Here is a 230,686-nt window from a genome sequence, read left to right as displayed (position 1 = left end):
ACATGACGGGCGGTACTGTGGTTGTCCTGGGCGAAGTGGGCCGCAACTTTGCAGCCGGCATGTCTGGTGGCGTGGCCTATGTGTGGGACCCACAACGTCGCCTGCAACTGCGCTGCAACCCTGGCATGGTGGATCTGGAACCTGTGCTGAGCAAGGCCGAGCAAGAGATGAACAGCAGCATGGCGCAATGGCACAGCCGTACTGCCGGAGGCGAACGCCAGACCGACGAAGCCATCTTGCACACCCTGGTTCAGGAGCACTTCAAGGCCACGGGCAGCTTCCAGGCCCGCGAGCTACTGAAAGACTGGGACAGCGCCCGGGCGCAATTCGTCAAAGTCATTCCACGCGAGTACCGCCGTGCACTGAGCGAGCTGTGGCAAGGCCCGCAAGCGAGCAAAGCCGCGCCCAAAAGCAGTAAAACCCGCCGTTCGGCTTCGGCCTGAACCCTTCCCATCACCATCAGGAAACGACACATCATGGGAAAGACGACTGGATTTCTTGAGTTTCAACGTCTGCAGGAAGCCGTAGAAGCTCCTTTAAAGCGGGTCAAGCACTGGAAAGAGTTTGTCCAGGTATTAAATGACGAGCAGGCCGGCCAACAGGCCGCCCGCTGCATGGACTGCGGCATCCCTTTCTGCCACAACGGTTGCCCGGTCAACAACATCATCCCCGACTGGAATGATCTGGTTTACCGCCAACAGTGGAAAGAAGCCCTGGACGTGCTGCACTCCACCAACAACTTTCCGGAAATTACCGGTCGCATCTGCCCCGCACCTTGCGAGGCAGCCTGTACCTTGAATATCGACCGTGCGCCCGTAGGCATCAAATCCATCGAGCACGCCATCATCGACAAAGGCTGGGCAGAAGGCTGGGTTGTACCACAAGTGCCTACCCACAAAACGGGCAAACGCGTAGCTGTTATCGGCTCCGGGCCTGCCGGATTGGCTTGTGCCCAGCAATTGGCGCGCGTTGGACACGACGTTACCGTATACGAGAAAAGCGACCGTATTGGTGGCCTGATGCGCTACGGCATCCCCGACTTCAAGCTGGAAAAGCATCTGTTGGATCGCCGTATCGCACAAATGCAGGCCGAGGGCGTGCAGTTTTGCCCCTCTACCTATATTGGCCAGGCGCAGGACCAAGCCGCTCAGGAGCCGGGACTAACCCTGTTATCGCCTGACGAACTGGAACTACAGTTCGACGCCATTATCCTGGCTGGCGGCTCCGAAACCCCTCGCCTGCTGGACGCCCCCGGTAGCCAACTGCAAGGCGTATATCCCGCCATGGACTTCCTGCGCATCCAGAACCAGCAAGTGGCCGGTTCACGTGGCACCCCCGCCATCAGCGCCCAAGGCAAGCATGTCGTAGTGATTGGCGGCGGTGACACCGGCTCGGACTGCGTGGGCACCAGCACACGCCAAGGCGCCAAATCAGTCACGCAATTTGAACTGATGCCCCGCCCGCCCGAGCAGGAAAACACGGAGCTGACCTGGCCCTACTGGCCCATGAAACTGCGCACCTCGTCCTCGCACGAAGAAGGCTGCGAGCGCGACTGGGCGATCAACACCGTAGAGTTGGAAGGCAAGAACGGACAAGTCAAAGAACTGCGCGCCGTGCGCGTGGAATGGAAAACCGATCCTGCGACAGGCCGCATGAGCATGACGCCCATCGCCGGCTCCGAAATGACCTTCCCTGCCGACCTGGTGCTGCTGGCCATGGGCTTTACAGCCCCCGTTCGCCAAGTTCTGGACGCCTTTGCCGTAGACGCCGACCAGCGCGGCAACGTCGCGGCCAACACGGATGACTACCAGACCAGCCGAGCCAAAGTCTTCGCCGCCGGAGACATGCGACGCGGCCAGTCCCTGATCGTCTGGGCCATCCGCGAAGGCCGTCAGTGCGCCCGTTCCGTAGACGAGTTCCTGATGGGGAGTTCGACGCTTCCCCGCTAAGTCCTCTTGGCCGTACCAATAGACAAACAGCCAGCCGCGATAAACGGCTGGCTGTTTGTCTTTGAGGGAACACTGCCCCTTCCGGGCCTCTGATACTTTTTTAAGCCCTTATTCGCTATTTATTGCCTGCTGTCTGCTGTCTGCTGTCTGCTGTCTGCTGTCTGCTGTCTGCTGTCTGCTGTCTGCTGTCTGCTGTCTGCTGTCTGCAACTAGCCTACGGGCGGTCCCTCCACAAGCACCAGCCTTTTTTCCAATACTGAGACACAGCCAGCAAACAACCAGACCGATTGACTACTAGCTACCACCATTCTGAAGCCCTTGCTGGCAGGGGAGGGGTTGGAGCATTCAGGGAGCTTGCCGCCGTCTGGGGCGGTCGTAGGGATGCAAGCACCTTGCTGTTTGAGTTCGGCGCTTGTGGGTTGTCCAGGGGACAAACCACCGAACGAGTTCAAGGTGCGCCCTACGACAGGTTCAGACAAGGGTACCGGTGCGCAGCACCGGCAAGCTTCCGCTCCGGCCCCGCCCCCGCCAGCAAAGGCTGTTGCAAGAAAGCCAAACCAGCCCAAACCAGCCCAAACCAAGCCATCCTAACTCTCTGATTCCAAAAACATTCCCCATATCTCTAGGGTTTTCCCTTAAAAGCGACACCCCACCCCAATTACTAGGGTTTACCCTTGATTTTCGACTAGGGAAAACCCTATAATGAGGATTCGTAACTTAGACCTTCACCTTAAAGGGAAAGCAAATGTCTACCATGACCACTTACTCGCACTACATCCACTGGAGTGATGCTGTTGAGCGTGGGGTAATGCAGCATGCCCTGGAAAATGGTGAATCCGTGTCTTTAACTGCACTGACCAAAGCAGCGGCCAAACAAGTTTCAAAAGCCGCAAACGTGGTGTTCAAGTACATGGTCACACTGACCCAGGCTCTGAACGAAGCCCGCATCCGCGATTCGCGCATGTCGGCCAGCTACTGGTAAGCCACGCATCACCGTCGTAACGCTCAAGCAAAACACCGCTTGATGTTGAAAAGCCTGCTGATTTAGCAGGCTTTTGTTTTTTCTGCGTTTACCAATACAAAATGTCGATGCTGCACCTTGATGCGTAAATAGCGTCCTTGGCGAAGCAAGCATCAGCATCCACCGCTCCCCTACTGCAAGCTCAAGACCGTCTTGGCAACAGATTCTTTGTGCCGCCCATGCAGACAGAGAAAAGGTCAGCACAAACTAGCCTGCAGACCTGCGCAGCTTAAGAACATAGGTAGAGCCCCCGCAATCACCTACGGGCAATGAAAACCGCTCAAGACTTATTCAACAAGTTCTTCAGCATATCCAGCCGCTGCTTGGGACTTAAGGCCGCCTGCGTCGGATCCTCCTGAGCACCAGGGTCTTCAATCTTCATCTCATCAATAAAGCGCGACCGCTCCCGTACCAGGTTTTCGCGTGCGCGCCGGCGCTTCTTGCACCAGCTCAAGCGCAAGCTGCGTTGAGCACGGGTAATACCCACATACATCAGACGCCGCTCTTCCTGAATGCGCTGGGCCAGAATATCGGCCTCTTTATCTGGATCAATATCTTCGTCATCGCGCCCGATGTGAGGCAGCAGCCCCTCTTCCACCCCGACCAAAAACACATGCGGATACTCCAAACCTTTGGAGGCATGTAGCGTGGATAGCTTGACCGCATCTGGGTCTTCATCTTCACCACGCTCCAGCATGGTGATGAGGGCGACTCGCTGCACCAGATCGTTCAAGCTCAAGCCATCATCTGCTGCTTTGGATTTCAGCCAGGTAATCAACTCCAACACGTTTTCCCAACGGGTCTGCGCGGGGCGTTCATCGAACATATCGTAGAGATAGTGTTCGTAATCAATTGCCCGCAGCAGCTCATCCAGCAATTCGCTGACAGCCGTTTCATGCCCTTCCTGATCGCTTTCTACCCGGTCCGCCCGTTCCTGGATGCGCCCTATAAACTGCGCAAAAACACGTAAAGGCTCCAACTGACGCTCGGGCAGGCGATCCGTCAGTGCAATCTGGGACACAGCAGAGAACAGGGACAGCTTATGTTCTGCTGCGAACTGCCCGAGCACCTGCAAGGTAGCCTGCCCAATACCACGCCTTGGCGTGGTGGCAGCACGAATAAATGCCGGATCATCATCATCGTTCGCAACGACACGCAAGTAAGACAGGATGTCACGAATCTCGGCCTTGTCAAAAAAACTCTGCCCACCCGAGATGGTGTAGGGAATGCGAAGATTACGCAGCGCCTGCTCAAAAATACGGGCCTGATGATTGCCCCGGTACAAGACAGCAAAGTCACGCCACTCGGCCTGACGCTCAAAGCGTTCTGCCGATATGCGCATGGCAACCGAGTCTGCCTCATTTTGCTCATCGTCCGTCACATGAACCTGGATGGGCTCACCAAAGCCCAGGTCAGACCAGAGCTTTTTACCGAACACGACCGGATTATTGCCAATGACATTATTGGCAGCCTGCAAGATGCGCTGCACCGAGCGATAGTTCTGCTCCAGCTTGACAACTTTCAGGTCGGGATAATCTTTAGGTAACTGCGCCAGATTCTCCACGGTGGCACCCCGCCAGGCATAGATCGCCTGATCATCGTCCCCCACCACCGTGAACATATTGCGCTGGCCGGTCAGAGAGCGCACCAACTGATACTGACAAAGATTGGTGTCCTGATACTCGTCCACCAACAGATACTGCACCCGACGCTGCCAACGCTCACGCACTTCCTGATTGTCCTGCATCAACTGTGCAGGTAGACGAATCAGATCATCAAAATCGACCGACTGATAGGCAATCAAGGTTGCCGCATAATCACGGTAAATACGGGCGGCTTCAATCTGACTGGGCGAGTTCGCAGCGCGCTCAGCCTCATCCGGCCCCATCAGGGCGTTTTTCCACAAGGAGATTTCCTGCTGGACGGACTTCAGACGGCCTTTATCTGTCGTGGCCAGCAGCTCCTGAATAATGGCCAGCGCATCATTGGAATCCAGAATGGAAAAGCGCGGCTTCAAGCCCACGTGCTGCGCCTCTTCACGCAACATGCGCAGCCCCAGAGAGTGGAAGGTACTGACGGTCAGCCCTCGCAGCAGTTTGGGATCTACCAGGGCGCGAATCCGCTCGTTCATTTCACGGGCGGCCTTATTGGTAAAGGTAAGCGCCACCACTTGCCGCCCCGTGTACCCACATTCGCGCAGCAAATAAGCGATTTTCTGCGTGATCACCCGTGTCTTGCCACTGCCCGCCCCAGCCAGCACCAGACAAGGTCCGTCCATATACAACACGGCCTGACGCTGCATGGCGTTCAGGTCGGTGGGGACGGTATGGCCGGGGGTAGTAACGAAGGTGGACATGGTGAAATCAGTGAATACCAGGCAAGAAAACGAGGTTCAAAGCCAAACAACAAGCGGAGCTAAACGTGACATCCCGGCCAAGCCGAGTAAGGTTTGATGCAAAACGATAGGCTGGCTCAGAAAGACAGCGGCAGGGCAACAACATCGCGCCACAGCCTTATCACTTCCTGCCTCTTGGCTCATAGCTGCATAGCGCACAAGGATACACCCTGCTGTACCCGGGACGCCGCTACTGTCTCTGTACGCACATGAAGCTGTGGAATCTTAAATCTCGAGGGGGTCGACCTCGATCGTAATGCGCACTTTATGCTGCTTGGCCAATTGTGCAACCTGTGGTCCCCAATAGCGCACAAAGGCTTGCAAGGCCGGACGATGGGCGCTTTCCAGCAACAGTTGAGCACGCTCGATTTTGGCGACGCGCAAAACACGTAAAGGCACCGGATCGTACAGGAAAACCTGATCCACGCCCGGAAATTCATTCGGATATTCCTCAGGCAAACGACGTGCCTGGGTTAACAAGCGAATGGCATCGGCCAATTGTGGCGCTTCGGCAGACAGGAGCACCTGATAGGCAAAAGGGGGTAAACCTACCGACTCGCGCTCGTTCAAGGCGCTTTGGGCAAAGCCTATGTAATCGTGCTTGATCAGGCTTTGGTAAACGGCCTGCTCCGGGTAGCCCGTCTGGATAATGACATCCGCCCCTTCGGTATGGCGACCGGCCCGACCAGCCACCTGCATCAACTGAGCAAACAGGCGCTCAGGCGCCCGGAAGTCATGGGCAAACAAGGTGGCATCGGCATTGAGCACCCCCACGACGCTCAGGCGTATGAAGTCGTGGCCTTTGGCCACCATCTGGGTGCCCACCATGATGTCCACTTCGCCCGCATGCACCTGCTCGAACAATTGCTGCGCACTGCCCTTCAAGCGGGTGCTGTCCGCGTCGATACGCACCAGACGGGCATTGGGAAAACGCTCACTCAGAAACTCTTCAATACGCTGAGTACCCCGGCCCATGGGCTGCAAGTCCTGATCGCCACAATCCGGGCATGCACGCGGCACGGGGGCCTGATAGCCGCAGTGGTGACACTGCAAATTGTGCTTGAAGCCATTTTGCCGGTGCAGCACGGTGTAAACCGTACAGCGCGGACATTGGGACAACCAGCCACAAGAGGCACAGTGCAACACAGGCGCGTAGCCACGCCGGTTGATGAAAACCAGCGACTGTTCGCCACGGTCCAGGCATGCTTCCAGCGCATCCAGCAATTGAGGAGAAAAGCCCGACTCCAGGCGCAAATGACGGGTATCGACCAGACGCACTCGCGGCAAGGAAACCTCTCGCGCCCGCTTGGGCAGGCTCAACAGGCTATAGCGCCCTTGCCGAGCATGATTCCAGCTTTCCAGCGACGGGGTGGCTGAACCCAGCACCACCGGCACTTTCAGATCGTAGCCACGCCACACCGCCAAGTCCCTAGCGGAGTAGCGCAAACCATCCTGTTGCTTGTAAGAAGCGTCGTGCTCCTCGTCCACAATAATCAGGCCCAGCTCGGGCATGGGGGTAAAAATGGACAGCCGTGTTCCCAGCAAAATGCGGGCCTGACCACTGTTGACGCGCAACCAGGAGCGCAGCCGCTCACCTTCGGACAGGCCGCTATGCAGGACGGCCAGCACATCGCCCGGCAGGACGCGCGCCAAGCGGGCGCGCAGGACCTGCTCGAACTGAGGGGTCAGATTGATTTCGGGGACCATGAACAGAACCTGCCGACCAGCGGCTAGCACTTGCTCCAGAACCCGCATATAGACTTCGGTTTTCCCGCTACCCGTTACGCCATGCAGCAATAGGCAGCTACCGGGTTTGGCCGCCATAACGCCACCTACCGCAGCCTGCTGTTCGGCATTGAGCACGGGCAGGACATCGCTGTCCACCGGCTCCACCTTCTTTTCCTTGCGCTTGGCCATGCGCAGTACCGGACCACCTGCGGAACGCTTGCCCAAATAGGCAGAGGGTTTACGCAAGGGCCCCGGCAGGGATGGCATCATGACCTCGCCCAGCGGGCGGTGGTAATAGGTAGACGCAAAGCGCGCCATCCGCAACCAGTCTTCCGGAAAAGGAGGCAAGTCATCCAGCAACTGATCAATTGGCTTGACCTGCTCGGGCGGGTAGGAAGGTTGTTCCGGCAAGGCCACCACCACCCCTATCATCTGCCGCCGCCCAAAATGCACAATGACACGCTGCCCGACCAGAACAGGTTCGTGGTGCTGATAATCAAACACCCCATCCAGGGGGACGTCCAAAGCCACATGCAACCAAAAAGGTCCGGTGCTTGCCGATGCAGAAAGAGCGTCAGGGGTGGCAGTCATGGGTGGTGGTTCAATAAAGGGCTGGCCTGGCTGAAAGCCTGATAAGTCAAGAGCTTAGCAGCCTGTGGATAACTTTGGGGAAAATGGCATGAACAAAAAATACAAAGAAGCAAGCACGGATACAATTTAATTTTCAATATCTCTGGAATGAGAATAAAGTTCAGAGAAATCAAATAATTAAAACTGGGTATTGAAATTAAACCTTAAATATAAAGACCTCAAACCCAGCCCTATCAGTGTGCATAACTTTGCGCACAAGCTGCGACAGCCCATGCGCAAAGGCTATCAAACGCTGTGGTGACGACGGCTGTAGGAATGCACTTCATCGACCAGAATGCCCACGGCTTCCGGATCGGTGAAACGCGAAATACCGTGACCAAAGTTGAACACGTGGCCCCCCTGACCCACGGGGCCGAAGTCGTCAATAACACGACGGGCTTCACGGCGGATGGCTTCTTCGCCACCGAACATGGTCATGGGGTCCAGATTGCCTTGCAGAGCCAGCTTGTCTCCGATACGAGCGCGCGCACGAGACAGGTTTACGGTCCAGTCCACACCCATGGCATCGGCGCCACAACCCGCAATATCTTCCAGCCACATGCCGCCGCCTTTGGTAAAGACAATGACAGGGACGCGCTTGCCGTCATGTTCGCGGATCAATCCGTCGACCACTTTACGGGTGTAAGCCAGGGAGAACTCCTGGAACAGGGAGTCGGACAGAACGCCGCCCCAACTGTCGAACAGCATCACAGCCTGTGCACCGGCACGGATTTGATTGTTCAGGTAGTCGCAAGTGGTTTGGGCGTTGATTTCCAGCATGCGGTGCATCAGATCCGGACGCTGATACATCATGCTTTTCACCAGACGGTAGTCGTCCGAGCCCTGACCTTCCACCATGTAGCAGGCGATGGTCCAGGGGCTGCCGGCAAAGCCGATCAGCGGTACTTTGCCGTCCAGCTCCTTGCGGATCAGCGAGACAGCGTCGAACACGTATTGCAGCTTGGACATGTCCGGCGCTTCCAGCGCCATGACATCGGCTTCGTTACGTACAGGACGGGCAAAACGCGGGCCTTCACCAGCGACGAAATCCAGACCCAGGCCCATGGCATGGGGCACGGTCAGGATGTCCGAGAACAGAATGGCCGCATCCAGATCGAAACGACGCAGGGGTTGCAGGGTTACTTCGCAGGCAAACTCGGGATTCTGGGCCAGTTGCATGAAAGAGCCAGCCTGGGCACGGGTGGCATTGTACTCAGGCAAATAACGCCCGGCCTGACGCATCAGCCAGATGGGGGTGTAAGGCACAGGTTCGCGCAACAGCGAGCGCAGGAAGACATCGTTTTTTAATTGAGGTAAAGACACGGCAATCCCTATTGAAAAATGCCTGTTAATTTTAACCATCGTGTTCGTCGTCTGGGCTTGACGCGGATCGAAAGCGCGCTGCATCGATATGGTGTTTGCGCATCAGTGCCCAGAAAGCACGCCGGTGCTTTTGCGCGGAGCGGGCCGCCATGGCGATATTGCCGCTATGGCGATCAAGGGCGGCATGGATATAAGCCTGCTCGAAGCGGGCCACTATCCGTCCCTTGGCTACTTTGAAAGACTCCTGGCTGCTGGCATAGCGTGAGGCTACCGCAGCGGCATAGGCTTCCAGCGTTGTCCCCTCCTGTTGCAAGATCGTTTGCGACAGGCGCTGCTCCGTTGGGCCGGGGTACAGGACCAGATCCTGGTTTTCCTGCGCCCTATAGTGTATCCGACCCGACAGCCCCGGTTCATTCAAAGCGTGGGAAGACGTCTGCAAACGCTGACGATTAATGCGGGCACGCAAATCGTCCAGGCATAAAGGCTCGCGTACGTAGTCTGCCAGGCCCAGCTCCAGAAGGTCTGTCAGGGCAGCGGCCTTGATGGCACCCCGCAGCAAACCAAAGACCGGCACCGGCAAATGACCCTGAGCCGCCGACAAGGCCCGACGCACCTGGATCAGGGTGGTGGCTTCAACAGGAATCAGACAGGCGTCAAAGCGCAGTAACAACGCAGCCGAACGGCGCAAAAACAAATATTCCTGATCAGGATGGGCTGGCGGCGGAGCCTGCAAAGTTTGCAGTTGCAAACGCTCGCACGGTGGGATGATAGCCAGCAAGTTCTGAGCCCATTGAGGCTGGGTATGCAACAAAGCACAATCGAGGTGTAGGCGCATAAGACTGTCCTTGAGAAGCCGGGCTGGCCGCGTCGGCCACCCAAAAAACCATGAGCTTCTAGGATAGAAATCAGACCCGTTTGCGATAAGTCGGAATTGCGTCTACGTAGCTGTACTTAATCACTGCCAATGCGGCTGCGACGCCATTCGCTGGGCGACACGCCATAGCGTCGCCGGAAGGCGTGGCTGAACACGGCCGCGTCAGAAAAACCCATTTGCCAGGCCAGTTCACTGATCTGCCGACCGGGTCTGCCATCCACTAATAATTGACAGGCGCGCTCCAGGCGGGCGGCCATAATATAGTCGGCCGGCGCTTGCCCGCACAGCTCGAACAACTTGTAGAGGTAACGGCGTGAAATGCGAAATTGCAGCGCCAGGGACTGGGCATTCAGACCCGCATCGCCCAGATGATCCTGCACATATTGCTGAATTTGCAGCAGTTGTCCACGCCGCACTTCGTCCAGAGCGGACTCGGTCGTCGCCGGACGTCCATCGGCCAGGCTCAGGGCCATCATGCGAATGACGGTTTGGGACAGTTCACTCAAGGCCGAGGGCGACAAGTGCCCGCGTTCCTGCAAGCCCAGACGCAGCATGTCCATAGCGATACGGGCCGGACCTGTCGTGGCCGAGAACGAGCGGGCCACCGCATCGCTTAACCAGGGCAGCCAAGGTAGCAAACGCTCTTCCTCGAACTGCAAGACCAGAAAATGGGATTGATCCTGCACAGCCACTTCATAAGGGCGGGTCGTGTCATAAATGCCCCACTGCCCGGCATGCAAGATCCCGCTGCGATTATCCTGCTGAATCTGACTGCTGCCACTGATCTGCAAGGTGACCTTGTACAGCGCCTGTTCGGAACGGCTGGCTAAAGCCTGAGTACGCCGCACGCGCTGCGCACTGGTACACAGCTCCATGACATCGACCGAACCCATGCGATCCGTTGCCGCCCAGTTGGAGAAACCACGGCGCGAGTCTGGCTGAACCTCCAAGGGCACGAAGTACGCGCACACCACTTCCTGCCAAGCAGCCAGGCTCTTGAAAGAAGCAGAGGGAGTGCGCAATAACATAGACATTGCCTGAGGGCCCTTGCGGCCAACGCTATTGATCGGGATGGGAGGCATCACATACCTCCCTTTTCTTATAGCCCTAAAAGATTCAAGCGTCTACGGTCGTTAACCCGCTGTATCAGCGTTCCATAGAGCCATACAGGTAAGGAGCAGGTTCCAGACCCATGCTGTTCATCTTGGCGGTTAACGCCGTACGCGCCTTGAGCACATCATCAAAACGGTGACGACGTGCCGCCCCTACCTCGGCCGAGGTAAAGGGTCGGTAATCGGGTGTCATTTCTTCTGGGCTGAACTTGGCCACAATCCAGTTCAGCACACGGGCCAGATCCGCATTGTCCAGCTGCGACTGCGCAGCACCAGGCACCCGAATCATGTAGTCCCGTCCCGCCGGCAAACGGGTAAACAAGCCGATGGACTGGTTGAAATCGGGGATACCACGGTGTGTCAGGCCCTGGCCATCGTAGCGATGGCAGCCAGCACATTGCAGCATATAGTCTTTAAAAGCCTGGGAGCTTTGCAGGTAATCGCCCGTTCCGGCCATCTCTTCCTGGGCATGGGCCCAGGGCGTAAACGCCAGGAGTACGGCGCCCAAACAGGCCAGGCGCAACGATGTCCACACAGTGTTTCCTCCTTGAGTGACCGAACGCCATCCTGGCCGCCCGGCACCTTGTTCAAACCCTGGGGGCTGCCTATGCAGGAGAGAACTGGCGTCCCAAGGACCGTTCTTCCCGCGTGCATGCCTGACAGCCCGGCGGGCCTTTTTTAGTTTTTAGCCAAGCCAACCAGTACCGATGTCGTGCAATGGAAGGTGCTGTTCTCGTTCGCCATGCACCAGTTCACGTCATTGTGCAGGAAGAACTCGTAACCAGGACGCTCACGGGTCTGCGTGTTGCACTGGCAGCGGCCACACGCGGTCTTGCCGCAGCAGTCGTGGTAGCTGATCAGGTAGTCCTTGCCATCATGCGGGTTATGGCAGGTACCAATCCACGAGATGGGCGAGGGCGTCGAGCCCGGCGGGCAGGTGGTGGTTGTGCCGCCGCAGCAAGAGCACAGGAACCCGTCCACCGCACAATGACGCCAGTAGTCGCAGGAGTTCACTTCGTCTTCATTCGCCAGATCGGGATTCAGACTGATGTGATCGGCACCACTGCTGCTGCCACCACCACCGGCGGCGCGAGCCACCGGCAATACGGGCAACACAAAGGCCGAACCGACCATTAATTTGCCCACCGAGCGCAGCACGCTGCGACGCGAAGTCTTGTGGGCCACCGAACGGGAGAGGCTCTCCCCAAATTTATCCAGCCAACGCATTGACGTTCTCCTTTCGTGATACCTGCACTTGCTTCATGCCCGAGTCACCGGCCAAGTATTCTTGCGCCGAGGCCACGCCCAGGTCTTTGGCGGTAAACAGGCTTTCCAACTGTTCACGCGAATTGACCAGACCCTTGCCGCGCACCACACCGTTCTCGTCGATCAGGACGGCGTAAGGCAGTTTGCTGATCTGAAAGCCCATGCCCAACTGCGTGGACAAAACGTAGGGAAAGGCGTCCAGTTGTGCTTTCTGGTAGAAGGCCAGGTGCTCGGGCATCTCGCCATCACTGGCCAGCACAATATCAACCCACTGACCTTCCGAGCCCTGGATGGACTTCAGAATCGGCAAGAGCTTCTTGCACACCGGGCAGGTGGGCGACATGAAGAAAATCAACTGGCTGCGCGGGCCAGCCACGCCCACGGTAAGGGCACGACCGCGCAGGTCCTGCAATTCCATGACGGGAGCGGCATCACCCACTTGCGGACCTTTATCCATAGTCAAAGCGCCCATGGGGGCAACCCGTTCGTACAACACGCCTATTTGGCGTGAGAGGGCCAGTACCAGCACCACCAGGGCCAGTACGATTACCCATAAAATCACGTTGGAAATCAGTAAAGCAGTCATTGAGGTCTCCTAGGAATTCTGCATTTTCTGGAATTTCAGATGGGCTTCGATCAGTTGGTTGGCCGCGTAGTACAGACCCAGCAAGGCCAAGGTGGCACCGAAGAAGGTCAAACCATCCACCCAGACCAGTTCACGGGCACGGCTGATGGCCCAGTCACCGCTGGCCACAGCCAACGTAGCCAGCAAGGCATTGCGAGCCACCAGCCACCAGGACAGACCACCGGAAGACTCCCCCAGCCCCGAGCAGCCGCAATCCACATCGCGGCGGCCACGCAACAGGTTCATCACGATGCCACTGGTGGCGACCAACAGGACGCACAAGGCCAGAACCGCCCCCAACGAACGACTGGCTGGCCACAGCAGCAAAGGCGCACTCAAGGCCTCGGCGGCGACAAACAGCACGCTGAACGGTCGCAACAATACCTCTGGCAACAATCGATAGCCGCCAACGGCTGCCTCGAACAGGCTGAAGTGACGCAGCTTGTCCAGCGCCCCCAGTCCCATCAGCACGGCCAAGCAGGCCACGCTGGCATAGGTCAGGATCGGGTCCATTTCAGACACCCCCAACTGGATGGAACTGAACCTGCAGAGAGGCTTCTGCCGCGCCTTCGATCGTGCGCAACAACTTGGGTTCAGGCTGGCTGATGTCGTAGACATTCACATTGCCACCGTCCAGTGTCAGCAACAGATTGCGTTGCTGATCAATGGTCATGGACAAGGCATCACGTCCGGGGATACGGGCTAGGCGTTTTTGGGTCTTGGTATCCATGACCCAGATCTCGGCAGCAGGGAACTTGTGAGTGCCTTCCTTGCCATCGGGATGCATGAACACGTACATGCGACCGCTGGCGCGATGCAGACCCACCAGGTTGTAGCCACCGGGCACCCAGTTCTTGGCCTTGTCCTCGTCGTTCAGCAGGGACCAGGGGCCGTCGACCTTGACCTCATCACCGCTGAAATCCGCACTGTAGACATTGCCGTAGTAGGACACGAAGTGAGCCTTGTCCTTGTCCAGGGCGGGAGCGATAAAGATCGGATCGTCCTTCACGGAGAACATCTGCTTGCTGCGCGACTGGCTGGCCACCTTGCCGTCTTCACCCAGATTGATAGTCAACAAACCACCATCACCACAAATGGTCATGAAGCTGCGTGGGCGATTGGGCTGGGGAATCACGCTCCAGCAACCGGCTGCAGCCGTGACATCTTCCACATAGTCGCCCTTGGCCACGTCCACAATCCCGATGGAGGTCGCTGGCGAGGCGTTTTGCAGCACGATGAACTTGCCGTCCGTGGTCTGACGGAACAGACCGTCATAGTTCAGACCTTGCACGCGCTTGGGTGGCAGGGAAATTTCTTGTTCAAAGGTCAGCTTGTCGGCATCCCACACTTCCACCACATCCGAACGCTTACCCCGGGTAATACGCTCGTGGTAGGTTGTCATGGTGTAGATTTTCTTGCCGTCGTTGGACAACTGCACGTGGCCGTTGAAGGCCGTGGGCACCATGCCCAGGAATTTGCCGTTGGTGTAGTCGTACACATGCACGCGGCTTTCGGTCAGGTGGTTGAATACCGAGTCCATGACATAGATACGGTTTTCCTGGGGGGCCGACACACTGTGTCCGCCTGTCAGGACTTCACGCGGTTTATCCTGGGCTTGCGCTCCACCGGCCAGCACCATCAAGCCCAGCAATGCGGCGGTGGTCGATACTTTAAATTTAGACTTCATTGGATGTCTCTCCTCATAGGCGTCCACGCTGTCAGAACGCATAGGCATAACGGAATTGCAGGCCGCGCATGCGCGGGCCATTCTCGACTTTCAAATCATGGATGTACTGCAATTGCACCTGGTGGGCATCGGTCAGCTGATGGGTAATTTCGGCAGCCAGTTGATGGTTACGCGCCCGCGTCACCGTGGTTTCGCCATTGACCTTTTCGCGACCGCCGGTTTCATAGCGATAGCGCATGCCTACATACGTCTTTTCAGTCAGGTTGGTGGACACCAGAGCCATCAGGCGGATTGCCGTGTCTTTTTTCAGGGTCTGGCCGTAGTAGTTCTTGTTATTGCCAAAGAACTCGAACTCCGCCACGCCCTCCACAAAGGATGATTCGCCAAAGCCTTTCACAATCGCAAAGTCCTGAATGGTGCTCCAACGATTCTTGCCGGAGGACACGTCCGCGTGTGAGCCGTGATAGCGACCAGTCGGTGCAGTAATGAAAGGCTCCCAGGCAAACCAGAAACGGTTTTCCGGATCGTTATGCAGCCACACGGCAGCACCAGCGGTCACATCGCCAATCCCGGTCATGCGATCACGGTCTTGCCCTGGAATATCCAGCTTGTTGCGAAAACCGGGCACGATCAGCTCGTACTGCACTGTCTTTCCGGCCAGCTCACGAAAGTGCATCTGGCGGTAAATCATGCCTTGCACATTCAGCTTGGGGCTGTCGCCAATGCGTGAACCCTGATCATAAAAACCATGCGACTTCAGGCCCATCATGTAGACCGCCACGACATTGGTGCCCACCGGCGCGGGTATCCAGTCCCGAGCACTGGGGTCGCCCGCATGGGCAAGTCCGGCACTGACGCCGCTCAAGGCCAAGGCCAGCGCGGTTCGCTGCAAAATTGCATACATTATTGTTGTCTCCTCGAAGAAGGCGCGAACGATATCGTTATTGTGTTCGCGCCCGTATACCGAACCGGCTCAAGACCTTTTCATGCTTGCCTCAAGGTCTTGCCCCGGTTCTTGTTAGGCTGCCGGGTAGGCCATGCAGACCGATTTGGTCTCCAGATAAGCCTCTACCGCCGCACGCCCATGTTCCCGACCCAGGCCGGACTGCTTGTAGCCACCAAAAGGCATGCTGGGGTCCAGCATGTTGTGGGTGTTGACCCACACGGTTCCGGCCTTGATGCCAGCGGTCAAGCGCTGTACGCGTGCCAGGTCCTGACTCCAGACGCTGGCGCCCAGGCCAAAGTCTGTATCGTTGGCCAAGACCAATGCCTGCGCCTCGGTGTCAAACGGCGTCGCCACCACCACGGGGCCAAAAATTTCTTCACGCATGATGCGCGCATCCGGTGCCACGTCGGCAAACACGGTGGGGCGTACAAAGTAGCCTTGCTCGGGGCATGCGCCCTCGCCTGCCAACATGCGACCGCCTTGCTGGCGACCCACATCAATGTAGTTCTGCACGCGCTGCTGATGGCGTGCCGAGATCAGCGGAGCAATCTGGGTAGATTGTTCAAAGCCCGAGCCCAGTGTCATGGAGGAAGCCAAATCAGCCACGCCCTGCACCACGCGCTCGTAAATGCCTTTTTGGACAAACAGACGCGAACCAGCGGTACACACTTGCCCCTGGTTAAAGAAGATGGCGTTGGCCGCACCTTGAATGGCCATGTCCACATCGCAATCATCCATGATGACCACAGGGGACTTGCCGCCCAGCTCCAGGGACATGCGCTTCATGTCGTTGATGGCTTGATGACCAATCAACTTGCCCACTTCCGTAGAGCCGGTAAAGGAAATCTTGTTCACGCCAGGGTGAGCCGTCAAAGCCGCACCCGTGCTTTCGCCACGACCCGTGATCACGTTGATCACACCGACGGGGAAACCGGCTTCCAGAGCCAGCTCGGCCAGACGAATGGCGGTCAGCGGGGTCTCTTCAGCAGGCTTCAGAACCACGGTACAACCGGCAGCCATGGCAGGCGCAATCTTCCACACCGCCATCAGCAACGGGAAGTTCCAGGGCACGATCGCACCCACAACACCAACCGGTTCCTGGCGGGTGTAAGCGTGGTATTTCACGCCGGGAGGAAAGCCGATGGAAGGCGAGAGCAATTCGCCATTCATCTTGGTGGCCCAGCCAGCCATGTAGCGCAGCCATTGTGCGCTGGCAGCCACTTCCAGGCCGTAGGAGAAGAACAGCAGCTTGCCGTTGTTCAGGGTTTCCAGACGAGCCAGCTCGTCCGCGTGGGATTCAATCAAATCGGCCAAACGCAACAAGAGGCGCTCGCGCTGAGCGGGCAACATCTGAGCCCATTCGCCCTGCTCCAGAGCCTGGCGCGCAGCACGCACAGCCAGATCCACGCCTTGAGCACCGGCCTCGGGCTGATGCGCAATCACTTGCCCCGTTGCGGGATCGTAAACGGGAATCATGGGTCCTTGAGATTCAGTGACGGGTTTGCCGTCAATAATCATGTGTTCGCGAATCGCCTTGCGCTCGGCTTGTACGTCCTGCCCCATAGTCTGTCTCCACACGGAATAGTTGATTCTTAAGGAATTCAGTATAGGGACGAGGACAAGCCCGGACTTGTGATTCTGTGCACGGGGGCTTGTTGATTTGGGTACGGAGTGAGCCCTGTCCTGCGTTAGAACAAATCGAGCTGGGCGGGCATGCTGAGTTGAAAGTCACCCTCACCGGTCAAATACACGCGGCGCTCAAAGTCCAGCAAGCTGGCTTTACGGTGCAGGCCGGAGCTAAAGCCAGTCAACATGCCATTGGCACCCTGCACACGATGGCAAGGCACGATGATACTGATGGGATTTAAGCCGCAGGCCTGACCAACGGCGCGCACCGCTTTGGGTCGGCCCAGATGTTCGGCCATCTGGCCATAGGTCCAGGTCTGACCATAAGGAATGGTCATCAAAGCCTGCCAGACCTGCTGCTGAAACTCGGTCCCTTGCAGGCTGAAAGGCAGGTCAAACTGCTGCAGCTTGCCAGCAAAATACGCGTCCAGTTGAGTCTGCACAGGCTCGGCCAAAGCCGGTTCGGAGATCAGACCGGCCAATTGCTCCGGTGTCAGGCCATGTACGGTCTCTTCCTCGAAGTCCAGACGCAGCAAAGCTCCTTGAGCGTCCACCAACAGACGCATCGCCCCTAAAGGCGTATCAAAGCAGGCAGTACGCAGCCCGACATAGGCAAACATGGCAATCCCGATCCAAGGGCAGAATGTCTGATCATACTGCGCGACTCTAGCCACTTCAAAAACTCTGGCAACACCCAGGCAGGCTAGAGGCCAGCTCCTGGTCACAGGCTTTTCAGCCCAAAGCCGCCTGGCCGCAGCGCCTCTCGTCCTTGTACCAACTCCTTATGCGCCTATAAAAGCGCCTGAGTGAGCAAGAAAACCTAAAAGAACAAGAGACTGAGACAACAACAATCACCGTGACAAGCGCATTGGCTTTGGCGTCAAAGACGCACGACAAGCTCCCGATTACGCACAACATTTTGTTGAGCGGGATATCCTGAGCAAGGTTCATGCTCCCATGAAGTGCCTGGCACTCAATAGTTAGTGCTTGGCTCCTATTTTTGCGCCCCCCACACCCACCGCTAACTCTTGAGAGCCACGATCCACACGCAAACCTCGCCCCCCTCAAGTCCCTCACACCGCGACAGCAGCCCGAAGAGCCACATACCGCCAGGCTCCAAAAGGAGGAAGGGCTCATATTGATAGTCATTGTGAGCCGGTCTGGGCCGGGGGGCCGTCCTCTGGGCGATTCAGGCTTCTTGCCGCAGGCGGGCTTGCTATTCGGGGTACAAGCACCCTGCTGTTTGAGCGAAATGCTTGTGCCTTGTCCTGTGGACAAGGCACTTTCGCGAGTTCAGGGCGCGCCCGAATAGCAAGCCTGACCGGGTACCGGTGCGCAGCACCGACAAGGAGCCAAGCCCGGAGAACGGCCCCCCGGCCCAGACAGGCGTTTCCACGAAACACTATCTAAACATGCAGGCTCTCTGCGCTCCTTGTCCCACAAATCTCCTGCTCTGCACACAAGCAGCGCCACTCTCCAACTCTCAGGAAACTGAAGAAGAAGAAGAAGAAGAAGAAGAAGAAGAAGAAGAAGAAGAAGAAGAAGAAGAAGCGCAAGCAAAAAAACCGGGTAAATAACGCCGGGGCCCCCCAGACGTTATTTACCCGGCAAATCCAACAAATGCAGCAGTTACTCGAGAACAGCAAAGTTTAAACGGTCTGTACACCCTTGGCGGACAAATCCAGACCCACTCGGCGCACCACAGCCTCAAACTCATCCCGGCTGATATGGTCCAGCGCCGTGGCCGGATCGCGCGTCGCATCGCAGGCGATGATGCCACGGCGCATATAGGAATACTTGCGCAGCGCCAAGGCTACCAGCGGCTGAAACTCGTAACGGATCAAGGAGCAGTAACGGTCAAACACGCGGGCGGCTTCTTCCTGCTCGCCCTGACGATGCAAGGCATAGACCTTGAGCAAAATTTCCGGGAAGGAGAAGCCCGTGACCACACCATCCGCCCCCCGTTGCAGCTCTTCCAGAAAGTGCATGCCACCCAAGCCACTCAAGATCGGCAAGGCATCACCCGACAAACCCCGCACGGCGGTAATTTTTTGACCAACCGGCGGATCCTCGGAGTTCAAAATGGACACGCCTGCTTCACCCTTCAGGCGCACGGCCAAGGCGGGGCTGATACGGGCAGCAAACAGTTCCGGGAAGTCATGAATCACTACCGGGATACGGACCACCTGCACGATCTGACGGTAGTAGGACACCTGCATCTCGTCGTCTGCCCCGGCCAAGGGGGCGACAAAAATCGCATCCGCGCCCAAGTCCTCGGCACTACGAGCCTGCTCCACTGCGGCTGCCGTACCCAAGGCGCGCACACCCACCCACACCGGCACCGCGCCGCGCACCGCGGCCACCACCGTTTCAATGACACGCCGACGCTCAAAGGTACTGAGCTTGTGCAGCTCCCCCATCACCCCCAAAATCGCCAGCCCGTGAATACCGGCTTCCAGCTGGAAGTTCACCAGACTGACCAGGCTTTGCAAATCCAGCTCACCACCCGGTTTGAAGGGGGTGGGGCAAATGGAAAAGACACCTTTATTTTTCATAGTTACGCTTAGGCTCAACGTGGAACAACAAACGGCTTTTGCATACGCGAAATCATGCGTACCAAGGGCCACAGAAGAATGAAGTAAATCAGTGCAGCGGCCACCAACGGTGTCTGGCTATAGGTCTCGCCCTGCATGATCTGGGCCGAACGCAGCAGCTCGGGCAAGGCCACAGCCGAGGCAATCGAGGTCTGCTTGATGGCTTCCAAGGTGTTGCTTGCCAGATCCGGAATCACATTGCGCACCCCCTGAGGCACGACCACATAAGCCATGGCCTGACGGGCGTTCAAGCCGGTCGAGCGCGCCGCCTCGTTCTGACCAGGGGACACCGACTCCAGCCCGGCGCGGAAAATCTCCGCGAAGTAGCCACTGCTGTTCAGAACCAGCGCCAGCACCGTGGCTGAAAACTCATTCAGGGGCAGGCCCAGGAACGGCAGGCCGTAGTAAATGAAGATCAGCAGCACCAAAGGCGGGAAAGCCCGGAAGAAATCCACATACAGCAGGATCAGCCGGTTCAGCCAGCGATGCTGCTGGTAATGCAGGCAGGCAATGATCAGGCCCAGCAGGGCTGCCAGCGGCACAATGATGAGGGCGAGCTTGACCGTCAGCCACAGGCCCTGCATCAGCAGCGGCCAACTGGCGGCAATAATCTTCGGGTTCAGAAACGTATCGATCAATTCCATAGCGCGTCCCTCCTACGACTTGATCGCATAGCGCCGTTCCAGCACCCTCGTCAGATGAACGAAGGGAAAGAAAATCAGGCAGAACAAAATGGCCCCGGCTGTAAAGGCAGTGGGGTTGGCAATGTTGGACTGGATATTGCTGGACACGTTAAGCAACTCGGGCACGGCAATGACTGAGCCCAGCGTGGTGCCTTTGGTAATCCCGATGGCGCGATTGGTCAGCGGTGGAATCGCCAGGCGCACGGCTTGCGGCAGGATGATGGCAAACAGCGTCTGGCTGAAACCCATGCCGGTGGAGCGACCCGCTTCCCATTGCCCTGTCGGCACCGCCGCAATGCCGGACCAGAAGATTTCTTCGGCAAAAGCAGACAGCACCAAGCTCAAGGCCAAGACAGTCGCCGGTATCGGATCAATCACAATACCCAACGAAGGCAAGGCAAAAAAGACCAGCACAATAATGACCAACTGCGGAATCGCACGGAATATGTCCACATACAGCGTCATCAGAATATTGACGGGACGCCATCCATAGCAGCGCAGCACAGCCAAGCCCAGACCCAGGACGGTGCCCAGAATCACGGTCATCACAGCCATTTGCAGCGTGACCCAAAAGCCCTGCATGATCTCGGGCAGATGGGGGCTGATCAGCGTCCAGTTAAAGAAGTAATAAACAATCTGATCCATGGCCGACCTCAGTTCATGCGGCTCAGAAAATCCTGAATCCGCTTGTGACGCGGCTTACACAGAATTTCATCGGGGCTGCCCTGGTCCAGAATCACGCCCTGGTCCATGAACACAATACGATCCCCCACTTCACGGGCAAACTGCATTTCGTGCGTGACAATCACCATGGTCATACCCGCATCACGGGTACGTTTCATGACGTTCAACACTTCACCAACCAGCTCGGGATCCAGGCCCGAGGTCGGTTCATCAAACAGCATGACTTTGGGCTCCAGCGCCAGGGCACGGGCAATGCCCACACGCTGCTGCTGGCCACCGGACAACTGACTGGGATAGTGTTCGATACGCTCGGCCAGACCCACTTGTTCCAGGTGATGGCGAGCCTGCTCTTCGGCCTGCACCTTGGGCACTTTTTTCACCTTGCGCAGCGCCAGCATCACATTGCCCAGCGCCGTCATATGGGGGTACAGGTGTATGCCCTGAAACACCATGCCTATGTTCTGGCGCACCTGGTTCAAATCAGTGCGCGGGCAGGTCACATCGCTGTCTGCCACCACAATCGTGCCGCTGGTAGGGGTTTCCAAACGGTTGATGCAGCGCAGACAGGTACTTTTGCCCGAGCCCGAGCCGCCAATCATCACGACGACTTCGCCGGTGTTGACGCTCAGGTCTATGCCTTTAAGAATCTCGGCCTGCCCAAACGATTTGCGCAAGCCCTGGATGCGGACAATTTCACTCATGGTCGCTCCTTGACCGCCTGCCCGTCGGGCAGGCACAGACCAGCCCCTGCGGGGCCGTATAGCTAGAGAAACAGCGCGAAGACGCTATTAAGGACGGGAGCAGTCGGGGGTGTGCTCAGTGGGCTCGTAACCAGGGTAGTCGGGTGCACCATAACCGGGAAAAACAACCGTCATGGCGGTACCCGCAGTGGGTTCCGTCCCAAACCATTTCATATGCAGCCTGGACAGGGAGCCATCCTGCTTCATGCACTCCAGCACTTCATCCACGCGATTGCGCAAGGTCGTGTCGTCCTTGCGAAATGCAAAAGCATAATTGGCCTCGGTGGTCATGTCGTAGACCGGAGCCAATGCAGGGGTTTTTGTGGCGATGTAGCGGGCCAACGGGGTTTCGGACATATTGGCAAAGGCACGACCAATAGCCACGGCCTGCACCGCATCCGTGTTCTTGTTGAAACGCTGGATCTTGTAGCCGTACTTTTCCTGGTTGTCCTGCAACCAGCGGTCCGAGAAACTGCCATTATTGACGGCAATGGTCTTGCCCTTCAAATCTTCCAGCGCATTGACGGTAGCGCCTTTCTTAGCCAGAAAGCTCAGGCCACCCGCCATGTACGGCTCGGCAAACAGCATTTGCTCGGCACGTTCCCGCGTGGTGTTGGTGGGGGCGGCCACCATGTCGTAGCGACTAGAAAACAAGCCTGCAAAAATAGCGGAAAACGGGGTGTCAATGACCTCGGCACCGTCATACCCCATGCGCTGGGCCACTTCCTGAGTCAGGTCGTTGGAAAAGCCATCCATCTTGCCATCAGTGCCGCGCATGAAAAACGGCACCAGACCCACATCCGCGGCCACTTTGAACATCTTGCCCTGATTGGGGTTGTCCGCATGAGCGGGCAGGCTCAAGGCCAATCCAGCAGCCAGGGTTGCCAGCATCAAACCTGCTTTGCTGCCAACGCGTCCCAAGCGGGACAGGGTGTTTTTGCGAGAAACAGCCGCAGCCAACGCGGCGATAGTGTTTACGCCTTGCATAAGGTCTCCTTGCCATCATTTTCTGTTTGTAGTGCTTTCATTCTAGGGGTGGCAAAACCTTGATGTCATATGCTTTTTTATTAACTCTTCATAACACAGCGTTAAGCTAATTGCCGTGCCCCCTGTACACGGCGGACTCCACGAACACCGCTTGTTTTCCCGCCGACCCGCCCTAAGGGTAAGTCCCCCCTTTGAAGAGGCAGTCAAGCGAAGGCGCAGCGCGGGGGGTATTGGTGAGTCAATCAGGCCCAGCCTGCCCGCATGCCTCGGGAGGCCGTGGAAATCACCACTTCCATGAAGTCGTGTGCCAACTGCGATACTGGCACCACATTGGAGTGCAGCATGTGCAAGGGCATGGTGGTGCGGGGATTAATGGGACGTACCACTACATCCGGCCAGACCCGGCCTGCCACGGCCAGTTCGTCCACAACCGCAATCCCGGCACCGGCCTGCACCATGGCACAGGCAATGTGCGTCAGACGCACTTCTACAGACAGTTGCGGCACCCCCGGACGGTTACCAAATAACTGCTGCACCATCTGCCCATAAGGGGTGTCATTGCCATAACCAATCAAATCCAGTCCTTCCAGATCGCTGGCATCCAGCTCCTGCTTGTCGGCCAGAGGATGACTGGCTGGCAGGACCGCCACCAGATGGTTCTCGTAAATGGACTGGGCATGCAGGCTGGGATGCGTCAGCGGCACAATCGCGACGCCCACCTCGGCCTGTTGCGTGACCAAAGCCTGCACCAGATCACTGGAGATCAGCGTGCGCACATACACCTTCACATCCGGGAAGGCCTGGCGAAAACGCGTCACCGCCATGGGAATCAAGGTCTGTCCCAAACTGGGGCTGACAGCAATGTGCAAGCTGCCGTGGCGCTTTTCGATCAAGTCGGTCGCCACCTCGTTAACCCGCTGCACACTGTTATGGACTTGCTCCACTTCCTGATAGAGCCGACGCGCCTCCGGCGTGGGGTACAGACGCCCCTTGATGCGCTCGAACAGCACCAGACCAATGCGCGATTCCGTGTAGGAAAGCAGGCGGCTGATGGCCGGTTGCGACACGTTCAGCAACTGCGCCGCCTTGCTGATGGAGCCGGTCAGCATGATGGCGCGAAAGACCTCGATTTGACGAAGATTGAGCAGCATCCCTTAACGTAGCCTTATGTTTCGAGCACAAATAAGCATAAGACATTTTGATTTCCCTATGTTTCAATTTTTTCAAGCTGCCATCCCGGCGCGCCTTGAGCGCAACGGGCCTAAAGAGCGGCTTCATAACTACGACACGGAGACAAAATCATGCAAACCCTGCTTGCTCGCACCCTTGCGGTGCTGGGCCTGGGACTGGCCGCTGCTGCGCCCACCGCCCACGCCGCTGACAACATTCACCTGATGCTGGACTTCATTCCCACCGGCGACTATGCCCCCTATTATTCGGGTATTGCCAACGGGATTTACGAGAAACACGGCATAGACCTGAAGATCACCCGAGGCACCGGTTCGGGCGACACCGTTCTGAAAGTAGCCGGTGGCGCCGCTGACATTGGCCTGGCCGATATTTCTGCCATTCTGACCTCGCGCCAGAACAGCCAGACTCCCGTCAAGGCCATTGCGTCCACCTTCTCGCACTCGGCCCATTCCCTGTTTGTGCTCAAGGACTCGGGTATCACCAACTTCTCCGGCCTGGAGGGCAAGAAAATTGCCGTCTCACCCGGCAACAGCCACAAGCTCTACTTCCCCATGGTGGCACGCAAAGCCAATACCGATCCCGACAAGATTCAGTGGGTGACCGTAGATGGTTCCTCCATGGCCCCCTTACTGATCAATGGCAAAGTGGACGCCGCTCCTTTCCTGGCTACCAACTACTACTACCAGAACAAGCAGGCCCAGCGTTTTGGCAAGGAAATCGTGGTGCTGCCCTTTAGCGATCAGGGTTTCAACATCTACGCCCTGTCCGTTTTCACCACGGACAAGACGCTGGCCGAACGCCCACAGATGGTGCAGAACTTTCTGAACGCCACCATCGAAGCCTGGGACGCCGCCCGCAAGGACCCGGACACGGCTTGCCAGGCCCACGTCAAGGCCAATCCGGAAATTGATCTGGATGACTGCATGGGCAATCTGAACGCGGTGCTGGGCTATATCTACACCGATTTCAGTGCCGAGCACGGAGTGGGCAGCCTGGATGCAGACCGCATGAAAACCACCTACGAGGCGGTTGCAGAAGCGCAGAGCCTGGACCCGGCCTGGGACTATCACCAAGCCTACGACCCGCAGTTCATCGTCAAGGCCAACGGCACAGCCAAACCCTGAGCTGATTTTCGCGCGCGCACTGGCTTGCCCCAGGCGGGCCGGCGCGCGCCTAGGAGCGCATTGTGATACGCATTGAAGACGTGAATCTGATCTACGGTCGTCATACCGAGCGCGAGACTCAGGCACTGAAACAAATCAATCTGGACATCCAGGACAACGAAATCATCGCCATCGTCGGCGCGTCGGGCTGCGGGAAATCCACCCTGCTGCGTCTGATCGCGGGCTTATTGATGCCTACAAGCGGTACTGTCCGTATTGATGATGACGTGGTCGCCCACCCTCGCCAGGACACCGGCATTGTGTTTCAGGCCCCCACCCTGGTGCCTTGGGCCAATATTCTGGACAACACCCTCTTGCCGTCCAGCATCATGGGCCGCCTGGACGATCAGGCCCGCAGCCGCGCCACGCGCCTGCTGAGCACCGCCGGTCTGGGCAATTTTCTGCATCATCACCCCAAGCAATTGTCCGGTGGCATGCAGCAACGCGTGGCCATTTGCCGCGCACTGGTTCACAACCCCAAAGTGGTGCTGATGGATGAGCCTTTCGGTGCTCTGGACGCGCTGACCCGCGAAACCATGACGCTGGAACTGCTGCGCCTTTGGTACGAAGACCCCAAAACCATTGTGTTTGTGACGCACTCGATTTCCGAAGCCGTCATGCTGGGTCACCGCATTGTGGTGATGTCGCCGCGCCCCGGCCAGATTAGCGAAATTCTGGATGTAAACCTGCCCCGCGAACGCGACTTTTCCCTGGTGGGTACGCCGGAATTTACGCACTGTGCCGCCGCCGTGCGTGAACTTATTTTCCAACACGAGGTGGCTTGATGAGCGAGCAAACTCAAACCCTGGCCGCCGCGCCCGTGCGTAAGCGCCGACTGCGTCTGCGCGACTTCAATGAAATTACCATCCCGGCCCTCACCCTGATTGCCGTGGTCATTCTATGGGAGCTGGCCAGCCGCCTGTTTGATATTCCTGAATACCTGGTGCCCGCCCCCTCACGCATCTGGGCCGATTCCATGCAAATGAAAGAGGCCATGCTGATGCACACGCTGGTGTCCACGCGCACCATCATGCTGGGCTTTTTGCTGTCCATTGTGGTGAGTTTCCCGCTGGCCGTGCTGATTACCTACTCGCGCTTTTTCGAACAGGCCATCTACCCCTTGCTGATTCTGACTCAATCCATTCCCAAGGTGGCCCTGGCCCCGATTCTTGTCATTATCTTTGGTCCTACTGAGCTACCACGCGTGGTAGTGACCTTTCTGGTCGCGTTTTTCCCGCTGGTGATCTCCATGACCGCTGGCCTGCTGGCCGCCCCGCCCGAGCTGATCGAGCTGGTCCGTGCCTGCCGCGCCACCCGCATGCAAGAATTCTTCCGTATCCGCCTGCCCTTTGCCGTGCCCTTTATTTTCTCGGGCCTGAAGGTCGCCATCACCTTGTCCGTGGTCGGCGCGGTGGTCGGTGAGTTTGTGGCGGCCGACCAGGGTCTGGGCTACTTGATCACCACTTCTACCGCCTTCTTCAAGACGCCGGTGGCCTTTGGCGCCATGGCCATCTTGTCGGTACTGGGCATTGTGTTCTTCCAGGTAATCTCTGCCGCCGAACGCATCCTGTTCCCTTGGGCGATCAAGGACAATCGGAGCTGATCATGACATCACCTTATACCGTCATCCGTGGGGGCCTGGTGCTGGCCCACGCCCAGGCCAAGGCCGAGCCTGTAGACATTCTGATCAAGACTGGCGAGATCGAAACCATGGGCCCGCCCGGCCTGCCCGCACCTGCTGATGCCACAGTAGTGCAAGCGGATGACCAACTGCTGCATCCCGGCCTGATCAATGCGCATACCCACGGCCACGGCACCTACGCCAAGGCCATGGGGGATCGCTGGTCACTGGAACTGTTGTTGACAGCAGGCCCCTGGATCAATGGCGACCGTCATCTGGAAGACAAGTACCTGAGTACTCAGCTCAATGCCGCAGAAATGCTGCTGAAAGGCTGTACCGCCAGCTACGACCTGTACTCCGAAGTTCCCGTCCCCACAGCGGAAGGCATGAATGCCGTCGCCCAGGCCTATGTGGATGCGGGTATGCGGGCCACGGTCGCCCCCATGATGGCGGACCTGTCCTTTTACCAATCCGTGCCCGGCCTGATCGACGCCCTGCCAGAAGAGCTACAAAAATTTGTGGCCCAACTGGCACCGCAATCGTTCCGGGCCACGCTATCTGGCCTGACGGACTTTCTGGACCAGCAGCGCAACCCCGAGCGCATTCGTGTGGCCCTGGCCCCGACCATTCCCATGCTGTGCTCGGACGAGTTCCTGCAAACCTGCGGTGAAATCAGTGCGGAGCGCAATATCGGCCTGCACAGCCATGTCGGTGAATCCTATGTGCAAGCCCTGACCGGCATGAAGCGTTATGGCACCACCATTGTTCAGCATTTGGACAAGCTGGGCCTGATCTCGCCCCGTTTCACCCTGGCGCACGCCATCTGGCTGGACGAGCGCGATCTGGACATTCTGGCGGTGCGCGGTGCCATGGTGGCCCACAACCCCGGCAGCAATATGCGTTTAGGTAACGGGATTGCCGATGTGAACGCCATGCTGGAGCGCGGCATTACCGTGGGTCTGGGCACGGACGGCTCGAACAGCGGCGATAACCAGAACATGTACGAAGCCATGCGCCTGGCCTCCTTCTCGTCCAAGGTGCGCGGCCCGGATACGGAACGCTGGGTCACCACCGAACAAGCACTCTACGCCGCTACTGAGGGCAGCGCCCGCTGTCTGGGCATGGGCGAGCAGTTAGGGCGTCTGGAGCCGGGTCGCAAGGCCGACATCGTGTTCCTGGATCTGGCCCATATCAACTGGATTCCGCATAACAACACGGTCAATCAGCTAGTGCATCTGGAAGACGGTCTGGCGCTGCGCCACGTGATGGTCGACGGCCAGTTTGCCGTGCGCGACCGACAGTTAACCCAAGTGAATATGCCGCGCCTGCGCCAGCAAGTGGAGCAGGCCCAGGAACGCATCACACGCCATACCTACGACAAGCGCCATATCACGGAAAAACTGGCCAAGGCCGTGGGTTCTTTCTGCCTGTGCCTGGGCCATGACCGCTATCACGTGCAACGCTGGGCGCACTCCAGGCAAGACTTAACATGACGTTATGTTTTACCGATAAATAGGCATACGACATTCATGATTGGATTTGCTTCAATCATGGAAACGAACACGATTACGGACACGCAACATGCGCGGGTCCGAGCCATCCAAGGAGGAAGAGAATGAGCGACTTCGATCTGGTAGTACGAGGAAATATTGTTGAGCGCGACCGCATCATCACTGATGGCTGGGTTGCTGTCCGCGAGGGCCGCGTAGCCGCACGCGGTGTGGGCGCGGCCCCTTCAGCCCATGAGCATGTGGATGCGCGTGGCATGTGGGTCATGCCTGGCGTACTGGACGGCCAGGTGCACTCCGGCAGCCAGGCCAATCAGGAGGGGCTGGGCTGGGCCTCGCGTGCGGCTGCCGCCGGTGGCGTGACCACCATGGTGGAAATGCCTTACGACGATCCCGAACCCGTTGCCTCCCGCCCACAACTGGACGACAAGATTGCCCGCATTGAAAGCGATTGCCACGTGGACGTGGCCTGCTACGGCACATTGAACGACCAGCACGGTCTGGAAGCGGCAGCGGGCCTGATTGAAGGCGGTGTGTGCGGTTTCAAATTCTCTACCTTTGAAGCCAGTCCCAACCGTTTCCCGCGCGTGGAAGAAGACATCCTGATGGAAGCCTTCCGCCTGATCGCCCCCTCCGGTCTGGCTTGCGGTGTCCACAACCAGGACCAGGAGCTGACCCGCAAGAACATCAAGCGCATGGTCGAGGCCGGTGATACAGGCTGGGACGCATTCTTGCGCGCCCACACGCCTTTGATCGAAAACCTGGCCACCAGCGCCATTTACGAAATCGGTGCCCAGACCTGTGCCCGTGCGCACGCCGTACACGTGTCCCTGTCGCGCGGTTTTGAAATCTGCAATATGTACCGTCAAGCAGGGCACAAGGCGTCGATTGAAACCTGCGTGCAGTACCTGATGCTGAACCACGAAGAGCACACCCGCCGTTTCGGTGCCAAGACCAAGCACTACCCACCCATTCGCCCCAAGGCGGAAATGGATCTGCTCTGGACTCACATCGCCAACGACGAATGTACCTTCGTCTCCTCCGACCACGTGAGCTGGGGCCTGGAGCGCAAGCAGTTTGACAATGTGTTCCAGAACTCCTCCGGGGGGCCTGGTCTGGAAACCCTGCTGCCTGCCTTCTGGACCGGCTGCGCCGAGCACGGCATTTCCCCCACCATGGTCGTCAAGCAACTGTGCTGGGGTCCTGCCCAACACTTCCTGCTGGAACACCGCAAGGGCTCGCTGAATGTAGGAGCAGACGCCGACATCGTGATCGTCAAACCCGAAACCTACCGCTTTGACCCGTCCACCAGCCTGTCCGCCGTCACCTGGAGCTCTTTCGAGGACCGCGAGTTCCACGTGCGGGTGGAAGCCACCTATGTGCGCGGCCAACTGGCCTGGGACGGCAAAATCGTGCGTAACGCGGCGGGCGACGGCCAGTTCATCCGCCCGCACAAAGCAGGCGAACTGTCATGAGTCTAGCCATGCCCTTGTTGAACCAGGAGCGTCTGTGGCGCAGCACCCAGGAGCTGGCCGCGTTCACGCTGCCCGACCAACCCTGGACACGCCGCGCCTTCTCCGATCTGTTTCTGCAGTCGCGTCAGTGGTTGCAGCAGCAGTTCGAGGAAGCGGGCCTGACCGTACGCCTGGATGCAGCAGGCAATCTGATTGGTCGCCGCGAAGGGCGCAAGCCCGGTCTGGCCCCGATTACCACTGGCTCGCACTGCGACACCGTGATGTATGGCGGACGCTACGACGGCATTATCGGCGTACTGGCCGGGCTGGAAGTGGCCCGTTGCCTGAACGAGCAGAACATCCCGCTGGATCATCCTTTTGAAGTGGTGGATTTTCTGTCCGAAGAACCGAGCGACTATGGCGTGTCCTGCGTAGGCAGCCGCGCCATGGGCGGGGTCTTGTCCGAGGCCATGCTGGCCGAACGCAATCCACAGGGCGAAACACTGGCGCAAGGCATTGCCCGCATCGGTGGCCGCCCCCAGGAACTGGCCCAGGCCCGTCGTGCCCCTGGCGATACTGCCGCTTTTATCGAGTTGCATATCGAACAAGGGCCAGTACTGGAATCACGCAATCTGCCTATCGGCGTGGTCAGCAATATTGTGGGCATTTGCCGCCACCGCATCATCATCACGGGTCGTCCGGACCATGCTGGCACCACACCCATGGACATACGCCGTGATGCCCTGGTCGGTGCCAGCCTGATCATCAGTGCAGTGGACCGCAAGGCCCGCCGTGCGCTGGGCGGGCCAGACTATCTGGTCGCCACCATTGGCAACCTGAACCTGACGCCCAACGCCTCCAATGCCGTTCCCGGACGCGTGGAAATGATGGTGGAAGTACGCAGCGACCGCCAGGAGCTGATGCAGAACTTTACCGAGGAATTGCTGGCCCAATTGCGCCCGGAGATCGAGGCCATGGGCCTGGGACTGGACGCGGCGCAAGTCAGTCTGGCCAAGCCCACGGACTGCACGCCCGATGTGATGAACATTATCGAGCAGGCCGCCAGTGCGTTGGGATACCCGAGTATGGTCATGCCTAGCGGAGCCGGTCACGATGCGGTTTACATGGCACCCAGCGGCCCCATGGGCATGATCTTCATTCCCTGCCTGAATGGTCGCAGCCATTGCCCCGAAGAATCCATTACGTCCGAGCAACTTTTGGACGGTACGCGGGTTCTGTATCAGACCGTTGTCATGTTGGACCAGAGGCACTGACATGGACTGGTCCTGTGATCAGCTTGGCGAACGCGAACGCTACCGCTTGTTGGTCAACACCGTGTTGCCGCGCCCCATTGCCCTGGTCACGACTTGTGACCAGCAGGGGCGCGTGAACACGGCCCCGTTCAGTTTCTTCAATGTGATGGGTTCAGAGCCTGCCGTACTGGCACTGGGCCTGGAAAACGATGCGCACTCTGCCGATGGTCTGAAAGACACCACCCGCAACATTCTGAGCGCAGGCCAGTTTGTGGTGAACCTGATCAGCGCCAAGATGGCACGCGCCATGAATATCTGCGGCATTGCTTACCCGACCGGGCAGGCCGAGCACCTGCAAGCGGGCCTGGATCTGGCCCCCAGCGTGCAAGTGCAGCCGCCCCGTATTGCCCAATGCCCGGTGCAGTTTGAGTGTCGCTTGCACACCGTGCTCGACCTGGGCCCGCTACGTCATATCGTCATTGGCGAAATTCTGCATGTGCATTGTGACGACACCATTCTGACACCTGAAGGGCGCATTGATATCGACGCTTACGACCCGATAGGGCGCCTGCATGGTTCGGACTGGTATGTCGGCCTGCAAGGTCGCTTTCAGTCAGAAAAGCTAAGCCACCCAAACGGGCTACCGCCCACCCCAACATAAAAACATCATGAACCGTCGCCCTCATATCTACGTTCTGAACCCCAATTCCAGCCAGATCGTAACGGATGGCCTGGACCGTGCTGTCCAGCCCTTGCGTCTGGCCGATGGCCCAGCTATTTCCTGCCTGCGCCTGCCTCAAGGCCCGGCGGGTGTACAAAGCCAAACCGATATTGACACCCTGATTCCCCACCTGCGCGCCCAGGCCCTGAGCGTCAAAGAAGACGCCGCTGCTTATGTAGTGGCCTGCTTCAGCGACCCCGGCCTGTACACCTTGCGCGAAGCGGTGGATGTGCCCGTATTGGGTATTGCCGAAACCGGCGTGCTGACCGCCTTGTCGTTGGGTCAACGCTTTGGCGTACTGTCCATTTTGCAGGCTTCCATTCCGCGTCACCTGCGCTACTTTGGCGCAATGGGTGTGACGGATCGTCTAGCAGCCGATCTGGCCATCAATATGGGCGTGTCGGAACTGGCTGACGAGAAAAAAGCCCTGCAACGCCTGACAGAAGTTGGCCAGCGTTTGCGTGATGAGCACGGTGCCGATGTTGTAGTGCTGGGTTGTGCTGGTATGGCCAATCAGCGCGAGGCGCTGGAACAGGCCTTGGGCATTGCTGTCGTGGAGCCCACGCAGGCGACCGTTGCGGTTGCCTTGGGCCGTTGCTTGTTAGGCTGGTAAGCCTTGATGAACGCCCCTCTGCAATCCGGCTGCCTGGCAACCGCACAGCGGCTGCTTCAGGCTCGCCAAGAGAACCGCCCCATCGAGGACTGGCCCGAGGCGCTACGCCCTGTGTCTTTTGATCAGGCCTATCGCGTCCAGGCTGCGCAAATGGAAACCTTGGGCCCCCTAGGCGGCTGGAAAGTCGGCGCGGCCAATAGCGTGGCTCCGCCGACCTGCGCCCCCCTGCCCCAGCGTTTTCGTTACGCCAGCCCGGATATTCCCGCCGGTAAAGACCTGTCCTTGCGCGGTATAGAAGTGGAAATCGGCCTGATTCTGGGTCAGGACTTGCCACCCGGTAAGGCCCCCTATTCCATGCAGCAAATCTGGCAGGCGATCAGCCAGGTTTGTGTGGCGGTAGAGATTGTTGAATCGCGTTTTGCGCAACGTGACACCGTAGGTCGTCTATCCACCTTGGCTGATCTGGCTAGCCACGGTGCGCTGGTCTACCAGGCGCAAGGTATTGCCGCGCAGAACATGGCACTACTGCAACCTGAATGGGCGCGCCTGCAAGTGGGCCAACAGCCCCTGCTGCAAGGCCCGAACCAGAACCCCGCAGGCGAACTGACACGACTGCTGATCTGGCTGGCTAATCACGGCAGTCACCACCTTGGTGGGCTACAAAAAGGGCAGGTCATCATTACGGGTTCCTGCCTGCCCATGCTGTATGCCGCTCCCGGCAACCGTGTTCAAGCCGCCATTCAAGGGATCGGCGAGCTGGACTTTATCTGCGCCTAAGCGGTTTGCTCACACCGGGAAGAACGTTGCTACGATCAGCAGTCGCCAAGCCGTTATGCCCACTCCCGCCCCCCCTTTTTTTCCCCAACACCAATGGCAAAGAGGACAGGCCAACGGATCAAGACGGGTCAGGTCGGGTTTCCAGAAAAAACAGACGTCGCAAATGCTGCTCGGCCTGCACCGAGCTCAGCTCAGTGGATTCTGTCAGCAACATATTGGCCAAGCCATCATACAAAGCGGACAGCCGCAACGCGGTGCCTTCCGGATCAGGCGCGTGCCACAACCCTTGCTCGGCCCCTGATCGCAAGTAAGAGGCCAGTTGCCCCAACATCCGGCCTTGTACCCGCGTCATCACTGCCGCCAACGCCGCATCGGTTTTGGCCAGGTCGGCAGCATCAAGCCACAAGAACCAATACATGCGATTGTTCTGTTCAAAGGCACTGTTCAGGTAGCTTTCCATCAAGACTTGCGGATCGTGCGAGCCTTGTGCTTCCTGATCCAGCAAATAGTCAAAGATTTCACCCCAGGCATCGGCCCGTAACTCGGACCAACGAAAGTAGTGGTTTAACAGCCCACGGCCCACACCCGCACGCTCAGTCACCCTGCGTGTGGTGGCAGCCCGCACCCCCACCTCCAGCAAAACCTCAACAGCCGCCTGCCGAATGCGTGAAGCACTGTCTTCTTTTTCACTCATCGCTTTCCTTTCTTGTTGACAGATTGAGCAAACGCTCAATATTATGGCATTGAACAAGTGCTCAATCAATAAACATCTATGTCTTCGGCCTCTCGCAACTCCTCCATCGACTTGGTTCGTACCGCGGCACTGATCGGTATTTGTGTCGTGAACCTGCCCTATCTGGCACTGAGCGAAAGTGACCTGATCACCCCGTCCACCACTTACGACCATACAGCTGCTTTCGTGGTCGAATTTCTGTTTCAGGGCAAATTCTTCCTGTTGTTCTCGCTGATTTTTGGCTGGGGCATCGAAGTCCAGGCACGGTCTGCCGAACGTGCTGGCATCCCCCTGAGCCGCCGCTATTTCCGTCGGATGCTCGGGCTGGCCGTGCTGGGTTGCTTGCACGCAACCCTGGTATTTACAGGCGACATCCTGCTGCTCTACTCGGTGCTGGGTGTACTGATCTGGCCGCTGCGCAAGCTCTCTGCGTGTGCTCTGGTCAAGGTCGCCTTGTTGATGGTACTGGTAGAAACTCTGAGTATTGGGCTGATCGTTTACCTGCTCTCCAGTACAGAGGACATGGCCCCGGTTTACTCCCTGGGTGGGGCCTTCTCCGAAGCGACGTTGGCGCGCCTGGAAGAATGGCCAAATGCCTTCGCTTTCATGTTCCTGTATCAAGGCCCTTTGGCGTTCGGTGCCATGCTGATGGGACTGGCTGCAGCCAAAAGCAATTTCTTTGCGTACAACAGCCCTGGGCAACAAAGGCTGGAACACGCTTTACCCTGGCTGTTCCCATTGGCCCTGATTATCAACGGTTTCAGCGCCCTGGTGGCCTACGAGACCGACCTGCCAGGACTGATTGGCCTGCTCCTCTTTGCGATAGGTGCGCCCATGCTGTCCGCCGTATATCTGTATATGCTGCTACGCTGCGGGCAATGGATCAAACTACCCAATGTACTCATTGAAGCAGGCCGCAACTCGCTGAGCGCCTATGTCGGCCAAGGCATTTTGGCTGGCCTGATCTTCAGCAGCTATGGCCTGGATCTGTTTGATGTCTTTGGCAACGCAACCCTATTCGCCATTGCCATCGTACTGGCCTTGCTGTCCATGAGCCTGACAGGTCTGATCGCCCAACGTTGGAGGCGCGGCCCACTGGAAGCCGTGCTACGACGCATCACCTACGGTGTCCAAAAAAACAGATAGCACGCGGCCCCCACCCCAAATCGTTTTTTGCTCTCTATTATGTGTACTGGAAATACGAGGACGGCAAAAATGAATTGCCACTACACCACAATAAAATCAGGAGAGAAGTCCCATGAGTAACAATGAAATCACCTGGTCCAATGGTCAATGGAGCGACACCAGCACGCCCTTGATTGGCGCCACAGACCACGCTTTCTGGATGGCCACGACCGTGTTTGACGGTGCTCGCTCCATTCAGGGCCATACGCCGGACCTGGACCTGCACTGTGAGCGCCTGAACCGTTCGGCCATCACGCTAGGCATGGAACCAGTGATGTCGCCCCAGCAAACCGTGGACCTGGTGCACGAGGGTCTGAAAAAACTGTCTCAAACGACGGATTACTACATCAAGCTGCTGTATTTCGCGCCCGGCGGTTTCATCCAGCCCGATCCAGCCACCAGCCAACTGGCCATTCATATTTTTGAATCTCCCATGCCGGAGGACAGCGGCTTTAGCGCCACGTTCAGTGAGTTCCTGCGCCCAGACCCCTCCATGGCTCCCACCGATGCCAAGGCCTCCTGCCTGTACCCCAATACCCAACGTATCTTGCGCGATGCCAGCGCACGCGGTTTTGACAACGCCATCGTACTGGACTCCAAAGGCAAGGTAGCCGAGTTTGCCGTCGCCAATTTGTGGATTGTGCGTGACGGCGTCGTGCTGACGCCCGAGCTGAACGGCACCTTCCTGAACGGCATTACCCGCCGACGCGTCATGCAACTGCTGCGAGACGATGGCATGGAAGTACGTGAAGTCAGCCTGACGCCACAAGACATCCTGGATGCGGACGAAGTATTCAGCACCGGCAATTACGGCAAGGTCCTGTACTGCAATCGTATTGACGATCGCCATTACGCGCGCGGCCCGATTGAAACCCGTGCCCACGAGCTGTACATGGCCTACACCCAGCGCAACTAAGGGGCGGACGGGCTATCGCCCTGCCCCAAATCCGGCGCTTGCCCGCTATCCTGCTGCGCTTGCGCCTGTTTCATCTGATTGAGCAGGCTATGCAGCATCTCTGTCGACAGACCATGCAGCACCAAGCGATAACCTGCTCGCAAGGTCGACATGGGCACCAGAGGGTGGCCATTGTTGAGCAGAATCAGGTGCTCGGGCGCCTGCAAAATCTTGGCAGCATAAATCCCGATCGTCTCGTCCAGTTGCAAGGAATTGGCCGCCCGCCAAAAGTCGTTATCGGTCAGCAGCAACTGGTACAAGGGCGTGAACAGCTCAATGGCACTTTGCAGGTCTATCTTGTTCAGCGGGCCTTGCGGCATATCGTCCAACGCCAGGGGTACGGGCTGAATCATGGAAAAATCCACCCGCTCTGGCGGGCCGATTTCCTGATTATGGTCCCGCAAGGTCTGATTGAGCCGGATCACGAAATTGAACAGATTCAAATCGTGCTTCACAAAAGTGTGATCACGCAATTCGTCGATGTTCATGGGCGTGAGCGGCGAAGTAGGCACCTTGGTGGGCGAGTTGGCGGCAATAAAAGCCAGCACCTGCGAACCCAGATGGAAGTGGCGCAGAATCAACCAGTTGGCCTGTGGCGAGACAAAACGCTTCAGACCCCACACCAGAATGCGGTGCAGCAGGCCCGAATGCGACCACTTACGCGGCAAAAAGGTTTTAACGACTTGAATCAGCACAATCATCAAACGTGCCAGTGGCCGTAAGAACGGCAACAAATACTGGCGTGACGAAGAACTGGAATCGGTCAACCAAGCCTGCTTGACCTCGTCAGGCAAGGGCGTGCTGCGATCCAGATACAGGGCCCGCCAGGGATTGGGGTCCTGCGGGTCATGCGGCTTGCTTAAAAAATCCGGGATTTGATCCATGACTTAACACTCTTTCGCGTATTGAAACTGCATCAGGTACAGGGCGGCGGTACGACGTGCGGTTTCAATAATAATCTGCTCGGCGCGGCCTGTTTCATCGCAATCCAGAGCCAGCTCCACCGCTACCAGCCAACGGGCCAGGTGATGCTCGTCGTTCATGCCGTGATAATGCAGGAAGCGATACATATTCGGCTCCAACGACAGCGAGGATTTCAGCAGGGGCAGCAAGGCGGGCACAATGCGTTGGCCGGTACCTTCAATAATGTAAATCGCCCCCAGCAAGCCGATCGGGTCTTGGCTGGCCGCCAGGGCATGCAGGTAAGAATTCAGAGCCTGACCACCGGGATTACGAGTCAGTTGCTCGATCTCGGTCGCGGTGCCGCCAGCATGTTGATAATCCTCGAACAGGATCTTGAAGTCGTCCTGCTCTTCTCCCGCGTGCAGACGAATCAGCTCGGCCAGCGGTGCGTAGGCGGGCGACAGGGAGTCGCAGGCTTCGCGCATCCACTTGGCCCCTTCGCGCACTTGGGGAATCCAGTCTGCCATCCACTTTTGATAGTCCTGCAGGCGAATCGAGCCATCATGCAGGCTGCGCAGCAAAGGCGTACGCCACACTTGCGAACGATAGTCATGCCAGATGGGAGCCAATTGCGTCAGCAGATCGCGCAAGCCTTGCGGGGCCGTGGCCGGATCGTGCGGGGGAGCAATATCTACCTGATCGAAGGAAGCAGCGACCGATTGCTTGGCAGACGGGTAGGACACGGCCGGGGCCGGTGCATCGCAGGCTTCTACTTCCAGCAGCATGTAAGCCGTCATGAAGCGGCCTGACTCGGGCACGTAACACAAGATTTGCTCGCCGGGCGTCAAGGTACGGTCACGCATGAACTCGGCCAGCATGATCAGAATGGATGCGGCACCCGTATTGCCGCGCCAGCGCAGATTGCTATACCAACGTTCGGCCGGGATACCCAGGCCAGCCTGTTCCAGCAAATCGGCCACTACAGGCATGAATTTTTCGGAGGAGTAATGGCACAGGAAGTGGCTAATGCGCTCGGGGTCCACCCTGCCATCGCGCACCAGTTTCACGTACTCGTGAATGCCAATATCAAACAAGTGCGGCAGCAGGCGAATGTCCTGACGCAAGGACAAGGCACCGGCCTGCTCGGCCTCAGCCCAGGAGTCATAATCCAGGTGACTGCGCGTGGAGTCACGTGCGGCACCTAACTGCATGCAAACGGGGTAGTCACCAGAGAAGGACTTTTGATGAATCCAGCGCAGGCGCAAACGCACTCCGGGCTGAGTGGTAGGCAGCACCTGATCCTGATGGCTAAGCAAAGCCGCACCCGCACCATCGGACAGCATCCAGCGCAGAAAGTGCGCGTCGAAGTCCGCCTGATAGTCCTGCGAGGCAAAGCGCGAGCGGCGGAACAGGCGCGACGGCATTTCGCTGGCCACCGCCATACCATGACGATGCGCCCCCAGCTCGATGCCTTGGGCCACCGTTTGCAAAGCCGTCACACCTGCGGCGCAAATCCCGTGTACGGAGTGCACTTCCAGCGGGGGGGCCGCCAGTTCACCCTGAATCGCGTTGGCAAAACCGGGCATCAGCAAATCACCACCTGATGAGCCACTGGCCAGCAGGCCAATGTCGCTCATCTCCAACCCCGCCTGCTCCAGGCAACTGCGGATGGCATTGGCGGCCATCGCTGCATTGCTCCAGCGCGTGTTGCCGTCTTCACCAATGGCGTAGTAGCGCTGCTGAATGCCGTTCTCGGCCAGAATGCGCTGCTTGATACGCCCCGAAATACGATTCAAAGGGGCAATAAAGTTATCCATAGCAGTGTTATCGACCGGCTCGCCGGGCATAAACCACTGGGCCTGATGGATAACAACGTGCTCAAAGGCCACGGGCATAAAAATACTCCTGATTACACGCAATCACGCCGACGCTCCGTCTGGCCCACGGCGTTCAAAGATAGGCTGCGATAGCGGGGCACAAACAGTCCCAGCACAAAAACACGCAACATATAAGGCACCAGCCCCCCTTCGTTCAAGGCGTTCGGGGTGCGGGCTCGGTATTCGCTGTCGTGCAGCCCGGTCAACTCGGACCAGTGCGCACGCGGATGTTCATGGTGGGCCACATGCAGGCCGATATTAAAGAGCAAAGGGTTGACCAGCCCCTCGAAATTACGGGCATAGGCCAGTTGCTGCCCATGCCGGCCCTGGGGGCTGCCATCGGCATGGGCATGTTGTAGATAATTCGTGGTCAGCAGCCAGTGCAAACCGTGTAGCTGCGGCAGGATAACGTACAAAAAGCCTTTCACCGGGTCCAGCGCCAAGGCCAGCGTCCAGCTCGCCAGCCACATACCGTACTGCGCCATGCAATAGGCCCAGACACCCGGCCAGTGGCGACGCAGGCTACCCAACCAGCTAAAAATCGTGGGGTACAGGGCAGGTACGGCCTCAAAAGGGTGCATCAACCAGCCCAGCGTGTCGTTGGTATCCCCCCGCCAGAAACGATAGGTGCGAGCCACATCGTTTTCACCATGCTTGTAGCGGTGGTGATTGCGCCCATGCGCAGGCCAGAACACGCAAGCCGGGTGACCTTGGAGCACAGTCAAATAAAAATCCATCAAGCGATTGGGGCTGCGGCCCCGCCACAGGCGTAGATGATGATGGTTGTGGTTGATGACGCCCACGCCCAGCGTCAAGAACAGCAGCAAGCCGTACAGAATCCAGGAGAAACCGCCCCGCCACAGCGTAATCACCAGAACAGGGTAGGCAATCAGGTACAGCAGGCTTTGCCAATCACGCGGGTTACGCAAACGCCACGCAACACTCATCCGCGCTCCCCCTGGGGGCGATCGGGCAAGCGCGTGCCAAACAAGCGGTCCATAAAGCTGAACTGAAAGCCGTAATTACCGTTGTACTGCGCGTGATGGCGCTGGTGACGACGGCTGGCTGCCAGCCAGTTGCGGCTGGAAACAGCGGGGAAAAAGTCGTAATTGGAGTGACCAATGCTATTAAAGAACAGGCTGAACAAAGGCACAGACAAAAGCGACCAAAAGCTGAAGTCATGCACAACCATGGGCAACAAGATCACATTGCCCAGCATGAGCGACTCCAGCGGGTGAAAGCTATACGTGGAGAACGGCGTCACCACGACGGAAGAATGGTGCGGGCCATGATAACGGCGCAACCAACGGGTATGCAGGAGACGGTGATTGACCCAGAAGTGCACATCGTTCCAGATCACCAGAGCCAGAATTTCCAGGGCAATGCGGGTCGCACTGGCATCGGGCGTCAAATGCGCCCAGCCCAACTGCAAGAAGCCCCAGGGAAAAATCATCCCTGTGCCAAAAATCAGAATGGCGGTGCCCGATTGCTTCAGTTCCCGGCGCAGTTGACCAGGGCGCAAAGGGCGCGTGTCCAAGGGACGCCCCCAACCCAAGGCAGGGCAAAGCCAACGCGTCAGCGCCAAGGTGCCCAGTGCGAACAGCAGATAAATGCCGCCGAAAAACAATAAGCCCACGCCCATTACCTGCCAGACGTTCAAGGCCTGAAAAGCCTGCCCCATTCCACTCTCTACGTAACAAAGTGCGCCCATGCTAGCGCGCTCAGAACGATTACGTTTGTTAATTTGGTTACGAATTGCTCACATCCGGCCAGCTCACCCTGGTGGTATCGCGCTGCACCGGCCCGGGCTAATCATAACGGGATTTCTCCAGAGCCTGATAGACTGAACGCGCCCTTCAGGAACACAGAACTTGATCTGGCACTTGTCTTGAACGTGCCCGCATACGATATACTGACTCGTCACCGACTTCCTTTAGACACTATGAGACGCTGGTTCGTCGTCGTCTTGCTTCTTATCCTTCCCTTGCAGGCTTACAGCTCCCACTACCACGCAACCGTGCAAGGTGGTCAATCGGCCGTATTCGTTCATCACGAATCCCATGTGGCCGAACCTGTGGAGCATCGTGTCGAAGTCAAGCATCATCCTTTGCAGCAGCTCAGCGCCATCCTGGCGCACACGCCCATGCAACAGTATGCTGATCACGCAGACACGCCTTTGCCTTGCCCGGTTCAGTCTTTCTGGCTGCATGCCTGGCCAACGGCTTGCCCGGCTTATTCCCTACCCGTTATTTGCTGCGAATTCGCCCCCGAGCATCGCCCCCCACGCGCCTGATCCCTCACGCGCCACCGCGCTTTGCCCTTTTGCTTATTTGCACTTATTTATCTGTCTAACAGGACAACATCATGGAATGGCTACTCGATCCCAGTATCTGGGTCGGCTTATTAACTCTGGTGGTGCTGGAGATTGTTCTCGGCATCGACAACCTGATCTTTATCGCAATTCTGGCCGATAAGCTCCCACCGCATCAGCGCGATCGAGCACGGCAGATCGGCCTTGCACTCGCGCTGATCATGCGCCTGGGCTTACTGACCATTGTCTCCTGGCTGGTCACCCTGACCACGCCGCTGTTTTCCATCGGACCGCTCAGTTTCTCCGGACGCGACCTGATCCTGCTGCTGGGCGGGCTGTTCCTGCTCTTTAAAGCAACCAGCGAACTGCATGAACGCCTGGAAGGCGGCAGTCACCACACCAGCACCAATAAGGTTTACGCCAGCTTTGGTGTCGTCGTGGCGCAAATTGTGGTGCTGGACGCCGTGTTCTCGCTGGATGCGGTTATTACCGCCGTGGGCATGGTGGACCAACTGCCCGTCATGATGGCGGCTGTGATCATCTCCATCGGTTTGATGATCTGGGCCTCCAAGCCACTGACCACCTTTGTGAACAATCACCCCACGGTGGTGGTGTTGTGCCTGAGCTTCTTGCTGATGATTGGTTTGACGCTGACCGCTGAAGGCCTGGGCTTCAAGATCCCCAAGGGCTACCTGTACGCGGCCATTGGTTTTTCTATTCTGATCGAGTTCTTCAACCAGATTGCCCGCCGCAGCCTGTTGCGCTCGCAATCGCGCCGACCTTTGCGTGACCGCACGGCTGAAGCTGTGCTGCGCATGCTCAGCAACCGCAAAAATGAGGACAAGGACGATAACAGCAGCGATGGCCAGCTAGAGCTGGACGAGCAGGCTTTCCGTACCGAAGAACGTAATATGGTCAGCGGTGTGCTCAGCCTGGCAGAACGCCCCATCCGCTCCTTGATGACTCCTCGCCAGGAAATTACCTGGCTCAATAGCGAGGATTCCACCGACACCTTGCGCCAGCAGCTGCGCGCTACTCCGCACAGCTTCTTGCCTGTGTGTCAGGGCGATCTGGACCAGGTGGTGGGGGTGGCCCGCGCCAAGGACTTGCTGGCGGATCTGGACAACTATCCCGAGGTCAACGTGTGGCCAGACCTGCGTGAGCCCATCATCGTGCACGAGCATACGGATGTGCTCAACGCAATTGCCATGCTCAAGCAGTCCAATGGCCAGTTTGTGCTGGTCACTGACGAGTACGGCGCGATTGAAGGCCTGCTGACCCCGATCGACATTCTTGAAGCCATTGCCGGTGAGTTCCCCGACGAGGACGAGCACCCTGCCATCCAGCAAATTGGCCCCAATTTGTGGCAGGTAGACGGCAGCACCGATTTGCTCTTGCTGGCTCAGGCGGTAGAGGCCGATGATCTGTTGTTGAAAGACAGCAACTTCAACTCTGTGGCCGGTTTCTTGCTGGAGCGCCTGGATTCCCTGCCCACGGTAGGAACCGTTGTTGAAGCAGAAGGCTTGCGCTTTGAGATTACCGAAGTCAGCCAGCGCCGTATTGCAACGGTACACGTCAGTCGTTTGCAAGCACCCGCGCAGACACAAGAGTAAAGAAATGGCCCGCTGTGAAGCGGGCCATTTTCAATCAGGCACGGCTCAAAAGAGCAATTCCACCCGGCAAACGCATCACCTGCACGCCATATACCTGCTGCAAAATATCCAGTGCCTCGGACAAATTGTCCAGACTGACCGCAAAGCTGACCAAGACGGAACCCAGCGTGGCGTCTCGCAGCATCACATGCCCTGCCCAATAGCGGTTCAGCTCGGCCAGCACCTGTGACAAGGGCTGCTCATGAAAAGCCAAACGGCCCTGCCGCCAGGACGGCAAATCCTCTGCTGCGACCGTCTGCACCGAACTGATGGCATGGCGTCCATACACCAACTGCTCCCCGGCCCCTAAACGATAACCTTGCCCACCAAAGTCCACCTGGGCGCTGCCGGACAAACAGGTCACCTGGGTTTGGCCGTTCAGGTAGCGAATATTGGTACGACCATTAAACGTCTGAATGGAACCAGCACCAGCGAACACCGTACACACCAAGGCCGACCGCTCGGACTGACGCACCTCCACTTCTCCGTCCAGCAGGGCCACAACCCGGCCCAAGTGCGGATCATCACTGACATTCAAGCGGCTGCGGGTATTCATATCCAGCCAAACATGGTCCATCAATTGCACCCGCCGCTGTTCGCCCGCGCCCGTGCGATAGTCAGCACGCAAATCGGCCAAGGAAGGCCACAATTGCAGGGGAGGTCTGGCGACCAGGTACAAACCGCCACCCACCAGCAAACCGCCCAGCAAGGCACGACGCAAAGGCTGGTGACCGCGTTTTTTCATCAACTTGGCTTCGCGCAGCCATTGTTCACGGTCTTGGGGCATGGCATCCCACATTTCACGCGCGTGTGCAAAAGCGGCTGCATGAGACGGGCTGCGCCCACACCAACGGCGCAGCTCACGAGACTGACGGGAGGTCAGCGAGGACGTTTTCAGGCGGCTGACCCAAGCTCGTGCCTCCTTGTGCAAGGTGTCCTCATCCACATTCACGGCATTAGCAGGGTTCATCAACAATCAGTTCAAAAAGTACGACACAAGGACTGGCACTCCACAACATGTTTCCTATCCGTTTAAACGGATAAAAACTGAATTGCAAAGGCAATCATAAATTGTCGGAAACTGCAGGCCCTACCGTCAAGCCATCGCCCGTCAGGAAGCGTAAAGATGGGCTTAGGCGGAGGCGTCGGTAGACCTGGAACGGAACTGGCTGCACCACCAGAACCCGGCCGACAGGGCGGCCGCACACAACATGCCCAAGGCCAGCAACAAGCCGCTGTCGAACAGCAGCGGGGCCACCACCCCGGACACGGTGGCAAACAAAAGCATTTGCCAAGCACTTTGTACCGAGGAGGCCAGACCGCGCATGGTGGGGAAGGTGCCCAAAGTCACCACCGTCATGCCCGGCAGAGCCATGGACATGCCAAAGGCATACACAAAAATGGGCATCACAGCCCAAGGCACTTCAGCCTGGAACAGCAGGTTGTACACCGTGTTGAAGGTTGCACCAGCCAGCATGATGGACAGGCCCAGACGAATCATGCGGGCCGGGGCCAGCTTTTCGGCAAAACGGGCATTCAGAATGGAGCCGCCCAGCATGCCGCCAATAAAGGGCAGAAACAGCCAGGCAAAGGCGGTTTCTGTCAGGCCCAGCACACCAATCACAAAACTGGCCGCCGACGAAATGTACAAGGCAAAGCCGCCAAAAGCGAACGCAATGGCCGAGATGGCCAGAACGAAGCGGCCATTGCTCAAGGCGCGGGCATAATTAGCCAGAATCACCCACAGTTTCAAGGGCTGGCGCGATGCCACAGGCAAGGTTTCAGGCAGTTGTCGCCAACACAGCGCAATCAGGCCGATGCTTAGCACCGTCAGCATCCAGAACACGGAACGCCAGCCCGAATAGCTGCTTAAATACCCGCCCACCACCGGCGCAATCGCTGGGGCCAGGCTAAACACCATGGTGATATGGGCAAACAGGCGCTGGGCCGTCACACCCTGTACACAGTCACGCGCCAAGGCCTGACCGACCACCCGCCCGGCACCTGCCGAACAGCCTTGAACCATGCGGAAAAACAAAAGCCAGGAAAAACTGGGGGCCAGCGCCGAACCAATCGAGCCGATCAGAAACAGGATCAGCGAAGCCAGGATCACGGGACGCCGCCCGAAACTGTCGGACAACATGCCCCAGAACAGGCTCATGAAGGCAAAACCAAACAGGTACAGACTCAGGGTCTGCTGAACCATTGACTGGTCAACGGAAAATTCGACACCGATACGGTGAAAGGACGGCAGATAGGCATCGGTAGCAAAAGGCCCCAGCATCGCCAACGCCGCCAACACCAAGGTCAGCTTGCGGTAATTCATAGATAGCTTTGGAAAACAGGAGGGCGCCAGAACTGGCGCAGGGATAGGGGCATGGTACCCCTTAACCGGACCGTACGGACACGTCCGCACAAGGCATAGTGTATCAAACGATATAAACCGAATTGAGCCTACCGGCTTTTGCTCCCGTTTCTTTGGTCATTACTCGATTCAAACGACTTAACGTCTACCCGGCGACGGAGTCCCGAATGCCTCGCGGCTGGTCTGCCCAAAACCACTCTGATGCAGCAGGCTGCGTTCAATAAAGCGGCTGACCTGGGAGCGCACTTCCGGCAACCAGGGACCTTGGTCAAACACGTGCGGGAACTTCATGCTGAACCAGGCATAGAGGCTGATCTGCTTGCTCAGCAATTCGGCATCTTCCAGACGAGAGGGACTGGCGGATTTCAACCAGGACGGCGCCGGTGGCAAGGCCATGGGGCGTTGCGCCACATAGGCTGACAGGCAACGCTTGAAGTAATCCAGCTCCGTATCCTTGTCCACAGACACCGGCGCACAGGCAAAGGTGAACTTCTCACGCAACTCCAGCTTGGGGGCCAGACGGTCTACACAAAAGCCCAGCTCGATAGCGTCTTTCAAACCCGCTGTCTGGAACAAGGGGCTATCGGAAGCCACTTTCTGCGCAAAGTACTGGAGCACCGCGCCGATATTGTGGTTATCCAGTAAAGAGGCCAGCGCCTGCACATGCTCGGGGCTGGGTGCAATGGGCAAGCGCAAATCCACACTGGGGGCGTCGCTTTGCAACTGGGTGCGAATATGGTTCAAGTCCTGCTTGTCCATCGCCCCCACATAGCCTTTGGGGTACAGGCCATAACGCCCTGCCCGTCCGGCAATCTGGCGCACTTCGGTGGCGTTCAGGGCACGCATGGAGCGGCCATCGAACTTATGCACCGTCGAGAACAACACTCGGCGAATCGGCAGGTTCAAGCCCATGCCAATGGCATCGGTGGCCACCAGCACATCGGCCTCGCCTTGGGAGAATCGTTCGGACTCGGTGCGGCGCACTTCCGGTGCCAGCGCGCCGTAAATGGTGGCGACTTTCCAGCCTTGAGCACGGTAACGAGCACTGAGCGTCAGTACGTCCTTACGGGTAAAGGCCACCACCGCATCGCCCTTGGACACGCCCTGAGCCTCGCGTTGACGGTCTTTACGACCACGCCACGGCGCTTCCTGACGCCCTTGTTTGCCTGTGGCTCGTGGCGGCTCCACTGGATAAGGCATGACCTCCAGGGGAGTTTTGCGTTCGGTAAATTCCAGCTCCATGGTCTCTTCCATGGCGCGCACCAGACGCTCGCACGGACGCAAGACCGAGGCATCCCCACAGACAAACAGAGTACGAGCCGGAACCCCCACCAAGGCGGCCGTCCAGGCCCAGCCACGCTGCTCGTCTTGCAACATTTGAATCTCGTCCAGGACGGCCACACGCACTTCCATCGTAGGGTCCATCATCTCGACTGTGCAGGCGGTGTGCTGGGCACCGGGCACCATCACGCGTTCTTCGCCCGTCACCAGATTGCAGGGAATACCGGCACTCATCAGACGATCACGCACTTCCATGGCCAGCAATCGCAGCGGTGCCAAGTACACACCGGATCGCGCTTCCATCAGGGCTTCCAGAGCTTCGTGCGTCTTGCCCGAGTTGGTTGGCCCCAAACGGAACACCAGATGGCGGCGGATGCCTCGGGCCAGGCTGAACATTTCCGGGAAATCGCCCAGGCGCATCAGATCTTGAGCGCGCTGCTGCTCCACACTTTCCAGAATGCGGCGCACCGGGCCATTGAGCAGGCGCTTTTCAAAATCCCCGGCCTCGATTTCCTGTTGCTCGATCCCCTCTTCCAAGGCCATACGCAAGGCTTTGGCCAGCTCCAGAAAGGACGAGCCATCAATCAAGGGGCGCTGGGTTTGCAAAAACGCATCCAGCGAATCTTCCAGACGCTGGGACAGACGGTTTTGAGCTGCCGTATTGAACAAAACCGTGACGCGGGCGGGCAATCGGTCCAGCTCCGAGCCGGTACGTGGCAATGGCACGGCGGCCTGCATACGCACATTGGCGCGCCAGTGCTGACGCTCGCCCGCTACAGGAACATTCACGGCCAGCCACAAATCCTTGTGCCACCACAGGCGCAAGGGATCTTCCGGATCAATGTCGTAATCGCACGCCTCTTGCGTCTTTATCTGGTTCAGCACTTGTTGCTGACGCCATTGCGTGCGGGCGCGGTCAGCGGCTCGTTGATACTGCGCCCGTTCACGATTGCTCAAGGTGCCGGCATATTGCTCGCGCCATTGCTCAATCTGGCTTTGATCGATCGCCGCCAACAAATCTGGATGATGGGCAATACGATCACGCCCGCCAGCGGCTCCGCCACGCACTTCCAGCTTGGTGCTGGGCAAACGGCGATCGGCCAGCCACCGCTCATATTCCTGACGGGTAATACCCAACAAGGCCATGGTTTCTTCCGAACCGATACACTCCTGCTCCCAGGCCCAACGCTGCTGGCGTTGCTCACGCTGACGCTCCTGACGTTGTGCCTGGGCCTGCAACAGCAACGCCTGCTGCTCGGCATCCAACTTGAATTCCTGGGTCAAGACAGCGGCACTGGCATTGCGGCCATACACCGTCATGAACCAATGGGCAGGCTCACCCGCCTGCAGACCCTCAAAAGCCGCCAGGGTAATGCGCTGCGGCTCACAACCCTGCTCTTTCAACCAGGCTGCCAAGCGTTCCTGGGCTTGCGCGAGCTTACGCTGCTTGTCGTTTTGTTCTTTTTGGCGCGCTTGTTCACGTTCTTTCTGAGCCTGTTCCCAACGCTGACTGCGTTGCTCGCGGTCGCGCTGCTCGGCCTGCAACTGCCACAAATAGGTTTGGGCCAGGGGCCAGGACTGCCAGGCCTGCAACAAAGCCAGCAAGCGTGGACCACGTTCAGCGTCGGGCCAGTTCTCGCTTAAGGGCAAAGACTGGGAAGCAATGGCACCCGCCAATTGGCCACGCTGTTCAAGCAGTTGCTCGCGCAGGGCGTCATAAACATCCGCCTCCAGCTTGTCTGCACTCATTTGATAGAGCAGGCGCAGGGTACGAATCACAACCTGAGGCACTCCTTGGGACTCCAGGCGCTGGTCCGCATCCTGCAAGCCCAGCTCAGCAGCGATGATCTGATTGAAAAAAGCGGCATCCTGCGGCAAGCGCCAGGCTTTCAGCCATACACGTCGTATGCCTGCCCGGTCCTGAAAACGCGCTTTCTTGGCAACCTGACGAGCCACACCTTCCAGACGCGGATAATCCAGCCATTGGGGATGGAGCAGCAAACCCGCTTGAGTAGAGACGGGAGAATCGGAAACAGACGAAGCGCGACGCGCAGCCATAGGGCGGGGACCTGAAAATACGGGAAGAAGAGAACGAGAAGGGCAGAAAAGCCGGTTCAAGCCAGCATGAGCAGCATTATACGGGTCTGCTCCGGTACGTTCAGAGGATACATGCCATCACCGTGCTGCACGTATTGGTGGGCAAGAAGACACAGGACTACTCAACTAACCATTCCAGACAGCCTTGCGGCAAGGCAACCAAACCGGACTGACTGTGATTGCAGCCCGGCACGATGCGAAAACGCGGTTCACCACCTTGTTGTTGCGCCAAAGCCTGCGCCAGTTCGCGGGTGCCATCCACCATGCGGCGCTCTTGCAAACGCAAGCGACGCAGTTCGCGCTTGTCCTCGGGCATGGCCTCTTCTGCCGGTCCCAGGCTTTGCTCGTACTCACCAACGGAGAACTGTACAGGCATCGTCAAGGCTGCCTTGGGCAAGGGTTGGGCCAGCAGTCGAGCCAGATAGCCATCCCCCCACCAGACCGACGGGCTGGAGACCACCAGCGCATCAAACAATTCTGGCTGTTGATACAGCAGTTGCAAGGCAAACAGGCCACCCAGGGAATGACCACCGAGCAAACGCCGTTGCACATTCAACGGTGCTTGTGCGTAGGCCCAAGGCAAGAACACGTCTTGCATCATGGCCAGAAAATCCGGCGCGTGGCCCGCTTCCCCATTGAGCGCGGGCGTGAAGTCCTGGTCGCGCCAGACCTGCCCGCCATAACCGATCCCCAGCACCGCACAGGCTTGTGGAGTCTGCTCTTCACAGGCCGCCAGCACCGCGTCAAATTGCGGTAGATCAAGCACACACAGCAATGGCCAGCCATCCGCAGGCGTTGGCGTGTCCGGCCAGGCCAAAGTCAGACGATACTGTCGGCCCAATGGGGAAAGAAAATCCAGATGTTCAAGCTGCATAAATAAATCGCGGTCAGCGCGCTCACGGTATCGGTCTACCAGCGCGAATAGCCTAGCCTCAGTGGGCTGCTTTTAGTGTTAACAGACCCTAGCCAATGAACTATACTTTCTTTCTATGTAAACGGTTATCATTCAGCCACTTAATGTCCACATCCGCTGTTCCGGCCCCTGCCCTGGCCGACTATCAACATATCCTCAGACGTCGCTGGCTCCTGGTAGGTGCGCTGGTCCTTGTGATTTTGGCCTCGATTGTGGCCGACTTCATGTTGGGGCCGTCGGGCCTTAGCTTGGGTGAGCTTAGCCACGCTCTGTTCTACCCGGAACAGTCCGACCCGACCACCCGCGTCATCGTTTGGGAAATCCGCCTGCCTTATGCCCTGATGGCCATGGCCATTGGTCTGGCGCTGGGCCTGTCCGGCGCGGAAATGCAGACCATCCTGAATAACCCGCTGGCCAGCCCTTTTACCTTGGGGATTTCCTCGGCAGCGGCCTTTGGCGCATCCCTGGCCATTGTGCTGGACCTCTCGATTCCCGGTATTCCGCAAGCCTGGACCATTGCCGCCAACGCCTTTATCTTTGCCTTGCTTTCCGCCTTTTTGCTCGATGCCGTGGCCCGCTGGGGTGCCATGAGCACCGCCAACCTGGTGCTGTTTGGCATTGCGCTGGTGTTCTCCTTCAACGCACTCGTCTCGCTGGTGCAGTTTGTAGCCAGCGCCGAAGCCCTGCAGGGGCTGGTGTTCTGGACTATGGGCAGCCTGTCGCGCTCCTCTTGGGGCAAGGTTGGCATCATGCTGGCCGTCTTTGTGCTGATCCTGCCGCTGTCGCTGCGTGATACCTGGAAGCTGACTGCCCTGCGTCTGGGCGAAGACCGCGCGGCCAGCTTTGGTATCAACGTCTCGCGGCTGCGTCTGGTATCCCTGCTGCGTATCAGTTTGCTGGCCGCGCTGGCCGTCTCTTTTGTCGGCACCATCGGCTTTGTGGGCCTGATTGCACCGCATATTGCCCGCCGCCTGTTTGGTGAAGACCACCGTTTTTACTTGCCCGGCAGTGCGCTGGTGGGCGGGGTGATTCTGTCGCTGGCCTCGATTGCCTCGAAAAATATTGTGCCGGGCATCATCATCCCAGTTGGCATTGTCACCTCGCTGGTGGGGGTGCCCTTCTTCCTGGGCGTTGTGCTGCGCCGCCAAATAAAGTGAACCATGCTTGAAGTCCACGATCTGAGCCTGTCCTACGGCAAACGCGAAATCCTGTCCCAACTGACCATCGAGCCCTTGCAACCCGGTCAGTTGGTCGCTTTGCTGGGCCCCAATGGCAGCGGTAAATCTACCCTGCTCAAGTCCCTGGCAGGACTGCTCAAACCCACCACTGGCGAGATCTTGCTGGACGGCCAGGAGCTGAGCGGTGTCAGCTTCGAGCAGCGCGCCCAAAAAGTGGTGTACCTGCCCCAGTCCTTACCGGCCTCGGTCCACCTGCGTGTATTTGAATCCGTGCTGGTAGCGGCCAATGCCTCGGCACCCGGCGGCCACGCCCGCGATGTGGACCACGAACACATCATGCACATCCTGCAACGCCTGGGCATTGCACACCTGTCCATGCACTATCTGGACCAGCTCTCGGGTGGCCAGAAACAGTTGGTGGGTCTGGCACAAGCCTTGATCCGCAAGCCGACTTTGCTGCTGCTCGATGAACCCTTGTCCGCCCTGGACCTGAACTATCAATTCCACGTAATGGATTTGCTGGCCCAGGAAACCCACGACAACAAACTGATCACCCTGATCGTGCTGCATGACCTGAACGTGGCCCTGCGCCATAGCGACTATGCACTGATGATTGAAGGTGGCGGCCTGCTGGCGCAAGGGGAACCGTCCAAAGTCATTACCCCCAATTCACTGGCCCAGGCTTACGGGGTGCGCGCCCGCGTGGAAAGCTGCTCGCAAGGCACCTTGCAAATCATTATCGACGGGCTGCAAGAGCCTGTGCTGTGACCTTCGGAGAACCCATGAACATCCTGCGCCACCTGCTGTTGTCGCTGACCTTGCTCTTGCCTTTCGGTGTGCAAGCCCAGCCCATCGAAGTTACTGATGCCATGGGTCGTACCGTTACCCTGCCCGGCCCGGCCAAACGCATTGTACTGACCCAGGCACGCCACTTTCCCGTGCTGGCTTTGGTCCACCCCGAACCGGCCACGCTGATTGCTGGCTGGTCAGACGAGTTCAAAACCTCCTTTTCCAACGAGTACGAAACCTATCTGAAACGCTACCCGCAACTGGCCAAGATCCCCGTTGTGGGACGCCATACGGCCGATACCTTCTCGGTAGAACAAGCCTTGGCCCTGCGTCCTGACCTGGTGGTGCTGACCGCCGCCTTTGCCGGCCTGACACCCGGCCAGGATACGCGCGACTCGGCCCTGATCCAGCGCCTAACCGCCGCCAAGGTGCCCGTCATCGTCATCGACTTCTTTGTCAATCCACTGGAAAACACCGTACCCAGCCTGCGTGCATTGGGCTACGCCGTGGGTGAAAAAGAACGCACCGACGAGTTCATCCAGTTTTACGAAGAGCACATGCAGGGCGTCGCCCAGCGACTGGCCGATCTCCCCAAAGCAGATCATCCGCCCGTTTTTGTCCATGCCCATGCAGGCAGCACAGACTGCTGCAACTCGCCCGGTGCAGGCACCTTCAACGACATGATCACCTATGCTGGCGGCCACAATATTGGCGCCGATGTCCTGAAAAGCGCCACCGGCAAACTTAACTTTGAATACATCCATTCCCGCGCCCCTGTCGTCTATGTGGCCACCGGCACAGGCGCAGGCAAGCGCACCACCTCCGGCGGCTTGACGATTGGCACAGGCGTCAGCGAAGAACAGGCACGCAAAAGTTTGCAAGCCATTATTGACGGCAACCGTCTGCAGGCCTTGCCCGCCGTGCGCAGCGGTAATAGCCACGGTATCTGGCACGCCTTTAACGATTCGCCTTTGCACATGATCTTTATCGAGGCACTGGCAAGCTGGATTCACCCGGAGCGTTTTGAAGGTGTCTCGGCCCTGAAAACACTGGAAGAAGTGAATCAACGCTTCCTGACCGTGCCGATGGAAGGCACCTATATGATTGATCTGAAGCCCGCCTCCTAAGCCTTCATGTCCCGCCTGATTGCACTGGAACTGCCGCCTGCGGGCGGCCATCCGCATCACGTCTTGCTGCGCCTGCCGGAGGGCAAGCCTGAACAGGGTGCCCTGCCTTTGCTGTGCCTGCTCGATGGCCAGTGGACCTTGCCACTGCTGGAAGAAAGCGGCCACCCCGCCTTGCAGCACTGCGCGATTCTGTCATTGGGTTATCAGGGCGAACGCGATCAGATCACGCGTTATCGCGCCCTGGATTACACCCCGCCCGGCCCGGACGGCGGCTTATGGCAAGACCCGCGCGTCCCCCAATGGCAGGCGGGTGGCGCGCCCGCCATGATCGAACAAATACGCATGGCGCTAGCCTTGGCCCAAAACGTGGAGCCTGCGCTGACCCGTTCACGCATCAGCCTGTACGGCCACTCCTACGCCGGTCTGTTCGTGCTGTATGCCCTTAGCCAGCGCAGTCTGCCCATCCATCATTACCTGTGCGCCAGCCCTTCTTTGTGGTGGCACGCCCCCCTGATCTGGACCTTACTGGGGCCATTGGGCAAGCCAGTACAGGTGGATATTCTGGCCGGTGCCGCAGAGGCCTGGTACCCGCTAAATGCTCAGGCTGCGGGGCCAGAAGGGCGCAAAAATGGCGTGCCAACCCTGCCCTCCATGCAAAAACTGCAAGCGCACTTACAGGCCCAAGGCATGCAGGCGAATCTGCATATTCTGCCTGAGGCCGGTCACGGCCACGTTCTGGCACACGCCACCTTGCGTGCCCTGGAACTGGCCTGTGACGCGGCTTAAGCGCGTTTTCCCGGCACACATGGCACACCCTTTCATTCCCCATCCAAGTTTTCCCGCCCTAGGGTAACTCCCCCCATCCATCCTCTTGTTTTAGACCTCAACTTCTTTTAGTCTGTATTTATATGCAAGTGCATAGAAATCAAAAAAAGAGATTGGAGACAAACATGAAGGTAGCGGTATTAGGTGGCGGGCACGGTTGTTACGCGGCAGCGGCAGACTTGAGCGAACAAGGCCACGAAGTACGCTTGTGGCGTCGTGATACAGCCCAGTTGCAGCCCTTGCTGGACCGTCCAGTCATGACACTGAAAGACGAAGCAGGCGAGCGTGACATCCCCATTGCCAAAATCTGCGCCGATATTGGCGAGGCCATCGCTGGTGCCGACCTGGTACTGATTCCTTCGCCCGCCATTGCACAAACCGATATTGCCCGCGCCATGGCTCCCCACCTGGCAGACGGCCAGGTCGTGTTTCTGCCCCCAGGCACCTTCGGCTCCTTCATCATGAGTGAGATCGTGCGCGGCACCGGCAACAAAGCCGATGTCAGTTGGGCCGAAACCGGCACCCTACCCTGGCTGGCCCGCAAGCATGGCGATACCGTGATCAACATCACCACCCGCGCCACCCGCCTGCCTACCGGCGTGTACCCTGCACGCAATACCGACCACGCCCTGGAGGTGATTGGCAAAGTATTCCCCAGCGTGGAACGCTGTGAAGATGCCCTGTCCGGCGCCCTGATGAATGCCGGCCCCATCATCCACCCCCCACTGATCATGATGAACGCAGGCCCGCTGGAGCACTTCCCGGCCTGGGATATTCACAACGAAGGCACTCAGCCTTCGGTCCGTGCCGTGACCACGCAGTTGGACAATGAGCGCATGCGCATTCGTGAGGCGCTGGGCTACGGTGCCCCGCACTTCCCGCTGTCCGATCATTACGAAAACGATCAGTGGATGTATGGCGACCGTTCCTCGCACTCCAAGCTGGTGAAAAGCGGCGACTGGCGCGAGAAGATCGACCTGCACGAACACCGTTACATGCGTGAAGACACTATGCTGGGGCTGGCCTTCTTTGCATCGGTAGCCGACTGGGCCGGTGTGGACGCCCCCGTCACCAAAGGCTTGCTGGCGATTGCCGGTGCCATCGTGGGTGAAGATCTGCGCCAGGGCCAACGCACACTGGCCAGCCTGGGCCTGGACACGATGAGCCGCGAGCAACTGCAAGAGATGCTGCACGCCGGGAGGGCCTGATGAACACGCCCGCCCCGATCAAACGTATCGTTGCGGTGGGCGCAGGTCGCATGGGGCGGGGCATCGCCCTGGCCTATGCGCTGCGCGGCCAAGCCGTGACCTTACTGGATTTCAAACCCCGTCAGCCTGCTGATAGCGCCCGTCTGGAAGGCGAAATACGCCAGGAACTGCGTGCCACGCTGGAACAACTGGCCGACCTGGGCATGTTCATCACTGAGCAGATCGACGGCTATCTGGACTGCATCGGCGTCGCTCCCTTGAGCGAAGCGGCGCACGTGCTGGGCCAGGCCGATCTGATTTACGAAGGCGTGCCCGAAACCCGCGACGCCAAGACCGACGCCCTGGGGCGTATCGGCGAACTGGCCCGGCCCGATGCGCTGATCGCCTCCACCACCTCCACCATGCTGGCCTCCGATCTGGCCCCCATGTTGAGCCACCCCGAGCGTTTCCTGAACGCACACTGGCTCAACCCGGCCTTCCTGATCCCCCTGGTTGAAATCAGCGCCCACCCCGGCACCAGCGAGCAGACCTTGAGCCGCCTGCAAAGCAATCTGGAATCCATCGGCAAAGTACCGGTGGTCTGTGGCTGCCACCCCGGCTTCATCGTTCCGCGTCTGCAAACCCTGATCATGAACGAGGCCGCTCGTATGGTGGAGGAAGGCGTGGCCAGTGCGGCTGATATTGATAAAGCCACCCGCTACGGCCTGGGTTTCCGCTTTGCCAGTATCGGTGTGCTGGAGTTCATCGACTACGGCGGCAACGACATTCTGTATCACGCCGGGCAATACCTGTCGCAGAACCTGGACCCGGAACGCTACGCCGTACCCGACATCATCACCCGTTATATGGAAAGTGGACGCAACGGTCTGCGCAGCGGACAGGGCTTTCACGAATACCCGGTGGACCAGCAACAGGCATACCGCCGCGACGTGCTGGCCCGCGTACTGGGAATGCTGGATCACATCGGCCTGGCCCCTGCCCGTGCCGAACACTTTGCCAAGGAGACACAGGAATGAAAAAAGACTCCCACGCTGCGCCTTCGGCTTGCTGCCCTCCAAGAGGGCGCTTTTCATCTTGGGACGGCCCGGCGATGAAAAAAGACTCCCACGCTGCGCCTTCGGCTTGCTGCCCTCCAAGAGGGCGCTTTTCATCTTGGGGCGGCCCGGCGATGAAAAAAACCGCTGCGTTGCTGTTTGCCCTGATGAGCTGTCATGGTCTGAGTCAGGCTCAAGAAGTCCCCACCCTGCGGGTAGGCTGGACCATTCCGGGTGAAGAAGCCAAGTATCTGATGGCCAAGCGCCCCGAGCTGTTCCCTCAATTGGGCAAGAAATATCAAATCCAGTGGACCCAGTTCCAGGGTACCTCGCCCATGGTGCAAGCCATGCGGGCTGGCGTTCTGGAATGCTCCACCATGGCCCCCATGTCGCTGGCCAATGGCGCGATCGAAAGCGGTCTGGAAGCCTATATCGTGGCCCAGCATGTGCACTCGGACGATGATCACTTCTCCGTCTATTGGGCCGTGAAAGAAGACAGCCCGATCAAGACTGCGGCGGACCTGAAAGGCAAGGTCATTGGCACCAATGCTTATGGAGCCGGGGTGTACTTCGACATGCTGCTGTGGCTGCGTCAGAACGGTATTGACCCGGACAAGGACGTGAAAATCGTCGAAACCGGCTTTCCCCCTGCAGCCGACGCCATTCGCAGTGGCCGCATTGATGCCGGTCCCATGGCCCAACCCTTTGCCCTGCTGAACGAAAAGAAAGGCGGTTTGCGCAAACTGTTCTCCCTGTCCGAAGTAGCCAGCCCATCCGTGCAGATTTTCGAGGCCTGCAGCAAATCCTATAGCGACGCCAACCCCGAAGTGGTGCGCGCTTACGTGCAGGACTTGAAAACGGCCATGAGCATGCTCAGCAAGGATCCGGCACTGGCCGTGGAAGTGACCGCACAAATCACCCGTGCCCCCAAGGACTTGCTGGCCCAGTACCTGTTCACCGACAAGGACTTTGCGCGTGTGCCCGACATGCAGCCCAATCTGGAATCCATCCAAGGCACCTATGACCGCTACCACGAGGCTGGTTTCCTGAAAAAAGCCTTGAACGTGCAGGACTTTTACCGGGCTGATTTACGCGAGGACACACCATGATTGAACTGGATGGTGTCGGTAAAACCTTTAACACCCGGCAAGGCCGCAGCCATACGGCCCTGCAAGACATCGCCCTGAGCATTCCGGCAGGGCGCTTTGTGTCTATTCTGGGACCCAGCGGCTGCGGTAAAAGCACCCTGCTCTATATGTTAGGGGGCTTTGAGTCCTGCTCCAGCGGCCAGATCCGCGTCAAGGGCAAGCCCATTACCGGCCCAGGTCCAGACCGGGGCCCGGTGTTTCAGGAGTACGCCCTGTTTCCCTGGAAAACCGTGCTGGGAAACGTGGCCTACGGCATGCGCGAACAAGGCATGCCCAAGGACCAGGCCGAACAGCGCGCCAGCCAATGGCTGGACAAGGTCAAACTGGGGCCTTACGCCTCCTTCTATCCGCGTGAACTGTCCGGCGGCATGCGTCAGCGCGCAGCCATTGCCCGCACTCTGGCCTATGAGCCGGACATCCTGCTGATGGACGAGCCCTTCGGGGCGCTGGATGCCCACACACGCGTCACGCTGCAAACAGAACTGCTCAGCTTGTGGGAGCAGTTGCGCAACACCGTGGTCTTTGTGACGCACGGCGTGGACGAGGCCGTCTTCCTGTCCGACACCGTAATTGTCATGACCGGCTCGCCTGGCCGTATCAAGGAGGTGGTAGAGATTGACCTGCCCCGCCCCCGCGTCCGTAGCGAGCTGCTGCGCAACCCGGTCTATCAGGAAACCATTATTCGTCTGGAGCACTCCTTGATGGCGGAGGCCCACCCATGACGCCACAGCACTGGTATGAACATCGCTGGGCCTCTTTGGTCATGGCGGCCATTCTGGTGCTGCTGGCCTGGGCAGGGCTGGCCCGTTGGGTGGGGCTGGATTCCTTTCCCAGCCCCTGGGCAGCCCTGCAGGAGTTGCCCGCCCTGATCAGCGACCCGATGGCCTGGTCGGCCATCCTGCAGTCGGTAGGCCGCATGTTTGCGGGCTATGCCCTGGCGCTGGTCGTAGCCGTGCCCCTGGGTCTGGCCATGGGCCGCAGCCGTCTGGTCTATACCGCCTTCTATCCTTTGGTGGCCCTGGCCTACCCCATGCCCAAAGCGGCCTTGATGCCGATCTTGATGCTGTGGTTCGGTCTGGGGGATTTCTCCAAGATCCTGGTCATTGCACTGGGCGTGTCCCTGCCTTTGCTCTATCACAGCTATCACGGCGCAACCCGCATCGAACCCAAGCTGATCTGGGTGGCCCAGTCCATGGGCATGGGTCCACTGGCCCGTCTGGGCAAGATTGTGCTGCCCGCCTCCTTGCCGGAAGTCATGATTGGCTGCCGCGTCGGAGTGGTCATGGCCCTGATCGTGATGGTGTCCTCCGAGATGATTGCGCGTCAGGAAGGCATAGGCAATCTGCTGTTCACCTCTATGGATATGGCGCAGTACTCCACGGTCTATGCCGTCATCATGCTGCTGGCCGTGCTGGGCATTGCCTGTGATGCGCTGTTCGAGTTTGTCCGCAAACGCTGCACACATTGGCATGACTCTACCCAGAGCCTGATGGACAAAGGATGACGCGATGACCACCAAAACCTTAGCCTCACCGGGACACGCCATGCGTTCTACTCCAACCCGCCCGGCCAAACGCCGGGACTTGTCGGGACTGTCTTTGTGCATCAGTCCAGCCTTGATGCTGATTGTCTGGGAGCTGTGCACACGCTCGGGCTGGGTCAGCCCGCAGTTGCTGCCTGCGCCCTCGTCCATTTTGATGCGTGTGCTGGAACTGGCTGGCCAGGCCGACTTCTGGCAGAACCTGGGCATCACCGTCTACCGCCTGCTAAGCGGCTTGCTGATTGCCTGTGTGGCCGGTGTCGCCCTGGCGCTGATGGCACAACTGACACGCTGGAGCTCGTTTCTGCTGGATGCCCTGATCCGCCTGCTGGCCCCTATCCCCAAGATCGCCCTTTACCCGGCACTGATCCTGATCATGGGGTTTGAAAGCGCATCGAAAATTGCGCTGGTAGTTTCAGACGCCATTTTCCCTGTGCTGATGGCCAGTTGGGTAGCGGCGCAAACCGTGGACCGCAAGCTGATCTGGTCAGCGCGTGCCGCAGGAACCTCCCGCAGTGCCTGCCTATGGAAAATCATTCTGCCTGCCATCAGCCCGACCGTGCTGGCCGGTGTCCGGGTGGCCGGCGTGATTGCCTGCGTAGTGGTCTTTCTGGCCGAGATGATTGCCTCCACCGATGGTCTGGGCCATATGCTGACCGCCGCCGCACGCAGCTACCGCACGCTGGACATGTTTGTACCTTTGGTCTGGATCTGTGTACTGGGCTTCGCACTGAACCTGACAATTGCCACTTTGCAACGCAAAGTGGATCATGCAAACTAAGTTCCACTCACCGTAAAACCACCACCTGCCCGGTCTGCTTGCAGCGATGACCGGGCTTTCGCAGGCTACCTCCATCACTCTGGACGAGTAGCCTGCTTTTTTCTGCCTCAAGGAAGCCGCTTCACTATGGCCAGCCGTACTCTGACTGACGCCTATACCGGGCACGATACGTTTATCCCCTATCTGCTCAACCGCAGTACTTCGGCCTTAAATGCTGACTTTCAAACCTTGCTGCGCAGCCATGATCTGACCCTGCTGCATTGGCGCGTGCTGGCTTTTCTGAACGAATCCGATGGTCTGGGCGTCAGCACCTTGGCGCACTATACCGACGTGGATCAAACTACCTTGTCGCGCGCCCTGGTGGTGATGGAAAACGCGGGCCACCTGTCCCGCCAGCCCGATCCTCTGGACCAGCGCCGTGTGCTGATTCATTTGCATGAACAAGGTCGGCAACACTTTCTGCGCGTCCTGCCCGCCGCACTGGATATTCATCACCGCGCCATTCAGGGTTTTTCGGCTGAGGAACTGGCCCAGCTACGGCAATTTTTGAACCGTATTCGCGCCAATATCAATGGGGATGGGCGCTAAGCGTCACACCCTGCGCCTTTTCTGCAAAGCGTCCACGTGGCCGCTTTCATACGCCGACCAGCCCAAAACCGGAGCCTCTTGCCCCTGAGCGTCCATGCTTGAAATGGACACCCAAAGGCAATGAGCCTTTATTTACATCAGGAAAGGCCATAAAATGATAATGATTAACATTTAGTAGCGCAGCCTCCTGCCTGAAATGTCTTCCCAGGCGAACTTGGCTCTCTTACGGAAACAAGCTCTCGTGACTCTCTCCCCTACCCGTGCTGGACGTCGCCAGCTCTTGCTAGCTGCCGCGGCCAGCCCTTTGCTATTTGGCGTACCGCGCCTGCTTCGCGCTCAAGACGGCCCCCTGAAAATCGCCTTGCTGACATCCTTGTCCGGCCCCTTCGCCTCCTTGGGCGAAAGCATGCGCGCCGGTCTGGAGTTGATGCTGCAACAATGCAATGACGAAATGGGTGGGCGCAAGGTGCAGTTGCTGGTCGAGGACGACCACGGCAAGCCGGACGAAGCCATCCGTAAAGTACGCAAGCTGATCGAGCGCGACAAGATCGACATTTTGGGCGGCGTCATCAGCGCCAATATCGCGCTGGCCATTCGTGACATCGTCCACGATGCGCAACTGCCTACCTTCATTTCCAACGCCGCTGCCAATGGTCTGGCCCGTGAAGCCGCCAGCCCCTACGTGTTCCGCCCCACCAAAACCAGTTGGATGCTGGGCCACACTGGCGCTTTGTGGACCTTCGAGCACATCGAAAAATCCGGTGGTATCACGCTGGGTTCAGACTACACCGCTGGCCGCGAATACATTGAAGACTTCGCCAATACTTATCAGGAACAAGGCGGCACGCTGGGGGAGCGCATCTGGACGCCCTTGGGTACACCCGACTTTGCGCCCATCCTGATGAATCTGGCCGCCAGCAACCCCAAGTTTGTCTACACCTTCCTGGCCGGTGCCGACGCTGTGCGTTTCCACCAGCAAATGCAGGATTACCAACTGCACGGCAAGATCCAGATCGTGGGTCCCGGCGCCCTGTTCGACCAAGAAGACGTGATTACCGCTGTAGGCGAGGCGGCCTTGGGCGGGGTCAGTACCTTCCACCAGTCGCCCGGCGCTCCCGCCGCACAGGACTTTGTGGCCGCGTACCAGGCCAGTCGTGGCCGCTTGCCCGGCGAGGCCAGCACCTCCGGTTATGTAACCGGCCAGGTCATCAAGGCCGGTCTGGATGCGGTCAAGGGGGATCTGTCCAACAAGGCCGCCTTCAAGCAAGCCCTGCTGGACAAGCCCATCAACACCGCCTTTGGCCCCATGGCTTTTGACCCGCGCAACAACCAGTCCATTCTGGACATTTACGTCAACCAGGTAGAAAAAGACGTGCAAGGTCGCCCCTTTAACACCGTGGTCCACACTTACCAACGTATCCAGGACCCCGGCCCGCGTTCTTGAGCTCCACCTTGTCTTACTTCCTGCTTCAGATCCTCAATGCCCTGTCCTTCTCAGCCCTGCTGATGTTGGCGGGGCTGGGGCTGTCTTTAGTGCTCAGCCTGATGAACTTCATCAACCTGACACACGGCTCTTTTTTCCTGCTGGGCGGCTATATCAGCGTCCAGTGGCTGGCATCCGGCGCACCCTGGTGGCTGGCCTTTCCCGCCGCTTTTGCACTGTGCGGGCTGATGGGCCTGTTGCTGGACCGCTTCCCCTTTCGCCAGTTCTACCAGCGCACCCACTTGATGCAGGTGCTGCTGACCTACGGCCTGTCCGTCATTCTGGCGGATTTGATGCGCTGGGGCTTCAGCGCCGACACGCTCTCGCCCATGCTGCCGCAAGTGCTGCGTGGCGGGGTGTGGATCATGGGCCTGCCCTTCCCCACCTATCGTCTGTTCCTGATCGTCACCGGCCTGACGCTGGCTTTGTTGTTCTGGTTTCTGCTGGATCGCACCCTGTGGGGTGCGGCCATTCGCGCTTGCGTGCAGGACGCCCAGATTGTCGAAACCCTGGGCTTGAACTCGCGTCGCCTGTTTGCCATCGGCATGGCGCTGGCCGCGGGCCTGGCCGGTTTGGGTGGAGCCTTGGGCGCAGGCATGCTGTCGGTCTACCCCGGCCTGGATGAAGAAATCCTCTTGCTGGCCTTGCTGGTGGTGGTCATTGGCGGCTTGAACTCGGTACGCGGCACCTTGCTGTGCGCACTGATTCTGGGTTTCGTCACCACCTTTGCCCGCGTCTGGGTCCCGGCCTTTGCCAATGCCGCTACCCTGGCCGTCATGCTGGGCCTTCTGCTTTGCTGGCCCAATGGCTTGAGCAAATCCGCTACGCGTCAGGTTTAAATGAACAAGCTCAACACCTGCCTGCTGCGCACAGGACTTTGGCCCGCTCTGGCCTGTTTGGCCTTGCTGAGCAGCTATTTCTGGGGCGACCCGTTTCTGTGGCGCTTTGGCACCGAAGCCCTGCTGATCGGCTGCGCCGTCCTTAGCATCAACCTCTTGATTGGTTACGGCGGTCTGGTGTCCCTGGGCCACGGTGCGGTCTTTGGCTTTGCCGCCTATGCCACCGCTGTCAGCAGCCAGTATTGGGGCGCTTCCCTGCCGCTGATGCTGCTGGTGGGCATTGTGGCAGGCACCCTGCTGTCCGTTTTGATGGCGCTGATCAGCCTGCGCAGTTCCGAGCTGTTTTTCATGGTAGCCACGCTGGTTGCCGGTCAGTTGATCTGGGAAGTGGCATTTCGCTGGCGGGATGTTACCGGCGGTGCCGATGGCCTGCGTGGCTTTCCGCGTCTGAGCCTGGGGGACTTACCCTTAAGCGCCCCCTACACCCTGATGATTCTGGCTCTGGCGCTGGCGGTCATCTGCTGGTTGCTGCTGCGTTCTTTCAGCCGCGCCCCAATCGGGCTGGCCTTGACCGGCCTGCGCGACCAGCCCTTGCGCATGGCCGCCTTGGGTTATCAGGCATGGCGCATTCGCCTCTACACCTTCATGATTGCAGGTGCAGTAGCGGGTGCGGCTGGCGGCCTGTATCCCTTTGCAAACCAGTACGTCAGCCCGCAGCAAGTGCATTGGAGCTTCTCGGCCACGCTCATCATCATGGGGGTGATCGGTGGCATACGCACCTGGCGCGGGGCGTTCATCGGCGCTACGTTTTATCTGTTTGCCCAGACCTACCTCAGCTCCTACACGGATCGTTGGCAGTTACTGGTCGGTTTGATCTTTGTGCTGACGGTTCTGTTCATGCCTGATGGTCTGGCAGAACGACGCAAGAGGTCTGCATGAGCGTTTTATTAAGCACGCGCGAACTGGCCTTGCATGTAGGCGGTCTGGATATCCTGACGGACGTCAGCCTGGAACTGCATGCGGGCGAAACCCTGGGGCTGATTGGCCCCAATGGCGCAGGTAAAACCACGCTGTTCAATATCATCAGTGGTCTGACCACGCCATCCAACGGCCAGGTTTTGCTGGAAGGCAAGGACCTGCGCAGTCTGGGGCCCATTGAGCGCGCCAGGCAAGGGATGGTGCGCAGCTTTCAGACCAGCCGCATTTTCCCCGAACTGAGCCTGCTGCAAAATCTGGCTCTGGCCGTGCGTATCAAAAAAGAATGCGGCTATCACTGGTGGGGCCGCCAATCTGCCCGCAGCGCCAGTCAACAGGCGGCCGAAGCATTGCTGGAACACAGCGCCCTGGCCGGCCGTGGCCATTTGCTGGCCCGTTCCCTGTCCTATGGCGAGCAACGCATTCTGGATTTGCTGATTGCCTTGGCGCAGCAACCCCGAGTCCTCTTGCTGGACGAGCCAACGGCTGGCCTGTCCGAATCCGAATCCCGTGAAGTCATGGCGCTGGTCCATGCCATGCGCGGCCAATGCGCCGTGCTGCTGATCAGCCACGACATCGATATTGTTTTCCAGGAATGTGACCGGATCGCCGTGCTGTCGTCCGGCTCCTTGCTGACCTGCGACACCCCGGACGCTGTGCGCCAGCACGCCGGTGCGCGTCAGGCCTACCTGGGTGAACTGGCTTTGGAGACAGCATGAGCACGGCATTGAACATCTCGGGCCTGCATGCACGCTACGATCGGGCCGACATTCTGCAAGAGATTTCACTGGCTATTCCCGGCGGCCAAAGCGTGGCCCTGCTGGGCCGCAACGGTGCCGGAAAAACCAGCCTGCTGCACTGCCTGTTCAATATGGGCCCACAGTGGAGTGGGCAAATCCATGTACACGGTCAAAACATTGCAGGTTTGCCCACCCACAAAATCGCCCTTCTAGGCATGGCCCTGGTGCCTCAAGGCCGGGGCCGCTTCCCTACACTGACCGTACAGGAGAGCCTGCGTCTGGCCGGGCTGGCCCGTCGTCCACGCTCGGATGATCGCTGGACACTGAACAGCATTTATGAAGCCATGCCGCGCCTGTACGAACGCCGTCAGTCCTCCTGCTCTGCCTTAAGTGGAGGCGAACGACAAATGCTGGCGCTGGCCCGTGCGCTACTGACGCAGTCCTCCATTATTGTTCTGGACGAGCCCAGCGAAGGCCTGGCCCCCATGACCATTCAGGACACCTTGCTGCCACAGTTGCAAACGCTGAACAAGCAAGGCATTACCGTGCTGATTGCCGAACAGAATTTAAGCCTGGCCCTGCAATTGGCGGATCGCGCCTTGTTACTGGGTAGTGGCCAGTTGGTTTACGACGGCCCAGCCGAACAGTTGCGCCAGGACGCAGTCCTGTTGCAACGCCATTTGGGGCTTTGACATGCTGGCTGTGTACAGCTTGTCGCTTCCCCTGCCTGTGGGTATGGAATCCTGGTTACGGAACCAGATTCCGGACAGCACCCTGGCGGTGATCGCCCGCCGCAAGCGCCAGTCGGATCAACATTTAAGCCTGCTGGCCCACGGTGCACTGCGCCATTTTTTGGCGCCCTTGCTGGCTTGTACACCTCGCGCCGTTCCCATCACCCACCTGAAACATGGCAAGCCTGTGCTGGATCTGGACGACACCGACCTGCACTTTAGCCTGTCGCATAGCGGCGAACGCGTGCTGCTTGGCATAGCCGACCGAACCATAGGTGTGGATATAGAAGCCATACACCGGCCCGTCAAACCGGGGCTGGTCGAACATTGCAGTGTGCCGTCCGAGCGTTCCTGGCTAAAGAGCGATCTGGACTTCTACGCGCTTTGGTGTGGTAAAGAGGCCGCCCTGAAACAGGCAGGCACGGGTTTTCATATTCAGCCTCAAGAATTATCCTTGGACGGTCACCCAGATCACGGATGCACCGTACAATCCCCTCACTCCATCTTGCAAGATTTGGTGGTACGCAGTCACCGACCAGCGGCAAACTATGCCGCCGCGGTCTGTCTGAACACTTCCTTTGCTCCCTGGACAGTCAGTTTTCTGGACAGTATTCAACTGCCTGACGCTAAGCTGACTGAGCACGAGTAAATCTGACAAGCTTACTTATTTATGTAATAGTTCTCATTACCATGATGACATCTATTCCTGTTGAACAAATATGGCCTGACGCCTTTGCCCAGCGATATCGCAATGCCGGATACTGGCAAGGCGAAACGTTTGGTGCCATGCTACGCACACGCGCGCAAAACCACCCGGAACGGGAAGCGATTGTTGGCAGCGTCCAACGCTGGACCTATGGCGCACTGGACCAGTACGCCAGCCAAATCGCAGCGGGACTGCTGCAAGCCGGTTTGCGCAAGGGTGACCGGGTTCTGGTGCATCTGCCCAACATCCCTGAATTTGTCAGCGTAATCTTCGGTCTGTTCCGTGCTGGTCTCCTGCCCGTGTATGCCCTGCCAGCGCATCGCATTACCGAAGTCGAACATTTTGCCAATACCGCCCAGGCACGCGCCTATATCGGTGTAGATACGCATGCCGGTTTTGACTATCTGCCTTTGGTACGCGAGCTGCGTGAACGCTGCCCGCATGTGGAGCAGGTCTACATTGTGGGCGATGCACAGGAATTCACCTCGCTCGCCCAGTTGCAAAGCAGCTCCGCCGACGCAGACGTGCCCGTATCAGCAGCCCAGCCTTCCGACGTGGCTTTTCTGCAAATTTCAGGTGGCAGCACAGGCCTGTCCAAGCTGATTCCCCGCACGCACGACGACTACATCTACACCTTGCGCGAGAGCGCCAAGATTGCCGGTCTGGACGAGAACAGCGTGTTTCTGGGCGCTTTGCCTATTGCCCACAACTTCCCCATGAGTTCACCTGGTTTTCTGGGTGCGCTGTACGCCGGTGCCAAAGTGGTGCTAAGCCCTGCCCCCAGCCCGGACGTTTGCTTTGAGCTGATCGAGCGCGAAGGCGTAACCGACACTAGTCTGGTTCCCCCGCTGCTGATGCTGTGGATGGATGCAGCCACCAAAACCAATGTCAATCTGGAGTCGCTGAAAGTGATCCAGGTGGGCGGTGCCAAACTGAACGCCGAAGCGGCCAAGCGCGTGCGACCCACTCTGGGCGTCACCTTGCAGCAAGTGTTCGGCATGGCCGAAGGCCTGGTGAACTACACCCGCCTGGACGACCCCGAGGACACCATCATCAACACCCAGGGCCGCCCTATCAGCCCGGACGATGAAATCCTGATCGTGGACGACAACGGCAATCCGGTGGCCCCTGGCGAAACCGGCTATCTGCTGACACGTGGCCCCTACACAATCCGCGCCTATCACAACAACCCGTCAGCCAATGCCCGCTCCTTTACCGAGGACGGCTTTTACCGCACCGGCGATGTGGTACGCATGACGCCCGAAGGCTACCTGATGGTTCAGGGCCGTGCCACTGACCACATCAACCGCGCTGGCGAAAAAATCTCCGCCGAGGAAATTGAAGATCATCTGCTGGCCCACCCGCAGGTCTTTGATGCTGCCGTGGTGTCGGTGCCTGACGAGTTCCTGGGCGAGCGCAGTTGCGCCTTCATCATCCCCAAGGATGACAAGCCTCGCGCGATTGAACTGAAGAAATGGATACGCAGCCGTGGTCTGGCCGACTTCAAGGTACCGGATCAAATCGTGTTTGTAGACCGTTTCATGGAAACCGCGGCCTTGAAGATCAGCCGCAAGGAACTGCGCGCCCAACTGCGCGAGCAATTAGAAAACACAACGCAAGAATCGTCATGAGTACTCCCCTTTCCCTGGAACGCATGCGGCAAGACATTGCCGCCATGCTGCATGAAGACCCGCAGGACATCCTGGACGACGACAACCTGATCGATCTGGGCCTGGATTCCATGCGCGTCATGACCCTGGCCACTCGCTGGCGCGAAGCCGGCGCTCCTATCGAGTTTTCCGAAATGGCCTCGGTCGTTACCTTGGGCCAATGGTGGTCGCTGATCGAGCGTGCCCAACAAAACGGCCGCTGATTTTCTTACTGCAACACGCTTATGTTTAGCTCCCCTTCCGAACGGCCATTGCGCCCCCTGACCGAAGCACAAGAAGGTCTGTGGTACGCCCAGCGTTTGGACCCGCTTAACCCGATTTTCAATACCGGGCATTGCACCCATATCCACTCGGCGCTGGACACTGCGCTGTTTGCACAAGCCATCAATCTGACGCTGACCGAGGCCGATGCCTTGACCTTGCGCATGGTGGACACGCCCGACGGCCCGGCCCAGTACCTGCGCCCGCAAGAGCCAATTCAACTGGAAATTGTGGACCTGTCCGCGCATGCAGACGGGGCCGAACAAGCACAGACCCAATTGATGGCCGACCTGCGCACACCGCTGGACCCGACCGTTGCGCCACTGGCACGGCACATCCTGTTTGTGCTGGGGCCCAAGCACCATCTCTGGTATCAGCGTATCCATCACCTGGCCGCTGACGGCTATGGCATGGCGCTGATCGAAACGCGAGTGGTCAAGCTCTACAAGGCCCTGCTCAGTGGCTGTGAAGATCATGGACATGAGTTGGAATCGTTCTCCCTTTTGCAGGATGACGATCAACGCTATCGGGATAGCGAGCGCCGCAGCAAAGACAGACAGTTCTGGCTGGACACCTTAAGCGATGCAGAACCCGCCCAAAGCCTGAGCGAATCCCAGGCTTTGAGCGACCATCATTTCCTGCTGGCACGCAGCGCCGTCAAGCCCGAACTGACAGCCAGCCTGCAAGCATTGGCACAAAGCAGTGATATCAGTTGGCCTGATATTCTGACGGGCCTGACCGCCGCCTATGTGCGCCGTCACACCCGCCAGGACGAATGCACGGTAGGCGTGCCCTGGATGGGCCGTCTGGGCCATATCAGCGCCCGTATCGTCTCCACCGTGATGAATGTGGCTCCGCTGCGCTTGCATATCGACGAATCCCAGCCTTTGAATCAGTACCTGATTCAGGTTTCCAAGGCTCTGCGTCAGGCGCGTCGTCATGGTCGCTACCGCAGTGAGCAACTGCGCCGGGATCTGGGTTTGCTGGGCGGCATGCGTCGTCTGCACGGGCCCATCATCAACGTGCTGCCTTTCGATGCGCCCTACGAACAAGCGGGCCTGACCGCCAGCCAGACCGTACTGTGCGCTGGCCCCGTGGAAGACTTGAACTTCACCTTCCGCGCTCAGCCCGATGCCGGTGGCCTGCGCTTGGAAGTGGAAGCCAACCCGCGTCTGTACACCGAAGAGCAGATTCAAACCCATCTGATCCGTCTGGAGCAGTTCCTGCTGCGTGCTTTGCAGGCTGAAACCCTGTCTGCCGTGCCGACCTTGACGGATGCCGAACACCACCACTGGATTGAGACCGTCAACCAGACCGCTCACCCGGTTCCTGAAACAACGCTGTGGGCACTGATCCACGCCCAGTTACAGGCTCACCCGGAACAAAGTGGCCTGGAGTTTGAAGGCAAGAAGCTCAGCTACGCCCAGATCAACGAACAAACCGCCAATCTGGCCGCGCAATTGCGCCTGGCCGGTGTGCAGACCGGGGACATCGTCGCCGTCGCCCTGCCTCGTTCGCTGGAGCTGGTGCTGTCCTTGCTGGCCATTCACCGTGCTGGTGCTGCCTACTTGCCGCTGGATCTGGACCAGCCTGCCGATCGCCTGAACACCATCTTGCAGGCCGCTCAACCGCGCCTGCTGGTCGGCCAGCCCGATTGCACGCTGAACGCCACCCTGCTGGTTCCTCAGCCTGAACAAGCTTGCAGTGCAAAAGCCTGGACCGCCGCAGGCCCGCACGATCCCTCTTACCTGATCTACACCTCCGGCTCTACCGGCACCCCCAAAGGCGTGCTGATCAACCACGACGCCATCGTCAACCGTTTGGTGTGGATGCAAACCCATTACGGCATGGGTGCCGGTGATCGCATCTTGCAAAAAACCCCGGCCACCTTTGACGTGTCGGTGTGGGAGTTCTTCCTGCCCTTCCTGTCAGGGGCAACCCTGGTCGTAGCCCCGCCACAAGCCCACCGCGACCCGGCGCATATTGCCCGCCTGATGCGCGAACAAAGCATCACCGTGCTGCACTTTGTACCCTCCATGCTCAGCGCCTTCCTGGATGAGCCTGCCGCTCGTGGACTGGCTCCGCGTCTGGTGTTTTGCAGTGGTGAAGAACTGTCGGCCGCTACCCGCGACCGCTTCCACTCCCTGCTGAACGCCGAGCTACACAATCTGTACGGCCCTACCGAAGCCGCCGTGGACGTGTCCTACTGGCCTGCTTCGCGCGACGACAAATCCCAGCCTGTGCCTATCGGTTTCCCCGTATGGAACACCGCCCTGTACATTCTGGACGAGCAGTTGCAACCCGTACCGCCCGGTGTGGCCGGTCATCTGTACCTGGCTGGCCGTCAGCTGGCGCAAGGCTACTGGGGCCGCCCAGACCTGACTGAAGAACGCTTTGTGCCCGATCCTTATGCCCTGCATGGCGACCGCATGTACGCCACGGGCGATGTGGCCCGCTGGCGTGACGATGGCGCGGTTATTTTCCTGGGCCGCTCCGATCACCAGATCAAGCTGCGTGGCCAGCGTATCGAGCTGGGGGAGATTGAAGCCTTGCTGGCGCGCCACCCCGATGTGGCTCACGTCGCTGTTATTGCCCGTGAGGATGTGCCCGGTCAAATGGCGATTGTGGCTTACTGGGTACCGCAAGCAGACAGCCAGTGCACGGACAACACACTGGCCGCGTATATTGGCGAGCACTTGCCGTCCTACATGGTGCCCAGCGCCTGGATCAGCCTGGATGCCTTGCCGGTGACGGCCAACGGCAAGCTGGATCGCAAGGCCCTGCCCGTCCCTGCCTTGCAGGCACGTTCGGCTGGCTTGCCGCTGGAAGGGGCCACTCAACACCAAATCGCCGCCGCTTTCTCCACCGTGCTGGAAAGCAGCGACGCGTTTTACGCTGACGACGACTTCTTCGCCCTGGGCGGACATTCACTGCTGGCCGCCAAACTGGCTTTGATACTGCGTGAAACACGCGGTCAGGCCGTGTCGATTGGCACTATTTTTGAATACCCCACTATTGCCCGTCTGGCCAAACACCTGGATCAGGCTGGCGGTAAGACAGCCGATGGTTTTGGTCCCATCATCACCTTGCGTCCGGGGCTGAGCGATCAGCCTGCGCTGTTCGTGATTCACCCGGCCGGTGGCTTGTCCTGGTGCTATGGCGCGCTGGCGCGTCACCTGCCGCCTGGCCGTGCTGTCTATGGTTTGCAAGCCAGCGTGTTGTCTGACGCCTCGCTGGGTCTGGATGGCAGCCTGGACGCTATGGCCAAGGTGTATGTGGATCGTATCGAGCAGGTGCAGCCGCACGGCCCCTATCATCTGGCAGGCTGGTCCGTAGGCGGCATTATTGCTCAGGCCATGGCCGTAGAGCTGCGTCATCGCGGTCAACGGGTAGGCATGTTGTCCTTGCTGGACGCCTACCCCAGCGACGCCTGGCGTAACGAACCGGCTCCCGAGCCCAACGCCATCTACAAGGCCCTGCTGCATATTGCGGGCCATGATCCGGACAGCTTGCCCGACGTTTCCCTGACCCGTCAGGGTGTGGTGGATTTCCTCAAGCGCAGTGGTCACCCACTGGCCGAGTTGCCCGACACACGTCTGGACAGCGTATTCCAGGTGGTGGAGAACAATAACCGTCTGGTGCGTCTGTATGAGCATCACGCCTATGACGGCCCCATGCTGTACTTCCGTGCGGCGCTGGATCACGCCGGTACACAATTGCATCCCGATTTGTGGAAGCCCTATACAGGGCAACTGGATGTGCACGACATTGCCTCCTTGCACGCGCATTTGACCGGTACTGAAGCGGTGGCCATCATGGCCCCGCTGATGGACTCGGCCATGGCTTTTGCCGAACAGGCACAAGCCCAACCTGAACTCGATGTATAAGCCATGTCTGTAAGACGTTTCTTTCTGGATATCTCGCCACTGATCGAAAGTCGGGCATTTCGCTTTGCCTACTTTGCTCGGGCCGCCACGGTGCTGGTCACCGGCATGTTGATGGTGGCTGCCAGCGTGCAGCTTTATGAGCTGACCAAATCCAGTGTGGCCGTTGCCTTTCTGAACGTGTCCATGGCCACCCCTATGGTGCTGGCACTGATTGCCGGCGGTGTCCTGTCGGACCGCATGGACAGGCGCAGCCTGATGGTCTGGTCACGCAGTGTCTATATCATCAGCGTGGTGCTGTTCCTGCTCAATACGCTGCTGCCCAACCCGCAGGTCTGGTTGATCTATGTGGCCGCTGCCATTGGTGGTGCGGCGGGCGGGATCAGTGTACCGGCTATGATGTCGGCCACCCCGGCCCTGGTCGGCCGTGACAAGCTGGCCGCGGCGGCCGCCCTGTCCGGTCTGGCCATGCAACTGGGCGGCATTATCGGCCCCGCACTGGCTGGCGTGTTGATCTCCGGTCCTGGCCTGATTTTCTGCTACGTGATCGTGCTGTGCGGTGTCATCGTCACCCCTTTGCTCTTGCGTGCTCTGCCACCCTTGCCTCCGCAAGCGGGCAAGCAGCCCCAGAAAAACGCCTTCCAATCCCTGCGCGATGGCCTGGGCTTTGTAGCCAGCCACCCCTTGCTGCGCGCCTTGTTGCTGATTGATCTGGCTGCCCTGATTCTGGCCACGCCTTTGGCCCTGATGCCCGAGTGGGGCGACACCATTCTGAAAATGGGTGCCACCGCCACCGGCTATCTCTACGCCGCTCCGGCCGTCGGTGCCACGCTGGCCGCCCTGTCCAGCGGCTGGTGCCGCCAAGTGTCCCGCCCCGGTGCCGCCATTGTGCTTGCCGTGCTGATCTGGGGCCTGGCGGTTGCGGCCCTGTCCCTGCAAACCACGCTGTGGTGGGCGTTGATCTGCCTGGCCATCATGGGCGCTGCCGATACCATCTCCAAAATCATGCGTATGGCGCTGGTTCAGCACCACACCCCCGATTACCTGTTGGGCCGTGTCTCCAGCCTGTGGATGACGCAATATTCCCTGGGCCAGGCCCTGGGCAATATGCAAATGGGTTATCTGTCCCGTTTGCTGGGCCCAGCGGTCGCCGTGGCCGTCGGCGGTTTGGCCTGTGCTGCTGTCGCCTGTGGTTTCGGCGTGCTCAACCAAGGCCTGCGCTCGGCCAGCAAACAGGATAGCCCACCCAATGCCTGACATCTCAATTCTGTTCTACCCAAACCTGCTACACGCCTGTAGAAAGACCTCCTACATGGACCGTCTTGTCGACCGAACCTTTATTTAGGATTAAAAGATGCTAATCAATGTCAATTGCATTCGTCGTACCCCTGCTGCACTGCTGCGCAAGGCCGGCCTGAGCGCAGCCGTCCTGTCGCTGTCCCTGGCCAACGCTTTTGCCGCCCCCGCTTTTGACCAGCCTGACGCCAACTTCCGCGGCTCCCTGAATGCCGCTGGCGTGGTTTATGCCGGCACCGAGGCTCAACTGGCTGGCCGTGGTTTCACGCCTGGCCAGGAAGTGATTCTGCTGCAAAACGGTCACGCCCTGACCCCTCAAGCCCTGGTTGCCGACAAAGAAGGCAACCTGAGCACCAAGATCGCCATCCCCGCTGATGCCGCTGTGGGTGTACACCCTGTGGTCATGCAAGTCAGCAAACCCTCGACGACAGACATCTTCAACCTGAAGGTTTCCCCTAAAGTTGAGCTGAGCGGTCAGGACAAATTTGAACGGCAATCCCAGCACCTGGTGCCCGGTTTGTACCAAAGCGCCTACAGCCCCAAGAACAACGTGCTGTTTGTGACTTCCGCCGTGGGCCGCCCACCCGTCAAGCAATCGCAATTGGTCAAAGTGAACCCCAAGACCCTGGCCATTGAAGCCAGCGTGACTCCAGCCGCTCAACAAAGCCGCGATGATGGCCAGGTTCAAGCCGTTTATGGCGTGGATGTGGACGATGCACACGGCAACGTTTGGGTCACCAACACCCGCAGCAATACGGTCGCGGTCTACAGTCAGAAAGACCTGAAACTGGTGAAACAGTTTGAGGATGGTGCCGCCAGCCATGCCCGTGACGTTATCGTGGATCCAAAAGCCCAGCGTGCCTATGTCTCTTCACCCGGCTCCAAGCTGATTTCTGTTTTTGACACGAAGAAGTTGACGGCACTGGACCCCATCGAGCTGAAATCCCAAACTCGCGGCCAGCTCAGCCCCATGAGCCTGGCCCTGGATGACGAGAATGGTCGTCTGTACACCGTCAGCGCCAGCACCAACGAGCTGATCATTGTTGATCTGAAAAACAGCAATGCCCAGACCGTCTACGCCCTGCCAGGCGCACGTGGAGCGGCCGGTGTGGCAGTGGATAGCAAAAACGGACAAATCTACGTAGCCTCCCAGGGTAGCGACAACCTGCTGATCATTAACGCCAAAGACGGTGCCGTTCAGCACGACATCAAGATCGGTGCCGGTGCCCTGAACGTGGTCTTCGATCCCAAGACATCCCTGGCTTACGTGGCCTCGCGCGGTGCAGGCACCGTGACCGCCGTGAACGGCAAGGGCGAGATCGTTGCCAACCTGGACGGTGGCAGCTTCCCCAACCACGTCTCCCTGGATGGCGAAGGCAATGCCTACCTGGTCAACAAATCCAAAGGCAAGGATGACCAGACCGCTGACCGCATCACGCGTCTTCACCTGAAGTAATCGCCCGACGCGCCCCTTTCAAAAAAAAGGGCGCAACGGCAAAACCCCTGCCCTTAAAAAGGACTCCTATGAACAGCCGTATCGACGACCAAGTCCGCCCTGCCGCCATTGAAGAATGGTTACAGCATTACCGGGCCGACAGCAGCGTATTTGCCTCTCCCACCGTCAGTTTGATGGCACACGGCACGGCACTGGAGCGGCATACCCATAATGCCCAGGGGCAACTGCTGGACGATGCCCGAACCTTGCTGTCGCAAGCCAAGCAACAAGGTCTGGACACCCCTCTGCTACTGGGTGCCATTCCCTTTAACCCGGCCCGCGAAGCCTATTTGCGCGTGCCCAAGGAGTACCGACGCGATCCGGTCTTGCTACGCCCGGTCCAGCGCCCACCGCTGGCCAAATCCGGCAACAGCATTGCCAGCCAAAGCCTGCTGCCCAATGGTGAGGGCTATGAAGACAGCGTCCGCCGCATCCTGGCAACGATGCGCGAACAAAACATCTCCAAAACCGTGATGGCCCGTACTGTCACCATCACGCTGAACGAAGCCCTGGACCGCCAGACAGTGTTGAGCAATATGCTCCACAGCAATCCTGCCGGCTACACCTACGCCCTGCCTTTGCCGGGTGGCCAGGCCCACGATCCGGATCTGTTTTTTGGAGCCAGCCCCGAACTGTTGGTACGCCGCCAAGGCGACCTGGTGACTGTCAACCCGTTGGCAGGCACGGCCCCACGCTTTGCCGATCCGCAACGCGACCAAGCCAGCGCCGAAACCCTGATGGCATCGGGCAAAGACCTGCGTGAACATGCCTACGTCATTGAAGACGTGGTGCGTATCCTGTCCCAGTTCTGCGACTCCCTGGACGTGCCGGATGGCCCCAGCCTGACCAGCACCGCTAACCTGTGGCACCTGTCCACGCGTATCAGCGGCCGTTTGCGTGACCCATCCGTTACCTCTTTGGAACTGGCACTGGCCATGCACCCCACACCAGCCGTGTGCGGTTTGCCCACCCAACCCGCCATGCAAGCCATCGAAGCCACCGAAGTCTTTGATCGCGGCTACTTTGCGGGCGCCATCGGCTGGAACGACCACGAAGGCAACGGCGAATGGGCTGTGGCCATCCGTTGCGGCCACTACACCCAGCAAGGTCTGACCTTATCGGCTGGCGCTGGCATTGTGGACGGCTCTGTCCCTGCTCTGGAGCGTCAGGAGACCGGCAATAAACTCATGACCCTGATCAACTCACTGGGTCTGGCACAAGACATCACCCTTTAACGGAGACACGATTCATGACCATTCACGCCTTGCCCAGCTACGAGCTGCCTCAAACCCCCGTAGCCAACCGCGTCAATTGGCGGCCTCAGGCCAATCGTGCTGCGCTGCTCATTCATGACATGCAGACCTACTTTCTGCAGAAATACGATATGAGCCAAGCCCCTATCCCCATGCTGATCGAACGTATCGCCGCGCTGCGCGACGTTTGCCACAAGCTGGGAATTCCCGTGTTCTACACCGCCCAGCCCACCGAGCAGCCCGAGAAAGACCGTGCTCTGCTGAACGACTTCTGGGGCCCAGGCCTGACCGCCACCGAATTTCACACCCAGCAAGCCGTCGTGCCCGAGCTGACACCGGCCGAGCAGGACATCATGCTGACCAAATGGCGCTACAGCGCCTTCCAGCGCTCCGATCTGCGTGAGCAACTGCGCAATCTGGGCCGCGACCAGTTGATCATCACCGGCGTTTACGCCCACATCGGCTGCATGACCACTGCCCTGGAAGCCTTCATGCAAGACGTACAGCCCTTCCTGGCCATTGACGGCGTTGCCGACTTCTCGCTGGAAGAACACCACATGGCCATCCGCCACGTCTCGCAACGCTGTGGTGTCAGTCTGACCTGCGCCGAGATTCGGGACAGCCTGCAAAGCTAAACGGAGAGTACACATGAGCACACACGAATTTGCGGGTGAATGCATCGCCGTCACGGGCGCAGCCCGTGGCATAGGCGCAGCAGTCAGCAAACTGCTGCTGGAGCGTGGCGCACGCGTCATCGCCCTGGACCTGGACGCAGAAGGCCTGACCCAACTGAGCCAGTCCAGCTACGGCGACCGCGTCTCCTGCCACCTGGTCGACATCAGCCAGGCAGAGGCCGTCGATGAGGCACTGGCACAAGGCCAGGAAAAAATGGGGCCTATCCAACGCCTGGCCTGTGTTGCGGGCGTCCTGCAAATGGGCCGTATCACGGAGCTGAGCAACGAGCAATGGGACCGCACTTTCGCCATCAACACCACGGGCGTCTTTAACGTCTGTCGCAACGTAGCCAAAGGCATGATCGAGCGCAAACAAGGTGCCATCGTCAACGTCAGCTCCAACTCTGCGGCTACCCCACGCATCGCCATGGGCGCCTATGCCGCCTCCAAAGCTGCCGTCACCCAACTGAGCCGCTGCCTGGGCCTGGAACTGGCCCCACACGGCATCCGGGTGAACATCATCTCCCCCGGCTCCACCGACACCCCCATGCAACAAGCCATGTGGGCACAAGGCAGCTCACGCGAAACCGTCATCGCAGGTTCCGGCGAAAACTACCGCCTGGGCATCCCCCTGCAGAAAATCGCCACCCCCGAAGAAATCGCCGAATCCGTCCTGTTCCTGCTCTCGGATCGCGCCAGCCACATCACCCTGTCCGACCTGCGCGTAGACGGTGGTGCCACACTGGACCAAGGCTAAACAGCCAGACGCAACAAAGGGCGGAGATTCCGCCCTTTTTTATTACTCTTGACCCGTCCTGAGCGACATTGACACTTTTTCCCTGTCAAAAAAGCATGAATTGAGACACTGAATCCGAAGTCACCAACGTGATGGCACGTCTGGCTTTTAAATCGCCAAACGAAAAACTCCAGATAACAGCATGCCCACATCCACATGAGTGATCACGCCGATAAGAACTGATCACAGAATGCCAAGCCAAGGAAAAACACCAGCAAACCGAATTACGAGGAGTGTGGCCAAGTGGAGCCAGACTCAGTCAGATCAAATCAAGTCAGGTCAGGTCAGGTCAGGTCAGGTCAGGTCAGGTCAGGTCAGGTCAGGTCAGGTCAGCATCAGAGTAGCCCACATTGCCAACAACACCCTACGGCATCATCCCCTAGCCCAGTCAAATCTTCTGCACTAGATCGAGCAACTCCAGCGCCCCCAACGAGTCCTCCATCAAAAATTGAAAGCAGGCCCACTCAAGCGCACTGCCACCATGCTGTTCGGGTCGGGGCAGGCTCTGGCGGGGCGGATCAGAGTGCTTGCCGCGGGCCTGAGATTGCGTAGGGATGCAAGGGGCCTGCTGTTTGAGCCAGGCGCTTGTACTTGGTCCAATGGGATGGACACCCCTACCCGCACCGGCATCCTATGTGCCAAAGTGGGCGTAGCACCAACCACTTGAACCGAGCGAGGCGTCCATCATGAAGATTACGACACTGGGTATCGATCTGGCAAAGCACGTTTTTCAACTGCACGGCGTTGATGAACAAGGCCAAACCGTATTAAGAAAACAGCTCAAACGCGACCAGATGGCCACGTTCTTCGCTACCTTACCGGTCTGCCTTATTGGCATGGAAGCATGTGGCAGTGCGCATCATTGGGCCCGTAAATTAGAATCGTTCGGACATACCGTACGCTTGATTGCCCCTCAGTTTGTTAAACCCTACGTTAAAACCAACAAGAACGATGCTGCTGATGCCGAAGCCATCTGCGAGGCAGTGGCTCGGCCTAACATGCGGTTTGTACCGATCAAAAATATCGAACAACAGTCCGTCTTGGCCTTGCACCGGGCTCGACAAGGGTTCGTACGGGCACGGACCGCACAGGCCAATCAGATCCGCGGATTGCTGGCTGAGTTCGGGCTGATCGTCCCACAGGGAATCTCTCACCTGCATACACGTGTCCCTGCGCTACTCGAGCAGGCGAATCAGGAGCTGACAGGCTCATTTCGATTACTCATACTCCGGCTCCTGGATCACTTAAAAGAACTGGATAAACAGGTCCATGAGTTGGAGCGGCAGATTAAAGCCTGGCATAAGGCCAATGAAGCGAGCTGCCGACTTGAGAAAATTGCGGGCATTGGCCCGATCACCGCCAGTGCCTTGGTTGCCACGATCGGCGATGCCAAAAACTTCACCAATGGCCGACAGTTAGCCGCGTGGCTAGGCTTAGTGCCCAAGCAGCACTCCAGTGGTGGCAAGTCCGTGCTCCTGGGAATCAGCAAACGAGGAGATCAATATCTGCGTACCTTGTTAATTCATGGCGCTCGAGCGGTAATCTATCGTGCGCGGCAAGCCGCAGAGCCCACCGGTTGGCTACAACGACTCTTGCAGCGATCTCACACCAACGTAGCGGCGGTTGCATTAGCCAACAAAAATGCCCGTATCGTCTGGGCGTTACTGGCCAATCAACGAACCTTCCAGCCTGACTATACGCCTGACGGCTCATAGTCAGGCTGAACTGAGCTCCCCTTTAAAAACCACTATTAACCCTTCCCCCGATTGCTCAGGCAAGCACGACATGATGGCAAGATAGGTCAGACCGTGGTTGGTTAAACCCGATGTCCCCCAGGCACAACGCAGTGCGCTGGTCCGATTGAGGCACCAACCAGCAAAACCCATCAGGGACCGCCGCTGACGCGGCAATCAAGTCCGAATGTACGGGTGCAATCTCGACCCACTGTCCAACATGAAGTGAGTGCTTGGCAAAACAGGGGCGTCCATGTACGGGGGACCAAGTACCCGGCGAGTTCAGGATGCGCCCGTCGCTCTCTCTTGACCAGGGCACCGGTGCGCAGCACCAGCAAGTGCTCAGCCCAGCCGGAGCCTGCCCCGACTCGAACAGCCCCCCGGTCCAGACTCCTGAGCCCGTCTGTAGCCCGTACCTCACCGCCTATAAGCCCAACTGCAGCTACCTCTTCCGCTCAGCCGGAGCCTCTTCATGTTCAACCCCAAACAAATGCTCCAGCCCCAGCGCCAACGCATCCCTCCACGCCACGAAATCATGCGCCGTCGCACTTTCCACGTAACGCACGTCATACCCCCGGGCCCGCAGCACATCATCCAAATGGCGATTAGCCTGCACCAGGCTGACATCCCGGCTGGAGCCTGAGGACTCAAACACCCCGGCGCTCATATAAATCTTCACCGGCACAGCAGGCGAATCCGCCATCTGCCGCGTCAGCCACTGCCCACGCGCCTGGCCAGCGGGAGCCCACCAAAACGAGCCGGACATACTCAAAACATTGCCAAACCACTGCGGCAAACGCCAAGCCGCATGCATGGCCGCCAAACCCCCATAGCTGGAACCGCCAATCGCCGTCTTGTCCGCTGCCGACTGCACCCCTTGGGCCTGCAACCAAGGCATCAGCTCCGTGTCCAGAAACTGGATATAAGCCTCATTCGGCGGCAACTCCCGTGCCCGCTCCGCCATGCCCGGGTTGTCCACCAGGACTAACCACATAGGCTCCACGCGCCCCTGCGCAATCAAGGAATCCAGCATGGCGGGCGCGCGCGCCAAATCCCGATAGTCACGGCCATCAAACAAAATCAAGGTGTGATCAATGTCCTGGGCTCGAGTGCCAGCAGGCTGATAAATCTGCACCTGCCGCTCCACACCCAAAGCCTCGCTGGGCAGGCGTTCCGTACGCCATTGCCCCTGTCCCAACTGTTGCGACTCCAGACTCACCACCTGGGCCGGTGCCTGCGTCAAACGCAAGACCGACTCGCCATCGAACAGATCCTTGCTGTTCTCCGGCAGCGCCCTGGAATTAAGCGGGTCCCGCTGCAAGGCCGCACGCAACACTTCACGTGCCAGATTCTGGCCTACATAAGGCACATCCGGTGCCATGCGATAGGCAAAGCGGGCATCACGCGGCAAATCGTAGGTGATATACCAGATATCAGACTCACCCAAGCGATGCATACGATCGCTATACGAGAAGGGCCCACCATGCAGACGAACCTCGTTTCGGGCACCGCGCCAGACAAACGTGACGCGATCATGCGTATTGCTGTAGCGTTCCACCAAAGGTGAACCTACACGTTGCACATAGTCCCAGAAACCGCGAGACGACTCACCCGCCCGCAAACGCATGCTCCACTGGCGGATCACATCACCTTGCAAAGGCTCGGCCTGAACGGGCGTTTGCGGCGCTGTGACGGATTTCACCTGCCACTGATACTCACCCTGCCCCAGCACACGCAAACGATACTCGCCTGCTGTACTGGCAATAAAACCAAAAGAACCATCCCGTCCCGGCTCATCCGCCCAGTGACGAATCGCCTGGCCATCCGGGCCGAACAATTCCAGCGCCACATCACCACTGTGCTGCCAACTGCCTTGCACCAGATCATTGTGCTGCAAACTCAGTATGCGTTCATGATGTTCGTGCGCCTGAACCTCACCCTGCGCTGAGGGCAGCGTAGCCGCCCAAGCCGACCCAAACATTCCCACCATCAATACAGCAACAACAGGTGCGCGCAACATACATCCTCCTAAACGCCGGTTTGCCGCAGGACAATCCCAGTACCAAGAAGCAGTATACGATCAAAAATAATCAGCGCCCCCTTGGCTAATGCGAGATATCGCCATTTATCACTCCAGGCGGAAAGCCTGAATCAAACGATCCAGCTCTTGCACCTGGTCCTGCAACTCGCTGGAGGTGTGTGCCACCTGATTCACCATCTCCGCGTTTTGTTGGGTGGCTGAATCCAACTGCCCAACGGCCACATTAATTTGCTCGATACCAATCGTTTGCTCACGGGTAGAAGCGGCAATCTCATGCACAATCGTCATCACTTGCGAACTGCCAGTGACCATCTCGTCGATCACCTCGCCCACCTGTCCCATCAACTTCGCCCCTTCCCGAGTACTGTCGGAAGACGCCTCCACCAATTGAGCAATCTCCTGAGCAGAGGCCGTGGTGCGCTGCGCCAAGGCACGCACTTCACCGGCTACCACTGCAAAGCCTCGACCTTGCTCACCGGCCCGTGCTGCTTCCACAGCCGCATTCAAGGCCAGAATATTGGTCTGGAAAGCAATCGAGTTAATCACCGTCGTAATGTCTGCCACCTTGCTGCTGGAGTCACGAATCGCATCCATGCGATCCACCAGCTCACTGACCATCTGACCACCATGCTGAGCGGTTTTCTGCACTTGGCTGGAGACCTCCTCGGCTCGCATGGCATTTTCTTCGCTCATGCGCACTGTGCCCGTCATCTCTTCCATGGCCGACGCTGTTTCCTGCAAGGCCGCAGCCTGTTGAGTGGTGCGACTGGACAGCTCCAGATTGCCCACGGACAGTTGCGAGGTATCGTCTGCAATCACTGCGCTGCTGTGCTGCAAGGTGTGCATAACGTCATTCAACTTCAAACGCATCTGCTCGAGGGACGCCATCACGCTATTGTCTGGAATCGAACGCAGAGAATGAGCAACCCGCAAGTCACCATCAGCAATGGCTTGGGCAGCGCCATGCAAAACGGTGGGTTCAGCACCCAGCTCAGCAAGAATCTGCCGCGCAAGAAACACGGTAACTGCCGACACCAACACAATAATCAACAAAAACACCACCGAGGAGCTCAGCAGGTTGCTCTGAAAACTGGCCTTGATATTGTCGATATACACACCCGAGGTCAGCACCCAGTCCCACTGGGCCACCCCTTTACCATAGGCCAGTTTGGGAGCATTACTCTTGTCGGTAAGTTTGGGCCAGTGGTACTCCAGAAACCCTTCGCCATCATCACGAGCAATACGGCTCATTTCGGCAAAAGGGTGTACGCCATTACTATCGACCACGGCGCTGACGTCCTGACCATCGAGATCCGGTCGGGTGGGGTTCATAATGGACACGACGTCAGTGGATAACACCGACACGTAACCTTCCTGTCCAAAGCGGATACTGCCGATGCGTTGCAGTGCCTGTTTTTGCGCCTCGTCCTTGCTAAGGACGCCTTTGCTGACCAGTTGCTGGTAGTCCTGCGTAATGTTTACGGCAATATTGACGATATGCTGCAAACTACTTTTTCGCTCTTGCATCTGTGCCTGATAGAGCTGATAGTTCACAAACGCAAAAACCGCCGCCAAAGCCGTCAAGCCCAAGATCAATGGTAACCACAATTTCTGTTTCAAACCCAAACGCATCATATTCCCCGAGCAACGCTGAAAAGACAGGTCCCAGGTATGCAAAAGCCGACCGTGTCAAAGCGGTCGGCCTGCCAGGGGGCCCCATCGAACAAGCTGGGTAACGGCCTCGGGCTTAAAATACTTAAGCAAAGTTACACATAGAGATAATTAATACTAAGGCAGCTTACAAAACACTCCCGCTCAAGCGTCGGGAGGCTTCGTGACCTTGGGCAAAAGAAGGCTCACTGCTGGCTAGCGTCAGCAAGAAACCGTCTTCGGACATTAGCTCCGAGGTCAAACGGCCCTGATAATGCCCCAACTCCAGCCCCAAAGCCAGATCACGCTGCTCCAGGTTATCTACACCTTTAATGACAACCTCAAAACCTTGCTCGCTCAGCAAATGGCATCCGGTCTCCAGCAAAGCCTTGAACGTGGGCTCACGGCATGCGCGCTGAATGACCTCCGCCTCCAGCTTAACGCCACGGATCGGCCAGCCGCGCAAACGGTTGAGCCTGTTGTTTTCAATATCAGTACTCGTCAGCCAGACCTGAAAGTCCTGCTCCTTCAGGAACTGCAGGGCCTGGAACAGTTCCGGCGTTTCTTCCAGCTCCTCGTCGCTGAACAAATCCAGCTCCACGCAGCAAGGCTGCAATTCAAACTGACGCAACATAGCAGGCATGTGCTTATAGATGGGAAGCAGCATATCGACAGGCAGTTTCAGGCCAATATGGCTGGCACGCAGCGAATACTCCTGCCACCAACGACGCACATCGGCCATCAAGGTGCGCAGCATCCATTCACACAAAGCCTGGCGGCGAATCAAGTCCGGCATATGACGCAGCACCAGATCCGAGGACAAACGCAGGCCGGTAGGCGCTGTCCAGAACACCTGAGCATCCACACCACTGTACTGACCCGTACTCGTGGACACACGCAACTGATAAGAAAAAGACAGTGCTTCGCTGGCCTGGAGATCGAGCACATCCAGCGTTTCCAAGGCACGCAGCAGCTCCATCTGCGTAGGCTGGGCCGCTTCTTGCTCGATTCGCGGGGCGTAAAACTCCATAATTTCGGTATCTTGCGGCTCTTGCTGGGCGGTTAATTTACCCGTAAAGGTATAGCCCCAGCCATGCACCGACTTGATCGGCAAGGCCACACCCGCCTGGCTGGCCTTGCGGCGCAAACGGCTGATCAAAGAATCCACGGCACGGCTGTCGCTGGCAGCCAATCCCTTGTCGCGCATCAGGTCTTCACGGCTGAAACGGGCATCGGCATGCCGTATAAATGCATCCATTAATTGACGCTCGCTATGCGTCAGCTCCAGGCCGACACCATTGGGAGCCACCAGCGTCCAGCCCTTGTCTCGCAAGACCCATTCCTGCTGCCCGCTATGATCCTGAGTCTCGTGCGCGGCCTGGGAGGCATCCACAGCCGCATAAACATTCCGGCGGCGCACAGCATGACACCAGGCCATCAGCTCGGGAGCTTGCACATCCAAAGCCAGACAGGCATCTGCCCCCGTCAGCAACAGTTGTACTCGCGCACTGGCAGACAAACCGGACTGAACGGCCACAACGCCCAAAGAGCCGAAGTCATTGCGCAATTTGGCCACCATTAACGGCACGTAGCCCGCCTCGACGGGGAACAGCAACAAATCAGCCTGACTCAGGCGTGCCTCGGCTACCTGCTCCAAGGATCTGACAACGCTTGTCTTGGTACCGAAAACCCGCAATTGCTCCTGCCAGTAATGCAAGCCCTCGCCTTCTTCCAAAACGATCAACACGCAGCGTGCATGTTCCATAAGCGCCTACTATTTAATTATTGTCAGTGCAGCGATGAACCAAGCGCAGGCCGACAATACTATTTTTTATCAATAGTTGGAATTATCACTTCTAGGGTACAGAGCACAAAGTAAAGAATGGTCAAATGTGGCTTTTGAAATTTTTTGTCTTCAAAACAATGCCCGTCTTACCCTCTGAAAGTGATCAGGATTATTTTCCAATACTGTTTTTTTAAAATACCCACAGAGCAAATAATTATAGTTTTCATAACACACGGGCATAAAAAACCCGCTCGAAAGCGGGTTGCTCTAGCTCAAGACCAGCCAGAATACTTACTGGGCAGCAGCGTCCAAGCGCGACTGCAACTGGGCAGCGGGTAACCAACCATCCACACGACTGCCATCGGCAAAATAAATCGCTGGTGTGGCTCGAATGCGCAGCTTCTGCCCAGCAGCCTGTATCTGATCCAAGGGATGCTCACACGAGGCTTTCTCGGGCCGGACCCCATCCCCCATCCACTCACTCAAGGTTTTAGCTGGGTTCTGTGCGCACCAGATATCCTCGGCTTTCCGGCGGCTATCGGGGCCCAGAATGGGGAACATCAGGCTATAAACCGTAACATTGTCGATCTCCTGCAACGTTGTATGCAGACGTTTGCAATAACCACAATTGGGATCTTCAAAAATCACCATGTGGCGACTACCATCGCCTTTCACCAACTTAATGGCCTTATCCAGTGGTAAGTCATTCAGTGAAACACGGCTGAGCTCCTGCATGCGCTGCTCGGTCAAATCAATTCGGTTTTTACTATCCAATAAAGACCCCTGCATTACGAAGTTGGCCTGTGGATCGGTATAAAGCAAGGTTCCGCCGACCTCCACTTCCAGCAGATTGGGAAACGGTGTGGCGCGAATGCCATCCACCGTCACACCCGGGAAAACGGCTTCAAACGCCTGGCGTGTGGCCTCGAACCGAGCGTCTATTTTGCTGGGGCTGGCCGCCTGGACCAGGCCGCACAGCGACCAAAGCGCCAGGGCCAAGACAGAACGAAGATGCAACATCATGATGTACTTCCTTTGCTAATCAACAAGACTCTAGCGGCCTTAGAACAAAAGTGCGCCTGGCTTGATTCCAGCCGCATGCGCAATCAGACGACGTTTAACCCAAGGCAGGCGGTCTACCACTTGCATGCCGGCATTGCGCAACATGGAGGCCGGTGCTCCCGGCGCTGCAAACAGACGGTACAAGCCATCCGTGGCAGCCCGCATGGCCGCAATCGGCTCAGCGCGAGCGCGCTTGTAGCGATTGAGCACACGCATATCCCCAACCGAATAATGCGGACCGCGCTCGGACAAAACCTTGATCAGGGCCTCGATATCGCCCAGGCCCAGATTCAAGCCCTGACCGGCCAAGGGATGCACGCGATGCGCCGCATCACCGACCAAGGCCACGCCGGGCGACACCAGGCCGCTACGCTCAAAAGTCAAAGGGAAACCATATACAGGACTGCGCAAACTGAGCTGCCCCAAACGGCCATTGGATAGGGAGAACACACTGTTTTGCAGATACTGCGCCTGCTCATCTGAAGGCATAGCCAGTACCTTGTCTGCCTGTGCTTGCGGCACGGACCAGACCATGGAAACTTGCGCTTTGCCATCCACATCCGGTATAGGCAACAGGGCCAGAATCGAATCGCCGGTAAACCACTGCAGGGCGACTTGCTGGTGCGATCGCTCTACGTTGAAGTGAGCCACCAAACCAGCGTCCCCATACTCACGCCCCTGATGCTCAATACCGGCAGCAGAGCGCAGGCCAGACCGAGCACCATCGGCACCCACAAACAAATCGGCACTGATACGCTTTTGCCCGGCGGTAACGATGGTATGGCCTTCCAGACGCTCAAAGCGGTCTTCAATCCAGGGCACACCAAACACTTGCAGCGCCTGATACAGTGCCTGCTCCATCTGGCCGGATTCAACGATCCAGGCCAAATAATCCTGCGCATCCTGCCAGGCATGCAAATTCAGGCAAGCACCGCCATCACCATGGACTTCCATGGCTTGCACCGGCGAAATACGCTGGGTCGACATCAAGTTCCAGGCACCCAACTGCGCCAGAAAGTTCTGGCTGGCAACTGAGACGGCATAGACACGGGGGTGATATTGTCCCGCCGCCAGCGCCATAGGCTTGTAAGCGGGCGACAAGATGCTGACATCAAACCCCGCCTTGCGTAAACCCAGGGCACTGGCCATCCCGGCCAAGGCCCCGCCACACACCACAATCCGTTCTTTGCTCATCGTGCGCTCGGTGCTCCTGCCTGACGTGGCCACAACAGCCACATTTGACCTTGCTGCTTCATGCGCCCGGCCTGCGCACCAGCCTGATCTCCCGTTCCCCAGTACAAGTCGGTACGTGCCGGTCCCTTGATGGCCGCCCCCGTGTCCTGGGCAAAGACCAGCCGCTGCAAAGGCTGCTTAGTGGCAGGCTGCGAAGTGGCCAGGTACACCGGTGTGCCCAACGGCACATAAGTAGGGTCAACGGCAACGGAGCGTAGACCAATCAAGGGAATGCCATAGGCGCCTTTAGGCCCCAGTTCCGGGTCCACAATAGCCTCTTCACGGAAGAACACCATGGCCGTATTGACATTCATCATTTCCTGAACGCGATGCGGGTTGCGCTTGGCCCAGGCTTTGATGTTTTGCATGGAGGTTTGCGCCAAAGGCATCTCACCTTGCTTGGCCAACCATTGGCCCACCGACGCATAGGGACGACCGTTATGATCGGCATAAGCCAGTCGCACGGCGCTGCCATCGGGCAAGACCGCACGACCCGAGCCTTGGATCTGCAAGAAAAAGCCCTCTACCGGATCTTCTGCATACACGATCACGGGCGGCTGCCGATCCTGCCTGGAGACAATCTGCTCGCGTGTGTCGTAAGGCACAATGCGTTTACCCACTTGCTTGCCGCGAATACGCTTGCCAGCCAGCTCGGGATACAAGCTACCCAGATCAATCGTCAACAAATCATCCGGTGCAGCGAAAAGCGGCCATTGATAGCTGGAGCTACGTGTACGCGAGGCCTTGAGCAACGGCTCGTAATAACCCGTGACCGTATTCTGAGCCACCTTGCCATCGCCAGTCAGCAAACGCCAGGGCTGTAGTTGCTGCTGCAGGAAATCACGCACAGCGGCTGTGTCTGTGGTGTCGGCATTCAGACCTGCCGACGCCGCTGCCTGACACACGGGTTGCCAGGCACGGGGATTGGCACGCGCAGGCATGGCCAGCGAGCCGCTGACCGGGCGCATCAAGCCTTTGCAATTATTGATAAAGCCTTTCCAGACGTGATCCAACGAATCTGCCTGCCAACCCGGCAAGGTGGACCAGTTCACCGCCTGGTAGCGCCCCGCCAGTGTTCGCGCCGGGGTGTCCGGCAGAGCCGACAAGGACGGCACCTGCAAAGGCTGCAAGGCGATATCAGAACCACTGTCTGCGGTGCCCGGAGCCGTTGACGAAGAGCCCTGATCCACAGGCGTGCTTGAACAGGCGCTTAATGCCAGCAGTACGGCTGGCACGCAATAAATTAACTTCATGGCTGGGTTTGGCCCTTAGTGCAAGGTACGGGGGGAGGAAAGGATGAACTCCTGAATGAGAACCTCAAAAGGCACACCATTTTCACCCACACATTGATAGCTGCCACGCATGGTGCCAAACGGTGTATTCAGGGGACAGCCACTGGTGTACTCAAAGGTCTCGCCTGGAGCCAGCACCGGCTGTTGGCCCACAACGCCCAGGCCACGCACTTCCTGAACCTGCTGATTGTCGTCTGTAATGATCCAGTGACGACTGATAATCTGGGCCGTCTGCTGTCCATTGTTGGTAATCCGTACGGTATAGGCAAAAACGTATTGATTGCTCTCGGGTTCGGATTGCTCAGGCAGGTACTGGGGCGTGATTTGCACCTCAATATCGTCAGGCTTCATGATGGATTCCAGGTTACGGCTGTACAAATACGGGGCGCTGCACAGCCCCCCGCTTGAAACTATAATGATGACATACGGCCACGATTTTCGTGATGTCTAATCTTTACGGCACCTATTATGTCCCAAGCCAGCACCACACGTATCGCTCCCAGTATTTTATCGGCTGACTTCGCCCGCCTGGGAGAAGAAGTCCGCAATGTCATTGCCGCCGGCGCCGACTGGGTTCATTGCGACATCATGGACAACCACTTTGTACCGAACCTGACTTTCGGTCCCATGGTCTGTGCCGCGCTGCGCCCCCACACCACCGCCCCCATCGACGTACACCTGATGGTGGAACCCGTAGACGCACTGATCCCCGAATTTGCCAAAGCCGGTGCCGATTACATCAGTTTTCACCCCGAAGCCTCGCGCCACGTGGATCGCACCCTATCGCTGATCCGTGACCACGGCTGTAAGGCCGGCCTGGTATTCAACCCGGCCACCCCGCTGAACTGGATGGATCACTTGATGGACAAGCTGGACCTGGTCTTGCTGATGTCCGTGAACCCCGGCTTTGGTGGCCAGGCCTTCATTCCCAGTGCCATGGACAAGCTGCGTCAGGCCCGCGCCCGCATTGATGCCTGGACCGCAGAAGGCGGCCAGCCCATTCTGCTGCAAATTGATGGTGGCGTGAAAGTGGACAATATCGGCGCCATTCGTGCTGCCGGTGCCGATACCTTTGTGGCCGGTTCGGCTATTTTTGGCCAGCCTGACTATGCTCAGGTCATTCGCGACATGCGTGCTCAAATCGCTTTGGCAGAACAAGCTTAAGTACGGTATCCGGCCCGCCAACAGGCAGGGCCGCGGCAAACCCTTGCTGCCTCATCTACTGCAACATCGTAGCGCGACTGTAACAGCCCTGCTGCAATGTATTGTCTGGTCGCCGACGCTCCACAAACAAGGCGTTGCCCTGCACGCGTTTGGCCTGCGCCTTGGCGGAGGTCGCCAGCTCTGCAATTAAAGAGCCCGAATACAAATCGGGCTCATCAACCGTCACAACACCTAAAGACAGGCTCACAAGCGGGTGAAACACCAGCACGCCCTGGCGGTTTTCAGCCAAGTAACCGCCTGCTTGCCGGTGCTCCATTCGATACAAGGACTCCAGTTCTTTCTCCAGCTCGTCCAAAATACCTTGGCAGCGCACAGCCCAGTCCGGGCTGGTAAACACCAGAATAAAGTCATCTCCCCCCACATGGCCGACAAAATCCATGCGAGCAACGGCATATCGAGTAAAGAGCTCTGCCATAGAACGCAGTAACTCATCTCCTTTGCGATAACCGTACAAGTCGTTATAGGGTTTGAAATGGTCCAGGTCTGCGTAACATACGGCAAAGCTCTGACGATTACGCAGCAGGCCCTCAATATGCTCATCAATAGGCACATTGCCCGGCAATTGCGTCAGTGGGTTGGCATAGCGGGCCGTCATGATCTGAATCTGCGTAATTTCACGCATCAGTTCCACACTGGAGCCCAAGCCCAAATACTCATCCGCCCCCGTAATGATGAACCCATCGCTCAATGCCTCGCCCTCACCCTGCGTCATCAAGGTGCCCAGCTCCAGCAAACTGGTATCACAGTCCACAATCAATGGCGGCGTTTCAATAAACAAGGAACATGGCTTGTTGCCATACAGCTCGCGGTGATAAGGACGTGCCAACTGATCGTAAAGCTGACTACGACGCAAGATCCCCGTCGGCCTGTCGCCCCGCAACAAAGCCACCGCGCTCACATCAGGACGGCTTTGAAAGAGCTCATACACGCGATTGGTCGGGGTGTGATCCGGGACAGCCGGCGCCGCACGCAGCAAACGCCGTACACTCATGGAGTCCCGCNGGCGCTTGTACTTGGTCCAATGGGATGGACGCCCCTACCCGCACCGGCATCCTATGTGCCAAAGTGGGCGTAGCACCAACCACTTGAACCGAGCGAGGCGTCCATCATGAAGATTACGACACTGGGTATCGATCTGGCAAAGCACGTTTTTCAACTGCACGGCGTTGATGAACAAGGCCAAACCGTATTAAGAAAACAGCTCAAACGCGACCAGATGGCCACGTTCTTCGCTACCTTACCGGTCTGCCTTATTGGCATGGAAGCATGTGGCAGTGCGCATCATTGGGCCCGTAAATTAGAATCGTTCGGACATACCGTACGCTTGATTGCCCCTCAGTTTGTTAAACCCTACGTTAAAACCAACAAGAACGATGCTGCTGATGCCGAAGCCATCTGCGAGGCAGTGGCTCGGCCTAACATGCGGTTTGTACCGATCAAAAATATCGAACAACAGTCCGTCTTGGCCTTGCACCGGGCTCGACAAGGGTTCGTACGGGCACGGACCGCACAGGCCAATCAGATCCGCGGATTGCTGGCTGAGTTCGGGCTGATCGTCCCACAGGGAATCTCTCACCTGCATACACGTGTCCCTGCGCTACTCGAGCAGGCGAATCAGGAGCTGACAGGCTCATTTCGATTACTCATACTCCGGCTCCTGGATCACTTAAAAGAACTGGATAAACAGGTCCATGAGTTGGAGCGGCAGATTAAAGCCTGGCATAAGGCCAATGAAGCGAGCTGCCGACTTGAGAAAATTGCGGGCATTGGCCCGATCACCGCCAGTGCCTTGGTTGCCACGATCGGCGATGCCAAAAACTTCACCAATGGCCGACAGTTAGCCGCGTGGCTAGGCTTAGTGCCCAAGCAGCACTCCAGTGGTGGCAAGTCCGTGCTCCTGGGAATCAGCAAACGAGGAGATCAATATCTGCGTACCTTGTTAATTCATGGCGCTCGAGCGGTAATCTATCGTGCGCGGCAAGCCGCAGAGCCCACCGGTTGGCTACAACGACTCTTGCAGCGATCTCACACCAACGTAGCGGCGGTTGCATTAGCCAACAAAAATGCCCGTATCGTCTGGGCGTTACTGGCCAATCAACGAACCTTCCAGCCTGACTATACGCCTGACGGCTCATAGTCAGGCTGAACTGAGCTCCCCTTTAAAAACCACTATTAACCCTTCCCCCGATTGCTCAGGCAAGCACGACATGATGGCAAGATAGGTCAGACCGTGGTTGGTTAAACCCGATGTCCCCCAGGCACAACGCAGTGCGCTGGTCCGATTGAGGCACCAACCAGCAAAACCCATCAGGGACCGCCGCTGACGCGGCAATCAAGTCCGAATGTACGGGTGCAATCTCGACCCACTGTCCAACATGAAGTGAGTGCTTGGCAAAACAGGGGCGTCCATGTACGGGGGACCAAGTACCCGGCGAGTTCAGGATGCGCCCGTCGCTCTCTCTTGACCAGGGCACCGGTGCGCAGCACCAGCAAGTGCTCAGCCCAGCCGGAGCCTGCCCCGACTCGAACAGCCCCCCGGTCCAGACTCCTGAGCCCGTCTGTAGCCCGTACCTCACCGCCTATAAGCCCAACTGCAGCTACCTCTTCCGCTCAGCCGGAGCCTCTTCATGTTCAACCCCAAACAAATGCTCCAGCCCCAGCGCCAACGCATCCCTCCACGCCACGAAATCATGCGCCGTCGCACTTTCCACGTAACGCACGTCATACCCCCGGGCCCGCAGCACATCATCCAAATGGCGATTAGCCTGCACCAGGCTGACATCCCGGCTGGAGCCTGAGGACTCAAACACCCCGGCGCTCATATAAATCTTCACCGGCACAGCAGGCGAATCCGCCATCTGCCGCGTCAGCCACTGCCCACGCGCCTGGCCAGCGGGAGCCCACCAAAACGAGCCGGACATACTCAAAACATTGCCAAACCACTGCGGCAAACGCCAAGCCGCATGCATGGCCGCCAAACCCCCATAGCTGGAACCGCCAATCGCCGTCTTGTCCGCTGCCGACTGCACCCCTTGGGCCTGCAACCAAGGCATCAGCTCCGTGTCCAGAAACTGGATATAAGCCTCATTCGGCGGCAACTCCCGTGCCCGCTCCGCCATGCCCGGGTTGTCCACCAGGACTAACCACATAGGCTCCACGCGCCCCTGCGCAATCAAGGAATCCAGCATGGCGGGCGCGCGCGCCAAATCCCGATAGTCACGGCCATCAAACAAAATCAAGGTGTGATCAATGTCCTGGGCTCGAGTGCCAGCAGGCTGATAAATCTGCACCTGCCGCTCCACACCCAAAGCCTCGCTGGGCAGGCGTTCCGTACGCCATTGCCCCTGTCCCAACTGTTGCGACTCCAGACTCACCACCTGGGCCGGTGCCTGCGTCAAACGCAAGACCGACTCGCCATCGAACAGATCCTTGCTGTTCTCCGGCAGCGCCCTGGAATTAAGCGGGTCCCGCTGCAAGGCCGCACGCAACACTTCACGTGCCAGATTCTGGCCTACATAAGGCACATCCGGTGCCATGCGATAGGCAAAGCGGGCATCACGCGGCAAATCGTAGGTGATATACCAGATATCAGACTCACCCAAGCGATGCATACGATCGCTATACGAGAAGGGCCCACCATGCAGACGAACCTCGTTTCGGGCACCGCGCCAGACAAACGTGACGCGATCATGCGTATTGCTGTAGCGTTCCACCAAAGGTGAACCTACACGTTGCACATAGTCCCAGAAACCGCGAGACGACTCACCCGCCCGCAAACGCATGCTCCACTGGCGGATCACATCACCTTGCAAAGGCTCGGCCTGAACGGGCGTTTGCGGCGCTGTGACGGATTTCACCTGCCACTGATACTCACCCTGCCCCAGCACACGCAAACGATACTCGCCTGCTGTACTGGCAATAAAACCAAAAGAACCATCCCGTCCCGGCTCATCCGCCCAGTGACGAATCGCCTGGCCATCCGGGCCGAACAATTCCAGCGCCACATCACCACTGTGCTGCCAACTGCCTTGCACCAGATCATTGTGCTGCAAACTCAGTATGCGTTCATGATGTTCGTGCGCCTGAACCTCACCCTGCGCTGAGGGCAGCGTAGCCGCCCAAGCCGACCCAAACATTCCCACCATCAATACAGCAACAACAGGTGCGCGCAACATACATCCTCCTAAACGCCGGTTTGCCGCAGGACAATCCCAGTACCAAGAAGCAGTATACGATCAAAAATAATCAGCGCCCCCTTGGCTAATGCGAGATATCGCCATTTATCACTCCAGGCGGAAAGCCTGAATCAAACGATCCAGCTCTTGCACCTGGTCCTGCAACTCGCTGGAGGTGTGTGCCACCTGATTCACCATCTCCGCGTTTTGTTGGGTGGCTGAATCCAACTGCCCAACGGCCACATTAATTTGCTCGATACCAATCGTTTGCTCACGGGTAGAAGCGGCAATCTCATGCACAATCGTCATCACTTGCGAACTGCCAGTGACCATCTCGTCGATCACCTCGCCCACCTGTCCCATCAACTTCGCCCCTTCCCGAGTACTGTCGGAAGACGCCTCCACCAATTGAGCAATCTCCTGAGCAGAGGCCGTGGTGCGCTGCGCCAAGGCACGCACTTCACCGGCTACCACTGCAAAGCCTCGACCTTGCTCACCGGCCCGTGCTGCTTCCACAGCCGCATTCAAGGCCAGAATATTGGTCTGGAAAGCAATCGAGTTAATCACCGTCGTAATGTCTGCCACCTTGCTGCTGGAGTCACGAATCGCATCCATGCGATCCACCAGCTCACTGACCATCTGACCACCATGCTGAGCGGTTTTCTGCACTTGGCTGGAGACCTCCTCGGCTCGCATGGCATTTTCTTCGCTCATGCGCACTGTGCCCGTCATCTCTTCCATGGCCGACGCTGTTTCCTGCAAGGCCGCAGCCTGTTGAGTGGTGCGACTGGACAGCTCCAGATTGCCCACGGACAGTTGCGAGGTATCGTCTGCAATCACTGCGCTGCTGTGCTGCAAGGTGTGCATAACGTCATTCAACTTCAAACGCATCTGCTCGAGGGACGCCATCACGCTATTGTCTGGAATCGAACGCAGAGAATGAGCAACCCGCAAGTCACCATCAGCAATGGCTTGGGCAGCGCCATGCAAAACGGTGGGTTCAGCACCCAGCTCAGCAAGAATCTGCCGCGCAAGAAACACGGTAACTGCCGACACCAACACAATAATCAACAAAAACACCACCGAGGAGCTCAGCAGGTTGCTCTGAAAACTGGCCTTGATATTGTCGATATACACACCCGAGGTCAGCACCCAGTCCCACTGGGCCACCCCTTTACCATAGGCCAGTTTGGGAGCATTACTCTTGTCGGTAAGTTTGGGCCAGTGGTACTCCAGAAACCCTTCGCCATCATCACGAGCAATACGGCTCATTTCGGCAAAAGGGTGTACGCCATTACTATCGACCACGGCGCTGACGTCCTGACCATCGAGATCCGGTCGGGTGGGGTTCATAATGGACACGACGTCAGTGGATAACACCGACACGTAACCTTCCTGTCCAAAGCGGATACTGCCGATGCGTTGCAGTGCCTGTTTTTGCGCCTCGTCCTTGCTAAGGACGCCTTTGCTGACCAGTTGCTGGTAGTCCTGCGTAATGTTTACGGCAATATTGACGATATGCTGCAAACTACTTTTTCGCTCTTGCATCTGTGCCTGATAGAGCTGATAGTTCACAAACGCAAAAACCGCCGCCAAAGCCGTCAAGCCCAAGATCAATGGTAACCACAATTTCTGTTTCAAACCCAAACGCATCATATTCCCCGAGCAACGCTGAAAAGACAGGTCCCAGGTATGCAAAAGCCGACCGTGTCAAAGCGGTCGGCCTGCCAGGGGGCCCCATCGAACAAGCTGGGTAACGGCCTCGGGCTTAAAATACTTAAGCAAAGTTACACATAGAGATAATTAATACTAAGGCAGCTTACAAAACACTCCCGCTCAAGCGTCGGGAGGCTTCGTGACCTTGGGCAAAAGAAGGCTCACTGCTGGCTAGCGTCAGCAAGAAACCGTCTTCGGACATTAGCTCCGAGGTCAAACGGCCCTGATAATGCCCCAACTCCAGCCCCAAAGCCAGATCACGCTGCTCCAGGTTATCTACACCTTTAATGACAACCTCAAAACCTTGCTCGCTCAGCAAATGGCATCCGGTCTCCAGCAAAGCCTTGAACGTGGGCTCACGGCATGCGCGCTGAATGACCTCCGCCTCCAGCTTAACGCCACGGATCGGCCAGCCGCGCAAACGGTTGAGCCTGTTGTTTTCAATATCAGTACTCGTCAGCCAGACCTGAAAGTCCTGCTCCTTCAGGAACTGCAGGGCCTGGAACAGTTCCGGCGTTTCTTCCAGCTCCTCGTCGCTGAACAAATCCAGCTCCACGCAGCAAGGCTGCAATTCAAACTGACGCAACATAGCAGGCATGTGCTTATAGATGGGAAGCAGCATATCGACAGGCAGTTTCAGGCCAATATGGCTGGCACGCAGCGAATACTCCTGCCACCAACGACGCACATCGGCCATCAAGGTGCGCAGCATCCATTCACACAAAGCCTGGCGGCGAATCAAGTCCGGCATATGACGCAGCACCAGATCCGAGGACAAACGCAGGCCGGTAGGCGCTGTCCAGAACACCTGAGCATCCACACCACTGTACTGACCCGTACTCGTGGACACACGCAACTGATAAGAAAAAGACAGTGCTTCGCTGGCCTGGAGATCGAGCACATCCAGCGTTTCCAAGGCACGCAGCAGCTCCATCTGCGTAGGCTGGGCCGCTTCTTGCTCGATTCGCGGGGCGTAAAACTCCATAATTTCGGTATCTTGCGGCTCTTGCTGGGCGGTTAATTTACCCGTAAAGGTATAGCCCCAGCCATGCACCGACTTGATCGGCAAGGCCACACCCGCCTGGCTGGCCTTGCGGCGCAAACGGCTGATCAAAGAATCCACGGCACGGCTGTCGCTGGCAGCCAATCCCTTGTCGCGCATCAGGTCTTCACGGCTGAAACGGGCATCGGCATGCCGTATAAATGCATCCATTAATTGACGCTCGCTATGCGTCAGCTCCAGGCCGACACCATTGGGAGCCACCAGCGTCCAGCCCTTGTCTCGCAAGACCCATTCCTGCTGCCCGCTATGATCCTGAGTCTCGTGCGCGGCCTGGGAGGCATCCACAGCCGCATAAACATTCCGGCGGCGCACAGCATGACACCAGGCCATCAGCTCGGGAGCTTGCACATCCAAAGCCAGACAGGCATCTGCCCCCGTCAGCAACAGTTGTACTCGCGCACTGGCAGACAAACCGGACTGAACGGCCACAACGCCCAAAGAGCCGAAGTCATTGCGCAATTTGGCCACCATTAACGGCACGTAGCCCGCCTCGACGGGGAACAGCAACAAATCAGCCTGACTCAGGCGTGCCTCGGCTACCTGCTCCAAGGATCTGACAACGCTTGTCTTGGTACCGAAAACCCGCAATTGCTCCTGCCAGTAATGCAAGCCCTCGCCTTCTTCCAAAACGATCAACACGCAGCGTGCATGTTCCATAAGCGCCTACTATTTAATTATTGTCAGTGCAGCGATGAACCAAGCGCAGGCCGACAATACTATTTTTTATCAATAGTTGGAATTATCACTTCTAGGGTACAGAGCACAAAGTAAAGAATGGTCAAATGTGGCTTTTGAAATTTTTTGTCTTCAAAACAATGCCCGTCTTACCCTCTGAAAGTGATCAGGATTATTTTCCAATACTGTTTTTTTAAAATACCCACAGAGCAAATAATTATAGTTTTCATAACACACGGGCATAAAAAACCCGCTCGAAAGCGGGTTGCTCTAGCTCAAGACCAGCCAGAATACTTACTGGGCAGCAGCGTCCAAGCGCGACTGCAACTGGGCAGCGGGTAACCAACCATCCACACGACTGCCATCGGCAAAATAAATCGCTGGTGTGGCTCGAATGCGCAGCTTCTGCCCAGCAGCCTGTATCTGATCCAAGGGATGCTCACACGAGGCTTTCTCGGGCCGGACCCCATCCCCCATCCACTCACTCAAGGTTTTAGCTGGGTTCTGTGCGCACCAGATATCCTCGGCTTTCCGGCGGCTATCGGGGCCCAGAATGGGGAACATCAGGCTATAAACCGTAACATTGTCGATCTCCTGCAACGTTGTATGCAGACGTTTGCAATAACCACAATTGGGATCTTCAAAAATCACCATGTGGCGACTACCATCGCCTTTCACCAACTTAATGGCCTTATCCAGTGGTAAGTCATTCAGTGAAACACGGCTGAGCTCCTGCATGCGCTGCTCGGTCAAATCAATTCGGTTTTTACTATCCAATAAAGACCCCTGCATTACGAAGTTGGCCTGTGGATCGGTATAAAGCAAGGTTCCGCCGACCTCCACTTCCAGCAGATTGGGAAACGGTGTGGCGCGAATGCCATCCACCGTCACACCCGGGAAAACGGCTTCAAACGCCTGGCGTGTGGCCTCGAACCGAGCGTCTATTTTGCTGGGGCTGGCCGCCTGGACCAGGCCGCACAGCGACCAAAGCGCCAGGGCCAAGACAGAACGAAGATGCAACATCATGATGTACTTCCTTTGCTAATCAACAAGACTCTAGCGGCCTTAGAACAAAAGTGCGCCTGGCTTGATTCCAGCCGCATGCGCAATCAGACGACGTTTAACCCAAGGCAGGCGGTCTACCACTTGCATGCCGGCATTGCGCAACATGGAGGCCGGTGCTCCCGGCGCTGCAAACAGACGGTACAAGCCATCCGTGGCAGCCCGCATGGCCGCAATCGGCTCAGCGCGAGCGCGCTTGTAGCGATTGAGCACACGCATATCCCCAACCGAATAATGCGGACCGCGCTCGGACAAAACCTTGATCAGGGCCTCGATATCGCCCAGGCCCAGATTCAAGCCCTGACCGGCCAAGGGATGCACGCGATGCGCCGCATCACCGACCAAGGCCACGCCGGGCGACACCAGGCCGCTACGCTCAAAAGTCAAAGGGAAACCATATACAGGACTGCGCAAACTGAGCTGCCCCAAACGGCCATTGGATAGGGAGAACACACTGTTTTGCAGATACTGCGCCTGCTCATCTGAAGGCATAGCCAGTACCTTGTCTGCCTGTGCTTGCGGCACGGACCAGACCATGGAAACTTGCGCTTTGCCATCCACATCCGGTATAGGCAACAGGGCCAGAATCGAATCGCCGGTAAACCACTGCAGGGCGACTTGCTGGTGCGATCGCTCTACGTTGAAGTGAGCCACCAAACCAGCGTCCCCATACTCACGCCCCTGATGCTCAATACCGGCAGCAGAGCGCAGGCCAGACCGAGCACCATCGGCACCCACAAACAAATCGGCACTGATACGCTTTTGCCCGGCGGTAACGATGGTATGGCCTTCCAGACGCTCAAAGCGGTCTTCAATCCAGGGCACACCAAACACTTGCAGCGCCTGATACAGTGCCTGCTCCATCTGGCCGGATTCAACGATCCAGGCCAAATAATCCTGCGCATCCTGCCAGGCATGCAAATTCAGGCAAGCACCGCCATCACCATGGACTTCCATGGCTTGCACCGGCGAAATACGCTGGGTCGACATCAAGTTCCAGGCACCCAACTGCGCCAGAAAGTTCTGGCTGGCAACTGAGACGGCATAGACACGGGGGTGATATTGTCCCGCCGCCAGCGCCATAGGCTTGTAAGCGGGCGACAAGATGCTGACATCAAACCCCGCCTTGCGTAAACCCAGGGCACTGGCCATCCCGGCCAAGGCCCCGCCACACACCACAATCCGTTCTTTGCTCATCGTGCGCTCGGTGCTCCTGCCTGACGTGGCCACAACAGCCACATTTGACCTTGCTGCTTCATGCGCCCGGCCTGCGCACCAGCCTGATCTCCCGTTCCCCAGTACAAGTCGGTACGTGCCGGTCCCTTGATGGCCGCCCCCGTGTCCTGGGCAAAGACCAGCCGCTGCAAAGGCTGCTTAGTGGCAGGCTGCGAAGTGGCCAGGTACACCGGTGTGCCCAACGGCACATAAGTAGGGTCAACGGCAACGGAGCGTAGACCAATCAAGGGAATGCCATAGGCGCCTTTAGGCCCCAGTTCCGGGTCCACAATAGCCTCTTCACGGAAGAACACCATGGCCGTATTGACATTCATCATTTCCTGAACGCGATGCGGGTTGCGCTTGGCCCAGGCTTTGATGTTTTGCATGGAGGTTTGCGCCAAAGGCATCTCACCTTGCTTGGCCAACCATTGGCCCACCGACGCATAGGGACGACCGTTATGATCGGCATAAGCCAGTCGCACGGCGCTGCCATCGGGCAAGACCGCACGACCCGAGCCTTGGATCTGCAAGAAAAAGCCCTCTACCGGATCTTCTGCATACACGATCACGGGCGGCTGCCGATCCTGCCTGGAGACAATCTGCTCGCGTGTGTCGTAAGGCACAATGCGTTTACCCACTTGCTTGCCGCGAATACGCTTGCCAGCCAGCTCGGGATACAAGCTACCCAGATCAATCGTCAACAAATCATCCGGTGCAGCGAAAAGCGGCCATTGATAGCTGGAGCTACGTGTACGCGAGGCCTTGAGCAACGGCTCGTAATAACCCGTGACCGTATTCTGAGCCACCTTGCCATCGCCAGTCAGCAAACGCCAGGGCTGTAGTTGCTGCTGCAGGAAATCACGCACAGCGGCTGTGTCTGTGGTGTCGGCATTCAGACCTGCCGACGCCGCTGCCTGACACACGGGTTGCCAGGCACGGGGATTGGCACGCGCAGGCATGGCCAGCGAGCCGCTGACCGGGCGCATCAAGCCTTTGCAATTATTGATAAAGCCTTTCCAGACGTGATCCAACGAATCTGCCTGCCAACCCGGCAAGGTGGACCAGTTCACCGCCTGGTAGCGCCCCGCCAGTGTTCGCGCCGGGGTGTCCGGCAGAGCCGACAAGGACGGCACCTGCAAAGGCTGCAAGGCGATATCAGAACCACTGTCTGCGGTGCCCGGAGCCGTTGACGAAGAGCCCTGATCCACAGGCGTGCTTGAACAGGCGCTTAATGCCAGCAGTACGGCTGGCACGCAATAAATTAACTTCATGGCTGGGTTTGGCCCTTAGTGCAAGGTACGGGGGGAGGAAAGGATGAACTCCTGAATGAGAACCTCAAAAGGCACACCATTTTCACCCACACATTGATAGCTGCCACGCATGGTGCCAAACGGTGTATTCAGGGGACAGCCACTGGTGTACTCAAAGGTCTCGCCTGGAGCCAGCACCGGCTGTTGGCCCACAACGCCCAGGCCACGCACTTCCTGAACCTGCTGATTGTCGTCTGTAATGATCCAGTGACGACTGATAATCTGGGCCGTCTGCTGTCCATTGTTGGTAATCCGTACGGTATAGGCAAAAACGTATTGATTGCTCTCGGGTTCGGATTGCTCAGGCAGGTACTGGGGCGTGATTTGCACCTCAATATCGTCAGGCTTCATGATGGATTCCAGGTTACGGCTGTACAAATACGGGGCGCTGCACAGCCCCCCGCTTGAAACTATAATGATGACATACGGCCACGATTTTCGTGATGTCTAATCTTTACGGCACCTATTATGTCCCAAGCCAGCACCACACGTATCGCTCCCAGTATTTTATCGGCTGACTTCGCCCGCCTGGGAGAAGAAGTCCGCAATGTCATTGCCGCCGGCGCCGACTGGGTTCATTGCGACATCATGGACAACCACTTTGTACCGAACCTGACTTTCGGTCCCATGGTCTGTGCCGCGCTGCGCCCCCACACCACCGCCCCCATCGACGTACACCTGATGGTGGAACCCGTAGACGCACTGATCCCCGAATTTGCCAAAGCCGGTGCCGATTACATCAGTTTTCACCCCGAAGCCTCGCGCCACGTGGATCGCACCCTATCGCTGATCCGTGACCACGGCTGTAAGGCCGGCCTGGTATTCAACCCGGCCACCCCGCTGAACTGGATGGATCACTTGATGGACAAGCTGGACCTGGTCTTGCTGATGTCCGTGAACCCCGGCTTTGGTGGCCAGGCCTTCATTCCCAGTGCCATGGACAAGCTGCGTCAGGCCCGCGCCCGCATTGATGCCTGGACCGCAGAAGGCGGCCAGCCCATTCTGCTGCAAATTGATGGTGGCGTGAAAGTGGACAATATCGGCGCCATTCGTGCTGCCGGTGCCGATACCTTTGTGGCCGGTTCGGCTATTTTTGGCCAGCCTGACTATGCTCAGGTCATTCGCGACATGCGTGCTCAAATCGCTTTGGCAGAACAAGCTTAAGTACGGTATCCGGCCCGCCAACAGGCAGGGCCGCGGCAAACCCTTGCTGCCTCATCTACTGCAACATCGTAGCGCGACTGTAACAGCCCTGCTGCAATGTATTGTCTGGTCGCCGACGCTCCACAAACAAGGCGTTGCCCTGCACGCGTTTGGCCTGCGCCTTGGCGGAGGTCGCCAGCTCTGCAATTAAAGAGCCCGAATACAAATCGGGCTCATCAACCGTCACAACACCTAAAGACAGGCTCACAAGCGGGTGAAACACCAGCACGCCCTGGCGGTTTTCAGCCAAGTAACCGCCTGCTTGCCGGTGCTCCATTCGATACAAGGACTCCAGTTCTTTCTCCAGCTCGTCCAAAATACCTTGGCAGCGCACAGCCCAGTCCGGGCTGGTAAACACCAGAATAAAGTCATCTCCCCCCACATGGCCGACAAAATCCATGCGAGCAACGGCATATCGAGTAAAGAGCTCTGCCATAGAACGCAGTAACTCATCTCCTTTGCGATAACCGTACAAGTCGTTATAGGGTTTGAAATGGTCCAGGTCTGCGTAACATACGGCAAAGCTCTGACGATTACGCAGCAGGCCCTCAATATGCTCATCAATAGGCACATTGCCCGGCAATTGCGTCAGTGGGTTGGCATAGCGGGCCGTCATGATCTGAATCTGCGTAATTTCACGCATCAGTTCCACACTGGAGCCCAAGCCCAAATACTCATCCGCCCCCGTAATGATGAACCCATCGCTCAATGCCTCGCCCTCACCCTGCGTCATCAAGGTGCCCAGCTCCAGCAAACTGGTATCACAGTCCACAATCAATGGCGGCGTTTCAATAAACAAGGAACATGGCTTGTTGCCATACAGCTCGCGGTGATAAGGACGTGCCAACTGATCGTAAAGCTGACTACGACGCAAGATCCCCGTCGGCCTGTCGCCCCGCAACAAAGCCACCGCGCTCACATCAGGACGGCTTTGAAAGAGCTCATACACGCGATTGGTCGGGGTGTGATCCGGGACAGCCGGCGCCGCACGCAGCAAACGCCGTACACTCATGGAGTCCCGCCCCTGCGCTTGGCGCTGTGTCCGCACAGTGGAAGGACCAAACAAAGCAGCCTGGGCTGGCTCCAACTGAGGGGGAGGATTAGGTTGAGGCCGACACAGCAAATAGCCCTGACCACAAGCCACACCCAAATACCGCAAGGTGCGCAATTCTGCCCCGGTTTCAATTCCCTCTGCAATTACAATAGAGTGCGCGTGGCTGGCAATATCGCAAATGGAACGCACCAATTGCTGCTTGAGCACATCAGTATCAATATCGCGCACAAAATATTTATCGATCTTGACGTATTCAGGTCGCAACTCGGACCACAAGCGCAGCGAGGCGTAACCTTCGCCCAAATCGTCAATCGCAAACTGCAAGCCTTCTTTTCGGTATAAATCAAGCGCCTGATTCAAATAGTCGTAGCTGTCGGTGCGCTCGGACTCGGTCAGCTCGACCACCACCCGGCTCCAATCGATACCATCGAGTTGTGGCATGCCCGTACGCGGTTCAATGCGGGCCGAAGGCAACAGCCCCATCACGACATCCGGGCTGGAGTTCAAAAACAATTTGCCAGCCAAACCCTGCTGATTAAAGCTACTGACCAAGGTATGACAGCACAGTGCTTCCAGATCCCATAAACGTCCGCACTGCCGGGCAGCGTCAAACAAGGCCAAAGGCGAATAAAAACTGCTGTCCTTCGGCCCTCGGATCAAGCCCTCATAGCCCAGAATCAAGCCAGACTGCAGATCGACAATAGGCTGGAACACGGACGTAACTTGTTTTTCTGCGAGAATCTGATGAAATGTCTCGAGCATCATTCTTCCGCTCCTAGGGCCTTTCTGAACAGACTATCGAAAGCCAATCTTGTACCAAAATATGGTTTGCTCACTAAATTGATAAGCCCGCGCGCAGTAAGGAGCTTTAACATGATGAATCAAACGAAATGAAAACTCGATTTTCCGAAAACTGTTTCTGTTCGACCTTAACAGGAATTCGACAATATTTTGTCACAAACTCGCTACAAAAAGATGAATATTTGCTCTGTACTGTTTGATTTGGATGGCACCCTCCTGGACACCATTCCTGATTTGGCCTCGGCATGTAATGCCATGCGTCTTGACCTGGGCCTGCCTGTGCTTCCAGAGGAGCGTATCGCCACTTTCGTGGGTAAAGGCTCAGAAAACCTGGTGCGACGCGCCTTGGCAGACCTGCCAAACCCTCCTGACAACCATACCCAGGCATTGGAATCATTTTATTACCATTACCAATTATGTAATGGCCAACACAGCCGCCTCTATCCCGGTGTACTAGACGGATTGAACGACTTTACAAGCCAAGGATTACGCCTGGCCGTCGTCACCAACAAACCTGAGCAATTTGCGCGCCCCTTGCTGGAACAAACAGGTTTAAGCCCCTATTTCGAGCTGGTAGTGGGCGGCGATACCTGCCCGCGCAAAAAGCCCGACCCCATGCCTTTTATCTACGCCTGCGAGCAAATGAAACTGGCTCCCGAACAGGCTTTGGTCATTGGGGATTCCATGAATGACGCCCAGGCAGCGCGCGCAGCTCACATCCCCGTACTGTTGGTGCCCTACGGCTATAACGAAGGCAAGGATGTGCAAAGCCTAGATTCCGATGGTATAGTTGCCTCTATTGCCGACGCCGCCATTTGGCTGCGCAACAAACGCAACCCTGTATTCACGTCATAAAATTCATGTCTACTCGCACTCACGCATCCACAATTTACGGCGCTTATTGGCGCTGGTGGCGTTCGTGTATCGGGTAGATATAACCTTGAAGTCTGGCGTCCCTGCAAAGTAGTACACAGCGGACCGCCTCCAGGAAAATAAGCCCGGTAATCACAACGACCGGGCTTTTTTTGTTTCTGTCCGGCTCGTCGTACCCACTGACCCTCGAGATCCCAATGACAGAAATAGAATTCAATGCCCTAGCAGCAGAAGGCTTTAACCGCATTCCCCTGATTGCGGAAACCTACGCCGACCTGGATACGCCCCTGTCGATTTATCTGAAACTGGCGCACAACGGCCCCGAAGGTGGGCGTTACAGCTGCCTGATGGAATCGGTTGTGGGCGGCGAACAGTTTGGTCGCTACTCCTTTATTGGCCTGCCTGCCCGTACCGTGATCCGCAGCTATGGCCGTCATACCCAAGTGCTGCACGATGGCAAGGTTGTCGAAACAGCCGAAGGCGATCCGCTGGAATTCATCGAACAATTCCAGGCCCGCTTCAAAGTGGCCCTGCGCCCTGGCATGCCCCGCTTTGCAGGTGGTCTGGCCGGTTACTTCGGCTACGACACCGTGCGCCACATCGAACCGTCCCTGGGCATGAACCGCAAACCCTTCCCTGCTGATCAGGAAGAAGGCGTACCGGACATCATGTTGCTGCAAGTGGACGAGCTGGTCATTGTGGATAATCTGGCTGGTCGCACCTACCTGCTGGTCTACGCCGATCCCGCCCAGCCCGAAGCCTACGTACTGGCCAAGCGCCGTCTGAAAGACCTGCGCGAAAAACTGCGCTCGCCCGTGGTGATCCCTTACGCCTATGCCAGCATGCAAACCGAATGCGAACGTGACTTCGACAAAGAGGATTACCTGAAGGCCGTGGCCCGCGCCAAGGACTACATTGCCGCCGGTGATCTGATGCAAGTGCAGATCGGCCAGGTCATCACCAAACCTTTCCGCGACTCGCCCCTGTCTCTGTACCGCGCCCTGCGTTCACTGAACCCATCGCCTTACATGTACTTCTGGAACTTCGACGACTTCCAGGTCGTGGGTGCATCACCCGAAATTCTGGTACGTCAGGAAGAGCACCGTCAGGATGGCCGCAACATGGAGCGCGTCACCATTCGTCCACTGGCCGGCACACGCAAACGCGGTGCCACGCCGGAAGCCGATGCCGCACTGGCCGCCGAGCTGAAGTCCGATCCAAAAGAACGCGCTGAACACCTGATGCTGATCGACCTGGCCCGCAACGATATTGGCCGTATCGCCAAAACCGGCTCGGTACAAGTAACAGACACCATGGCGATCGAACGCTACTCGCATGTTCAGCACCTGGTCTCTAACGTCTGCGGTGAACTGCAGGACGGCATGAGCCAGATGGATGTGCTGCGCGCCTCCTTCCCTGCGGGCACCCTGACCGGAGCCCCCAAGGTACGCGCCATGGAAGTCATTGATGAACTGGAGCCCGTGCGCCGTGGCGTTTACGGTGGTGCGGCTGGCTACCTGAGCTACTCAGGCGAGATGGATCTGGCTATTGCCATTCGCACCGGCGTCATCAAGGACGGCATGCTCTATGTGCAGGCCGCCGCCGGTGTCGTGGCTGACTCCGATCCCGAAAAAGAATGGCAAGAGACCGAAGCCAAGGCACGCGCCGTCATCCGCGCGGCCGAACAAGTGCAATTCGGTCTGGACGAGCCCATTTAATCGCCCCACTGCCATTCTTTTTCTGCTGGAGAATTCCCATGCTGTTCATGCTCGATAACTATGACTCGTTTACCTACAACCTGGTCCAGTACTTTGGAGAACTGGGCCAGGAAGTAGTGGTGCGACGCAACGATCAAGTCACCCTTGAAGAGATTGAAGCCCTGAATCCCAGCCATCTGTGCGTCTCGCCCGGCCCCAAGTCCCCTGCGGATGCGGGCCTGTCGGTTGCACTGATTCAGCACTTTGCCGGCAAGCGACCGATTCTGGGCGTCTGCCTGGGTCATCAAGCGATCGGGCATGCTTTTGGTGCGCGCATTATTCGTGCGCAGCAAATCATGCATGGGAAAGTCTCCCCGATTACCCACCAGGGCACGGACGTATTTGGCAACTTGCCCTCGCCCTTTAAGGTCACCCGCTATCACTCCCTGGCCATCGAGCGCGACAGCCTGCCCGACTGCCTGGAAGTGACTGCACAAACCGAAGACGGCGAAATCATGGGTATCCGTCACCGCGAATTGCCTATTTATGGCGTGCAGTTTCACCCCGAGTCGGTGCTAAGCGAGCATGGCCACGCCTTACTGAAGAACTTTCTGGACCTTTAAATCATGAACACCATCACTCCTACCGAAGCACTGGTGCGCTGTATCGAACACCGGGAAATCTTCCACGACGAAATGCTGCATTTGATGCGCATGCTGATGCGCGGCGAGATGTCGCCCCAGATCGCGGCCGCCTTGCTGATGGGCCTGCGTGTGAAAAAAGAAAGCGTGGGTGAAATTTCTGCCGCCGCCCAGGTAATGCGCGAATTTGCCACCCCCGTCATTACGCCTAACCCAGACGAACTGCTGGATATGTGCGGTACCGGTGGCGACGGCTCCAATACCTTCAACATCTCCACGGCGTCCATGTTTGTGGCCGCCTCCGTAGGGGTGAAAGTAGCCAAGCACGGCAACCGCAGTGCGTCTTCCTCGTCCGGTAGTGCAGACGTGCTGGAAGCCCTGGGCGTGAACCTGACCTTCTCGCCCGAACAAGTGGCACAAAGCATTGCTGAAACCAATATCGGCTTCATGTTCGCCCCCGCTCACCACGGTGCGATGAAAAATGTGGCCGCTGTCCGCAAAGAGCTGGGCGTGCGCACTATTTTCAATATTCTGGGTCCCCTGACCAACCCGGCCGGAGCAACCAACCAGTTGATGGGCGTTTTCCACCCCGACCTGGTGGGGATTCAGGTCCGTGTGATGCAACGCCTGGGGGCCAAGCACGTGCTGATCGTACACGGCAAGGACGGCATGGATGAAGCCTCTCTGGGGGCTGCTACCCTGGTGGGCGAACTGAAAGACGGCCAGGTGCGGGAATACGAAATTCACCCCGAAGACTTTGGTATGGCGATGACCTCCAACCGCAGCATTCGCGTCTCCAGCAAAGAGGAGTCCGCCGTCATGATTATGGAAGCCCTCAATAACCAAGAGGGTACGGCTCGTGATATCGTGGGCCTCAATGCTGGTTTGGCCATCTATGCCGCCAACCACGCCGACTCCATTGAACAAGGCCTGCGCATGGCTTTTGAGGCCATTGCCAACGGTGCCGCACGCGAAAAACTCGAACAATTCCGTGCCTATACAAGGAAGTTAACTCCATGAACGACATTCTGGCCAAGATCCTCGACACCAAAAGAGCTGAAGTCGTCACCGCCCGCCAACTGCGCAGCGAGTCCGATCTGCTGCGCGAAGCGAAGAACCGGAACGACCTGCGCGGCTTTGCCAGCGCCATTGAAGACAAAATTGCTCAAGGCAAGCCTGCCATTATTGCGGAAGTCAAAAAGGCCTCCCCCTCCAAGGGTGTGATCCGCGCCGACTTCAACCCCACGGAAATTGCTTCCAGCTACGCCGCCCACGGTGCGGCCTGCCTGTCAGTCCTGACCGATATCCAGTATTTCCAGGGTTCCTACGACCACCTGCGTCAGGCCCGTGCCGTATGCGCACTGCCCGTACTGCGCAAAGATTTCATTATTGACCCCTACCAGATCATCCATGCCCGTGCTATGGGTGCCGACTGCATCTTGCTGATCGTCGCCGCGCTGGAGCAGGATCAACTGATGGAATACGAAGAAATGGCCCACGAACTGGGCATGGACGTGCTGGTTGAAGTGCATGACCGCGCCGAGCTGGATATTGCCTTGCAAATGAAGACCAGCCTGCTGGGCATCAATAACCGCAATCTGCGCACCTTTGAAACCAGCACCCAGAACACCCTGGACCTGCTGCCCTTTATCCCCAGCGAAAAACGCGTTGTCACTGAAAGCGGGATCCACACCATTGAAGATGTCGCTCTGATGCGCGAGAACCAGGTACAAGCCTTCCTGGTGGGTGAGGCTTTCATGCGGGAGCCTGATCCGGGCGTGGCCTTGCAAAACCTGTTCTTCGGTCAGCCTGCATGAGCAGCACCGCTTGCCCCCTGTGCGCCTTGAAGCCCGATCAATTGTTATGGTCGGGCGCAGGGCTGCAGGTACTGGCTGTCACAGACAGCCCATTTCCTGGCTATACGCGAGTGATCTGGCAAGAGCACGTGGCTGAAATGACAGATCTGACTGAAGAACAACGGCAATACATCATGGCGGCGGTCTACGTGGTCGAACAGACTCAACGTGAAAAACTGGGAGTCGCCAAAATCAATCTGGCCCAATTCGGGAATCAGGTGCCGCATCTGCATTGGCACATCATCCCTCGCTGGAAGGACGACCCGTTCTTTCCGGATTCTGCCTGGTCGCCCGCCCCCGCACGCACAGAAGAACAAAAGCAAGGCTGGGCTTCCCACGAAGAACGCCTGCTTGAGCAAATCAGCCAGTATCAGCAGGCACTGTGTACTGCGCTAAAAGCACGATTCAAGCACTAAACCCGCGATTCAAGTCCTGCTATTCAAGAAATACCCGCTGGCCTATAAGAAGTCAGCGGGTGTTTTTATGCCTCCCGAAAAAGAGACAACGCACAATAGCAGACAAGTACACCGCTTATCCGTGAAGCCCGCTACAGTGCGACTCCACCGACAGGAGCCAAGCTGCTGTTGCGCTACTTGCACGCCCAGCTTGCTTGCATAGCATGGCCATAGCCAACTCTTTACACCTGGCAACACGACCATCTCGCCTGCGCAAATCTCCACCTACGAACGATCAGGGTAAGGAGTGCCCAAGGATTTCTGTCCGACAAAATCCTTGACCCAGTCACTTCAGGCGCAGAATTAACCTAGATCAAGCCTGGGCGAAAATCGCCTAGCCCCACAAAAAACCACCATATATAGTGTCGTAAATCCTAAAAATCACTATATATAGTTTTTGGCGAAAAATATGGCTACCCAGGAAACCGCATCGCGTCCAGCCGCTCAACTGGACATCATCCGCTCCATTACCGAATACCTGGACCGCCAGGACTGGCGCGTCCAGGCCAATGCCAACCAGGGCTACTCGCTGGGCGGCCTGATTCTGAACAGCTCAGGCAAGATGATTGCCAACTACTGGCTCAGCCATGTTTACCCCGAGGCGATCGGCCAGGCACACCGTCAGGCCGACCTGCATATCCACGACCTGGACATGCTCTCTGGCTACTGCGCTGGCTGGTCCTTGCGCACTTTCCTGAACGAAGGGCTCAATGGCGTGCCCGGAAAAATCGAATCTGGCCCACCCCGTCATCTAAGCAGCGCGGTCGGCCAAGTGGTCAACTTCCTGGGCACCTTGCAGAACGAATGGGCCGGTGCTCAAGCCTTCAGCTCCTTTGATACCTATATGGCACCCTTTATCCGCAAGGACAACCTGAGCTACAAGCAGGTACGCCAATGCATGCAGGAGCTGATCTACAACCTGAACGTACCCTCACGCTGGGGTACGCAGACGCCCTTTACCAATCTGACCTTTGACTGGATATGTCCCGAAGACCTGCGCGAGCAAGTGCCGCAAATCGGTGGCGAAGAAATGCCGTTTTGCTACGGGGATTTGCAGGCCGAAATGGACATGATCAACCAAGCCTATATCGAAGTCATGAGCGAGGGCGATGCCCGAGGCCGTGCCTTCACCTTCCCGATTCCCACCTACAACATCACCCGGGATTTTGACTGGCACAGCCCGAATGCCGAGCGCCTGTTTGCCATGACGGCCAAATATGGCCTGCCCTACTTCCAGAACTTCATTAACTCCGAGCTGGAACCCAATATGATCCGCTCCATGTGCTGCCGCCTACAGTTGGATCTGCGCGAACTGCTCAAACGCGGCAATGGCTTGTTTGGCTCTGCCGAGCAGACTGGCTCGCTCGGAGTGGTCACCTTGAACTGCGCCCGCCTGGGTTATCGGTATCAAGGCGATGAAGCCGGTCTGTTTGCCCGTTTGGATGAACTGCTGGAAATGGGCCGCGACAGCCTGGAAATCAAGCGCACGGTGATCCAGCAACATATGGACCAAGGGCTGTTTCCCTACACACGCCGCTATCTGGGCACCTTGCGCAATCACTTCTCCACACTGGGAGTTAATGGCATTAACGAGATGATCCGCAACTTTACCCAAGACAAGCAGAATCTTTGCACCCCCTGGGGACACCGCTTTGCCCTGCGCTTACTGGATCATATTCGGGAGCGCATGGTGGAGTTTCAGGAAAGTACCGGCCACCTGTACAACCTGGAAGCCACCCCTGCCGAGGGCACCACTTACCGCTTTGCCAAAGAAGATCGCGCCCGCTGGCCCGACATTCTGCAAGCAGGCACCGAGCAGATGCCCTACTACACCAATTCCTCGCAGTTGCCGGTGGGCTTTACTGAAGACCCCTTCGAGGCATTGGAGCGACAAGACGAGCTGCAAGGTAAATACACCGGCGGCACCGTTCTGCACCTGTACATGACCGAAGCCCTGTCCAGCACCGATGCCTGCCGCAATCTGGTGCAACGAGCCTTGAACCGCTTTTCCTTGCCTTACATCACCGTCACGCCCACTTTTTCCATCTGCCCTAAACATGGCTATCTGTCTGGAAAACATGAGTTTTGTCCGCATTGCGATAGTGAACTGCTGGCCAACAAGATAGCTCAGGCCAGGGTCGAAACTGAAGTTCAAAACGTCGCTGACACGGAAGCCCCAATGCCGTCGCAGACAGCAACACCGACACCGACACCGACACCGACACCGACACCGACACCGACACCGACACCGACACCAGTCCATTAAAGCCGATCTTTTCAAGCCAATCTTTTTTGTTAAACAGGATAAACCAATCCACTTGGCTCAACTAAAACCAGGCTTTTTGTTGTTCTCAGCGTTTATCTAAAACCAGTCTCTTGGCACACACCCAGGCTAGTCACATTCGCATAGCGTGACGGCCCTTTTTTCCAAGGAGTTATTCATGAACACCGACACCATCACTCTTCAAGATTCCGAACGCCAGCCTTGCGAAATCTGGACACGCGTCATGGGCTATCACCGTCCCATGTCGTCCTTCAATATTGGCAAGCAAGGCGAATTCCATGAGCGACGCTACTTCACCGAAGCCAGCGCCTCCAGAAGCAACACTGTCCCCAGCTTGTAAAGATCGGGGCAAGCTCCATGACTTACGCCACACGCCATCTGTATCCAGCCATGTCTCCTCGCAAAGTGGCCTTGAAAGTGGGCGGCTGCGCCCCTTTCTCGGCCACGGATTACCCCGGCCAATTAGCCGCTGTCATCTTTGTGCAAGGCTGCCCCTGGCGCTGTGGCTACTGTCATAATCCTCACCTGCAAGAGCGCACACCAGACAGTGCGATTGATTGGAACGCCTTGCTGGATTTTCTGAATCGCCGAGTCGGTCTACTGGATGCCGTCGTTTTTAGCGGCGGCGAACCCACGCTGGACCCGGCTCTGGGTTCCGCCATACGCGCAGTACGTAGACTAGGTTTCAAGATCGGTTTACACACAGCAGGCACACATCCGGCCAGGCTGCTGGAAATCTTGCCGTGGGTAGACTGGATAGGTTTGGATATCAAAGCCGAGTTTCGGCACTACGACGTCATTACGCAACGCAGCAATAGTGCGGCAGCCCCCCTACGCAGCTTGCAGTTGCTGCTGAACGAGGACATTCTGTTTGAGTGCCGCAGCACCATTCACCCTCAACTACATAGCCCTGCATCGGTCCTCTCTTTGGGACAACACCTGCACGCTTTAGGCGTACAACGATACGCCGTGCAGATTTTCCGCACACAAGGCTGCGATGATGATTTCCTGAATGAAACTGGGCAGGCCTTACAGGCCTACCCAGGAACAGAAGTTTTGGAAAACCTCCAGAAGCTGTTTCCGTACTTTGAAGTGCGGCGCTCTTAAGCTCCTTAGGAGGAAGCGGGTGTACGAATCGGGCGGCGCAGCACATCCTGCAACGCCGCTTTCCCCTGTTTGAGCACGGCACGCGGATGCAGAATATCGGGGTCCAAGGCGTCCAGGGTGTTTTTCACCATCAGGCCCAATTCGGTATCGCCCTCAATCGACAGACGTCGATTAAAGAACAAGGTATCCGGGTCCTCCTGTCGCTGCAAAAGCTGATAAAAAGCCCAAAGATCCGCTTTCAGAATCAGATCCGGGCTTTGTGCGTGCGCGGACAGGGGGTAAAAAGCCCCTTGACGCCACGTATAGTCAAACGCCAAACCGGCATCGGCCACCTGTATGCGTAAAGCCCGTCCCTCCAGCCGTTCTGCAATATCAGCCGGCAAGTGCGGACGCATCAGCACGTTCAAGCCGGTACAAAACAAACGAGAACCGGGCCACGGGGGCAAACGGCTTAAAACACCCGCTACCACAGCGGGTAAACGGGGAGTCGTTATTTCGTTCACTTTTGCATCCCTCCCTTAAAAACGTTCTGATGCTGGCGCTACCCATTCCAGGCCGGGACGACCATGCCAGAAACCGTTGCAGGCTTTAGCGGGCAGTAAAGGCAGTATATCCTCGTGGGCATCTGTAGCCTGAATACGTCCCTGAATCACGTCGTTAAACAAATGTACAACCGCATCCATATGTTGAGATTGCGGGCTCAAGCGCAGCATATCCACACCCACGTCGCGCAAATCCTGTACCTGCTCCAACAAGGTATATACCCAGGCAGATTGAGTCTGAATCCCGTTGATCGTCAGAAAGCCTTGTCCATCACGCGTTTCCAGCAGCAAGCCATCGGGATAGTCCATGCACACGTACTGACAATTGTCCTTGGGCAAGTTGCGGTTCCGCGCGGCAAAGCAACGGGCCGAGAACGCCAGGGGCAAACGCCCAAAGGCAAAGACCTCGGTTTCCAAACCGGCAGGTCTGTCCTGCTGCAACTGCGCCAATCCCGCACGACCCATTTCCAGAGGCATCACCCAGCGCACAGCGCCTTGAGAGGCAATCAAATCCAGCACCGGCCCGTTGTAAACATTCAAAAAAGGGCCGGCGACAAAGTCCCGGCCCTGCATTAAACGTACTGCCCCCATATCATTGGCTTCGACCAGATAATCGGCCTGCTCGGTGACCTTGCGCAGCGTATTCACGTCCCGCCCGGACTCCAGCAAGACTTGGCTGGACAGAACCGGCACTTTACCGGCCTGGGCCAGCATCTGGGCAATATCCAGCCAATCATCCAGTCGTAATTCGTGTCGGCGTGAACATACGGTCTCGCCCAGATACACCACATCGACCGGCCAATCGCAGGCCGACTCATAAAACTGCATGGTGGCGACGCGGGACCAGTAGTACTGCAAGGGGCCTAAAGATAATTTCATGTTTGAGCCTCCCATGCTCTACTTCCAGGGCCGAGAATAGGCACCCAGCGTATGTTGCTGCCCTTCGGCCAATTTGTTCAAAGCCCCCATCCAGGCCGGATGGACTGAATAACGGGCTGGCGTGGATTTGGCCGAATCAATGGCTTGCCGCCAAACCTGGGTAACTTGAGCCACATAAGCCGGGCTGCGCTGTCGGCCTTCAATCTTGATTGCGCTGACACCCGCCGCCAGCAACTGAGGCAATAAGGACAAGGTGTTCAGGCTGGTGGGCTCTTCCAGGGCGTAATAGTTTTCGCCCGCCACATCAAAGCGCCCTTTGCACAAAGTGGGGTAAGCCGCGTTTTCGCCATCCTGATAGCGGTCGATCAACACACCATTCAGACGCGACTCCAGGCCCTGATCAGTTTGCTCCCAGCGCACATGCCCGGCGGGGGAACAGACACCATGTGTATTGGGCGATTCTCCGGTGGCATAAGACGACAAGGCACAGCGACCCTCCACCATCACGCACAAACTGCCAAAACCAAATACCTCAACCTGAACCGGGACCTGCTCACAGACCTGCTCCACTTGGGTCATGGACAAGACACGCGGCAAGACCACACGCTGAATACCAAAGTTCTGGTGGTAATACTTGATGGCTTCCGGATTGGTGGCTGAGCCCTGCACCGATAAGTGCAAGCGCAAATTGGGATGTGCCTGACTGGCATAGGCCATCAAACCAGGGTCTGCCATGATGACCGCATCGACCTGAGCCTCGGCGGCTCGGTCCACGGCGTCGCGCCACTGTTGCCAGGCATTGGGTTGCGGGTAGGTATTGAGAGCCAGCAAAACCTTGCGGCCGCGCTGATGCGCGTAATCAATCCCCTGTGCAATCGCCTGCGCATCAAAATTAAGCCCGGCGAAGTTCCGGGCGTTGGTGGCATCCCGGAACCCCAGATAAACACTATCGGCTCCGTTATCAATCGCCGCTTTCAAGGCAGGCAAGCTGCCCGCGGGGCAAACCAGTTCCATCTGCGGGTTATCGGACGCGGCTAAGGCCGTGGACGCTGTATTCATGACACTCCCCGATCAGCAATCTGGCCAGGGCGGATCCTGGCTCGACAAGACCACCACTATGCCTGCTCTGAAATTAAGGGGCCTTAACGCATATCAAATTCTTCCCACCTCCTGACCCGAGGCAAACAAGTCCCACTTTGACTGCGCCATGGGCGGGCAGAATGGTACACAATGCCTTCCAAGCCTTTCGTGCTGGAGTCTTGATGACACAAACTGAGATCACGCTGGATACTCGCGGCCTGCCCGCACCGGAACCTTTGGAGCATTGCCTGGAAGCACTGGCCGAACTGGCTCCCACCCAAGCCTTGCTCATGTGGCTGGATCGAGAGCCCTTCCCTTTGTATGAAATCCTGCGACGCAGTGGTTTCAAGTATCAAGGCACACACCAGGAAAACGGCTTTCAGCTCATCATCCGCAGGAACTAAGTCTATGCAACGCGCTTTATCGCTGGATCAGTCGCCCTCTTTGTCGCTGACCTTACCCCTGTTTGCAAACGTCCCCTTTTTCGGGCTGCTTGCCGCCATGCTGGCGCTCTATAGCGGACCAGAACTATTCAGCTCCCGCTGGCACCCGGCTACCTTGGCCTTGACCCACGCCTGGACCTTAGGGATTGTAGGCAGTGCCATGTTTGCCTCTTTGACCCATATTCTGGCGGTAGCCTGTAATGTGCGTCTTCAAGTGTCATGCGGTCGGGCCCTGGTTTTTTGGGGCTTGCTCAGCGCCGGCACACTATTCCTGATGACAGGCTTTCTTAGCTGGCAAAGCTGGGCATACACGCTGGCAGGCGTTTGTCTGGCCCTTGCTCTGGGTGGCTATCTACTGACGGTCATACTGGCCTTGTGGCGTTCCCGCCGCGATGTCTTTCGCGGAGCCAAGGAGATCGTTGCTCCTATCCGCTTGGCTTTGCTGGGGCTATTGCTGGCCGTCTCAACGGGGCTTGCCATGCTGGTCGCCCTGGCAAGCGAGCAAACCGTCGCTAATCTGCTGAACCTGCACGTGATGATGGGCCTGGCCGCTTGGGCAGGTTTGCTACTGATTGCCATGTCCTTCCAACTGCTGCCTATTTTTCAGATCACCGAACTCTACCCGGCACCCCTGGTACGTTGGCTACCTTGGGTCGTCACTGCATTATTGATTGCACAGTGGGCCTTGACCTCTTTGCCCGGCTCCTGGCTACCTGTGCGTGATCTGGTCACCTACCTGATCTTTCTAAGCTACGGCTTATGGGCAGTGATCAGTTGGGCGAGACTCTGGAAACGCAAACGCCCAACGGCAGGAGCCAGTACCCTGTTCTGGTACAGTTCTTTAAGCAGCCTCTTGATTGCTGTCCTTTTGAACTTCTGGGCCCACAGTCCCACCGCCTCCAACGCAGAGCTGGCCATAGGAGTCTTGCTGATCATGGGAGCCTTGGGTTCCGTCGTCTGTGGAATGCTCTATACCATCGTGCCTTTCCTGCTTTGGCGCGAGGCCCAGGAGCAGGTCAGTCTGGATACCGACCATACTGAGCACACGCGTGCCCTCTTGCGCCTTATCCCCAAGACTGCCAACTACATCCCCACATCGACCGCCCGCGCGCATTGGGCTTTGCATAGCCTAAGCCTAGTGCTTTGGACGGGTGCAAGCTTGGGTATCGAATCTTTCACGTGGGTGGCAGCCCCTGTCTTGCTGCTGTCCTTTGCAACCTTGTCCTGGAATCTATGGACAGCCTGGCAGCGTTATCGCCATAGCTTGTGTGCTATTCGCGCGTATCAGGCAGAGCACCATATTGCCGCAAAGCCGCACTGTCCAAAATCGTAAAATTACGCCGCTGAACCCGAATCAGATCCCGGTCCATCAAATCACGCAAAGTCCGCGATAAGTGCTCCGGGGTCAGATTCAGACGAGAAGCAATCACGGACTTGCCAACATCAATCCTGAAGGGGACACCCTCTTCACCCGGCCACTCTTGCAAGAGATAGCTGACCAGACGTTGCACACCATTTTGCAGCGTGTAGGCTTCCAGTTCGCCCATCAAACGATAAAGCCGCTCGCTTAAACCGGCCAGCATCAAGCGGGCAACCTCACTTCCCTTCTCCAACTGTTCCATCAGGGTGTCTCTGTTGATATGCAAAAGCAGAGAATCCACCAAAGTCTGGGCCGTCACAATGTAATTACGGCCCATGAACATCAATGCCTCACCAAATCCTTCTCCTGGGCCCACCAAACGTACAACACGCTCGGCCCCTGTGGACGAGACAAAGACCAGTTTCACCCGGCCATAGACCAGCATGTGAAAGCCCAAACAAGGGTCGCCACTGTGAAATAAAGTCGTGCCACGCAAGGCGTGCACTTCCTGAGTACCTCTGGCGATAGGCTCCAACTGGTCTGGAGGCAGCTCCTTGAATATAGGTAGATGAGCCAACTGAGCCTGTATGCGTTTCCAGCGTCCAGGCCCTTCCCCCTGCACGAGCCTGGTGTCCGACAAATCATCATTGCTTGCCTGCGAGGCCGTGTCTTGAGCCGCCATATCTTTTCCGTAGACCAAATAGAACCATCACTAGACTGACATACTCTTTTCCCTCTTGTTCAGATTAGCTCGGCGCCTGATTGATACACGTCAAACAGATAAATCGAGGCTTTGGAGAGGAAGTAAAAAGAGAGTCAAAACTGCTAGTTCAGCATGACTTAGGAGCAGATCCAAGCAAGAAACGGTCAAATTTGACCATGTTAGAGATAGGGAATATTAAGGGGTGGAGTTCACTAGCAGTAGCCTTGCTTCCAAATTGACCTCGATTCTGAATGGGCGCGGCTGGCCTTCGCAGGCCTCATAGCTGCGACACCAAAAAGGAAACTGAATAGGAGTTTCAGGGGGATCAAGGGGAGGAGACGTACACAATAACCGTATGACGGGGGTAAAGCTACCACCTATATAACAATCACCATGATGCTCGATAGAGGCCAGGCTCCTGACATACCCCGAAGAAGGGAATGAACATGCAATCCTTTGATCCCAGGACTGCTCGTAATGGTGGCCGAGCCAATGGCGTCTCGGGCTGATAGGCATACGTATGTAGAGGGAGAGATAAACGTGCCCGGAACGGGCCTGAAGGGGGGGTGGTAGGCCTGGAGGAGGGATCGTGAGGATCGCTGGCCTTTGTGCAGCCAGAAGGGGGGTCGGTGCGCCTGAGGCGGATGCCCCAAGGAAGGCCTATGTGGCCTCCGGGCGTGCCGGTCGCGTGTGCGGTTGTTGCGCCTAAAACAAAACCCCCGCAAGGGATACTTGCGGGGGTTTTGAGGGATAAGAGCTTGACGATGACCTACTTTCACAGACGTCCGTCCACTATCATCGGCGCAAAGGCGTTTCACAATCCTGTTCGGGATGGGAAGGTGTGGGACCACCTTGCTATGGTCGTCAAGCGTAACTGGTTGCCGAGTCGTCTTTTGAAGGGACGCCCCAGCCAATTGGAAGAAGCACACTGCCAGCGATCAGTACGGATCAGCTAGCAGCGGTTACGAAGGTGTCGAGCGCGGGTTGCGCTGCACTTCAATATTACGTTCTGTGGTCAACAACTTCACTCACTACAACCTCAAGGGTTATAGGATCAAGCCACACGGGCAATTAGTACTGGTTAGCTACATGCATTACTGCACTTCCACACCCAGCCTATCAACGTCCTGGTCTCGGACGACCCTACAGGGGGGTCAAGCCCCCGGGATACCTAATCTTCAGACGAGTTTCCCGCTTAGATGCCTTCAGCGGTTATCTCTTCCGTACGTAGCTACTCGGCAATGCCATTGGCATGACAACCGATACACCAGTGGTACGTCCACTCCGGTCCTCTCGTACTAGGAGCAGGCTCCGTCAAGTATCCAACGCCCACGGCAGATAGGGACCAAACTGTCTCACGACGTTTTAAACCCAGCTCACGTACCTCTTTAAATGGCGAACAGCCATACCCTTGGGACCGGCTACAGCCCCAGGATGAGATGAGCCGACATCGAGGTGCCAAACACCGCCGTCGATATGAACTCTTGGGCGGTATCAGCCTGTTATCCCCAGAGTACCTTTTATCCGTTGAGCGATGGCCCTTCCATACAGAACCACCGGATCACTATGTCCTACTTTCGTACCTGTTCGACTTGTCAGTCTCACAGTCAAGCACGCTTATGCCATTGCACTATCAAGACGATTTCCGACCGTCTCTAGCGTACCTTCGAACTCCTCCGTTACACTTTAGGAGGAGACCGCCCCAGTCAAACTGCCCACCATGCACGGTCCCCGATCCCGGTAAGGGACCTAGGTTAGAACCGCAAACAGACCAGGGTGGTATTTCAAGGATGACTCCACGCGATCTGGCGACCACGCTTCAACGTCTCCCACCTATCCTACACAGGCCGGTTCACAATCCAATGCAAAGCTACAGTAAAGGTTCATGGGGTCTTTCCGTCTAGCCGCGGGGAGATTGCATCATCACAACCATGTCAACTTCGCTGAGTCTCAGGAGGAGACAGTGTGGCCATCGTTACGCCATTCGTGCAGGTCGGAACTTACCCGACAAGGAATTTCGCTACCTTAGGACCGTTATAGTTACGGCCGCCGTTTACCGGGGCTTCGATCAAGAGCTTGCACCCCATCACTTAACCTTCCGGCACCGGGCAGGCGTCACACCCTATACGTCCACTTTCGTGTTTGCAGAGTGCTGTGTTTTTAGTAAACAGTCGCAGCCACCGATTCACTGCGGCCTCTTCATGCTTTGTGCGCAGGCACATCACACTAATGAGGCATACCTTCTCCCGAAGTTACGGTATTAATTTGCCGAGTTCCTTCTCCTGAGTTCTCTCAAGCGCCTTGGAATATTCATCCCGTCCACCTGTGTCGGTTTGCGGTACGGTCTCGTAGAGCTGAAGCTTAGAGGCTTTTCTTGGAACTGCTTCCAGTTAGTTTAGAGCCGAAGCTCTATCCAGTCACACCCTTGAATTTCGCACCCGGATTTGCCTAAGTGCCTTCTATGATGCGCCAACGGGGACATCCAACACCCCGATAACATTCTGCAATCCGTCCCCCCATCGCACTCTACGACGGTGCGGGAATATTAACCCGCTTCCCATCAGCTACGCATCTCTGCCTCGCCTTAGGGGCCGACTCACCCTGCGCCGATGAACGTTGCGCAGGAAACCTTGGACTTACGGCGAGGGGGCTTTTCACCCCCTTTATCGCTACTCATGTCAGCATTCTCACTTCCGATACCTCCAGCATTCCTCACGGAACACCTTCACAGGCTTACGGAACGCTCTCCTACCATGTGTACATAGTACACATCCGCAGCTTCGGTCTATGGCTTAGCCCCGTTACATCTTCCGCGCAGGACGACTCGATCAGTGAGCTATTACGCTTTCTTTAAAGGATGGCTGCTTCTAAGCCAACCTCCTGACTGTCTATGCCTTCCCACTTCGTTTCCCACTTAGCCATAGTTAGGGACCTTAGCTGGCGGTCTGGGTTGTTTCCCTCTTGAGTCCGGACGTTAGCACCCGGTGCTCTGTCTCCCGTACTGTACTTGCCGGTATTCGGAGTTTGCCATGGTTTGGTAAGTCGCTGTGACCCCCTAGCCATAACAGTGCTCTACCCCCGGCAGTAATATACGAGGCACTACCTAAATAGTTTTCGGAGAGAACCAGCTATCTCCAGGCTTGTTTAGCCTTTCACTCCGATCCACAGCTCATCCCCTAATTTTTCAACATTAGTGGGTTCGGTCCTCCAGCACGTGTTACCGTGCCTTCAACCTGGCCATGGATAGATCGCCTGGTTTCGGGTCTACACCCAGCGACTGAATCGCCCTGTTCGGACTCGCTTTCGCTACGCCTCCCCTATTCGGTTAAGCTTGCCACTGAATGTAAGTCGCTGACCCATTATACAAAAGGTACGCAGTCACCCCACGAAGGGGCTCCTACTGTTTGTATGCATACGATTTCAGGATCTATTTCACTCCCCTTCCGGGGTTCTTTTCGCCTTTCCCTCACGGTACTGGTTCACTATCGGTCGATCACGAGTATTTAGCCTTGGAGGATGGTCCCCCCATATTCAGACAGGATTTCACGTGTCCCGCCCTACTTGTTCGATGCTTAGTTCCACGTACTGAATTTCGCCTACAGGGCTATCACCTGCTACGGCTGGACTTTCCATTCCATTCGACTATTCACTACGCTAAAACATCCAGGCTGGTCCGGTTTCGCTCGCCACTACTTCCGGAATCTCGGTTGATTTCTTTTCCTCGAGTTACTGAGATGGTTCAGTTCACTCGGTTCGCCTCCACATACCTATGTATTCAGTATGGGATACCGTATTGCTACGGTGGGTTTCCCCATTCGGACATCTACGGATCAAAGCTTGTTTGCCAGCTCCCCGTAGCTTTTCGCAGGCTACCGCGTCCTTCATCGCCTGTGATCGCCAAGGCATCCATCATATGCACTTATTCGCTTGATCCTATAACGCTTGATGCTGTTATAGGAATATGAGTATACGTTGTTGCCGTTCATCAATCCTTAGCTGTTATCCAATCCGAAGATTGAACAACGTCTATATTTTTGAGAACTTTCGTTGAACATAATTTGTTCTGTTGCAATCACAACCCGTGTATTGTCATCACAAGTCGACTAATCGTCTTGCGTTTATGAGACAACACACCTTCGTTGTGCTTCTTCCTAATTGTTAAAGAGCAATTCGTGGGTTGCATAACCCAACGAGCAGTATTCTTTACAAAGAACACTCTTCGTTGAATCTCGCGCCAGGCCAACCGTTGTTGTCCTGTGCCCTATACTCTGTCATGAACCTTGCTATATCGACCACCCCCATAAAAGCGGTGGTGGAGGATGACGGGATCGAACCGACGACCCCCTGCTTGCAAAGCAGGTGCTCTCCCAGCTGAGCTAATCCCCCCCGAAGTAATCGTTGGTGGGTCAAGTTGGAATCGAACCAACGACCCCCGCCTTATCAAGACGGTGCTCTAACCGACTGAGCTACTGACCCATCTATCACCAGTGGGCGATACCTTCAATGGTCATGACATGAACTAACAGCCAATAAGTGTGGACGCTTTCGCTTTGCGAGCCATTCGCTCTAAAAGGAGGTGATCCAGCCGCACCTTCCGATACGGCTACCTTGTTACGACTTCACCCCAGTCATGAATCCCACCGTGGTAAGCGCCCTCCTTACGGTTAGGCTACCTACTTCTGGTGAAACCCACTCCCATGGTGTGACGGGCGGTGTGTACAAGACCCGGGAACGTATTCACCGCGACATTCTGATCCGCGATTACTAGCGATTCCGACTTCACGCAGTCGAGTTGCAGACTGCGATCCGGACTACGATCGGGTTTCTGAGATTGGCTCCCCCTCGCGGGTTGGCGACCCTCTGTCCCGACCATTGTATGACGTGTGAAGCCCTACCCATAAGGGCCATGAGGACTTGACGTCATCCCCACCTTCCTCCGGTTTGTCACCGGCAGTCTCATTAGAGTGCTCTTGCGTAGCAACTAATGACAAGGGTTGCGCTCGTTGCGGGACTTAACCCAACATCTCACGACACGAGCTGACGACAGCCATGCAGCACCTGTGTTCCGGTTCTCTTGCGAGCACGGCCAAATCTCTTCGGCTTTCCAGACATGTCAAGGGTAGGTAAGGTTTTTCGCGTTGCATCGAATTAATCCACATCATCCACCGCTTGTGCGGGTCCCCGTCAATTCCTTTGAGTTTTAATCTTGCGACCGTACTCCCCAGGCGGTCAACTTCACGCGTTAGCTGCGCTACTAAGGCCTAACGGCCCCAACAGCTAGTTGACATCGTTTAGGGCGTGGACTACCAGGGTATCTAATCCTGTTTGCTCCCCACGCTTTCGTGTCTGAGCGTCAGTATTATCCCAGGGGGCTGCCTTCGCCATCGGTATTCCTCCACATATCTACGCATTTCACTGCTACACGTGGAATTCTACCCCCCTCTGACATACTCTAGCTCGGCAGTTAAAAATGCAGTTCCAAGGTTGAGCCCTGGGATTTCACATCTTTCTTTCCGAACCGCCTACACACGCTTTACGCCCAGTAATTCCGATTAACGCTTGCACCCTACGTATTACCGCGGCTGCTGGCACGTAGTTAGCCGGTGCTTATTCTGCAGATACCGTCAGCAGTATCCCGTATTAGGGGATACCTTTTCTTCTCTGCCAAAAGTACTTTACAACCCGAAGGCCTTCATCATACACGCGGGATGGCTGGATCAGGGTTTCCCCCATTGTCCAAAATTCCCCACTGCTGCCTCCCGTAGGAGTCTGGGCCGTGTCTCAGTCCCAGTGTGGCTGGTCGTCCTCTCAAACCAGCTACGGATCGTTGCCTTGGTGAGCTTTTACCCCACCAACTAGCTAATCCGATATCGGCCGCTCCAATAGTGAGAGGTTCCGAAGAATCCCCCCCTTTCCCCCGTAGGGCGTATGCGGTATTAGCCACTCTTTCGAGTAGTTATCCCCCGCTACTGGGCACGTTCCGATATATTACTCACCCGTCCGCCACTCGCCGCCAAGAGAGCAAGCTCTCTCGCGCTGCCGTTCGACTTGCATGTGTAAAGCATCCCGCTAGCGTTCAATCTGAGCCAGGATCAAACTCTTCAGTTTAATCTCTGTGGTTGTCCCGTCTTGCGACAAGACCGATTGTGTCTCAAAGAAAAATTCAGAGTTACACAAGGTAATTCTTCATCTTTCGTTTGTGAGCACTTGATACAAACTTGTGGCGATCCCCGAAGGGTTCGACTCGCTCATTCCAAGCGCCCACACTTATCGGCTGTTAATTGTTAAAGAGCAGTGACAGTTGCCTGTCGTTCCACTGACTAACCCGGCTGGCTCGTTGCGTTTAGTGCTTCGTGCCTTGCTGTGTTAGCAGCAGAGAAACGAGATTATGAAGCAAATCAGGCAGTGTGTCAAGCGTTTTTTTGAAGAAGCTAGAAAGTTTAAAACCGTCTAACTCGTCCCGCTTAAACCAGAATTTTCGTTCTGTCCTACCTGGCGAACAATCAACCTAAAAGGCTAACCATCCAACTTCACAAACAAGGGTAAATTTTCAAAACTGTCTCAACCTTCAAAACAGCTAAAAACTTAACGTTGCATTCTCTGGAGCAGAACCTAGAACTTTAACACAGAATTTTCTGATTTGTCAAGCTCCGGGTTTTACACCGTGTCAGTTACCTGACCAGTCATTCAAGCTTCGGTGCGGGCCTCTTGGCCAAGGCGATGAAACTTGTCTAACTACTCTCTGCGGCGCCTCAGAAAACCTGTGTGTGCTGCAGCGAGAAAAGAACTATAGCACGATGAAATTTGGCTTTGCAAGTTTTCCACCTAAATATTTCATAAAAAAGAGGCAAATTACAACCAAGCCTAATTTAGATGATTGTTCTATATAGATAATTTCAAATGAAACCAAATGATACTAATATGCGTATATCTCGTCCGGTGCAAATCGAATGCCAGCACCGGGGGATGAAAGACCAAAACTCCCCAATACAAAGCACAAAGCACAAAGCACAAAGCACAAAGCACAAAGCACGTAGATTCTGGGCTTTTTCTCTCCAACCCAGCCTCGATCCTCCTGTTTTGCACTAAAGCCCCAAACCCAGAGCACTTCGCAGACAGACAGACAGACAGACAGACAAGATGAGAATGCAGTTGCGATCTTGGGGGAGGCTGAACAAAGACCCGGCCCTCAGTATGAGTCGTTAATCTAGAACCGGGTCTGCAACGCTTTATATATAGAGCGGATCATCCCTCTCTATATAGAGGCATACCAATCGCCCTACTTTTGACCGACAAACTCCTCCCTATATAGAGAGACTCCATCCAGGCAGATAGGTAAGCCACATCGCCCCCTATTACAATAGGCGGACAAATAACTCTGTATGCAGACTATGGCCCGCTCATCTTCTCAAGCCCCTGCGGCACAGCTCAGCCTGATTGGCGAAGAAATACTCTCCGGCAATCTCCTGACCGAGAACATCCTGACGCAAGCTGCCCGCCTTCCCAGCGACTGGCGTGCCACATTGGATCGCCCGGAACTGCAAGACATACTGGCAACTCTAGCCAAGTGGTTGGACAAGGAGTGCCAGGATGGCGCCTCTATTTACCCGGCCGCCCCTTTCCGCGCACTGGAACTGCTGCCATTGCAGAAAGTCAGCGTAGTGATTCTGGGCCAGGATCCTTATCACGGTCCCAATCAAGCACAGGGCCTGTCATTTTCTGTGCCTGACACCTGCCCGGCCCCGCCCAGTCTGCGCAACATCTTTAAAGAGCTGGAACTGGAATATCCCGACACAGCGTCACCCAGTAGTCATGATCTGAGCAACTGGGGCCGACAAGGTGTCTTGCTGTTGAATACGTCGCTAACGGTAGAAGATGGTTTGCCTGCGTCTCATGCCAAAAAAGGTTGGGAACAGATTACTGACTCCCTGCTGATGAACCTGGCCCAGCAAAGCACCCGCCCTATTGTTTATATGTTGTGGGGTGCGCACGCCCAAGCCAAAGAGGCCTTGATTCAGCATCATTCCCAGCATCCTTATCTGATTTTAAAGGCCAATCACCCTTCCCCCTTGGCTGCGCGCCGGCCCCCTGTGCCTTTTATTGGTTGCGGTCATTTCCAGCAGGCCAATGAGTGGCTCAAAGAGCAAGGCGCCGCCCCCATCCAATGGTTTGCCACTGGCGCTTAACCATCCGTTCCCCTTACCTGATCCTGAACCATGCCTTTAAGCCCCGCTAATCCAGAATTAAGCTCTGCAGAACAACATGCTATTTGGTCGAACGAACTGCTCGAACAATATAGCTGGCAATTCCAGGGGGAAACGCCGTTCGCCGTACCCTTGACCAGCCTTCCCTTGCTAGATGAACTGTTCAAGTTTGTTAATGAGACCATCAAGGACTCTTTTGACCGCTCTTTATTCTGCTGGACTGATCTCAAACAAGACAGCAAAGGCCTGACAGCCTGGTACTTGGGCGTCGAAGACTATGACAAAGCCCTGGAACCTTATATAGAGCGTTTGTCGACCCGCGCCCTGACGCAGAGCGATGCAGTGGAGCCTCCAGCTTCTAGCTGAAAAACGATCAAGCACCTATTCAAGAAAAATTCCAAGGGGTCGATTACGGCCCTTTAATTTTGACCATCGCTCAACATACTCTCATCGCAGCAAGCAGGAATAGGCAAATAGCTCAACAGACACGAACTCCTCGCCCACTCACCTCACTCCACGCTGCACCGGATCAAATAGTAAAACAGCAACGAGATAGCCCAGCGTGGTTGGTGGATATAGTCTGGCCGACTGAACAAAACCTAACCCAACAAGCCTCTCTATAAGAGCAGACATAAAAAAAACCCGGCCAACAACCGGGTTTTTCAGATAAAAGCAGCGTTCTATAGCACCTCACCCCATCATTAGGGCTGCACACCGGCAGCGTGCGCTTGCTGATCAGCGTGATAGGACGAACGCACCATGGCGCCAACGGCGGCATGGGTAAAGCCCATTGCATAGGCTTCGCGTTCAAACATCAAGAACTCGTCAGGCGTCACATAACGCATCACGGGCAAGTGGTGGCCGGAAGGTTGCAGATACTGGCCAATGGTCAGCATATCAATGTCGTGAGCACGCATATCGCGCATCACTTCCAGAATCTCTTCGTTGGTTTCACCCAAGCCAACCATCAAACCGGATTTGGTTGGAATGTTTGGATGCAGCTTCTTGAACTCTTGCAGCAGTTTCAAAGAGTGGTGGTAATCCGAACCCGGACGCGCCTGCTTGTACAAACGAGGCACAGTTTCCAGGTTGTGGTTCATTACATCAGGCGGGCAGGCATTCAGGATGCCTAAGGCACGGTCCAGGCGTGCACGAAAGTCTGGCACCAACACTTCAATGGTGGTGGTGGGCGAATGCTCGCGCACCTGACGGATACATTCCACAAAGTGGGCAGCACCACCATCACGCAAATCGTCACGGTCTACGGAGGTAATCACCACGTAGGACAACTTCATGGCACCAATCGCCTTGGCCAGATTGACGGGCTCGTTCTCATCCAGTGGGTCGGGACGACCATGGCCCACATCACAAAATGGGCAACGACGTGTGCACTTGTCACCCATGATCATGAAGGTGGCCGTGCCCTTGCCAAAGCACTCCCCGATATTGGGACAGGAGGCCTCTTCACACACCGAAAACAGCTTGTGCTCACGCAGTGTTTCCTTGATCTCGTAGAAACGGGAGTTCGGTGCAGCCGCCTTCACCCGAATCCAATCAGGCTTTTTCAAACGCTCTGCCTGCACGACCTTAATGGGAATGCGCGAGGTCTTGGCCTCGGCCTTCTGCTTTTGCGTTGCGTCGTAGTCGACAACGCGAGGGCGCACAGTAGGTTTGGAATCGACGGACGTATCTGTAGGGGTGGTCATAGGCGTCTAAATAGAAAAACAGCGTGCGGGCAACATCACTAAACGATGGGCGCAGTGGTCAATTGTAGCCCCTTCGCTTTACAAGCGCCTAGAACAAGGGCGATAGTTTGTGCTGGACCTCTCTAATATAGAGGTCGACTTAACGATGCAGCAACACCCGAAAATAAAACCTGCACATACTATAAGTACGGAGACTTGCATGTCACACGAGCACCTCGCCGATCCCGTCCTACTGGAACAGCATCAGGGACTGGCCCGCATCACCTTGAACCGGCCCGCCAAGTACAACGCGCTATCTGAAGAAGTATTGGACTCTTTACAACACATTCTGGACAAGCTGGCCAAGGACCCTGGCTTGCAGTGCGTCATCATTCAGGCGGAAGGCAAGGCCTTTTGTGCCGGGCACGATCTGAAACAGATGCGCTCCAAGCCCGAACACAACTACTACCGGGATCTGTTCAGCCGCTGCAGCCGCGTCATGCAAGCTGTGCTGGCCTTGCCCGTGCCGGTGATTGCCCGTGTGCAAGGGCTGGCCACCGCAGCGGGCTGTCAGTTGGTTGCTACCTGCGATATCGCTGTAGCCACCGAGTCCACCCGCTTTGCGGTTTCCGGCATTAATGTCGGCCTGTTCTGCTCCACCCCCGCTGTTGCCCTGTCTCGCTGTGTGCCACCCAAGGCCGCCATGGAAATGCTGATGACAGGCGAATTCATCAGCGCCCAACGTGCTCAAGAGTTGGGGTTAATCAATTACGCCGTAGCCGAAGACCAACTGGATCAAACCGTACAGAAACTGGCCGACAGCATCATGGCCAAGAGTCCGGTTGCCGTCCGTGCAGGCAAGGCCATGTTCTACCGCCAGCGCAGCCTGGCTATTGAACAAGCCTACGACTACGCCGGCCAGGTCATGGCTGACAATATGATGAGCCACGATGCCTGCGAAGGTATAGACGCCTTTATCGAAAAACGCGCGCCGCAATGGAGCGGAAGCTGAAGCGACGCGCTTTCCTGATCAATAACGATATTTAAGATTGAGCATCGCATTACGCGGTGCGCCATAAATATTCAGGAATGTGCTGTAACCCACGCTGGAGAGGTAACGACGGTCGAACACATTATTGACGGCCAGGGATGCCTCCCAGCGATCATTAGGCTTGTAGCCAATTTTGGCGGATACCGTGGCATAACCGCCCTGGTATACATCCGAGGTGAACAAATTGCTTTGTGCTTGTACCCCCGCCCCCACAGACCAGCCATTCAAGCGGCCGTCCCAATCCTGAGGCTGAAAGCGGTAGTGCGTCCAAAGACGGAATAAATGCTTGGGCACAAGGTTCGCATTGAAACGCTGGCCTTCATTTTCCAGCACCGAGTCCCGACGATAGCGTACATCCGTATAGGTATAACCCGCCCCCAAGTCCCAGCCTGGGGCAAGATTACCGACCAGCTCCATTTCCCAGCCTTGGCTTTGCACCAGACCCGCCGCGCGAGAGCACGTCCCGGTCGGGCTACCACCACAACCAATATGATCCGTATCCGTTACTGCCCGATTGGTATCACGCATTCGATAAATCGCCACGGAACCATTCAGGCGACCATCCAGAAACTCACCTTTGGCACCGGCTTCAATCTGCCAGCCTTTGCGCGGATCCAGTGTCTTGCCGGTGTAGTCCTGCTGTGACTGTGGCACAAAACTTTCGGCATAGCTGCTGTAGAGCGAAATAGTGTCATTCACATCCAGAATCAGGCCTGCAAATGGCGTAAATTCCCCACTGGCTTTGGCATCGCTGACATTCCAGGGACTGGTCTCTGGCCGCACTGAACGACTCTTGCTTTCGTAGTTGCTCCAACGGCCACCCAGCACCGCAGTTACCCGGTCATGCAGCTTCAAGCGTGTGGATGCATAAATGCCGGACTGGGTCACAATGTCCTGGTTCTGATTCAAAATAGGCTGATCCAGCAGGGGGCCATAATCAAAGTCATTCAGAACATCCCAATCGGGGAATTGGCTAAAGCGGGAACTGGTCTTGGTATTGTTGCGTGCCGCATTGAAACCAAGGGTCAAAGCATGCTCACGCCCAAACAAATTAAATGGTCCTGTGACGCTGACATCCCCTTGGTCCCAGGTAAATTCATTGTGAATCCGGCCTGCCTGCATAGTGGTCAATCCGGTTTGCAAAGAAATAGGCTGCAAGGCAAAAGAGCTAAAGCCTTTGTACGTACTTTCCTTGTGACTATAACTGGCCTTGAACACCCACTCATTATCAAAACGATGCTGCAAATCCGCGCCCAGCTCATACACCTCGTGATTAGAGGTACGGGCTGGACCCAGGAAGCTGCGTCGATCAGGCAAACTGCCATCCTCAAACTGTGCCAGGCCATTGAAATTACGGAAATCCAGCTCGCTATAGAACGCCGTGACACCCAAGGTCGTGGCGGGTGTCAGGTCATACTCCAGCACGCCATACAAGGTGGCCGGTTTGGAGCTACCTTGATGGTAGTACTGGTCTTTATCCTGATAGGCCGTCACCACACGTCCACGCAGAGAGCCGTCCTTGTTCAAAGGACCGCTCAGATCAGCCTCTGCCCGATAGTTGTTCCAGCTCCCGGCTGACACCTGCCCTTCGAAACGCAACTCACGTGTGGGCCGTTTACGCACAAGATTCACCACCCCGCCCGGCTCGGCGGTTCCAGACAGCAAACCAGCCGGACCACGTAGCACCTCGATGCGATCGTAAACGGCTAAGTCCAGATGAGGAGCTCCCCCTTCTTGAGCAGGCACACCATCGTATTGCAGGCTGGCCGCAAAACCACGGCTATTGAAGCTTTCCGTATCAGGAAAGCCGCTGCTGCTGATCCCTGTCGTATGGTTGATCGCATCGGCCACACGCGTAAAGCCTTGCTCGTCCATTTGTGTGCGCGTCATGACAGAGACAGATTGGGGAATCTCGCGCAGTGACAAAGGCGATTTACCAATCGTCGCCCCCGCAGCGGCATAGGAACCACTGCCTTCACTGGTCACATCGTAGCGGGAGGCATGAACCCGTACCGGCTCCAGCGGTGTGGCATCGCCACTATCAGCCAGGCTAAGCGAAACATTGCTGCCCGAGCGGCGCACCTGTATCCCTGTACCAGCCAGCAAGCGGCTCAAGGCCTGATCCAGGGTAAATTGTCCTGACAAGGCCGGACTTTGTCGGCCAGCCACGGTAGCAGGCAAATACACAATTTGCACCGAGAACTGACGACCCAGATCACGCAAGGCCGACGACAAAGGCTGCGCCATCAAGCTGATGGCCTGCTGCGGCGCACCCGATTGCGCATAGCCGGGCGCGGTCAAGGCCGACAGGCACAGCCCCAATAACACGGCTCCAAGGCCAAGAGGCAATTGGCGGACTGCACGGTTGTGTACAGTGATCTTATGTGTAGTACCAGACATGGTGATGATATCCATCCCTACCGGCAGGTTCTGCCTGCGCGGAATCTATAAACCAAGATACACCAACGGTTTACAGCCGCCAGCACACCTCCCTGGTCTAAAGACGTCTGGGCAAGAATTTTTCCGTAATGAATTTACCGACGGTTGATGACCCAGCCCTTGGATTCCACATTCAGAATCTGGACGGGTGCAATATCCGCCAATAACAGCAAGGCCTCTTGTGGCTTGCTCATGGACAAGGTGCCGGATATGCGCAATTGCGCGAGCTGAGCATCACCCAAGCGTATAGGTTCATCCAGATATGCCGACAACTGCTCCAGCACCTGTACCAAAGGTTCATTGTCGAACTCCAGACGGCCACTTTGCCAAGCTGTCAGCGCAGCTACATCCGCTTCGCGCACAGACTCCAATCCTTGGCGTGCCGTAACACGTGCGGCCTGGCCAGCGCCCAGGCGCTCGGAACGAGAGTTCCACCAGGGTCCCGCTGACAAACGGACTCTCCCCCGGTCAACCGCTACCTCTACTTGATCAGACTGTTTACGCACATTGAAGCGGGTGCCTAACACCTGCACTTTTGCCTGCTCGGTTTCCACAATAAAGGGACGATCTGCATCGGGACGCACATCCGCCAGAATTTCCCCTGACTCCAGATAAACCCGCCGCTCGCTGGAGGTATAAGCCACCTTAATTTTTGTACGAGCGTTAACCGTCAGAACACTATCATCGGGTAAACGCAGCTCCTGTCGTTGGGCAACAGTAGTGCTGACGGCCCAGGACTGTTCTGGACCTGCAGGCCAAAGCCACACCCCTCCTACCACGGCACACAAAACCATCGCCGTAAAGGCCAGCCGCCAACGCTGCACAGGCTGTTTTCGCAGGGCAGCCGGCTCTTGAGTCAAACGACGCAGGCGATCGACCGGCAGCTCATCCAGCTTGTTCCAGGCTTTTTGCAGCTCCTGAAAATGCGCTTGATGCTGCGGTGAAGCCGCCAGCCATGCATCCAGCTCCGCCTGATCCTCTATCGATAATGGCCCCAGACGCACACGCGCGAACCAATGAACCGCTTGTTCACGGGCCGTCGAAGGCAAAGAGGGACCTGCGCTCGTCGTCATAGGGAATAAATAGGCGTGAGCAAAACGTGAAAACTCCAGGGCTGATCAGTCTTGCTGGAACAGGTGCAAATGCGTCTGCAGATGGGTCAAAGCGCGTTTCATATGCTTTTCCACCATGCTCTGCGACAAGCCCAACCGCTCAGCAATCTCGCGCTGACTATAGCCCTCGATTTTATTCCATAAAAAAACTTGCCTACAGACCAGTGGCAACTGCAATAGAACCACCTCCAGCTCGTCCATCAACTGAGTCGACTGACAAGCATCTGCCACATCCGGGGACAGAGGGGTATCTGCCTCGTCCAACTGCTCCAAGGGTGTCTGCGCCCAACGCCCACGCCGCCGACTTTCATCGAACAACTGATTGCGAGTCGCCTGGAACAAATAAGAGGGAATGTGCTGAATATGGGTGCAGGTCTGATCCAACAGGCCTAGAACGGCATCGTGAACGGCGTCTTCTGCATCGTGATGATTAGTTTGACGCCGGGTCCAATTGCCCATCAGGCCGCGATAATGATCAAGCCAGGACTTGCGAGATTTGGGGGACGACGGCATACAGGCCCGACAGAACAGTTAACGTGTTCCGGATTATCGCAAACAATTCTCATTACAACAATTAGACTGTTTCGCTACGATGCGCTGACGCTTGTTCAGGTTGTAGCGACTTGGTTACGTTGGGCCATTGCCTGGCTCAAGTAGGAGTACAAATACTGTGCAACCTCGTCCATAGGAACAATGACGCCTTGCGAGTGCATATCCGTTGTTTGCAGCCCTTCATAGCCACAAGGATTGATGTCGCTAAACGGGCTTAGATCCATATCTATATTCAAGGCCAAGCCATGATAGGAGCGACCATTGCGAATCTTGATACCCAATGCGGAGATCTTGGCCAACTCCTGGCTTGCCCCCCCTTGCGGAACATACACGCCCGGTGCCCCCGGCTTGCAGCAAGCCCCTTCGACACCAAAATGCGTCAGACAGGCAATAACAGCCTCTTCCAGCAGGCGTACGTATTCTTTGACGTACAGGCCTACCCGGCGTAGATCAAACAGGCAGTACACCATTAACTGCCCAGGGCCGTGATAGGTAATCTGCCCGCCCCGGTCGGTTTGCACCACGGGGATGCCGCCGGGGTTCAGCAGATGTTCCGGCTTACCAGCCTGTCCTTGTGTGTAGACAGGCGTGTGCTCGACAAGCCAGATTTCATCAGCAGTCTCTGGCCCGCGCTGTTCGGTGAAGTCGCGCATTGCCTGCCAGATGGGTTCATAGGCGCTAGGCCGCTCAAACCATTTGATACGAACTGAGTCGGACATGAACGCCTGATTCCTGCTTACATCACCACGCGCACCAGATGATGCGCATGCAGGGCACGATAAAGATTATCCAGTTGCTCTCGCGAGACAGCACGCACAGTAAAGGTCAGGCCCGTGTAATTGCCCGCCTTACTGGGCCGCACTTCAATAGTGGCGGCGTCAAAGTTTGGATCGTGTTCCAGCACGATGGCCAGCAATTCGTCTTGCAGGGTTTCGTGAGTCTGGCCCATGACTTTGATAGGAAAGTCACTGGGGTATTCAATCAACGATTCTTCGGGGGAAATTGTCATGCTTGCTCCGCAGCCTTGATGGCCTTGTCATAGCCTTCACGTAACTTGGCAAAGACAGGGCCGGGTCGTCCGTCACCAACGGGCTGACCATTAAATACAACGATGGGCAGCACCTCTTTGGTGGCTGACGTCATCAAAATTTCATCGGCAGTATCGACCTCTTCACGAGAGACCTGACGTGCCTGGAAGGCTATCCCCGCCTGGGCGGCCAGCTCTTCCATCAAACTGTAGCGAATTCCTTCCAGGATCAAATTGTTGCGCATGGGTGCCAGCAAGGTGCCGTCGCGCACAATCCAGATATTGCAGGAGGCCCCTTCGGTCAGAAAACCGTCTCTGAACTGAATGACCTCATCCACACCGGCTTCGACCGCCTGCTGCTTGGCCAGTACATTGCCCAGCAAGGAAACGGATTTTATATCGCAACGCAGCCAGCGTTCATCCTCAATGGCTACCGCCGTCAAACCCGTCTCGCGTTCTTGCTGCACCCGCTTGAACGGCGAGACCATGATGAAGATACTGGGCGTCACATTACTGGGGAAGGCGTGGTCGCGCTTGGCAACACCACGGGTCACCTGAATGTAGACCATGCAGTCCGCCCCACGGCCCGAACGGGCCAGCATGTCCAGCACCAGTTGTTCCCACTCACGGCGGGTAAAAGGGTTATGAATCCCCACTTTTGCCAGGCTGCGCTCCAGACGCCCCAGGTGCCCATCAATACGGAAAGGTTTCCCGTGATAGGCAGGAACGACATCATAAATGCCGTCCCCAAAAATGAAGCCACGATCCAGTACCGAGATCTTCGCTTCGCCCAAGCGCACAAAATCGCCGTTCAAATAAACAATGCTGTCAGGGTCAATGCCTGCAATCATAGGGTTCAGCCTCGCACCAAGGGATTACTCAAACATCAAGCGCACTTTGTCAGCCATACGGCCGAAAAAGCCTGCCTCGGGTACATCTTGCAGCACCAGCAAAGGCTGCTCTGCCAGAACCTTGCCATCCAGGGACAAAGTCAGTGTACCGACCTTGTCCCCCTTGCTCAACGGAGCCAGCAAAGGCTGGGTATAGTTGGCCACCGGCTTGATTTCCGAGGACTTTCCGCGGGGCACCGTCAACCACAAAGGCTGGGCGGTACCCAGGCCTACATTTTCAAGCTCACCTTCCCACACCCGAGCAGTGACGGCAGGATTGCTGGAGTCATACAGCTTGACCGTTTCAAAGTTCTGGAAGCTCCAGTTCAACAGCTTCAGGCTGTTTTCTGTACGGGCGGCATCGTTCGCCGTACCAACAACGACTGACACCACGCGGCGACCGTCGCGCAATGCAGTCGACACCAGGCAGTAACCAGCCGATTGCGTGTGACCCGTTTTCAAGCCATCAACCGTGTTGTCCAGCCACAGCAGGCGGTTACGGTTGGGCTGCTTGATATTGTTGTAGGTATATTCTTTTTGGCTGTAGTAATGCAGATACTGGGGAAAACGGGCAACCAGTGCAGCAGACAACATGCCCAGGTCACGCACCGAAGTCAGATGGTCTGGATCAGGCAATCCGGTGGAGTTCTTGAAATGCGTCGCCGTCAAACCCAACTTGGCGGCTTCTTCATTCATCAGGGCAGCAAAGGCATCTTCGCTACCCGCAACGGCTTCGGCCAAGGCCACAGAGGCATCGTTACCCGATTGCACGATCACACCTTGCAGCAGATCGTTCACCGACACTTGCGAATTGACCTTGACAAACATACGCGAACCTTCGGTACGCCAGGCCTTCTCCGAAATCACAACAGTCTGATCCAGTTTTAAGCGACCAGACTCCAAAGCATCAAAGACCAGATAAGCCGTCATCAGCTTAGTCAGGGAGGCGGGCTCTACTTGTTCGTTAAGTCCTTCTGCCGCGATGATCTGGCCACTATTAACGTCCATGGACAACCAGGCTGGCGCCGTCAGATTGGGTGCGGGTACAACAGACAAGTCACCCAGCAAAGCGGCGGTCGGCGCCCCAATCACTTGGGCCGACTCTGTCGGGGTAGGGGTTTGAGTCTGTGCCTGCGCCACCATAGGCAGCGCCAGGGCAAGGGCCACCACACAACGAGAAAGGACTGGAGATGCAAATTTTTGAATAGAAGTCATTGGAAAAAATCGATTGCTTTGACAGTGGCGGAAAGAGCCCATTATGGCAGAGCCAACTAGGCCTGTGAGGGGCGAAACCCCTGAGTCTGAGCAGGAAAACGCAACGATTTGAAAGTAAAAACCGACTTAGGTTCCAAGCCCGACCAAATGACGGCTAACCAGCTCACGCAACTGAATCAGCTTGCCATGAAAAAAGTGGCCAGCATCGGGCAACACCACCATGGGCAACTGATGCTCACGCGCAAATTCCATACCTTCCGACAAAGGCACAACATCATCGGTTTCACCATGCACCAATAACGTATCGGCAGGAGGACTGACATCGCGGAAGCGGAAGCGGTTGACCGCTGTACCAGTCAGAATGAAAACACCAGGCAACGGTGCCTGCGCATCTTGCAAACTGGCATACACCTGTGCAGCAACCGCTGTGCCAAATGAAAAACCGGCCAACATGGATGGGCCGCAAGCCCACTGTGGGAACTGCGATGGAAATTGCTCTATCAAGGCCAGCATATCGGCGGTTTCACCACGGCTGCTGTCAAACTGCCCGGCGGATTTACCGACACCCCGGAAATCAGGGCGTACAGCCAGCAAGCCGTGCTGAGTAGCACTGCGCGACAAGGTCGTGACAACTTTGTTATTACGTGCGCCCCCATGCAAAGGATGGGGATGCAACAGCAAGGCCCAGCCCTTGGGTTCACCGGCCGGCCAGTCCAGAGCACAGTCAATAACACCGGCCTGGCCGGAAAATTGGATTGTAGCTACGCGTTCAGACATGCTCAGATCAAATATCACATAAGATTACGTTTAACTCATCCAGTGTACCGGATTGTCATGAATACCTCTTCTGCATTCACCTTACCCAGCCCTCGCGACATGGTGGCAGAGCTGCGCACGCGCTTGCCACATTTCCCCCAGATCCGCTGGGTGGACTCCACGGAATCGACGAACGCGGATTTGCTCACTCTGGCCCGCCAGGAATCGGGCCCGCGTGTGCGTCCCTGGCTATTGGGCGCACATCTGCAAAGCCGCGGCCGCGGGCGTGCCGGACGCACCTGGGAAAACAGCGTTGGTGCAAACCTGATGTTTTCCTGTGCTTTCGATATTTTTCTGCCGGCACGACAACTGCCTACGCTCTCGCCGCTGTCCGGTCTGGCAACAACAGAGGCGCTGCGCCAGTTTCTGGAACCCGCCGTACGTAATCGTCTGGCCATGAAATGGCCTAATGATGTGCTGTGGGACCAAGCCAAGCTGTCCGGCATTCTGGTCGAGGCGACCCGCGCCAGTGCCGCACCCAGCTCCAGTGACCATCATGTAGTCATTATTGGGATCGGTCTGAATCTGCGCGAGGCAGCCACTATCAGCCAGAGCACACAACGCCCCATTGCGGACTGGTCCAGCATTGCGGAACACTCCCAGCAAGCCTCGCTAGCGCGATGTTCGGACATCGTGGCCAAGGTTGCCCAAAGTCTGTACCTGAGCCTGAACCATGTCACCGCCCACGGTTTTGCTGATCTGCCCACACGCTATGCACAGGTTGATGCGCTCATTGGCCAGCAGGTGCATATCATCGACAATGGTCAAGTTCTACACACCGGTATCGTGACTGGCATCAACACTTCGGGACAGTTACTGTTGCGCCACCCCGACGGCTCGGAACGTGCGGTCACGGTGGGTGAAGTTTCCGTACGCGCCCAACGCTGATCGCTATACTGCACTCTTTTTAGCTCTGACGACCTGGCATGACCCTGCTCATTGACTCTGGCAATACCCGTATCAAACTAGGGTGGCGCCATCCATTAACCGGCGTACGCGAAAGCCAGCCAGTTAGTGTGCATGTGGACCAATTGGATCAATTGGCGGTTTGGCTGGAAGCGGGCCAGGCCCCTCTGCAAGCGTTCACCAAACAAGAAGGTGTGCAAGCGTTGGGGGTAAATGTGGCAGGCCCACAGGTACAAATGCACATTGATGCCGCCGTCAGCCGTTTGGGTTTGGGCCCGGTGCGCTGGCTACAGGCCCAAGAGCGAGCTTTTGGGCTGCACAATGATTATGAGCAGGCCGGCCAACTGGGGGCCGACCGCTGGGCCTCTTTATTAGGGCTAAGCGATTTACTGGCCCAGGAATACCCAGCGCAACAAGGAGCCTTGCTGATCAGCTTTGGTACGGCCACAACCATTGATCTGCTGGGGCCGGCACAAAACGGCATGCGTCACTTTTTAGGCGGCTCTATCTTGCCCGGCCCCAGTTTGATGCTGGCTGCACTTAAACAAAACACAGCACAACTTCCTGAGGCCCACGGGCAAACAGCGGCGTTCCCACGCAATACCCAATCTGCCATCAGTACAGGAGTTGCGGCGGCACAGGCTGGGGCGGTGTTGCGGCAATGGGAAAAAGGACGTCAGTATCTGGGGCATGGCCCATTGGTGTTTTTGGCCGGCGGTGGCCGCGCATTGGCACAGCAAGAACTGTTAGAACAATTAAGTCACTATTGTTGCTTGCTCAATATAGAGACGCCCCAACTGCATGAGCTGGAAACGCCTGCCTTGCGTGGCCTGGCGCTTTTTGCAGGCCACCGGTGAACCAAAACTGCCAAAGAAACTGACATCCAGATCAAGGCATTCAGGAAAACCTCTAGATACGATTGGCATTAAAACGGATGAACTTACGCTGTCCTGCCCGTACAATCCTGGGTTGAACTGTATTTTTCAGGGCATCTGCGATGCGACTGCTTTTCATACTGATCCTGGTGGCAAACGTCGCCCTGCTAGCGTTTGGACAAGGCTTTTTTGGCACACCTCCCAGTGATCAAGGGCGTGAACCTCGACAGTTTTCGCAGCGCAACCAAGACGCCATTCAACTTGGAACCCCGGCCCATCCAACGCCTGCGTCCCCCTGATTCACGATTGACGACCCTATGAAACCCATACGTAAAGCTGTTTTCCCCGTCGCCGGTCTAGGCACGCGTTTTCTGCCGGCCACCAAGGCCATGCCCAAGGAAATGCTGCCGATTGTCGACAAACCACTGATTCAATACGCTGTCGAAGAAGCGGTTGCCGCAGGCGTCACAGAGCTGATTTTTATTACTGGTCGCAACAAACGAGCCATCGAAGATCACTTTGACAGCATCCCGGAACTGGAACACGAGCTAGAGGGCAAGAACAAGCTGGAATTGCTGGATACCGTTCAAAACATCATTCCCAGCCATGTGAGCTGTATTTACACCCGCCAGCCACGCGCACTGGGTCTGGGCCATGCCGTGCTGTGCGCTGCCCCCATTGTGGGCAACGAGCCCTTCCTGGTCCTGCTGGCGGACGACCTGATCGACGCCACCACACCGGTATCACGGCAACTGGTTGAGGCTGCACATCAATACAATGGCAGTATTGTGGCAATTCAGAATGTAAATAGAAATGAAACAAACAAATATGGAATTGTTTCGGGCAATTTAGTCGACGCCAAAGCCACTCGATTAAATGGAATTGTTGAAAAACCAGCGCCTGATGTTGCCCCTTCCACACAAGCCGTTGTAGGTCGTTATGTATTAGAAGCCGAAATATTTGACCACCTGCGACGCACCCAAGCAGGAGTAGGCGGAGAGATTCAATTAACAGATGGAATTGCCAGTCTTTTGGAAAGCCGTGCGGTATATGCATATGAATATGAAGGCACGCGTTACGACTGTGGTAGCAAGTCCGGTTTCTTTCATGCTACGCTTGAATTTGGTCGTAAATACCACGGACTTTAACGAGGGGCGCAGAGGGGTCCGTTGCGATAACAAGCTTGGTTGCAATTGTTGATCAAACACTGCCTTAAAACCACGCAGAGGGTCGATTTAGCTTGACTTACAAGCTAAATACCCCCTACGATTGGCGGTGCAGGATTTCAAGTTCGTCGAAGTTTGTTCAATACGGTATTGTTTCTAATACTCATTGCCCTGATTTTTACATCTTGACAATCTTTTTTGAGCAGATTGCTCGTCATTTTTAGGGAATGCAGGAAATGCAAACAGAAACCGGTATCGTGAAATGGTTCAATAACGAAAAAGGCTACGGCTTTATCTCCCCCGACAACGGTGGCAAAGATCTTTTCGTTCACCATTCCGACATCTTGGGCACAGGCTTTAAATCCTTGGAAGAAAACCAGCGCGTTTCGTACGTGTCGGCTGAAGGCCAAAAGGGTCCACAAGCTAAGAGCATCCAAAAACTGTAAATCGATTTCGATCAGTTTTTAGATCTCAAAAAAGCCCGCTTAATGCGGGCTTTTTTATTTAATTTGATTTAAATCAAGGCAAGCTGTTCTCAAATCACCACAAATTCAAAAATACGTAAAGATAAATACTTATCAGCTAATAAACAGCCATGTATTTAATCGCGAATTTGTGCCAATCCAGAAAGTACGCGCTGCACGGCACCTTCGTGCATCCGAACCCAATGCAAACCCGCATCAGCCATCTTGTGATGGCGTACTGGTTCATCCACTAGCTCCACTGCCTGCTGCAACGCCAAAGCTGGCGTACCCGCGCGTATCACAGCACCGGCTTGCATGGCATCTTGCATGGCTTGAGCAAAATTATGCGTATGTGGCCCCACAATCACAGGAACACCGACTGCACAGGCCTCAATGAAATTCTGTCCGCCCAAGGGCTGGAAGCTGCCCGCCACAATCGCCACGCGCGCCAGACCGTAATACCAGTGCATTTCACCTATGGTGTCCCCTAATAGGACATCCACTTCACGACAAGCCTTGATAGCACTGGTACTGGTATCGCCCTGCTCCAGCAACTCGCTGCGCCGCACCGACCGCAACCCTAACTGATCCAGATAATCTGCCGCTTCCTCAAAACGCTCGGGGTGACGCGGAATAACGACAAACAAGACTGGGCGATGCAGTTCGCTGCCATGCTCGCGTTCGCGACGCAAATAGTGAGCAATAGCATCCATGAAATCGGCATGCTCGGTCTCACGCGTACTGGCAATGACCACCACACGCCGCCCCAGCTCGCTGGCAAAGCCGCGACCGCGAGCTATCTTGTCTTGCGGCAAGACCACATCAAATTTCAGGTTTCCAGATACGCGTACACCCTGCGCACCAGCCAACTCCAAACGCTGCGCATCGGCCAGACTTTGTGCGTAAATCAACTTGAAGGAACGGTATGCCTCGCGCATGACTGAACCCGCCTTCAAGCTGGTGCGCAGCGCACTTTCCGAGAACCGGGCACTGGCCAACATCATAGGCACACCTTGTCGGCGTGCCGCAGCCAGCAGATTGGGCCACACTTCGCGTTCAATCAACACCCCGGCACATGGACGGTAATGTGCAAAAAAACGTCGTACAGAGCCGGGAAAGTCGTAGGGCAGCCATTGCTGCAACAACTGTCCACTTGCGATCTCGGCGGCAAATGCATTTACCCCTTCTGCGCGGCCCGTGACGGTCATATGCGTCAACAAGACCGTCTCGCCTTGATCCAGCAAGGCACGAATCAAAGGCTGAGCCGCACGCGTCTCACCCAAGCTGACTGCATGCACCCACACAGGCGCTTTCTGGGGCACCGGCAAGGAGCCATAAAAACCAAAGCGGGAACCCGATAAGACCTGCCAGTCACCACCCGCACGGCGGGCACGCAAACCCATCCAGGCCATCAAGGCTGGAGCCAGCATGCGAATAGAGGCGGTATAGAAAAATCGGTTCACCCGCTTAGCCTCGGTACGAAATCAGCAGTAGCCAAGCCACGCTCGGCGCTACCAAGAAGACGAATAGAAAATAGTGTCAGGCAGACAAAGCCTGCATCCAGACGGGGCTGCAGCCCCCTTAGCATCGCGTATTGTAAGCACAAAGCCGGCTGACAAAAAACGAATTGGCCATCCGAGCCGAACTAACCTTTTGGCAAGTCCAACAAGGCCGCTTCCGGCACTCCCGTCCGTCCCAGTGCCTGATCGATGGCACAGAGTACGGTTTGCGCCGAAGGAGGATGTCCGCGCTCGCCCAAGCTGGCGGTATAAGCCGAACCTTCCAAAGGAGTGCGTACGGGGGTCGAAGCCTTATAGATACCAATAGTGGGGCGCCCCAAACCGGCTGATAAATGCGTCAAACCACTGTCCAGACCCACCATGACTTGCGCACCGGCCAATTGCAAGGCGATCGGTGTCAAATCCATTCTTGGCATGACCTGCGCCTGACGGCGACCGGCAATCAGTGCCTCGGCGCGTTCGGACTCGGTAGGGCTGCCTGCCAGCAAGCGCAGTGCCATCCCCTCGCCTTGCAGGCGGTCAAAGACCTGCTGCCAGTTCTCCGGCTCCCAGAGCTTATCGTCGCGGCTGGCCGAAGGCATGATGATGGCGTAAGGATTGTCATCCTTGGGTGCTTGCGCCACCAAACCCTGCAAGCCAAAATCGGGCGCGCCTTCAAACTGATAGCCGAAGGCGGAAGCAGCCAAGGTACGCTGACGGAAAACAGCAGGTTGCCAAAAACCGACGCGATGACGAACATCGTAGAATAACGAGGCCAGCGGTTCGCGCGCGGATTTCCAGTCCAGGCCATGACGACGGCCTTTCGTCTGGCGCACCAGCCAGATGGATTTCATCAGCGCCTGCATATCCAGCACCACATCATATTGGCGCGATTGCAGTTGCGCACGCAAGGCGGCGCGTTCCTGGCGCGTCTGGGTTGACCACCATTGTTTGCGCCAGCGCCGATGCGCCACCGGAATCACTTCATTGACTGCCGGGTGCCAACTCGGAATCTGAGCAAAGCTCTCTTCTACGAGCCAATCAATTTGTGCACCGGGCACATGGCGTGCAATGTCCGAGATTGCTGGCAGCATATGCACCAGATCTCCCAAAGAGGACGTACGCACAATCAGTATCTTGCAAGTCATGGGCGAATTATAGTGGTGGGCGCGCTCAATCAAACAAAGATACGGAAAAATATCCATCAGCTCTACTTCTGACCGTCAATAGCGATCAGGCATAATAAGGCTGCCTATTTTCTGGACCGGAAACATGATTGATCTCAAACAGATCGAAGCCTTTGTATGGGTTGCCGAGCTTGGCGGTTTCCGGGCGGCTGCCGAAAAACTCAACACGACCCAACCGTCTATTTCTCAGCGTATTGCCGGACTGGAGTCCAGCCTGGAACTACGCTTGTTCGATCGGGGCGCCCGGGGCATCAAACTGACCGACAAAGGTCAGGAACTTTTATCGCACGCACAGCGCATGCTGGATTTGCGCACCGAGATGCTGCGCGCAGCCAAAGAACAAAACGCCATTCGCGGCCTGCTACGCCTGGGCGTCGCTGAAACCATCGTCCAGACCTGGCTACATGAGCTGATCGACAAGCTGCATCAGGAGTACCCTTCCCTGATCATTGAGATCCACGTAGATACCACTAGCGTGCTGCGCCAGCAACTGGCCAGTTTCCAGATTGATATGGCCATGATCGTGGGCGTGGGCCAAGACCCCAAAGAGCAATGCATTCGACTTTGTGCTTATCACTTAGCTTGGGTTGCCAGCCCCGCATTGAAGCTGCATGGCCGAAAAGTCAGTGTTTCAGAGCTAGGGGTTTACCCTGTAATTACCTATCCCTCGGGTAGTGTTCCCTACCTAGCCACACGCGAAGCACTGCTGCGCGCCGGCGTCAAATCTCCCCGTATTTTTGGCAGTGCATCCCTGAGCACCATCGTACAAATGACACGCCACGCCATGGGTCCAAGCGTACTCGCACCGGACGTCATAAAAGACGAGCTTGCCGAGGGAAAACTGCGTCTTTTGAAGGTCGATCAGCCGCTGCCAGCAATCGAATTTTTTGCCTGTTGGATGGACTCGCCGGACAGCCATATTGCCCGCGTCGTCGCCGATCATGCACAAGCGATCGCCCAACAATACGTGCAATCCGATAAGCAATCTTTATAGCCTTGGATTCAAACATACGATTGGACACACATTATCCAATCGGTTGCAATCCGATGCTGTGATCAACCCCCCTTTTGTGCGAGTGGTCATTCATGAACCTGCAAACCCTGCCTGTGTTGGCGCCCGAGGCCCAAAAGTGCCGCGAGCTGATCCGTCAAGAAACCCATACTGGTCCTACTGCAGGGCTGGCGGCAGGCTATGTGCAAGCCAACCTGATGATCCTCCCCAAAGACTGGGCCGACGAGTTCCTGCTGTTTTGTCAGCGCAACCCCAAACCCTGTCCGTTATTGGCCGTAACAGAACCCGGCCAGTTTCAGGTGCCGACCCTGGGTGGCTCGATTGATCTGCGCACGGATTTCCCGCGTTACCGTGTCTGGCAGAACGGCGAGCTCAGTGCCGAGCCACTGAACCTCGAAGCAGTCTGGCGCGATGATCTGGTGTCCTTTCTGATTGGCTGCTCCTTCTCGTTTGAAGAGGCACTGCTGGCCGACGGAATTGATGTGCGCCATATCAGCGCAGGTGTCAATGTGCCTATGTATCGCAGCTCGATTCAGACACAGGGTACGCAGCGCCTGTCGGGCCCCTTGGTGGTTTCGATGCGCCCCATGCGTGCTGCCGATGCCATCCGCGCCATTCAGATCACCTCGCGCTTTCCGTCCGTGCACGGTGCTCCGGTTCATATCGGTGACCCGTCCCTGATTGGAATCAGCGACTTGCAACAACCCGACTATGGCGATGCCGTGCCAGTCGGGGCCGACGAATTACCCGTTTTCTGGGCTTGCGGCGTCACCCCTCAAGCCGTTGCAGCCCAGGCCAAGCCGCAGTTTTGTATCACGCATGCCCCTGGCCACATGTTGATTACTGATCTACCCAACACACGGCTGGCCGCGCTTTAAGCAAGATTTGACTGGTACCCCCGGTCGCCCCTTTGGTTTCAATATGCAGCCCCTGCAAACCGGGAGCGCACTCTATCAACCATACAGCTGGACCGCTATTAGGAGCACCTTATGAAAAAAATCGTACTGACCTCCCTGGCTTTAGGCTCGCTGGCCCTGGGCTCTGCCGCCATGGCTCAGGAACTGCCCAAGACTTCCCTGAAAGTTGTCGGTGGCTTGAGCAACCTGACCGCCTACCAGAATACAGAGCAGCCCTTCTGGAGCAAGAAAGTACCTGAACTGTCCGGTGGCCAGATCACCGCTGATATCAAGGGCTTTAACGATATGGGCCTGAAAGGGCCAGAAATCATGCGCTTGATCGGCCAAGGCGTGATTCCCTTTGGTACGGCTACCCTGGCCTACTTCGCCAGTGACAACTCCATCAACGAAGCGATCGACCTGGCTGGCCTGGCTCCCGATATCGAAGTGGCCAAGAAGCTGACCGACGCATTCACTCCTGCTTACGAGCAGTTCTACGCCAAGAACAACGTCAAGGTACTGGGTTTCTCCACCTATCCTGCCCAGGTTCTGTTTTGCAACGGCAACTTCAATGGCCTGAGCGATCTGAAAGGCAAGAAAGTGCGTACCAGCAGCCGTACACAGGCTGAATTCGTTCAAGCCCTGGGTGGCAACAGCGTCACCATTCCATTTGGTGAAGTGGTTCCAGCCTTGCAAAACGGTGTGGTTGACTGCGCCATTACGGGCTCCATGTCCGGCTACTCGGCCAAGTGGTACGAAGTCAGCTCCAAGCTGTACGAAATGCCCATCAACTGGAACCAGCAGATCCACGCTGCCAACCTGGGCTCCTGGAACAAGCTGGACCCCAACGTTCAAGAGTTCCTGGCCAGCAACATCAAGACCATGACCGAAGAGATCTGGGCTGCCGCTGCCAAGGAAACACAGGAAGGTTATGACTGCAACACCGGCGCCGATGCTTGCACACAGCCGGTAAAAGGCAAGATGACTCTGGTCAAGCCAACAGACGCTGACCGCGAACTGCTGAAAAAAGTCATGAGCGAAACCGTGGTACCCAAGTGGGCCGAGCGCAGTTCCGCTGACACCGTGGCTGCTTTCAACACCAACCTGAGCCCGATCCTGGGCTTTGAAGCCAAGAAGTAAGCTGACTTGATGTCACTGCCAGGCGGCGCTCCTCCTCGCGCTGCCTGGCGGCCCAGCCCCTGGGCCCCCCTGTCTTCAGGGCCTATCATCCATTCACATGCTCCCTGAACCCTATACGGGTTAGACGCCATGGAAAATACCGAAAAATTCGCCATGCTTAACCGCCTGCTGGCTGGTGCTACCCATCTGTCGCGCTATGCCATCTGGTTTGCTGGCAGCCTGACTTTGCTCAGTGCCCTCTACATCACGGCCGATGTCCTGTTTCGCAAGTTCACCGGACGCTCGCTTGGCGGCTCCGATGAGCTCTCTGGCTATGCCTTTGCCATCAGCATCTCCTGGGCCTTGTCCTTTGCTACCTTGCAACGCGCCAATATCCGTATCGACGCCATCTACCAACATCTGCCCGTGCGCTTGGCTGCCCTGTTGGACTGGATTGCCCTGGTCGCTCTTTCGGGCTTTATTGTGTATCTGACCCTGTATGCCACCAGCGTGGCCGACATTTCCTGGACCAATCAGTCCACGGCCAACACGGCAATGGGCACTCCCTTGTGGATTCCCCAGTTTCTGTGGGTGGCAGGCCTGCTCTGGCTGTGCGTAGTCTTGGCACTGATGCTGTTGCGCTCCAGCCTGGCGTTGATTACGGGCGATCTGAAAGCCATCCAGAACCTGTGCGGTATTCGCAGCACCCAGGAAGAAGCCCTTGAAGAAGCCGAGGCCGGCCAACGCATGGTCCACGGAGACACCAAATGATTAGTACCGCACTGACTCTCCTGCTCGTTCTAATCGGGCTAAGCATCCCCGTGGGCGCAGCCCTGGGGGTTCTGGGCCTGATTCTGGACCCGCTGTATTCCATGTTGCCACTGACCGGCGCCTTGGGTGAAATTTCCTGGGGCACCAGCAACGAGTTCCTGCTGGTTGCCATCCCCTTATTCATCATGCTGGGCGAAATCCTGCTGCGCTCCGGCATGGCTGAACGCATGTACAACGCCATGAGTCTGTGGCTGTCCTGGCTGCCCGGTGGCCTGATGCACGCCAATATCGGTGCCAGCGCCCTGTTTGCCGCCACCTCCGGCTCCAGCGTGGCAACTGCCGCCACCGTGGGTACCGTGGCCTTGCCACAGATCAAGAAGCAAGGCTATAACGAGCCCCTGTTTCTGGGCAGTCTGGCTGCTGGCGGTACCCTGGGCATTTTGATTCCGCCTTCGATCAACCTGGTGATCTACGGCGTGCTGACCAACACTTCTGTGCCCAAGCTGTATCTGGCCGGCATCATCCCCGGTCTGGCCATGGCCTTGCTGTTCATGCTGACGATCTCCGTGGCATGTACCGTCAAGCCAAAATGGGGCGGCACCAAGGTCACGGCCTCCTGGAGCCAGCGTTTTGTCAGCCTGGTACATCTGGTTCCACCACTGGGTATTTTCTTGCTGGTGGTCGGCTCGATTTACGCCGGTGTCGCCACCCCGACTGAGGCCGCCGCCTTGGGCGTGGTCGGTGCGCTGCTACTGGCTATGTTCTCGGGCCGCATGAGCTGGAAAATGATCAAAGAGGTGCTGGAAGGCACCATGAAATCCACTGCCATGATCATGCTGATCGTGATCGGTTCCGCTTTCCTGAACTTTGTCATGTCCGCTACCGGCCTGACCACGGCGATCACTAACGCCATTACCGGCCTGGGCGTCTCGCCTATCACCATGCTGCTGATCATCGTGGTGTTCTACCTGGTACTGGGCTGCTTCATGGAAACCCTATCCATGATGATCACCACCATCCCGATCGTGGCTCCCATCATGATTGCCCTGGGCTTTGACCCGGTATGGGTGGGAATTGCCATCATTATTCTGGTGGAGGTGGCGCTGATCACTCCGCCTGTTGGTCTGAACCTGTTTGTGGTCCAGAGCCTGCGCAAGAGCGGCAGCATGAACGACGTCATGCTGGGTAGCCTGCCTTTTGTGATCATGCTGCTGTCCATGGTCGGTCTCTTGACCATCTTCCCGGATCTGGCTCTGTGGTTGCCACGCCTGTTCGGTTAATCCAATCTGTTTTTGAGTAAACGAGTACTGCTATGCGTTTGACGTTTGAACTGGCCCAGGCCACCCACACTGAAATCATCGAAGCTGACCTGCAGCACTGCATCGTGGCCGGTTGGGCTGGCCGCGATTTGGCTGCCATCGAGCACCACATTGAAGAGCTGGCCGAACTGGGTGTGCCCCGACCAAGCGCCGTGCCTTTGTACTACCGCATCGCCGCCAATCAGATGATCCAGGATGCCGACATCCAGGTCGTTGGTACCGGTTCATCTGGCGAGACCGAGGTGTTTGTGTTCAATCACCAGGGCCGCCTGCTGGTCAGCCTGGCCTCGGACCACACGGACCGTGTGCTGGAAGCCCACAGTGTGGCTCTGTCCAAGCAGATCTGCGCCAAGCCTGTCGCCCGTGAAGCCTGGCTGTTCAGCGACGTGGCCGAGTACTGGGACGAGCTGATCATCCGCGCCTACATTCAGGAAGACGGCAAGGAAGTCCTGTACCAGGACGGTCCTTTGTCCACCCTGAAAAACCCGCTGGAACTGATCGAAGGCTACTTCCAGTCCACCACCATGCCTGAAGGCTTTGGCATGACCTGCGGTACGGTCGGCGCCATCGGTGGCATTCGTCCTGCAACCCAGTTCACCATGGAACTGTATGACCCCCGCCGCGAACGCAGCATCCGTCATACCTACGTGACTGAAACTCTGCCTGAAGTAGCCTAAACTGGCCCAGCCCGCCCCACCCATTTCTTTTGCGAGTGACCCATGCTAGCGACTATTACCGAACTGCAACGTGCTCTTGATCGTGGCGAAACCACCTCGGTCGAACTGACCCAGCAAGCCCTGGACCGCATCCAGGACGAAAGCCGTGACGGCGCTGCCACGTTCATCGAAGTGTTTGCTGAACAGGCTCTGGCCGCCGCCAAGGCCTCCGACATTTTGCGCGCTGCTGGTTTGAGCCGCTCGCTGGTGGAAGGTCTGCCCATGTCGGTCAAGAACCTGCATGACATCGCAGGCTACATCACCCTGGGTGGGTCAGCGGTACTGAAAGATGCGGAGCCGGCTGAACGGCACGCCACCATTGTGGAGCGCCTGCTGCGCGCCGGTGCCATTCTGATCGGCTCCACCAATATGACCGAGTTTGCCTTCTCCGGTCTGGGCATCAACCCCCATTACGGCACACCGCGCTCGGTCTGGGACCGGGACAATGCCCGCATCCCTGGTGGTTCGTCCTCCGGTGCCGGGGTCGCCGTTGCCCAGGGCATGTCGGTGTTCTCCATTGGTACCGACACCGGTGGCTCCATCCGTATTCCTTCGGCCTTTAACGGCCTGACCGGCTTCAAACCCACTGCCGAGCGTGTTCCCAGCGAAGGCACCATGCCTTTATCGCGCAGTCTGGACTCCAATGGCCCTTTGGCAGCCTCGGTAGAGTGCTGCGCCATTGTGGACTCCATCCTGACCGACCAGCCTTACGTGCCCGTGGCAACGCCAGCCCTGGACACCTTGCGCCTGGCCGTGCCCAAAACCTTTGTCTTTGACGGCATTGATGAGACCGTGCGCGCCGCCTTTGACCGTGCCGTCACCCTGCTGCGCGAGCAAGGCGCCGTGGTTGAAGCAATCGACTTGCCCGAGTTTGACCAACTGCCGCAGATCAACCGCAAAGGCGGCTTTGTCTGCGCCGAAGCCTGGTCCGTACATCGCGACATCCTGCAAGACAAGGGCGAGCAGTACGACCCTCGTGTAGCCTCCCGTATCTTGCGCGGCAAGGACATCGACTGCGCCGACTACATCGAGCTGCAAGACATTCGCCAGGCCTGGATCAGCGCCGTGGAAAGCCGTCTGGAACGCTACGATGCCGTTCTACTGCCTACCGTGCCGGTCGTTGCTCCCCGCATTGCCGATCTGCAAGCTTCGGACGACGTCTACTTCGCCACCAACGGTCTGGTCCTGCGCAATCCTACCCTGATCAACTTCCTGGACGGTTGTGCTTTGTCGCTGCCTTGCCACGCGGCTGATGAAGCCCCTGTGGGCCTGATGGTAGCCGCTCCCGCCTACCACGACGAGCATCTGCTGGCGGTAGGTGCAGCAATCGAACGGGTATTGCCCCTGCGCAAACACTAATCCGGTAAGATTTACGTTCGTTCCAGGACGGCCACCCGGCCGTCCTTGTGCTTTTCGTCAGGAGCCTGTCATGAGCACACCCCAATCCTCCTCTCTGCCCCAGACTATGACACCCGCAGTCTTTCCCTTGGCGGGGGTGCTCATTCTGATTCTTTCATCCTGGGCTCTGTCGGGTCTGGATGCCAGTGGCAAATGGATCATGGGCTTTGGTGTGCCCCTGCTGGTGATGTGCTGGTTTCGCTACGTCGTCCATCTGATACTGGTCCTGGCGCTGGTCTTGCCGGTCAAAGGCCGCAAGATCCTGCGCAGCTCCCGGCCCAAAGCACAAATTCTGCGTGGCACAGTGATGATGCTGTCCACCTTTTCGTTTTTCAGTGCGTTGAGCTACCTGCCTCAGGCCGAAGCCACCTCCATCAACTTTCTGGCCCCCTTGCTGGTACTGTCCGTCGCGCCCTGGATTCTGAAAGAGCCACCACGCATCAGTCGCTGGGTGGCGGCAGGGGTCGGCTTTCTGGGCGTACTGATCATCATCCGGCCCACGGCTGGTCTGCACCCATTGGGCGTGATGTTCGGTTTGATGACCGCCTGTATGTTCGCTACGCAATTTATCGCCACACGCCGCGTGGCCGTGGATAACTCGCTGACCACCCTGATCTGGAGTGGCGCCGTAGGCAGCATCTGTTTGACCATTGCCTTGCCCTTTCTGCTGCCCGCCGCCCTGCCTGCCCTGAAAGAGCTGAGCTTTTTCCAATGGTTGATTCTGATCTCGACCGGACTATGGGGCTGTCTGGGCCATCTGCTGCAAATCCAGGCCTATCAACGCGCTTCGGCATCTTTGCTGGCCCCGTTTGTGTATCTGCAAATTGTGGCCGCAGCTGCGCTGGGATGGCTGATCTGGGGGCAGTTCCCCGATGTCTTTACCTGGATCGGCATTGCCGTGGTGTGTACCAGCGGCATTGTGATTGGGACTTTGGAGTGGCGGCGCCAGAGCAGAGCTGGCGCCTGACCCCTGCAGGACTTAGCGAGACTGCCAGCCCTGCACAAACACCGCGACGGGCTGGCGCTTGGAACCGGCTTTTTGCAGTTCCAGCAAACGTAGCACCCCTTGTCCACACGCCACATCAATACCTTGGGCACTGACGCTCAGAACCTGACCCGGTTCTGCAGAATGCTTCTGCTCTACGGCCTGAGCGCGCCAAACCTTCACTGGCTGCTCCAAACCGGGCAAGGACAGGGTGGAGCCAGGGACCGGGTCAAACGCGCGAATACGGCGCTCCAGTTCCTTGGCAGGCTGGCTTAAATCCAGCACTGATTCCGCCTTGGACAGTTTCTCGGCATAGGTCACGCCTTCTTCTGGCTGGGGAGTCGCCTGCAAGGTACCATCACGCACTTGCTGCAAAGCTTCCAGCAAGGCCTGTGCACCTAGCTGCGCCAAATCGTCATGCAGGGTTGCGGCACTGTGATCCTCGCGAATCGCCAACTCGCTGCGCACCAGCATATCGCCGGTATCCAGGCCTTCATCCATCTGCATGATGGTAATGCCCGTGGCCGCATCACCCGCCTGAATCGCACGCTGAATCGGTGCCGCACCGCGCCAACGAGGCAAGAGACTGGCGTGAATATTGAAGCAACCGTAGCGCGGCAGCTCCAAAGTCCACTTGGGCAAAATCAGGCCGTAGGCTGCCACCACCATCAGATCCGGCTGTAAATCCAGCAAGGTCTGGTGGGCCTGGGCGGCTTCCTCGGGATACTTGCCATCCAGACGCAAGCTATGCGGCTGCAGCACCGGGATATTGGCGCTCACAGCGGCTTGCTTGACCGGGCTGGGACTAAGCTTCATGCCACGGCCAGCCGGACGGTCTGGCTGCGTCATGACCAAAGGAACATCAAAGCCCTGCGCTAACAGGGCTTCCAGGGCGATACGGGCAAAATCCGGGGTGCCGGCAAAAACAATACGCATGGCGACTATTGCCCTGCCTTCAGTGCTTCACGCTGCTGCTTGCGCAGACGACTGCGGATACGCTCACGCTTGAGCACGGACAGGTATTCCACAAATACCTTGCCATCCAGGTGATCCAGCTCATGCTGAACACACACGGCCAGCAGGCCATCGGCTTCTTTCTCGTACCACTCGCCTTTTTCGTTCTGAGCCTTGAAGCGAATATTGGCGGCGCGCTCAACCTTGTCGTAGGTATCAGGCACGGACAGGCAGCCTTCTTCGTAGACCTGCAGCTCTTCGCTTTTCCAGGTGATTTCCGGGTTGATCAGCACCAGCAACTCATTACCGCTTTCGGACACGTCAATAACCACCACCCGCTCGTGCACGTCAACCTGGGTTGCGGCCAAGCCTACGCCGGGCGCGTCATACATGGTCTCGGCCATATCCTTGACCAGTTTGCGAATACGGTCATCGACCTCCTGCACGGGTTTGGCAACCGTGTGCAGACGTGGGTCAGGGAACTTAAGGATAGGAAGCAAAGCCATTGTCATGTCCGAAGAAAAAGCGATAAGTCGATATAATAAAACAAGTTTCAGGGCGGCACCCGGCACCACACCCAGCCCTGACAGCAAAGTGGCATTCGCCCTGGATAAACGCGTCCGGGACACCCCACCTCAAAAACGGTTTCGTGCCACACTACCTTATGCCTCATTATTTTAGCTCGGGTGAAACCTTGGATGAAATCTCGGAAGAATTGCGTGCCTGGTTACGCCTGTCGCTGGAACCAGAGCTTGCGCCTGCCCAGGCCCGGCAACTACTGGCCGCTTGTGGGCTACCGCCGCACATCTATCAAAGCTCCATTCAAACCCTGTCACGTCATGTTCCTGGCGAACTGGCCATCCAACTAAGCCAGGAGCCGCAGGACGAACTACAAGCACACATTGAACAGGCCGTGGAATGGCTCAAACAGCCTGGCCACCATATTGTGACGCTGGCCGACCCGACTTACCCGGCTGCCCTGCTGGATCTGCATGACGCTCCACTCTTGCTGTACGCCAATGGCAATCTGGATGTATTAGCTCACACCGGGCTGGCGATCGTGGGGGCTCGCAATGCCACTCAATCCGGACAGGAAACGGCGACCGACTTCGCCGTCACGCTGGCCTCCAAAGGCTGGTGCATCATCAGTGGACTGGCCAGCGGCATTGATCAGGCTGCACACAAAGGCGCGCTGAAAGCAGGCCTGCAATCGGCCGGCACGATTGCTGTCATGGGAACGGGACTGGATCTGGTCTATCCGGCAGCACACCGCGATCTGGCACATCAGATCAGTGCCCAGGGTCTGCTGCTTAGCGAGTTTCCTTTAGGCACCCGCGCCATGCCCCACCACTTCCCCCGCCGCAACCGCCTTGTGGCCGCCTTGGCCAAAGGAGTACTGGTGGTAGAGGCCGCAAAGCAAAGTGGCTCCCTGATCACGGCCCGTCTGGCCGGAGAGCTGGGACGCGAGGTTTTTGCCATTCCCGGCTCCATTCACTCCCCTCTGGCGCGTGGCTGCCATGCCTTGATACGCCAGGGAGCCAAGCTGGTAGAAAGCGCCCAGGACATTCTGGATGAGCTGGGCAATGTACAGCAGACGTTCAAGCTTGAGCCCAGCAAGCCGTCCAATACCAAGTCTGTTCAACACGACAGCCTGCCAGAAGAACTGCGACCCATACTGGAGCGCATCGATTTCGCTCCCTTGACGCCCGAGCAGTTGCTGCGTCGCACAGGTCTGCTGGCAACGCAACTGCCGGCCGTTCTGGCCGAGCTGGAGCTGGCTGGCTGCATAGAGCCACTGGCAGACGGGCGATTCCAACGCCTCAAGCCATAAGGCCCGACAGGACCACACTCGATCATGGCCTGCTCAGTTCCATCGAAACCCCTGCCACATTGCCTGCTTATAGGGCTGTTCCTAGGGGGCCAGCCCTGGCCTTCAAGAGGTATCATGACGAATACGTAAAGGCCTCCAGGCCCAGCCCCTTACCTTCAGGAAACTTCATGTCATACCCCTCGCGCGTCAAGATTGTGGAGGTCGGCCCTCGGGACGGCCTGCAGAACGAAAAAGAATTCATCCCTACCGACATCAAGGTCGAGCTGGTCAACCGCTTGTCCCACGCCGGTTTTGTGAACGTGGAAGCCGCTTCCTTTGTATCGCCCAAATGGGTGCCACAAATGGCAGACGGCGCGGAAGTGATGGCTTCCATTGACCGTCGCCCCGGCACAATCTATTCCGTTCTGACACCCAATATGCGTGGTTTTGAAGGCGCCCTGGCTGCCAAGGCCGACGAAGTGGTGATCTTCGCCGCTGCCAGCGAAGCATTTTCGCAGCGCAATATCAATTGCAGCATTGAAGAATCGCTGGAACGCTTTGCCCCCGTCGCGCAAGCTGCCAAACAAGCCGGTATGCGCCTGCGCGGCTCCATCAGTTGCTCGTTCGGCTGCCCCTATGAAGGTGCTGTAGCCCCGTCGAATGTATTGAACGTAGGCAAACGCCTGATCGAGCTGGGCTGTGACGAGATCGACGTGGCCGACACCATCGGTGTCGGCACGGCCCGTCAGGTCTACGACGTCATGCGCATGGTGACCGAGCACATTGACCCCATTCATGTGTCCGGCCACTTTCACGACACCTACGGCCAGGCCATCGCCAATATTGTGGCCGCCATGCAGGCCGGCATTCATATTTTCCACAGCTCTGTGGCCGGGCTGGGCGGCTGCCCCTATGCCAAAGGCGCAACCGGCAACGTCGCTACCGAGGACGTATTGTTTCTGATGCAAGGTCTGGATATTGAAACCGGCATTGATCTGAACGCCGTGGTGGACACAGGGCAATGGATTTCGGCTCATTTGAAGCGCAAATCGGCCAGCAATGCCGGTAACGCCCTGGCAGCCCGCAAACAAGGGGCCGCCGCGTGCTGATGAGCCAAGCCCCCTCGAAAGAGGACATTGACGCCCTGTTAAAGGATCTGGGTTCGCTTCCCATTCAAGGCCGCTCCTGGCCCAAATGGGTGGCGGCCGGTGCCTGGATTGTGTTGGCCCTGATCGGTGTACGTTTCGCGCTGGTAGCCAGCTCCCCACAAGGCGCCGCCATCAGTCCGATACTGGCAGGCAGCTTGGTTCTGCTGTTTACCGGCCTGATTCTGATTGCCTGGCATATGTGGCATGGCATCACCACGATTGACCAGAATGGCATACGCCAGAACTGGATCATGAAGCGGGAAGTGCAATGGCAGGATATCCACTTTGCCAAATTCGTGCCGCTGTTCAACTCCAAGCGCCTGATCTGCTTTACCCGGCGTGGTCGCCCTGTGATTTTTCAAGGCGCCACGCAGGACCTGCAAGTGGCTTTTGCCAAGATTTCGCTGGTATTACGCCGCAAGAGCTAAGTCTCCGAGCTTGTCCCGTACCATTTAGCGTATTGGGGCAAGCTATCCTGAACGTCTCCTATCCGAAAACCGTACGTTGCCGTTAGGCAGACTATCTATCGTCGTACTCCAATACACGGCGATACATACACCAACGGCTCAAGGCAGCCCACATCACCAGGGGACAAAAAACACATCAACGTCATCGCCCCCAGATCGATCCGTCAATAAAAAAGCAGCTCCCCACAGAGAGCTGCTTTTTTTTATCGCGAGTCCTGACAGGCTTAGCGAATAGGCAGACCGTAGATCAGGCCGCCATCCATCCACAAGGCGTTCAGGCCGCGTTCGATTTGCAGCGGGCTACCTTTACCCACGTTGCGCTCGAAGGATTCACCGTAGTTACCGACTTGCTTGATGATGTTGTACGCCCATTTCTCGTCCAGACCCAGATTCTTGCCGGCACCAGGCGTCACGCCCAGCAAACGCTGGATATTGGGGTTGTTGCTCTTGAGCTTCTCGTCCACATTGGCCGCTGTCACATCCAGTTCTTCAGCGTTGAAGCTGGCCTGGATGGACCATTTCACAATGTTCAGCCAGGCATCATCACCCTGACGGACGAATGGGCCCAGTGGCTCTTTGGAAATGATTTCAGGCAGCACCAGGTAGTCGTCCGGATTTTCCATTTTGGAGATACGAATCGAAGCCAGGCCCGATGCATCGGTAGAGAACACGTCACAGCGGCCAGCCACGAAGGCGTTGACCACTTCGTTGAACTGTTCGATCACCACAGGCTTGTACTCAACCTTGTTGGCGCGAGCCCAGTCAGCCATGGTGTTTTCGTTGGACGTGCCTGTCTGCATGCAAACCGTGGCGCCGTTCAATTCCTTGGCGCTGGAAACGCCCAGTTTCTTGGACACCAGGAAACCCTGGCCGTCGTAGAAGTTGATGCCTGCATGGATAGCGCCGACCGCGGTATCGCGCTGCTGGGTCACGGTGGTGTTACGGGCCAGCAAGTCAATTTCACCCGACTGCAAAGCCGTAAAGCGCTGCTGCGAGTTCAAGGGTACGGCCTTGAATTTGCTGGCGTCGCCCAGAGTGGCAGCGGCGACCGAACGACATACGTCGATATCCAGACCGGTCCAGTTACCCTTGTCATCAGGGGCAGAAAAACCGGCAAAGCCGGTGGTCACGCCACACAGCACGTGGCCGCGCTGTTTGACATTGTCCAGGGTGGCGGCCTGGGCAGCAGGCATGCTGGCCATCAAGGCCAGGACTACAGCAGAAACTGGCACAAAGCGCATCGGGCTCTCCTCAAAGATATAAGTATTGACTATTTTCCAGCATAGTACCGCAGCCCGACTGCTACTTGTGTGCATATCTACATGGCTAATTAATCGTAGCTGCGTTGATCCTCGATGACTTTACCATCCCGAGGCAAGGCGCCTGGCTCCACAAACTCCACCTGTGCACGCAGTTTGGTGATTTCACGGATCGAGTCGGCCAACGCACTTTCCAGCCCCTCAGGCCTGGAGGTGACCTCCACCTGAAACACCATCTGATCCTGACCACTGGCACCCCGTACCACCAAGCGAGCCTGACCCAGCTCCTTGTGACGCAGGCGAATCTGCTCCACCTGCCCCGGATGCACAAACATGCCGCGCACCTTGGTCGTCTGATCCGCACGGCCCATCCATCCACGAATACGCTGGTTAGTACGACCGCAGGGAGACTGGCCGGGCATGACAGCGGACAAGTCCCCCGTTCCGAAACGTACCAGCGGATAGTCAGGGTTAAAAGACGTCACCACCACTTCGCCCACTTCACCAGGCTCTACGGGCTGGCCGGTGCCCGGACGCACAATTTCCAGAATCAGGTTTTCGTTAAGCACCAAGCCTTCACGGGCCTGAGTTTCGTAGGCAATCATGCCCAGATCAGCACTGCCGTAGGCTTGATAACCGGCCACGCCGTGCTCGCTGAACCACTTTTGCAAGGAAGGCGGGTAGGCTTCGCCCGAGAACAAGGCCTTGGTCAATCCCGGCAGCGCAATCTGCATGGACTGGGCTTTTTCCATGATGATTTTCAAGAAACTGGGTGTGCCGGTGTAACCATGCGGGCGCAAATCGGCCATCGCCTGCACTTGCTGTTCGGTTTGACCCACACCACCCGGAAACACCGTGCAATCCAGCGCATGCGCGGCGGTTTCCATCATGGAACCGGCCGGCGTGAAGTGATAGGAAAAGCAGTTGAAAATCAGTTCTTCACGGCGAAAACCCGCTGCATACAAGGCCCGCGCAAAACCCCAATAGTCCGGGCGACGGCTTTCGGGCTCGTACATGGGGCCGGGCGAAGCAAACACTTTGCGAGCAGCCCCCCAGGCAATGGAGGAAAAGCCTCCGAACACGGACTGCGCATACTCAGCCGACGGCACACCAGCGCGAGCCTGCTCACGAGCCTCCAGTTGGGCTTTCAGCAGCTCGCTTTTACGAAACACCGGAATGGCCAGCAGATCCTCGCGGCTGCGCACAGCGGCCAGATCCACCGAGTCCAGTTGCCTGGCAATAGCAGGCGCCCCTTTTGCAGCCGCTTGCAACACCTGCGGCAAACGGGACAGTAAATCAGCCTCACGCTCGTCCGGTTCCAGGGTTTCACGCTCGTCGTAATATTCGCTCATCTCTCCTCCAGTGGGATGAATTGGCATTCAAACACTCCCGCGCCCAGCCGACTTCCTGCTCACAAACAGACGCGTGTCGATACCAGGCTGTGCTACCACACCCCGTGTAGCCAGAAGCTGCCCAAAACTAAAAATGTCAAAAGGGGTCAGGGCGGCACCTTGTGTGCATCCCGATCAATGGCCTGCTGATATCGTGAAAATCCTTGAGGGTTAAGCCAGCCAACGCTTTCGTCGTCGATAAAATTTATTGTCTCGAAAGCTCTTGCGCTCGCCCCCGGACACGCCCAGATAGAACTCCTTGACGTCTTCGTTCTCCGCCAAGGCCTGGGAGGGACCATCCATCATGACTCGGCCGTTTTCCAGGATGTAGCCATAGTCGGCATACTTCAGGGCCACGTTGGTGTTTTGCTCGGCCAGCAAGAAACTGACTCGCTCGCGCTGATTCAAGTCACGCACAATCTCGAAAATCTCTTCCACCACCTGCGGTGCCAGCCCCATGGAAGGCTCGTCCAGCAAGATCATGCTGGGGTCGGCCATCAAGGCGCGGCCAATGGCACACATTTGCTGCTCCCCGCCCGAGGTATAGCCGGCCTGACTGGTACGGCGCTGCTTTAGACGCGGAAAATACTGGTACACCTTGTCCAGCTCGGCACTGACGTCCCCACGTGACAAGGAACGGGTATAGGCCCCGGTCAGCAAGTTTTCTTCAATGCTCAAGTGCGCAAAACAGTGGCGCCCTTCCATCACCTGCACAACGCCGCGCTTGACCAGATCAGCCGGAGTCAGTTGATCAATACGTTCGCCACGCAGTTGGATCTGGCCTTTGGTCACATCGCCGCGCTCGGCGCGCAGCAAGTTCGATACGGCCCGCAAGGTCGTGGTTTTACCGGCACCGTTGGCGCCCAGCAAGGCAACAATCCGCCCTTCCGGCACACGCAAGGACACGCCCTTGAGTACCAGAATGACATGGTTGTAAATCACTTCGATGCCATTGACGTCCAACAAGATGGGCGCCTCATCCACTTGGCCTACGGTCTCACTCATAATCTTCCCCACGCAATGCAGTGCCCAGGGCGAACCCTGGGCGCCTGGGTTTAGCCTTCGCAGGTGCGAGGCGTAATTTTCTTCTCAGCGGCGTATTTGGCCGACATTTCCTTGACTAAAGGATCGACATACTTCTTGTCAGACTGATACCAGTCGGACACAACTTCAAACTTGCCGCCGTCCCACTGCACGATACGGGCCCAGTCATCACCCATGTGGTTGCTGCACGAGGTTTTAACGGGACGCATGATGCCTTCAAAGCCCAGCTCTTTCAGACGTGCTTCATCCAGGTTCAGGTTCTCGAAGCCCCAGCGCACTTGTTCGGGCGTCATGTGCTGACCTTTACCGAACTTCTCTTGAGCAGTACGAATCGCCTCAACCTGCATCATGGAAATCATCATGCCGCGAGTATGTGCCAGCGTGCCAACGTACTTGTCTCCGTTTTCAGCGCCTTTGCCTTTGGCATGCATCTCGCGCACGGCGTCATGGACTGGACCATCTGCCGCGCTGTTGTGGATAGTGATGCCCTTGTAGCCCTTGGCGGTCTGACCCAGATCGACCACATCGCTCTCGGAAGCCGCCCACCAAATGCCATAGATCTTGTCGCGTGGGTAACCCACGGCCTGCGCCTCACGGATGGCGGTAGGCGTCATGATCCCGGCACTCCACAACAACACAAAGTCAGGACGGTTTTTACGCACTTGCAGCCAGGTGGATTTCTGTTCCACGCCAGGAGCAGTCACCGGATACAGGTCCAGCTTGAAGCCTTGTTCCTTGGCTCGTGCCTGCAACAGGGCGATAGGCTCTTTACCGTAGGGCGAATCGTGGTAGATCAGGGCAATACGCTGATCTTTCAGCTTGTCTTCGCCCACTTGCTTGGTGATGTCCTGGATCATGACGTCGGCAGCGGTCCAGTAGGTACCCAGCAAGGGGAAGTTCCACTCGAACACGGCACCGTTAGCCGAATGCGACAGACCGTAGCCCATGGTTTCAATAGGGATGCCATCCACAATGGCCTTATCGGTCAGGGCAAAAGTAATACCGGTGGACTGGGTATCAAAACCCGAAGCACCACCACTCTTGCCTTTCATGCGCTCGTAGCACTCTACGCCGCGGTCCGTGGCATACGCCGTTTCACACTCCTCGTATGCCAGCTTGACGCCATTGACACCGCCGTCACGTTCATTGACCAAAGCCAGATAGTCCAGCTTGCCATCCGCCCATGGAATTCCCAGTGGGGCAAAGGAGCCAGTGCGGTAGGTCAGCAGTGGAATGTACTGTTCCTCGGCTGCCAAAGCGGCTGTACTCATGGTCAACATTGCAGCGCAAGCACTCAAACCGAGTACAGCGCGTTTCAGTCGTGTTGTCATCTCCTGGTCCTCCGATAAGTACCATTTGTCTAAGTACCCCGTCCCGATTGGCGGGGCTGTTGTTGTAATAAACTGCCTACCTACTAATGGGGGAAGGGCCACAAACGCAGCTTTTCCTTACCAATACTCCAGAGTCGAGCCAAACCATGCGGCTCCACAATCAAGAAAAATACGATCAAGGCACCGAACACCATGTGCTCAATGTGCGAGGCGGTATCCACGCCGATGGACATACCAAACCAGTGCGGCACGTTGGTCAGAAGCACAGGCAGCAAGACCATGAAAGCGGCACCAAAGAAGCTGCCCACAATCGAGCCCAGACCGCCGATGATGACAATGAACAGCAGTTGCAAAGAGCGAGTCAGGTCAAAAGCCAGCGGCTCCCAGGAACCCAGGTGTACAAAGGCCCACAAGGCACCGGCCACACCGATGATGAAGGAACTGACCGCAAAGGCCGTGAGCTTGGCGTAGACCGGACGGATACCAATCACTTCAGCGGCCACGTCCATGTCACGAATCGCCATCCATTGACGACCAATTGCGCCACGCACCAGATTCTTGGCCAGCAAGGCAAACACCACCACAAAGATCAGTACAAACAAGTACTTTTGCATGGGAGTTTGAACCGGCAAGCCAAACGCGCTCAAGGCTGGCACCGACACATTGCCCGAGGGCGAGTAGTTCGTGAAGAAGGCAATTCGCAGAAATGCCCAGTCCACAAAAAACTGTGCGGCCAAGGTCGTGACAGCCAGATACAAGCCACGAATACGCAAGCTGGGAATACCGAAGGCCACACCCACCAGGGTGGCAAACACGCCGCCCAACAGGATCTGAAACACCAGTGGCAATTCCGGAATACGGACACCAAAGTTCCAGGCGGCGTAAGCACCCACAGCCATGAAGGCACCTGAACCGATGGAAATCTGGCCGCAATAACCCACCAGAATATTCAGGCCAATCGCTGCCAAAGACAGGATCAGAAAGGGGATCAGAATAGCTTGCAGGAAGTAGTTGGATGCCATGGCTGGCACCAGCAGGAATGCCACCAGCAACAAGCCCAACATCACATAGCGATCCTGGCGGATGGGAAAAATCTGCTGGTCAGCCCGGTAGCTGCTTTTGAACTGACCATTTTCGCGGTAAATCATATCGGCTCCACCTCAGACGCGATCAATAATCTTCTCGCCGAACAGACCTTGTGGTCGGAACAGCAGGAACACCAGGGCCAGCACATAAGCAAACCAGATCTCGATGCCGCCACCTACATAAGGGCCCAGATAAACCTCGGACACTTTCTCGCCCACCCCGATAATCAGGCCACCCACAATGGCACCGGGCACCGAGGTCAGACCACCCAGAATCACCACGGGCAAGGCGCGCAACGCGGCGGTCGACAAGGTGAACTGCACCCCGTATTTGGAGCCCCAGATAATGCCGGCTACCAATGCCACCAAACCGGCCACCGTCCAGACCACGACCCAAATACGGTTCAAGGGAATACCAATGGACTGTGCAGCCTGGTGATCATCGGCCACCGCACGCAGGGCGCGGCCCACGTTGGTGTATTGGAAGAAGATGGCCAAGGCGACAACCAGCAAGGCCGCCACCACAGCAGAGCTCAAGTCTTCCAGGCTGACCAGCACACCACCTTCAAACACGGACTCCAGGATGAAAGCTGGGTCTTTAGGCATGCCCACATCAATGGAATACACGGAACTGCCAAACACGATCTGGCCCAAACCATCGAGCAAATAGCTGATACCGATGGTGGCCATCAGCAAGGTCGTGCCTTCCTGGTTGACCAGATAACGCAGCACCCAGCGTTCAATGACCACGGCCAGCACAAACATCAAAATGGCCGAGACAATGAAAGCCAGCACATTGCCCAGGATGCCCGGCTCCATGCCCAGCATCTGCGGTATCCACTGGGACAGGCGGGCCATGGCCAGTGCGGCCACCAGCACCATTGCGCCCTGTGCGAAGTTAAAAACACCCGATGCTTTAAAGATCAGGACAAAGCCCAGCGCGACCAGGGCGTACAACATCCCGCTCATCAGCCCGCCCAGCAAGGTTTCAAGAAAAAATGCCATGTCCGTTCCCCTCAATGGCCAGCGCCAAGATAGGCGCGGATGACGTCCGGGTTTTGTCGTACTTCGTCCGGTACTCCGTCACCAATTTTCTTGCCATAGTCCAGGACCACCACGCGGTCCGAAATATCCATGACCACGCCCATATCGTGTTCAATCAAAACAATCGTGGTGCCGTACTCTTCGTTCACATCCAGAATGAAGCGGCACATATCCTGCTTTTCTTCGATGTTCATGCCCGCCATGGGCTCATCAAGCAGCAGAATGCTCGGTTGCATCGCCAACGCCCGACCCAGGTCAACCCGTTTTTGCAGGCCGTAAGGCAGGCGTCCTACCGGCGTTTTGCGGTAGGCCTGGATCTCCAGAAAATCGATGATGCCTTCTACATACTCACGGTTGCGAATCTCTTCACGCTCGGCACCGCCCAGTCGGAAAGCCTGGGCAAACACCCCGCTTTTCATGTGCAGATTGCGACCAGTCATGATGTTGTCCAGCACACTCATGCCCTTGAACAGCGCCAGGTTCTGGAAGGTACGAGCAATGCCCTGCTCAGCGGTGTGACGCGAGTTCATGCGGGCATAACTCTGGTCACGCAAGACAATCTCGCCTTGTTGTGGTGCATACACGCCATTGATGACGTTCAGCATGGAGCTTTTGCCTGCACCGTTCGGGCCGATGATGGAGCGGATCTCGTGTTCACGAATATTGAACGAGATGTCGGTCAGTGCTTTCACCCCCCCGAAGGACAGCGAAATATTCTTCAAATCCAGTACCACTGGGCCAATGTGACGGCCCGGCATTTGCGCCTCACTCATCATGCGCTCCTTGCTGCTGCGTCTGTCATGCGCTCAATGTGCAGGTCTGCCGAAATGCGACCGCTGCGCCCATCCTCAAACTTCACTTCTGTCTCCACAAACTGCCTGTCCAAACCGTTGAACAGGGCGTCGACCAGAACCTTGTACTTTTGTGCGATAAAGCCGCGACGTACTTTGCGGGTACGGGTCAGTTCATCGTCATCCGGGTCCAGCTCTTTGTGCAAAATCAGGAAGGCGCTGATACGCGAGCCAGCCAGCTTGGGGTCGTTCGCCAGATCCGCATTGACCTGCGCCACACAATCCCGAATCAGGGCATAGACCTCGGGTTTGCCAGCCAGATCGGTGTAACCGGCATAAGGCAGATTGCGGCGTTCAGCCCAGTTGCCCACCGCTTCCAGATCAATATTGATAAAGGCACACACCTCCTCCTGACCATCGCCAAAAGCCACGGCTTCTTTGACGAAGGGGAAGAACTTGAGCTTGTTCTCGATGTACTTGGGTGCGAACAAGGAGCCATCAGCCAATTTGCCCACATCCTTGGCACGGTCGATGATCTTTAGCTGACCATCGGTATCCAGATAACCCGCATCACCTGTGTGGTACCAGCCGTCCTCGGTAAAGGACTCGGCGGTGGACTCGGGGTTGCGGTAGTACTCCTTGAACAAACCGGGGCTGCGTACCTGGATCTCACCGTTATCGGCCACGCGGATTTCCACGCCTTTCACAGGTGGTCCCACGGTGTCGGCACGCACATGACCGTCTTCCTGCACGCAGACAAACACCGAGGTTTCGGTAGCGCCGTACAACTGCTTGAGGTTGATGCCAATAGAGCGGTAAAAGTCGAACAGGTCGGGACCAATGGCTTCACCGGCGGTATAAGCCACGCGCACGCGGCTCATGCCCAGGGCATTACGCAAAGGTCCATAGATCAGGATATTGCCCAGGCCATAGCACAGACGATCCCACATCCCCACGCCAGGGCGCTTGTCCAGAATCTGCACACCCACACGGTGCGCCAGAGACATAAAACGCTTGTACAAGGCGCGCTTCAGGGCACCCGCATCCTCCATCCGAATGGTGACTTGCGTGAGCAAGCCTTCCAGCACGCGGGGAGGCGCAAAGTAATAGGTAGGGCCAATGTCGTGCAGGTCGATGGACACAGTTTCGGGCGACTCGGGGTGATTCACCGTAAAACCCGTGACCAGGAACTGCGTGTAGGAAAACATGTTCTGCCCAATCCAGGCGGGAGGCAGATAAGCCAGCACTTCCTCGGCATCGGTCAGCGACTCCAGCTCCTGAATGGCCAAGCCGCGATCGACCAGCGCGCCGTGAGTCAACACCACGCCCTTGGGCTTGCCGGTGGTGCCGGAGGTGTAGAACATGGCAGCCGCATGGTCAGGCGCAATGGCCTTCCAGATACGACGCACACAGTCCGGATCGCGCGCCAATTGCACGCGCCCCTGCTCCATGACTTGTTCGATGTATTGCAACTGCTCTTGCTGATAGTTGCGCAAACCGCGTGGATCGTCATAGATCAGCGCATTCAGATCAGGGCACTGGTCCCACACTTCCAGCAGTTTGTCGACCTGTTCCTGGTCCTCGACCACCGCCACACGGATGCTGGCATCCAGCAACACATGCAGCATCTCCTGAGCCACTGCATCCTGATACAGTGGCACAGGCACGGCGCCCAGCATTTGCGCCGCCATCATGGCCAGATACAGGCGCGGACGGTTTTCACCGATCACCGCGACGTGCTGACCGTCTTTGACTCCCAGCTCGGCCAGGCCCGCAGCCAGTTGCTCGGCCTGTTCAGCCAGCTCCCGCCACGTCCAGGTCTGCCAGATTCCCAGGTCTTTTTCGCGCATGGCAACCTTGTTGCCGCGCACCTGGGCATGGTGTTCTATCCAGGCTGGGAAGGTGCCGGGTAAACCCGCTACCTGCTCTTTATCCATCCGCACAACCATGTCTCCTCCGAATTTTCCCGGCTTGTTATGGTCCAGGAGGCTGCTTATGATTGCGGCAGAAGGCAGATGTTTTGCCTTCAAGCTATTTGCAGCCTGTTAATAATCAAGTTATCGGCTGCACGTCCCGAAGATTGTCACGGACATGACATTCGACCTTTATCGAGGGTTAATCCTCATGCTTGTTGTAGATGCTTTATCCGAGCGAGCCGCCTGGTTTCGCCTGTTGACGCCCGAGCTGCAAGAGCGTGTCCGCCGCGACACGCTGATCACCGCATACGAGGCTGGAGCCATCGTCGAACGCAAGGGAGAGCGCGCCACTGCTTGGATAGGCGTGCTTTCGGGTTTGCTCAAGGTGTCAGTGGGAAACTCCGAAGGCAAGATTGCCTCCATGACGGGAGTGCCTGCCGGTGGCTGGATTGGCGAAGGCTCTTTGCTGAAAAACGAAGAGCGTAAATACGATGTGGTGGCCTTGCGCGACAGCCAGGTGGCCCGCTTGCCTGCCCACAGTTTCAACGATTTGCTGGACCAGAGTATTGCTTTCAACCGCTACCTCCTGCATCAGCTCAATGAGCGTGTGGCGCAATTTATCGGCAAGGCAGAGTACAACAGCCTGTCTACCCCCGATGCCCGCGTGGCGCGCTGTCTGGCAGAACTGTTCAACCCGCTGCTCTACCCCGGAAAAGGTCTGCGCCTGGACATTACCCAGGAAGAGATCGGCTACCTGGCGCGGGTATCGCGCCAACGTGCCAACCAGGCCCTGCGTCAACTGGAAAACGAAGGGCTGTTGTTGATCAAGTATGGTGGCGTCCAGGTGCTGGACCTGGACGGCCTGAAACGTTACGGCGATGAATATGCCGCCTGATTATGCGGCCACTGTCGGCCGCATCACAGTCAATCCATACGAATACCGGCACGCTCGATAACCGTGGCCCATTCAGCTCGTTCACGCTGAGCATAGGCCTGGAACTCATCGGGCGTCATGGGCATGGGCTCTACACCCATCGCGCGAATGCGCTGGTCCAGTTCAGGCGTTTTCAAAGCCTGCATCAAGTCCTGACTCAAATGTTGACGGGCAGCTTCGTCCATCTTGGGGGGGCCCACCAAACCTTGCCAGGCATAGGCATAGAAGTCGGCAATACCCGCTTCAGCCATGGTTGGCACATCAGGCAACAGGCTGCTGCGCTCGGGTGTGGCCACCGCCAGAACCCGCAATTTGCCAGCCTTGATATTGGACAGTGCTGCTGCGGAATCCACAAAAGACATATCCACCTGGCCGCCCAGCAAGTCCTGAATAGCGGGTGCGGCACCCTTGTAAGGCACATGCACGATCTGGGTGTCGGTACGCTGCTTGAACATTTCCAACGCCAGATGATGGGGTGAGCCACTACCGGCGGACGAGGACGTCAGTTTTTCAGGCTGTTTGCGAGCCACTTCAAGCAAATCCGCCACCGTTTTGTACGGAGACTCTTGCGGCACCGCCAGCATCAAGGGGAAACGGGCCAGCCCCCCCACATACGTAAAGGCCGCCGGGTCGTACTGCAGCTTGTTGTACAAGGAAGAGTTAAATGCCAACGTGCCTGAGTCAGCGGTACCCACGGTGTAGCCGTCCGGTTTGGCATTGCTGACATAAGTGGCACCAATGATGGTAGCGGCCCCCGGTTTGTTTTCCACAATCAGCGTCTGGCCCAGGCTGCTTTCCAACTGTTTGGCCACCAAACGGGCAATCACGTCTGAACCACCGCCTGCGGGATAAGGCACGACCCACGTTACCGCAGACTGGGGCCAATCCGCTGCCAGGGCCGTTCCTGTCAGGCTGGCACCCAGCAACACACCGACTCCCAATTTTTTCCAATGCATGATGTCTCCTTCGTACATGCAAACAGCGCGCTTAGGGCACTGTTTTTTTAAGTGTTAAGCATCCCGTTCGGGATGCGCAGAGACATTATGCGCGGACAGCCCTGCGTAGGGCATTAGTAACGATGCTGATATCGATTAGCGGTAATCGCGTGCGCCAAACAATGCCGAACCGACTCGCACTTCAGTGGAACCTTCCTGAATCGCCAGCTCGAAGTCGCCGCTCATGCCCATGGACAGGCCTTGCACCTGTTCATGGCCCATCTCCACCAGACGATCACGCCACTGACGCAAGGTTGCAAAACAGGTGCGCACCGCCTGGGGATCCTCGCTATTGACGGCCATGGTCATCAACCCCCGGACTTTCAGAGTATCGAGCGAGCGCAAGGACTGCATGAAAGCCGGCAATTGCTCCGGAGCCAAACCAAACTTGCCAGGCTCGGGGGAGGTCTTGACCTGCACAAGCACATCCAGGCTACGCTGCTCGGTTTGCAGGTGCCGATCCAGGGCCTGGGCCAGCGACAAACGATCCAAAGACTGGACTTCACTGGCCAAACGCGCAATGTCTTTGGCCTTATTGCTCTGCAGATGGCCTATCATCACCCACTGCACCGCGCGATCGGCCAGCTCGGTCTGCTTGTCCCGAATCTCCTGAACCTTGTTCTCACCCATTCGCGACAAACCCAAGTCCAGAGCTTGCGCCAGCACGGGCGCAGGAAAGGTTTTGCTGACCGGTAAAAGCGCCACCGTACCGGCAGGGCGACCAGCCTGCAAGCAAGCCTGTTCGATACGTTGGCGCAAGTGCGCCAAGCGACCAGAAAGGGAAGAGTCAGAAGAATCCATCAATGCACCAGCACCCAGATAAAAGCATCGCAAACGCTGCAAACACAACAGCGGCCATTTCCGATAGCATAACTGTTGCACACGGCCACCGCTAAGCCAATCCACAGCGTGTTTGCCGCGTTCTGCGTCCAGGCGCCATCACACGTCTTCACTGTGTACTCGTATCCTGTTTTCCCAACCTTATCGAGGAGCTCATGACAGATCGTCCCACCCATGCTTTGCCGTCATACCTGAATGCCGACGACGTCGGCCCGTGGGGTATTTATCTCGAACAAGTGGAGCGAGTCACGCCGTATCTGGGCAAATTGTCCCGATGGGTGGAAACACTCAAGCGCCCCAAGCGCACACTGATTGTCGACGTCCCCATCGAGCTGGATAACGGCACCGTGGCCCACTTTGAGGGCTACCGCGTTCAGCACAATACGTCCCGTGGCCCAGGCAAGGGCGGCGTACGCTACCACCAGGATGTCACCTTGTCCGAGGTGATGGCGCTGGCTGCCTGGATGTCGATCAAATCGGCGGCCGTGAACCTGCCCTTTGGTGGTGCCAAGGGTGGTATTCGTATTGACCCGCGCCACTACTCCCAGGCCGAACTGGAGCGTATCACCCGCCGCTACACCAGCGAGATTGGCGTGATCATTGGCCCGAACAAGGACATTCCCGCACCGGATGTGAACACCAACGCCCAGACCATGGCCTGGATGATGGACACCTACTCCATGAATGTCGGTGGTACCAGCACCGGCGTAGTCACTGGCAAGCCTGTGTCTTTGGGCGGCAGTCTTGGCCGTGTAGAAGCCACAGGCCGTGGCGTGTTTACCGTAGGTTGCGAAGCGGCCCGCGACGCCGGTATCGATCTGAACGGTGCCCGCGTCATTGTTCAGGGCTTCGGGAACGTGGGTGGCACCGCCGCCCGCTTGTTCCAGGAAGCGGGCGCCAAAGTACTGGCCGTACAGGACCACACAGGCACCGTTTACAACCCCAACGGTCTGGACGTTCTGGCCCTGCTGGACCACATGGAGCAGCATAAGGGTCTGGCCGGAGCCCCCAACGCCGAGGCCATTTCCAATGACGATTTCTGGCACATCGAAACCGATCTGCTGATCCCGGCCGCGCTGGAAGGCCAGATCAACAAAAACAATGCCGACCGCATCCGCGCCCGCATTGTGATCGAAGGTGCCAACGGCCCCACCACCCCGGAAGCCGATGACATCCTGAACGACAAGGGCGTGATCATTGTTCCGGACGTAGTGGCCAACGCAGGCGGCGTGACTGTGTCCTACTTTGAGTGGGTGCAGGACTTCTCCAGCTTCTTCTGGACCGAGGACGAGATCAACAACCGGCTGGAAATGATGATGCGTGCGGCCTACACCACCGTAGCGGCGGTTGCCAACGAGCACAACGTCACCCTGCGTACCGCTGCCTTTATTGTGGGTTGCGCCCGCATTCTGGAATCTCGTCAGGTACGCGGCCTGTATCCCTAAGCCCATAAGGCGGCATACTCGGTTTATGCCGCTTTTTATGAGCAAAATACAGCGATTGTGCAAAAAAATCAGGGGGAAAGCGGTAGAATCGGGCATCCAGGATATGACACCCGTATGAAACCCTTACCCCCTTTCTCTTTGACCGCAAGGACGTTGCTGTGACAAACAATGACCTGAACGCGGCGGTCCAGGTACGCGACATCCACAAACGCTTTGGCACCAACGAGGTGCTCAAGGGCATTTCCCTGCAGGCCCACAAGGGCGATGTGCTCTCCATTATCGGTGCCTCGGGCTCGGGTAAAAGTACCTTGCTGCGCTGCATTAACCACCTGGTCGTCCCCGATCAGGGCGAAATCCAGATCGGCAATGACATTTTGCGCAGCCATCGCAACCGCAAGGGCATTTGCCAGACGGACAATCCGCGCCTGTTGGAACAAGTCCGTGCCCGCTTGGGAATGGTGTTTCAGAACTTCAATCTGTGGTCGCACCGCACGGTGCTGCAAAACGTCACCGAAGGCCCCATTCACGTCAAGGGCCGGCCTGCTCGTGAAGCGGCCGAGTACGCCCGCGAACTGCTGGGCAAGGTGGGTCTGAGCAATAAATGTGATGCCTATCCGGCCGAATTGTCTGGCGGCCAGCAGCAACGCGTGGCTATTGCCCGTGCACTGGCCATGGACCCGGATGTTCTGTTGTTTGACGAGCCAACTTCCGCGCTGGACCCGGAAATGGTGGGCGAAGTACTGCGCGTCATTCGCCAGCTTGCCCAAGAAGGGCGCACCATGATCCTGGTCACCCACGAAATGAATTTTGCGCGTGACGTGTCCTCCGAGACCATTTTCATGCACAACGGCCTGATTGAAGAACGTGGCCATCCCAAAGATCTGTTCGATAGGCCACAATCCGAGCGTCTACAGCAGTTTCTACAACCAATGCAGTAAGATCATCGCTTCGTGAATACGACACAGGCTGGAAAACCGGCAGGGCCAATACGGCCCTCACCAGCCTATCCACAAAGGAGAGCCAGACCATGAGTTTCCTCAGCAAGACCCTGATCTGTGCCAGCCTGGCCCTGTTGGGCTCCCAGGCTGCAATGGCAGACACCCTGAAAATCGGCACCGAAGGCGGTTACCCACCATGGAGCATGGTGGATGCAGCCGGCAAGGTCACCGGCTTTGACGCCGATGTGGGCGCTGCCCTGTGCAAAGAGCTGAACAGCGACTGCAAATTCATCGTTCAAGCCTTTGACAGCCTGATCCCTTCGCTGGATGCCAATCGCTTTGACCTGATCATCTCGGGCATGTCCTACACCCCCGAGCGTGCCAAACGCGTGAACTTCAGTATTCCTTACGCCGTTGAAGACGCTATTTTCGTTCTGCCCAAGAACAGCGAGCTGGTCGGCGCGGACAACGAACAAACCATTTTTGATGGTCTGGCCGGTAAAACCATTGGCGTTCAAGGCGGCACCACCCACGGCGCTTTCCTGACCAAAAAAGCCCCCAAGACCACCGTCAAAAACTACGAAACCCTGGACCAGATGCAAATCGATCTGGACGCCGGTCGCCTGAACGGCACCTTTGCCGACCTGACGTCCCAGTCCAAGTTCCTGCATAAAGTCGGCGAAGATAACTTTGCCCTGTCCAAACTGGTCATCAAAGGTTCGTCCGACCCTGAAACGCTGGGTTATGGCATTGCCGTCGGTATTCACAAAGACAATGCAGAGTTGAAAGCCAAGGTTGACGCTGCCCTGTGCAAACTGATCGACGATGGCACCATCAAGACCGCCAGCGAAAAGTGGTTTGACATCGACATCGCCAACTACGAGATCTGCAAGAAATAAGTCGAGAAGTACCACTTGATGCTAGAAACTATCTTTAATGTGCTGCGCGAAGGCTGGGGCTGGATGTTCCTTCGCGGAGCAGCAATGACCTTGCTGATCTCCGTTTTGGGTATGGCCCTGGGCGTCGTCATTGGGATTACAGGCGCCAGCATCAAGACCAACGGGCCACGCTGGCTGCGTGGGCCCGTTAGCCTGTACACCACGGTTGTTCGTAGCATCCCCGAGCTGCTCATCATCTACCTGCTGTTTTTCGGCTCGGTGCAGTTTGTCTCCGATCTGGCCGACTTCATGCGCATGGAAGATGTGGTGACGCGCTGGTTTCCCGCACTGGTCGGGATCCTGGCCATTGGCCTGATTGCAGGCTCTTACAGCGTGGAAGTGTTTCGCGGTGCCTTGCAGGCCATTCCCGAAGGACAGATCGAGGCCGCCAAGGCCATTGGCATGTCCCCCTGGCAGCGTCTGCACCGCATTATTCTGCCGCAAATGTTCTGGTACGCCTTGCCCGGCGCCAATAACGTCTGGCAAACCGCACTGAAAGACACGGCCTTGATCTCCCTGGTGGGTCTGGTCGAGATCATGCGTGCCGCTACCCTGGGTGCCGCCAATACGCGTGAACCCATGGCCATGTACCTGATTGCAGGCGTGCTTTATTTTCTGATTGGTGCCTGTAGTCAGGCCCTGTTTTTGCTGGCCGAACGCTATACCGGCAAAGGCATGAGAGCCCAGGCATGATTGATCTGGAATTATTCAATACCACCGTCGAAACCCTGTTCAAGGGCTTTGGCATGAGCGTGTATATCGGCCTGTGGGGCATTGTGCTGTCGCTGTTCATCGGCCTGTCGCTGGCCTTGATGCGCCAGTCCCACAGTCGCATTTTGCGCAGCTTTGCCTTTAGCTACAGCACCGTATTCCGTGGCACCCCGCTGCTGGTGCAGTTGTTCCTGCTCTACTACGGCGTCGGCACCCTGAGCTTTGTCAAAGAGTCACCCACGTTGTGGTGGCTGTTCAGCGACGGCATGCGCTGCGCGATTCTGGCCATTGGTCTGAACAGTGGCGCCTATGTCAGTGAAGTTTTCCGGGGTGGTTTTCAGGCTGTGCCAGTCGGCCAGATCGAGGCCGCCAAGTCCATCGGCATGTCCGCCTGGATGCGGTTTCGTCGCGTGGCGTTTCCTTTGGCGATTCGTCAGGCCTTGCCCGCGTACAGTAATGAAATTGTGCTGGCCATCAAAGGCACCAGTCTGGCCTCGACCATTGCCGTCATGGACCTGACCGGCCACGCCAAACGTTTGATGAACCAGAACTACGCCATTATCGAAACTTTTGTGGTGGCAGGTCTGCTGTACTTACTGATCAACTTTACCCTGCTATCGGTGGTGCACCTGATCGAGCGTTGGTTGAAAGTTCGCCGTTAAACCGACACTATCCCAAACTCTGCGCCCCCTATCGCAACCACTGGACGCGGAGCACTGTCACATGCCAACACGCCCCAAACTGGCCCTGGTGGGCACTGGCGGCACCATTGCCGCCACCGCCCAATCCACTACCGGCCTGACCGACTACGACATCACCCAGGGCGTGCACACGCTGCTGCAAGCCGTACCCGGCATTAATGAACTAGCCGATCTGGAATGCCATCAGGTGTTCAACGTGGACAGCCGGGCCATGGGCTCGCTGATGTTGCTGGAACTGTCCCACAAGCTCAATGAACTGCTGGCACGGCCGGACATCAACGGCGCAGTAGTGACACACGGCACCGATACGCTGGAAGAAAGCGCTTTTTTCCTGCATCTGACCCTGAAAACCGACAAACCCGTGGTCATGGTGGCTGCCATGCGTCCGGCCTCGGCCCTGAGCGCAGACGGCCCGCTGAATCTGTATCAAGCCGTGCAAGTAGCCTGCTCTTCGCTGGCACAGGATCAGGGTGTGCTGGTGCTGCTCAACGACCAGATACACAGTGCCCGTTTCCTGAGCAAGCAACACACCACCCTGACCAGCGCATTCGGCTCACCCGATGCCGGCCCTCTGGGTCTGGTTGCAGGCGGCCAGCCACGTTTCATGATGCGCAGCCTGCTGCCCCACACGCACAACAGCCTGTTCGATGTGCGCTCCCTGCACAGCTTGCCTAAAGTTCAGATCTTTTACGATCACCCCGATACGCTGGCGGAACTGTATCGCCACGCGGCACAAAGCGGTGTGCAAGGCATTGTAGTGGCGGCAACCGGAAACGGCAGCCTGACTCCTGGCGCGCTGGAAGGCATCAGCCGGGCACACCGACTGGGCGTAGTGTGTGTACGGGCCTCTCGCATTCATGCAGGGCCGGTCACGGACAGTGCTTACGATCAAGACCATCACACCATCGCCGCACATTATCTGCCCGCACAAAAAGCCCGAATCTTGTTGATGCTATGTCTGGCCAGCAAGCTGGAGCACGATGAGATAGAGGCGGCTTTCCGCGACTATTAAGGCTCGGACTTTGGTCATCAACCCCCAGGTACGCAGACCAGACGACGACCTGAAACTGCACTGTGGCTGTGGCTGTCAGATACTAAGGGCCGAAGCGATCCAGTGATCTACGCAAGGGCGGTTCGGCAACCACTTGCTCCAGCGCAATACCAATGGGTTCAACCCAGTTCCAACTGCCGCTGACTGCTGAAGCATCTTGGTGCGCCCGTTAAAGGGTCTACAAAGGCGATATGCCGCGCCAGTAACTGCAAAGGCTGGCTGAAATCGTCTGCGTCACGCTCCGGCAAGAGTTCGGGGTAGAACACATCATTGATAATAGGTGCCCCCAGGCTGCTCAAATGCACGCGTAACTGGTGCTTGCGGCCACTTTTTGGACGCAGGCGGTACAAGGCCAGCTCCTGCCCCTGCTCATCTTGCCAGTGGCGTTCACAAACAATCTCGGTGCTGCTATTGGCCTCGCCCTCGAGCTCACACATGACAAACTTGCCGGGCACTTCTTTCATGCAGCTGCTGTACACCAGCCCATCAAGCAGTTTTTCCTGAAACGGCGCGACCGCCTCGTACTCCTTCGCAACGCCACCTTGCTGAAACAAGGACTGATAGGCTCCGCGAACCGCAGGGTCACGGCAGAACAACAGAACACCCGCCGTCTCTCTGTCCAGCCTATGGATGGGACTGATGTCATCCTCCCCAAAATCCCGGCGTAGTCGAGTCAGCGCAGTTTCGTACAAATAGCGTCCGCCCGGCGTTGTCGCCAGAAAATGGGGCTTGTCCACCGCGATCAGATGCTCGTCCGCATACAACACGGGCATCTCGAAAGGCACCGTCGCTTCGTTCTCCACCATACGGAAGTACCACAGCCAGCGGTCGGGCTGATAGCTGGAACCCGGCTGCTGCGGCACGCCGTTTTGATCCAGGATATCGCCCCGCGCCAGGCGCTCTCGCAATACCTCCGGGTCCATATGTGGAAAACGCTCCAGAAGAAAAGCATCCAGTAATGTCCAGGGGCCGCGCGGGCACCACACTTTACTGGGACTGACCCCATGACGCGAAGGGACGGGGGGAGAGCGACGTATCGATGCCATTACCAAAGCCAAACAGAAAACGGCCCGCTTAAAGCGGGCCTGACATCCAGGGCCATCAGTGTACTACCAGCCACCACACAGGCGGCTGGTAGATAGGGTACTCAGATTCAAACCGCAGTATCCCCAGGCAAAGCACGCCGCATGCGCACACCTTGTCTGGTCCACACCCAGAGCAAGATCAGCAATGCAGGCACAAACACCCAAAACTCAGAGGGGCGGTCGGGATGCGGTACCTTCACTTGCTCGATATCCCAACCCTGCTCCCATCCTGCACGGCGCGCGGAGCTACCAAAGGCAACCGATGCCACCTGAGCCGTGTCTCCAAAAGCCATGACCGTCAGGCCAGCCAAAGACAGGCGTTTGCTGGCGGCTGCCAGACCTGTAGCCTGATCGCCTTCGGGCAAGGCTGGCAAGGACACAGCAACCGTTTTTTGCAAATCCTCGCCTTCCAGGTTCATCCCGGCCAGTTGCACCACCAGATTGCCCCCGTCCGGTATGTTCTGCACCACTTGCATCAGCTCGGAGACAGGACGACTCTGGTATTTCTCACTGATATGGTTCATGAACCAGTCCGGCCGAAACAGCATGAACGTAGCCAGCAAGAGCAAAACAACCTCCACCCTGCTGGTTTTAATACGCAACCACCCGATTGTCGCCGCTGCGAAAGCCAGCGACGCCGCCGTCGCCCCCAGCACGACCAGGACCAATTCCCAGGCGCTGTGTATGCCAATCAACAACAGCATGGGATTGAAGATAAACATGAAGGGCAACACCGCCGTACGCATGGCATAGGTCACGCCTTTCACCCCGGTCTTGATCGGGTCCTCCCCTGAAATGGCGGCTGCCGCAAAAGTGGCCAAGCCCACCGGCGGCGTAATATCGGCCATGATTCCGTAATAGAACACGAACATGTGGACGGCAATCAGCGGAATCACCATACCGCTTTGCGCTCCCAGTTCCACCACGACTGGCGCCATCAGCGTTGCCATCAGAATGTAGTTGGCGGTCGTGGGCATGCCCAAACCCAACACCAGACACACAGCGGCTGTAAAGAACAACATGACCAGCACATTGCCCATGGAGACCAACTCCACAAACGCCGTCATGCGCAGGCCCAGACCAGTCAGGGTAATGGCTCCCACAATCAGGCCTGCTGTCCCGCAGGCAATCCCGATACCCACCATATTGCGGGCACCTTCCTGCAGTCCTGTCCACACATCGCTGATACCTTGACGCAACGGTTGCGCCGTTGCCTGCTTACGGAACCAGGCAATGATGGGGCGCTGTGTCGCCATCTGAAACAGCATGGCCACGACAGCCCAGAAAGCCGACAGACCGGCGGACAGCACCTCTACCGTCAGGCACCATACCAGAATGCCGATCGGGATCAGGAAATACAAACCGGCACGCACCGTGGGCCAAGGCTCGGGGCGCACCGGCGTATTCACATTGATATCGGTAGGCAGATCCTCGTGGTCTGCCGCGATTTTCAGCAAGTACACGTACAGTACCAGCAGCAAAAACAGCAAAATCCAGATAGCCGCATCACCGGCGATTGCCTGCACCCCGACACCGATCCAATAGACCAACCCCATCACACTTAAGGTGCCAGCCGTGCCCATACCCCAACCTGCTAATTTCTGGGTCACGGTCTTGGACTGGCCCGAGGCCATCATGGGCTGTATGCCCAGCTTCAGGGCTTCCAGATGCACGATATAAAACAGCGCAATATAGGAAATAACCGCAGGCAGCAATGCGTGGCGAATGATGTCGGTATAAGGAATGCCGACATACTCAATCATCAAAAAGGCAGCGGCCCCCATGACGGGTGGCATGATCTGGCCATTGACGGACGAGGCCGTTTCAATCGCCCCAGCCCGAATACCGCCGTAACCCGCTTTTTTCATCAAGGGAATGGTGAAAATACCACCTGTCACCACGTTGGCGACAGAAGAAGCCGAGACAAGGCCATTCACCGCCGAGGAGGCCACAGCCACTTTCGCTGGCCCGCCCCGCAAATGCCCCAGCAAGGCAAACGAGACCTGCATCATGTAATTGCCCGCCCCGCAGCGATCCAGCAAAGAGCCGAGCAATACAAAGATAAAGATGTACGAAACAGACACGCCCAGTGCAACCCCATACACGCCTTCCGTGGTCAGCCACATATGGGAGACAAGACGCTGCAAGGAGGCCCCCCGATGAGACAAGGCATCCGGTAGCCAAGGGCCCAGGAAGATATAGGCAACAAAGACAATCGCTAGCACCGCCATCGGTGCCCCCAAAGAGCGACGGGTCGCCTCCAGCAGCAACACCAAGCCCATGCTGGCCACCACCACGTCCATCGTGGTGGGAATACCGGGGCGCGAGGCTAATTCCTTATAGAAAAAGAATAAATACGAGCCACAAAACGCCGCGATCAGGGCCAATAACCAGTCATGAATCGGAATTCGGTCCCGCGCGGATTGTTTACGGGCAGGAAACGCCAGATAGGCCAAAAACATGGCGATACCCAAATGCAGGGCTCGCGCTTCAGTGTCATTGAAAATGCCCAGATTCAGGGCGAATGGCAGCGGAGAGGCGTACCAAAGCTGAAACAAGGACCAGCCTATTCCAACTAAAAACAAAACCATACCTGCAACGCCAGCCACAGAGCGTCCGCCACGGTCTACATCGGCAACCAGTTTTTCCAGCTCTGCCGTTTCATCCTGTGTCAGGGCCATGTCCGACCCCATTTTTTTATGTTCTTGTTGTGTCATTTACTGTATCTCCAGGAAAGCCCGGCGTGGAGCCCGAGTACCGCCAGCCAGGCACCCGATCCATCTGGACAGTGCAGTCCAGGTACTCCAGACCAGAGGCAAGGCCAAAGCAAGAGCCATGGCACTTGCGGCCAGGCTGGCGCAGCCAGCCTGGTGTCAATCAGACTGTCTTACAGCAGCCCTTTTTCCTTGAAGTACTTTTCAGCACCTTTGTGCAATGGCGCTGACAAACCATTTTTGACCATGTCTTCTTTCTTCAGATTCGCCAAGGCAGGATGCAAACGCTTGAAATCATCAAAGTTATCGAACACCGCCTTAACAACGTTGTAGACAGACTCTTCCGGTACATCCTCGGACGTCACAAACGTTGCCAGAACACCATAGGTTTGGACATCATCAGGATTGTTGGGATACAAACCACCCGGAATCGCAACCTTGGCGTAGTAGGGATAGGTCTGGACCAGCTTGTCCACGGCAGGACCTGTCAGAGGCACCAGCTTGGCCCCGCAAGAGGTGGTGGGGTCCTGGATATTGGCCGACGGATGGCCTACGCCATAGATAAAGCCGTCAATCTTGCCATCACACAATGCCGGGCCGTGCTCATCGGGACGCAGCTCCGAGGCCAGCGAGAAAAAGCTGTTATCCAGCCCCATGGCCTGCAACAACTGATCCATTGAGGCGCGCGTACCCGATCCCGGATTACCTACGTTAAAACGCTTGCCCTTGAAGTCGTCGAACTTGCTGATATTGGCCTCTTTGCGGGACAACACGGTAAAAGGCTCTGGATGAATGGAGAATACCGAGCGCAACTTCTTGTACGCCCCGCCGTCCTTGAACTGACCTTCACCGTTGTACGCGTTGTAGCCCACATCAGACTGCACCACACCCAAGTCCAGCTCGCCCGCTTTGATGGTGTTGACGTTAAAGACCGAACCGCCCGTGGATTCCACCGAGCAACGTACACCATCCGTGCCGCGATCTTTATTGACCAAACGGCAAATAGCACCACCGGCCGCGTAATACACCCCGGTCACACCACCCGTCCCGATACTGACAAACTTCTGCTGGGCGCTGGCAGGCAAGGGGCTGAGCAACATGGCGCACATCGCCGCCGTTGTGCCCAGTGCCCACACTGCTTTCTTGCCGGTTTTCTTACTAATGTGTTCCATCTTTGTGTCTCCCATGGGGGGTATCCCCGGTTTGTGTGGCCGGTACGACCGGTTTGTTTACAGAGACGAAGCGGGGTCAACCGCCTGGTCCTGTTGCCAATAAACTCCCTGACTTCGAAATGACGACTCCAGTTGCGCGAGACGCTGCACCACTGTCTTACCACCCAAGGTGGCGATCCGTGCCAACAAATGCTCAGCAACGGTGACAGTGCCCACTAGAGAATGAAAAAAACTGGCCGCAGGCTGTTCGCTGGCCTGTGCATCAAACAACAAGACATGCTCTGCGCCTTGCGCCACTGGGGACAGCACACTGTCCGTTACCGCGACCACTGTAATGCCCCGCTGAACCGCTTGCTGCACACTGTTGACCACTGTTTTCACATACGGGGCCTGACTGATCACCACGAGCACGCCACTGCTGTCCAAACCAGCCTCCAGCTCCAGAAACAAGTCCTGGGCCCGGTTCAACAAAACGCCATTACCTCGTATCAACTGATACGCATAATGCATCTGGAACGCACAGGCAAAACTGACCCCCAGGCCGATAAATCCCACTTTGGAAGCGCCCAGAAGTGCCTGGGCACACGCATCCAGCGAACTGACCGAATTCAGCCTCAAGACAGACTCCAGAGCCTGCTCCTGTTGTTCGCCCAGATCCCGTGTTTGTTGTTCTGAGGCCCGGTTGCCTTGCAAGTTCTGTGCTCGTGCCGCCATCGTGCCCCCATTGCGATGCAGGGCCTGCTGAAACGGCTCACGAAAACAGTCATAGCTTTCATAACCCGCCGCTTTAGCCAGACGAAGCATGGTGGCCGGCGCGACCGACAACTCCTGGGCCTGTTTGCGCATGGACCACAGGCTGACCTCAACCGGATGGCGTTCCACCCATTGCGCAGCACGACGCAGTTCGGGCGTCAGGCCAGGCAAGATACGCTGCAAACGCAACAAGGGCTCCATTTGTCGTCCTACTCACACGTCAATCCAGTAAAACGCATGTTAATCTGCAGAGCATCAAAAAAAACAAATGTTTTCCTAGGGTTTGCCCGCAAATACCTATAATTAGTTCTTTTCTTATGGGGGCAAGCTCAGTGTTGGCACCCGCGCTTGCTAGCGGATCTCAAAGAAATCATACCGTTTGTCAGTATAAGAACGCTGTAGATCCACCTGTTCAACCACTGCATGCTCAGGCCCGATATACAACCAACTGACCATGCTGTCTATGGCATCGGCACTGCCCTGCAACAGCAACTCTACGGAGCCATCCCCGGCATTGCTGACCCAACCTTTCACGCCATACAAATGAGCATGACGCAAGGCGCTGGCTCGAAACCCGACTCCTTGCACCCTCCCCTGAACACGTAGCTCTACCGTTTCACAATCCACCATGGGCCTGCTCCTGCTATTTATCGACGAAATACGGCACGCATTCGCCCCGCATCTCGATATTCAGTTAAATTAGTCACATCATTGTTGCATGATCGCCCCTGTCCCCGATTATCTGCTTTGTGCAGCTATTACCTTATGAATTTGCCCCGCCTTTTTACTCTAACGATGTGCAGGGCAATGTACATGCTAGGCATACTGGCCACGCTGGGATTTGTGTCACCACCGACCCAGGCTGCCCACCATTCCCAGCCACATATCGTCCGTGTGGGCGTTTACGAAAACCCACCCAAACTCCTGCTGGATAGTCAGGCCCGTCCTGGCGGCATTATGGGCGAACTGCTGCTGGAAATTGCCAAGCGTGAAGGCTGGACACTGGAATCCGTGCAATGCGACTGGCAACAATGTTTAAATGCCCTGCAAAATGGCTTGCTGGATATTGTGCCTGGCCTGGCTTACTCGCCCGAACGGGCCACCCTGTATAGCTATCACAGCCGCGCCGTGCTGGAGGACTGGTCACAGATATTTACGGGGAAAGGCACTGATATTAGTGCGCTGAACGACCTGAATGGCAAACGCATTGCTGTCATGGGCGGAACCCTGCAACTCGCCCAGCTCTACAATATCCTGAAAAAACTGGAGCTTGGCTCCAAACTGGTTATTGCCGACTCCCAATACAACGCACTGAAAATGGTTCAAACCAAACAAGCTGACGCGGCTGTCGTCGGCCATTTGTTTGGTGTACGTCACGCTGGTGAATATGGTCTGCAGACCGCTCCTATCCGACTGGAACCAACCAGCACCTATTTTGTGACTGCCAAGGATCACCACCTGGACCTGCTGGCCGCCCTTGATACTCACATCAAGCAATGGCAAGACAATAGCGACCCGTTCTACACGGAGACGCTGAACCAGTGGGGCCTGCGCCTGATTGAAAAACCGACCAAACCCTGGCTTATCCCCGCCTTGCTCACACTGGGTGTCTTGCTGACCCTTGCCCTGCTAACAGTTAGCCTGATGCGCATTGGCCTGCATCGCCAACGCAAAAAACTGGTCCGCACCGAACATCATCTGCATACCGTGCTGGATGCCATTGACGCCTATGTCTATATCAAGGATGACCAGTTTCGTTATCAATACGCCAACCGCAAACTATGTGAAGACCTGAACTACACCACCGTCAGCATTGTAGGTAAAACCGACCAGGACTTGTACGCCAACAAGCAGACCATTAACGAATTCCGTCATAACGACGAACAGGTGCTGTACAGCGGTGAACGCCTGGCGGTAGAAGAGGTGGTACGAGACCGGAAAGGCGAGATACGCGCCACCTTTTTCTCCATCAAAATGCCGGTCCAGGACCCCGAGACCCGACAAACCCGCTTGTACTGTATTTCCACCAATATCTCGGCACTGAAAGCCACGCAGTCAGAAAACTACCGGCTGGCTTTCTACGACCCGTTAACCGAACTGCCCAACCGCCGCCTGCTGCTGCAACGCCTGGAACGCCACTTGCAAACCATAGAGCCATACAAACGGCCTGGTGCGCTGTATTTCCTGGATCTGGACCGATTCAAGCACATTAACGATGCGCGGGGACACGCCATTGGCGATGCCCTGCTGCGCAAAGTGGCGCGCCGCCTGTCCTTGATGATTGACCCCCAGGACATCGTGGCCCGCTTGGGTGGGGACGAATTCGTCATCCTGAAAATTCTGCAGCCCGGTACGGTACGGGACTGCTACAAAGAGGCCCTGGAGTTTGCAGAGCTGGTACGCACCCGCCTGGAAGAGCCCTACAGCATCGAGGGCCACTCCTACTTGAGCAGCAGCAGTATTGGTCTGGCACTGATTACCGACAGCTCCTTGACTGCCGAGGACCTGATGCGACAAGCAGACACCGCCATGTATCGATCCAAGGAAAATGGTCGCAACCAGATCACCTTGTACGAACCCGGTATGCAAGAGGCGTTGGAAGAGAATCTGAGTCTGCAGCACGATCTGCGTTTTGCCATTGGTTCGGATCAGTTGCGCCTGTTTGTTCAGTCCCAGTACGACAAGCAAAACCGCATCTGCGGGGCCGAGGTGCTGTTGCGCTGGTTGCATCCAACACGCGGTATGTTGACCCCCAATCTATTCATTCCACTGGCCGAAAGCACGGACCTGATCACGCCACTGGGCGACTGGATCATGGCATCAGTTTGTGATTTGCTGCTGCAGACCCAGGAATGCAGCTTTCCTATTTCCATTAATGTCAGCCCAATTCAATTCCGTCGCCCTGACTTTGCCCGCCGCACACGCCAGATCCTGGAGACCAGCGGCGCACCGGCCCATCGCCTGATCTTTGAAATTACCGAAGGCGTGCTGATGGAAGACTTCTCCTCCGCCAATAGCATGATGCGCGAGCTAAAGGATCTGGGGATCCGCTTTTCCATGGACGACTTTGGCACAGGCTATTCCAACCTGGCGGCCATCCGCCGCCTGCCGCTATACGAGCTGAAAATAGACCGCAGCCTGATCCTGGGAGTCCCCATGGAACAAGAAGCCAACGCCATCGTGCGTACGGTATTGGCTATGGCACGGCAACTGGGCCTGCACGTCGTCGTTGAAGGCGTGGAAAATGAGCTGCAAAAAGAATTTCTGCTGCGTCGCGGCTGCCATGCCCTACAAGGTTATCTGTTCAGCGCACCGCAGTTGGTGGAACAGTGGCTGGAGGTGATTAAGCAGGATGATGGTGCTCAACCATAACAGCCATCGACCGCACTAAATTCAGTTAACGGCCCTGCACTCTGCTACTCAAGCGGAAGATATGAACGCCCCCGGATGGAAGCTCCACAAGTTATCTGGCAAAAACCCCAAAGGCCAATCTGTACAAGATCACTACACAATATCGGTTAGCGGAAACTGGCGTCTAACCTTTTACTTTGAAGGCGAAGACGCTGTTTTGGTGGACTACCAGGACTATCACTAGGAAAACATTATGCGTATGCACAACCCATCCCACCCCGGCCCAGTCTTGCGGGAATACTTGGGCGAACTCAGTGTCACTGAGGCGGCATCCCGCCTTGGCGTAACGCGTGCAGCCTTATCGCGCATTCTCAATGGTTCTGCCGGTATTTCGGCAGACATGGCCTTACGCCTGCGCGACGCCCTTGGAACCAGTGCTGAAATGTGGATCAACATGCAGTCCCACTACGATCTTTGGCAGGCAGAGCAAAAGCCAAGGCCCAAAGTCGTGTCCTTTCATGGACCTGCTCATGCCTGAGCGACGACGCGCGGAATAAACAATAAATCGATGTGAGCTGCACGGCGTACTCGGACGCCATGTGCTTTTTCAGCCTGCAATCTATCCTCAAGCCTGCTCCAGATTAGGTATCTGGCTCTTTGTCCTGAGCCAGCTCTGCCTCTTCCGGCAAGACCCAATCCAGACGCTCGTGCTCTATATCGGTATGCAAGGGTTCGATCCCCGGCTGGGTACGCTTGGCTCTGGCCGATAATTCAGCGAAGCGGCTGACTTTACCGTACAAGCCCTGCTGACCAGCCAATGCTGTCACCGTGCTGTTGTAGTGCTTGCCCGCCTGTCCCAAGGTTTCGCCCAGTTTTTTCAGGCGCTCGGCCAGAATAGAGACCTGGTTATAGATATCGCCCGCGCGTTGGCTAAGCTCATGGGCCTGCTCATTGCTACGCACCATCATCCAGATATTGGCGACGGTACGCAAAATAGGCAGCAGGGTCGTATGCGAGACCATCAGAACATTCTTGCCCAGGCCGTAGTCGAACAGGCCATGCTGTTGCTGTAGAGCCTGCATATACGCCGCCTCGATAGGCACGTACATAAACACGAAGCCGGGGCTGTTCAAGCCTGCCAAGGCGCTGTAATCCTTGGAGGCCAGATCATCAATATGATTGCGCAGCGCCTGCACATGCGCTTGCAGGCTTTGTTGACGTTCTTCGTCCGTCTGGGCGCGAATGGCGCGGTCGTAGTCCACCAGGGACACTTTGCAATCGAGCACCAGATGCTTGTCCTGCGGCAAGTGCACCACGAAGTCGGGGTATCGCAGGCGGCCTTGCTCGTCGCGGGCCTGCCATTGTGTGTCGAAATGGACACCTCGTACCAAACCGGCCACTTCCAGCGTTTTTTCCAACTGGGTTTCGCCCCAGTTGCCGGTGGTCTTTTTATCCCCCTTCAGCGCCACCGCCAGGGAATGGGCCTCGGCGCTCATGCGCAGGCCCATTTCCTGCATGCGTTGCAGTTCCAGATTCAAGGCGGTCTGGCCTTTAACGGATTCATCATGTACTTGATTCACGCGCAATTGGAAACCTGCCAATTGCTCCCGGAACGGTCGTAGCATTTCATCCAGGGTACGTTGGCTATCCTGCCGCAGCGTCTGCCCTTTGGCCTCTAGGATCTGCTGGGCCAGGGACTCGAACTGCAAGCGCATTTGTTCGCGGCTATGCTCCAAGTCCTCTTGTATGGCCTGATTGCGCATCTGCTGAGCCTGCAACTGGGCGTCGCGGCGTACCAGCTCTTTATCCAGCTCCACCGCCCTATCCTGCGCGTCCTGAGCCTGCGCCTGCGCATGGGCCAGGTCTTGTTCCAGACGAGCGCAACGATCTTCCAAAGCCTGCTCGACAGGCGCACGCATGCGCGCCCGCAGCCACAACCCGATCAGCAAGCCCAGTGCCAAAGCGACCAGGACAATCAGCACATCCAACCCGCTCAAATCCAGCTCCATCCACCGTACTCCTACTCAGCTCTGCCCACTCAGGAATGCCCTGGCGGGTCTGGCTGACTAAGCCTGCTATTTAACCGTATAACGCTGGTAATTTATACACCCTTTTGCGGTCCCTCTCGACAGGGAGCAGGATAATTTCATCCAGCCTGCATGTGCAAAAAACCTCCCGCAATGCCGTCACATCCAGACAAAACTGGACGCTAAATCCCGTATTTGGGGGACAAATCAGAAACGTCTGCTCGATAGGATAGGGAGGTTTCTGATTTTTTATGTCTTTTCATGCACTGGATCAGCAATGCACGGATTGTGGCGATTTTCTCTGTCGTTTGCCTGCATATCGCCGCCTACGCCGTCCTGAATGCCGAGTTGGGCACAGCCAACTGGTGGAGTGGCAATCTCTACGATGCTGCCACCCGCTGGTGTGTACCGGTGTTTGTCATGGTCAGCGGTGCGCTCTTGCTGGAGCCCCGTCCCCAGGAAGGCATGAAGCTGTTCTATCGCAAGCGAGCATCGCGAGTCTTGCTGCCGCTGCTGTTCTGGACCGCGTTTTACCTGGGCTGGACAGCCTTCAAGCAGCATTGGTGGGCGCCAGACGCTGACCCTTATCCCTATCTGGAACGGCTGCTACAAGGGCGGCCTTACTTCCACCTCTGGTTTCTGTACATGATTGTGTTCCTGTACCTGTTCACGCCCTTTTTGCGGCGTATGGTTCAGAGCACCAATTTGAAGCAACTGGCTGCGTTGACCGGGGCGAGCTTTGTGCTGTCTGCCCTCAGCACCCTCAGCAAACCGGAACTGAACACTCACTCTGCGCCCTTCTTTACCTGGTTCCTGTCCTATCTACCTTATTTCCTGCTGGGTTATCTGCTGCGTAAAGTGCCTGTCACTGTACCCCGCTGGCTGACTATGACGGTGCTACTCAGCAGTATCGCAGCGACAGCCTGGGGCTTTTATACGCTGGCAATCACACACGATCGGCAAACAGGTGCGTACTTTTATGATTACTTAAGCATCACCGTCATCCCCATGTCCATCGCGCTGATTCTGCTGCTGCGTGACTGGAACCAGCCTTTGATCAACTCGCGTATCAGTGCCCATCTGGCGGAGCTGACCTTGGGGGTGTATTTGATCCACCCCTGGCTGATCGACCTGATGTACCGCTACCTGTTCACGGCACTGGATTTCAATGCGCTGTGGTCGATTCCGGTGCTGGCGGTAGCCATTTATGGGCTATCCCTGTTGCTGACGGCGGGCTTCAAAGCGACGCCAGTTTTGCGGGCAACCGTCTAAAAACAAATACGTAACACATGAAAAATGGGCAAGCTTCCAAGGGAAAACTTGCCCATCTCCATCTACTGGTGCGCAATCATCGCTACTGATTACTAGCGGCCAATTACCCAGCGCCAAACATTCAATACCACGCCCTGCTACCGTAAACCCATGACCGGCCACGGACAATTGATTGCCGCGTACCCATCATCCGCTTCAAGGTCTAAGGACGAAATGGAGCGTCATCAATAGGCGCAGCCTCGCCCGTCAGGTGAGCCGCCAAAATCGCTGCGCTACCGCAAGCCAAGGTAAAGCCCAATGCGCCGTGACCTGCATTCACCCACAAGCGACCGGCCAGCTTGCTGGCCCCCACAACCGGCTTGCCCGAAGGTGTCGCAGGGCGCAAACCCGCCCAGGTCTGCGCCTGCTCCAACGGCAAAGCGGGGAATAGATCTTTCACCTGCTGCTTCAAGGTCGCCATACGACCAGCAGGAATATCCAGCCCATCAAAACCGATATCCACCATTGCCGCCATACGCAGCACTTCACCCAAACGGGCATACACAATGCGCTGTTCATAGTCGGTCACGCTGATAGCCGGCACGGCTTGACTCAAACCTTCCAGCGGCAGGCTCAAGCTGTAGCCCTTCAGCGGGTAGATCAGAGGGCGGCCACCCAGCTGACGCAGCAAAGGCACCGTACCCATACCGCTGGCTACCACAAAGTGATCCGCCTGTATCTCGCCGTCTGCCGTTTGTACGGCACGGATATCGCGCCCTTCCATTACAAAGCGCTGCACCGGCGTATTCAGTTTCAGCTGATAGTCGCTGTCGTTTTGCATGCGCTCGTGCAAGGCCACGGAAAACAGATAAGCGTCGCCCGCCTCTTCGCTAGGCGTGTAAATCGCACCCTGCAAGCGCGAACCCAAAGCTTGCAAAGAAGGCTCCAGCTCCAACACTTGAGCCGCTTCCAGCACTTGCTGCGAAGATCCCATATCCGCCTGCAATTGCGCCTGCTCACGCGCATGCTGGAACGGGCCAGGACTGCGAAACACAATCAGCTTGCCATTGTTTTGATGGGCAAAGTCCAGATTGAAACGCTCTTGCCAGTCGTGCAGAATGTCACGGCTCAGATAGGACAAGGTCAGCATCTGCGCGGTGGTACGACGCACCACATCGCTCCGGCAGGCTTTCAGAAAATGCAGCAGCCAGCGCCATTGCTGCAGGCTAAGCGCCGGTTTGAAACGCAGTGGCGAGTCGTTCTTCAATAACCAGCGAGGCAAATCCTTGAACACGCCCGGATCAGCCAGGGGGGCCACGTAGCTGTAGCTCAGTTGTCCACCATTGGCAAAGCTGGTTTGTCCGGCCACTTGCGAACCCGCCTCCAGTACCGTGACCTTCACCCCTTTCTGGCGCAACATAAATGCGGTGCTCATCCCAATGACGCCAGCACCGATAATACATACATGCATGGAAATACCCCCAATAACTGGTCTCTATTGTCTTTGGGGGTGCGACAGAACACCAATGAATAGTTGGCACGCTCCATAACCCAGGGTTATGGAATCAAGATTTCACTCAATCCGGAAAACGACATTCCAGCAGAGCCTGCCGGATATGATCCAGCACGCGTTCACGCGAGCCAGAACCCGCATCATCATGGGCCGTCAAAATGCTGACCGGAATCGGCAAAGGCTCGGGCAAGCGGTGTATGGCAAGGCCTCGGCCTTGCATGGCTCGGGCTGTGACCAGATCCACCAGGGCCTCCCCAACTTGCTGTACCACCAGGCTGCAAGCCACGTAATGGGTCTGTACACGCATAAAGGGGGCCACATCGGGAACATAACGTTGCAGCAGGCCCTCAACCATCGCGCCCACAGGATCATGAGCGTCTAAAGCGATAAAGGCGCGCTCGGCCATCTGCTCCCAATGGCGCAAAGGCGCAACGCCCGGCAAGGTGACATGTACCAGTTCGGTATGAGCCAGCACCTGCTGTTGGACACCGGAAGACTCGCCCTGATCAAAGCTCATCACCATATCCAGGTCGCGTGTTTCCAGAGCTTGCAATAGCTCCCCGCTATGGTGAGTACGCAGCTCGAAACTCATGGCCGGGTGGGACTGACGACAGCGACTCAAGGCCACCGGCAATAACTCCAGACCAAAAGCCGGACTGCTGCCAATACGCCACAAGCCTTCGTGGTGAGAGCGCAGATTGCGCGCCAGTCGGCTGACGTCATCCAGATTCTGATGCAGGCGCGCAACGTAGGGGGCCAGAATGCTGGCCTCACGCGTAGGGATCAGGCGACCACGCACACGATCAAACAATCGAAAGCCCAGCTGCATTTCTGCCGTCGCCAACATTTTGCTGGCCGCAGGCTGAGAGATATGCAGCAACTGCGCGGCCTGCGTCAAAGAGCCTCCGCGGCAGATCGCATCAAAAATTTCTACATGCCGCCACCGCATCAATTGCCCCCTCTGGTGCGTGCTGAGTTGAAAAACACCTATTATGCGGCAAGTCAGCCTGTGAAGCGGTTTGCCCAGAGTCTTGCCCATACAGGAGACATCGCACGACCACGCCGCCAGAGCAATCCTTTTCAGCCACTCAGGCCAGACGGCTTCGACCCATCCCATCCTGGCACAAAACGCCGCAACCCTTCATGCTTACTTGGTATCCTATACCCCTTTCAGAGTTTTGCCGTGCGCCAGACGCCGGACGAGTTTATGGCTGCTACCCCCTACAAAAAACGCGAACCCAATATCCGTGAGCAAGTCTATGGCATGCTGCGCCAGGACATTGCACTGGGCAAGATCAGCTTTGATGTCAGGTTGGTTGATAATGAAATTGCAGCCAGCCTGAACGTGTCACGCATGCCCGTGCGCGAAGCCCTGTTGCAGCTTAAAAACGAGGGCGTGCTCGAGAGCACCTCACGCGGCTTTGTCCTTAAGATCTACACCCCGCAAGATATTGAAGACATCTTCTCGGTACGCTTGCTATTGGAGCCTTCCGCCGCTCACCTTGCCTGTCAGCATCAAAGTGCGGTGGGCTTGCGTGCCATGGAGCAGGCAGTGGTGCGCATCGAAGCCACGCATCAGCAAGGGGACCCCCTGGACAACATTCAAGCCAACTGGTCGTTTCGTAGTGCCTGGATCAATATGGTGCCCAACAAGCAGCTCATCGATACCATGGAGCGTTTGCATGACCGGGCCGATCAAGCTCGTATCGCCTGCCTGCAAGACCCTCTTTTCCGTCGAGAAACCTTGCAACGCGCTCAAGGCATCTACCAGGCCTTTGAGCAGGGCCTGCCGGAACTGGCCGCACAAAAAATCCATGAAAACCTGGTGATCTGCAGCACCGCCTATTGCATGAAACAAGCCGAACTGTTGTCCCACTAGCGCACGGCCAACCCTTGATTCAAGCTCTTGAAGTAACAAGCCATTACAGAATCGGTTTTCAAAAATAACTATTATTCATAACGAAAAACTTAAACCTGCTTTTGGAGTATTAAATGAAGTTTATTTCTGCTGCCCTGCTGACCCTGAGCCTTGCCGCCCCCGTCTACGCCGCCAACGCCAATCTGTACGAACAGATTTGGGCCGGCCAAGCCGAGCAAGTGATTACTGCCATGCAACAAGACAAAGCCTTGGTCAATGCCAAGCTGGATGGCTATACCCCATTACATCTGGTCAGCATGAACGGCAACAAAGAAATCGCCCGCTTCCTCCTGGACAATGGCGCCGATGTTAACGCCCGCGATTTTGAGGGCTATTCGCCACTGGTGCGTGCCAATGCCAATGGCAACAAGGAAATTTCGGCCATGTTGATCGAACGCGGCGCCAAAGAGTTGCGTCCCTGATCCTGGGGCCAGGCACAAATGAAACAAGCCGGCATCGCCGGCTTGTTTGCAACACGATTGACGGCTGGCCCGTCGCCTACAACACAATCAATCCAGCGTAATTTGCAAAGACTGGATCATCGGGCCTATTGCCGTCGCATCACTCTCGATCAACTCGGCAAACGCCTGCGGTGTCGAGGACTGAATCTCAATACCAAAGTCCACAAACTTCTGCACAACCTCAGGCGCATTGAGCACGGCCGTCAATTGCTCTGTTAACCGTGTCACCTCATCGGCAGGAGTTCCAGCCTTGGCCGAGATCCCCCACCAGATGGTGAATGCCACATTGGGAATGCCGCTTTCTGCAATCGTAGGCGTATCCGGGCGCAATGGACTGCGCTCTGTCGTGGCGGCGGCAATCGCACGCAAACGACCCTCCTCCAAAAAGCCACGGCTGCCCGTCAACACATCAAAAATAAAGTCAATCTGCCCACTGACGGTGTCAATCAAGGCCGGACCTGCGCCCTTGTAGGGTACGTGCACCAGACGGGCTGCGGTTTCTTTACGCAGCATCTCGCCCAGCAAGTGTGTACCCGTGCCCATGCCTGGTGACCCATAGGTCAACTCTTGCTGCTGGCCAGCGGCCACCAAATCCTGCACGGTCTTGAAAGGGCTGTCTTTGTTGACCAGCAGGAACACAGGAGCCTTGGCGGCCAGCGTCATGGGGATCAAGTCGGTAGCCACATCGTAGTTCAGACGCTGATACATGTGACGATTCAGCGAATAAGCACCACTATCGGCCAGAAACAACACCGTGCCCAAGGCATTGGGGTTGGCATTTTTCACCACATTCATGGCAACCTGCGCACCGGCACCCGGACGGTTCTCCACAATCACTTTCTGGTCAAAGCGTGTTCCCATTTCCTGAGAAATCACACGCGCCAACTGATCGGCCGCGCCACCAGGCGGGTAAGGAATCACCAGCGTGACATTCTGGTTCTGAGCATGAACCTGTGCGCCCAACATCAGTGCACAACACGTTGCCAACTTAAGCCATACCTTCATTGTTCTATCCCCATTGCCCATCCGGGCTTATCCAAAAATTATTGTGATGCACATCGACTTCGTTGCCAAAGACCGACCTGCCTTGGTCTGGATCGTCTGCCATACGCCGCTATGTATGCAGCGAACTCCCTCCTTATTTACCTACCAGCTACGCGAAATACCACTGCTTGGCAGCCCGTGCCACTTCGGGTTTTTCCGGTGCAAGACAGGAATTTCAAAATAATATATTGCAGTATACTGTTTGCTGAATATTAGTAATTTCACCCATGCACATCGGCTTGCCATCTTGATCACACAAGCCGGGAGATACACCATGAACGCCCATTCCATTCCCATCTCTGAACTGCCCTTGTACGCCCTGCCTGCCACGCAACGCACCGTGCCCGCCCTACTGCGCTTGCGTGCCGAACGCATGGGTGATGCGCCGTTGTTTTCGGACCGAAAAAACAGCTATACCGGCATCCAGACCGTGCAAATGGCCGCCGCCAGTGCCGATCGTTTGCACCGTGCAGGCATCAAGCGTGGCGACCGTGTGGCCTTGCTCTGCACCAATCGGCACGAGTTCATGGAAATCGTGCTGGGGTGTGGCTGGCTGGGCGCGATTGTGGTGCCGATCAATACCGCCTCGCGTGGGGCGCAATTGCAACACATCTTGTGCAATAGCCAGGCCAGTCTGTTAGTGTTGGAAAGTGACCTGACGCCACTCTTGGCTGATGTGGACCTAGGCCTTACCGCTGTTCAACAAGCCTGGTTGATTCAAGGTCAGCAAGCCGCACAAACATTGTCTGTAGCGACATGCGACCTGCCTGCTTTGGGCCAATACTGCGAGCCTGCCGATATCGGCCCCGGCGATACGCTGGCCATTCTGTACACTTCCGGCACCTCCGGTCCCTCCAAAGGCGTTCAGTGCCCGCATGCTCAGTTTTACTGGTGGGGCATTTACACTGCCAGCAAGCTGGGCATGAAGCCCGATGATGTGTTGTATACCTGCCTGCCCCTGTTTCACACCAATGCCTTGAACACGTTTTTCCAGGCCCTGGTCAGCGACGCCTGCATGGTGGTGGACAAGCGTTTCTCGGCCAGCCGTTTCTTCGACAATCTGTATGAAACCGGCGCCACGATTACCTATCTGCTCGGCGCCATGGTGCCTATCTTGCTGTCCAAACCAGAGACGGCGGCAGAAAAACTGCACAAGACGCGCATTGCATTAGGCCCCGGTGTTCCCGAACAATTTCATCGCCAGTTTCTGGATCGCTGCCACATGCATCTGCTGGATGGTTTTGGTTCTACCGAGACCAACTATGTGATGGGCCGTGGTATCCAGGAACAGCGCAATGGCTATATGGGCCGCGTGTCGGAAGGTTTTGAAGCACTGGTGGTGGACGAGAACGACAACCCTCTGCCAAATGGTGAAGTGGGCGAACTGCTATTGCGCGCCGATGAACCCTATGCCTTCGCACTGGGTTACTACGGGCAACCGGACAAGACGGTGGAGACCTGGAAAAACCTGTGGTTCCACACGGGTGACCGCGTCGTGCGCGATGCCGATGGCTACTACCGCTTTGTGGATCGTCTGAAAGACATGATTCGCCGTCGTGGGGAAAACATTTCCTCCTATGAAGTCGAGCAGGCTTTAGCCAGCCATCCTGCCGTCCACACGGTGGCGGTCTATGCCGCCAAGTCCGAGCTGGCCGAGGACGAGGTCATGGCCATGATTGTGTTGCGCCCAGATTGCACGGTCAGTTGCGAAGAACTGCTGCAACATTGCGAGCACCGTCTGCCTTACTTTGCCGTGCCGCGCTTTATTGAGTTTACCGAGGCTCTGCCCACCACGGAAAATGGCAAGATTCAAAAGTTTGCCCTGCGTGATCGCGGCATTGGCCCCGACACCTGGGATAGAGAACAAGCAGGCTATCAGGTTCGCCGCTGATGGCGGCCACAGGAATTCGATATGACGCCTAGTTTCAATCTGGACACGGTGCGCCTGCTGGGCGCGACCGAGGTCACTTACACCCGGCGTGGTCAGCTTGGCACCTCCGAGCTGCTGGCCCAGGCTTTCAAACAATCCCTGTCCGCAGCGGGTTTGCAGGCCAGCGATATTGATGGCCTGGGAGTGGCCTCATTCACCCACGCACCGGATCGGGCTATTGATCTGGCCTGGAGGCTGGGTTTGAAGGTGGGCTGGATCATGGATGACAGCAATGGCGGCGCCAGCGGTCTGAACATTCTGCAGCACGCGATTCGCGCGGTTCAGGCCGGCGATGCCCGCTGTATTGCGATTGTGGCCGGGGATCATTTTCAGGCCAGGGACTTCCAGCAACTGGTCGAGAACTATAACCAGACAACCCACGATCACTTGCGGCCTTTGGGGGCTGGTAGTCCGAATCACCGCTTTGCCATGCTGACTGCCAATCAAATGCGCAAGCTGGGTTTGGAGCGGGCGGATTATGCTGCCCTGGTGATGCGCCAGCGGGTATGGGCCAGTATGAATCCTGGCGCTGCGTATCGTAGTCCCATGAGTCTGGATGAGTATTTGAATGCGCCTCAAGTGGCGGATCCTTTAACACGGCTGGACTGTGTGCCAGTGGTGGACGGGGCCAATGCCTTGATTGTGATGCGCGCGGATCATCCGGCGGCGCAGAATCAGCCTGAAATTACGGTCAAGGCTTTACGCAGTTTTCACAACATTGATGATCAGCAAGGCGATGGCTTGAGCACAGGTCTGGCGGCTTTGGCTCCAACTTTGTGGGCAGAGTCAGGCTTGAGTCCGGCGCAGATGGATGTCGTCAGTATGTATGATGACTACCCCGTCATGGTTTTGGCGCAATTGCAGGATTTGGGCTTTTTTGAGGCGGATGGCGCAAAGCAGTTTATCCATGAGTCAATTGCGACGGGATGTCTGGCGTTGAATACATCTGGCGGGCAGTTATCGGCCGGACAGGCTGGGGCGGCATGCAGCTTGCATGGCTTGGTCGAGGTAATGCGCCAGTTAAGCGGGCAGGCGGGGGAGCGTCAGATAGCACAGGCTCGATATGGTTTGGTCACGGGCTATGGCATGGTGGAGTATCGCTATGGCATGTGTTCAACGGCGCTTGTTTTGGAGGCCCTATGATGAGTCCTTCTGTATTTCGTTGTGTGCGGTGTGATCATCGGATGTTCCCAGCGCGGTTCTTGTGTTCCCAGTGTCATGGGGATGAATTTGAGGCTGAGGAGTGCTCGTCTGGGGTGGTAACGGAACTGACGCGCAGTGCCTCTTCTGGAGACGAGGCGGGGGTGTATATGCTGGCTACGGTTGCCAGCGATGCAGGGCCGGTGTTGATTGCTCGTGTGCTGGATGAGGCTGTCCAGCGGGGTGATAAGGTCGCTTTGGTTTTGCGGGATGGTGGGATCTATGCTGATCCTGTGCGGGGGTAAAGGCACTTTTTTCAGCGGCTTTTTTTAACAGCCTTCATTTTTTGAGGGTTGGGTTTCGATACCCAGCGCATCGAGACTGGGCTGACTCAAGGTTTGGAGTCAGCCACTGTTCGACACGATAAAGAAGGTGACTATAAGACGCTGATTAAGGGGCTGTCCGGGTTTCGGGGCTGGTAACTTGCCGGCGCTGCGCGCCGGTGCCCTGGTCAGATAATCGCTACGGGCGCACCTTGAACTCGTCCGGTGATTGGTCCGCCGGACCAATCACAAACACCGGACTCAAACAGCAAGGTGCTTGCACCCCTGCGCAATGATCTGCCTGCGGCAAGTTGCCTGATCCGCCCCAACACCCGGACAGCCCCTCAATCAGCTCACAGCATCTTTTGTCGGACGATTGTTGGTTGAGTTTTCCTGGGTCAGAGTTTGCGTCTCGAACGAGCTATTTGCTATCCAGCACTGGAAGTCCACGCACACCCCCAAGGTCTGCAAGAGGCTGAAAGGCGGCTGGGCAATGAAATACGGCTCCCATATCAACCGCTTTTAAGCAGGCAGAGAGACGGCCAGAACTGATCTATGCTATCGCGCACAAAAAACCCCACGCTACGCCTTTGGCTTGCTGCCCCCCGAGGGGGGCTTTTTGTCTTGGGACGGCCCGGCGACAAAAAAGGCCCCCACGCTGCGCCGTCGGCTGGCTGCCCCCCGAGGGGGTGCTTTTTGCCTTGGGACGGCCCGGCGACAAAAAAACCTGAGTTTGGCAAACGCCGCACTCAGGTTTTTCGTTTTTTGCCCGGAAAGCCTGTTCAAGACTCTGGCTTTCTGTGTGGGACAACATCGCTGTTGCCCCTTTTTTCAGCGGACGGCTCGGTCTTAGCCGATCAGTCCTGGCAGACCCACGGCAATCCAGGGGACAAACAGCACCAGGGCCAGGATGCCGATTTCTATAACCAGGAAGGGCACGGCGGCGCTGTAGATGTGGGGCAAGCGGATGGATGGAGGGGCCACGCTTTGCATCACAATCAGCAACAAGCCAAAGGGTGGCGTCAGCAAGCCAATTTCCAGTGCGATCAGGATCATCACGCCCAGCCAGACGGTGTCCACGCCAGCAGCCAAGGCCAGGGGCATGAAGAAGGGCAAGGCAATCATCATCATGGAGATTTGATCCAGCACCATACCCATGACCATCAGCACCAGCAACATGCAAACCACCAACACGAAGGGCGACAGGTTGTAGTCTTTGATCATGCCCAAAAAGCCTGCGCTGGCTCCAGAGAAGCTGAGCAGTTGCGCAAAGGTGGTGGAGGCGGCCAGAATGAACAGAATCACCACCGAGACTTTGGCCGTTTCAATCAGGCTCTTCCACAGGGCTTTCAGGGTCAGGGCGCGGTAGGCAATCGTTGCCAACACCGAGGCCACGACACCAATCGCAGCCGACTCGGTAGGCGAGGCCCAGCCCACCAGCATCGAGCCGACGACCGCAACGAAGATACCCAACAATGGCACGACATTAAGCACAAAGGGTTTCCACAAGGCCCAGCCTTTCAGACGGATGGCAGAGTCTTCGTCACTCATCGGTGCATCTTGCGGACGCAGGCGGCTGCGAACCACCACATAGGCCAGAAAACCGGCGGCCATCAATATGCCCGGCAAGATACCGCCAATCAGCAGCCGTTCAATGGAAATACCGGCCAAGCTACCCAACATGACAGCCAATGCTGAAGGAGGAATCAGCATGGCAATGCCACCGACCGCCATGATAGGGCCCATGGCCATGGTCGGGTGATAGCCGCGACGCAGCATTTCTGGCAGCATCACGCCACCCATCATGGCCGTGTTGGCAATGGACGAACCCGACAAGGTCGCAAAGGTTGTACCACCCAAAATGCTGACGATGGACAGTTTTCCCGGTACGCGCGAGATCATGCGCTCGATGGAGTCAATCGCTTTGAAGGCCAACCCGGTGTGAAACAGCACCTCGCCCATCAAGACGAATAAGGGGATGGGAGTGAGGGAAAAACTGCCAATGGAGGCAGTGGTGTTGCGCGCCCATTGTGCCAGACCTGCCGCTTCGCCCAGAAACAGCCAGGCCCCCAGCAGGTTGACGGACAGGAAGGCAAAAACGACGGGCGTGCCGATAGCCATCAAGACAAAGAGCGATCCTAGCAGCAGGATCAATGCCATGTGCCATTCCATGTTCAGGCTCCTTGCTCAACGGGACGGGACATCAGGCGGCGCAGAAATTCCAGCGCCAATAAGGTTGCACCAAACAGCAAAGGCAGATTCAGCCACCACTCTGGAAAGACCAGAGCTTTAAAGACCAGGGCTCCTTGCTCGTACGAGTCCAGGGCGACGACGGCACATTGCCAGGCCAAAACACCACAGACGGTCAGTCCCAACAGGTTAGAGACCAGATCCAGGCCACGCTGCATGGGCAAAGGCAGGTTGTTGAACAGCACATCGATACGAATATGGCCACCCAGATACAGCACCCACGGTGCTGCCACGAAGGTAGCAATAATCAACATGTATTCGGTTACTTCCACACTGGTGGACAGCACGTCGTAACCCAGGTTGCGCGACACCACGTCAGCACATACCAGCAAGCTCATCAGCCCGAAGGTCAGGGCCGCGACGGCGCCACAAGTATTCATTAACAGGGCGTACGGACGCCCCCAGGTCGTATTGGAAGGCTGGCCTTCCGGGGTAGTTGCAGCAGACATCGCGTCCTCTCCGCAGATCAAAGTCACTGAAAGGGCGGACATCTGCCCACCCATATGGCACCATCAAAAAGTGGACACTGTCCTCAAAGGCACAATGTCCACTGTCAAACTACGTCATCAGCAATCTTGTTTTAAGGCTGATAACCACCAAACAATTCACGCAATTGCGCGGCGTATTTGGGGCTGGATTTATCAATACCGGCCCAACCTGCTTCGTAGGCTTTGGTACGCAAGGCACGAGCGGCCTCTGGGTCCAGCACCAACGCTTGCACGCCCGCTTGTTCGGTAGCGGCTTTTTCTTCAATGGCCATCTGGTGTTCAGTCACGTTCTGTGACTCCATCCACTCGATCTGCTTGCGCATGAAGGCTTTCTGTTCTTCATCCAGTTTTTCCCAGCTCTTCTGGTTCATGAAGAAACCCACTTCCACGTTGTAGAAGCCTGGTTCTACGCGGTATTTAGTCTTTTCATGCCAGCCCATTTCCATCACGCCCACGGAAGGCCAGCCATAGCCGTCCACTACGCCACGCTCCAGCGCGGTATAGACCTCGCCCGGTGGAATCTGCAGCGGGGTTGCACCAATTTCGCGGAAGAAGGACAGGTACACCGGCACACCTCGCAGCTTGAAACCTGATAGGTCGGCCGAGGTCACGGGCTTGTTGGTGTAGATGTGGTACTGCAAACCATCCGTCGTACGAGCCAGCCAGGTGATATTGGCTTTCTCGCGGTGAATCTTGTCCATCAGTTCGTAGCCGCCGTTCTGGCGCAGCTCGCTCATGGGTTTTTCTGTCAGCGTCAAAGCCAGTGCCTCAGGCACCAGATTGGCGTGGAAGACAGCCGTGGTATTGGCGAAGTCAATCACGCCAGAGCGCAGAGCGTTACCGACCTCGAAAGGTGGGATGGCCTCTGGGCCACCAATGACATTGATCTGCACCAGCCCCTTGCCTTCTGTGTTGACCTTGTCAACGAACTGCTTGAAGCGTTTGGTAAAGAAGGTGTCCATCGTAAAGACAGATACCGCTTTCAGCGTGACTTCGGCTGCCTGAGCGCCAGCCATTCCCAATGCCAGCAAGGCGGCTGCCATTACTCGAGTTGTTTTATGCACCATGACGGAAGTTCCGCAGAAATGTTTGTAATGAAATTTTAGTTTAGATATAAATATATCAATAATCAATTATTTATGAGTCGGGGTTTTCACTAAGCCTGCCTAAAGCATCCTGGGGTGCGCCCCCCTCATGACACCTCCATCCTGTGGGTAAACAGCCTGCGGTATCATCACAAGCTTCACGTTTCATTGGTTAAGAGGGCTTACTCATGACATTTTCCGCTGTGCTGTTTGATTGTGACGGTGTGCTGGTAGACAGCGAGCCCATCACGGTTCGCGTGCTGCGGGACATGTTGCAAGAGGAAGGCTGGGTCATGACCTACGAGCAGTGCTATGACTGGTTCATTGGCAAGGCACTACCCGACGAACTACCCACCGTGCGCAAGATGACAGGTAAAGATCTGGATATGGAATGGGTGATGGCCTTTCGCATGCGCCGCAACCATGCGCTGAGCAATGAAGTCATGGCCATTCCCGGCATTCAGGAGACGCTGGATGCCATCTTGCGCGACAAGCCCGGCATGATTGCCTGCGCGTCCGGTGCAGACCGCGCCAAACTGGTACTGCAACTGGGCCAGACTGGCCTGCTGGATTACTTTGGCACCCATATCTATAGCGGCGCTGAAACACCACGCAACAAGCCCTACCCGGATGTCTATCTGGCCGCTGCGCATGGCTTGAGAGTAGACCCCAAGGACTGTGTGGTGGTGGAAGACAGTGTCACGGGCGCAACAGCAGGCTTGGCTGCCGGGGCCACCGTATTGGGCTATTGCCCGATCCCCGACAAGCAAGAGGATTTGCGCCGCCTGGGTGTGCGCGACACCTTCCGCCGCATGGATGAATTACCTGCATTGATCGCCAAGCTGGAACAGGAACGCGTACAAGGCTGATTCATAGCCAAGCAATAGACAAGGCACTGTGTTTTAGGCAATTTCGTCAAAAGAAGGTGGCTCACCTTTGGGAATTGCTCAAAACGCAGTGCCTTTTTGCCGCTGAGCCGCCCCGAAGCTCGATACCCTGGAAAAAAGTGCCCCAGCAAGCCAAAGGCATCGCGTGGAGCCTTTTTGTCTTTTGCTTAATCTTCCATATGGAAGGTGTGCAAAATTCTATGCAACACAGGGGCAATAATCAGCCCGAAAGCGGCGGCCAACACCAGACTGACATACGCCCCATAAATGGCAAAAAACACTTTGCCGGCCCATGTTTCGGGCAAAGCCATCGGCCCTAGCCCACCAACCATCATGGCCGCATTCAAGGCCGCATCGTGCCAATGTACGTTCTCTTCCAACCACATGTGCCCCAATGCACCCAGCATCAGGGAAAAGACCACAAACACAATGCCGATCAAGGCATGCGCCAACAGGCGCTTGGTAAACTGCCAACCCGAAATCAAGGGCTGATCACGTGACTCATACATGTCATTTACGTGTATTGGCTTGAACAGTTAAAGAAGCCAACCATTGGCTTACTTGCAAGGACAAGGCATCGGTAGCCTGCCCGAATGCTTCAACCACCTGTGGCACGGCCGTGCCGTCAACCTCTTGTTGAGCGACAAAGCGGCGAGTCTGAATCAACTGGCCCGAACGCTGATCGCGCACTAACGCATCGAACTGAATCCGTACTCGTGGAACGCCCTGAACATACTCCACCTGGAAGGCGCCCAGCGTACCGCCAAGCTCCACATCAGCAATGACGGACTCGCTATCGAGCACCACCGCCCGGAATTGAGCCGCATCACGCAAGGCATCCGCCAAACGGTTACGCAGCACAGCGGGTGCATCGTCCCCCCAACGTACGCCTTTATACGCGCTTAGCTCGTTGCCTTGAGGCAGCACCGTAATGCGCGAACTGGCCAGCAGGCGCTCGGCGTGGGGCCGGTTCACCTGAATAATCAGACTCTTATGCGAAGCAGGTGCTTGCTGGGCCGTCAAGGTAGTCGCTGGGAGCTGATAATACGTCAGGGATTCCGCCTGAGGCAGAACGGAGCAAGCGGTGGACAAGGCGGCCAGACCGACGAGCGATACCCGCAAGAGACGACGCACAACAGTAGGCATCATGGTGTGAACTCCTGTAATTTGTCACGACCCAAGAGGTAACCGGCTGGATTATCTTCCAAGCGGGAGGTGACGGCGCGGAAACCAGCCAGCACCTGGCGCAACTCACGCAAGGCCGGTTCGATCTCCGTCAGCCCCTGGGCACCCCGGCCAATGGCTGCCGAATTTTGCTCCAGCAGCGTGTACAAACTTTGCGTGGCGCGGCTGAAATCTTCCATGGATTGCTGGATGGCATTCATGGCCTGCGTACCCTGACGGTCTACCAGACCTTGTGTGGAAGACAGCAAGGTGGTGGCTTGCTGGCTGGCCTGGGACAACTCTTTCACCAAGGATGGCACGCCTTCGCTGGCGGTCGAGAGCTGGCCCATCAAGACTTCCAGTTTTTGCAGACTGGCCGACAGGGATTGGGAGTTCTCGGACGACAAAAAGGTGTTGGCGTTCTCCAGCAGCTTGGAAATTTGCGTCATCAGCTCCTCGCCACCGGCCATCAACTGAGCCAACGGGGAAGGCGAGGCCACAATCATGGGCAGGCCATCGTCGGAGGCTTCCAGCAAGGGGCTGTTCGGTGTGCCGCCGCTAAGCTCGATTACAGACTGGCCGGTAATACCAGCCAGTGCCAGGCGAGCCTGGGTATCTTCGTAAATAGGGATAGAAGCCTGAATCGCTACCTGCGCACGTACCCGCTGCAAGTCGTTCGGATCCAGACGCAGCAGGCGCACTTCCCCAACACGCAGGCCGTTGTACTGCACAGCACTGCCGCGAGACAGACCACGCACACCTTCCAGAAAGACAATATCGTAATCACGGGTCTCGGCATCTTGCCCCGACTTGGCCAGCCAAAGCGAGAACAGGACAGCAGCCGCAGCCACTACCAAGGTAAAGACCCCAATCAGTACATGATGGGCACGCGGTTCCATTAACTATGCTCCTGACGACGGTTTTGAGCCTGTTCGGCGGCCCGTCCCCGTGGACCGTGGAAATACTCCCGGATCCAGTCGTTATCAACTTGCTCTACACGGGCCAGTGTGTCATTGACCAGCACGCGCTTTTGCGCCAGCACGGCCACTCGGTCACAAATGGTGTAGAGCGTATCCAGATCGTGCGTCACCAGAAACACGGTCAATCCCAGCGCATCGCGCAAGGTCAAAATAAGCTGGTCAAAATCCCCCGCACCCACCGGGTCCAGCCCGGCAGTGGGCTCATCCAAAAACAGGATTTCCGGATCCAGCGCCAGCGCACGTGCCAAGGCAGCACGCTTGATCATGCCACCGGACAATTCCGCCGGGTACTTGGTAGCCGCATTAGCCGGCAAGCCCGCCAGGGACATCTTCATGGCAGCAATATGTTCAGCGGCACCACGAGACAGGCCAATATGCTCGATCAAGGGCATGGCAATATTCTCCACCACCGTCAGCGAGGAGAACAAGGCGCCTTGTTGGAACAGTACGCCCAAACGCCGCTCCAGCCGCGAACGATCTTCGGGCGACAGGGTGCCAATTTCCTGATCAAAAATACGGACGGTGCCACCAGTGGGTGGACGCAATCCCAAAATGGAGCGCAGCAGCACAGACTTGCCTGTGCCTGAGCCACCGACCACGCCCACGATCTCGCCGGGATACACATCCATATCCAGGTGCTCGTGCACGACGTGATCGCCAAAGCGATTGTCCAGATCACGTACTTGAATAATGGGACGAGCGGTGGCCTCTACCATCCCATCTCCATGAAGAACAACGCGGCCAGCGCATCAATCAAGATCACGATAAAGATGGACTGCACCACGGCTGAAGTCGTGTGCTCGCCCACAGACTGCGCACTGCCGGTCACCTTGAAGCCTTCCTGACAACCAATCACGGCAATCAAGAAAGCAAAGATCGGGGCTTTGGCCATACCCAGCACAAAGTGCCGCAAATCAATATCCTGATTGAAGATATTGATGAACATGGTGGGCGAAATATCCAGAATCAGGGCGCAGACCAGCCCGCCGCCAAAGATCCCGGCCACCATGCCCACAAAGGTCAAGATAGGCATGGCCAGCAGCATGGCCAATACGCGCGGAATGACCAGAATCAGCATGGGATTCAAACCCTGAGCGCGTAAGGCATCGATTTCTTCGTTCGCTTTCATGGAGCCAATCTGCGCGGTAAAGGCACTGGCGGTGCGGCCTGCCATCAAGATGGCCGTCAACAGCACCGCAAACTCACGCAAAAAGGAAAAGCCAACCAGATTCACGGTGTAGATCGTGGCGCCAAAGTCCGCCAGCACCGTCGCCCCTAGAAATGCGATCACCGCGCCCACCAGGAAGGTCAGCAAGGCCACAATCGGTACGGCATTAAAGGCGGTTTCTTCCAACTGCGCCACAATCGAGGTGACGCGCCACTGGCTGGGCCGCAGCATATTCAGGATCAGCGTTTCCAGCGTCAGGCCAATAAAACCCAACAGCTCACGCATATTGCGCGTGATATGGATCATGGACAGACCCACACGCTCGAGCAAATCCGTCATCCCCCAAGGCGCCGCAGCCACGTGCTCCTCATCCATGCGGCTCATGGCCTTGGCAACGGTTTGCAATAACTGATGGCGCTCTTTGGATAAACCTTGGGCACTATCCAGCGCCGCCTGCACACGCTCGGCACCCAGCCATTCACACAGGACTTGAGCACCTGTTGTGTCCAGGGACTTCAACTGGCTGAAATCCAAAGACCAACGCCCCTGCTTGTCACTGACCGAGCGCAAGCTGCTTTGCAACGCTTCATAGTGACGCAAGGACCAATCGCCTAGCAAGTGCAACTGGCCAGAGGAATCTGTACGAACATACAGAGGCAGGGACGTATTCATGCGCATAGTCTAATGGATTTGCTCTGGCAGCTTCCAGAGCACCGACTACTTTTTCATACTTTGTGGACAATTAAGCGGGCTGTAAGCAAGTCAAACAATCCGGCAACATTTCCGCTATATAAATACGTCCGTCCACGCCTGCAGACAAGCCATGCCCGTACACACCTTGCACCCGGCAACGCCCCACCAAGGTGCCCGAATCCGCGTCGAACAAAGACAGACTGGCCGTTTGATCGCTCACCAGTACCGAACCGTCAGTTTGCACAGCCACTGCCATGGGCTTGTACAGGGGACGCAACTCGCCCAGATAACGGCCTTGAATATCCAGGTGCTGGACACGGTTGTTTTCACGGTCGGCCACCCAGATCGAACCATCGGCAGCACACGCCAGCATATGAGGCGTGCTGAACTGCAAAGGGCCCGAGCCGGGTGCCCCCAATGCCGCCAGCCATTGACGTTGAGGGTCAAAGCGATGCACCACGGTATTGCCGTAGCCATCACTTACCCACAAACTACCATCGGAACATTCAAGCGCGTGTGTGGGATGGTTGAACGGTTCTTGCCAGCGTGGCTGTTCAGGCGTGCCTAAACGCCAGTGCTCATGGCCGTGGGAATCCAGTGCCAGCACCTGATGTCCGTCCAGATCCGTCACCAGTACCCCGCCTTGCGGACGGGCGCTGATATGGTGCGGGCACAGCATGTCATCCAAAGACCAGCGTGCTGACACCTGCCCATCCGCTGCCAGCACCAGGACACAGGCCGGGCGACGCAGCAAGGCAGCGATACGCCCGTCTGTCAGCACCGCCACACTGGTAATGCCGCTGATATCAGCCTGAGCCCAGGCACGCTCTACCTTGTAGCGTTGCGAAGCCAAGGTCACATAAGCAAGTGCCATCTTCCGCCTCCCTTACATGGCGTTGGGCATGAACAGGACAATTTGCGGGAATATCGTCACCAGGACGGTTGCCAGAACCAGCAGCAGAAAAAACGGGAGCGCCATGCGCACCAGCTCAAACAGATTGCGCCCGGTAATGCTCTGGATCACAAACAAGTTAAAGCCAATAGGCGGGGTAATCTGGGCCATTTCCACGGTCAGGATCAGATAAACGCCGAACCAGATAGGATCAATACCGGCGGCAATCACGGCAGGCAGCAAGACCGAAGTGGTCAGCACCACAATGGAAATACCGTCCAGAAATGCCCCCAGAATCACAAAGAACACGGTCAATACAGCAATCAAGGCGTATTGGCTCAGGCCCAAGGAACCGATCCAGGCCGCCAAATTGGCGGGCAGGCCGGTAAAGCTCATGGCGCTGGTCAAGTAAGCGGCACCGATCAGAATGAAGGAGATCATGCACGAGGTGCGCGCCGCCCCCAGCAAACTGGCAGTAAAGGTTTTCCAGCTCAGAGAGCGACCAAAAGCGGCAATCACCAAAGAGCCTATCACGCCCAGCACAGCCGCTTCGGTCGCGGTGGCAATCCCCCCATAAATCGACCCGATCACCGCAACAATCAGCAAAACGACCGGCAGCAGCAAACGCAAACGTCGTATTTTCTCGCCCAGGCTGAGTTGCTCGGTTGTCGAAGGCACACGATCCGGATGGCGGATGGACCAAAAAGCGATATAGGCCGAGAACAGACACATCAGCAAAAGGCCTGGCAGCACGCCCGCCACAAACAGCCGGATGATGGAAACCTGGGCCGCCACGGCATACACAATCATCACAATGGAAGGCGGGATCAACAGGCCCAAAGTACCGGCACCGGCCAGCGAGCCAATACTGATCCTGTCGTCATAGCCACGCGCCTTCAGTTCAGGCAAGGAAATACGGCCTATCGTGGCCGCCGTGGCCGCCGACGAACCGCTGACCGCCGCAAAAATACCGCAACCCAAGGTGTTGACGTGTAACAGACGACCCGGCAAACGCTGTACCCACGGCCCCAGGCCGCTGAACATGTCTTCGGCCAGGCGGGTGCGATACAGAATCTCCCCCATCCAGATAAACAGGGGCAAGGCGGTCAAGGCCCAACTGGCCGAGGAGTCCCACGCCTTGGTCGCGAAAATAATGCCTGCAGGCGCATCGGCATACAGAAAAATAGACAAGATACCACAAGCGATCAGCACCAGCGCCACCCACACGCCACTGGCCAGCAAGGCAAGCAGAACAACAAACAGCACAATTGCCTGAGATAAATCAGCCATGCTCAGTCGCCTCCAATTCTTGACCCTGAACCACACGCAGCAAGCGCCGCAACAACATCAAGGTCAGCAAGCCCAGACCAATGGGCATCCCCAATTGGGGAATCCACAGCGGCACTGCCACCATGCCCTGCGCCACTTCCTTGTAAACAAAGGATTCATAAACAAAGTGGGCCGTTTCCCAGGTACACCAGGCAGCCAGCACAATCCCGATCAGCGTCGCCACTAGCTCGTAGGGGCGTCGCAAACGCTCCGGAATCACCTGCAACAACAAGGACACACGGATATGGTCACCATGCAACATGGCGTAGGGCAGCGCCAGAAAAATCGACGCTGCCATAAACCAGCCTGCAAAGTCATCCGACGCGGGGATTTGCGTAGAAAACAGACGCGCCACAATCTGCGCCGTCACCACCACCCCGATCAAACATAGAAAGAGTGCGGCCAGTGCGCCGCATACTCTGGCCATACGCTCCAGCACAATCATGGACGCACTCCTTGTTTAGGGCTGGCGATAGGTATCAAGCAGCTTCTGGCCGTCAGCACCGGCTTTCTTCAACCACTCTTCGGTCATGGTCTTGCCGATAGCCTGCATCTCGCCAGCCAGCTTCTCACTTAACTGGCCTACCACCATGCCCTTGTCGGCCATGGTCTGGGTCAGTTTGGATGTTTGCTCGCGCGACATGGCCCAACCGCGTTGTTCGGCGCGTTCACCCGCTTGCATCACCGCTTTCTGAACATTCTCGGGCAGACGCTGGAAGGCACGCTTGTTAATGATCACAAAGCTTTGTGGAATGAACACCTGGGCATCGTAGTAGTACTTCACATAGTCCCAGGCCTGCGAGTCCACACCCGTGGCGGGCGAGGTCAGCATGGCATCAATAATGCCAGTGGAAAAAGCCTGGGGTACTTCGGGCGTTTGCACAGTGGTCGGCACGGCTCCCATCAAGGAAACCAAACGGCTGGTCGCCGGGCTATAAGCACGGAAACGCACTCCTTCCAGGTCAGACAGTTGTTCCACAGGGTTTTTGGTGTAAATCCCTTGGGGAGGCCAAGGCGAGCCATACACCAGAATGATGCCTTGCTTGTCCAGGCGCTCTGCCAGGAAGGGACGTGTGGCTTTCCAGAGCTTTTCCGACTCATCAAACGACGAAGCCAGCAAAGGCACGCTATCGACTTCAAACAGAGGGTCCTCATTGCCGATGGCGGCCACCAACATTTCGCCAGCCTGCACCACACCTTGCTGCACACCGCGCTTGACCTCGGGACGCTTGAGCAACACCGAGTTCGACTGCACGTTGATATTCAATTCGCCATTGGTCGCCGCTTTGATATCCGCGGCGAACTCGCGTGCATTTTGCGTCAGGAAATTGCTGTCGGGCTGCTCGGTACTCATGTTCCAGTTGGTCGCGGCCTGAGCAGTGCCTGCCAACGCAAAGACGCAGGCAATGGAAAGTAGTTTTTTAATCATGATGTCGCTTCTCCCAAGAATTGAGGTGATGACCGCCTTATGAGCGGTCCGCATTCAGATCCCGTGACTGCAGATCCCACAGCAAAGAAAACTCGGATACATCGTTTGTGGCCACTCCCACATCCTGCTGCAAACGAGCAGCCAGAGTACGAGCAGCGTCAAGAGTGGTCAGATCAGCCACCAGGTAAGGATCCAGGCTGCGCTGTTGCACATCCTCGGACGGTAAAGGGGTAGAGAGCTCCGGATCGGGTGTCAGCACGCGCAAGGCCAGTAGCCCATCGATCTGTTCCAGGTAGGCGGCGCTTTGACGCGCCAAGGCTTGCTGTTGAGCCGCCTCTGGCAGACGTACCAGCAACACAGCCGCGCCTGTGCCAGCACCACCCAGCAACGACACCGCCATCACGCGGCGCTGGGTATTGCTCATACGGGCAAAATTGGTATTCGACCAGTCCGTTTGCTGCTCAAAGGCTTTTTTATATTCCGCCGTCCCAAAAACATGCAAGGACTGCGTGCGATACAAGGCCAGATACTTGCGCCCGGCACCGTGGCGCACATAACGGCGCGACCATTGAAAACCCGGTATGGCCGCGCGTTCAGCCATGTGCTCGCGCTCATACCATTGATTGAAATCCTGCTCATGCTCAGGGGCGATATCCGTCCAGATAAACAGTTCCCCCGGTGCATCACGATCAGTGCGAAAAGTAGCAGACACGAAAGCCTCCCTGAAAAAGGTTATTGCACACTCTTTGTAGGAGTGTCCAACGGCTTCTAAGCAGAATCCAAATGTTTTATTTTCACCTATCTTGATAGGAAAAAACGATCAGACCAAGCGAATGGCGCAGCATCTAGATTATCAAGCAAGGCAACGATCAGTACACAGGCGCAGGCAAGGGGAAAACCCTCAAAGGCTAAATGGCAAAGACACGCGTGTCTGGCGGGGGTAACGCCAATCCGGGATGCCCGGCTGCAAAATGGTGCATGCGCTCCAGCGCCACACCAATCACTGCTTGAGCCGTCTGCGTCAACGGATCAGGCCGCCAGCTTGCCACCAATCGTAAATCCGGCAAGGCATGTTCACACACAATTTCCTGATACAAGCCACTGTCTAGCTGACGGCTGACCGCCGCCAGGGGCAGGGTGGCAATGCAGGGTTGCGCTTCGATCAACTGCGTGCTGGCCGCAATCGAAGAAACATAGTGAATCCGGGCCTGACCCACTGGCAAGGGTTCGAGCAATTGCACCAAGGCCAGATGCGGCTGGGAGCCACGCGGAAACGTTACCAAAGGCCAGCGTTGCACCAGCTCTTGCAAACCACTGCGTAGTGGCATGGACTCATCGGCCATGCACACCCAGCCCATACGCATGGAGCCCATTGGCAAGTTGCGAATGCCATCGCCCATGATAGGGTCGGTCTGCAAGGCCACATCAATGGTGCCGCGCTTGAGCAAATCGTGCAGGCGCAAGGTGGATTCGGCGGTCAGCTCTATTTCCAGCTCGGGGTAGAGGGCATGCAACTGGCGAATCAAATCCTTGAACCAGGTATGCACAATGGACTCGACCACGCCCAGGCGTATTCGGCCACTTAAACGGCTGGAGCCTGCCAGGGCCTCGCGCAAATCGTGCTCCATACCCAGCATCTGCTCGGCATACTGCATCAGCTTGCGTCCTGCCGGAGTCAGACGCAGGTCACGATGGCCGCGCTCAAACAGGGTTTTCTGAAACTCGCTTTCCAGGGCCGCAATCCGCCCTGAAACAGCCGCTTGCGTCAGATGCTGCTTGTTCGCAGCCGCACGAAAGCTGCCCAAGCGAGCAATCCAGATAAAGGTTTCTAGAAAGCGAATATTCATGCACCTGTCCTTGCGGGCTGAGTCGTGGCAGCCAGGTGATATTGACTGCGCTGTTCACCGGGAACAGAGACGATCAGGCCCACACCATCCCCCACAAAAACCTGCGTAGGCAAAGCATGGCAATGTGGCTGATCGGCAGTGATCCGTGCACGGCGCAGCAAGGACACATGCGGACGAAAAAGACGTGGTTGCCGGGCCCAACCCAAGGCAATCAGCTTGGCCCAAATCTCTTCGTGCCACTGCTGCAAAGCTATCAGCGCCTGGGTCTGGGTTTGGTCCGGCCCAGCCCACACGACCCGCGGTTTCTCAAACACATCACGCATTGTCAGGTTCATCCTGATCTGCGGCACCGTCCACTCCGCCATCTGTGTCGCCAAGCTCTGCAGATCAGACACGCGGCTGCCATCCAGAAATGCCAGTGTTAAGTGAAAGTGATCGGGCTGCATCATGCGCCCACCGTAAATCGCATGAGCCTGCAGCGCCTGTTCGGCCAGCCAAGCACGGGTTTGTACGTCCGGCCACCAACCGATAAAAGCGCGCAAAACGTGATCGGCATCAAGCGACTGCAGGTCCAGCGTAGGCAAGGGAATCGTCATCGGCAAACCCTCAAACAAGACAGATCGGGAAAAAGAGCGTTTAGCCTACGCCCTGCAAAGACGGTGCGCCAGATCATAAACAATATCCAGGGCCGGCAACTGCGTGCGGCCTGACAAACGTACCGTGTTCGCAAATGGCCACAAAGTGCCGCAGCTTGCGAAAGTCCATACTTGTCCCCTTGCTGACGCTTGAACCGGCTTATACACAGATCGCATCAACTTGATGATTTTTTGGCGTTTGAGCCGCGCATTGTACCTGCATAGAATGGCTTGACCTCTTGGATGACCCTATAAAAATACCGATGACATCCATGGCTGTTTCCCCGACACCGCTGAATACGCGCCAACACTTTTTAACAAGCACTCGACATAGCAAAACTGATGACAAACCCTTCATTTACAAAACCTGACGTTTTTCACTGTTTCAAAAACGCAAAACGATAGACGTCTAAAAACTCCATACCTAAGATAAACGGAGCGGTCCGAATCCCAGACCGACACACACAACACAGGAGTAGCACGATGGGTATTATCTCCATGATTATTGTGGGCTTTATCGTAGGTTTGCTGGCACGGGCCATCATGCCCGGTGATCAAAAAATGGGATGGATAATGACCACCATCCTGGGTATTGTCGGTGCCTTTGTGGCTGGCTATCTGGGGCAAGCCATGGGCTGGTACATGCCCGGTCAAGGCGCAGGCTGGATCGGCTCCATCGTGGGCGCCATCATCGTCCTGTTCGTCTACGGACTGGTCAGCAAGAAAGCGTAAAACGCCGCATCAAACTCAACACAGCAGCCTTGCAGCGAGAGTGACTGGAGACCCGAAACATCACCACACACGGCTGCAAGGCTGCTACACAGTCGTTTGCTATTTTGCATAAGACGCCAGCCACCGATGCCTGCCGCTATGGCGGCCCTGATGCACAGAAAAACAGATAAATGGATCATTAAGGCCAAACGCCTGAACACATAAAGCCTGACGCTCCCGGAGCCAGTCATGCCCTACACGATCACCTTAAGTCGTATATACGACGCCATCCATGAGCCGGCCGGCAAAACGGCCCGTGTACTCACAGACCGTCTTTGGCCACGCGGTCTGAGTAAGGACAAATTGGGCGACATCCAGTGGCTACACGAAGCCAGCCCCACAACTGAACTGCGCAAAAGCTTTCATAACGGCGATATCTCGCCCGAGCAATTCCAGCGTCGCTATCAAAAGCAGCTCGAGCACGACCCTGATTCCTTGCTCTGCTTGATGAAGCTGGCCCGCAAAGGCAACCTGCAATTGCTCACCGCCACCCACGACCCGCAAACCTCGTACCTGACGGTGCTCAAACAGGCTGTGATTCAGGCGTTGCTTGAAGAAGACCGCATACACGACGGCAATGAGCCCAGTTCGCCGGTTTGCTATGCGCACTTAATGAACAATGAAAAGTAATAAGCCGGGGTTTGCTATTCCTGTGGCTGCTCGACAGAGTTCGCATTCGGCGCGTTGCGCGCCCCCAGCAAACGTTGCGCCAAACTCTGCACACACGCCTCGCGCCGCGAATCCGGCGCATAATCCGCCCGTAAGGTAGACCAGGCCGGGTGAATCCGTGCCTGTGCCAACTCCTCCGGCAGGCCTTGCGCCCGCCAGACATTCAATTCCCGCTGCAAAGCCTGATCAAAATTCTCGGCATCAATCTCGCCCAGCCGAATCGGCGTCTGTGCGGCATGACCGCGCCGCTCCAACGCCGCCATCAAGCTTAACTGCCGCACGGCCAGCAAACGCAAGACGGCATCATCCACGCTAAGCTCGGTCTCGCCCCGCAGTTTGCCCATCAAACGCTGGCCCCACTTGTCCGCGCCTTGCCACAAACCACCGGCCAAAGCGCCCAGAACCGTCCCGGTTCCCAAGCTCAGACCACCCGTCATCACATCCAGCGTGGCCCCAGCCATGGCCCCCGCGGCCACGCCTTTGCCTAACTGCACACCAAACTCTTTCAAAGCCTGGGGATCAAACAAATCCATGCCCCAACGGCCTGCGTCAAAGTGCAGCAAATCCGCCACCACATCCTGACGACTAAAGCTGTAGCGCTTGAGCAAAGCCTGCACGCTCTTGGCCTCGCGCGCCAAGACCGGCTCCTTTAACTGCTGCGCGGCCAGTTCCATGGCCTCCTTGTCCGAGGGTGTACTGACCCGCCAGGCCGCCACATCCACCAGCAATTCTGCCAGCAGCCGCATCGCGTCTCGACGCCGCAATACCGCCTGCTGCGCCAAATCCACTTTCAACTGCTGCAACACACCAGCGTGCGTCTCCAGCAGCACCGCCAGCTTGTCGTACAACAAAACTTCGCCGTCCAAAGCCGGGGCCACTGTATCGAATTCCGCCAAGGCATGCAGCCCCAAACGGGCCAGGGCGCTGCGCCATTCCTGCACCCGCGCCTGCGGACTGCGTACGAAATTCAAGACCGGCAACAAAGGCCGCCCGCTATAGGCCAGCAAAGTCAGCTCGTCCTTATGCTTGCTCAAGACAGGATCGCGCGCATCCACCACATACAGGCCGGCATCACAGGATTGCAGCTTGCGCAGCACGCGTGCCTCTTGCTCGAAACGGCCCTGTGCCGCCGGGGATTCCAGAAAACGACGTATCCGCTCTGGACCATCAATACGTTCGCCGGGCTGACTTCGCTGATCCATAAAGTCCAGCAAGGCCATGCTGTCTTCCAAGCCTGGGGTGTCGAACAACTCCACCAAGGCCTCGCCGTCCACTGTCAGCCTGGCTCCTTCCACATGCCGCGTGGTGCCGGGACGATTGCTGACCTGGCCAAACTCCGTGTCCCGCGTCAGGGTCCGCAGCAAAGAGGTTTTGCCTGTATTGGTGTGCCCCACCACCGCCAACGTCAAGGCTGCAGTACTCATGCCGGCTCCGTTAAAGACAATTCAGGCCATTGATCGTGAATCTGCCCAGGCGCAAAGCCTGCCGCCACCAAACGCTCATGCCAGCTACGACGACGCGTTTGATCCGGATCGGCCAAGGCCTCATCCAGCAACACCACATCCGACTGCTGAGCCAATTGCGCCCACTCGACCAGCGTCGCCACCACCCCGCGATCCGGCGTCTGGGCGGCATCACAGACCATCAACAAATGACGAGGGCTGGCAGATTGCAAACGCCCCAGAATATCCAGACGTTCGGCGCGCGAGTCCACCCGGCCCAAATCCTGCATCTGCGCCTGCATGAAAGCAGGCGGCCAACTATGCTCTGGTGGCAACTCCAACCCCACCACACACAACGCATTGGCGGCCAAAGGGGTACTGGGCTGGGCTTGAATGCGAGCTACCCTGTCGGGCGAGGCCAATTCATCCACACCCGTCGGTTCACTAGCGGGCATCAAACGCGGACGCAGCTCTGCCAAGCCGGGCAAGCTGTCATCCAGACGTAGACGAGCCGTATGTTGACGCCATTGCCACAGGCTCCAGGCCAACGCCAGCACACGCGGCAGCAAACCGTAGGTCACCACCGCGCCCAACAACCAACTGGACCACAAGGCCTGAGCCTGGGCGTCCAGCACTTGCAGGCCATCGCTGCTACGTATGGTGAGGGTATCGGGCAGGGCAAAGCCCAACAAGGAAGGCAGGGCGCCCAGGCCTTCAACCAGCCAGACAAAGGTATCTGGCGTCAAAAGTGTGGTTTCCCAATTGAAGTGATAACGGCGTGAGGCCAGCAGTAGCAGCAGGGTACTCAGGGCCGACAAAAAGGCCAACACCCACAAGCTATGGCTGATCAGACCGGCCAGCCAGGATTGACTGCCCCGGCGCGCCAGCACGGCGGCAAACGCCTGGGGAACCAGACTGGCATCGCCTTTGACGAAGCGGCGACTTAGCCACCACCAGGCATCACTGGCCCAGCTCCCTGTGCCTGCACCTTTGCCCGACCAGGCCAGGCTGAACAGCCAGAAAATAAAAGTCAGCGCGTGCAGCCCCAGCAACGCCCCCAAGGCCGTCAATACATTCACGGCCCGACTGCCATCGCCCAGCGCACCCGCGGCTGTCCCAGCGCCAGCCAGCAAAGCCAGCACAGCCATGGCGACCAACAGGAGACGGGCAATTCCCCACCAGCGAGTCCAGGCTTGCTCCAACCCGTCGCGCCTTGCCAGCGCCAAGGCCCGTGCCGATACGCGTTGTGCAAATGAACCGCCCGCAGCCCGCGCACGGCGCGATTCAGACAGATCTTCAACAGGCCCCCACAGGGTTTCGCGCAAACGTATGGCTTCCACCAACGTTTGCTGCTGCCAGGAGCCGACGGATTCAGACGGTTTCATGGCACTGGTCACCCTTTAAAGGAGTACCGGTTCGTCAGGCAAGGCATTGCCCGCCGCACCCGAAGTGTGCACCGGGGCACCTTGTTGCAGGACAGCCTCGATGGCACCGACGGCCCCCAGCAAGCCAGACAAATACTCGCGCGAAGCCAGATCTTTTTCCAGTTGCCGGCAGATCTGTTCCCATTGCACCGGATCGGCCTGGATACCCCGGTCCGCAATGATATGGATACGACGCTGGCCCAAGGCCAGATACAGCAAGACGCCGGAGTTCAAGGGCGTATCCCAGACGCGCAAGCGGCCAAAAACCTCCAGGGCACGCTGGGCGCTGTCGGCTTCATGAGCGGGCAAAACCGCTTCAATTGCCACGACCAGTTCACCACTATGGTTTTCTTCTCCCTTGCGGATCTGCTCAGCCAGATGGCCCAGCATTTCGGCATTGAAATAGCGACGGCGCAACCATTGACCTTGTACCGACGCCCAGCCCGAGAGTTCTTTCCAATTCACACTCATGTCGCTCTCCTGTGGCCTTACCAACTGCCGGAAGCGCCACCGCCTCCGCTACCGCCACCACCACCGCCGCTGCCTCCGCCAAAACCGCCGAAGCCACCACCGCTGCTGCCATTTCCGCCAAAACCACCGGAGGAATAACCACCCAGGCCACCAATGACACCACCCCGGCGCGAGGCGCGCCCGGAGCTGGACTTGCCGCCTGCTCCAAAGAGTCGGCCAATCATGCTCAAGCCAGCACCGACAACAGCGGCCAGCAGAGCCAAGCCAATGCTGCCCGAGACCACCAGCGTGAACACGCCAGCGGCAAAAGCGGCAAACAAGGGAGAGGCAAAAAATACAATCGCGCCAACAGCCAGCAATGGCTCCCAGAACACGCCTTCCTCACCTGAAGAGGTAACAGGCGCATTCTTAGGGGGAGGGGGAAGCTCTTCGCCGTTGACCAAGCCCACCAGACTATCGGCAGCAGCCTGAATGCCAGCGTAGAAATTGCCTTCGATAAAACGAGGCGTCATCTGTTCGCGAATGATGCGGCCAGCCTGCAAGTCCGTCACCGCGCCTTCCAGGCCGTAGCCGGTCTGGATACGCATGCGGCGATCATCCTTGGCCACCAGCAGCAAGATGCCATCGTCCACTTTTTTGCGGCCAATTTCCCACTGATCGAAAACACGCAGGGCGTATTGCTCGATAGTTTCTTCGCCCGTGGTGGGCACCATCAAAATCACGACCTGCGCGCCCTTTTCCTGTTCCACGGCTTTGAGCTGCTGGTTCAGGGCTTCTTTTTGATCCGGGCTAAGCGTACCCGTGGTGTCCGTCACCCAACCCGCAATGGCGGGGATAGGCTCAGGTTTAGCCTGTGCTTGTGCCCAGGGCCAGCACAAGAACAGCAGTGCCACCAACCAGCCGCAAGCCCAGACCAGCCTGCCAGAACGTGCAGACCCAGGCCCAGCAGTCCGTGCAAGATCGTACACGTTCATGACGCTACCTCCAGAATGAATCAAGACCCAGCAGGAGCAGGAGTCGCAGGGATATCAAACTTGACCTCGGGGTCGCGCGTGATTTCGCTTTGACGATCCACACCGTAGTTTTCCTTGACCTTGTAGCCAAACAGCTTGGCGGTGATCAGGGTAGGGAACTGACGAATAAACAGGTTGTATTCCTGCACAGCCTGCACATAACGACCGCGCTCGGTGGCGATACGGTTTTCCGTGCCTTCCAACTGCGTCATCAAATCGCGGAACAGGCCATCGCTTTTCAGTTGCGGGTAGTTTTCCGACACGGCAATCAGGCGTGACAGTGCCGAGGACAACTGGTTCTGGGCTTGCTGGAAGCGTGCCATGACTTCAGGGTTATCCAGATCGTCCACTTTCATCTGAATCGTGCCGACCTTGGCCCGAGCCTCGGTAACTTGGGTGAGCACCGTGCGTTCATTCACCATATAGGCATTGACCGAGCTGACCAGCTTGGGCACCAGTTCGGCGCGACGTTCGTATTGATTCAGGGTTTGCGACCAAGCGGCCTTGACCTGCTCGTCCAGACGCTGGATCTCGTTATACCCACAACCGGAAAGCAAGACCGCCACACTGCTGATAAAGACCCACCGTATCCATGATGTCATGATTTTTTCCTGCAAAAATAAGCAGATAAACAACAAAAACGGGTTGCACCCCATTCGCTCGGGCACGTGCCAAACAAAGCCCGGCGCCCCATGCACGCCAAGCGTAAACCGCGTACCGCCGCATAACAAGTGCGTCTATGGCGACGTTTAACAATTTCTGTCAAATCGGGCTGGACAATCCGCCTGACCGTTTACGCTTGAAGCAGGTTGTTTTAACGCGACCACTCAAAATGATACAAGATGGTCAATGAGGATTTTTACTGATTTCACGCTATAATGGTCGATTGCGCAGCGCACCAATCACTGCGCCTCTTGCAGCAGGCGGCGTTCTTGCCCCTGCCGTGGCATTGTCGCCATAACAAAATACCTTAGCCTGGATTGGTAGGGCCCCAAAGAGGGCTTTTGGGCTAGTCACTGGAAAATTCTTGGACTCTCAAATCACTTTTGCCTCTCTTGAGCTGGCAGAACCTCTGTTGCGTGCCGTAACCGACGCAGGCTATACCCACCCCACTCCTATTCAGGCCCAGGCTATCCCCAAGGTCATTGAAGGTGGTGACCTGTTGGCTGCTGCTCAAACCGGCACCGGCAAGACCGCAGGCTTTACCCTGCCTATCTTGCACCGCCTGCTGAACAACCCTCAGCAAAACCGCAAACCAGGCCGCCCACGCGCGCTGATCCTGGCCCCTACCCGTGAACTGGCCGCCCAGGTTGAAGAATCGGTACGTTTGTACAGCCAGCACACCCGTCTGCGCTCGATGGTCATGTTTGGTGGCGTGAACATCAACCCCCAGTTCCATGCACTGCGTAAGCCTCTGGACATTCTGGTGGCCACGCCCGGCCGTTTGCTGGACCACGTACGTCAACGCACGGTAGATCTGACCGGCGTGGAAATCCTGGTACTGGACGAAGCCGACCGTATGCTGGACATGGGCTTTATCCGCGACATTCGCAAGATCATCAGCCTGATGCCGGTTGAACGTCAGACCCTGCTGTTCTCGGCGACCTTCTCGGACGAAATCCGTGATCTGGCCCGTGGTTCACTGAACAATCCGGACGAAGTGGCCGTTGCTGCCCGCAACACCACCAACGAACTGATTACCCAACAAGTAATCCTGGCAGACCAGGCACACAAACGGGACCTGCTGAGCCACATCATCCGCGAAAGCGGCTGGAACCAGGTTCTGGTGTTCTGCCGCACCAAGCACGGCGCCAACCGTTTGGCCGAGAAACTGTCCAAGGACGGTATGGCCGCCGAAGCCCTGCACGGCAACAAGAGCCAGGCGGCTCGTACTCGTGCGCTGGCCGGCTTCAAGAACGGCAAGGTCGTCGTGCTGGTTGCCACCGACATCGCCGCCCGCGGTCTGGACATTGATCAACTGCCTTACGTGGTCAACTTTGAACTGCCCAACGTGCCTGAAGACTACGTTCACCGCATTGGCCGTACTGGCCGTGCCGGTAGCGAAGGCGTGGCCCTGTCGCTGGTCGATCGCAGCGAAATGCGTTTGCTCAAGCAAATCGAGCGCATGACCCGCAATCCGATCGAGCGCATCGTGGTGGAAGGCTGGACGCCTCCTTCACGTGCGGCTCTGGCCGAAGAAGCCAAGGAAGACACCTACGCAGAGCGCCGTTTCAACAACGCTCCCGGCGCTCGTGCTCCTGGCGCCCGCCGCTCCAACGGGGGTGGCCAAGGCCGCTCGGCTGAAGGCCGTGGTGGCAATGGCGAAAGCCGTCCACGCCGTCCTGGCAACGACAACCGCCCACGTCGCAGTGCCGCTCCTGGCGGTGCAGGTGGTGGTGCTCGTACCGGTCAAGGTCGCCCCGGTGGCCGTCAGGACAGCCGCGGCCCGAACCGCAGCAACCGCAGCTCCGCCCAAGCCAAAGCCTAAACCCTGCAAAGGGGCTGTGCCTGCCCAAGGCGGGCACAGCGCCCGCCTTTGAACCGAGCACATCATGGCACTGAGCACCTGGCTTGCCTTTTTCGCGGCTTCCTGGGTTATTTCATTCTCACCTGGCCCAGGTGCGATTTCCTCCATGTCCTCCGGCCTGAAATACGGCTTCAGGCGTGGCTACTGGATGGCAATTGGTCTGAATATCGGAATCATGATTCAGATATTCATCATCAGCCTGGGGCTGGGACAGATTCTGGCGCGCTCGGAACTGGCGTTCACCACGCTCAAATGGCTGGGTGCAGCCTACCTGATTTATCTGGGCTGGAAGCAATTGCGCACCGACGCCATGCCGGTGCAGGTCACAGGCCAGGAACCCAGCGACTTTCGCATTCGCGATTTATTGATTCGTGGTTGCCTGATCAATATCACCAACCCAAAAGGTCTGGTATTTCTGCTGGCCATCATGCCCCAGTTTCTGGACTTGAATCGGCCCATGCCGCTGCAATACCTGCTGATCGCCATGACCCTGTGTTTTACGGATCTGGTGGCCATGGGTTGCTACACGTCGTTGGCCGCTCGCATGTTGCATTTGCTGCGTCAGGCCAGCCATGTACGGCTGCTGAACCGCGTATTCGGTTCGCTATTTATTCTGGCAGGGACGGTATTGGCCGGCGTGTCGCGTTAGCCTTGTGCACGCATCAACTTGCCCCCAGGCCCTGCTTTACGGATAATTCGCTCACTGTTTTCCACGCGCCAGACTGGCGCTGCCACAAGGATTTTCAATGTCGTCCGGTGACATACGCTCTGAAGTCAAGAAACGCCGCACCTTTGCCATCATTTCTCATCCTGACGCGGGTAAGACCACACTGACAGAAAAATTGCTGCTGTTCGCAGGTGCGATTCAGATTGCCGGTAGCGTCAAGGCCCGTAAGGCCAGCCGTCATGCCTCCTCGGACTGGATGGAAATTGAAAAGCAACGTGGTATATCGGTGGCCTCCTCGGTCATGCAGATGGAGTACCGCGACTGCGTGATCAACTTGCTTGACACCCCCGGCCACCAGGACTTCTCGGAAGATACCTACCGTGTGCTGACCGCCGTGGACGCCGCCCTGATGGTCATTGACGCGGCCAATGGTGTGGAGCCGCAAACCATTCGCCTCTTGCAAGTGTGCCGGGCCCGCAATACGCCCATCATCACTTTCGTGAACAAGCTGGACCGCGAAGTTCAAGAGCCGCTGGATGTGCTGTCGGAAATTGAATCGCACCTGGGCATGGAAGTCGTGCCCTTTTCCTGGCCTATCGGGATGGCGCGCCGCTTTGGTGGCGTATTCAATCTGCGCGCCAACCATATGCGTGTGTTCAAGCCCGGTCAGGAACGCCATGGCCAGGATGAAATCATCCCCGGCCTGGACAACCCAGTGATTGCTGAACGGTTTGGCGAGCCCTTTGAAAAGGCGCAGGAAGAGATCGAACTGCTCAACGCCGCCGCACCCGAATTCAACCTGGACCTATTCCTGGCGGGCAAGCAAACCCCCGTGTTCTTTGGCTCGGCCATCAATAACTTTGGTGTGCAGGAAGTGCTGGACGCACTGGTTGACCTGGCGCCTTCTCCTGGCCCACGCGCCGCCTTGCAACGCGACGTACAGCCCGACGAACCCAAGTTCAGTGGTGTCGTGTTCAAGGTGCAAGCCAATATGGACCCCGCCCACCGCGACCGCGTGGCCTTTGTGCGCGTGAGCTCCGGCCACTTCAAGCGCGGCATGAAACTGAAAGTGTCGCGTACCGGCAAGGAAATTCGCCCCAATAACGTGGTGTCCTTCCTGTCGCAACGTCGCGAACTCCTGGACGATGCCTTTGCCGGCGACATTATCGGTGTGCCCAACCACGGCATCCTGCAATTGGGCGACGTACTGACTGAAGGCGAAAACCTGCAGTTCACCGGCCTGCCTTTCTTTGCCCCTGAACTGTTCCAGTCCATTGAAGTCAAAGATCCATTACGTACCAAACAGTTGCGTACCGGCCTGACCCAACTGGGTGAAGAGGGCGCCATTCAGGTGTTCCGCCCCCATATGGCAGGCGGCATGATGCTGCTGGGTGCAGTTGGCCAACTGCAGTTTGAAGTGGTAGCCCATCGCCTGAAAACCGAATACGGTGTGGAAGCCCGCCTGTCGTCCAGCCGCTTTAACATGGCCCGTTGGGTTACCGCCAAAGACCCCAAAGACATGAAGAAATTTATCGAGACCAACGCGGGCAATATTGCCTATGACGTGGTTGAGGCCATTGCCTTTTTAGCAACATCGCCTGCGCAACTGCGCGTGGCTCAGGAGCTGAATCCGGGCATTGAATTCCACGCATTACGTGAACACGGTGGACACGTTTTCGGGGATGCCGTCTAATTCTGTCACAAGAGCAGGGCTGACATTTCGCTACAATGACGGCTCTTTTCTTTTAATAACGCGCATCCGACCCATCGGATCGCTCCTGACTCAAAACCGAGACATCGCTTATGCCCTGGCGTTTTATCATTGCTGTCTTGCTGCTGGCCGCAGGTGCCTCAGTATGGGGTGGCCTGGAACTGGGGAACTGGCTCATCGCGCACGGCCCAGAGAAGTCTATGGTGGTCAGTCCGCCTGATCCGTCCGATCTGCCTACGCTGGATGCCGATGGCAAGCCCTTTACCGCCCAGCCGCCACAGCCCTTGATCAATGGTCGCTTAGGCGTGCCACAAACCCCAACGCCGATTGCTTGGGAAATCGACACGTCTACCCTTACCGAAGAGCAGCCTCCTATTGCTTTGGCCACAACCTCCATTTCGCTGGAGCAGGCCATACAAATTGCCATGGCCGAGCAGAACCGGGAGCTGCAAGGAATTGCACGCGTGAATCTGGGTGGCACCGAGCCTATTCAGCCGGTCGATGTCGGCACACCACCGCCACCACCACCGCAAGATATTCAAGTTGCCAGCAACAATGGCGGTGCCTGGCAGGCCCAACTGCAACAAGAGTTAAATGCTTGTAGCCAAAAGGGGTTTTTCGATCGTCCAAGCTGCTCCTGGGATGCCCGGAACAAATATTGCGGTCCGAACAATGCCTGGGGCAAGGTTCCTGGTTGCCCAAGCAAGTCCTTCTAAAACAACAGCCGCACACTCCCTCTTGCCCTTAGGCGCTTCGCATCCAAGACTGTGCACAGCGCCTGACAAGGCAAATAAAAAGCACCCGTTATATAACGGGTGCTTTTTATTGCCTGAACAACGAGCCAACTTACTCGTCGTGGTCGCCCATCTGCGACTGTAGGTAGTTTTGCAGTCCCACTTTTTCGATCAATTCGAGCTGTGTGCCCAGCCAGTCGATATGCTCTTCAGTATCGTCCAGGATCTTCAAGAACAAATCACGCGACACGTAGTCACGTGTGGACTCACAGTATTCAATGGCCTCCACCACGGTCTGGCGGGCAGCCTGTTCCAGCTTCAAGTCACAGCCCAGCAGTTCAGGCACGTTCTCACCGATCATGATCTTGTGCATGTCCTGCAGATTGGGCAGGCCGTCCAACATGAAGATACGTTCAATCAACATATCGGCGTGCTTCATCTCACCGATCGACTCGTCATACTCATGTTTGCCCAGCTTGTTAAAGCCCCAATGGTTCAACATGCGAGCGTGCAAGAAGTATTGATTGATTGCTGTTAGTTCGTTCTTTAGCTGCTTGTTCAGATGCTGAATTACCACTTTATCGCCAAACATGCTGTTCTCCTGTAAATCTGACGGCGCTCCCCCCAAGGAGCCGCCGAGCCCCCACAAATGCTGCTCACACCAGAGATCGCGCACAGGCGCGATGCAGGCAAAAATACAGTGGGGGATGAATGTGACAGGCTACCATGCACGCATGGGCAATGGCTTAAAAAACGAAAAAGCACCCAGAAAGCGTTGCGCTTTTGGGTTAGTAACAGGATCAATAACAATCATTCCCACTAGCAATAGCGGGAATGGGAAATCCTGATCAAAAACACGCGTTTAAGCGCGACAAACAAGGCGGCCAAACTCAGGAGCAGGGATCAGGCTGTCATTGGCAGCGTAATCCACCCGGGCGGTTTCAAGGCTAGCAATCATGGTTTGATTGGCATAGCGCCCACCCGGTAAATAATCCTGAGCCGTCTCCGCGCAGCAGCCACAGCAAGACGCCACCCCAAGCTGACCTTGAAGGTCTGCCAGGCTGGAAGCGCCGCCACGTACTGCTTCTTGTACTTGACGCTCGGTGATCGCGTTACATATGCAGATAAACATGAGAACCATTATTATCAAGAAACCTAAAAATATCAAGAGTCATTCTCATTAAGAACTGCGTTCCACCGATATAAAGTCGAAAACGGCTTGCAGCCTGCCTTTGCAGGCCTTGCCAAGAAACGACAGGCGCATCAATTCTGCAACAAATGGTCCATAGACCAGCGCGCAGAGGAAGACAAGCTCTGGCAGCACTGCCAGCTTTGCCAAAACTGCGTCATTGGACACACTTCCACCGCCTTGTCAGGCCCTCGCCCCAATTCTGCTCAACAATCCCCCTGAAGCCCTGGTTTTTGCCCGATTTCGGAACGAAATCGACCGAATCATCTCCTTATACCCCTAAGTTTTTTAGGGTCGTTTTTATATCACAAAGGCGCCTAACTACTTGAAGCCCCTACAAGCAAATGCTACAAATCAAAATAATTAATGAGAATTATTTTTATTTTTATTTAAATTACAGATTCATGCGTATTCCCTACCTTATTGGCCTGAGCCTGCTTAGCGCGGGCAGCAGTTGGGCACAATCTTCCGATGCTCCCCCGGTTACGTCTTTGTCCACCATTGAAGTCAAAGCCAGCAAATACATTGACTTACCCCCCGCTTATGAAGGCAATCATGTCGCTACCGGCGGCAATCTGGGTTTGCTGGGCAACCGGGATGTCATGAACACCCCATTCAGCACCATCAACTACACCAGCGACTACATCGAAGACCTGCAAGGTCAGGAACTGCGCATTCTGATCAGCAAGAACGATCCTTCCGTACAGACCCCCGGTGCAGGTGGAACGGGCGGCAAAGACACCATGTATATACGGGGTTTCCGTGCCGGTGACGTGTCTCTAAATGGTTTGCAAGGTTTGACCAGTGGCCGCCGCGTGATGGCCATCGCAGAGCGTTTAGAAATTCTCAAAGGCCCCTCTGCCGTACTGAACGGCATGAATGCCAGCAATGATGTGGGCGGCTCAATCAATCTGGTGTCCAAGCGCGCCACGGACGATCCCATCACCAACGTCACCCTGTCCTATATCCAGCCTTCCCAATTCGGGACGCATCTGGATCTGGGCCGTCGTTTCGGGCAATCCAATGAGCTGGGCCTGCGTTTGAACGGCGTATTCAAAGACGGCGAGGGCGTGGTGGACCACCGTACCAATCGCGACAAGCTGATCTCGTTAGGAGCGGACTACCGGCTGGGATCAGTTAAATTGTCCGCCGATCTGTATCACCTGGAAGAGTACATTTCGGGCCTGAACCGGGGTGTGCGTCTGGCCAAGGGTCTGGACAAGAACCCCTTGCCCACACCACCCAAAGGCAATGTTTTACTGGGTGTCCCTTGGGCCGCTGGCCTGACGCGTGAAACCACGGCACTGGTACGGGCGGACTGGGCCGCCAGCGACAAGCTGGCCGTCTACGGTTCGGCGGGTTACAGCAAGTCCGAGATGAGCAACTACAACACCAAGGGCAGCACCTTGCTGAACGAGCAAGGGGACCTGAAGCTGGCTGCGACTCGGCGTAACAATACCGGCTACAACCTGGCTGCCAATAGCGGCCTGTTCTACAGCTTCGACACCGGCTCTGTGCACCATACCATCAGCGCCGGAGTGGACTGGAACCGCAAAAGCTCACGCATCGACAACACTTCCATCAAAGGCTGGTCCGAGACGATCAATATCTACGATCCGGACTACCCGGCTCGCCCTTATGTCCCCATGAATGGACTACGTGCGCCTAACGTCAGCTATTTGTATAGTGCCGCGCTGGCCGATACCCTGTCTTTTGCGGACGGCAAATATCAACTGACCCTGGGTCTGCGCCAACAGTGGGTGAGCACCAAGGATAAAAGTGGCAAGAGCGACAACTACAGCAAGAACGCCCTGACTCCCACCATTGCCGGTGTTTGGCAACTGCGGGACGACTGGATGCTATACGCCAACTATGCCGAGGGTCTGACTCGAGGGATGATTGTGGGTGACGACTACGCCAACGAAGGCCAGGTTTTCGCACCCCAGAAAACACGCCAATACGAAATTGGGATGAAGTACGACAGCGGAGACTACGCACTGACCGCCGCCCTGTTCGACATTACCCAACCCAATAGCTACGAAAGCAATGAGCGTATCAATGGCAAGCCCAACCTGAGCTACGACGGTCGCCAGCGCAACCGGGGTGTGGAAGTACAGGTGTTTGGCCAGATTGCCGAGAACTGGCGTCTGACCGGCGGTATCGCCTACCTGGACCCGAAAATTCGCAAGGCCAGCAACCCGGATACCGAAGGACGTAGCGCCGTGGGCCTGTCCCGCTGGGTCGCCAAGGCTGGGATTGAATGGGATACGCCTTTTGTTCAGGGCCTGACCGTAAATGCCAACCTGCACAGCCAGTCCAAGCAATATGCCAACGCCAGCAACAGCTACTACATGCCGGGCGTGACCACCTATGACCTGGGCATGCGCTACAAAACACGTTTTGCCGGCAAGGAATTGACCTTGCGCGCCAGTCTGGAAAACGTGGGCAATAAAGCCTACTGGGTCGTACCGTTGAGTAATGGCCAAGGCTCGCCACGTACCTTCCTGGCTTCGGCCACCCTAAAATTCTAAATAGACCAGCGAGAACCCTGCGATCCAGTGACTCCGTCTGGCTAGCATGGTTCAACTCCGCTTTTGCAGGGCCTGTTCATGCGTGTATGCAGGCCCTGTTTTTTTATTGTTTTCAAGGCCTTGCCAGCCAAGGTGGTAAGGCGCTTGACGGGCCAAGAATCTTTGAGCGGCTACGGCGGGCAGCTCCTACACCCCAGCCGCCGCCCGCATCTTGCGCTGTGAGGCCGGTGCCAGGCCTTCCGCTTCCCGATATTTAGCCACCGTACGGCGTGCCAAGGTCAAACCCTGAGCCTGCAAGCGATCCGTAATCTGCTGATCCGACAAAGGCTTGGCAGGCGACTCGTCACGAATCATCTGCGCGATCTGTGCCCGCACCGACGCCGCGGACAGATCAGCCTTGCCATCAGCACTGGACAAACCCACGGTAAAGAACTGTTTAAGCTCCATCACCCCATGCGGCGTCTGCATGTACTTTTGCCGTGTTGCGCGCGAAATTGTGGACTCATGCAAATCCAGATCAGCGGCCAAATCGGCCAATTGCATGGGTTTCAGCGCCGACACACCCTGCGTAAAGAAGTCCTGCTGCATCTGCACAATGGCTTGGGCCACTCGCAAAATCGTCACAAAACGGCTGTTAAGGCTGCGCAGCAAGCCGGTGGCTTTTTGACGCTCTGCCAACAACGCAGGGTGCGCTTCAATTTCATAATCGTGCAGGTTCACCAGTTGCAGACGCGGCACGGCCAAAGGATTCAAAGCGGCCTGCCAACGACCCTTGCCACGGATCAACAACACGTCCGGCACCACATAGGCTGAGACGTTCTGCGTCCAGGCACGCCCCGGCTTGGGATCTAGTTTCAAAACCAAATGATGGGCCCGCTCGACCAGTTCAGCCGGATAGTGGCCTGCACAACGCTGACGCAGTTGGCTGGGCGAGGCCAAAACGCTGACATGTTCGCGCACCAGATAACGGGCGCAATCGAGCAAGGCTGGCTCCAGTTGCTGGGCCTGTTGCATCAGTTGCAAGCCCAGGCACTCGGCCAGATCCCGCGCACCGACTCCTGCTGGCTCGAGTGACTGCACCTGTGCCAGCGCGCAGCGTAAATCACTTTCATCAATATCCAACTCGACGGGCAGGCAAGCCAGCACCTCTTCCAAAGAGACAGGCAGGTAGCCATTATCGTCCAGCTCATCGATCAACAACTGGGCCAAAGCCCGGTCACGGTCGCTCAAACGCAACAGTCCCAACTGCTCGCTTAAGTACGCAGCCAGGTCCTGAGCAATGGCCGATTCAGGGGTCCAATCAGGGTCGTCCGAATCTCCTTGATGCTTGGGAAACTCCAGACTCGCCCACGAGGATTCCGCCTCGCCCGAAGCGGCTTCGGGCAATGGCTCAGCGGCGACATCCATCTGCACGTCCAAACGTTCCAGCAAGGGGTTATCCAGCAAAGCTTGAGCCAACTCCTGCTCCAGCTCGGCCCCCGATAGCTGCAACACTTTAATAGACTGTTGCAATTGCGGCGTCAAAACCAGCGTTTGCTGCTGGCGTAAATCTAGTGACTGACGCGTAAGCATAGGTACAATCGTTTCCATGAAAACTGACAACGCCCAGACACCCACCGCCAACGATAGTCAGGCCCTGCGTAGCACTCTGTTCAAGCTGTGCGCCACAGCCACTATTATCTGCACCGTCATCACTGCCGTCGTAGCCATTATCTGGTGGGACCTGCTCAACCGTCTTATCAGCTTCGGGCGTGGCCTGGATTACTCCGGCCTGCAGGCTTTGAGCATTCAAAACCTGGCGCTGATCAAGCAATACAACCCGTTTTTCTGGTGGACCGTCGTGGGCGTCATAACCCTCATTATTGCCTATCTTTTGTATGGCTTTATACAAAGGGTCATGCAACGCAACCAGCAACGCATTATCGACGAGTCCACCGTGGCTCAGTTGGCCCGATCGCTCAGCCGTCCAGCCCGTGAAGTCATTTTGTGGTGCTGGCCCGACCAGCGTAGCCCATTAACTGTGGGCGATTTACAACGAGCCCATAGCGAGTTGCGCTCCGGGCGCTTTAGCAAAATTGAACTGGCCGAGCAACAAAGCCGCCTGCTGCAAGCCGACTACGAACGCCACGAGCCACAAGCCTAACCCTTGCCTTCCTGTTTTTTTTGTGTTTGACTAACGGTCATGACTCACGCACGCCAATTCTCCTACGCTTGCCAAGGTTTCAGCCCTGCCGCTGAAGCAGCCTTGTTGCGTTCCGTGCGTGAAGGCCGTTCTGCGGCCCCTGCCTCCAGCCTATTCCAACTGCTACTACTAGCGTCCGGTTGCCGGGCCTAGCGTCCTGTGGCAGTTCGGCAGCCAATACTCAGCCACATCTACGTCATTTGTGCCGCCACCGGCCTACGTAAATGCTGCAATCGCTGGTGACGGCAAGAAGTAACCAACACTTTTTGTCCGACAGGTATCCCCATGGCAATGCTGAAAAATCCCTCTCAAAAGTATCGTCCTTTTGTCGCCTTTGATCGCGACTTCGCTGAGCGCACCTGGCCGTCCAAGCGCATTACCAAAGCGCCCATCTGGATGAGCACTGACTTGCGTGACGGCAATCAGTCCCTGATCGAGCCCATGAACGTGGCTCGCAAACTGCGCTTTTTCGAGCAACTCGTCAGCATCGGTTTCAAGGAAATCGAGGTCGGTTTCCCGTCCGCATCGCAGACCGACTTCGATTTCGTTCGCAAGCTGATCGATGAAAACCGTATTCCTGAAGACGTCACCATCATCGTCCTGACGCAGTCGCGTGAAGACCTGATCAAGCGCACAGTCCAAGCCGCAGCGGGCGCCAAACGCGCCATCATTCACTTGTACAACGCATGTGCGCCAGCCTTTCGCAAAGTCGTCTTTAACTTGAGCAAGGACGAGATCAAGGAAATTGCCTTGACCGGTACACGTCTGGTCAAAAGCGAAGTGGCCAAGTACCCGCAAACCCAATGGGGCTACGAATACTCGCCTGAAGTGTTCAGCACCACCGAGCCTGAATTTGCGCTGGACGTGTGTAACGCGGTGGTCAAAGCCTGGAATCCCGCCGCCGACGAGCGCGTCATCCTGAACTTGCCCGCCACCATTGAGGCCACCACACCCAATATGTACGCCGACCAAATCGAGTGGATGCACAACAATCTGGAACAGCGCAGCAACGTGACCTTGAGCGTACACCCGCACAACGATCGTGGCACCGCCGTAGCGGCGGCTGAACTGGCCGTGATGGCGGGCGCAGACCGTATCGAAGGCTGCTTGTTTGGTAGCGGCGAGCGCACCGGCAACGTCTGCCTGGTGACCTTGGCACTGAACTTGTACACCCAGGGTGTGGACCCTGAGCTGGACTTCTCGGACATCGACGAAGTGCGCCGCACCGCCGAGTACTGCAACCAGTTGCCCGTCCACCCCCGTCACCCCTACGCGGGCGACCTGGTCTTTACCGCCTTCTCCGGCTCCCACCAGGACGCCATCAAAAAAGGTTTGGCTCAGCAAAAACCTGACGAATTGTGGGAAGTGCCTTACTTGCCGATCGACCCGGCCGATCTGGGCCGCAGCTACGATGCCGTTATCCGTGTCAACAGCCAGTCGGGCAAGGGCGGGGTGTCCTACCTGCTGGAACAAGAGCACGGTCTGGTCTTGCCACGCCGCATGCAAATCGAATTCAGCCGCGCCATTCAACGCGTGACCGACTCCTCCGGCAAGGAAGTCACACCTGCAGACGTGTACGGCATTTTCGAGTCCGAATACCTGAACTGCAAAAAGCACTACAAGCTGCTCAAGCACAACATCATCAGCCAGCCACACGCCGACAGCGGCCAGCAATTCACGATTGAAGTGGATGTGGAGCACGATGGCCAGGTTCGCACCTTGAAGGGCTCGGGCGAAGGCGCGATCTCTGCCTTTGTGAATGCCTTGGATATGTCCATCAAGATCATGGACTACAACGAGCACGCCATTGGTTCCGGTGCTGAAACCCGCGCTGCCGCTTACGTGGAAATGCGTATCGGCGACAGCCCATCGGGCTTTGGTGTGGGCATCCACGCTGACATCGTGACTTCTTCCTTCCTGGCGATCTTGAGCGCGGTTAACCGCCACACCATCGCCCAGCAAGAAGCTGAAGCGACCACCGTCTAACTGTCTTTATGTCGCGACTGGGGTGGTGATCCCACTCCAGCGCCCGCCCGGCCCATCCCGGCCGCGCCTGACCCGCTTTCGCAGCCCGACTTATCGTCGCTCTGCCCGCAACCCGCCCACAAGGCGGGTTTTTCGTGGGCGCAACATGACTGCTCATCTCAACACGCGGCAAACCCAGCAACGAAGTGAAACCCGCATCGACGACAGCGCAAACATCCACCTTGGCTTGGCTTGATTGCCCTTAGCCGCAGTCAACCTGCAAACGGCTGAAGTCTTTGGCCCGCAATTTATCGTCCTCGATAAAAACCATGAGGCGGGCACCATCCTGCCAGCACCAATGCAGTTTTTCGTGCGACTGTACGGTCAGCAAGGAGCGCCAGCGCGATTGACTTGGATGCTCCACCTGATTGGGCGTAGGGTCATAAGCCAGGCTGTCCCAGGAAGGACGGCCCAACAGATAGTCGCCAGGCAAATCACCGTTTTCTTCCAGCTTATCGAACCAGTCGTAGAGCTGCTCGAAAGGCACTGGCCAATCCTGACGCAGTTCTTCATGACGCGCAATGTCGATACAGTTTTCAAACTGCAGCGCCCAGCTACGGGTACTCCAACAGTGGAGCGCCTGGATCTCCTGAAAACCGCTGGTGTCTGGCCAGTAGTAAGCCTTGGGATAGTCCTGGTCACGCCAGAAAATGGCATCGTCTTCATCGAAACCGTAGAACAGTGACAGCAGCCCGCTGCTGGGCAAATCAGCCGGGCGATCCGGCCCCTTGGGCAATTCCGCGAAGTTGATCTGGCCAACAAACAGATAATGGCCGTCAGGATGCTCGGGCCATGTAAAACCGGGGGGCACCATAGGTTGACCACCAAAACGACTTTGCAAGGGCTGGCCCTTGTCCTTACCCAAATGGATCGCAACCGCTGGCTGCGCCAAATCCAGGAAATACTGTTTATGCGCTTGCAGCAGCGGCGAGGCATCAAGGTGTTTTTCTAGCGTTTTGAGATCCATATTGCTTCGGGTGACAGGGTTGCTGACTATGCCGGCTAAGGCCAAGTCTGAATCTGCTGGATTGTAATAAGCCCTTGGGGACTGAGCCTATGCGTTGTGTAACTGGAACTCAGGCCGGAACGAAGCTGGGTCGACAGCCGTGCAAATGCTTAAGGTATAGCTGCCCCGTGTACTGGTGCTGGCAGCGACAATAACGGCGATGATGCCGATGATGGTGACTGTGACTGCAGCATCAACTGCAAACCAACAGCCTTACAAGCCCAAAAACATTCAAAAAGACATAAAAAAACCGGCCCTACAGAGCCGGTTTTCCATTGCCTTGGCCTGATCAGTACGTGACCGCCAAACCCGGCAAATCCACGGTGACCTGCATGGAGCCCACCGCTTGCAAGCAATGGCGTGCAAATTCCTGGGCGCGCTCATCATCTTGCGACAGCATCGTATAACCCAGGGCATCGGCCACACCCATAATCTTGTCCAGCAACAGCACTTTGCCACTGGCTCGTAAGGGTTCACAGCCCAGCTCTTGCCAGGTGCGATCGAACCAGTCGCGCGACTGCTTGCCGCTTTCCGGATCAATGGTTTGTATAGGAGTGACCAGCTCTATGTGCTGGCGAGGACTAAAGATCACAAGCACCATAGCGCTCATAGACGATCTCCGAAAAAAAATAGATCAACTTTGGAGCTTAAGCAAAGAAGGCCTGCCAAATTGTCGGCAGGCCGACATTCCAGGGACTACCAGGAACTATCTGCCGGCTCCCACATGACCGGCACGCCAGTGTTATTCGCCTGGCGCAACATATCCAGCAACGGATAGGCGCGTTGGCTGAAGCTGACGACCTGGGACATCGGGTGTTCCTTTTCATCGTCTTCGTCCTCGTGGGGCGAATGCTTGTTTTCCCGGTCTTGCCCAATCGCTCGTTCAATATTGCCAATGGCTTCGGACAATTGCTCTGCCGTGAACACGCCACGCTCGGGCAAACCATCGGGATAAGAGCGCCCTGCGGCCCGGAGAATAGGCATGGCATGTTCGGAGAACATCAGCACATCGGCGGCGGCTTTGCTTTTAAAGACGACTAGCATACGGTTTCTCCTTATGGATCTTTGTGTTTCCGATTCGACTTTCAGGATACACACACCTGCAAGATAGCAGGATTTCCCCCGTCTTGGAGAGTCCTTCATGCCTGCCGCGTTCCTGCCTTGGCTAATCTTGCTCTTGATTGCCTTCCCATCCCTGGCCTGGTCACAAAACTCACTTGAATGCCCCTTGCCACCGGCTTCCACTCGCTGCGCGCCAGCAGCCGCCCTGGGGGAGCAGGCCGAGCCCGCAGCAGATCTGGGTTTGCTCAATCCAGTGGACTTGCTCAGCGGGCAAAAATACCAAAGCGATACGGACCTGCCGCTAAGCCAGGCCTGGCCTTTGCTGCAACTGCAGCGTCACTGGAATGGGCAGGGGCGCAATCCTACACCGACACTTGGGCAAACTGGCTGGGCCTTGAACTACGACCTGCAATTGCGACAGCAAGGACATGCCCTGTTTATGCCAGACGGGCGACAGACTCGCCTGTACCCACCGGCACAGGAGCAAAGTACAGGCTGGTTCTGGCAAGGCCCGCATGGCTTGATTCTTAGGTTTGACGAACAGGGCTGGTTAATCCACGTGCGTGTTTCGCCCCAACAGTGGCTGGATATAGAGCGGCTTCCAGGCACGCATCCGCAGGCGTATGCGGTTAAGACTGTGCGTAATCATTTGGGCCAAACGCTGGTGTTTGACTGGCAAAGCCAAGCGCAACAGCAAGTGCCGCCACAGAAGCAGGAACAAGAGCAAGAGCAAGAGCCAGGGCAACACCAAGCTCAAACCAGGCCCCTAGCCGATGTCACAACGGCAATAAGGGCAACGGAAACGGCAGAAGAAGAAAAGGCAGCGACCGCAGCGGCAACTGCGCCGACAGCCACCGCCACAGCCACAGCCACAGCCACAGCCACAGCCACAGCCACAGCCACAGCCACAGCCACAGCCACAGCCACAGCCACAGCCACAGCCACAGCCACAGC

At 56.9% G+C, this 230,686-nt stretch carries 210 protein-coding genes, 2 tRNA genes and 3 rRNA genes (1 of these 215 cut by a window edge); 103 read left to right on the top strand and 112 right to left on the bottom strand.

The genetic code is table 11. The features are described from left to right. From ACDI13_RS12015 to ACDI13_RS12005, 3 genes are all read left to right on the top strand, one after another. On the top strand, window positions 1-443 hold the final stretch of the coding sequence (locus ACDI13_RS12015) for a glutamate synthase-related protein (RefSeq protein WP_316990602.1). The gene continues 4,291 nt to the left of window position 1, outside the view; the window shows 443 of its 4,734 coding nt (coding positions 4,292-4,734); its start codon lies beyond the left edge, outside the window; it ends in the stop codon at window positions 441-443. 33 nt (window positions 444-476) lie between these two features. Then, the gene (locus tag ACDI13_RS12010; RefSeq protein ID WP_316989598.1) at window positions 477-1,949 is read left to right on the top strand and encodes a glutamate synthase subunit beta; all 1,473 of its coding nucleotides are present in this window, start codon (window positions 477-479) and stop codon (window positions 1,947-1,949) included. A 745-nt stretch (window positions 1,950-2,694) separates the two neighbouring features. Continuing rightward, a complete protein-coding gene (locus tag ACDI13_RS12005) occupies window positions 2,695-2,931 on the top strand; it encodes a hypothetical protein (RefSeq protein WP_316989599.1) in 237 nt (78 codons plus the stop codon). A 319-nt stretch (window positions 2,932-3,250) separates the two neighbouring features. On the opposite strand, the gene ACDI13_RS12000 is transcribed toward ACDI13_RS12005, so the two are convergent. The 13 genes from ACDI13_RS12000 to ACDI13_RS11940 form a co-directional block, all read right to left on the bottom strand. Then, window positions 3,251-5,326: a UvrD-helicase domain-containing protein gene (locus ACDI13_RS12000; protein WP_316989600.1), complete on the bottom strand. Its 2,076-nt coding sequence runs from the start codon at window positions 5,324-5,326 to the stop codon at window positions 3,251-3,253. Between the two features lie 264 nt (window positions 5,327-5,590). Next, window positions 5,591-7,684, bottom strand: coding sequence for a primosomal protein N' (locus ACDI13_RS11995; RefSeq protein ID WP_316989601.1), 2,094 nt, complete (start codon window positions 7,682-7,684; stop codon window positions 5,591-5,593). Between the two features lie 285 nt (window positions 7,685-7,969). Beyond that, a complete protein-coding gene (hemE, locus tag ACDI13_RS11990) occupies window positions 7,970-9,046 on the bottom strand; it encodes a uroporphyrinogen decarboxylase (RefSeq protein WP_026484067.1) in 1,077 nt (358 codons plus the stop codon). Between the two features lie 31 nt (window positions 9,047-9,077). Then, window positions 9,078-9,881, bottom strand: a complete 804-nt coding sequence (locus ACDI13_RS11985) for a hypothetical protein (RefSeq protein WP_316989602.1) — start codon at window positions 9,879-9,881, stop codon at window positions 9,078-9,080. 116 nt (window positions 9,882-9,997) lie between these two features. Then, window positions 9,998-10,948 (bottom strand): helix-turn-helix domain-containing protein, encoded by a 951-nt coding sequence (locus ACDI13_RS11980; RefSeq protein ID WP_316989603.1) that lies wholly within the window; start codon window positions 10,946-10,948, stop codon window positions 9,998-10,000. 118 nt (window positions 10,949-11,066) lie between these two features. Then, window positions 11,067-11,567, bottom strand: coding sequence for a cytochrome C (locus ACDI13_RS11975; protein ID WP_316989604.1), 501 nt, complete (start codon window positions 11,565-11,567; stop codon window positions 11,067-11,069). Window positions 11,568-11,710: 143 nt separating this feature from the next. Next, window positions 11,711-12,259, bottom strand: a complete 549-nt coding sequence (locus ACDI13_RS11970; protein WP_021447059.1) for an aralkylamine dehydrogenase light chain — start codon at window positions 12,257-12,259, stop codon at window positions 11,711-11,713. Then, the gene (gene mauD / locus ACDI13_RS11965) at window positions 12,243-12,884 is read right to left on the bottom strand and encodes a methylamine dehydrogenase accessory protein MauD (protein WP_316990486.1); all 642 of its coding nucleotides are present in this window, start codon (window positions 12,882-12,884) and stop codon (window positions 12,243-12,245) included. Before mauD ends, ACDI13_RS11970 begins: the two co-directional genes overlap by 17 nt. Window positions 12,885-12,893: 9 nt before the next feature. Continuing rightward, complete coding sequence (locus ACDI13_RS11960; protein WP_316990485.1) at window positions 12,894-13,436, bottom strand: MauE/DoxX family redox-associated membrane protein; 543 nt, start codon at window positions 13,434-13,436, stop codon at window positions 12,894-12,896. Between the two features lies 1 nt (window position 13,437). Next, a complete protein-coding gene (locus ACDI13_RS11955) occupies window positions 13,438-14,610 on the bottom strand; it encodes an amine dehydrogenase large subunit (protein ID WP_316990484.1) in 1,173 nt (390 codons plus the stop codon). Window positions 14,611-14,641: 31 nt separating this feature from the next. Beyond that, entirely contained in the window at window positions 14,642-15,514 is an 873-nt protein-coding gene (locus ACDI13_RS11950) for a transporter (protein WP_316990483.1), read from the bottom strand. Between the two features lie 114 nt (window positions 15,515-15,628). After that, window positions 15,629-17,119, bottom strand: coding sequence for an aldehyde dehydrogenase family protein (locus tag ACDI13_RS11945; RefSeq protein WP_316990482.1), 1,491 nt, complete (start codon window positions 17,117-17,119; stop codon window positions 15,629-15,631). Window positions 17,120-17,244: 125 nt separating this feature from the next. Next, entirely contained in the window at window positions 17,245-17,802 is a 558-nt protein-coding gene (locus ACDI13_RS11940) for a methylated-DNA--[protein]-cysteine S-methyltransferase (protein ID WP_316990481.1), read from the bottom strand. Between the two features lie 711 nt (window positions 17,803-18,513). On the opposite strand from ACDI13_RS11940, the gene ACDI13_RS11935 reads away from it, so the two are divergent. Beyond that, window positions 18,514-18,759: a hypothetical protein gene (locus tag ACDI13_RS11935; protein ID WP_316990480.1), complete on the top strand. Its 246-nt coding sequence runs from the start codon at window positions 18,514-18,516 to the stop codon at window positions 18,757-18,759. Between the two features lie 72 nt (window positions 18,760-18,831). Here ACDI13_RS11935 and ACDI13_RS11930 read toward each other — a convergent pair whose 3' ends face one another. The 6 genes from ACDI13_RS11930 to ACDI13_RS11905 form a co-directional block, all read right to left on the bottom strand. Next, entirely contained in the window at window positions 18,832-19,737 is a 906-nt protein-coding gene (locus ACDI13_RS11930) for a dihydrodipicolinate synthase family protein (protein ID WP_316990479.1), read from the bottom strand. A 14-nt stretch (window positions 19,738-19,751) separates the two neighbouring features. Beyond that, the gene (locus ACDI13_RS11925; RefSeq protein WP_316990478.1) at window positions 19,752-20,420 is read right to left on the bottom strand and encodes an amino acid ABC transporter permease; all 669 of its coding nucleotides are present in this window, start codon (window positions 20,418-20,420) and stop codon (window positions 19,752-19,754) included. A 12-nt stretch (window positions 20,421-20,432) separates the two neighbouring features. Then, window positions 20,433-21,104 (bottom strand): amino acid ABC transporter permease, encoded by a 672-nt coding sequence (locus ACDI13_RS11920; RefSeq protein ID WP_316990477.1) that lies wholly within the window; start codon window positions 21,102-21,104, stop codon window positions 20,433-20,435. Window positions 21,105-21,112: 8 nt separating this feature from the next. After that, on the bottom strand, window positions 21,113-21,844 hold the full coding sequence (locus tag ACDI13_RS11915) for an amino acid ABC transporter ATP-binding protein (RefSeq protein WP_316990476.1): 732 nt from the start codon (window positions 21,842-21,844) through the stop codon (window positions 21,113-21,115). 87 nt (window positions 21,845-21,931) lie between these two features. After that, window positions 21,932-22,870, bottom strand: a complete 939-nt coding sequence (locus ACDI13_RS11910) for an ABC transporter substrate-binding protein (protein WP_316990475.1) — start codon at window positions 22,868-22,870, stop codon at window positions 21,932-21,934. Window positions 22,871-23,112: 242 nt separating this feature from the next. Further along, the gene (locus ACDI13_RS11905; protein WP_316990474.1) at window positions 23,113-24,021 is read right to left on the bottom strand and encodes a LysR substrate-binding domain-containing protein; all 909 of its coding nucleotides are present in this window, start codon (window positions 24,019-24,021) and stop codon (window positions 23,113-23,115) included. 150 nt (window positions 24,022-24,171) lie between these two features. Here ACDI13_RS11905 and ACDI13_RS11900 point away from each other — a divergent pair, with 150 nt between their 5' ends. The 9 genes from ACDI13_RS11900 to ACDI13_RS11860 all read left to right on the top strand — a co-directional run bounded on the left by ACDI13_RS11900 (window position 24,172) and on the right by ACDI13_RS11860 (window position 33,171). Then, window positions 24,172-25,185, top strand: a complete 1,014-nt coding sequence (locus tag ACDI13_RS11900) for an ABC transporter substrate-binding protein (RefSeq protein ID WP_316990473.1) — start codon at window positions 24,172-24,174, stop codon at window positions 25,183-25,185. Between the two features lie 62 nt (window positions 25,186-25,247). Then, the gene (locus ACDI13_RS11895; RefSeq protein WP_316990472.1) at window positions 25,248-26,009 is read left to right on the top strand and encodes an ABC transporter ATP-binding protein; all 762 of its coding nucleotides are present in this window, start codon (window positions 25,248-25,250) and stop codon (window positions 26,007-26,009) included. Next, window positions 26,009-26,827, top strand: coding sequence for an ABC transporter permease (locus ACDI13_RS11890; RefSeq protein ID WP_316990471.1), 819 nt, complete (start codon window positions 26,009-26,011; stop codon window positions 26,825-26,827). The genes ACDI13_RS11895 and ACDI13_RS11890 overlap by 1 nt, the downstream gene beginning before the upstream one ends. A 2-nt stretch (window positions 26,828-26,829) precedes the next feature. After that, window positions 26,830-28,338 carry an amidohydrolase family protein gene (locus ACDI13_RS11885; protein ID WP_316990470.1) on the top strand — a complete coding sequence of 503 codons (1,509 nt, stop codon included), beginning with the start codon at window positions 26,830-26,832 and terminating at the stop codon, window positions 28,336-28,338. Between the two features lie 122 nt (window positions 28,339-28,460). Next, window positions 28,461-29,828 carry an amidohydrolase family protein gene (locus tag ACDI13_RS11880; protein ID WP_316990469.1) on the top strand — a complete coding sequence of 456 codons (1,368 nt, stop codon included), beginning with the start codon at window positions 28,461-28,463 and terminating at the stop codon, window positions 29,826-29,828. After that, window positions 29,825-31,081 (top strand): Zn-dependent hydrolase, encoded by a 1,257-nt coding sequence (locus ACDI13_RS11875; protein ID WP_316990468.1) that lies wholly within the window; start codon window positions 29,825-29,827, stop codon window positions 31,079-31,081. Before ACDI13_RS11880 ends, ACDI13_RS11875 begins: the two co-directional genes overlap by 4 nt. A 1-nt stretch (window position 31,082) precedes the next feature. Beyond that, complete coding sequence (locus tag ACDI13_RS11870) at window positions 31,083-31,721, top strand: flavin reductase family protein (protein WP_316990467.1); 639 nt, start codon at window positions 31,083-31,085, stop codon at window positions 31,719-31,721. 7 nt (window positions 31,722-31,728) lie between these two features. Further along, window positions 31,729-32,394: an aspartate/glutamate racemase family protein gene (locus tag ACDI13_RS11865; RefSeq protein WP_009462753.1), complete on the top strand. Its 666-nt coding sequence runs from the start codon at window positions 31,729-31,731 to the stop codon at window positions 32,392-32,394. Between the two features lie 6 nt (window positions 32,395-32,400). Beyond that, window positions 32,401-33,171 carry a fumarylacetoacetate hydrolase family protein gene (locus ACDI13_RS11860; protein WP_316990466.1) on the top strand — a complete coding sequence of 257 codons (771 nt, stop codon included), beginning with the start codon at window positions 32,401-32,403 and terminating at the stop codon, window positions 33,169-33,171. 118 nt (window positions 33,172-33,289) lie between these two features. Here the strand turns inward: ACDI13_RS11860 and ACDI13_RS11855 are convergent, their stop codons facing one another. Next, on the bottom strand, window positions 33,290-33,865 hold the full coding sequence (locus tag ACDI13_RS11855) for a TetR family transcriptional regulator C-terminal domain-containing protein (protein ID WP_316990465.1): 576 nt from the start codon (window positions 33,863-33,865) through the stop codon (window positions 33,290-33,292). 78 nt (window positions 33,866-33,943) lie between these two features. Here ACDI13_RS11855 and ACDI13_RS11850 point away from each other — a divergent pair, with 78 nt between their 5' ends. Together ACDI13_RS11850 and ACDI13_RS11845 are read left to right on the top strand one after the other, a co-directional pair. Continuing rightward, a complete protein-coding gene (locus tag ACDI13_RS11850) occupies window positions 33,944-35,050 on the top strand; it encodes a DUF418 domain-containing protein (protein WP_316990464.1) in 1,107 nt (368 codons plus the stop codon). A gap of 112 nt (window positions 35,051-35,162) precedes the next feature. Further along, complete coding sequence (locus ACDI13_RS11845) at window positions 35,163-36,005, top strand: branched-chain amino acid aminotransferase (RefSeq protein WP_316990463.1); 843 nt, start codon at window positions 35,163-35,165, stop codon at window positions 36,003-36,005. Here ACDI13_RS11845 and ACDI13_RS11840 read toward each other — a convergent pair. The 4 genes from ACDI13_RS11840 to ACDI13_RS11825 are packed head-to-tail and all read right to left on the bottom strand — an operon-like array spanning window position 36,002 to window position 40,505. Then, entirely contained in the window at window positions 36,002-36,928 is a 927-nt protein-coding gene (locus tag ACDI13_RS11840) for a hypothetical protein (RefSeq protein WP_316990462.1), read from the bottom strand. The two genes, ACDI13_RS11845 and ACDI13_RS11840, sit on opposite strands and share 4 nt — an antisense overlap. Window positions 36,929-36,931: 3 nt before the next feature. Then, window positions 36,932-38,842 (bottom strand): beta-ketoacyl-ACP synthase III, encoded by a 1,911-nt coding sequence (locus ACDI13_RS11835; RefSeq protein ID WP_316990461.1) that lies wholly within the window; start codon window positions 38,840-38,842, stop codon window positions 36,932-36,934. Window positions 38,843-38,856: 14 nt separating this feature from the next. After that, the gene (locus tag ACDI13_RS11830) at window positions 38,857-39,771 is read right to left on the bottom strand and encodes a fatty acid desaturase (protein WP_316990460.1); all 915 of its coding nucleotides are present in this window, start codon (window positions 39,769-39,771) and stop codon (window positions 38,857-38,859) included. Then, the gene (locus ACDI13_RS11825) at window positions 39,768-40,505 is read right to left on the bottom strand and encodes a sterol desaturase family protein (RefSeq protein ID WP_316990459.1); all 738 of its coding nucleotides are present in this window, start codon (window positions 40,503-40,505) and stop codon (window positions 39,768-39,770) included. The genes ACDI13_RS11830 and ACDI13_RS11825 overlap by 4 nt, the downstream gene beginning before the upstream one ends. Before the next feature lie 261 nt (window positions 40,506-40,766). On the opposite strand from ACDI13_RS11825, the gene ACDI13_RS11820 reads away from it, so the two are divergent. Beyond that, window positions 40,767-41,117, top strand: a complete 351-nt coding sequence (locus ACDI13_RS11820; RefSeq protein ID WP_316990458.1) for a hypothetical protein — start codon at window positions 40,767-40,769, stop codon at window positions 41,115-41,117. A gap of 71 nt (window positions 41,118-41,188) precedes the next feature. Further along, entirely contained in the window at window positions 41,189-42,748 is a 1,560-nt protein-coding gene (locus ACDI13_RS11815) for a TerC family protein (protein WP_316990457.1), read from the top strand. 34 nt (window positions 42,749-42,782) lie between these two features. Here the strand turns inward: ACDI13_RS11815 and ACDI13_RS11810 are convergent, their stop codons facing one another. The 4 genes from ACDI13_RS11810 to ACDI13_RS11795 form a co-directional block, all read right to left on the bottom strand. Beyond that, window positions 42,783-43,757, bottom strand: coding sequence for a FecR domain-containing protein (locus tag ACDI13_RS11810; RefSeq protein ID WP_316990456.1), 975 nt, complete (start codon window positions 43,755-43,757; stop codon window positions 42,783-42,785). 162 nt (window positions 43,758-43,919) lie between these two features. Beyond that, entirely contained in the window at window positions 43,920-45,113 is a 1,194-nt protein-coding gene (locus ACDI13_RS11805) for a multidrug effflux MFS transporter (protein ID WP_316990455.1), read from the bottom strand. 177 nt (window positions 45,114-45,290) lie between these two features. Then, window positions 45,291-48,491, bottom strand: coding sequence for a helicase-related protein (locus tag ACDI13_RS11800; RefSeq protein ID WP_316990454.1), 3,201 nt, complete (start codon window positions 48,489-48,491; stop codon window positions 45,291-45,293). A 157-nt stretch (window positions 48,492-48,648) separates the two neighbouring features. After that, window positions 48,649-49,404: an alpha/beta fold hydrolase gene (locus tag ACDI13_RS11795; protein ID WP_316990453.1), complete on the bottom strand. Its 756-nt coding sequence runs from the start codon at window positions 49,402-49,404 to the stop codon at window positions 48,649-48,651. Window positions 49,405-49,547: 143 nt separating this feature from the next. Between ACDI13_RS11795 and ACDI13_RS11790 the strand changes: the two genes are divergently transcribed. The 26 genes from ACDI13_RS11790 (at window position 49,548) to ACDI13_RS11665 (ending at window position 78,179) form a co-directional block, all read left to right on the top strand. Then, a complete protein-coding gene (locus ACDI13_RS11790) occupies window positions 49,548-50,600 on the top strand; it encodes an iron ABC transporter permease (protein ID WP_316990452.1) in 1,053 nt (350 codons plus the stop codon). A 3-nt stretch (window positions 50,601-50,603) separates the two neighbouring features. Then, a complete protein-coding gene (locus tag ACDI13_RS11785; RefSeq protein ID WP_316990451.1) occupies window positions 50,604-51,389 on the top strand; it encodes an ABC transporter ATP-binding protein in 786 nt (261 codons plus the stop codon). Between the two features lie 14 nt (window positions 51,390-51,403). Then, entirely contained in the window at window positions 51,404-52,537 is a 1,134-nt protein-coding gene (locus tag ACDI13_RS11780; protein ID WP_316990450.1) for an ABC transporter substrate-binding protein, read from the top strand. A gap of 6 nt (window positions 52,538-52,543) precedes the next feature. Further along, the gene (locus tag ACDI13_RS11775) at window positions 52,544-53,323 is read left to right on the top strand and encodes an alpha/beta hydrolase (protein WP_316990449.1); all 780 of its coding nucleotides are present in this window, start codon (window positions 52,544-52,546) and stop codon (window positions 53,321-53,323) included. A 164-nt stretch (window positions 53,324-53,487) separates the two neighbouring features. After that, the gene (locus ACDI13_RS11770) at window positions 53,488-54,570 is read left to right on the top strand and encodes an NAD/NADP octopine/nopaline dehydrogenase family protein (RefSeq protein ID WP_316990448.1); all 1,083 of its coding nucleotides are present in this window, start codon (window positions 53,488-53,490) and stop codon (window positions 54,568-54,570) included. Next, a complete protein-coding gene (locus ACDI13_RS11765; RefSeq protein WP_372372464.1) occupies window positions 54,570-55,586 on the top strand; it encodes a 3-hydroxybutyryl-CoA dehydrogenase in 1,017 nt (338 codons plus the stop codon). Before ACDI13_RS11770 ends, ACDI13_RS11765 begins: the two co-directional genes overlap by 1 nt. A 152-nt stretch (window positions 55,587-55,738) precedes the next feature. Further along, window positions 55,739-56,713 (top strand): ABC transporter substrate-binding protein, encoded by a 975-nt coding sequence (locus tag ACDI13_RS11760; protein ID WP_316991162.1) that lies wholly within the window; start codon window positions 55,739-55,741, stop codon window positions 56,711-56,713. Beyond that, window positions 56,710-57,474, top strand: a complete 765-nt coding sequence (locus ACDI13_RS11755; RefSeq protein WP_316991163.1) for an ABC transporter ATP-binding protein — start codon at window positions 56,710-56,712, stop codon at window positions 57,472-57,474. The genes ACDI13_RS11760 and ACDI13_RS11755 overlap by 4 nt, the downstream gene beginning before the upstream one ends. After that, window positions 57,471-58,256 carry an ABC transporter permease gene (locus tag ACDI13_RS11750; RefSeq protein WP_042488602.1) on the top strand — a complete coding sequence of 262 codons (786 nt, stop codon included), beginning with the start codon at window positions 57,471-57,473 and terminating at the stop codon, window positions 58,254-58,256. Before ACDI13_RS11755 ends, ACDI13_RS11750 begins: the two co-directional genes overlap by 4 nt. A 4-nt stretch (window positions 58,257-58,260) precedes the next feature. Beyond that, complete coding sequence (locus tag ACDI13_RS11745) at window positions 58,261-59,073, top strand: ABC transporter permease (protein WP_372372463.1); 813 nt, start codon at window positions 58,261-58,263, stop codon at window positions 59,071-59,073. A gap of 126 nt (window positions 59,074-59,199) precedes the next feature. Beyond that, window positions 59,200-59,661 (top strand): MarR family transcriptional regulator, encoded by a 462-nt coding sequence (locus tag ACDI13_RS11740; RefSeq protein ID WP_316991165.1) that lies wholly within the window; start codon window positions 59,200-59,202, stop codon window positions 59,659-59,661. Between the two features lie 241 nt (window positions 59,662-59,902). Continuing rightward, entirely contained in the window at window positions 59,903-61,105 is a 1,203-nt protein-coding gene (locus ACDI13_RS11735; RefSeq protein ID WP_316991166.1) for an ABC transporter substrate-binding protein, read from the top strand. After that, a complete protein-coding gene (locus tag ACDI13_RS11730; protein ID WP_021447074.1) occupies window positions 61,102-61,983 on the top strand; it encodes a branched-chain amino acid ABC transporter permease in 882 nt (293 codons plus the stop codon). Before ACDI13_RS11735 ends, ACDI13_RS11730 begins: the two co-directional genes overlap by 4 nt. Then, the gene (locus ACDI13_RS11725; protein WP_316991167.1) at window positions 61,984-62,922 is read left to right on the top strand and encodes a branched-chain amino acid ABC transporter permease; all 939 of its coding nucleotides are present in this window, start codon (window positions 61,984-61,986) and stop codon (window positions 62,920-62,922) included. Then, window positions 62,919-63,677, top strand: a complete 759-nt coding sequence (locus tag ACDI13_RS11720) for an ABC transporter ATP-binding protein (RefSeq protein ID WP_316991168.1) — start codon at window positions 62,919-62,921, stop codon at window positions 63,675-63,677. Before ACDI13_RS11725 ends, ACDI13_RS11720 begins: the two co-directional genes overlap by 4 nt. Further along, window positions 63,674-64,390, top strand: coding sequence for an ABC transporter ATP-binding protein (locus tag ACDI13_RS11715; RefSeq protein WP_316991169.1), 717 nt, complete (start codon window positions 63,674-63,676; stop codon window positions 64,388-64,390). Before ACDI13_RS11720 ends, ACDI13_RS11715 begins: the two co-directional genes overlap by 4 nt. Window position 64,391: 1 nt before the next feature. Next, window positions 64,392-65,078, top strand: coding sequence for a 4'-phosphopantetheinyl transferase superfamily protein (locus ACDI13_RS11710; protein ID WP_316991170.1), 687 nt, complete (start codon window positions 64,392-64,394; stop codon window positions 65,076-65,078). A gap of 41 nt (window positions 65,079-65,119) precedes the next feature. Continuing rightward, entirely contained in the window at window positions 65,120-66,766 is a 1,647-nt protein-coding gene (locus ACDI13_RS11705) for a (2,3-dihydroxybenzoyl)adenylate synthase (RefSeq protein WP_316991171.1), read from the top strand. Next, window positions 66,763-67,008, top strand: a complete 246-nt coding sequence (locus ACDI13_RS11700) for a phosphopantetheine-binding protein (protein ID WP_316991172.1) — start codon at window positions 66,763-66,765, stop codon at window positions 67,006-67,008. The genes ACDI13_RS11705 and ACDI13_RS11700 overlap by 4 nt, the downstream gene beginning before the upstream one ends. Window positions 67,009-67,029: 21 nt before the next feature. Continuing rightward, complete coding sequence (locus ACDI13_RS11695; RefSeq protein WP_316991173.1) at window positions 67,030-70,953, top strand: amino acid adenylation domain-containing protein; 3,924 nt, start codon at window positions 67,030-67,032, stop codon at window positions 70,951-70,953. A gap of 3 nt (window positions 70,954-70,956) precedes the next feature. Continuing rightward, window positions 70,957-72,207, top strand: a complete 1,251-nt coding sequence (entS, locus tag ACDI13_RS11690) for an enterobactin transporter EntS (protein ID WP_316991174.1) — start codon at window positions 70,957-70,959, stop codon at window positions 72,205-72,207. A 97-nt stretch (window positions 72,208-72,304) separates the two neighbouring features. Next, on the top strand, window positions 72,305-73,702 hold the full coding sequence (locus ACDI13_RS11685; RefSeq protein WP_316991175.1) for a YncE family protein: 1,398 nt from the start codon (window positions 72,305-72,307) through the stop codon (window positions 73,700-73,702). 68 nt (window positions 73,703-73,770) lie between these two features. Continuing rightward, window positions 73,771-74,976 carry an isochorismate synthase gene (locus ACDI13_RS11680; protein ID WP_316991176.1) on the top strand — a complete coding sequence of 402 codons (1,206 nt, stop codon included), beginning with the start codon at window positions 73,771-73,773 and terminating at the stop codon, window positions 74,974-74,976. A 14-nt stretch (window positions 74,977-74,990) separates the two neighbouring features. Continuing rightward, window positions 74,991-75,629, top strand: a complete 639-nt coding sequence (locus ACDI13_RS11675) for an isochorismatase family protein (RefSeq protein ID WP_316991177.1) — start codon at window positions 74,991-74,993, stop codon at window positions 75,627-75,629. 13 nt (window positions 75,630-75,642) lie between these two features. Continuing rightward, entirely contained in the window at window positions 75,643-76,425 is a 783-nt protein-coding gene (locus tag ACDI13_RS11670) for a 2,3-dihydro-2,3-dihydroxybenzoate dehydrogenase (RefSeq protein ID WP_316991178.1), read from the top strand. Between the two features lie 725 nt (window positions 76,426-77,150). Further along, on the top strand, window positions 77,151-78,179 hold the full coding sequence (locus ACDI13_RS11665; protein WP_372372445.1) for an IS110 family transposase: 1,029 nt from the start codon (window positions 77,151-77,153) through the stop codon (window positions 78,177-78,179). A 460-nt stretch (window positions 78,180-78,639) separates the two neighbouring features. On the opposite strand, the gene ACDI13_RS11660 is transcribed toward ACDI13_RS11665, so the two are convergent. The 7 genes from ACDI13_RS11660 to apaG (ACDI13_RS11630) all read right to left on the bottom strand — a co-directional run bounded on the left by ACDI13_RS11660 (window position 78,640) and on the right by apaG (ACDI13_RS11630) (window position 87,612). Further along, window positions 78,640-80,217 carry an alpha/beta hydrolase-fold protein gene (locus ACDI13_RS11660; RefSeq protein ID WP_316989300.1) on the bottom strand — a complete coding sequence of 526 codons (1,578 nt, stop codon included), beginning with the start codon at window positions 80,215-80,217 and terminating at the stop codon, window positions 78,640-78,642. Window positions 80,218-80,325: 108 nt separating this feature from the next. After that, window positions 80,326-81,873, bottom strand: a complete 1,548-nt coding sequence (locus tag ACDI13_RS11655) for a methyl-accepting chemotaxis protein (protein ID WP_372372447.1) — start codon at window positions 81,871-81,873, stop codon at window positions 80,326-80,328. A gap of 163 nt (window positions 81,874-82,036) precedes the next feature. Continuing rightward, window positions 82,037-83,653: an EAL domain-containing protein gene (locus ACDI13_RS11650; RefSeq protein ID WP_316989302.1), complete on the bottom strand. Its 1,617-nt coding sequence runs from the start codon at window positions 83,651-83,653 to the stop codon at window positions 82,037-82,039. Window positions 83,654-83,965: 312 nt separating this feature from the next. Further along, window positions 83,966-84,697, bottom strand: a complete 732-nt coding sequence (locus ACDI13_RS11645) for a DsbC family protein (protein ID WP_316989303.1) — start codon at window positions 84,695-84,697, stop codon at window positions 83,966-83,968. Between the two features lie 39 nt (window positions 84,698-84,736). Further along, window positions 84,737-85,930 carry an FAD-dependent monooxygenase gene (locus ACDI13_RS11640; protein ID WP_316989304.1) on the bottom strand — a complete coding sequence of 398 codons (1,194 nt, stop codon included), beginning with the start codon at window positions 85,928-85,930 and terminating at the stop codon, window positions 84,737-84,739. Beyond that, the gene (locus ACDI13_RS11635; RefSeq protein ID WP_316989305.1) at window positions 85,927-87,222 is read right to left on the bottom strand and encodes a murein transglycosylase A; all 1,296 of its coding nucleotides are present in this window, start codon (window positions 87,220-87,222) and stop codon (window positions 85,927-85,929) included. Before ACDI13_RS11635 ends, ACDI13_RS11640 begins: the two co-directional genes overlap by 4 nt. Before the next feature lie 15 nt (window positions 87,223-87,237). Continuing rightward, window positions 87,238-87,612: a Co2+/Mg2+ efflux protein ApaG gene (gene apaG / locus ACDI13_RS11630; RefSeq protein ID WP_094195355.1), complete on the bottom strand. Its 375-nt coding sequence runs from the start codon at window positions 87,610-87,612 to the stop codon at window positions 87,238-87,240. Between the two features lie 117 nt (window positions 87,613-87,729). Here apaG (ACDI13_RS11630) and rpe (ACDI13_RS11625) point away from each other — a divergent pair, with 117 nt between their 5' ends. Next, on the top strand, window positions 87,730-88,425 hold the full coding sequence (gene rpe, locus ACDI13_RS11625) for a ribulose-phosphate 3-epimerase (protein WP_094195354.1): 696 nt from the start codon (window positions 87,730-87,732) through the stop codon (window positions 88,423-88,425). Window positions 88,426-88,480: 55 nt separating this feature from the next. Here the strand turns inward: rpe (ACDI13_RS11625) and ACDI13_RS11620 are convergent, their stop codons facing one another. Further along, the gene (locus ACDI13_RS11620) at window positions 88,481-89,476 is read right to left on the bottom strand and encodes a GGDEF domain-containing protein (RefSeq protein WP_372372462.1); all 996 of its coding nucleotides are present in this window, start codon (window positions 89,474-89,476) and stop codon (window positions 88,481-88,483) included. Window positions 89,477-89,593: 117 nt separating this feature from the next. Here ACDI13_RS11620 and ACDI13_RS11615 point away from each other — a divergent pair, with 117 nt between their 5' ends. Continuing rightward, on the top strand, window positions 89,594-90,622 hold the full coding sequence (locus ACDI13_RS11615) for an IS110 family transposase (protein ID WP_372372445.1): 1,029 nt from the start codon (window positions 89,594-89,596) through the stop codon (window positions 90,620-90,622). A 460-nt stretch (window positions 90,623-91,082) separates the two neighbouring features. Here ACDI13_RS11615 and ACDI13_RS11610 read toward each other — a convergent pair whose 3' ends face one another. The 7 genes from ACDI13_RS11610 to apaG (ACDI13_RS11580) all read right to left on the bottom strand — a co-directional run bounded on the left by ACDI13_RS11610 (window position 91,083) and on the right by apaG (ACDI13_RS11580) (window position 100,055). Beyond that, a complete protein-coding gene (locus tag ACDI13_RS11610) occupies window positions 91,083-92,660 on the bottom strand; it encodes an alpha/beta hydrolase-fold protein (protein ID WP_316989300.1) in 1,578 nt (525 codons plus the stop codon). A 108-nt stretch (window positions 92,661-92,768) separates the two neighbouring features. After that, window positions 92,769-94,316, bottom strand: a complete 1,548-nt coding sequence (locus tag ACDI13_RS11605) for a methyl-accepting chemotaxis protein (protein ID WP_372372447.1) — start codon at window positions 94,314-94,316, stop codon at window positions 92,769-92,771. Window positions 94,317-94,479: 163 nt separating this feature from the next. Then, a complete protein-coding gene (locus ACDI13_RS11600) occupies window positions 94,480-96,096 on the bottom strand; it encodes an EAL domain-containing protein (RefSeq protein WP_316989302.1) in 1,617 nt (538 codons plus the stop codon). Between the two features lie 312 nt (window positions 96,097-96,408). Next, window positions 96,409-97,140 carry a DsbC family protein gene (locus ACDI13_RS11595; protein ID WP_316989303.1) on the bottom strand — a complete coding sequence of 244 codons (732 nt, stop codon included), beginning with the start codon at window positions 97,138-97,140 and terminating at the stop codon, window positions 96,409-96,411. A 39-nt stretch (window positions 97,141-97,179) separates the two neighbouring features. Then, window positions 97,180-98,373 (bottom strand): FAD-dependent monooxygenase, encoded by a 1,194-nt coding sequence (locus tag ACDI13_RS11590; protein ID WP_316989304.1) that lies wholly within the window; start codon window positions 98,371-98,373, stop codon window positions 97,180-97,182. Next, entirely contained in the window at window positions 98,370-99,665 is a 1,296-nt protein-coding gene (locus ACDI13_RS11585) for a murein transglycosylase A (RefSeq protein WP_316989305.1), read from the bottom strand. The genes ACDI13_RS11590 and ACDI13_RS11585 overlap by 4 nt, the downstream gene beginning before the upstream one ends. Window positions 99,666-99,680: 15 nt before the next feature. Continuing rightward, complete coding sequence (gene apaG, locus ACDI13_RS11580) at window positions 99,681-100,055, bottom strand: Co2+/Mg2+ efflux protein ApaG (protein ID WP_094195355.1); 375 nt, start codon at window positions 100,053-100,055, stop codon at window positions 99,681-99,683. Between the two features lie 117 nt (window positions 100,056-100,172). Between apaG (ACDI13_RS11580) and rpe (ACDI13_RS11575) the strand changes: the two genes are divergently transcribed. Continuing rightward, the gene (rpe, locus tag ACDI13_RS11575; protein ID WP_094195354.1) at window positions 100,173-100,868 is read left to right on the top strand and encodes a ribulose-phosphate 3-epimerase; all 696 of its coding nucleotides are present in this window, start codon (window positions 100,173-100,175) and stop codon (window positions 100,866-100,868) included. A gap of 55 nt (window positions 100,869-100,923) precedes the next feature. Here rpe (ACDI13_RS11575) and ACDI13_RS11570 read toward each other — a convergent pair whose 3' ends face one another. Continuing rightward, window positions 100,924-102,726, bottom strand: coding sequence for a GGDEF domain-containing protein (locus ACDI13_RS11570; RefSeq protein ID WP_316989306.1), 1,803 nt, complete (start codon window positions 102,724-102,726; stop codon window positions 100,924-100,926). Window positions 102,727-102,936: 210 nt separating this feature from the next. Here ACDI13_RS11570 and ACDI13_RS11565 point away from each other — a divergent pair, with 210 nt between their 5' ends. From ACDI13_RS11565 to ACDI13_RS11525, 9 genes are all read left to right on the top strand, one after another. Continuing rightward, window positions 102,937-103,617 carry a phosphoglycolate phosphatase gene (locus ACDI13_RS11565; protein ID WP_316989307.1) on the top strand — a complete coding sequence of 227 codons (681 nt, stop codon included), beginning with the start codon at window positions 102,937-102,939 and terminating at the stop codon, window positions 103,615-103,617. A 215-nt stretch (window positions 103,618-103,832) separates the two neighbouring features. Continuing rightward, entirely contained in the window at window positions 103,833-105,353 is a 1,521-nt protein-coding gene (trpE, locus tag ACDI13_RS11560) for an anthranilate synthase component I (protein ID WP_316989308.1), read from the top strand. Window positions 105,354-105,391: 38 nt separating this feature from the next. Continuing rightward, window positions 105,392-105,955 carry an aminodeoxychorismate/anthranilate synthase component II gene (locus tag ACDI13_RS11555; protein WP_316989309.1) on the top strand — a complete coding sequence of 188 codons (564 nt, stop codon included), beginning with the start codon at window positions 105,392-105,394 and terminating at the stop codon, window positions 105,953-105,955. A 3-nt stretch (window positions 105,956-105,958) separates the two neighbouring features. Beyond that, window positions 105,959-106,993: an anthranilate phosphoribosyltransferase gene (gene trpD, locus ACDI13_RS11550; RefSeq protein WP_316989310.1), complete on the top strand. Its 1,035-nt coding sequence runs from the start codon at window positions 105,959-105,961 to the stop codon at window positions 106,991-106,993. Further along, window positions 106,990-107,790: an indole-3-glycerol phosphate synthase TrpC gene (gene trpC, locus ACDI13_RS11545; RefSeq protein WP_042488673.1), complete on the top strand. Its 801-nt coding sequence runs from the start codon at window positions 106,990-106,992 to the stop codon at window positions 107,788-107,790. Before trpD ends, trpC begins: the two co-directional genes overlap by 4 nt. Further along, on the top strand, window positions 107,787-108,245 hold the full coding sequence (locus tag ACDI13_RS11540) for an HIT family protein (protein WP_316989311.1): 459 nt from the start codon (window positions 107,787-107,789) through the stop codon (window positions 108,243-108,245). Before trpC ends, ACDI13_RS11540 begins: the two co-directional genes overlap by 4 nt. Window positions 108,246-108,693: 448 nt before the next feature. Next, window positions 108,694-110,550, top strand: a complete 1,857-nt coding sequence (locus tag ACDI13_RS11535; RefSeq protein ID WP_372372461.1) for a ribonucleoside triphosphate reductase — start codon at window positions 108,694-108,696, stop codon at window positions 110,548-110,550. A 175-nt stretch (window positions 110,551-110,725) separates the two neighbouring features. After that, window positions 110,726-110,908 (top strand): anaerobic ribonucleoside-triphosphate reductase, encoded by a 183-nt coding sequence (nrdD, locus tag ACDI13_RS11530; protein ID WP_316989316.1) that lies wholly within the window; start codon window positions 110,726-110,728, stop codon window positions 110,906-110,908. A gap of 17 nt (window positions 110,909-110,925) precedes the next feature. Further along, window positions 110,926-111,675 carry an anaerobic ribonucleoside-triphosphate reductase activating protein gene (locus ACDI13_RS11525; RefSeq protein ID WP_316989315.1) on the top strand — a complete coding sequence of 250 codons (750 nt, stop codon included), beginning with the start codon at window positions 110,926-110,928 and terminating at the stop codon, window positions 111,673-111,675. A gap of 5 nt (window positions 111,676-111,680) precedes the next feature. Here ACDI13_RS11525 and ACDI13_RS11520 read toward each other — a convergent pair whose 3' ends face one another. Genes ACDI13_RS11520 through ACDI13_RS11510 form a run of 3 tightly spaced genes read right to left on the bottom strand, consistent with a single transcriptional unit; the run spans window position 111,681 to window position 114,110 of the window. Then, window positions 111,681-112,178, bottom strand: coding sequence for an SCP2 sterol-binding domain-containing protein (locus ACDI13_RS11520; protein ID WP_316989314.1), 498 nt, complete (start codon window positions 112,176-112,178; stop codon window positions 111,681-111,683). 15 nt (window positions 112,179-112,193) lie between these two features. Next, window positions 112,194-113,096, bottom strand: coding sequence for a U32 family peptidase (locus ACDI13_RS11515; RefSeq protein WP_316989313.1), 903 nt, complete (start codon window positions 113,094-113,096; stop codon window positions 112,194-112,196). An 18-nt stretch (window positions 113,097-113,114) separates the two neighbouring features. Further along, the gene (locus ACDI13_RS11510) at window positions 113,115-114,110 is read right to left on the bottom strand and encodes a peptidase U32 family protein (protein WP_372373121.1); all 996 of its coding nucleotides are present in this window, start codon (window positions 114,108-114,110) and stop codon (window positions 113,115-113,117) included. A 248-nt stretch (window positions 114,111-114,358) separates the two neighbouring features. Here ACDI13_RS11510 and ACDI13_RS11505 point away from each other — a divergent pair, with 248 nt between their 5' ends. Together ACDI13_RS11505 and ACDI13_RS11500 are read left to right on the top strand one after the other, a co-directional pair. After that, complete coding sequence (locus tag ACDI13_RS11505) at window positions 114,359-114,580, top strand: DUF2249 domain-containing protein (protein ID WP_045931142.1); 222 nt, start codon at window positions 114,359-114,361, stop codon at window positions 114,578-114,580. A gap of 4 nt (window positions 114,581-114,584) precedes the next feature. Beyond that, window positions 114,585-115,952: a hypothetical protein gene (locus ACDI13_RS11500; RefSeq protein ID WP_316988720.1), complete on the top strand. Its 1,368-nt coding sequence runs from the start codon at window positions 114,585-114,587 to the stop codon at window positions 115,950-115,952. On the opposite strand, the gene ACDI13_RS11495 is transcribed toward ACDI13_RS11500, so the two are convergent. The 6 genes from ACDI13_RS11495 to ACDI13_RS11470 form a co-directional block, all read right to left on the bottom strand. Next, the gene (locus tag ACDI13_RS11495; RefSeq protein ID WP_316988721.1) at window positions 115,891-116,661 is read right to left on the bottom strand and encodes a Crp/Fnr family transcriptional regulator; all 771 of its coding nucleotides are present in this window, start codon (window positions 116,659-116,661) and stop codon (window positions 115,891-115,893) included. The two genes, ACDI13_RS11500 and ACDI13_RS11495, sit on opposite strands and share 62 nt — an antisense overlap. A gap of 777 nt (window positions 116,662-117,438) precedes the next feature. Next, window positions 117,439-117,551: ribosomal RNA gene (gene rrf, locus ACDI13_RS11490) — 5S ribosomal RNA — on the bottom strand. Window positions 117,552-117,732: 181 nt separating this feature from the next. Beyond that, window positions 117,733-120,615 (bottom strand): 23S ribosomal RNA (locus ACDI13_RS11485). A gap of 377 nt (window positions 120,616-120,992) precedes the next feature. Further along, window positions 120,993-121,068 (bottom strand) — tRNA-Ala (locus tag ACDI13_RS11480). 13 nt (window positions 121,069-121,081) lie between these two features. Continuing rightward, window positions 121,082-121,158 (bottom strand) — tRNA-Ile (locus ACDI13_RS11475). 93 nt (window positions 121,159-121,251) lie between these two features. Then, window positions 121,252-122,790: ribosomal RNA gene (locus tag ACDI13_RS11470) — 16S ribosomal RNA — on the bottom strand. The 16S, 23S and 5S rRNA genes sit together here with 2 tRNA genes alongside, the layout of an rRNA operon. 1,283 nt (window positions 122,791-124,073) lie before the next feature. Here ACDI13_RS11470 and ACDI13_RS11465 point away from each other — a divergent pair. Then, entirely contained in the window at window positions 124,074-124,868 is a 795-nt protein-coding gene (locus ACDI13_RS11465; RefSeq protein ID WP_316989147.1) for a uracil-DNA glycosylase, read from the top strand. Window positions 124,869-124,898: 30 nt separating this feature from the next. Beyond that, the gene (locus ACDI13_RS11460) at window positions 124,899-125,252 is read left to right on the top strand and encodes a hypothetical protein (protein WP_316989146.1); all 354 of its coding nucleotides are present in this window, start codon (window positions 124,899-124,901) and stop codon (window positions 125,250-125,252) included. 335 nt (window positions 125,253-125,587) lie between these two features. On the opposite strand, the gene lipA is transcribed toward ACDI13_RS11460, so the two are convergent. Then, entirely contained in the window at window positions 125,588-126,592 is a 1,005-nt protein-coding gene (lipA, locus tag ACDI13_RS11455) for a lipoyl synthase (protein ID WP_316989145.1), read from the bottom strand. A gap of 199 nt (window positions 126,593-126,791) precedes the next feature. Here lipA and ACDI13_RS11450 point away from each other — a divergent pair, with 199 nt between their 5' ends. Next, a complete protein-coding gene (locus ACDI13_RS11450; RefSeq protein ID WP_316989144.1) occupies window positions 126,792-127,583 on the top strand; it encodes an enoyl-CoA hydratase in 792 nt (263 codons plus the stop codon). An 18-nt stretch (window positions 127,584-127,601) separates the two neighbouring features. Here ACDI13_RS11450 and ACDI13_RS11445 read toward each other — a convergent pair whose 3' ends face one another. The 8 genes from ACDI13_RS11445 to ACDI13_RS11410 form a co-directional block, all read right to left on the bottom strand. Continuing rightward, entirely contained in the window at window positions 127,602-130,022 is a 2,421-nt protein-coding gene (locus tag ACDI13_RS11445) for a TonB-dependent siderophore receptor (protein ID WP_316989143.1), read from the bottom strand. A 134-nt stretch (window positions 130,023-130,156) separates the two neighbouring features. Beyond that, entirely contained in the window at window positions 130,157-131,134 is a 978-nt protein-coding gene (locus ACDI13_RS11440) for a FecR domain-containing protein (RefSeq protein WP_316989142.1), read from the bottom strand. 45 nt (window positions 131,135-131,179) lie between these two features. Further along, on the bottom strand, window positions 131,180-131,686 hold the full coding sequence (locus ACDI13_RS11435) for a sigma-70 family RNA polymerase sigma factor (RefSeq protein ID WP_316989141.1): 507 nt from the start codon (window positions 131,684-131,686) through the stop codon (window positions 131,180-131,182). Between the two features lie 95 nt (window positions 131,687-131,781). Beyond that, window positions 131,782-132,444: a lipoyl(octanoyl) transferase LipB gene (gene lipB, locus ACDI13_RS11430; protein WP_316989140.1), complete on the bottom strand. Its 663-nt coding sequence runs from the start codon at window positions 132,442-132,444 to the stop codon at window positions 131,782-131,784. A 17-nt stretch (window positions 132,445-132,461) separates the two neighbouring features. After that, window positions 132,462-132,734 (bottom strand): DUF493 family protein, encoded by a 273-nt coding sequence (locus tag ACDI13_RS11425; RefSeq protein ID WP_316989139.1) that lies wholly within the window; start codon window positions 132,732-132,734, stop codon window positions 132,462-132,464. Next, the gene (locus ACDI13_RS11420; protein WP_316989138.1) at window positions 132,731-133,603 is read right to left on the bottom strand and encodes a D-amino acid aminotransferase; all 873 of its coding nucleotides are present in this window, start codon (window positions 133,601-133,603) and stop codon (window positions 132,731-132,733) included. Before ACDI13_RS11420 ends, ACDI13_RS11425 begins: the two co-directional genes overlap by 4 nt. 24 nt (window positions 133,604-133,627) lie before the next feature. Continuing rightward, entirely contained in the window at window positions 133,628-134,857 is a 1,230-nt protein-coding gene (locus tag ACDI13_RS11415; RefSeq protein ID WP_316989137.1) for a D-alanyl-D-alanine carboxypeptidase family protein, read from the bottom strand. 126 nt (window positions 134,858-134,983) lie between these two features. Continuing rightward, window positions 134,984-135,634 carry an alpha/beta hydrolase gene (locus ACDI13_RS11410; protein ID WP_316989136.1) on the bottom strand — a complete coding sequence of 217 codons (651 nt, stop codon included), beginning with the start codon at window positions 135,632-135,634 and terminating at the stop codon, window positions 134,984-134,986. A 57-nt stretch (window positions 135,635-135,691) separates the two neighbouring features. Here ACDI13_RS11410 and ACDI13_RS11405 point away from each other — a divergent pair, with 57 nt between their 5' ends. From ACDI13_RS11405 to ACDI13_RS11390, 4 genes are all read left to right on the top strand, one after another. Continuing rightward, entirely contained in the window at window positions 135,692-136,561 is an 870-nt protein-coding gene (locus ACDI13_RS11405; protein ID WP_316989135.1) for a biotin--[acetyl-CoA-carboxylase] ligase, read from the top strand. Between the two features lie 38 nt (window positions 136,562-136,599). Beyond that, window positions 136,600-137,436, top strand: coding sequence for a type III pantothenate kinase (locus ACDI13_RS11400; RefSeq protein ID WP_316989134.1), 837 nt, complete (start codon window positions 136,600-136,602; stop codon window positions 137,434-137,436). Window positions 137,437-137,771: 335 nt separating this feature from the next. Continuing rightward, complete coding sequence (gene galU, locus ACDI13_RS11395) at window positions 137,772-138,602, top strand: UTP--glucose-1-phosphate uridylyltransferase GalU (protein ID WP_316989133.1); 831 nt, start codon at window positions 137,772-137,774, stop codon at window positions 138,600-138,602. A 254-nt stretch (window positions 138,603-138,856) separates the two neighbouring features. Continuing rightward, window positions 138,857-139,066, top strand: a complete 210-nt coding sequence (locus ACDI13_RS11390) for a cold-shock protein (RefSeq protein ID WP_026483779.1) — start codon at window positions 138,857-138,859, stop codon at window positions 139,064-139,066. A gap of 155 nt (window positions 139,067-139,221) precedes the next feature. Here ACDI13_RS11390 and ACDI13_RS11385 read toward each other — a convergent pair whose 3' ends face one another. Both ACDI13_RS11385 and waaC read right to left on the bottom strand, forming a co-directional pair. Then, window positions 139,222-140,547 (bottom strand): 3-deoxy-D-manno-octulosonic acid transferase, encoded by a 1,326-nt coding sequence (locus ACDI13_RS11385; protein WP_316989132.1) that lies wholly within the window; start codon window positions 140,545-140,547, stop codon window positions 139,222-139,224. Window positions 140,548-140,729: 182 nt separating this feature from the next. Beyond that, a complete protein-coding gene (waaC, locus tag ACDI13_RS11380; protein ID WP_316989131.1) occupies window positions 140,730-141,731 on the bottom strand; it encodes a lipopolysaccharide heptosyltransferase I in 1,002 nt (333 codons plus the stop codon). Between the two features lie 124 nt (window positions 141,732-141,855). On the opposite strand from waaC, the gene ACDI13_RS11375 reads away from it, so the two are divergent. The 8 genes from ACDI13_RS11375 (at window position 141,856) to ACDI13_RS11340 (ending at window position 149,968) form a co-directional block, all read left to right on the top strand. Further along, window positions 141,856-142,764 carry a LysR family transcriptional regulator gene (locus tag ACDI13_RS11375; RefSeq protein ID WP_316990905.1) on the top strand — a complete coding sequence of 303 codons (909 nt, stop codon included), beginning with the start codon at window positions 141,856-141,858 and terminating at the stop codon, window positions 142,762-142,764. Window positions 142,765-142,856: 92 nt separating this feature from the next. Next, window positions 142,857-143,660, top strand: a complete 804-nt coding sequence (locus ACDI13_RS11370; RefSeq protein ID WP_316990904.1) for a putative hydro-lyase — start codon at window positions 142,857-142,859, stop codon at window positions 143,658-143,660. A 111-nt stretch (window positions 143,661-143,771) separates the two neighbouring features. Further along, window positions 143,772-144,818: a TRAP transporter substrate-binding protein gene (locus ACDI13_RS11365; RefSeq protein ID WP_316990903.1), complete on the top strand. Its 1,047-nt coding sequence runs from the start codon at window positions 143,772-143,774 to the stop codon at window positions 144,816-144,818. A gap of 129 nt (window positions 144,819-144,947) precedes the next feature. Further along, complete coding sequence (locus ACDI13_RS11360) at window positions 144,948-145,568, top strand: TRAP transporter small permease (protein ID WP_316990902.1); 621 nt, start codon at window positions 144,948-144,950, stop codon at window positions 145,566-145,568. Continuing rightward, complete coding sequence (locus tag ACDI13_RS11355) at window positions 145,565-146,848, top strand: TRAP transporter large permease (RefSeq protein ID WP_316990901.1); 1,284 nt, start codon at window positions 145,565-145,567, stop codon at window positions 146,846-146,848. The genes ACDI13_RS11360 and ACDI13_RS11355 overlap by 4 nt, the downstream gene beginning before the upstream one ends. Window positions 146,849-146,880: 32 nt before the next feature. After that, on the top strand, window positions 146,881-147,564 hold the full coding sequence (locus ACDI13_RS11350; RefSeq protein WP_372372459.1) for a DUF2848 domain-containing protein: 684 nt from the start codon (window positions 146,881-146,883) through the stop codon (window positions 147,562-147,564). A 42-nt stretch (window positions 147,565-147,606) separates the two neighbouring features. Then, a complete protein-coding gene (locus tag ACDI13_RS11345; RefSeq protein WP_316990899.1) occupies window positions 147,607-148,962 on the top strand; it encodes an amidase in 1,356 nt (451 codons plus the stop codon). Between the two features lie 70 nt (window positions 148,963-149,032). Beyond that, window positions 149,033-149,968: a DMT family transporter gene (locus ACDI13_RS11340; RefSeq protein WP_316990898.1), complete on the top strand. Its 936-nt coding sequence runs from the start codon at window positions 149,033-149,035 to the stop codon at window positions 149,966-149,968. Window positions 149,969-149,980: 12 nt separating this feature from the next. Here the strand turns inward: ACDI13_RS11340 and fmt are convergent, their stop codons facing one another. After that, complete coding sequence (fmt, locus tag ACDI13_RS11335; protein ID WP_372372458.1) at window positions 149,981-150,922, bottom strand: methionyl-tRNA formyltransferase; 942 nt, start codon at window positions 150,920-150,922, stop codon at window positions 149,981-149,983. Between the two features lie 5 nt (window positions 150,923-150,927). Beyond that, window positions 150,928-151,446, bottom strand: a complete 519-nt coding sequence (gene def, locus ACDI13_RS11330) for a peptide deformylase (protein WP_316990225.1) — start codon at window positions 151,444-151,446, stop codon at window positions 150,928-150,930. A gap of 158 nt (window positions 151,447-151,604) precedes the next feature. Between def and dprA the strand changes: the two genes are divergently transcribed. The 3 genes from dprA to ACDI13_RS11315 all read left to right on the top strand — a co-directional run bounded on the left by dprA (window position 151,605) and on the right by ACDI13_RS11315 (window position 154,326). Beyond that, complete coding sequence (dprA, locus tag ACDI13_RS11325; RefSeq protein WP_316990224.1) at window positions 151,605-152,771, top strand: DNA-processing protein DprA; 1,167 nt, start codon at window positions 151,605-151,607, stop codon at window positions 152,769-152,771. A 167-nt stretch (window positions 152,772-152,938) separates the two neighbouring features. Continuing rightward, window positions 152,939-153,859, top strand: coding sequence for a hydroxymethylglutaryl-CoA lyase (locus ACDI13_RS11320; protein WP_316989382.1), 921 nt, complete (start codon window positions 152,939-152,941; stop codon window positions 153,857-153,859). Next, entirely contained in the window at window positions 153,859-154,326 is a 468-nt protein-coding gene (locus ACDI13_RS11315) for a hypothetical protein (RefSeq protein WP_316989383.1), read from the top strand. The genes ACDI13_RS11320 and ACDI13_RS11315 overlap by 1 nt, the downstream gene beginning before the upstream one ends. Window positions 154,327-154,589: 263 nt before the next feature. Here ACDI13_RS11315 and ACDI13_RS11310 read toward each other — a convergent pair whose 3' ends face one another. From ACDI13_RS11310 to ACDI13_RS11275, 8 genes are all read right to left on the bottom strand, one after another. Then, window positions 154,590-155,606 (bottom strand): amino acid ABC transporter substrate-binding protein, encoded by a 1,017-nt coding sequence (locus ACDI13_RS11310; protein ID WP_316989384.1) that lies wholly within the window; start codon window positions 155,604-155,606, stop codon window positions 154,590-154,592. 89 nt (window positions 155,607-155,695) lie between these two features. Beyond that, window positions 155,696-156,976 carry an AMP-binding protein gene (locus ACDI13_RS11305; RefSeq protein ID WP_316989385.1) on the bottom strand — a complete coding sequence of 427 codons (1,281 nt, stop codon included), beginning with the start codon at window positions 156,974-156,976 and terminating at the stop codon, window positions 155,696-155,698. Window positions 156,977-157,186: 210 nt separating this feature from the next. Further along, a complete protein-coding gene (locus ACDI13_RS11300; RefSeq protein WP_316989386.1) occupies window positions 157,187-158,020 on the bottom strand; it encodes an ABC transporter ATP-binding protein in 834 nt (277 codons plus the stop codon). A 50-nt stretch (window positions 158,021-158,070) separates the two neighbouring features. Next, window positions 158,071-159,339, bottom strand: a complete 1,269-nt coding sequence (locus ACDI13_RS11295; protein WP_372373120.1) for an ABC transporter substrate-binding protein — start codon at window positions 159,337-159,339, stop codon at window positions 158,071-158,073. A 134-nt stretch (window positions 159,340-159,473) separates the two neighbouring features. Then, window positions 159,474-160,538 (bottom strand): branched-chain amino acid ABC transporter permease, encoded by a 1,065-nt coding sequence (locus tag ACDI13_RS11290; RefSeq protein WP_316989388.1) that lies wholly within the window; start codon window positions 160,536-160,538, stop codon window positions 159,474-159,476. 12 nt (window positions 160,539-160,550) lie between these two features. After that, window positions 160,551-161,480, bottom strand: a complete 930-nt coding sequence (locus ACDI13_RS11285) for a branched-chain amino acid ABC transporter permease (RefSeq protein ID WP_316989389.1) — start codon at window positions 161,478-161,480, stop codon at window positions 160,551-160,553. 11 nt (window positions 161,481-161,491) lie between these two features. Beyond that, entirely contained in the window at window positions 161,492-162,277 is a 786-nt protein-coding gene (locus ACDI13_RS11280; protein WP_316989064.1) for an ABC transporter ATP-binding protein, read from the bottom strand. 14 nt (window positions 162,278-162,291) lie between these two features. Next, window positions 162,292-164,247, bottom strand: a complete 1,956-nt coding sequence (locus ACDI13_RS11275; protein ID WP_316989063.1) for an AMP-binding protein — start codon at window positions 164,245-164,247, stop codon at window positions 162,292-162,294. 187 nt (window positions 164,248-164,434) lie between these two features. On the opposite strand from ACDI13_RS11275, the gene ACDI13_RS11270 reads away from it, so the two are divergent. After that, a complete protein-coding gene (locus ACDI13_RS11270; protein ID WP_316989490.1) occupies window positions 164,435-165,121 on the top strand; it encodes a Crp/Fnr family transcriptional regulator in 687 nt (228 codons plus the stop codon). 29 nt (window positions 165,122-165,150) lie between these two features. Here ACDI13_RS11270 and ACDI13_RS11265 read toward each other — a convergent pair whose 3' ends face one another. Then, entirely contained in the window at window positions 165,151-166,116 is a 966-nt protein-coding gene (locus ACDI13_RS11265; RefSeq protein WP_316989489.1) for a tripartite tricarboxylate transporter substrate binding protein, read from the bottom strand. Between the two features lie 135 nt (window positions 166,117-166,251). After that, window positions 166,252-166,956 (bottom strand): YggS family pyridoxal phosphate-dependent enzyme, encoded by a 705-nt coding sequence (locus ACDI13_RS11260; RefSeq protein ID WP_316989488.1) that lies wholly within the window; start codon window positions 166,954-166,956, stop codon window positions 166,252-166,254. A gap of 194 nt (window positions 166,957-167,150) precedes the next feature. On the opposite strand from ACDI13_RS11260, the gene ACDI13_RS11255 reads away from it, so the two are divergent. The 6 genes from ACDI13_RS11255 to ACDI13_RS11230 all read left to right on the top strand — a co-directional run bounded on the left by ACDI13_RS11255 (window position 167,151) and on the right by ACDI13_RS11230 (window position 172,740). Further along, the gene (locus ACDI13_RS11255; protein WP_316989487.1) at window positions 167,151-168,440 is read left to right on the top strand and encodes a Glu/Leu/Phe/Val dehydrogenase; all 1,290 of its coding nucleotides are present in this window, start codon (window positions 167,151-167,153) and stop codon (window positions 168,438-168,440) included. A gap of 158 nt (window positions 168,441-168,598) precedes the next feature. Beyond that, the gene (locus ACDI13_RS11250; protein WP_316989486.1) at window positions 168,599-169,378 is read left to right on the top strand and encodes an amino acid ABC transporter ATP-binding protein; all 780 of its coding nucleotides are present in this window, start codon (window positions 168,599-168,601) and stop codon (window positions 169,376-169,378) included. An 89-nt stretch (window positions 169,379-169,467) separates the two neighbouring features. Then, window positions 169,468-170,277 (top strand): transporter substrate-binding domain-containing protein, encoded by an 810-nt coding sequence (locus ACDI13_RS11245; protein WP_316989485.1) that lies wholly within the window; start codon window positions 169,468-169,470, stop codon window positions 170,275-170,277. Between the two features lie 18 nt (window positions 170,278-170,295). Next, a complete protein-coding gene (locus ACDI13_RS11240; RefSeq protein ID WP_316989493.1) occupies window positions 170,296-171,009 on the top strand; it encodes an ABC transporter permease subunit in 714 nt (237 codons plus the stop codon). Next, entirely contained in the window at window positions 171,006-171,689 is a 684-nt protein-coding gene (locus tag ACDI13_RS11235; protein ID WP_316989484.1) for an ABC transporter permease subunit, read from the top strand. Before ACDI13_RS11240 ends, ACDI13_RS11235 begins: the two co-directional genes overlap by 4 nt. A 61-nt stretch (window positions 171,690-171,750) precedes the next feature. Further along, window positions 171,751-172,740: an asparaginase gene (locus ACDI13_RS11230; RefSeq protein WP_316989483.1), complete on the top strand. Its 990-nt coding sequence runs from the start codon at window positions 171,751-171,753 to the stop codon at window positions 172,738-172,740. A gap of 158 nt (window positions 172,741-172,898) precedes the next feature. Here the strand turns inward: ACDI13_RS11230 and ACDI13_RS11225 are convergent, their stop codons facing one another. The 5 genes from ACDI13_RS11225 to ACDI13_RS11205 all read right to left on the bottom strand — a co-directional run bounded on the left by ACDI13_RS11225 (window position 172,899) and on the right by ACDI13_RS11205 (window position 179,133). Next, window positions 172,899-173,825: a pseudouridine synthase gene (locus tag ACDI13_RS11225; protein WP_316989482.1), complete on the bottom strand. Its 927-nt coding sequence runs from the start codon at window positions 173,823-173,825 to the stop codon at window positions 172,899-172,901. A gap of 107 nt (window positions 173,826-173,932) precedes the next feature. Beyond that, entirely contained in the window at window positions 173,933-176,581 is a 2,649-nt protein-coding gene (locus ACDI13_RS11220) for a TRAP transporter permease (protein ID WP_372372457.1), read from the bottom strand. A gap of 170 nt (window positions 176,582-176,751) precedes the next feature. After that, window positions 176,752-177,687 (bottom strand): TAXI family TRAP transporter solute-binding subunit, encoded by a 936-nt coding sequence (locus tag ACDI13_RS11215; protein ID WP_372373119.1) that lies wholly within the window; start codon window positions 177,685-177,687, stop codon window positions 176,752-176,754. Window positions 177,688-177,807: 120 nt separating this feature from the next. After that, entirely contained in the window at window positions 177,808-178,704 is an 897-nt protein-coding gene (locus ACDI13_RS11210; protein WP_316989480.1) for a MurR/RpiR family transcriptional regulator, read from the bottom strand. A 150-nt stretch (window positions 178,705-178,854) separates the two neighbouring features. Beyond that, entirely contained in the window at window positions 178,855-179,133 is a 279-nt protein-coding gene (locus tag ACDI13_RS11205; protein ID WP_316989479.1) for an acylphosphatase, read from the bottom strand. A 183-nt stretch (window positions 179,134-179,316) separates the two neighbouring features. Between ACDI13_RS11205 and ACDI13_RS11200 the strand changes: the two genes are divergently transcribed. The 3 genes from ACDI13_RS11200 (at window position 179,317) to ACDI13_RS11190 (ending at window position 182,392) form a co-directional block, all read left to right on the top strand. After that, window positions 179,317-181,875 carry an EAL domain-containing protein gene (locus ACDI13_RS11200; RefSeq protein WP_316989478.1) on the top strand — a complete coding sequence of 853 codons (2,559 nt, stop codon included), beginning with the start codon at window positions 179,317-179,319 and terminating at the stop codon, window positions 181,873-181,875. 61 nt (window positions 181,876-181,936) lie between these two features. Continuing rightward, complete coding sequence (locus ACDI13_RS11195; RefSeq protein ID WP_372372456.1) at window positions 181,937-182,098, top strand: type II toxin-antitoxin system RelE/ParE family toxin; 162 nt, start codon at window positions 181,937-181,939, stop codon at window positions 182,096-182,098. 9 nt (window positions 182,099-182,107) lie between these two features. Then, the gene (locus ACDI13_RS11190; protein ID WP_026483809.1) at window positions 182,108-182,392 is read left to right on the top strand and encodes a HigA family addiction module antitoxin; all 285 of its coding nucleotides are present in this window, start codon (window positions 182,108-182,110) and stop codon (window positions 182,390-182,392) included. A 103-nt stretch (window positions 182,393-182,495) separates the two neighbouring features. Here ACDI13_RS11190 and ACDI13_RS11185 read toward each other — a convergent pair whose 3' ends face one another. Further along, window positions 182,496-183,863 carry a DNA recombination protein RmuC gene (locus tag ACDI13_RS11185; RefSeq protein ID WP_316989477.1) on the bottom strand — a complete coding sequence of 456 codons (1,368 nt, stop codon included), beginning with the start codon at window positions 183,861-183,863 and terminating at the stop codon, window positions 182,496-182,498. Window positions 183,864-184,142: 279 nt separating this feature from the next. Between ACDI13_RS11185 and ACDI13_RS11180 the strand changes: the two genes are divergently transcribed. Beyond that, entirely contained in the window at window positions 184,143-185,153 is a 1,011-nt protein-coding gene (locus ACDI13_RS11180) for an acyltransferase family protein (protein WP_316989476.1), read from the top strand. A 202-nt stretch (window positions 185,154-185,355) separates the two neighbouring features. Here the strand turns inward: ACDI13_RS11180 and ACDI13_RS11175 are convergent, their stop codons facing one another. Together ACDI13_RS11175 and ACDI13_RS11170 are read right to left on the bottom strand one after the other, a co-directional pair. Continuing rightward, on the bottom strand, window positions 185,356-186,603 hold the full coding sequence (locus ACDI13_RS11175) for a D-amino acid dehydrogenase (protein ID WP_316989475.1): 1,248 nt from the start codon (window positions 186,601-186,603) through the stop codon (window positions 185,356-185,358). Window positions 186,604-186,709: 106 nt separating this feature from the next. Continuing rightward, entirely contained in the window at window positions 186,710-187,543 is an 834-nt protein-coding gene (locus tag ACDI13_RS11170; protein WP_372372455.1) for a LysR family transcriptional regulator, read from the bottom strand. A 309-nt stretch (window positions 187,544-187,852) separates the two neighbouring features. Here ACDI13_RS11170 and ACDI13_RS11165 point away from each other — a divergent pair, with 309 nt between their 5' ends. Continuing rightward, window positions 187,853-188,524, top strand: coding sequence for a GntR family transcriptional regulator (locus ACDI13_RS11165; protein ID WP_316989473.1), 672 nt, complete (start codon window positions 187,853-187,855; stop codon window positions 188,522-188,524). A gap of 113 nt (window positions 188,525-188,637) precedes the next feature. Then, window positions 188,638-188,985, top strand: coding sequence for an ankyrin repeat domain-containing protein (locus ACDI13_RS11160; RefSeq protein WP_316989472.1), 348 nt, complete (start codon window positions 188,638-188,640; stop codon window positions 188,983-188,985). A gap of 87 nt (window positions 188,986-189,072) precedes the next feature. On the opposite strand, the gene ACDI13_RS11155 is transcribed toward ACDI13_RS11160, so the two are convergent. Further along, window positions 189,073-190,029 carry a tripartite tricarboxylate transporter substrate binding protein gene (locus ACDI13_RS11155; protein WP_316989471.1) on the bottom strand — a complete coding sequence of 319 codons (957 nt, stop codon included), beginning with the start codon at window positions 190,027-190,029 and terminating at the stop codon, window positions 189,073-189,075. 313 nt (window positions 190,030-190,342) lie between these two features. Between ACDI13_RS11155 and ACDI13_RS11150 the strand changes: the two genes are divergently transcribed. The 3 genes from ACDI13_RS11150 to ACDI13_RS11140 all read left to right on the top strand — a co-directional run bounded on the left by ACDI13_RS11150 (window position 190,343) and on the right by ACDI13_RS11140 (window position 193,443). Further along, entirely contained in the window at window positions 190,343-191,959 is a 1,617-nt protein-coding gene (locus ACDI13_RS11150; RefSeq protein WP_316989470.1) for an ATP-dependent acyl-CoA ligase, read from the top strand. 21 nt (window positions 191,960-191,980) lie between these two features. Further along, a complete protein-coding gene (locus tag ACDI13_RS11145) occupies window positions 191,981-193,141 on the top strand; it encodes a thiolase family protein (RefSeq protein ID WP_316989469.1) in 1,161 nt (386 codons plus the stop codon). 113 nt (window positions 193,142-193,254) lie between these two features. After that, complete coding sequence (locus ACDI13_RS11140; RefSeq protein ID WP_316989468.1) at window positions 193,255-193,443, top strand: hypothetical protein; 189 nt, start codon at window positions 193,255-193,257, stop codon at window positions 193,441-193,443. A gap of 867 nt (window positions 193,444-194,310) precedes the next feature. Here ACDI13_RS11140 and ACDI13_RS11135 read toward each other — a convergent pair. The 3 genes from ACDI13_RS11135 to dctP all read right to left on the bottom strand — a co-directional run bounded on the left by ACDI13_RS11135 (window position 194,311) and on the right by dctP (window position 197,266). Further along, complete coding sequence (locus tag ACDI13_RS11135) at window positions 194,311-195,621, bottom strand: TRAP transporter large permease (RefSeq protein ID WP_316989467.1); 1,311 nt, start codon at window positions 195,619-195,621, stop codon at window positions 194,311-194,313. A gap of 14 nt (window positions 195,622-195,635) precedes the next feature. Beyond that, complete coding sequence (locus ACDI13_RS11130; protein ID WP_316989466.1) at window positions 195,636-196,160, bottom strand: TRAP transporter small permease; 525 nt, start codon at window positions 196,158-196,160, stop codon at window positions 195,636-195,638. 131 nt (window positions 196,161-196,291) lie between these two features. After that, a complete protein-coding gene (gene dctP / locus ACDI13_RS11125; RefSeq protein WP_316989465.1) occupies window positions 196,292-197,266 on the bottom strand; it encodes a TRAP transporter substrate-binding protein DctP in 975 nt (324 codons plus the stop codon). Window positions 197,267-197,472: 206 nt separating this feature from the next. Between dctP and ACDI13_RS11120 the strand changes: the two genes are divergently transcribed. Next, the gene (locus ACDI13_RS11120; RefSeq protein ID WP_316989464.1) at window positions 197,473-198,153 is read left to right on the top strand and encodes an HAD family phosphatase; all 681 of its coding nucleotides are present in this window, start codon (window positions 197,473-197,475) and stop codon (window positions 198,151-198,153) included. A 185-nt stretch (window positions 198,154-198,338) separates the two neighbouring features. On the opposite strand, the gene ACDI13_RS11115 is transcribed toward ACDI13_RS11120, so the two are convergent. The 12 genes from ACDI13_RS11115 to thpR form a co-directional block, all read right to left on the bottom strand. Continuing rightward, entirely contained in the window at window positions 198,339-198,680 is a 342-nt protein-coding gene (locus tag ACDI13_RS11115; protein ID WP_316989463.1) for a hypothetical protein, read from the bottom strand. 1 nt (window position 198,681) lies between these two features. Next, window positions 198,682-199,320 (bottom strand): ABC-type transport auxiliary lipoprotein family protein, encoded by a 639-nt coding sequence (locus tag ACDI13_RS11110; protein ID WP_316989462.1) that lies wholly within the window; start codon window positions 199,318-199,320, stop codon window positions 198,682-198,684. Then, entirely contained in the window at window positions 199,317-200,234 is a 918-nt protein-coding gene (locus ACDI13_RS11105; protein WP_316989461.1) for an MlaD family protein, read from the bottom strand. The genes ACDI13_RS11110 and ACDI13_RS11105 overlap by 4 nt, the downstream gene beginning before the upstream one ends. After that, a complete protein-coding gene (locus tag ACDI13_RS11100) occupies window positions 200,234-201,031 on the bottom strand; it encodes an ATP-binding cassette domain-containing protein (protein WP_316989460.1) in 798 nt (265 codons plus the stop codon). The genes ACDI13_RS11105 and ACDI13_RS11100 overlap by 1 nt, the downstream gene beginning before the upstream one ends. Then, window positions 201,025-202,161: an MlaE family lipid ABC transporter permease subunit gene (locus tag ACDI13_RS11095; protein ID WP_316989459.1), complete on the bottom strand. Its 1,137-nt coding sequence runs from the start codon at window positions 202,159-202,161 to the stop codon at window positions 201,025-201,027. The genes ACDI13_RS11100 and ACDI13_RS11095 overlap by 7 nt, the downstream gene beginning before the upstream one ends. A gap of 64 nt (window positions 202,162-202,225) precedes the next feature. Then, window positions 202,226-203,050: a peptidylglycine monooxygenase gene (locus ACDI13_RS11090; RefSeq protein WP_316989458.1), complete on the bottom strand. Its 825-nt coding sequence runs from the start codon at window positions 203,048-203,050 to the stop codon at window positions 202,226-202,228. A 12-nt stretch (window positions 203,051-203,062) separates the two neighbouring features. After that, the gene (locus ACDI13_RS11085; RefSeq protein ID WP_316989457.1) at window positions 203,063-204,358 is read right to left on the bottom strand and encodes a TRAP transporter large permease subunit; all 1,296 of its coding nucleotides are present in this window, start codon (window positions 204,356-204,358) and stop codon (window positions 203,063-203,065) included. Then, window positions 204,351-204,842 (bottom strand): TRAP transporter small permease, encoded by a 492-nt coding sequence (locus tag ACDI13_RS11080; protein ID WP_316989456.1) that lies wholly within the window; start codon window positions 204,840-204,842, stop codon window positions 204,351-204,353. The genes ACDI13_RS11085 and ACDI13_RS11080 overlap by 8 nt, the downstream gene beginning before the upstream one ends. Before the next feature lie 15 nt (window positions 204,843-204,857). After that, complete coding sequence (locus tag ACDI13_RS11075) at window positions 204,858-205,826, bottom strand: TRAP transporter substrate-binding protein (protein ID WP_316989455.1); 969 nt, start codon at window positions 205,824-205,826, stop codon at window positions 204,858-204,860. Between the two features lie 37 nt (window positions 205,827-205,863). After that, window positions 205,864-206,538, bottom strand: a complete 675-nt coding sequence (locus tag ACDI13_RS11070) for a DUF4286 family protein (RefSeq protein ID WP_316989454.1) — start codon at window positions 206,536-206,538, stop codon at window positions 205,864-205,866. A 196-nt stretch (window positions 206,539-206,734) separates the two neighbouring features. Beyond that, window positions 206,735-207,673, bottom strand: a complete 939-nt coding sequence (locus ACDI13_RS11065) for a LysR family transcriptional regulator (RefSeq protein ID WP_316989453.1) — start codon at window positions 207,671-207,673, stop codon at window positions 206,735-206,737. Continuing rightward, entirely contained in the window at window positions 207,670-208,269 is a 600-nt protein-coding gene (thpR, locus tag ACDI13_RS11060) for an RNA 2',3'-cyclic phosphodiesterase (protein ID WP_316989452.1), read from the bottom strand. The genes ACDI13_RS11065 and thpR overlap by 4 nt, the downstream gene beginning before the upstream one ends. A 522-nt stretch (window positions 208,270-208,791) precedes the next feature. Between thpR and ACDI13_RS11055 the strand changes: the two genes are divergently transcribed. Next, a complete protein-coding gene (locus tag ACDI13_RS11055) occupies window positions 208,792-209,040 on the top strand; it encodes a GlsB/YeaQ/YmgE family stress response membrane protein (protein ID WP_316989451.1) in 249 nt (82 codons plus the stop codon). A gap of 228 nt (window positions 209,041-209,268) precedes the next feature. Continuing rightward, on the top strand, window positions 209,269-209,709 hold the full coding sequence (locus tag ACDI13_RS11050) for a DUF488 family protein (protein ID WP_316989450.1): 441 nt from the start codon (window positions 209,269-209,271) through the stop codon (window positions 209,707-209,709). Window positions 209,710-209,723: 14 nt separating this feature from the next. On the opposite strand, the gene ACDI13_RS11045 is transcribed toward ACDI13_RS11050, so the two are convergent. From ACDI13_RS11045 to ACDI13_RS11025, 5 genes are read right to left on the bottom strand one after another with little or no spacing between them, the layout of a single operon-like run. After that, window positions 209,724-211,172 carry a DUF3482 domain-containing protein gene (locus ACDI13_RS11045; RefSeq protein ID WP_316989449.1) on the bottom strand — a complete coding sequence of 483 codons (1,449 nt, stop codon included), beginning with the start codon at window positions 211,170-211,172 and terminating at the stop codon, window positions 209,724-209,726. Further along, a complete protein-coding gene (locus tag ACDI13_RS11040) occupies window positions 211,169-212,575 on the bottom strand; it encodes a DUF2868 domain-containing protein (protein WP_316989448.1) in 1,407 nt (468 codons plus the stop codon). Before ACDI13_RS11040 ends, ACDI13_RS11045 begins: the two co-directional genes overlap by 4 nt. A 15-nt stretch (window positions 212,576-212,590) precedes the next feature. After that, window positions 212,591-213,085: a TPM domain-containing protein gene (locus ACDI13_RS11035; RefSeq protein WP_316989447.1), complete on the bottom strand. Its 495-nt coding sequence runs from the start codon at window positions 213,083-213,085 to the stop codon at window positions 212,591-212,593. A gap of 17 nt (window positions 213,086-213,102) precedes the next feature. Next, window positions 213,103-214,059 (bottom strand): YgcG family protein, encoded by a 957-nt coding sequence (locus ACDI13_RS11030; protein ID WP_316989446.1) that lies wholly within the window; start codon window positions 214,057-214,059, stop codon window positions 213,103-213,105. 20 nt (window positions 214,060-214,079) lie between these two features. Further along, window positions 214,080-214,700: a LemA family protein gene (locus tag ACDI13_RS11025; protein ID WP_316989445.1), complete on the bottom strand. Its 621-nt coding sequence runs from the start codon at window positions 214,698-214,700 to the stop codon at window positions 214,080-214,082. A 425-nt stretch (window positions 214,701-215,125) separates the two neighbouring features. On the opposite strand from ACDI13_RS11025, the gene ACDI13_RS11020 reads away from it, so the two are divergent. The 4 genes from ACDI13_RS11020 to ACDI13_RS11005 all read left to right on the top strand — a co-directional run bounded on the left by ACDI13_RS11020 (window position 215,126) and on the right by ACDI13_RS11005 (window position 219,719). Next, window positions 215,126-216,586, top strand: a complete 1,461-nt coding sequence (locus tag ACDI13_RS11020; protein WP_316989444.1) for a DEAD/DEAH box helicase — start codon at window positions 215,126-215,128, stop codon at window positions 216,584-216,586. A 64-nt stretch (window positions 216,587-216,650) separates the two neighbouring features. Continuing rightward, complete coding sequence (locus ACDI13_RS11015; RefSeq protein WP_316989443.1) at window positions 216,651-217,274, top strand: LysE family transporter; 624 nt, start codon at window positions 216,651-216,653, stop codon at window positions 217,272-217,274. 97 nt (window positions 217,275-217,371) lie between these two features. Further along, window positions 217,372-218,985: a peptide chain release factor 3 gene (locus ACDI13_RS11010; RefSeq protein ID WP_316989442.1), complete on the top strand. Its 1,614-nt coding sequence runs from the start codon at window positions 217,372-217,374 to the stop codon at window positions 218,983-218,985. A gap of 110 nt (window positions 218,986-219,095) precedes the next feature. After that, window positions 219,096-219,719, top strand: coding sequence for a hypothetical protein (locus ACDI13_RS11005; protein WP_316989441.1), 624 nt, complete (start codon window positions 219,096-219,098; stop codon window positions 219,717-219,719). 130 nt (window positions 219,720-219,849) lie between these two features. On the opposite strand, the gene bfr is transcribed toward ACDI13_RS11005, so the two are convergent. The 3 genes from bfr to ACDI13_RS10990 form a co-directional block, all read right to left on the bottom strand. Further along, complete coding sequence (gene bfr / locus ACDI13_RS11000; protein ID WP_035268652.1) at window positions 219,850-220,329, bottom strand: bacterioferritin; 480 nt, start codon at window positions 220,327-220,329, stop codon at window positions 219,850-219,852. 270 nt (window positions 220,330-220,599) lie between these two features. Continuing rightward, window positions 220,600-220,869, bottom strand: coding sequence for a (2Fe-2S)-binding protein (locus ACDI13_RS10995; protein ID WP_009460253.1), 270 nt, complete (start codon window positions 220,867-220,869; stop codon window positions 220,600-220,602). A 48-nt stretch (window positions 220,870-220,917) separates the two neighbouring features. Beyond that, on the bottom strand, window positions 220,918-221,094 hold the full coding sequence (locus ACDI13_RS10990) for a hypothetical protein (protein ID WP_316989440.1): 177 nt from the start codon (window positions 221,092-221,094) through the stop codon (window positions 220,918-220,920). Between the two features lie 236 nt (window positions 221,095-221,330). Between ACDI13_RS10990 and ACDI13_RS10985 the strand changes: the two genes are divergently transcribed. Further along, window positions 221,331-223,457 carry a TonB-dependent siderophore receptor gene (locus ACDI13_RS10985; RefSeq protein WP_316989439.1) on the top strand — a complete coding sequence of 709 codons (2,127 nt, stop codon included), beginning with the start codon at window positions 221,331-221,333 and terminating at the stop codon, window positions 223,455-223,457. A gap of 186 nt (window positions 223,458-223,643) precedes the next feature. Here the strand turns inward: ACDI13_RS10985 and rpoN are convergent, their stop codons facing one another. Next, a complete protein-coding gene (gene rpoN, locus ACDI13_RS10980) occupies window positions 223,644-225,029 on the bottom strand; it encodes an RNA polymerase factor sigma-54 (protein ID WP_372372454.1) in 1,386 nt (461 codons plus the stop codon). Between the two features lie 16 nt (window positions 225,030-225,045). Between rpoN and ACDI13_RS10975 the strand changes: the two genes are divergently transcribed. From ACDI13_RS10975 to leuA, 3 genes are all read left to right on the top strand, one after another. Next, a complete protein-coding gene (locus ACDI13_RS10975) occupies window positions 225,046-225,600 on the top strand; it encodes a hypothetical protein (protein ID WP_316989252.1) in 555 nt (184 codons plus the stop codon). 39 nt (window positions 225,601-225,639) lie between these two features. After that, the gene (locus tag ACDI13_RS10970; RefSeq protein WP_316989251.1) at window positions 225,640-225,792 is read left to right on the top strand and encodes a hypothetical protein; all 153 of its coding nucleotides are present in this window, start codon (window positions 225,640-225,642) and stop codon (window positions 225,790-225,792) included. 138 nt (window positions 225,793-225,930) lie between these two features. Beyond that, the gene (gene leuA, locus ACDI13_RS10965) at window positions 225,931-227,625 is read left to right on the top strand and encodes a 2-isopropylmalate synthase (RefSeq protein WP_316989253.1); all 1,695 of its coding nucleotides are present in this window, start codon (window positions 225,931-225,933) and stop codon (window positions 227,623-227,625) included. A gap of 241 nt (window positions 227,626-227,866) precedes the next feature. On the opposite strand, the gene ACDI13_RS10960 is transcribed toward leuA, so the two are convergent. From ACDI13_RS10960 to ACDI13_RS10950, 3 genes are all read right to left on the bottom strand, one after another. Then, window positions 227,867-228,631, bottom strand: coding sequence for a YwqG family protein (locus ACDI13_RS10960; protein WP_316989250.1), 765 nt, complete (start codon window positions 228,629-228,631; stop codon window positions 227,867-227,869). Between the two features lie 328 nt (window positions 228,632-228,959). Next, a complete protein-coding gene (locus tag ACDI13_RS10955; RefSeq protein WP_316989249.1) occupies window positions 228,960-229,280 on the bottom strand; it encodes a hypothetical protein in 321 nt (106 codons plus the stop codon). Between the two features lie 86 nt (window positions 229,281-229,366). Next, the gene (locus ACDI13_RS10950; RefSeq protein ID WP_316989620.1) at window positions 229,367-229,714 is read right to left on the bottom strand and encodes a DUF1840 domain-containing protein; all 348 of its coding nucleotides are present in this window, start codon (window positions 229,712-229,714) and stop codon (window positions 229,367-229,369) included. Between the two features lie 97 nt (window positions 229,715-229,811). Here ACDI13_RS10950 and ACDI13_RS10945 point away from each other — a divergent pair. Further along, the coding region (locus ACDI13_RS10945; protein WP_372372453.1) for a DUF6531 domain-containing protein at window positions 229,812-230,686 on the top strand (875 nt) is incomplete at its 3' end.

Origin of the sequence: Alcaligenes faecalis (assembly GCF_041521385.1) — a bacterium.
In the GTDB taxonomy this organism is placed as follows: domain Bacteria; phylum Pseudomonadota; class Gammaproteobacteria; order Burkholderiales; family Burkholderiaceae_B; genus Alcaligenes; species Alcaligenes faecalis_E.
This window is presented reverse-complemented; position numbering and strand designations above follow the sequence as displayed.

Bases quoted from the DNA above. Each gene is read 5' to 3' on its own strand.
- ACDI13_RS11660 (WP_316989300.1), bottom strand. From the start codon at position 80,217: ATGTTGCGCGCACCTGTTGTTGCTGTATTGATGGTGGGAATGTTTGGG.
- ACDI13_RS11305 (WP_316989385.1), bottom strand. From the start codon at position 156,976: ATGAGCGAATATTACGACGAGCGTGAAACCCTGGAACCGGACGAGCGT.
- def (WP_316990225.1), bottom strand. From the start codon at position 151,446: ATGGCTTTGCTTCCTATCCTTAAGTTCCCTGACCCACGTCTGCACACG.
- ACDI13_RS11540 (WP_316989311.1), top strand. From the start codon at position 107,787: ATGAGCAGCACCGCTTGCCCCCTGTGCGCCTTGAAGCCCGATCAATTG.
- ACDI13_RS11855 (WP_316990465.1), bottom strand. From the start codon at position 33,865: ATGAGTGAAAAAGAAGACAGTGCTTCACGCATTCGGCAGGCGGCTGTT.
- ACDI13_RS11815 (WP_316990457.1), top strand. From the start codon at position 41,189: ATGGAATGGCTACTCGATCCCAGTATCTGGGTCGGCTTATTAACTCTG.
- ACDI13_RS11040 (WP_316989448.1), bottom strand. From the start codon at position 212,575: ATGAAACCGTCTGAATCCGTCGGCTCCTGGCAGCAGCAAACGTTGGTG.
- leuA (WP_316989253.1), top strand. From the start codon at position 225,931: ATGCTGAAAAATCCCTCTCAAAAGTATCGTCCTTTTGTCGCCTTTGAT.
- dctP (WP_316989465.1), bottom strand. From the start codon at position 197,266: ATGGTGCATAAAACAACTCGAGTAATGGCAGCCGCCTTGCTGGCATTG.
- ACDI13_RS11945 (WP_316990482.1), bottom strand. From the start codon at position 17,119: ATGGGGCAGGACGTACAAGCCGAGCGCAAGGCGATTCGCGAACACATG.
- ACDI13_RS11745 (WP_372372463.1), top strand. From the start codon at position 58,261: ATGACCACCAAAACCTTAGCCTCACCGGGACACGCCATGCGTTCTACT.
- ACDI13_RS11050 (WP_316989450.1), top strand. From the start codon at position 209,269: ATGCCCTACACGATCACCTTAAGTCGTATATACGACGCCATCCATGAG.
- rpe (WP_094195354.1), top strand. From the start codon at position 87,730: ATGTCCCAAGCCAGCACCACACGTATCGCTCCCAGTATTTTATCGGCT.
- rpoN (WP_372372454.1), bottom strand. From the start codon at position 225,029: ATGCTTACGCGTCAGTCACTAGATTTACGCCAGCAGCAAACGCTGGTT.
- ACDI13_RS11650 (WP_316989302.1), bottom strand. From the start codon at position 83,653: ATGGAACATGCACGCTGCGTGTTGATCGTTTTGGAAGAAGGCGAGGGC.
- bfr (WP_035268652.1), bottom strand. From the start codon at position 220,329: ATGTTTGGCGATAAAGTGGTAATTCAGCATCTGAACAAGCAGCTAAAG.
- ACDI13_RS11255 (WP_316989487.1), top strand. From the start codon at position 167,151: ATGACAGATCGTCCCACCCATGCTTTGCCGTCATACCTGAATGCCGAC.
- ACDI13_RS11450 (WP_316989144.1), top strand. From the start codon at position 126,792: ATGTCACACGAGCACCTCGCCGATCCCGTCCTACTGGAACAGCATCAG.
- ACDI13_RS11665 (WP_372372445.1), top strand. From the start codon at position 77,151: ATGAAGATTACGACACTGGGTATCGATCTGGCAAAGCACGTTTTTCAA.
- ACDI13_RS10995 (WP_009460253.1), bottom strand. From the start codon at position 220,869: ATGTTTATCTGCATATGTAACGCGATCACCGAGCGTCAAGTACAAGAA.
- ACDI13_RS11755 (WP_316991163.1), top strand. From the start codon at position 56,710: ATGATTGAACTGGATGGTGTCGGTAAAACCTTTAACACCCGGCAAGGC.
- ACDI13_RS11120 (WP_316989464.1), top strand. From the start codon at position 197,473: ATGACATTTTCCGCTGTGCTGTTTGATTGTGACGGTGTGCTGGTAGAC.
- ACDI13_RS11420 (WP_316989138.1), bottom strand. From the start codon at position 133,603: ATGATTGCAGGCATTGACCCTGACAGCATTGTTTATTTGAACGGCGAT.
- ACDI13_RS11240 (WP_316989493.1), top strand. From the start codon at position 170,296: ATGCTAGAAACTATCTTTAATGTGCTGCGCGAAGGCTGGGGCTGGATG.
- ACDI13_RS11225 (WP_316989482.1), bottom strand. From the start codon at position 173,825: ATGGCATCGATACGTCGCTCTCCCCCCGTCCCTTCGCGTCATGGGGTC.
- ACDI13_RS11205 (WP_316989479.1), bottom strand. From the start codon at position 179,133: ATGGTGGATTGTGAAACGGTAGAGCTACGTGTTCAGGGGAGGGTGCAA.
- ACDI13_RS11795 (WP_316990453.1), bottom strand. From the start codon at position 49,404: ATGCAGCTTGAACATCTGGATTTTCTTTCCCCATTGGGCCGACAGTAT.
- ACDI13_RS11785 (WP_316990451.1), top strand. From the start codon at position 50,604: ATGCTTGAAGTCCACGATCTGAGCCTGTCCTACGGCAAACGCGAAATC.
- ACDI13_RS11220 (WP_372372457.1), bottom strand. From the start codon at position 176,581: ATGACACAACAAGAACATAAAAAAATGGGGTCGGACATGGCCCTGACA.
- rpe (WP_094195354.1), top strand. From the start codon at position 100,173: ATGTCCCAAGCCAGCACCACACGTATCGCTCCCAGTATTTTATCGGCT.
- ACDI13_RS12010 (WP_316989598.1), top strand. From the start codon at position 477: ATGGGAAAGACGACTGGATTTCTTGAGTTTCAACGTCTGCAGGAAGCC.
- thpR (WP_316989452.1), bottom strand. From the start codon at position 208,269: ATGACGATTCCCTTGCCTACGCTGGACCTGCAGTCGCTTGATGCCGAT.
- ACDI13_RS11695 (WP_316991173.1), top strand. From the start codon at position 67,030: ATGTTTAGCTCCCCTTCCGAACGGCCATTGCGCCCCCTGACCGAAGCA.
- ACDI13_RS11165 (WP_316989473.1), top strand. From the start codon at position 187,853: ATGGCTGCTACCCCCTACAAAAAACGCGAACCCAATATCCGTGAGCAA.
- ACDI13_RS11875 (WP_316990468.1), top strand. From the start codon at position 29,825: ATGAGTCTAGCCATGCCCTTGTTGAACCAGGAGCGTCTGTGGCGCAGC.
- ACDI13_RS11605 (WP_372372447.1), bottom strand. From the start codon at position 94,316: ATGATGCGTTTGGGTTTGAAACAGAAATTGTGGTTACCATTGATCTTG.
- ACDI13_RS11270 (WP_316989490.1), top strand. From the start codon at position 164,435: ATGCTTGTTGTAGATGCTTTATCCGAGCGAGCCGCCTGGTTTCGCCTG.
- ACDI13_RS11315 (WP_316989383.1), top strand. From the start codon at position 153,859: ATGAGCCAAGCCCCCTCGAAAGAGGACATTGACGCCCTGTTAAAGGAT.
- ACDI13_RS11900 (WP_316990473.1), top strand. From the start codon at position 24,172: ATGCAAACCCTGCTTGCTCGCACCCTTGCGGTGCTGGGCCTGGGACTG.
- ACDI13_RS10955 (WP_316989249.1), bottom strand. From the start codon at position 229,280: ATGAGCGCTATGGTGCTTGTGATCTTTAGTCCTCGCCAGCACATAGAG.
- ACDI13_RS11685 (WP_316991175.1), top strand. From the start codon at position 72,305: ATGCTAATCAATGTCAATTGCATTCGTCGTACCCCTGCTGCACTGCTG.
- ACDI13_RS11425 (WP_316989139.1), bottom strand. From the start codon at position 132,734: ATGACAATTTCCCCCGAAGAATCGTTGATTGAATACCCCAGTGACTTT.
- ACDI13_RS11760 (WP_316991162.1), top strand. From the start codon at position 55,739: ATGAAAAAAACCGCTGCGTTGCTGTTTGCCCTGATGAGCTGTCATGGT.
- ACDI13_RS11210 (WP_316989480.1), bottom strand. From the start codon at position 178,704: ATGGAGCCCTTGTTGCGTTTGCAGCGTATCTTGCCTGGCCTGACGCCC.
- ACDI13_RS11410 (WP_316989136.1), bottom strand. From the start codon at position 135,634: ATGTCTGAACGCGTAGCTACAATCCAATTTTCCGGCCAGGCCGGTGTT.
- ACDI13_RS11310 (WP_316989384.1), bottom strand. From the start codon at position 155,606: ATGCGCTTTGTGCCAGTTTCTGCTGTAGTCCTGGCCTTGATGGCCAGC.
- entS (WP_316991174.1), top strand. From the start codon at position 70,957: ATGTCTGTAAGACGTTTCTTTCTGGATATCTCGCCACTGATCGAAAGT.
- ACDI13_RS11265 (WP_316989489.1), bottom strand. From the start codon at position 166,116: ATGCATTGGAAAAAATTGGGAGTCGGTGTGTTGCTGGGTGCCAGCCTG.
- ACDI13_RS11115 (WP_316989463.1), bottom strand. From the start codon at position 198,680: ATGTATGAGTCACGTGATCAGCCCTTGATTTCGGGTTGGCAGTTTACC.
- ACDI13_RS11105 (WP_316989461.1), bottom strand. From the start codon at position 200,234: ATGGAACCGCGTGCCCATCATGTACTGATTGGGGTCTTTACCTTGGTA.
- ACDI13_RS11400 (WP_316989134.1), top strand. From the start codon at position 136,600: ATGACCCTGCTCATTGACTCTGGCAATACCCGTATCAAACTAGGGTGG.
- ACDI13_RS11320 (WP_316989382.1), top strand. From the start codon at position 152,939: ATGTCATACCCCTCGCGCGTCAAGATTGTGGAGGTCGGCCCTCGGGAC.
- ACDI13_RS11365 (WP_316990903.1), top strand. From the start codon at position 143,772: ATGAAAAAAATCGTACTGACCTCCCTGGCTTTAGGCTCGCTGGCCCTG.
- ACDI13_RS11705 (WP_316991171.1), top strand. From the start codon at position 65,120: ATGATGACATCTATTCCTGTTGAACAAATATGGCCTGACGCCTTTGCC.
- ACDI13_RS10975 (WP_316989252.1), top strand. From the start codon at position 225,046: ATGAAAACTGACAACGCCCAGACACCCACCGCCAACGATAGTCAGGCC.
- ACDI13_RS10970 (WP_316989251.1), top strand. From the start codon at position 225,640: ATGACTCACGCACGCCAATTCTCCTACGCTTGCCAAGGTTTCAGCCCT.
- ACDI13_RS11500 (WP_316988720.1), top strand. From the start codon at position 114,585: ATGCAACGCGCTTTATCGCTGGATCAGTCGCCCTCTTTGTCGCTGACC.
- ACDI13_RS11090 (WP_316989458.1), bottom strand. From the start codon at position 203,050: ATGGCACTTGCTTATGTGACCTTGGCTTCGCAACGCTACAAGGTAGAG.
- ACDI13_RS11340 (WP_316990898.1), top strand. From the start codon at position 149,033: ATGAGCACACCCCAATCCTCCTCTCTGCCCCAGACTATGACACCCGCA.
- ACDI13_RS11285 (WP_316989389.1), bottom strand. From the start codon at position 161,480: ATGGCATTTTTTCTTGAAACCTTGCTGGGCGGGCTGATGAGCGGGATG.
- ACDI13_RS11045 (WP_316989449.1), bottom strand. From the start codon at position 211,172: ATGAGTACTGCAGCCTTGACGTTGGCGGTGGTGGGGCACACCAATACA.
- nrdD (WP_316989316.1), top strand. From the start codon at position 110,726: ATGAACACCGACACCATCACTCTTCAAGATTCCGAACGCCAGCCTTGC.
- ACDI13_RS11085 (WP_316989457.1), bottom strand. From the start codon at position 204,358: ATGGCTGATTTATCTCAGGCAATTGTGCTGTTTGTTGTTCTGCTTGCC.
- ACDI13_RS11570 (WP_316989306.1), bottom strand. From the start codon at position 102,726: ATGATGCTCGAGACATTTCATCAGATTCTCGCAGAAAAACAAGTTACG.
- ACDI13_RS11295 (WP_372373120.1), bottom strand. From the start codon at position 159,339: ATGTTGACCATGAGTACAGCCGCTTTGGCAGCCGAGGAACAGTACATT.
- ACDI13_RS11770 (WP_316990448.1), top strand. From the start codon at position 53,488: ATGAAGGTAGCGGTATTAGGTGGCGGGCACGGTTGTTACGCGGCAGCG.
- ACDI13_RS11600 (WP_316989302.1), bottom strand. From the start codon at position 96,096: ATGGAACATGCACGCTGCGTGTTGATCGTTTTGGAAGAAGGCGAGGGC.
- ACDI13_RS11300 (WP_316989386.1), bottom strand. From the start codon at position 158,020: ATGAGTGAGACCGTAGGCCAAGTGGATGAGGCGCCCATCTTGTTGGAC.
- ACDI13_RS11110 (WP_316989462.1), bottom strand. From the start codon at position 199,320: ATGATGCCTACTGTTGTGCGTCGTCTCTTGCGGGTATCGCTCGTCGGT.
- ACDI13_RS11995 (WP_316989601.1), bottom strand. From the start codon at position 7,684: ATGACTGCCACCCCTGACGCTCTTTCTGCATCGGCAAGCACCGGACCT.
- ACDI13_RS11135 (WP_316989467.1), bottom strand. From the start codon at position 195,621: ATGGCATTGATCCTGCTGCTAGGATCGCTCTTTGTCTTGATGGCTATC.
- ACDI13_RS11280 (WP_316989064.1), bottom strand. From the start codon at position 162,277: ATGCCGGGCCGTCACATTGGCCCAGTGGTACTGGATTTGAAGAATATT.
- ACDI13_RS11585 (WP_316989305.1), bottom strand. From the start codon at position 99,665: ATGAAGTTAATTTATTGCGTGCCAGCCGTACTGCTGGCATTAAGCGCC.
- ACDI13_RS11780 (WP_316990450.1), top strand. From the start codon at position 51,404: ATGAACATCCTGCGCCACCTGCTGTTGTCGCTGACCTTGCTCTTGCCT.
- apaG (WP_094195355.1), bottom strand. From the start codon at position 87,612: ATGAAGCCTGACGATATTGAGGTGCAAATCACGCCCCAGTACCTGCCT.
- ACDI13_RS11360 (WP_316990902.1), top strand. From the start codon at position 144,948: ATGGAAAATACCGAAAAATTCGCCATGCTTAACCGCCTGCTGGCTGGT.
- ACDI13_RS11095 (WP_316989459.1), bottom strand. From the start codon at position 202,161: ATGCGCATGAATACGTCCCTGCCTCTGTATGTTCGTACAGATTCCTCT.
- apaG (WP_094195355.1), bottom strand. From the start codon at position 100,055: ATGAAGCCTGACGATATTGAGGTGCAAATCACGCCCCAGTACCTGCCT.
- ACDI13_RS11680 (WP_316991176.1), top strand. From the start codon at position 73,771: ATGAACAGCCGTATCGACGACCAAGTCCGCCCTGCCGCCATTGAAGAA.
- ACDI13_RS11025 (WP_316989445.1), bottom strand. From the start codon at position 214,700: ATGACATCATGGATACGGTGGGTCTTTATCAGCAGTGTGGCGGTCTTG.
- ACDI13_RS11370 (WP_316990904.1), top strand. From the start codon at position 142,857: ATGAACCTGCAAACCCTGCCTGTGTTGGCGCCCGAGGCCCAAAAGTGC.
- ACDI13_RS11905 (WP_316990474.1), bottom strand. From the start codon at position 24,021: ATGCTGCTCAATCTTCGTCAAATCGAGGTCTTTCGCGCCATCATGCTG.
- ACDI13_RS11850 (WP_316990464.1), top strand. From the start codon at position 33,944: ATGTCTTCGGCCTCTCGCAACTCCTCCATCGACTTGGTTCGTACCGCG.
- ACDI13_RS11390 (WP_026483779.1), top strand. From the start codon at position 138,857: ATGCAAACAGAAACCGGTATCGTGAAATGGTTCAATAACGAAAAAGGC.
- mauD (WP_316990486.1), bottom strand. From the start codon at position 12,884: ATGACTGCTTTACTGATTTCCAACGTGATTTTATGGGTAATCGTACTG.
- ACDI13_RS11980 (WP_316989603.1), bottom strand. From the start codon at position 10,948: ATGTTATTGCGCACTCCCTCTGCTTCTTTCAAGAGCCTGGCTGCTTGG.
- ACDI13_RS11810 (WP_316990456.1), bottom strand. From the start codon at position 43,757: ATGAACCCTGCTAATGCCGTGAATGTGGATGAGGACACCTTGCACAAG.
- ACDI13_RS11610 (WP_316989300.1), bottom strand. From the start codon at position 92,660: ATGTTGCGCGCACCTGTTGTTGCTGTATTGATGGTGGGAATGTTTGGG.
- ACDI13_RS11030 (WP_316989446.1), bottom strand. From the start codon at position 214,059: ATGAACGTGTACGATCTTGCACGGACTGCTGGGCCTGGGTCTGCACGT.
- ACDI13_RS11800 (WP_316990454.1), bottom strand. From the start codon at position 48,491: ATGGCTGCGCGTCGCGCTTCGTCTGTTTCCGATTCTCCCGTCTCTACT.
- ACDI13_RS11100 (WP_316989460.1), bottom strand. From the start codon at position 201,031: ATGGTAGAGGCCACCGCTCGTCCCATTATTCAAGTACGTGATCTGGAC.
- ACDI13_RS11720 (WP_316991168.1), top strand. From the start codon at position 62,919: ATGAGCGTTTTATTAAGCACGCGCGAACTGGCCTTGCATGTAGGCGGT.
- ACDI13_RS11890 (WP_316990471.1), top strand. From the start codon at position 26,009: ATGAGCGAGCAAACTCAAACCCTGGCCGCCGCGCCCGTGCGTAAGCGC.
- ACDI13_RS11920 (WP_316990477.1), bottom strand. From the start codon at position 21,104: ATGGATCAGATTGTTTATTACTTCTTTAACTGGACGCTGATCAGCCCC.
- ACDI13_RS11820 (WP_316990458.1), top strand. From the start codon at position 40,767: ATGAGACGCTGGTTCGTCGTCGTCTTGCTTCTTATCCTTCCCTTGCAG.
- ACDI13_RS11525 (WP_316989315.1), top strand. From the start codon at position 110,926: ATGACTTACGCCACACGCCATCTGTATCCAGCCATGTCTCCTCGCAAA.
- ACDI13_RS11725 (WP_316991167.1), top strand. From the start codon at position 61,984: ATGAACAAGCTCAACACCTGCCTGCTGCGCACAGGACTTTGGCCCGCT.
- ACDI13_RS11015 (WP_316989443.1), top strand. From the start codon at position 216,651: ATGGCACTGAGCACCTGGCTTGCCTTTTTCGCGGCTTCCTGGGTTATT.
- ACDI13_RS11150 (WP_316989470.1), top strand. From the start codon at position 190,343: ATGAACGCCCATTCCATTCCCATCTCTGAACTGCCCTTGTACGCCCTG.
- ACDI13_RS11080 (WP_316989456.1), bottom strand. From the start codon at position 204,842: ATGATTGTGCTGGAGCGTATGGCCAGAGTATGCGGCGCACTGGCCGCA.
- ACDI13_RS11245 (WP_316989485.1), top strand. From the start codon at position 169,468: ATGAGTTTCCTCAGCAAGACCCTGATCTGTGCCAGCCTGGCCCTGTTG.
- ACDI13_RS11835 (WP_316990461.1), bottom strand. From the start codon at position 38,842: ATGCCCGTGGCCTTTGAGCACGTTGTTATCCATCAGGCCCAGTGGTTT.
- ACDI13_RS11565 (WP_316989307.1), top strand. From the start codon at position 102,937: ATGAATATTTGCTCTGTACTGTTTGATTTGGATGGCACCCTCCTGGAC.
- trpD (WP_316989310.1), top strand. From the start codon at position 105,959: ATGAACACCATCACTCCTACCGAAGCACTGGTGCGCTGTATCGAACAC.
- ACDI13_RS11160 (WP_316989472.1), top strand. From the start codon at position 188,638: ATGAAGTTTATTTCTGCTGCCCTGCTGACCCTGAGCCTTGCCGCCCCC.
- ACDI13_RS11350 (WP_372372459.1), top strand. From the start codon at position 146,881: ATGCGTTTGACGTTTGAACTGGCCCAGGCCACCCACACTGAAATCATC.
- trpC (WP_042488673.1), top strand. From the start codon at position 106,990: ATGAACGACATTCTGGCCAAGATCCTCGACACCAAAAGAGCTGAAGTC.
- ACDI13_RS12005 (WP_316989599.1), top strand. From the start codon at position 2,695: ATGTCTACCATGACCACTTACTCGCACTACATCCACTGGAGTGATGCT.
- ACDI13_RS11925 (WP_316990478.1), bottom strand. From the start codon at position 20,420: ATGGAATTGATCGATACGTTTCTGAACCCGAAGATTATTGCCGCCAGT.
- ACDI13_RS11950 (WP_316990483.1), bottom strand. From the start codon at position 15,514: ATGTATGCAATTTTGCAGCGAACCGCGCTGGCCTTGGCCTTGAGCGGC.
- ACDI13_RS11010 (WP_316989442.1), top strand. From the start codon at position 217,372: ATGTCGTCCGGTGACATACGCTCTGAAGTCAAGAAACGCCGCACCTTT.
- ACDI13_RS11765 (WP_372372464.1), top strand. From the start codon at position 54,570: ATGAACACGCCCGCCCCGATCAAACGTATCGTTGCGGTGGGCGCAGGT.
- ACDI13_RS11825 (WP_316990459.1), bottom strand. From the start codon at position 40,505: ATGGGGCAGGCTTTTCAGGCCTTGAACGTCTGGCAGGTAATGGGCGTG.
- ACDI13_RS11840 (WP_316990462.1), bottom strand. From the start codon at position 36,928: ATGGATCAAATCCCGGATTTTTTAAGCAAGCCGCATGACCCGCAGGAC.
- ACDI13_RS11870 (WP_316990467.1), top strand. From the start codon at position 31,083: ATGGACTGGTCCTGTGATCAGCTTGGCGAACGCGAACGCTACCGCTTG.
- lipA (WP_316989145.1), bottom strand. From the start codon at position 126,592: ATGACCACCCCTACAGATACGTCCGTCGATTCCAAACCTACTGTGCGC.
- ACDI13_RS11195 (WP_372372456.1), top strand. From the start codon at position 181,937: ATGAACGCCCCCGGATGGAAGCTCCACAAGTTATCTGGCAAAAACCCC.
- ACDI13_RS11200 (WP_316989478.1), top strand. From the start codon at position 179,317: ATGCTAGGCATACTGGCCACGCTGGGATTTGTGTCACCACCGACCCAG.
- ACDI13_RS11955 (WP_316990484.1), bottom strand. From the start codon at position 14,610: ATGAAGTCTAAATTTAAAGTATCGACCACCGCCGCATTGCTGGGCTTG.
- ACDI13_RS11175 (WP_316989475.1), bottom strand. From the start codon at position 186,603: ATGCATGTATGTATTATCGGTGCTGGCGTCATTGGGATGAGCACCGCA.
- ACDI13_RS11535 (WP_372372461.1), top strand. From the start codon at position 108,694: ATGGCTACCCAGGAAACCGCATCGCGTCCAGCCGCTCAACTGGACATC.
- ACDI13_RS11235 (WP_316989484.1), top strand. From the start codon at position 171,006: ATGATTGATCTGGAATTATTCAATACCACCGTCGAAACCCTGTTCAAG.
- ACDI13_RS11515 (WP_316989313.1), bottom strand. From the start codon at position 113,096: ATGAAATTATCTTTAGGCCCCTTGCAGTACTACTGGTCCCGCGTCGCC.
- ACDI13_RS11635 (WP_316989305.1), bottom strand. From the start codon at position 87,222: ATGAAGTTAATTTATTGCGTGCCAGCCGTACTGCTGGCATTAAGCGCC.
- ACDI13_RS11145 (WP_316989469.1), top strand. From the start codon at position 191,981: ATGACGCCTAGTTTCAATCTGGACACGGTGCGCCTGCTGGGCGCGACC.
- ACDI13_RS11970 (WP_021447059.1), bottom strand. From the start codon at position 12,259: ATGCGTTGGCTGGATAAATTTGGGGAGAGCCTCTCCCGTTCGGTGGCC.
- ACDI13_RS11655 (WP_372372447.1), bottom strand. From the start codon at position 81,873: ATGATGCGTTTGGGTTTGAAACAGAAATTGTGGTTACCATTGATCTTG.
- ACDI13_RS11740 (WP_316991165.1), top strand. From the start codon at position 59,200: ATGGCCAGCCGTACTCTGACTGACGCCTATACCGGGCACGATACGTTT.
- ACDI13_RS11940 (WP_316990481.1), bottom strand. From the start codon at position 17,802: ATGTTTGCCTATGTCGGGCTGCGTACTGCCTGCTTTGATACGCCTTTA.
- ACDI13_RS11355 (WP_316990901.1), top strand. From the start codon at position 145,565: ATGATTAGTACCGCACTGACTCTCCTGCTCGTTCTAATCGGGCTAAGC.
- ACDI13_RS11865 (WP_009462753.1), top strand. From the start codon at position 31,729: ATGAACCGTCGCCCTCATATCTACGTTCTGAACCCCAATTCCAGCCAG.
- lipB (WP_316989140.1), bottom strand. From the start codon at position 132,444: ATGTCCGACTCAGTTCGTATCAAATGGTTTGAGCGGCCTAGCGCCTAT.
- ACDI13_RS11505 (WP_045931142.1), top strand. From the start codon at position 114,359: ATGACACAAACTGAGATCACGCTGGATACTCGCGGCCTGCCCGCACCG.
- ACDI13_RS10985 (WP_316989439.1), top strand. From the start codon at position 221,331: ATGCGTATTCCCTACCTTATTGGCCTGAGCCTGCTTAGCGCGGGCAGC.
- ACDI13_RS11230 (WP_316989483.1), top strand. From the start codon at position 171,751: ATGCCAACACGCCCCAAACTGGCCCTGGTGGGCACTGGCGGCACCATT.
- ACDI13_RS11830 (WP_316990460.1), bottom strand. From the start codon at position 39,771: ATGAGTGTTGCGTGGCGTTTGCGTAACCCGCGTGATTGGCAAAGCCTG.
- ACDI13_RS11215 (WP_372373119.1), bottom strand. From the start codon at position 177,687: ATGTGCGCCATGTTGCTCAGCCCCTTGCCTGCCAGCGCCCAGCAGAAG.
- ACDI13_RS11620 (WP_372372462.1), bottom strand. From the start codon at position 89,476: ATGAGTGTACGGCGTTTGCTGCGTGCGGCGCCGGCTGTCCCGGATCAC.
- ACDI13_RS11495 (WP_316988721.1), bottom strand. From the start codon at position 116,661: ATGGCGGCTCAAGACACGGCCTCGCAGGCAAGCAATGATGATTTGTCG.
- waaC (WP_316989131.1), bottom strand. From the start codon at position 141,731: ATGACTTGCAAGATACTGATTGTGCGTACGTCCTCTTTGGGAGATCTG.
- ACDI13_RS11715 (WP_316991169.1), top strand. From the start codon at position 63,674: ATGAGCACGGCATTGAACATCTCGGGCCTGCATGCACGCTACGATCGG.
- ACDI13_RS11465 (WP_316989147.1), top strand. From the start codon at position 124,074: ATGGCCCGCTCATCTTCTCAAGCCCCTGCGGCACAGCTCAGCCTGATT.
- ACDI13_RS11590 (WP_316989304.1), bottom strand. From the start codon at position 98,373: ATGAGCAAAGAACGGATTGTGGTGTGTGGCGGGGCCTTGGCCGGGATG.
- dprA (WP_316990224.1), top strand. From the start codon at position 151,605: ATGCCTCATTATTTTAGCTCGGGTGAAACCTTGGATGAAATCTCGGAA.
- ACDI13_RS11910 (WP_316990475.1), bottom strand. From the start codon at position 22,870: ATGCAAGGCGTAAACACTATCGCCGCGTTGGCTGCGGCTGTTTCTCGC.
- ACDI13_RS11260 (WP_316989488.1), bottom strand. From the start codon at position 166,956: ATGGATTCTTCTGACTCTTCCCTTTCTGGTCGCTTGGCGCACTTGCGC.
- ACDI13_RS11130 (WP_316989466.1), bottom strand. From the start codon at position 196,160: ATGTCTGCTGCAACTACCCCGGAAGGCCAGCCTTCCAATACGACCTGG.
- ACDI13_RS11750 (WP_042488602.1), top strand. From the start codon at position 57,471: ATGACGCCACAGCACTGGTATGAACATCGCTGGGCCTCTTTGGTCATG.
- ACDI13_RS11445 (WP_316989143.1), bottom strand. From the start codon at position 130,022: ATGTCTGGTACTACACATAAGATCACTGTACACAACCGTGCAGTCCGC.
- ACDI13_RS11035 (WP_316989447.1), bottom strand. From the start codon at position 213,085: ATGAGTGTGAATTGGAAAGAACTCTCGGGCTGGGCGTCGGTACAAGGT.
- galU (WP_316989133.1), top strand. From the start codon at position 137,772: ATGAAACCCATACGTAAAGCTGTTTTCCCCGTCGCCGGTCTAGGCACG.
- ACDI13_RS11645 (WP_316989303.1), bottom strand. From the start codon at position 84,697: ATGATGTTGCATCTTCGTTCTGTCTTGGCCCTGGCGCTTTGGTCGCTG.
- ACDI13_RS11405 (WP_316989135.1), top strand. From the start codon at position 135,692: ATGAATACCTCTTCTGCATTCACCTTACCCAGCCCTCGCGACATGGTG.
- ACDI13_RS11775 (WP_316990449.1), top strand. From the start codon at position 52,544: ATGTCCCGCCTGATTGCACTGGAACTGCCGCCTGCGGGCGGCCATCCG.
- ACDI13_RS11860 (WP_316990466.1), top strand. From the start codon at position 32,401: ATGAACGCCCCTCTGCAATCCGGCTGCCTGGCAACCGCACAGCGGCTG.
- ACDI13_RS11415 (WP_316989137.1), bottom strand. From the start codon at position 134,857: ATGACTTCTATTCAAAAATTTGCATCTCCAGTCCTTTCTCGTTGTGTG.
- ACDI13_RS11345 (WP_316990899.1), top strand. From the start codon at position 147,607: ATGCTAGCGACTATTACCGAACTGCAACGTGCTCTTGATCGTGGCGAA.
- ACDI13_RS11595 (WP_316989303.1), bottom strand. From the start codon at position 97,140: ATGATGTTGCATCTTCGTTCTGTCTTGGCCCTGGCGCTTTGGTCGCTG.
- ACDI13_RS11670 (WP_316991178.1), top strand. From the start codon at position 75,643: ATGAGCACACACGAATTTGCGGGTGAATGCATCGCCGTCACGGGCGCA.
- ACDI13_RS11510 (WP_372373121.1), bottom strand. From the start codon at position 114,110: ATGGAACTGGTTTGCCCCGCGGGCAGCTTGCCTGCCTTGAAAGCGGCG.
- ACDI13_RS11190 (WP_026483809.1), top strand. From the start codon at position 182,108: ATGCGTATGCACAACCCATCCCACCCCGGCCCAGTCTTGCGGGAATAC.
- ACDI13_RS10960 (WP_316989250.1), bottom strand. From the start codon at position 228,631: ATGGATCTCAAAACGCTAGAAAAACACCTTGATGCCTCGCCGCTGCTG.
- ACDI13_RS11155 (WP_316989471.1), bottom strand. From the start codon at position 190,029: ATGAAGGTATGGCTTAAGTTGGCAACGTGTTGTGCACTGATGTTGGGC.
- ACDI13_RS11375 (WP_316990905.1), top strand. From the start codon at position 141,856: ATGATTGATCTCAAACAGATCGAAGCCTTTGTATGGGTTGCCGAGCTT.
- trpE (WP_316989308.1), top strand. From the start codon at position 103,833: ATGACAGAAATAGAATTCAATGCCCTAGCAGCAGAAGGCTTTAACCGC.
- ACDI13_RS11880 (WP_316990469.1), top strand. From the start codon at position 28,461: ATGAGCGACTTCGATCTGGTAGTACGAGGAAATATTGTTGAGCGCGAC.
- ACDI13_RS11675 (WP_316991177.1), top strand. From the start codon at position 74,991: ATGACCATTCACGCCTTGCCCAGCTACGAGCTGCCTCAAACCCCCGTA.
- ACDI13_RS11435 (WP_316989141.1), bottom strand. From the start codon at position 131,686: ATGCCGTCGTCCCCCAAATCTCGCAAGTCCTGGCTTGATCATTATCGC.
- ACDI13_RS11845 (WP_316990463.1), top strand. From the start codon at position 35,163: ATGAGTAACAATGAAATCACCTGGTCCAATGGTCAATGGAGCGACACC.
- ACDI13_RS11185 (WP_316989477.1), bottom strand. From the start codon at position 183,863: ATGGAGCTGGATTTGAGCGGGTTGGATGTGCTGATTGTCCTGGTCGCT.
- ACDI13_RS11555 (WP_316989309.1), top strand. From the start codon at position 105,392: ATGCTGTTCATGCTCGATAACTATGACTCGTTTACCTACAACCTGGTC.
- ACDI13_RS11805 (WP_316990455.1), bottom strand. From the start codon at position 45,113: ATGAATTACCGCAAGCTGACCTTGGTGTTGGCGGCGTTGGCGATGCTG.
- ACDI13_RS11005 (WP_316989441.1), top strand. From the start codon at position 219,096: ATGCCCTGGCGTTTTATCATTGCTGTCTTGCTGCTGGCCGCAGGTGCC.
- ACDI13_RS11985 (WP_316989602.1), bottom strand. From the start codon at position 9,881: ATGCGCCTACACCTCGATTGTGCTTTGTTGCATACCCAGCCTCAATGG.
- ACDI13_RS11915 (WP_316990476.1), bottom strand. From the start codon at position 21,844: ATGAGTGAAATTGTCCGCATCCAGGGCTTGCGCAAATCGTTTGGGCAG.
- ACDI13_RS11700 (WP_316991172.1), top strand. From the start codon at position 66,763: ATGAGTACTCCCCTTTCCCTGGAACGCATGCGGCAAGACATTGCCGCC.
- ACDI13_RS11065 (WP_316989453.1), bottom strand. From the start codon at position 207,673: ATGAATATTCGCTTTCTAGAAACCTTTATCTGGATTGCTCGCTTGGGC.
- ACDI13_RS12000 (WP_316989600.1), bottom strand. From the start codon at position 5,326: ATGTCCACCTTCGTTACTACCCCCGGCCATACCGTCCCCACCGACCTG.
- ACDI13_RS11180 (WP_316989476.1), top strand. From the start codon at position 184,143: ATGCACTGGATCAGCAATGCACGGATTGTGGCGATTTTCTCTGTCGTT.
- ACDI13_RS11275 (WP_316989063.1), bottom strand. From the start codon at position 164,247: ATGGATAAAGAGCAGGTAGCGGGTTTACCCGGCACCTTCCCAGCCTGG.
- ACDI13_RS11885 (WP_316990470.1), top strand. From the start codon at position 26,830: ATGACATCACCTTATACCGTCATCCGTGGGGGCCTGGTGCTGGCCCAC.
- ACDI13_RS11440 (WP_316989142.1), bottom strand. From the start codon at position 131,134: ATGACGACGAGCGCAGGTCCCTCTTTGCCTTCGACGGCCCGTGAACAA.
- ACDI13_RS10950 (WP_316989620.1), bottom strand. From the start codon at position 229,714: ATGCTAGTCGTCTTTAAAAGCAAAGCCGCCGCCGATGTGCTGATGTTC.
- ACDI13_RS11930 (WP_316990479.1), bottom strand. From the start codon at position 19,737: ATGAAAAATAAAGGTGTCTTTTCCATTTGCCCCACCCCCTTCAAACCG.
- ACDI13_RS11790 (WP_316990452.1), top strand. From the start codon at position 49,548: ATGTCCACATCCGCTGTTCCGGCCCCTGCCCTGGCCGACTATCAACAT.
- ACDI13_RS11960 (WP_316990485.1), bottom strand. From the start codon at position 13,436: ATGGACCCGATCCTGACCTATGCCAGCGTGGCCTGCTTGGCCGTGCTG.
- ACDI13_RS11710 (WP_316991170.1), top strand. From the start codon at position 64,392: ATGCTGGCTGTGTACAGCTTGTCGCTTCCCCTGCCTGTGGGTATGGAA.
- fmt (WP_372372458.1), bottom strand. From the start codon at position 150,922: ATGCGTATTGTTTTTGCCGGCACCCCGGATTTTGCCCGTATCGCCCTG.
- ACDI13_RS11290 (WP_316989388.1), bottom strand. From the start codon at position 160,538: ATGATTTACCGCGAAAATGGTCAGTTCAAAAGCAGCTACCGGGCTGAC.
- ACDI13_RS11640 (WP_316989304.1), bottom strand. From the start codon at position 85,930: ATGAGCAAAGAACGGATTGTGGTGTGTGGCGGGGCCTTGGCCGGGATG.
- ACDI13_RS11460 (WP_316989146.1), top strand. From the start codon at position 124,899: ATGCCTTTAAGCCCCGCTAATCCAGAATTAAGCTCTGCAGAACAACAT.
- ACDI13_RS11075 (WP_316989455.1), bottom strand. From the start codon at position 205,826: ATGATTAAAAAACTACTTTCCATTGCCTGCGTCTTTGCGTTGGCAGGC.
- ACDI13_RS11055 (WP_316989451.1), top strand. From the start codon at position 208,792: ATGGGTATTATCTCCATGATTATTGTGGGCTTTATCGTAGGTTTGCTG.
- ACDI13_RS11615 (WP_372372445.1), top strand. From the start codon at position 89,594: ATGAAGATTACGACACTGGGTATCGATCTGGCAAAGCACGTTTTTCAA.